Source organism: Plantibacter sp. M259, assembly GCF_006065115.1.
In the GTDB taxonomy this organism is placed as follows: Bacteria; Actinomycetota; Actinomycetes; order Actinomycetales; family Microbacteriaceae; genus Plantibacter; species Plantibacter auratus.
The window spans coordinates 1493070-1720471 of sequence record NZ_CP040750.1; the positions used below are offsets into that span (position 1 = coordinate 1493070).

General features: G+C 69.6%; 215 protein-coding genes, 3 rRNA genes and 6 pseudogenes (2 of these 224 cut by a window edge). 101 read left to right on the forward strand and 123 right to left on the reverse strand.

The window, feature by feature from the left end; translation table 11 throughout:
* Both FGL15_RS06820 and FGL15_RS06825 read left to right on the forward strand, forming a co-directional pair.
* Window positions 1–1336 carry the 3' portion of a GH1 family beta-glucosidase gene (locus FGL15_RS06820; RefSeq protein ID WP_138945472.1) on the forward strand. The gene continues 143 nt to the left of window position 1, outside the view, so only the last 1336 of its 1479 coding nucleotides appear in the window; the start codon falls outside the window, past its left edge; its stop codon occupies window positions 1334–1336.
* Between the two features lie 136 nt (window positions 1337–1472).
* Window positions 1473–2486: a LacI family DNA-binding transcriptional regulator gene (locus FGL15_RS06825; RefSeq protein ID WP_138945473.1), complete on the forward strand. Its 1014-nt coding sequence runs from the start codon at window positions 1473–1475 to the stop codon at window positions 2484–2486.
* 78 nt (window positions 2487–2564) lie between these two features.
* Here FGL15_RS06825 and FGL15_RS06830 read toward each other — a convergent pair whose 3' ends face one another.
* A complete protein-coding gene (locus FGL15_RS06830; protein ID WP_079706442.1) occupies window positions 2565–3431 on the reverse strand; it encodes a site-specific DNA-methyltransferase in 867 nt (288 codons plus the stop codon).
* 70 nt (window positions 3432–3501) lie between these two features.
* On the opposite strand from FGL15_RS06830, the gene FGL15_RS06835 reads away from it, so the two are divergent.
* Genes FGL15_RS06835 through FGL15_RS06845 form a run of 3 tightly spaced genes read left to right on the forward strand, consistent with a single transcriptional unit; the run spans window position 3502 to window position 5316 of the window.
* Window positions 3502–3795: a GNAT family N-acetyltransferase gene (locus FGL15_RS06835; protein ID WP_138945474.1), complete on the forward strand. Its 294-nt coding sequence runs from the start codon at window positions 3502–3504 to the stop codon at window positions 3793–3795.
* A gap of 60 nt (window positions 3796–3855) precedes the next feature.
* On the forward strand, window positions 3856–4776 hold the full coding sequence (ppk2, locus tag FGL15_RS06840; protein ID WP_138945475.1) for a polyphosphate kinase 2: 921 nt from the start codon (window positions 3856–3858) through the stop codon (window positions 4774–4776).
* A 39-nt stretch (window positions 4777–4815) separates the two neighbouring features.
* The gene (locus FGL15_RS06845) at window positions 4816–5316 is read left to right on the forward strand and encodes a hypothetical protein (RefSeq protein WP_138945476.1); all 501 of its coding nucleotides are present in this window, start codon (window positions 4816–4818) and stop codon (window positions 5314–5316) included.
* A gap of 72 nt (window positions 5317–5388) precedes the next feature.
* Here the strand turns inward: FGL15_RS06845 and FGL15_RS06850 are convergent, their stop codons facing one another.
* From FGL15_RS06850 to FGL15_RS06865, 4 genes are all read right to left on the reverse strand, one after another.
* A complete protein-coding gene (locus FGL15_RS06850; RefSeq protein ID WP_138945477.1) occupies window positions 5389–5934 on the reverse strand; it encodes a HEAT repeat domain-containing protein in 546 nt (181 codons plus the stop codon).
* A 91-nt stretch (window positions 5935–6025) separates the two neighbouring features.
* Window positions 6026–7075, reverse strand: a complete 1050-nt coding sequence (locus tag FGL15_RS06855) for a biotin/lipoate A/B protein ligase family protein (RefSeq protein WP_138945478.1) — start codon at window positions 7073–7075, stop codon at window positions 6026–6028.
* A 57-nt stretch (window positions 7076–7132) separates the two neighbouring features.
* Window positions 7133–8551 carry an FAD-binding oxidoreductase gene (locus tag FGL15_RS06860; protein ID WP_240773834.1) on the reverse strand — a complete coding sequence of 473 codons (1419 nt, stop codon included), beginning with the start codon at window positions 8549–8551 and terminating at the stop codon, window positions 7133–7135.
* 195 nt (window positions 8552–8746) lie between these two features.
* Window positions 8747–9631, reverse strand: coding sequence for an alpha/beta hydrolase (locus tag FGL15_RS06865; protein ID WP_168223342.1), 885 nt, complete (start codon window positions 9629–9631; stop codon window positions 8747–8749).
* A gap of 309 nt (window positions 9632–9940) precedes the next feature.
* Between FGL15_RS06865 and FGL15_RS06870 the strand changes: the two genes are divergently transcribed.
* The 3 genes from FGL15_RS06870 to FGL15_RS06880 all read left to right on the forward strand — a co-directional run bounded on the left by FGL15_RS06870 (window position 9941) and on the right by FGL15_RS06880 (window position 12987).
* Entirely contained in the window at window positions 9941–10999 is a 1059-nt protein-coding gene (locus tag FGL15_RS06870; protein ID WP_064295772.1) for a magnesium and cobalt transport protein CorA, read from the forward strand.
* Between the two features lie 114 nt (window positions 11000–11113).
* Window positions 11114–11566, forward strand: coding sequence for a MarR family winged helix-turn-helix transcriptional regulator (locus tag FGL15_RS06875; RefSeq protein ID WP_229939713.1), 453 nt, complete (start codon window positions 11114–11116; stop codon window positions 11564–11566).
* Between the two features lie 5 nt (window positions 11567–11571).
* On the forward strand, window positions 11572–12987 hold the full coding sequence (locus FGL15_RS06880; RefSeq protein ID WP_086475260.1) for an MFS transporter: 1416 nt from the start codon (window positions 11572–11574) through the stop codon (window positions 12985–12987).
* A 115-nt stretch (window positions 12988–13102) separates the two neighbouring features.
* On the opposite strand, the gene FGL15_RS06885 is transcribed toward FGL15_RS06880, so the two are convergent.
* Both FGL15_RS06885 and FGL15_RS06890 read right to left on the reverse strand, forming a co-directional pair.
* Window positions 13103–14032, reverse strand: coding sequence for an isoprenylcysteine carboxylmethyltransferase family protein (locus tag FGL15_RS06885; protein ID WP_138945481.1), 930 nt, complete (start codon window positions 14030–14032; stop codon window positions 13103–13105).
* 34 nt (window positions 14033–14066) lie between these two features.
* On the reverse strand, window positions 14067–14447 hold the full coding sequence (locus FGL15_RS06890; RefSeq protein ID WP_138945482.1) for a DUF3054 domain-containing protein: 381 nt from the start codon (window positions 14445–14447) through the stop codon (window positions 14067–14069).
* A 127-nt stretch (window positions 14448–14574) separates the two neighbouring features.
* Here FGL15_RS06890 and FGL15_RS06895 point away from each other — a divergent pair, with 127 nt between their 5' ends.
* Window positions 14575–14868 (forward strand): DUF4287 domain-containing protein, encoded by a 294-nt coding sequence (locus FGL15_RS06895; protein WP_138945483.1) that lies wholly within the window; start codon window positions 14575–14577, stop codon window positions 14866–14868.
* A gap of 193 nt (window positions 14869–15061) precedes the next feature.
* On the opposite strand, the gene FGL15_RS06900 is transcribed toward FGL15_RS06895, so the two are convergent.
* The 5 genes from FGL15_RS06900 to FGL15_RS06920 form a co-directional block, all read right to left on the reverse strand.
* Complete coding sequence (locus tag FGL15_RS06900) at window positions 15062–15874, reverse strand: CPBP family intramembrane glutamic endopeptidase (RefSeq protein WP_168223343.1); 813 nt, start codon at window positions 15872–15874, stop codon at window positions 15062–15064.
* 222 nt (window positions 15875–16096) lie between these two features.
* Window positions 16097–16942: a transglutaminase family protein gene (locus FGL15_RS06905; protein WP_079706431.1), complete on the reverse strand. Its 846-nt coding sequence runs from the start codon at window positions 16940–16942 to the stop codon at window positions 16097–16099.
* Window positions 16939–17868 carry an alpha-E domain-containing protein gene (locus FGL15_RS06910; RefSeq protein WP_064295753.1) on the reverse strand — a complete coding sequence of 310 codons (930 nt, stop codon included), beginning with the start codon at window positions 17866–17868 and terminating at the stop codon, window positions 16939–16941. Before FGL15_RS06910 ends, FGL15_RS06905 begins: the two co-directional genes overlap by 4 nt.
* Window positions 17862–19571 carry a circularly permuted type 2 ATP-grasp protein gene (locus tag FGL15_RS06915; protein ID WP_138945484.1) on the reverse strand — a complete coding sequence of 570 codons (1710 nt, stop codon included), beginning with the start codon at window positions 19569–19571 and terminating at the stop codon, window positions 17862–17864. Before FGL15_RS06915 ends, FGL15_RS06910 begins: the two co-directional genes overlap by 7 nt.
* Window positions 19572–19644: 73 nt before the next feature.
* Window positions 19645–20586, reverse strand: coding sequence for an aldo/keto reductase (locus FGL15_RS06920; RefSeq protein WP_138945485.1), 942 nt, complete (start codon window positions 20584–20586; stop codon window positions 19645–19647).
* Between the two features lie 157 nt (window positions 20587–20743).
* Here FGL15_RS06920 and FGL15_RS06925 point away from each other — a divergent pair, with 157 nt between their 5' ends.
* The 3 genes from FGL15_RS06925 (at window position 20744) to FGL15_RS06935 (ending at window position 22663) form a co-directional block, all read left to right on the forward strand.
* On the forward strand, window positions 20744–21184 hold the full coding sequence (locus tag FGL15_RS06925) for a GNAT family N-acetyltransferase (protein WP_138945486.1): 441 nt from the start codon (window positions 20744–20746) through the stop codon (window positions 21182–21184).
* A 91-nt stretch (window positions 21185–21275) separates the two neighbouring features.
* Window positions 21276–21707 (forward strand): hypothetical protein, encoded by a 432-nt coding sequence (locus FGL15_RS06930; RefSeq protein ID WP_086475254.1) that lies wholly within the window; start codon window positions 21276–21278, stop codon window positions 21705–21707.
* A 29-nt stretch (window positions 21708–21736) separates the two neighbouring features.
* Window positions 21737–22663 (forward strand): SMP-30/gluconolactonase/LRE family protein, encoded by a 927-nt coding sequence (locus FGL15_RS06935; RefSeq protein ID WP_370282118.1) that lies wholly within the window; start codon window positions 21737–21739, stop codon window positions 22661–22663.
* Window positions 22664–22675: 12 nt separating this feature from the next.
* On the opposite strand, the gene FGL15_RS06940 is transcribed toward FGL15_RS06935, so the two are convergent.
* From FGL15_RS06940 to FGL15_RS06950, 3 genes and pseudogenes are all read right to left on the reverse strand, one after another.
* Window positions 22676–23713, reverse strand: coding sequence for a LacI family DNA-binding transcriptional regulator (locus FGL15_RS06940; RefSeq protein WP_138945487.1), 1038 nt, complete (start codon window positions 23711–23713; stop codon window positions 22676–22678).
* A 54-nt stretch (window positions 23714–23767) separates the two neighbouring features.
* The gene (locus tag FGL15_RS06945) at window positions 23768–24262 is read right to left on the reverse strand and encodes a carboxymuconolactone decarboxylase family protein (protein WP_205858697.1); all 495 of its coding nucleotides are present in this window, start codon (window positions 24260–24262) and stop codon (window positions 23768–23770) included.
* Between the two features lie 11 nt (window positions 24263–24273).
* A pseudogene (locus tag FGL15_RS06950) lies at window positions 24274–25022 on the reverse strand (SDR family NAD(P)-dependent oxidoreductase).
* Window positions 25023–25323: 301 nt separating this feature from the next.
* Here FGL15_RS06950 and FGL15_RS06955 point away from each other — a divergent pair.
* From FGL15_RS06955 to FGL15_RS06975, 5 genes are all read left to right on the forward strand, one after another.
* The gene (locus tag FGL15_RS06955) at window positions 25324–26640 is read left to right on the forward strand and encodes an ABC transporter substrate-binding protein (RefSeq protein ID WP_079003547.1); all 1317 of its coding nucleotides are present in this window, start codon (window positions 25324–25326) and stop codon (window positions 26638–26640) included.
* 127 nt (window positions 26641–26767) lie between these two features.
* Complete coding sequence (locus tag FGL15_RS06960) at window positions 26768–27649, forward strand: carbohydrate ABC transporter permease (RefSeq protein WP_138945489.1); 882 nt, start codon at window positions 26768–26770, stop codon at window positions 27647–27649.
* Window positions 27650–27653: 4 nt separating this feature from the next.
* The gene (locus FGL15_RS06965) at window positions 27654–28598 is read left to right on the forward strand and encodes a carbohydrate ABC transporter permease (protein WP_240773835.1); all 945 of its coding nucleotides are present in this window, start codon (window positions 27654–27656) and stop codon (window positions 28596–28598) included.
* Between the two features lie 34 nt (window positions 28599–28632).
* On the forward strand, window positions 28633–29637 hold the full coding sequence (locus FGL15_RS06970) for an aldo/keto reductase (protein WP_138945490.1): 1005 nt from the start codon (window positions 28633–28635) through the stop codon (window positions 29635–29637).
* 134 nt (window positions 29638–29771) lie between these two features.
* Entirely contained in the window at window positions 29772–32930 is a 3159-nt protein-coding gene (locus tag FGL15_RS06975; protein WP_138945491.1) for a glycoside hydrolase family 2 TIM barrel-domain containing protein, read from the forward strand.
* Here the strand turns inward: FGL15_RS06975 and FGL15_RS06980 are convergent.
* Both FGL15_RS06980 and FGL15_RS06985 read right to left on the reverse strand, forming a co-directional pair.
* On the reverse strand, window positions 32908–34164 hold the full coding sequence (locus FGL15_RS06980; protein WP_138945492.1) for an NAD(P)/FAD-dependent oxidoreductase: 1257 nt from the start codon (window positions 34162–34164) through the stop codon (window positions 32908–32910). The two genes, FGL15_RS06975 and FGL15_RS06980, sit on opposite strands and share 23 nt — an antisense overlap.
* A gap of 14 nt (window positions 34165–34178) precedes the next feature.
* A complete protein-coding gene (locus FGL15_RS06985) occupies window positions 34179–34484 on the reverse strand; it encodes a DUF3072 domain-containing protein (protein ID WP_079706423.1) in 306 nt (101 codons plus the stop codon).
* 136 nt (window positions 34485–34620) lie between these two features.
* Between FGL15_RS06985 and FGL15_RS06990 the strand changes: the two genes are divergently transcribed.
* A complete protein-coding gene (locus FGL15_RS06990; protein ID WP_138945493.1) occupies window positions 34621–35337 on the forward strand; it encodes an NADPH-dependent F420 reductase in 717 nt (238 codons plus the stop codon).
* On the opposite strand, the gene FGL15_RS06995 is transcribed toward FGL15_RS06990, so the two are convergent.
* Entirely contained in the window at window positions 35334–36119 is a 786-nt protein-coding gene (locus FGL15_RS06995; protein ID WP_138945494.1) for an alpha/beta fold hydrolase, read from the reverse strand. The genes FGL15_RS06990 and FGL15_RS06995 overlap by 4 nt on opposite strands.
* A gap of 73 nt (window positions 36120–36192) precedes the next feature.
* Between FGL15_RS06995 and FGL15_RS07000 the strand changes: the two genes are divergently transcribed.
* Genes FGL15_RS07000 through FGL15_RS20785 form a run of 3 tightly spaced genes read left to right on the forward strand, consistent with a single transcriptional unit; the run spans window position 36193 to window position 38296 of the window.
* Window positions 36193–36897, forward strand: a complete 705-nt coding sequence (locus FGL15_RS07000) for a YafY family protein (protein ID WP_138945495.1) — start codon at window positions 36193–36195, stop codon at window positions 36895–36897.
* A gap of 38 nt (window positions 36898–36935) precedes the next feature.
* Window positions 36936–37952 (forward strand): DUF222 domain-containing protein, encoded by a 1017-nt coding sequence (locus tag FGL15_RS20780; protein WP_138945496.1) that lies wholly within the window; start codon window positions 36936–36938, stop codon window positions 37950–37952.
* Window positions 37949–38296 (forward strand): HNH endonuclease signature motif containing protein, encoded by a 348-nt coding sequence (locus FGL15_RS20785; RefSeq protein ID WP_240773836.1) that lies wholly within the window; start codon window positions 37949–37951, stop codon window positions 38294–38296. Before FGL15_RS20780 ends, FGL15_RS20785 begins: the two co-directional genes overlap by 4 nt.
* Before the next feature lie 25 nt (window positions 38297–38321).
* Here the strand turns inward: FGL15_RS20785 and FGL15_RS07015 are convergent, their stop codons facing one another.
* The 6 genes from FGL15_RS07015 to FGL15_RS07040 form a co-directional block, all read right to left on the reverse strand.
* Window positions 38322–38846: a hypothetical protein gene (locus FGL15_RS07015; protein ID WP_138945498.1), complete on the reverse strand. Its 525-nt coding sequence runs from the start codon at window positions 38844–38846 to the stop codon at window positions 38322–38324.
* Window positions 38847–38921: 75 nt separating this feature from the next.
* On the reverse strand, window positions 38922–39785 hold the full coding sequence (locus FGL15_RS07020; RefSeq protein ID WP_138945499.1) for an NAD(P)-dependent oxidoreductase: 864 nt from the start codon (window positions 39783–39785) through the stop codon (window positions 38922–38924).
* Window positions 39786–39795: 10 nt separating this feature from the next.
* The gene (locus FGL15_RS07025) at window positions 39796–40191 is read right to left on the reverse strand and encodes an AraC family ligand binding domain-containing protein (protein WP_138945500.1); all 396 of its coding nucleotides are present in this window, start codon (window positions 40189–40191) and stop codon (window positions 39796–39798) included.
* The gene (locus FGL15_RS07030) at window positions 40191–40631 is read right to left on the reverse strand and encodes a cupin domain-containing protein (RefSeq protein ID WP_138945501.1); all 441 of its coding nucleotides are present in this window, start codon (window positions 40629–40631) and stop codon (window positions 40191–40193) included. The genes FGL15_RS07025 and FGL15_RS07030 overlap by 1 nt, the downstream gene beginning before the upstream one ends.
* A 45-nt stretch (window positions 40632–40676) precedes the next feature.
* Window positions 40677–41501 carry a phosphoenolpyruvate hydrolase family protein gene (locus FGL15_RS07035; protein ID WP_138945502.1) on the reverse strand — a complete coding sequence of 275 codons (825 nt, stop codon included), beginning with the start codon at window positions 41499–41501 and terminating at the stop codon, window positions 40677–40679.
* Window positions 41502–41503: 2 nt separating this feature from the next.
* Window positions 41504–42799: a Tm-1-like ATP-binding domain-containing protein gene (locus FGL15_RS07040; protein WP_138945503.1), complete on the reverse strand. Its 1296-nt coding sequence runs from the start codon at window positions 42797–42799 to the stop codon at window positions 41504–41506.
* Between the two features lie 748 nt (window positions 42800–43547).
* On the opposite strand from FGL15_RS07040, the pseudogene FGL15_RS21460 reads away from it, so the two are divergent.
* The 3 genes and pseudogenes from FGL15_RS21460 to FGL15_RS07050 form a co-directional block, all read left to right on the forward strand.
* Window positions 43548–45358 (forward strand): annotated as a pseudogene (locus FGL15_RS21460) (family 78 glycoside hydrolase catalytic domain); the annotation flags it as partial.
* Window positions 45359–45700 (forward strand): alpha-L-rhamnosidase C-terminal domain-containing protein, encoded by a 342-nt coding sequence (locus tag FGL15_RS21465; protein WP_370282211.1) that lies wholly within the window; start codon window positions 45359–45361, stop codon window positions 45698–45700.
* Between the two features lie 57 nt (window positions 45701–45757).
* Complete coding sequence (locus FGL15_RS07050) at window positions 45758–46771, forward strand: LLM class flavin-dependent oxidoreductase (protein WP_138945504.1); 1014 nt, start codon at window positions 45758–45760, stop codon at window positions 46769–46771.
* A 110-nt stretch (window positions 46772–46881) separates the two neighbouring features.
* Here FGL15_RS07050 and FGL15_RS07055 read toward each other — a convergent pair whose 3' ends face one another.
* The gene (locus FGL15_RS07055; RefSeq protein ID WP_138945505.1) at window positions 46882–47247 is read right to left on the reverse strand and encodes a DUF952 domain-containing protein; all 366 of its coding nucleotides are present in this window, start codon (window positions 47245–47247) and stop codon (window positions 46882–46884) included.
* Window positions 47248–47291: 44 nt separating this feature from the next.
* Between FGL15_RS07055 and FGL15_RS07060 the strand changes: the two genes are divergently transcribed.
* Window positions 47292–47888 (forward strand): TetR/AcrR family transcriptional regulator C-terminal domain-containing protein, encoded by a 597-nt coding sequence (locus FGL15_RS07060; protein ID WP_138945506.1) that lies wholly within the window; start codon window positions 47292–47294, stop codon window positions 47886–47888.
* On the opposite strand, the gene FGL15_RS07065 is transcribed toward FGL15_RS07060, so the two are convergent.
* Window positions 47872–49242: a carboxylesterase family protein gene (locus FGL15_RS07065; protein WP_138945507.1), complete on the reverse strand. Its 1371-nt coding sequence runs from the start codon at window positions 49240–49242 to the stop codon at window positions 47872–47874. The genes FGL15_RS07060 and FGL15_RS07065 overlap by 17 nt on opposite strands.
* Window positions 49243–49376: 134 nt before the next feature.
* Entirely contained in the window at window positions 49377–50306 is a 930-nt protein-coding gene (locus FGL15_RS07070; RefSeq protein ID WP_138945508.1) for a C40 family peptidase, read from the reverse strand.
* 272 nt (window positions 50307–50578) lie between these two features.
* On the opposite strand from FGL15_RS07070, the gene FGL15_RS07075 reads away from it, so the two are divergent.
* Together FGL15_RS07075 and FGL15_RS07080 are read left to right on the forward strand one after the other, a co-directional pair.
* Window positions 50579–50896 carry a hypothetical protein gene (locus tag FGL15_RS07075; RefSeq protein WP_205858698.1) on the forward strand — a complete coding sequence of 106 codons (318 nt, stop codon included), beginning with the start codon at window positions 50579–50581 and terminating at the stop codon, window positions 50894–50896.
* The gene (locus FGL15_RS07080; RefSeq protein ID WP_138945509.1) at window positions 50893–51324 is read left to right on the forward strand and encodes a type II toxin-antitoxin system VapC family toxin; all 432 of its coding nucleotides are present in this window, start codon (window positions 50893–50895) and stop codon (window positions 51322–51324) included. Before FGL15_RS07075 ends, FGL15_RS07080 begins: the two co-directional genes overlap by 4 nt.
* A 19-nt stretch (window positions 51325–51343) precedes the next feature.
* Here the strand turns inward: FGL15_RS07080 and FGL15_RS07085 are convergent, their stop codons facing one another.
* The 3 genes from FGL15_RS07085 to FGL15_RS07095 form a co-directional block, all read right to left on the reverse strand.
* The gene (locus FGL15_RS07085; protein ID WP_205858699.1) at window positions 51344–52375 is read right to left on the reverse strand and encodes a LacI family DNA-binding transcriptional regulator; all 1032 of its coding nucleotides are present in this window, start codon (window positions 52373–52375) and stop codon (window positions 51344–51346) included.
* A gap of 187 nt (window positions 52376–52562) precedes the next feature.
* On the reverse strand, window positions 52563–53996 hold the full coding sequence (locus FGL15_RS07090) for a HAMP domain-containing sensor histidine kinase (RefSeq protein ID WP_138945510.1): 1434 nt from the start codon (window positions 53994–53996) through the stop codon (window positions 52563–52565).
* 4 nt (window positions 53997–54000) lie between these two features.
* Complete coding sequence (locus FGL15_RS07095) at window positions 54001–54705, reverse strand: response regulator transcription factor (RefSeq protein ID WP_240773838.1); 705 nt, start codon at window positions 54703–54705, stop codon at window positions 54001–54003.
* Between the two features lie 197 nt (window positions 54706–54902).
* Between FGL15_RS07095 and FGL15_RS07100 the strand changes: the two genes are divergently transcribed.
* The 4 genes from FGL15_RS07100 (at window position 54903) to rhaS (ending at window position 59730) form a co-directional block, all read left to right on the forward strand.
* The gene (locus tag FGL15_RS07100) at window positions 54903–56456 is read left to right on the forward strand and encodes a sugar ABC transporter ATP-binding protein (protein ID WP_138945511.1); all 1554 of its coding nucleotides are present in this window, start codon (window positions 54903–54905) and stop codon (window positions 56454–56456) included.
* Entirely contained in the window at window positions 56453–57505 is a 1053-nt protein-coding gene (locus tag FGL15_RS07105; protein WP_138945512.1) for an ABC transporter permease, read from the forward strand. Before FGL15_RS07100 ends, FGL15_RS07105 begins: the two co-directional genes overlap by 4 nt.
* Complete coding sequence (locus FGL15_RS07110; RefSeq protein ID WP_138945513.1) at window positions 57498–58598, forward strand: ABC transporter permease; 1101 nt, start codon at window positions 57498–57500, stop codon at window positions 58596–58598. Before FGL15_RS07105 ends, FGL15_RS07110 begins: the two co-directional genes overlap by 8 nt.
* Window positions 58599–58668: 70 nt before the next feature.
* The gene (gene rhaS / locus FGL15_RS07115; protein WP_138945514.1) at window positions 58669–59730 is read left to right on the forward strand and encodes a rhamnose ABC transporter substrate-binding protein; all 1062 of its coding nucleotides are present in this window, start codon (window positions 58669–58671) and stop codon (window positions 59728–59730) included.
* Between the two features lie 153 nt (window positions 59731–59883).
* On the opposite strand, the gene FGL15_RS07120 is transcribed toward rhaS, so the two are convergent.
* Window positions 59884–60312: a PLD nuclease N-terminal domain-containing protein gene (locus FGL15_RS07120; RefSeq protein WP_138945515.1), complete on the reverse strand. Its 429-nt coding sequence runs from the start codon at window positions 60310–60312 to the stop codon at window positions 59884–59886.
* A gap of 48 nt (window positions 60313–60360) precedes the next feature.
* On the opposite strand from FGL15_RS07120, the gene FGL15_RS07125 reads away from it, so the two are divergent.
* The 3 genes from FGL15_RS07125 (at window position 60361) to FGL15_RS07135 (ending at window position 64001) form a co-directional block, all read left to right on the forward strand.
* Window positions 60361–61290 carry an aldo/keto reductase family oxidoreductase gene (locus FGL15_RS07125; protein ID WP_138945516.1) on the forward strand — a complete coding sequence of 310 codons (930 nt, stop codon included), beginning with the start codon at window positions 60361–60363 and terminating at the stop codon, window positions 61288–61290.
* Between the two features lie 131 nt (window positions 61291–61421).
* Window positions 61422–62456 (forward strand): LacI family DNA-binding transcriptional regulator, encoded by a 1035-nt coding sequence (locus FGL15_RS07130; protein WP_138945517.1) that lies wholly within the window; start codon window positions 61422–61424, stop codon window positions 62454–62456.
* A gap of 102 nt (window positions 62457–62558) precedes the next feature.
* Window positions 62559–64001, forward strand: coding sequence for an L-fucose/L-arabinose isomerase family protein (locus tag FGL15_RS07135; RefSeq protein ID WP_138945518.1), 1443 nt, complete (start codon window positions 62559–62561; stop codon window positions 63999–64001).
* Between the two features lie 251 nt (window positions 64002–64252).
* Here the strand turns inward: FGL15_RS07135 and FGL15_RS07140 are convergent, their stop codons facing one another.
* Window positions 64253–64861, reverse strand: a complete 609-nt coding sequence (locus tag FGL15_RS07140; RefSeq protein ID WP_138945519.1) for a DNA alkylation repair protein — start codon at window positions 64859–64861, stop codon at window positions 64253–64255.
* A gap of 39 nt (window positions 64862–64900) precedes the next feature.
* Here FGL15_RS07140 and FGL15_RS07145 point away from each other — a divergent pair, with 39 nt between their 5' ends.
* Window positions 64901–65770, forward strand: coding sequence for an NAD-dependent epimerase/dehydratase family protein (locus FGL15_RS07145; RefSeq protein ID WP_138945520.1), 870 nt, complete (start codon window positions 64901–64903; stop codon window positions 65768–65770).
* Between the two features lie 18 nt (window positions 65771–65788).
* On the opposite strand, the gene FGL15_RS07150 is transcribed toward FGL15_RS07145, so the two are convergent.
* Complete coding sequence (locus FGL15_RS07150; protein ID WP_138945521.1) at window positions 65789–67081, reverse strand: MFS transporter; 1293 nt, start codon at window positions 67079–67081, stop codon at window positions 65789–65791.
* Window positions 67082–67298: 217 nt separating this feature from the next.
* On the opposite strand from FGL15_RS07150, the gene FGL15_RS07155 reads away from it, so the two are divergent.
* Both FGL15_RS07155 and rhaI read left to right on the forward strand, forming a co-directional pair.
* Complete coding sequence (locus FGL15_RS07155; RefSeq protein ID WP_205858700.1) at window positions 67299–67694, forward strand: L-rhamnose mutarotase; 396 nt, start codon at window positions 67299–67301, stop codon at window positions 67692–67694.
* Between the two features lie 206 nt (window positions 67695–67900).
* Window positions 67901–69040, forward strand: a complete 1140-nt coding sequence (rhaI, locus tag FGL15_RS07160; RefSeq protein WP_138945522.1) for an L-rhamnose isomerase — start codon at window positions 67901–67903, stop codon at window positions 69038–69040.
* 173 nt (window positions 69041–69213) lie between these two features.
* Here rhaI and FGL15_RS07165 read toward each other — a convergent pair whose 3' ends face one another.
* On the reverse strand, window positions 69214–70047 hold the full coding sequence (locus tag FGL15_RS07165) for an alpha/beta fold hydrolase (RefSeq protein WP_138945523.1): 834 nt from the start codon (window positions 70045–70047) through the stop codon (window positions 69214–69216).
* 130 nt (window positions 70048–70177) lie between these two features.
* On the opposite strand from FGL15_RS07165, the gene FGL15_RS07170 reads away from it, so the two are divergent.
* From FGL15_RS07170 to FGL15_RS07205, 8 genes are all read left to right on the forward strand, one after another.
* On the forward strand, window positions 70178–70786 hold the full coding sequence (locus FGL15_RS07170) for a TetR/AcrR family transcriptional regulator (RefSeq protein ID WP_138945524.1): 609 nt from the start codon (window positions 70178–70180) through the stop codon (window positions 70784–70786).
* Between the two features lie 198 nt (window positions 70787–70984).
* Complete coding sequence (locus FGL15_RS07175; RefSeq protein WP_138945525.1) at window positions 70985–71743, forward strand: DeoR/GlpR family DNA-binding transcription regulator; 759 nt, start codon at window positions 70985–70987, stop codon at window positions 71741–71743.
* A 238-nt stretch (window positions 71744–71981) separates the two neighbouring features.
* Window positions 71982–74021, forward strand: coding sequence for a bifunctional aldolase/short-chain dehydrogenase (locus FGL15_RS07180; protein ID WP_138945526.1), 2040 nt, complete (start codon window positions 71982–71984; stop codon window positions 74019–74021).
* Window positions 74018–75481, forward strand: coding sequence for a rhamnulokinase family protein (locus FGL15_RS07185; protein WP_138945527.1), 1464 nt, complete (start codon window positions 74018–74020; stop codon window positions 75479–75481). The genes FGL15_RS07180 and FGL15_RS07185 overlap by 4 nt, the downstream gene beginning before the upstream one ends.
* Window positions 75482–75630: 149 nt before the next feature.
* Window positions 75631–76422 carry a 2-hydroxyacid dehydrogenase gene (locus FGL15_RS07190; protein WP_240773840.1) on the forward strand — a complete coding sequence of 264 codons (792 nt, stop codon included), beginning with the start codon at window positions 75631–75633 and terminating at the stop codon, window positions 76420–76422.
* A 121-nt stretch (window positions 76423–76543) separates the two neighbouring features.
* A complete protein-coding gene (locus FGL15_RS07195; protein ID WP_138945528.1) occupies window positions 76544–77380 on the forward strand; it encodes a FadR/GntR family transcriptional regulator in 837 nt (278 codons plus the stop codon).
* Window positions 77373–78713, forward strand: coding sequence for an alpha-hydroxy acid oxidase (locus tag FGL15_RS07200; protein ID WP_138945529.1), 1341 nt, complete (start codon window positions 77373–77375; stop codon window positions 78711–78713). Before FGL15_RS07195 ends, FGL15_RS07200 begins: the two co-directional genes overlap by 8 nt.
* 117 nt (window positions 78714–78830) lie before the next feature.
* Window positions 78831–79523 (forward strand): NAD(P)-dependent oxidoreductase, encoded by a 693-nt coding sequence (locus FGL15_RS07205; protein ID WP_138945530.1) that lies wholly within the window; start codon window positions 78831–78833, stop codon window positions 79521–79523.
* 31 nt (window positions 79524–79554) lie between these two features.
* Here the strand turns inward: FGL15_RS07205 and FGL15_RS07210 are convergent, their stop codons facing one another.
* From FGL15_RS07210 to ddaH, 3 genes are all read right to left on the reverse strand, one after another.
* Entirely contained in the window at window positions 79555–80313 is a 759-nt protein-coding gene (locus FGL15_RS07210; protein ID WP_138945531.1) for a polyprenol monophosphomannose synthase, read from the reverse strand.
* 114 nt (window positions 80314–80427) lie between these two features.
* The gene (locus tag FGL15_RS07215; protein ID WP_079706387.1) at window positions 80428–80661 is read right to left on the reverse strand and encodes a hypothetical protein; all 234 of its coding nucleotides are present in this window, start codon (window positions 80659–80661) and stop codon (window positions 80428–80430) included.
* 150 nt (window positions 80662–80811) lie between these two features.
* Window positions 80812–81693 (reverse strand): dimethylargininase, encoded by an 882-nt coding sequence (ddaH, locus tag FGL15_RS07220; RefSeq protein WP_370282121.1) that lies wholly within the window; start codon window positions 81691–81693, stop codon window positions 80812–80814.
* A gap of 162 nt (window positions 81694–81855) precedes the next feature.
* On the opposite strand from ddaH, the gene FGL15_RS07225 reads away from it, so the two are divergent.
* Both FGL15_RS07225 and FGL15_RS07230 read left to right on the forward strand, forming a co-directional pair.
* A complete protein-coding gene (locus FGL15_RS07225) occupies window positions 81856–82293 on the forward strand; it encodes an Lrp/AsnC family transcriptional regulator (RefSeq protein ID WP_079706386.1) in 438 nt (145 codons plus the stop codon).
* A gap of 89 nt (window positions 82294–82382) precedes the next feature.
* On the forward strand, window positions 82383–82733 hold the full coding sequence (locus tag FGL15_RS07230; RefSeq protein WP_138945532.1) for a GntR family transcriptional regulator: 351 nt from the start codon (window positions 82383–82385) through the stop codon (window positions 82731–82733).
* 86 nt (window positions 82734–82819) lie between these two features.
* Here the strand turns inward: FGL15_RS07230 and FGL15_RS07235 are convergent, their stop codons facing one another.
* Window positions 82820–86587 carry a bifunctional proline dehydrogenase/L-glutamate gamma-semialdehyde dehydrogenase gene (locus FGL15_RS07235; protein ID WP_138945533.1) on the reverse strand — a complete coding sequence of 1256 codons (3768 nt, stop codon included), beginning with the start codon at window positions 86585–86587 and terminating at the stop codon, window positions 82820–82822.
* A 124-nt stretch (window positions 86588–86711) separates the two neighbouring features.
* On the opposite strand from FGL15_RS07235, the gene FGL15_RS07240 reads away from it, so the two are divergent.
* Complete coding sequence (locus FGL15_RS07240; protein ID WP_138945534.1) at window positions 86712–88499, forward strand: NAD(P)/FAD-dependent oxidoreductase; 1788 nt, start codon at window positions 86712–86714, stop codon at window positions 88497–88499.
* A 29-nt stretch (window positions 88500–88528) separates the two neighbouring features.
* Here the strand turns inward: FGL15_RS07240 and FGL15_RS21470 are convergent, their stop codons facing one another.
* From FGL15_RS21470 to FGL15_RS07280, 9 genes are all read right to left on the reverse strand, one after another.
* Entirely contained in the window at window positions 88529–88969 is a 441-nt protein-coding gene (locus FGL15_RS21470) for a DNA-3-methyladenine glycosylase (protein WP_370282123.1), read from the reverse strand.
* Entirely contained in the window at window positions 88966–89520 is a 555-nt protein-coding gene (locus FGL15_RS21475; protein WP_370282125.1) for a hypothetical protein, read from the reverse strand. Before FGL15_RS21475 ends, FGL15_RS21470 begins: the two co-directional genes overlap by 4 nt.
* Before the next feature lie 97 nt (window positions 89521–89617).
* Window positions 89618–91006, reverse strand: a complete 1389-nt coding sequence (locus tag FGL15_RS07250) for a hypothetical protein (RefSeq protein WP_168223344.1) — start codon at window positions 91004–91006, stop codon at window positions 89618–89620.
* A gap of 717 nt (window positions 91007–91723) precedes the next feature.
* Entirely contained in the window at window positions 91724–92275 is a 552-nt protein-coding gene (locus FGL15_RS07255) for a thioesterase family protein (RefSeq protein ID WP_240773842.1), read from the reverse strand.
* A gap of 139 nt (window positions 92276–92414) precedes the next feature.
* The gene (locus FGL15_RS07260) at window positions 92415–92846 is read right to left on the reverse strand and encodes a hypothetical protein (protein ID WP_138945537.1); all 432 of its coding nucleotides are present in this window, start codon (window positions 92844–92846) and stop codon (window positions 92415–92417) included.
* A 34-nt stretch (window positions 92847–92880) separates the two neighbouring features.
* Window positions 92881–94983, reverse strand: a complete 2103-nt coding sequence (locus FGL15_RS07265; protein WP_138945538.1) for a hypothetical protein — start codon at window positions 94981–94983, stop codon at window positions 92881–92883.
* Between the two features lie 100 nt (window positions 94984–95083).
* Complete coding sequence (locus tag FGL15_RS07270) at window positions 95084–96208, reverse strand: bifunctional 2-methylcitrate synthase/citrate synthase (protein ID WP_138945539.1); 1125 nt, start codon at window positions 96206–96208, stop codon at window positions 95084–95086.
* 124 nt (window positions 96209–96332) lie between these two features.
* On the reverse strand, window positions 96333–97232 hold the full coding sequence (gene prpB / locus FGL15_RS07275; protein WP_064294892.1) for a methylisocitrate lyase: 900 nt from the start codon (window positions 97230–97232) through the stop codon (window positions 96333–96335).
* 31 nt (window positions 97233–97263) lie between these two features.
* The gene (locus FGL15_RS07280) at window positions 97264–98787 is read right to left on the reverse strand and encodes an MmgE/PrpD family protein (RefSeq protein WP_138945540.1); all 1524 of its coding nucleotides are present in this window, start codon (window positions 98785–98787) and stop codon (window positions 97264–97266) included.
* 264 nt (window positions 98788–99051) lie between these two features.
* Between FGL15_RS07280 and FGL15_RS07285 the strand changes: the two genes are divergently transcribed.
* Window positions 99052–99513, forward strand: a complete 462-nt coding sequence (locus FGL15_RS07285; protein WP_138945541.1) for a hypothetical protein — start codon at window positions 99052–99054, stop codon at window positions 99511–99513.
* Window positions 99514–99582: 69 nt separating this feature from the next.
* Here the strand turns inward: FGL15_RS07285 and FGL15_RS07290 are convergent, their stop codons facing one another.
* From FGL15_RS07290 to FGL15_RS07310, 5 genes are all read right to left on the reverse strand, one after another.
* The gene (locus FGL15_RS07290) at window positions 99583–99915 is read right to left on the reverse strand and encodes a helix-turn-helix domain-containing protein (protein WP_138945542.1); all 333 of its coding nucleotides are present in this window, start codon (window positions 99913–99915) and stop codon (window positions 99583–99585) included.
* 118 nt (window positions 99916–100033) lie between these two features.
* Entirely contained in the window at window positions 100034–100858 is an 825-nt protein-coding gene (locus tag FGL15_RS07295; RefSeq protein WP_064294896.1) for an NAD(P)-dependent oxidoreductase, read from the reverse strand.
* Window positions 100855–101688, reverse strand: a complete 834-nt coding sequence (locus FGL15_RS07300; RefSeq protein ID WP_138945543.1) for an enoyl-CoA hydratase/isomerase family protein — start codon at window positions 101686–101688, stop codon at window positions 100855–100857. The genes FGL15_RS07295 and FGL15_RS07300 overlap by 4 nt, the downstream gene beginning before the upstream one ends.
* 49 nt (window positions 101689–101737) lie before the next feature.
* Window positions 101738–102517, reverse strand: coding sequence for a 3-hydroxyacyl-CoA dehydrogenase (locus FGL15_RS07305; RefSeq protein ID WP_138945544.1), 780 nt, complete (start codon window positions 102515–102517; stop codon window positions 101738–101740).
* A 33-nt stretch (window positions 102518–102550) separates the two neighbouring features.
* Window positions 102551–103732: a thiolase family protein gene (locus tag FGL15_RS07310; RefSeq protein WP_138945545.1), complete on the reverse strand. Its 1182-nt coding sequence runs from the start codon at window positions 103730–103732 to the stop codon at window positions 102551–102553.
* A 150-nt stretch (window positions 103733–103882) separates the two neighbouring features.
* On the opposite strand from FGL15_RS07310, the gene FGL15_RS07315 reads away from it, so the two are divergent.
* From FGL15_RS07315 to FGL15_RS07340, 6 genes are all read left to right on the forward strand, one after another.
* Complete coding sequence (locus FGL15_RS07315; RefSeq protein WP_138945546.1) at window positions 103883–104866, forward strand: rhodanese-related sulfurtransferase; 984 nt, start codon at window positions 103883–103885, stop codon at window positions 104864–104866.
* 12 nt (window positions 104867–104878) lie between these two features.
* Window positions 104879–105352: an SRPBCC family protein gene (locus FGL15_RS07320; protein WP_138945547.1), complete on the forward strand. Its 474-nt coding sequence runs from the start codon at window positions 104879–104881 to the stop codon at window positions 105350–105352.
* 205 nt (window positions 105353–105557) lie between these two features.
* The gene (locus FGL15_RS07325; RefSeq protein ID WP_138945548.1) at window positions 105558–106511 is read left to right on the forward strand and encodes an L-lactate dehydrogenase; all 954 of its coding nucleotides are present in this window, start codon (window positions 105558–105560) and stop codon (window positions 106509–106511) included.
* A 242-nt stretch (window positions 106512–106753) separates the two neighbouring features.
* Complete coding sequence (locus tag FGL15_RS07330) at window positions 106754–107659, forward strand: ATP-binding cassette domain-containing protein (RefSeq protein ID WP_138945549.1); 906 nt, start codon at window positions 106754–106756, stop codon at window positions 107657–107659.
* Window positions 107656–108480: an ABC transporter permease subunit gene (locus tag FGL15_RS07335; RefSeq protein WP_138945550.1), complete on the forward strand. Its 825-nt coding sequence runs from the start codon at window positions 107656–107658 to the stop codon at window positions 108478–108480. Before FGL15_RS07330 ends, FGL15_RS07335 begins: the two co-directional genes overlap by 4 nt.
* A gap of 102 nt (window positions 108481–108582) precedes the next feature.
* Window positions 108583–109599: an MDR family oxidoreductase gene (locus FGL15_RS07340; protein WP_138945551.1), complete on the forward strand. Its 1017-nt coding sequence runs from the start codon at window positions 108583–108585 to the stop codon at window positions 109597–109599.
* A gap of 157 nt (window positions 109600–109756) precedes the next feature.
* On the opposite strand, the gene FGL15_RS07345 is transcribed toward FGL15_RS07340, so the two are convergent.
* The 9 genes from FGL15_RS07345 to hemQ all read right to left on the reverse strand — a co-directional run bounded on the left by FGL15_RS07345 (window position 109757) and on the right by hemQ (window position 117436).
* Window positions 109757–110047, reverse strand: a complete 291-nt coding sequence (locus tag FGL15_RS07345) for a hypothetical protein (RefSeq protein WP_064294905.1) — start codon at window positions 110045–110047, stop codon at window positions 109757–109759.
* 111 nt (window positions 110048–110158) lie between these two features.
* The gene (locus FGL15_RS07350) at window positions 110159–110569 is read right to left on the reverse strand and encodes a DUF4190 domain-containing protein (RefSeq protein ID WP_138945552.1); all 411 of its coding nucleotides are present in this window, start codon (window positions 110567–110569) and stop codon (window positions 110159–110161) included.
* Between the two features lie 192 nt (window positions 110570–110761).
* Window positions 110762–111109 (reverse strand): hypothetical protein, encoded by a 348-nt coding sequence (locus FGL15_RS07355; protein WP_064294907.1) that lies wholly within the window; start codon window positions 111107–111109, stop codon window positions 110762–110764.
* Window positions 111110–111217: 108 nt separating this feature from the next.
* On the reverse strand, window positions 111218–112633 hold the full coding sequence (locus tag FGL15_RS07360; RefSeq protein ID WP_138945553.1) for a glutamate-1-semialdehyde 2,1-aminomutase: 1416 nt from the start codon (window positions 112631–112633) through the stop codon (window positions 111218–111220).
* A complete protein-coding gene (gene hemB / locus FGL15_RS07365) occupies window positions 112630–113637 on the reverse strand; it encodes a porphobilinogen synthase (protein WP_138945554.1) in 1008 nt (335 codons plus the stop codon). The genes FGL15_RS07360 and hemB overlap by 4 nt, the downstream gene beginning before the upstream one ends.
* 61 nt (window positions 113638–113698) lie before the next feature.
* Window positions 113699–114523 carry a uroporphyrinogen-III synthase gene (locus FGL15_RS07370; protein WP_138945555.1) on the reverse strand — a complete coding sequence of 275 codons (825 nt, stop codon included), beginning with the start codon at window positions 114521–114523 and terminating at the stop codon, window positions 113699–113701.
* Window positions 114520–115467, reverse strand: coding sequence for a hydroxymethylbilane synthase (gene hemC / locus FGL15_RS07375; protein WP_085514301.1), 948 nt, complete (start codon window positions 115465–115467; stop codon window positions 114520–114522). Before hemC ends, FGL15_RS07370 begins: the two co-directional genes overlap by 4 nt.
* Window positions 115464–116714 (reverse strand): ferrochelatase, encoded by a 1251-nt coding sequence (locus FGL15_RS07380; protein ID WP_138945556.1) that lies wholly within the window; start codon window positions 116712–116714, stop codon window positions 115464–115466. Before FGL15_RS07380 ends, hemC begins: the two co-directional genes overlap by 4 nt.
* Window positions 116714–117436, reverse strand: a complete 723-nt coding sequence (gene hemQ / locus FGL15_RS07385; RefSeq protein ID WP_064294913.1) for a hydrogen peroxide-dependent heme synthase — start codon at window positions 117434–117436, stop codon at window positions 116714–116716. The genes FGL15_RS07380 and hemQ overlap by 1 nt, the downstream gene beginning before the upstream one ends.
* Window positions 117437–117527: 91 nt before the next feature.
* On the opposite strand from hemQ, the gene FGL15_RS07390 reads away from it, so the two are divergent.
* Window positions 117528–117989, forward strand: coding sequence for a GNAT family N-acetyltransferase (locus FGL15_RS07390; RefSeq protein WP_138945557.1), 462 nt, complete (start codon window positions 117528–117530; stop codon window positions 117987–117989).
* Between the two features lie 16 nt (window positions 117990–118005).
* On the opposite strand, the gene FGL15_RS07395 is transcribed toward FGL15_RS07390, so the two are convergent.
* The 5 genes from FGL15_RS07395 to hemE all read right to left on the reverse strand — a co-directional run bounded on the left by FGL15_RS07395 (window position 118006) and on the right by hemE (window position 121874).
* On the reverse strand, window positions 118006–118257 hold the full coding sequence (locus tag FGL15_RS07395; RefSeq protein ID WP_138945558.1) for a DUF3618 domain-containing protein: 252 nt from the start codon (window positions 118255–118257) through the stop codon (window positions 118006–118008).
* Window positions 118247–118669 carry a phage holin family protein gene (locus tag FGL15_RS07400; protein ID WP_064294953.1) on the reverse strand — a complete coding sequence of 141 codons (423 nt, stop codon included), beginning with the start codon at window positions 118667–118669 and terminating at the stop codon, window positions 118247–118249. Before FGL15_RS07400 ends, FGL15_RS07395 begins: the two co-directional genes overlap by 11 nt.
* 17 nt (window positions 118670–118686) lie before the next feature.
* On the reverse strand, window positions 118687–119109 hold the full coding sequence (locus FGL15_RS07405) for a hypothetical protein (RefSeq protein ID WP_064294916.1): 423 nt from the start codon (window positions 119107–119109) through the stop codon (window positions 118687–118689).
* Window positions 119110–119241: 132 nt separating this feature from the next.
* Complete coding sequence (locus FGL15_RS07410; protein ID WP_138945559.1) at window positions 119242–120786, reverse strand: NAD(P)/FAD-dependent oxidoreductase; 1545 nt, start codon at window positions 120784–120786, stop codon at window positions 119242–119244.
* Complete coding sequence (hemE, locus tag FGL15_RS07415) at window positions 120783–121874, reverse strand: uroporphyrinogen decarboxylase (RefSeq protein ID WP_240773844.1); 1092 nt, start codon at window positions 121872–121874, stop codon at window positions 120783–120785. The genes FGL15_RS07410 and hemE overlap by 4 nt, the downstream gene beginning before the upstream one ends.
* Before the next feature lie 114 nt (window positions 121875–121988).
* On the opposite strand from hemE, the gene FGL15_RS07420 reads away from it, so the two are divergent.
* Window positions 121989–123449 carry a glutamyl-tRNA reductase gene (locus FGL15_RS07420; RefSeq protein WP_138945561.1) on the forward strand — a complete coding sequence of 487 codons (1461 nt, stop codon included), beginning with the start codon at window positions 121989–121991 and terminating at the stop codon, window positions 123447–123449.
* A gap of 36 nt (window positions 123450–123485) precedes the next feature.
* Here the strand turns inward: FGL15_RS07420 and FGL15_RS07425 are convergent, their stop codons facing one another.
* Window positions 123486–123629, reverse strand: a complete 144-nt coding sequence (locus FGL15_RS07425; RefSeq protein WP_168223345.1) for a hypothetical protein — start codon at window positions 123627–123629, stop codon at window positions 123486–123488.
* A 390-nt stretch (window positions 123630–124019) separates the two neighbouring features.
* Window positions 124020–124619, reverse strand: a complete 600-nt coding sequence (locus FGL15_RS07430; RefSeq protein ID WP_138945562.1) for a DUF4190 domain-containing protein — start codon at window positions 124617–124619, stop codon at window positions 124020–124022.
* A 153-nt stretch (window positions 124620–124772) separates the two neighbouring features.
* On the opposite strand from FGL15_RS07430, the gene FGL15_RS07435 reads away from it, so the two are divergent.
* Both FGL15_RS07435 and FGL15_RS07440 read left to right on the forward strand, forming a co-directional pair.
* Complete coding sequence (locus FGL15_RS07435; RefSeq protein ID WP_138945563.1) at window positions 124773–125573, forward strand: triacylglycerol lipase; 801 nt, start codon at window positions 124773–124775, stop codon at window positions 125571–125573.
* Window positions 125570–126001 (forward strand): NUDIX domain-containing protein, encoded by a 432-nt coding sequence (locus FGL15_RS07440; protein ID WP_240773846.1) that lies wholly within the window; start codon window positions 125570–125572, stop codon window positions 125999–126001. The genes FGL15_RS07435 and FGL15_RS07440 overlap by 4 nt, the downstream gene beginning before the upstream one ends.
* 272 nt (window positions 126002–126273) lie before the next feature.
* On the opposite strand, the gene FGL15_RS07445 is transcribed toward FGL15_RS07440, so the two are convergent.
* Window positions 126274–127179: a serine hydrolase gene (locus FGL15_RS07445; RefSeq protein WP_064294922.1), complete on the reverse strand. Its 906-nt coding sequence runs from the start codon at window positions 127177–127179 to the stop codon at window positions 126274–126276.
* Window positions 127180–127448: 269 nt separating this feature from the next.
* On the reverse strand, window positions 127449–128219 hold the full coding sequence (locus tag FGL15_RS07450; RefSeq protein ID WP_138945564.1) for an SDR family NAD(P)-dependent oxidoreductase: 771 nt from the start codon (window positions 128217–128219) through the stop codon (window positions 127449–127451).
* Window positions 128220–128335: 116 nt separating this feature from the next.
* On the opposite strand from FGL15_RS07450, the gene FGL15_RS07455 reads away from it, so the two are divergent.
* From FGL15_RS07455 to FGL15_RS07495, 9 genes and pseudogenes are all read left to right on the forward strand, one after another.
* Complete coding sequence (locus tag FGL15_RS07455) at window positions 128336–129064, forward strand: SDR family oxidoreductase (RefSeq protein ID WP_138945565.1); 729 nt, start codon at window positions 128336–128338, stop codon at window positions 129062–129064.
* Window positions 129061–129738 (forward strand): FadR/GntR family transcriptional regulator, encoded by a 678-nt coding sequence (locus FGL15_RS20265; RefSeq protein WP_168223346.1) that lies wholly within the window; start codon window positions 129061–129063, stop codon window positions 129736–129738. Before FGL15_RS07455 ends, FGL15_RS20265 begins: the two co-directional genes overlap by 4 nt.
* A 366-nt stretch (window positions 129739–130104) precedes the next feature.
* Window positions 130105–131264 (forward strand): annotated as a pseudogene (locus FGL15_RS07465) (sugar ABC transporter substrate-binding protein).
* A gap of 6 nt (window positions 131265–131270) precedes the next feature.
* Window positions 131271–132242, forward strand: a complete 972-nt coding sequence (locus FGL15_RS07470) for a carbohydrate ABC transporter permease (protein ID WP_370282131.1) — start codon at window positions 131271–131273, stop codon at window positions 132240–132242.
* Window positions 132243–132325: 83 nt separating this feature from the next.
* Entirely contained in the window at window positions 132326–133168 is an 843-nt protein-coding gene (locus FGL15_RS07475; protein WP_138947231.1) for a carbohydrate ABC transporter permease, read from the forward strand.
* The gene (locus FGL15_RS20520; protein WP_205858701.1) at window positions 133165–134811 is read left to right on the forward strand and encodes a glycoside hydrolase family 3 protein; all 1647 of its coding nucleotides are present in this window, start codon (window positions 133165–133167) and stop codon (window positions 134809–134811) included. Before FGL15_RS07475 ends, FGL15_RS20520 begins: the two co-directional genes overlap by 4 nt.
* Window positions 134808–135749, forward strand: a complete 942-nt coding sequence (locus FGL15_RS07485; RefSeq protein ID WP_138945567.1) for an N-acetylglucosamine kinase — start codon at window positions 134808–134810, stop codon at window positions 135747–135749. The genes FGL15_RS20520 and FGL15_RS07485 overlap by 4 nt, the downstream gene beginning before the upstream one ends.
* Window positions 135733–136773, forward strand: coding sequence for an N-acetylmuramic acid 6-phosphate etherase (gene murQ / locus FGL15_RS07490; protein WP_138945568.1), 1041 nt, complete (start codon window positions 135733–135735; stop codon window positions 136771–136773). The genes FGL15_RS07485 and murQ overlap by 17 nt, the downstream gene beginning before the upstream one ends.
* Window positions 136763–137632 carry a MurR/RpiR family transcriptional regulator gene (locus FGL15_RS07495; RefSeq protein ID WP_085514317.1) on the forward strand — a complete coding sequence of 290 codons (870 nt, stop codon included), beginning with the start codon at window positions 136763–136765 and terminating at the stop codon, window positions 137630–137632. Before murQ ends, FGL15_RS07495 begins: the two co-directional genes overlap by 11 nt.
* Window positions 137633–137696: 64 nt before the next feature.
* Here the strand turns inward: FGL15_RS07495 and FGL15_RS07500 are convergent, their stop codons facing one another.
* Window positions 137697–138416, reverse strand: a complete 720-nt coding sequence (locus FGL15_RS07500) for an SDR family NAD(P)-dependent oxidoreductase (protein WP_138945569.1) — start codon at window positions 138414–138416, stop codon at window positions 137697–137699.
* Complete coding sequence (locus FGL15_RS07505) at window positions 138416–139348, reverse strand: helix-turn-helix domain-containing protein (RefSeq protein ID WP_138945570.1); 933 nt, start codon at window positions 139346–139348, stop codon at window positions 138416–138418. Before FGL15_RS07505 ends, FGL15_RS07500 begins: the two co-directional genes overlap by 1 nt.
* A gap of 128 nt (window positions 139349–139476) precedes the next feature.
* Between FGL15_RS07505 and FGL15_RS07510 the strand changes: the two genes are divergently transcribed.
* From FGL15_RS07510 to FGL15_RS07525, 4 genes are read left to right on the forward strand one after another with little or no spacing between them, the layout of a single operon-like run.
* Window positions 139477–140502 carry a zinc-dependent alcohol dehydrogenase family protein gene (locus tag FGL15_RS07510; protein WP_138945571.1) on the forward strand — a complete coding sequence of 342 codons (1026 nt, stop codon included), beginning with the start codon at window positions 139477–139479 and terminating at the stop codon, window positions 140500–140502.
* On the forward strand, window positions 140499–141725 hold the full coding sequence (locus FGL15_RS07515; protein ID WP_240773848.1) for an MFS transporter: 1227 nt from the start codon (window positions 140499–140501) through the stop codon (window positions 141723–141725). Before FGL15_RS07510 ends, FGL15_RS07515 begins: the two co-directional genes overlap by 4 nt.
* A 54-nt stretch (window positions 141726–141779) precedes the next feature.
* Window positions 141780–142757 carry a hypothetical protein gene (locus FGL15_RS07520; protein WP_138945572.1) on the forward strand — a complete coding sequence of 326 codons (978 nt, stop codon included), beginning with the start codon at window positions 141780–141782 and terminating at the stop codon, window positions 142755–142757.
* 39 nt (window positions 142758–142796) lie between these two features.
* Complete coding sequence (locus tag FGL15_RS07525; RefSeq protein ID WP_138945573.1) at window positions 142797–143291, forward strand: NUDIX domain-containing protein; 495 nt, start codon at window positions 142797–142799, stop codon at window positions 143289–143291.
* A gap of 34 nt (window positions 143292–143325) precedes the next feature.
* Here FGL15_RS07525 and FGL15_RS07530 read toward each other — a convergent pair whose 3' ends face one another.
* Window positions 143326–144180, reverse strand: coding sequence for a hypothetical protein (locus FGL15_RS07530; RefSeq protein ID WP_138945574.1), 855 nt, complete (start codon window positions 144178–144180; stop codon window positions 143326–143328).
* A gap of 133 nt (window positions 144181–144313) precedes the next feature.
* Here FGL15_RS07530 and FGL15_RS07535 point away from each other — a divergent pair, with 133 nt between their 5' ends.
* Entirely contained in the window at window positions 144314–146314 is a 2001-nt protein-coding gene (locus FGL15_RS07535; RefSeq protein WP_138945575.1) for an AarF/ABC1/UbiB kinase family protein, read from the forward strand.
* A gap of 43 nt (window positions 146315–146357) precedes the next feature.
* A complete protein-coding gene (locus tag FGL15_RS07540) occupies window positions 146358–147605 on the forward strand; it encodes an APC family permease (protein ID WP_138945576.1) in 1248 nt (415 codons plus the stop codon).
* Between the two features lie 109 nt (window positions 147606–147714).
* Here the strand turns inward: FGL15_RS07540 and FGL15_RS07545 are convergent, their stop codons facing one another.
* The 3 genes from FGL15_RS07545 to FGL15_RS07555 form a co-directional block, all read right to left on the reverse strand.
* Window positions 147715–148365 (reverse strand): GntR family transcriptional regulator, encoded by a 651-nt coding sequence (locus FGL15_RS07545; protein WP_138945577.1) that lies wholly within the window; start codon window positions 148363–148365, stop codon window positions 147715–147717.
* 137 nt (window positions 148366–148502) lie between these two features.
* A complete protein-coding gene (locus tag FGL15_RS07550) occupies window positions 148503–149105 on the reverse strand; it encodes a hypothetical protein (RefSeq protein WP_138945578.1) in 603 nt (200 codons plus the stop codon).
* A 134-nt stretch (window positions 149106–149239) separates the two neighbouring features.
* Window positions 149240–149575, reverse strand: a complete 336-nt coding sequence (locus FGL15_RS07555) for a nuclear transport factor 2 family protein (protein ID WP_138945579.1) — start codon at window positions 149573–149575, stop codon at window positions 149240–149242.
* A 352-nt stretch (window positions 149576–149927) separates the two neighbouring features.
* Here FGL15_RS07555 and FGL15_RS21340 point away from each other — a divergent pair, with 352 nt between their 5' ends.
* Window positions 149928–151448, forward strand: coding sequence for an HNH endonuclease signature motif containing protein (locus tag FGL15_RS21340; RefSeq protein ID WP_138945580.1), 1521 nt, complete (start codon window positions 149928–149930; stop codon window positions 151446–151448).
* A gap of 563 nt (window positions 151449–152011) precedes the next feature.
* Here the strand turns inward: FGL15_RS21340 and FGL15_RS07565 are convergent.
* The gene (locus tag FGL15_RS07565) at window positions 152012–153079 is read right to left on the reverse strand and encodes a LacI family DNA-binding transcriptional regulator (RefSeq protein WP_138945581.1); all 1068 of its coding nucleotides are present in this window, start codon (window positions 153077–153079) and stop codon (window positions 152012–152014) included.
* Window positions 153080–153321: 242 nt separating this feature from the next.
* Between FGL15_RS07565 and FGL15_RS07570 the strand changes: the two genes are divergently transcribed.
* Window positions 153322–153741 (forward strand): hypothetical protein, encoded by a 420-nt coding sequence (locus FGL15_RS07570; RefSeq protein WP_064294781.1) that lies wholly within the window; start codon window positions 153322–153324, stop codon window positions 153739–153741.
* Between the two features lie 3 nt (window positions 153742–153744).
* On the opposite strand, the gene ykgO is transcribed toward FGL15_RS07570, so the two are convergent.
* Complete coding sequence (ykgO, locus tag FGL15_RS07575) at window positions 153745–153867, reverse strand: type B 50S ribosomal protein L36 (RefSeq protein WP_056010578.1); 123 nt, start codon at window positions 153865–153867, stop codon at window positions 153745–153747.
* Window positions 153868–153960: 93 nt separating this feature from the next.
* Here ykgO and FGL15_RS07580 point away from each other — a divergent pair, with 93 nt between their 5' ends.
* Complete coding sequence (locus FGL15_RS07580; RefSeq protein ID WP_138945582.1) at window positions 153961–155046, forward strand: GTP-binding protein; 1086 nt, start codon at window positions 153961–153963, stop codon at window positions 155044–155046.
* Window positions 155047–155112: 66 nt separating this feature from the next.
* On the opposite strand, the gene FGL15_RS07585 is transcribed toward FGL15_RS07580, so the two are convergent.
* Window positions 155113–155994, reverse strand: coding sequence for a LysR family transcriptional regulator (locus FGL15_RS07585; protein ID WP_138945583.1), 882 nt, complete (start codon window positions 155992–155994; stop codon window positions 155113–155115).
* Window positions 155995–156093: 99 nt separating this feature from the next.
* Between FGL15_RS07585 and FGL15_RS07590 the strand changes: the two genes are divergently transcribed.
* From FGL15_RS07590 to FGL15_RS07605, 4 genes and pseudogenes are all read left to right on the forward strand, one after another.
* Window positions 156094–157002, forward strand: a complete 909-nt coding sequence (locus tag FGL15_RS07590) for a DMT family transporter (RefSeq protein WP_240773850.1) — start codon at window positions 156094–156096, stop codon at window positions 157000–157002.
* Between the two features lie 253 nt (window positions 157003–157255).
* Window positions 157256–158020, forward strand: a pseudogene (locus FGL15_RS07595) (hemin ABC transporter substrate-binding protein); the annotation flags it as partial.
* A gap of 214 nt (window positions 158021–158234) precedes the next feature.
* Window positions 158235–159293 carry an iron ABC transporter permease gene (locus FGL15_RS07600; protein WP_138947234.1) on the forward strand — a complete coding sequence of 353 codons (1059 nt, stop codon included), beginning with the start codon at window positions 158235–158237 and terminating at the stop codon, window positions 159291–159293.
* Window positions 159290–160114 carry a heme ABC transporter ATP-binding protein gene (locus tag FGL15_RS07605; protein WP_138947235.1) on the forward strand — a complete coding sequence of 275 codons (825 nt, stop codon included), beginning with the start codon at window positions 159290–159292 and terminating at the stop codon, window positions 160112–160114. Before FGL15_RS07600 ends, FGL15_RS07605 begins: the two co-directional genes overlap by 4 nt.
* A gap of 172 nt (window positions 160115–160286) precedes the next feature.
* On the opposite strand, the gene FGL15_RS07610 is transcribed toward FGL15_RS07605, so the two are convergent.
* Window positions 160287–163820: a hypothetical protein gene (locus FGL15_RS07610; protein WP_138945584.1), complete on the reverse strand. Its 3534-nt coding sequence runs from the start codon at window positions 163818–163820 to the stop codon at window positions 160287–160289.
* Between the two features lie 140 nt (window positions 163821–163960).
* Here FGL15_RS07610 and FGL15_RS07615 point away from each other — a divergent pair, with 140 nt between their 5' ends.
* Together FGL15_RS07615 and FGL15_RS07620 are read left to right on the forward strand one after the other, a co-directional pair.
* Window positions 163961–164905: a hypothetical protein gene (locus tag FGL15_RS07615; protein ID WP_138945585.1), complete on the forward strand. Its 945-nt coding sequence runs from the start codon at window positions 163961–163963 to the stop codon at window positions 164903–164905.
* The gene (locus FGL15_RS07620) at window positions 164902–168417 is read left to right on the forward strand and encodes a fibronectin type III domain-containing protein (RefSeq protein WP_138945586.1); all 3516 of its coding nucleotides are present in this window, start codon (window positions 164902–164904) and stop codon (window positions 168415–168417) included. The genes FGL15_RS07615 and FGL15_RS07620 overlap by 4 nt, the downstream gene beginning before the upstream one ends.
* 6 nt (window positions 168418–168423) lie before the next feature.
* On the opposite strand, the gene FGL15_RS07625 is transcribed toward FGL15_RS07620, so the two are convergent.
* Complete coding sequence (locus tag FGL15_RS07625) at window positions 168424–169089, reverse strand: SIMPL domain-containing protein (RefSeq protein WP_138945587.1); 666 nt, start codon at window positions 169087–169089, stop codon at window positions 168424–168426.
* Between the two features lie 41 nt (window positions 169090–169130).
* Between FGL15_RS07625 and FGL15_RS07630 the strand changes: the two genes are divergently transcribed.
* Window positions 169131–169727 (forward strand): hypothetical protein, encoded by a 597-nt coding sequence (locus FGL15_RS07630; protein ID WP_138945588.1) that lies wholly within the window; start codon window positions 169131–169133, stop codon window positions 169725–169727.
* A 63-nt stretch (window positions 169728–169790) separates the two neighbouring features.
* Window positions 169791–170939, forward strand: coding sequence for an NAD(P)-binding domain-containing protein (locus FGL15_RS07635; protein ID WP_138945589.1), 1149 nt, complete (start codon window positions 169791–169793; stop codon window positions 170937–170939).
* Between the two features lie 5 nt (window positions 170940–170944).
* On the opposite strand, the gene FGL15_RS07640 is transcribed toward FGL15_RS07635, so the two are convergent.
* Window positions 170945–171880, reverse strand: coding sequence for a DMT family transporter (locus tag FGL15_RS07640; RefSeq protein ID WP_138945590.1), 936 nt, complete (start codon window positions 171878–171880; stop codon window positions 170945–170947).
* A gap of 90 nt (window positions 171881–171970) precedes the next feature.
* Between FGL15_RS07640 and FGL15_RS07645 the strand changes: the two genes are divergently transcribed.
* Window positions 171971–172534: an ABATE domain-containing protein gene (locus tag FGL15_RS07645; protein WP_138945591.1), complete on the forward strand. Its 564-nt coding sequence runs from the start codon at window positions 171971–171973 to the stop codon at window positions 172532–172534.
* 29 nt (window positions 172535–172563) lie between these two features.
* Here the strand turns inward: FGL15_RS07645 and FGL15_RS07650 are convergent, their stop codons facing one another.
* Window positions 172564–173112, reverse strand: a complete 549-nt coding sequence (locus FGL15_RS07650) for a DinB family protein (RefSeq protein ID WP_138945592.1) — start codon at window positions 173110–173112, stop codon at window positions 172564–172566.
* A gap of 103 nt (window positions 173113–173215) precedes the next feature.
* Window positions 173216–174514 (reverse strand): serine hydrolase, encoded by a 1299-nt coding sequence (locus tag FGL15_RS07655; protein WP_168223347.1) that lies wholly within the window; start codon window positions 174512–174514, stop codon window positions 173216–173218.
* A gap of 146 nt (window positions 174515–174660) precedes the next feature.
* Here FGL15_RS07655 and FGL15_RS07660 point away from each other — a divergent pair, with 146 nt between their 5' ends.
* The 5 genes from FGL15_RS07660 (at window position 174661) to FGL15_RS07680 (ending at window position 177703) form a co-directional block, all read left to right on the forward strand.
* Window positions 174661–174969 carry a DUF2470 domain-containing protein gene (locus FGL15_RS07660; RefSeq protein WP_370282134.1) on the forward strand — a complete coding sequence of 103 codons (309 nt, stop codon included), beginning with the start codon at window positions 174661–174663 and terminating at the stop codon, window positions 174967–174969.
* Window positions 174970–175095: 126 nt separating this feature from the next.
* Entirely contained in the window at window positions 175096–175506 is a 411-nt protein-coding gene (locus FGL15_RS07665) for a DUF4383 domain-containing protein (protein WP_138945595.1), read from the forward strand.
* 34 nt (window positions 175507–175540) lie between these two features.
* Entirely contained in the window at window positions 175541–176122 is a 582-nt protein-coding gene (locus FGL15_RS07670) for a hypothetical protein (RefSeq protein WP_138945596.1), read from the forward strand.
* A 94-nt stretch (window positions 176123–176216) separates the two neighbouring features.
* Entirely contained in the window at window positions 176217–176876 is a 660-nt protein-coding gene (locus FGL15_RS07675; protein WP_138945597.1) for a heme oxygenase (biliverdin-producing), read from the forward strand.
* A 122-nt stretch (window positions 176877–176998) separates the two neighbouring features.
* Window positions 176999–177703, forward strand: a complete 705-nt coding sequence (locus FGL15_RS07680; RefSeq protein WP_138945598.1) for an alpha/beta fold hydrolase — start codon at window positions 176999–177001, stop codon at window positions 177701–177703.
* A 59-nt stretch (window positions 177704–177762) separates the two neighbouring features.
* Here the strand turns inward: FGL15_RS07680 and FGL15_RS07685 are convergent, their stop codons facing one another.
* The 3 genes from FGL15_RS07685 to FGL15_RS07695 all read right to left on the reverse strand — a co-directional run bounded on the left by FGL15_RS07685 (window position 177763) and on the right by FGL15_RS07695 (window position 181952).
* Window positions 177763–178200 (reverse strand): hypothetical protein, encoded by a 438-nt coding sequence (locus tag FGL15_RS07685; RefSeq protein WP_138945599.1) that lies wholly within the window; start codon window positions 178198–178200, stop codon window positions 177763–177765.
* A 58-nt stretch (window positions 178201–178258) separates the two neighbouring features.
* Window positions 178259–180628: a DUF4143 domain-containing protein gene (locus FGL15_RS07690; protein ID WP_168223348.1), complete on the reverse strand. Its 2370-nt coding sequence runs from the start codon at window positions 180626–180628 to the stop codon at window positions 178259–178261.
* Between the two features lie 64 nt (window positions 180629–180692).
* Window positions 180693–181952, reverse strand: coding sequence for an ATP-dependent RecD-like DNA helicase (locus tag FGL15_RS07695; RefSeq protein ID WP_370282135.1), 1260 nt, complete (start codon window positions 181950–181952; stop codon window positions 180693–180695).
* A 66-nt stretch (window positions 181953–182018) separates the two neighbouring features.
* Here FGL15_RS07695 and FGL15_RS07700 point away from each other — a divergent pair, with 66 nt between their 5' ends.
* Window positions 182019–183086, forward strand: coding sequence for a hypothetical protein (locus tag FGL15_RS07700; protein ID WP_138945602.1), 1068 nt, complete (start codon window positions 182019–182021; stop codon window positions 183084–183086).
* 68 nt (window positions 183087–183154) lie between these two features.
* Here the strand turns inward: FGL15_RS07700 and FGL15_RS07705 are convergent.
* From FGL15_RS07705 to FGL15_RS07825, 25 genes and pseudogenes are all read right to left on the reverse strand, one after another.
* Window positions 183155–185148 (reverse strand): annotated as a pseudogene (locus FGL15_RS07705) (cytochrome c oxidase assembly protein).
* Between the two features lie 87 nt (window positions 185149–185235).
* Entirely contained in the window at window positions 185236–187497 is a 2262-nt protein-coding gene (locus FGL15_RS07710) for an SbcC/MukB-like Walker B domain-containing protein (protein WP_138945603.1), read from the reverse strand.
* Window positions 187422–188426 (reverse strand): AAA family ATPase, encoded by a 1005-nt coding sequence (locus FGL15_RS07715; RefSeq protein ID WP_138945604.1) that lies wholly within the window; start codon window positions 188424–188426, stop codon window positions 187422–187424. Before FGL15_RS07715 ends, FGL15_RS07710 begins: the two co-directional genes overlap by 76 nt.
* Window positions 188426–189595 carry an exonuclease SbcCD subunit D gene (locus FGL15_RS07720; protein ID WP_138945605.1) on the reverse strand — a complete coding sequence of 390 codons (1170 nt, stop codon included), beginning with the start codon at window positions 189593–189595 and terminating at the stop codon, window positions 188426–188428. Before FGL15_RS07720 ends, FGL15_RS07715 begins: the two co-directional genes overlap by 1 nt.
* A 160-nt stretch (window positions 189596–189755) precedes the next feature.
* Entirely contained in the window at window positions 189756–190037 is a 282-nt protein-coding gene (locus FGL15_RS07725) for an HU family DNA-binding protein (protein WP_064294762.1), read from the reverse strand.
* A gap of 203 nt (window positions 190038–190240) precedes the next feature.
* Window positions 190241–191635 (reverse strand): DHA2 family efflux MFS transporter permease subunit, encoded by a 1395-nt coding sequence (locus FGL15_RS07730; RefSeq protein ID WP_205858737.1) that lies wholly within the window; start codon window positions 191633–191635, stop codon window positions 190241–190243.
* A 138-nt stretch (window positions 191636–191773) separates the two neighbouring features.
* Window positions 191774–192079 (reverse strand): 30S ribosomal protein S14, encoded by a 306-nt coding sequence (rpsN, locus tag FGL15_RS07735; RefSeq protein WP_138945607.1) that lies wholly within the window; start codon window positions 192077–192079, stop codon window positions 191774–191776.
* A gap of 2 nt (window positions 192080–192081) precedes the next feature.
* Window positions 192082–192249, reverse strand: coding sequence for a 50S ribosomal protein L33 (gene rpmG / locus FGL15_RS07740; protein ID WP_056010525.1), 168 nt, complete (start codon window positions 192247–192249; stop codon window positions 192082–192084).
* Entirely contained in the window at window positions 192249–192485 is a 237-nt protein-coding gene (gene rpmB / locus FGL15_RS07745; protein ID WP_056010522.1) for a 50S ribosomal protein L28, read from the reverse strand. Before rpmB ends, rpmG begins: the two co-directional genes overlap by 1 nt.
* 263 nt (window positions 192486–192748) lie before the next feature.
* Window positions 192749–192865, reverse strand: a 5S ribosomal RNA gene (rrf, locus tag FGL15_RS07750).
* A gap of 136 nt (window positions 192866–193001) precedes the next feature.
* A 23S ribosomal RNA gene (locus tag FGL15_RS07755) occupies window positions 193002–196118 on the reverse strand.
* Between the two features lie 452 nt (window positions 196119–196570).
* Window positions 196571–198091 (reverse strand): 16S ribosomal RNA (locus FGL15_RS07760).
* Together the 16S, 23S and 5S rRNA genes form the textbook arrangement of a ribosomal RNA operon.
* Window positions 198092–198693: 602 nt before the next feature.
* Window positions 198694–200160, reverse strand: coding sequence for a hypothetical protein (locus FGL15_RS07765; protein ID WP_138945608.1), 1467 nt, complete (start codon window positions 200158–200160; stop codon window positions 198694–198696).
* A complete protein-coding gene (locus FGL15_RS07770) occupies window positions 200150–200962 on the reverse strand; it encodes a TIGR03943 family protein (protein WP_240773852.1) in 813 nt (270 codons plus the stop codon). Before FGL15_RS07770 ends, FGL15_RS07765 begins: the two co-directional genes overlap by 11 nt.
* On the reverse strand, window positions 200955–202043 hold the full coding sequence (locus FGL15_RS07775) for a permease (protein ID WP_369821859.1): 1089 nt from the start codon (window positions 202041–202043) through the stop codon (window positions 200955–200957). Before FGL15_RS07775 ends, FGL15_RS07770 begins: the two co-directional genes overlap by 8 nt.
* Window positions 202044–202050: 7 nt before the next feature.
* The gene (locus FGL15_RS07780) at window positions 202051–202452 is read right to left on the reverse strand and encodes a Fur family transcriptional regulator (RefSeq protein ID WP_079704165.1); all 402 of its coding nucleotides are present in this window, start codon (window positions 202450–202452) and stop codon (window positions 202051–202053) included.
* 92 nt (window positions 202453–202544) lie between these two features.
* On the reverse strand, window positions 202545–203444 hold the full coding sequence (locus FGL15_RS07785; protein ID WP_085511689.1) for a metal ABC transporter permease: 900 nt from the start codon (window positions 203442–203444) through the stop codon (window positions 202545–202547).
* Window positions 203441–204295 carry a metal ABC transporter ATP-binding protein gene (locus FGL15_RS07790; RefSeq protein WP_138945609.1) on the reverse strand — a complete coding sequence of 285 codons (855 nt, stop codon included), beginning with the start codon at window positions 204293–204295 and terminating at the stop codon, window positions 203441–203443. The genes FGL15_RS07785 and FGL15_RS07790 overlap by 4 nt, the downstream gene beginning before the upstream one ends.
* Window positions 204292–205266: a metal ABC transporter solute-binding protein, Zn/Mn family gene (locus FGL15_RS07795; protein WP_138945610.1), complete on the reverse strand. Its 975-nt coding sequence runs from the start codon at window positions 205264–205266 to the stop codon at window positions 204292–204294. Before FGL15_RS07795 ends, FGL15_RS07790 begins: the two co-directional genes overlap by 4 nt.
* Before the next feature lie 142 nt (window positions 205267–205408).
* On the reverse strand, window positions 205409–206599 hold the full coding sequence (locus FGL15_RS07800; RefSeq protein WP_168223349.1) for a type II toxin-antitoxin system HipA family toxin: 1191 nt from the start codon (window positions 206597–206599) through the stop codon (window positions 205409–205411).
* Between the two features lie 46 nt (window positions 206600–206645).
* Window positions 206646–206987, reverse strand: a complete 342-nt coding sequence (locus FGL15_RS07805; RefSeq protein WP_168223350.1) for a helix-turn-helix transcriptional regulator — start codon at window positions 206985–206987, stop codon at window positions 206646–206648.
* Between the two features lie 47 nt (window positions 206988–207034).
* Complete coding sequence (locus tag FGL15_RS07810; RefSeq protein WP_138945613.1) at window positions 207035–208408, reverse strand: dihydrolipoamide acetyltransferase family protein; 1374 nt, start codon at window positions 208406–208408, stop codon at window positions 207035–207037.
* A gap of 26 nt (window positions 208409–208434) precedes the next feature.
* A complete protein-coding gene (locus FGL15_RS07815) occupies window positions 208435–209415 on the reverse strand; it encodes an alpha-ketoacid dehydrogenase subunit beta (protein ID WP_370282136.1) in 981 nt (326 codons plus the stop codon).
* Window positions 209412–210550: pseudogene (locus tag FGL15_RS07820) on the reverse strand (thiamine pyrophosphate-dependent enzyme). Before FGL15_RS07820 ends, FGL15_RS07815 begins: the two are co-directional and overlap by 4 nt.
* A complete protein-coding gene (locus tag FGL15_RS07825) occupies window positions 210547–211698 on the reverse strand; it encodes a histidinol-phosphate transaminase (protein WP_240773854.1) in 1152 nt (383 codons plus the stop codon). Before FGL15_RS07825 ends, FGL15_RS07820 begins: the two are co-directional and overlap by 4 nt.
* A 100-nt stretch (window positions 211699–211798) precedes the next feature.
* Here FGL15_RS07825 and FGL15_RS07830 point away from each other — a divergent pair, with 100 nt between their 5' ends.
* The gene (locus tag FGL15_RS07830) at window positions 211799–212191 is read left to right on the forward strand and encodes a phage holin family protein (protein ID WP_085511684.1); all 393 of its coding nucleotides are present in this window, start codon (window positions 211799–211801) and stop codon (window positions 212189–212191) included.
* Window positions 212192–212211: 20 nt separating this feature from the next.
* On the opposite strand, the gene FGL15_RS07835 is transcribed toward FGL15_RS07830, so the two are convergent.
* Complete coding sequence (locus FGL15_RS07835) at window positions 212212–213654, reverse strand: hypothetical protein (protein WP_138945614.1); 1443 nt, start codon at window positions 213652–213654, stop codon at window positions 212212–212214.
* Window positions 213647–213955, reverse strand: a complete 309-nt coding sequence (locus FGL15_RS07840) for a hypothetical protein (RefSeq protein ID WP_138945615.1) — start codon at window positions 213953–213955, stop codon at window positions 213647–213649. Before FGL15_RS07840 ends, FGL15_RS07835 begins: the two co-directional genes overlap by 8 nt.
* Window positions 213956–214131: 176 nt before the next feature.
* Between FGL15_RS07840 and FGL15_RS07845 the strand changes: the two genes are divergently transcribed.
* Both FGL15_RS07845 and purB read left to right on the forward strand, forming a co-directional pair.
* On the forward strand, window positions 214132–214659 hold the full coding sequence (locus FGL15_RS07845; RefSeq protein WP_079704175.1) for a low molecular weight protein-tyrosine-phosphatase: 528 nt from the start codon (window positions 214132–214134) through the stop codon (window positions 214657–214659).
* Complete coding sequence (gene purB / locus FGL15_RS07850; RefSeq protein ID WP_064296029.1) at window positions 214656–216038, forward strand: adenylosuccinate lyase; 1383 nt, start codon at window positions 214656–214658, stop codon at window positions 216036–216038. The genes FGL15_RS07845 and purB overlap by 4 nt, the downstream gene beginning before the upstream one ends.
* Before the next feature lie 76 nt (window positions 216039–216114).
* Here the strand turns inward: purB and FGL15_RS07855 are convergent, their stop codons facing one another.
* From FGL15_RS07855 to FGL15_RS07865, 3 genes are all read right to left on the reverse strand, one after another.
* Window positions 216115–216381: a hypothetical protein gene (locus FGL15_RS07855; protein ID WP_064296028.1), complete on the reverse strand. Its 267-nt coding sequence runs from the start codon at window positions 216379–216381 to the stop codon at window positions 216115–216117.
* Window positions 216378–217037 carry a hypothetical protein gene (locus FGL15_RS07860; protein ID WP_192003894.1) on the reverse strand — a complete coding sequence of 220 codons (660 nt, stop codon included), beginning with the start codon at window positions 217035–217037 and terminating at the stop codon, window positions 216378–216380. Before FGL15_RS07860 ends, FGL15_RS07855 begins: the two co-directional genes overlap by 4 nt.
* Window positions 217038–217107: 70 nt before the next feature.
* A complete protein-coding gene (locus FGL15_RS07865) occupies window positions 217108–218163 on the reverse strand; it encodes a nitronate monooxygenase family protein (RefSeq protein WP_138945616.1) in 1056 nt (351 codons plus the stop codon).
* Between the two features lie 124 nt (window positions 218164–218287).
* Here FGL15_RS07865 and FGL15_RS07870 point away from each other — a divergent pair, with 124 nt between their 5' ends.
* From FGL15_RS07870 to FGL15_RS20270, 5 genes are all read left to right on the forward strand, one after another.
* Window positions 218288–219067, forward strand: a complete 780-nt coding sequence (locus FGL15_RS07870; protein ID WP_205858702.1) for a carbon-nitrogen hydrolase family protein — start codon at window positions 218288–218290, stop codon at window positions 219065–219067.
* Window positions 219068–219127: 60 nt separating this feature from the next.
* Window positions 219128–220594: an APC family permease gene (locus FGL15_RS07875; RefSeq protein WP_138945617.1), complete on the forward strand. Its 1467-nt coding sequence runs from the start codon at window positions 219128–219130 to the stop codon at window positions 220592–220594.
* Window positions 220595–220635: 41 nt separating this feature from the next.
* A complete protein-coding gene (locus FGL15_RS07880) occupies window positions 220636–221370 on the forward strand; it encodes a FadR/GntR family transcriptional regulator (RefSeq protein ID WP_138945618.1) in 735 nt (244 codons plus the stop codon).
* Between the two features lie 124 nt (window positions 221371–221494).
* Window positions 221495–223123, forward strand: a complete 1629-nt coding sequence (locus FGL15_RS07885) for a chromosome partitioning protein ParA (RefSeq protein WP_138945619.1) — start codon at window positions 221495–221497, stop codon at window positions 223121–223123.
* Window positions 223124–223130: 7 nt separating this feature from the next.
* Window positions 223131–223298: a hypothetical protein gene (locus tag FGL15_RS20270; RefSeq protein ID WP_168223254.1), complete on the forward strand. Its 168-nt coding sequence runs from the start codon at window positions 223131–223133 to the stop codon at window positions 223296–223298.
* Window positions 223299–223309: 11 nt separating this feature from the next.
* On the opposite strand, the gene FGL15_RS07890 is transcribed toward FGL15_RS20270, so the two are convergent.
* The 6 genes from FGL15_RS07890 to FGL15_RS07915 all read right to left on the reverse strand — a co-directional run bounded on the left by FGL15_RS07890 (window position 223310) and on the right by FGL15_RS07915 (window position 226742).
* A complete protein-coding gene (locus tag FGL15_RS07890; RefSeq protein WP_370282137.1) occupies window positions 223310–224572 on the reverse strand; it encodes an FAD-dependent monooxygenase in 1263 nt (420 codons plus the stop codon).
* Entirely contained in the window at window positions 224569–224895 is a 327-nt protein-coding gene (locus FGL15_RS07895) for a transcriptional regulator (protein ID WP_138945620.1), read from the reverse strand. Before FGL15_RS07895 ends, FGL15_RS07890 begins: the two co-directional genes overlap by 4 nt.
* On the reverse strand, window positions 224888–225331 hold the full coding sequence (locus tag FGL15_RS07900; protein WP_138945621.1) for a hypothetical protein: 444 nt from the start codon (window positions 225329–225331) through the stop codon (window positions 224888–224890). Before FGL15_RS07900 ends, FGL15_RS07895 begins: the two co-directional genes overlap by 8 nt.
* Before the next feature lie 134 nt (window positions 225332–225465).
* Window positions 225466–225882, reverse strand: a complete 417-nt coding sequence (locus FGL15_RS07905) for a MerR family transcriptional regulator (protein ID WP_138945622.1) — start codon at window positions 225880–225882, stop codon at window positions 225466–225468.
* Between the two features lie 9 nt (window positions 225883–225891).
* Entirely contained in the window at window positions 225892–226308 is a 417-nt protein-coding gene (locus tag FGL15_RS07910; protein WP_138945623.1) for a hypothetical protein, read from the reverse strand.
* Between the two features lie 119 nt (window positions 226309–226427).
* Complete coding sequence (locus FGL15_RS07915; RefSeq protein WP_138945624.1) at window positions 226428–226742, reverse strand: helix-turn-helix transcriptional regulator; 315 nt, start codon at window positions 226740–226742, stop codon at window positions 226428–226430.
* Window positions 226743–226827: 85 nt separating this feature from the next.
* Between FGL15_RS07915 and FGL15_RS07920 the strand changes: the two genes are divergently transcribed.
* Window positions 226828–227402 carry the 5' portion of an SDR family oxidoreductase gene (locus tag FGL15_RS07920; RefSeq protein WP_138945625.1) on the forward strand. Its footprint extends 475 nt past the window's final position, so the window shows 575 of its 1050 coding nt (coding positions 1–575); the start codon lies at window positions 226828–226830; its stop codon lies beyond the right edge, outside the window.

A 227402-nucleotide genomic window follows, 5' to 3' on the forward strand; every position in this document is an offset into this window, starting at 1 on the left:
GGAGGACTCCATCTGGGATGCCTTCGCCCGGGTGCCCGGCGCGATCGCCAACGGTGACGACCTCGAGGTCGCCGTCGACCACTACCACCGCACCGCCGGCGACGTCGCGATCATGTCCGAGCTGGGCCTCGACGCCTACCGCTTCTCCACGAGCTGGGCGCGCATCAAGCCGGGCGACCGCGACGTCAACCCCGCCGGCCTCGACTTCTACAGCCGTCTCGTCGACCAGCTCCTCGACGCCGGCATCCTCCCCTGGCTCACCCTGTACCACTGGGACCTCCCGCAGGCGCTCGAGGAGCAGGGCGGCTGGACGAACCGCGACACCGCGCTGCGATTCGTCGACTACGCCGAGGCGACCTACGAGGCGCTCGGCGACCGCGTCCGGCACTGGACGACGTTCAACGAACCATTCTGCTCCTCCTTGCTCGGCTATGCGGTCGGCGTGCACGCACCCGGCCGACGCGACGAGGCCGCAGCACTCGCCGCCATCCACCACCAGCACCTCGCGCACGGCCTGGCGACCACGCGCCTCCGCGAGCTCGGTGCCGAGCAGATCGGCATCACCCTCAACCTCACCAATGCGATCCCGGCGGACCCCACCGACCCGGCCGACATCGACGCCGCCCGCCGCGTCGACGGCATCATGAACCGCATCTTCCTCGAACCGATCGTCCTCGGCGAGTACCCGGCCGACGTCGCGCAGGACCTCGAGGGCCTCGGCCTCGACACACTCGTCCACGACGGCGACCTCGAGACCACCTCCGCCCCGATCGACTTCCTCGGCGTCAACCACTACCACGACGACCTCGTGTCGGGTCACCCCGACGACTCCGGCGCCGACGGCGGCCACTCCGGTGCGACCGAGCGCGAGGCCGGTTCGCCGTGGCTCGCCTCCCCCGACATCTCCTTCCCGAGCCGCGGACTCCCGCGCACCGCGATGGACTGGGAGGTGCACCCCGCCGGCCTCCGCACCCTGCTCGTCCGGCTCGGCCGCGAGTACCCGACGCTGCCGCCGCTGTACGTGACCGAGAACGGCGCGGCCTACGACGACGTCGTCGCGGAGGACGGCCGCATCCACGACGTCGACCGCGACGCCTTCATCCAGGACCACATCGACCAGGTGGAACTCGCGATCGCCGACGGCGCCGACGTGCGCGGCTACTTCGTCTGGTCACTGCTCGACAACTTCGAGTGGGCGTACGGCTACGACAAGCGGTTCGGCATCGTGCGGGTCGATTACGACACGCAGGAGCGCACGATCAAGGACAGCGGACTCGCGTACGCACGCCGCATCGCCGCCTCGCGTGTGGTGCCCGCCGTGGCGGAGCTTCCCTGACGCAGGAACACTCCGGCGTGTCGCGATCGAGGGCCGCGACACGCCGGTCACCTCCTGAGCGGCGGCACCGGCCACGGACGTCCAGACGCCCGGCGATACACTGCACTCGGCACGCTCACCCGCTCGGAAGGGGACGATGATGCAGTCCGGTCAAGGAGCCCCCACGCTCGAGATGGTGGCGGCACGCGCAGGGGTCTCCCGCGCGACCGTGTCGCGCGTCGTCAACGGCTCGCCGAAGGTCACGGCCGAGGTCGTCGCGGTCGTGAACGAGGCGATCGCCGCGCTCGACTACGTCCCGAACCGCGCCGCTCGGTCGCTGGCCTCCCGCCGGACCCAGGTCATCGCGCTCGTCGTCCCGGAGTCGACCGCCCGGGTGTTCTCGGACCCCTTCTTCGCGTCGGTCGTGCAGGGAGTGGCCCTCGAGCTGGCGGAGACCGACTACACACTCAACCTTCTCATCGCGAGTGAGGCGAACTCCGAGAAGACCCGCCGCTACCTGCTCGGCGGCAACGTCGACGGCGCGCTCGTCGTGTCACACCACAGCGGTGACCACTCGTACACCCGGCTCGGCCAGGAGCTCCCGATCGTGTTCGGCGGTCGCCCGATGGGTGCCGACGTCGTCGACAGCACCTACGTCGACGTCGACAACGTCGAGGGCGCGAGGACCGCGGCCCGCCACCTCATCGAGGCCGGCCGGACGCGGATCGCGACGATCGCGGGTCGCCAGGACATGCCCGGTGGTGTCGACCGACTCGCCGGGTGGCGCGCGGAGCTCGAACTCGCGGGCCTGCCGCACGATCTCGTCGAAGTGGGCGACTTCTCCCCCGCCGACGGCGCTGCGGCGATGCGTCGTCTCCTCGCCCGGGGCGTGCCCATCGACGGGCTCTTCGCCGCGAACGACCAGATGGCCGCCGGCGCCTACTCCGTCATCCGGGAGGCCGGGCTGACGATCCCGGGCGACATCGCGGTCGTGGGGTACGACGACGACCGCTACGGCGAGACGGCCGCACCGCCGCTCACGACGATCGCGCAGTCGCCCGTCGACCTCGGTGCTGAGATGGCGAGGGTGCTGGTCCGTCGCCTCGCGGGCGAGCCGGTCGAGCGCGTCACGATGATGCCGACCCGCCTCGTCCCGCGCGCCTCCGTCTGACCCTCCCCGCCAGCCCGCGAACTGTCACCAGACGACAGTCCCGGGCGCAGCGATTGTGCTGAACTGACAGTTCGCGGGCTAGGAGAGGCGGGCGCGGATGATCTCGAGCGCCTGCGGGTTCTCGTCGACGAGGACGTACCGACGACCGAGCGCCTTCGCGACCGCCCCCGTCGTGCCGCTGCCGGCGAAGAAGTCGAGCACCCAGTCGCCCTCACGGGAGGACGCCTGCACGATGCGACGCAGGATCCCTTCCGGCTTCTGCGTCGGGTAGCCGGTCTTCTCGCGACCGGTCGGCGACACGATCGTGTGCCACCAGACGTCGGTGGGAAGCTTGCCGCGCGCCGCCTTCTCCGCGGTGACGAGCCCGGGCGCCATGTAGGGCTCGCGGTCGACGGTCGCGTTGTCGAAGTGGTACCCCTTCGGGTCCTTCACGTAGACGAGGATCGTGTCGTGCTTCGTCGGCCAGCGGCTCTGCGCCTTCGCGCCGTAGTCGTAGGCCCAGATGATCTCGTTGAGGAAGCACTCCCGGCCGAAGAGCGCGTCGAGGAGCACCTTGGCGTAGTGCGCCTCGCGGTAGTCGAGGTGGAGGTAGAGGGTGCCGTCGGCGGCCAGGACGCGCCAGGCCTCGACGAGGCGCGGCTCGAGGAAGCCCCAGTAGTCGTCGAAGGCGTCGTCGAAGCGTCGGAGGTCGCCGCGGATGCGCTCGTACGCCTGCCCCTTGAAGCCGGCGAAACGGTTCACCCCCGTCTCAGCCGTCCGCACCGAGGTCGAGGAGTGACGACGCTGCACGCGGCCGGTGTTGAACGGCGGGTCGAGGTAGATGAGCGTGAACGACTCGTCGGGGAGCTGCGCCACGACGTCGAGGTTGTCGCCCTCGAGGACGAGGTCGGGGCCGTCCGGGGTCCATCGCAGCGGCACTTCATCGGCTGCTGCGGCGAGGGACATGTGCCTATTCTGGCAGTCCGCTGCCCGCACACCCGGGAAGGAACGATCGGGCCCGCGCGTTGTACCGCGTATGACCACGGAGTTCACCAACGAGACCGATGCCCAGCGCTACACCATGCACGTCGACGGCCAGCTGGTGAGCGTCGTCGACTACCGGATCTCGGGCGACTCGATCTCGTTCCCCCGCACCTTCACCACGCCGCCCTTCCGCGGCAAGGGGTATGCGGGCGAACTCGTCACCTACGCGGTCGACGACGTCGAGCAGCACAGCGAGCGTCGGATCGTCCCGATGTGCTGGTACGTGGGCGAGTGGTTCGACGCGCACCCCGAGCGTCAGGACCTCCTCACCCGCTCAGCCGGCTAGCCACCAGCGCGTCACCCACCGGCCACCTGACGGTTACGCACGGGGACTAGCGTCCCGACCATGCAGCAGCTCGTCTCGCACTACGCCCCGCCGCCCGCGCTCGACCAGGTCGACGGCTACCAGGTGGTCGACGTCGACGACGACGACCCCATCCTGCTCGACGCCGCCGGCAGCCACATCGACACGTGGCGCGAGGGCTACCCGTATGCGGAGCGCATGTCGCGTGAACAGTACGAAAGCGACAAGCGGCTGCTCCAGATCGAGCTGCTGAAGCTGCAGAACTGGATCAAGGCGAACGACCGTCGGTTGGTCGTCGTGTTCGAGGGACGCGACGCAGCCGGCAAGGGCGGCACGATCAAGCGCTTCACCGAGCACCTCAACCCGCGCGGCGCCCGCGTCGTCGCGCTCGAGAAGCCGACCACCCGCGAGTCCACGCAGTGGTACTTCCAGCGCTACGTCCAGCACCTGCCGGCCGCCGGCGAGATCGTGCTGTTCGACCGGTCCTGGTACAACCGCGCGGGCGTCGAACGCGTGATGGGGTTCTGCAACCCGGCGCAGTACGACGAGTTCATGCGCCAGGCCCCGCTGTTCGAGCAGATGCTCGTCGGTGACGGCGTGGACCTCGTGAAGTTCTGGTTCTCCGTCTCCGCCGACGAGCAGCGCACACGCTTCGCGATCCGCCAGGTCGACCCGGTGCGGCAGTGGAAGCTCTCCCCCATGGACCTCGCCTCACTCGACAAGTGGGGCGACTACACCCGCGCGAAGGAGGCGATGCTCGAGGCGACGGACACGGCCGACGCCCCGTGGACGATCGTCAAGAGCAACGACAAGAAGCGCGCCAGGGTCGAGGCGATGCGGCATGTGCTGCACCGCTTCGACTACGACAACAAGGACCACGAGGTCGTGGGCACGCCCGACACCAACATCGTCGGGCCCGCGGCCTCGGTCTACGAACGCGGCGAGCGCAACGTCGGCGACTGAACCGGACGCCGGGCCGCAGCGCCCGCTATCCTCTGGATCATGCAGCCGAACCCGTCACCGTTGCGACGCCTCACCTCGTCGAGCGCGATCTACGGCACCGTCGTCTACGCCGGCCTCGTCGGCGCGTCGAGCGTGTACGAGGAGGACGACGTCGAGCAGGTGCTCATCACGAGCGCACTGACCCTCATCGTGTTCTGGCTCGCGCACGTCTACTCGGCCGCCCTCGCGCACCACGGTGACGACCGACACGAGGCGCTGGTGACGCTCGGCGCGTCGATCAGGCACGGGTTCCAGGAGTCGTCCGGGATGCTCCTGTCCGCCGTCCTTCCGACGATCCCGCTCGTGTTCGGCGTCGCCGGTGTGCTCAGCCATGAGCACGCTGTGATCCTGGCGTTGCAGGTGTCGACGCTGATGCTCTTCGTGCTCGGGTGCGCGGCGTTCGTGGTGCGAGGGTCACGCTGGTGGTGGTGTCTCCTCGGCGGCGTCGCGACGGCCCTGTTCGGGATCGTGATCATCCTGCTCGAGGCCGGCACCCACTAGCCCAGCCAGCGACGGGTCCCGAATGGCTGGTGTCGAGCGCCCGGGACCGACCGTTCGGGCCCCCTCGCGAGCTCAGCGGCGGGCGGCGAGCGCTTTCGCGGACTGCTGCGCGGCGCGACGGACCTCGCGGTCGGGGTCGCGGAGGAGCGCCTCGAGGAGCGGCTTGGCGTTGTCACCACCGACGACGGCGAGCGTCCGGGCTCCGGCTGCGCGCACGCGGGCGTGATCGTCGCTCAGCAGTGGTGCGATCGCGGCGACGTCGCCGATGCGGCGCTCGGCGCAGACGCGCGCGGCCATCTCGCGGACGCGCCAGGCCTGGTTGCCGAGTGCTCCGACGACGGGCGCGGTGGCCGAGTCGTCCCACACGTGCAGCAGGGCGCGGGTGCCCCAGAGCTCGGGCCAGTACAGCGCGGGCGCTCCGCCGAGGATGCCCTCGGCGTGGTGTCCGCCGACGACGCGGAGGAAGTCCTCACCCTCGTAGCGACCGGCGAGGAGGGACACGCAGCGTTCGACGACCCGGGTCTCGCTCTCCGCGGCCACCGCGTCGGCGAGCCGTTGCTCGAGGGACGCCTGCGTGGCGGGGGTCGACGGGTCGGGTGTCTCGTTCTGCGCTGTCATCGTCCCCCCACCCTAGCCCGCGAGCTGTCACCAACGGTGGGTGATGCAGGCCCGCACCCGCCACTGGTGACAGTTCGCGGGCTGCGGCAGGCTACGGGACGCGGGTGAGCCAGGCGTCGGTGGCGAACTTGTCGGCGACGAGCTGCTCGGCGGCGGCGCGCTCGGCGGCGGTGACGTGGCCGGGGGTCGCGCCGGTGATCTCGACGAAGGTGTCCTTCATGCGATCGATGATCTCGGCCCGCGAGAGCCCGGTCTGGCTGCGGAGCGGGTCGACGCGCTTGGCGGCGGAGGTGGTGCCCTTGTCGCTGAGCTTCTCGCGTCCGATGCGGAGCACCTGGGTCATGAGCTCGCCGTCCATGTCGTAGCTCATCGTGACGTGGTGCAGGACCGCGCCGTTCCCGAGTCGCTTCTGCGCGGCACCGCCGATCTTGCCCGACGGGCTCGTGATGTCGTTGAGCGGCTGGTACGTCGCCTCGATACCGAGCGAACGCAGGGCGACGAGCACCCAGTCGTCGAGGTAGGCGTAGGAGTCGGCGAAGGTCATGCCGTTCACGAGTTCGGCCGGCACGTAGAGCGAGTAGGTGATGATGCCACCGCGCTGCATCATCATCGCGCCACCGCCGGAGACGCGGCGGACGACCTCGAAGCCGTTCGCCTTGGCGTTGTCGAGGTCGACCTCGTTCTTGAGCGACTGGAAGCTGCCGATGACGACCGCCGACTGGTCCCACTCCCAGATGCGGAGCGTCGGACCGCGGCGGCCTTCGCCGACCTCGTTCGTCAGCACCTCGTCGAGCGCGAGGTGGAGCTGCGGTGACACCGAGCCCTCATGGATGAGCTGCCAGTCGTAGTCGCCCCAGCCCGTCGCCTTCGCGAGGGAGCGGCGAATGGCCGTCGCGACCGCCTCGGGCGTGAAGCCGAGGAGCACGGCGTCCTCCGGCAGGGCGCCGCGGATGGCGGCGGCGAGACCTGCGGCGTCCGTGGTGGCGGGGAGCCCCGTGACGGCGCGGTCGATCAGCGCCAGTGCGTCGTCGGGTTCGAGGAAGAAGTCACCCGCGAGGCGGAAGTCCGCGATGCGGTCGTCGACCACCTCGAGATCGACGACGACGAGCTTGCCACCCGGGACCTTGTACTCACCATGCATGCCCCCAGCCTATTCCTGGACGGCGTCCGGATTCCCCGGAAGGGGCGTCGAACCAGGTCAGGAGTCGAAGCCGATGCCGAAGCGGTCCATGACCTTCAGGAGCAGGCCGTCGCGGCCTTCGTTCGCGTCGGAGCGGGCGACCGCGCGGCGGACGGTCTGGATCGCGGGGTTCGCGATGGGCTCCGGCGGGATGGGGATCGGCTTGGACCGGACCATCTTCAGGCGGGTCAGCTCCGTCGACTCGCCGCTCAGGAGATCGAGCATGACCCTCGCCCCGAAGCGCGTCGCTCCGACCCCGAGTCCGGTGAACCCGGCGCTGTAGGCGACGCGTCCGCCGAGTGCCGTGCCCTGGAACGCCGAGAGCCGCGAACACATGTCGATCATGCCGCCCCAGGCGTGGGTGAACCGGACGTCGAGTTGCGGGTAGGTCGTGAAGAAATGGTCGGCGAGCGTCTCGAACGTCTCGCGGCGCTGATCGTGCTCCGGCCGGATCCTGCCACCCCGGTGGTAGACCGCGTCGAAGCCGCCGTAGAGGATGCGGTCGTCGGCGGACCGGCGGGAGTAGTGGAACTCACGACTCGAATCGGCGATGCCGAAGCGGTCCGTCCACCCGATGCTCTCCAACTGCTCGGCGGAGAGCGGCTCGGTCATGAGCACGTAGTCGTACACAGGGATCGTCAGGAGCTCCGTGCGCTTGAGGAGCGAGGGGAAGCCGTTGGTGGCGAGCGCGACCTGTCGGGCCTGCACCCCGCCCTGCTTCGTGGTGACCGCGACGCCGTCGCCCGAGCGCCGCAGCCGGGTCGCCGGGGTGTGCTCGAAGACCCGCACACCGAGCTCGATGCACGCGCGCTTCAACCCCCAGGCGAGCTTCGCCGGGTGGACGAGCGCGGTGCTCTTCCACTCGCGCTGACCAGCCAGGTACACCGGCGAGTGCACGAGCGCCTGGACGGCCTCGCGATCGAGGAAGACGCCGTCCCCCGACACCTCGCGCAGCGCGTCCACCTGGTGCGGCTCGGTCGCGACCGTGAGCACACCGGTGTGCTCGAACTCGGCGTCGATCCCGAGGCGGTCGAGCGTGGCGACGAACTCGTCGAAGTTCTCGTCCGCCAGGCGATCGAGCTCCGGCAGTTCGTCGGCGAAGTGGCGCTCGCCGTTGTCGACGCCGTGGGTGAGGCTCTCCTCGAAGAAGCCGCCGTTCCGGCCACTCGCCGCCCAGCCGACCTCCTTGCCCTCGACGAGCACGACGTCACGCGAGGGGTCGGCCTCCTTGGCGATGAGCGCTGTCCACAGTCCGGAGTAGCCGCCACCAACGACCAGCAGATCCGCCGTGATCTGGCCGACGAGTCGGGGCTCCGGCGTCGGCCGGTCGGGGCTGTCGAGCCAGTACGGGACCGTGCTCGCGCCCGCCAGCGACCGCGCGATGCGCTCCGCCGAGTTCCGTCTGCGGTGGCTGTAGGTGGGTCCGTCCGAGGTCACCGGGTCTCCTCTGCGTCGAGTGTGGGTGCCGCGACTGTACCCCGCGGCCTCTGGGCTTGTCACCGGGTGGCCCGCCATGCCGGTCCCTGAGCTTGTCGAAGGGCGACGGACCCGCCTGTGGTCAGCCCTTCGACAAGCTCAGGGACCGGGGCGGGCGCTCAGGGACCGGGGCGGGCGCTCAGGGGCCCGGGCGGCTCAGGTGCGCTTGTCGAGCCACTCCACGACGTCGCGCTCGACGTCCTCGCGGTTCAGCTCGTTGAAGATCTCGTGTCGCGCCTCGGGGTAGATGACGAGCGTCACGTCCTTCAGCTTCGACCGCTTCACGTACGCGTCGCGGAGGAGGGTCAGGCCACGGACCCCACCGAGCGAGTCATCGGATCCACCCAGGATGAGTACCGGAACCGCGCGCGGCAGGCGCTTCGGCGGGCGACCGAGGAAGGCGAACGCCTGGATCGGGTTCCACACGGGGGTGACGCCGATGTCGAAGTTGCGCTCGTCGGCGGCGAACGCGGCCCAGGCGGCCGGGTCGCGGTTGAGCCACTCGAGACCGGTCTTCCCGGTCTTCCGCCAGCGCTTGTTGAGGTCACCGGCGTTGATGACGCCGGGCATCGCGAGTGAGGTGCCCGAGAGGATGAGGAGCTCGTACAGATCGTGTTCGGCGACGACCTTCTGCGCCATGAGCGAGCCCCAGCTGTGACCGAGCAACGCGAGCCGCGACTCGGGGAAGCGGGTCCGCAGGTACCGGCCGACGGCGGCGACGGAGTCGATCGCGCCCCGGGTCGTCCGCGGGCCGAGCTTGCCGAGGCCGAGGTGCTCGAGCCCCGTGCGACCGTGGCCGCGGTGGTCGTCGGCCGCGACCGTGTACCCCGCGTCGTTGAGCCGAGCGGCGAGGCGCCCGTACCGGAGGGCGTGCTCCCCCGCACCGTGGGCGATGTGCACGACGGCCCGCGGGTTCGGCACCTCCCACAGGTAGACGTAGACCGTGACGCCGTCGTCGTCGACGATCGTCTCGGTCGCATACGGTCGCGGCTCGACGGGGCGGTTCGCGTCGTCGACGGGTGGCGGAGTCTGCTCGCTCATCCCGCCAGCGTAGGCCCTCGGCCCGGCGGCGTCGCGAGTCCGTTTGCAGTTCCCGGAGGGCAGGCGTACGGTGAACGAGGCCCGAACGGCGGGCCGGCAGGTTTCGACGGAAGCGAGGTGAGCGGCCATGGCTGGTGACAGTATCCGCGCCATCGCGTCGACGAACCGCCTCGCCTCCCTCACCCGGTAGGCGCTGCCGCCGCCGGTGCCGAGGCGCCATCACTCACACCTCCCCGGGTGCGATCCACCGCGATCGCCTGCACCCGCGCGGCCGCCGCACGTTCCCGTCGATCGATGGACGGAGACCTCATGGCACTCATCGACAACGGCATCTACGTGACCGGACGGCGCTCGGCGAGCCCGCGATCGCTCGACGCGACGTACGAGCTCCTCAACGAACAGCGCGGCATGGCCTGGATCGGTTTGTACCGCCCGGAACCGTCGGAGATCCGCTCCGTCGCTCAGGAGTTCGACCTGCATCCGCTCGCCGTCGAGGACGCCCTGAAGGGACATCAGCGGGCGAAGCTCGAGCGCTACGGCGACACGCTGTTCGTCGTCCTGCGTCCCGCCCGCTACCTGGACGAGGAGGAGCGGGTCGAGTTCGGCGAGGTGCACCTGTTCGTCGGACCCGGGTTCGTCGTCACGGTCCGTCACGCCGAGAAGCCCGACCTCGGCCAGGTCAGGCGACGACTCGAAGCCCGGCCCGACATCCTCGCACTCGGTCCCGACGCCGTCCTGCACGCGGTGCTCGACCAGGTCGTCGACGGCTACGGTCCCGTCGTCGCGGGGCTCGAGAACGACATCGACGAGATCGAAGACGAGCTCTTCGGCGACGCCGCGGACGTCTCGCGTCGCATCTACGAGCTGCTGCGCCAGGTCATCGCGTTCCAGCGCGCGACCACGCCCCTGCGGGCCATGCTCCACGGCCTGCTGCAAGGCGCCGACAAGTACGGTCTCGACGAGGAGCTGCGCAACGGCTTCCGCGACGTGCTCGATCACACCCTCCGGATCGCGGAGCGCGTCGACTCCTTCCGTCACCTGCTCCGGAACGCGCTGACGGTGCACGCGACGCTCATGACGCAGCAGCAGAACGAGGAGATGCGACGCCTCTCGGAGGCGAGCCTCGCGCAGAACGAGGAGTCGCGTCGGATGAGCGAGACGGCGCTGGCGCAGAACGAGGAGATCAAGCGGATCTCCTCCTGGGCGGCGATCCTTTTCGCCCCGACACTCATCGGCACCGTCTACGGCATGAACTTCGACGACATGCCGGAGCTGCACTGGCAGTTCGGCTACCCGGTCGCGATCGGAGCGATGCTCGTCCTCTCCGGCACCCTCTACGCCATCTTCCGAGCCCGCCGCTGGCTCTGACCCCACCCCAGCCCGCGAACTGTCACCAACCGCTAGTCCTGCACCCCGTGCACTGTCGGTTGGTGACAGTTCGCGGGTTTACTTAGGGTAGCTAATTTGCTAGGCTAATGAATCGTGGCAAGCGGAGCAGCGACGAAGACCAGGGCACTGACGATCGCCGAGCAGGCGTCCGAACTCCGCATGGGCACCTTCCGGCTCGCGAGACGACTGCGCGGGGAGAAGTCGGTCGACGACCTCAGCGATCCGCAGTTCTCCGTCCTCGGAGGGCTCTACAAAGAGGGCTCCGCAACCCTGCGGGCACTGGCCGAACGCGACCGCGTGTCCGCGCCATCCATGAATCGCACCGTCAACTGCCTCGAAGAGGCCGGGTACGTCACCCGGGAAACCGACGCGGCCGACCGCCGGAAGGTCACCATCGCCCTCACCGAAGCGGGCCACACCACCGTCACCGAGACCGTCCGGAAACGCGACGCGTGGATCACCCAGCAGCTGCGCGCGCTCACCCCGGACGAACGCGACACCCTCGCCCGCGCAGCCGAGATCATGAGGAGACTCGCCACCCAGTGAGTGCAATGTTCCGTTCCCTGTCCAGCGTCAACTACCGCATCTGGTTCATCGGCGCGCTCGTGTCGAACGTCGGCGCCTGGATGCAGGCCACCACCCAGAACTGGGTCGTGCTGACCGACCTCACCGACAACGACGCCGTGGCCGTCGGCGCCACCATGGCCCTGCAGTTCGGGCCGCAGCTCGTCCTCGTGCCGATCACCGGTCTCATCGCCGACCGCTTCGACAAGCGGAAGATCCTCATCCTCACCCAGTCGAGCCTCATGCTCCTGGCGTTCGCCCTCGGCGCCCTGCTCATCTTCGGTCACGCCGAGCTGTGGCACATGTACCTCTTCGCGCTGGCCCTCGGCATCATCAACGCCGTCGACGGCCCGGCCCGCCAGACCTTCGTCTCCGAGCTCGTCGACGAGCACAACATGTCGAATGCCGTCGCGCTCAACTCGGCGTCCTTCAACGCGGCGCGCATGGTCGGCCCCGCCATCGCCGGTCTCCTCATCGTCGCGATCGGCTCCGGGTGGGTGTTCGTCGTGAACGCCTTCACCTTCCTCGGCGTCATCGGCGCCCTGCTGGCCCTGCGCACCGGCAAGCTCCGTCGCGCGCCGCGCCCACCGCGGGCTCGAGGACAGTTCGTCGAGGGCTTCCGCTACGTCCGCGGGCGGCCTGACCTCATGGTCGTCTTCGTGATCGTGTTCATCATGGGCGCGTTCGGCATGAACTTCCCGATCTTCGCCTCGACCATGGCCGTCGAGTTCGGCAAGGGCGCGGGCGAGTACGGCATCCTCTCCTCGGTGCTCGCGATCGGTTCCCTGACCGGCGCACTCCTCGCGGCGCGGCGGGCGCAGGCCCAGATGCGGATGATCGTCGGCGCGGCCGGGCTCTTCGGGGTCGCTGCGCTCACGGCCGCGTTCATGCCGAGCTACTGGTCGTTCGCCGCCGTGCTGATCCTCGTCGGCTTCTCGACGGTGACGCTCCTGACCACCGCGAACGGACTCGTGCAGACGAGCACCGAGGCGGCCGTCCGTGGCCGGGTGATGGCGCTGTACATGGCGATCCTCATGGGTGGCACCCCGATCGGCGCGCCCATCGTCGGGTGGGTGGCGAACACCTTCGGGCCGCGCTGGGCGCTCGGCCTGGGCGCACTCGCCGGGTTCGCCGCTTGCGCCACCGGCCTGGCCTACGGGGTGTTCCGTCATCACCTCCGCCTGCGCGTCGCGCCCGACTCCCGCTGGCGCCTGCAGTTCACCCACGACGGGGTCGTGTCCCCGGTCACGCCGGAGGACTTCTCGGAGCAGATCGCGCTCACCTCGCCGATCCCATTGCCGAAGCCGAAGTCGCGCGCGAAGGCGCCCGAGCCGCGTCCGGAGTCGCGTCCCGAGTCATCGCCGGTCGACGAGTCGACGACCCTCACCGGCTCCCGCCGCTAGACGGTCCTCCGCTCCGACCCGCTCGGCGTTCACAACTCCTGCATCCTGCGATCGCCGGGGCTCCCGGGCGGTCGGGGCGGCGGGCGACGCGGCCGGTCGTCACCGGCAGCAGGAGTTACGAACGAGCCGCCACCGGACGGAGGCTCGGGACCCAGCACCGCAGGTCCTCGCGGTAGCGGCGGTACGGCTCGCCGAAGCGCGCCTCGAGGTCGGCCTCTTCGACCGGCCGGACCAGGACGTTCCAGACGACGGCGCCGAAGACCGCGTAAACGACCACGATCCAGGACGACAGCAGGAGTCCGACGCCGACGCCCTGCACGATGCTGCCGACAGCCATCGGATTGCGGACGAAGCGATACGGCCCGGCGATGACGAGTCGGTTCGGCATCGCGGCGGGCAGCGGCGTCCCACCCCCGGTCGTCGCCATCGCGGCCGCCGACCAGAGTCCGACGACGCTCCCGAGCACCAGGACGACGATGCCGGCGGCGACGGCGATCTGCTCCGCGCCCGGCGGCAGGGCGATCGCGACCCGCCACCGCAACTCGAAGAACCGCAGGACGGCGGGGATCACCGCGAGGAAGACGCCCCAGAACGCGACGATCTCGACGGCGGTCCTCACGAGTTGCGACCCGGTCGACGCCGTCGCGTCCGCCGAGCGGAAGGCGAACGGCCCGACGGCGATCCACGCTCTCGGGATCCCGCCGGTGAGGACGAGTGCGAGTGCCGTGACCGAGCCGACTGCGGCGCCGACCATCAGCAGGGCGCCGATCCCCGCCTCTTGGGTCACGGCCGCGAAGATCCCCAGCGACACGGTGACCAGCAGCGTCCATGCGGTCGCGAGGATCGCCGCCCATCGGATGGCGCATGCGGCGAGCGCCGAGGCGACCACGAAGAGTGGGACGTCGAGCGCGGCCATGACGACGGGGTCGAGGCTGCCGAGCGTCGCCATCCGGACGGGCGGGACGAGGAACACCGACACCCACCACGCTGCACCGGCGAGGGCCTGCACGGCGAAGTACCAGCGCCCCCAGCGCTCGGCGCTCATGTGTTCGTCGGCGTCGCTGTCGGTGTCGGCGTCGTCATGGGCGTCGGCGGGCGATGAGCCACGCGACGAAGCGCCACCCCAGGAGGAGTGCGGCGAGGACGAGGACGGTCACGATGACGAAGCTGAGCTGGACGCCCTGGCCGGAGACCGCGCGCAGCACCATCCCGACGACGACGGTCGACACCCAGACGACGACGCCGGCCCAGCGGACGGAGCGGGTCTCGCGCTGACCCAGGACGAGTGCGAGGACGTGTCCGACGAGGAGTCCGACGGCGAACGGCCACAGCGTCACGAGGAGTCCGAGGATGCCTTCGCCGTGACTGGCGCGGCCGATGAGGACGAACACGATGACGGCGAGGAGGTCGATGCCGACGGTCGCGGCGAATCCGGCGGGGGTCCTGCTGGGGCGGTCCATCCCCTCACCCTATTGGCGTCGTCGCCGCCCACCCTGGAGGGTGGCCGCATGGCGCGCTGCGGGGTCTGTCGCTCGGTGCCGTCGCTGGCTACGATGGCGCTGACACCCGATCGACGAAGGAGCCGTCATGTCGTTCCAGGCCTATCTCGATGCCGCCGAGGCGAAGACCGGTAAGACCCCGCGCGCGCTCGTCGATGAGGCGCACGCCCGCGGCTTCGACGCGTCGACGAAGGCCGGCGAGATCCTCGAGTGGCTGAAGGCGGACTACGAGCTCGGCCGGGGTCACGGGATGGCGCTCGTGCACGTCATCAAGAACGGTCCGTCGATCAGCGAGAAGCACGTCGGCACCGACGGAGTGCACCGAGACGAGTCGACCGAGCTCTGGCTCGACGGAGCGGCGACGAAGCCCACCGCCGGCTGACTCCCTGGTTGCTGCCAGCGCGGTGCGCTCGCGTGAGCGCGGGTCTGTGGCGTGAGCGCGCCCCTCTGGAGACCCGCGGTCACCCGCCAGACCCGCGCTGAAGCCTGAACACCGCCGCTCGCGTCAGCGCACCGCGCTGGGCCCGGGACACCGGCCTTCGCGTCAGCGCACCGCGCTGGCGGACGGACATCGCTCAGTACCAGAAGATCGGGATCCAGTCGCGGTGGTGCGCGTGGACGATCGCGAGGAAGACGATCGCGTCGAAGAGCAGGTGCACCGCGAGGATGTACCCGAGCGACCGCGTCTTCGAGAACAGGTACCCCTGGAGGAGTGCGAAGGGGAAGGTCAACAGCGGACCCCACGAGCGGTAACCCAGTTCCCACAGGAACGAGACGAAGATGACGGCCTGCAGCAGGTTGGCCTGCCAGACCGGGAAGTGCCGACGCAGCAGGGCGAAGCAGGTGCAGATGAAGAACAGTTCGTCCCACGTGCCGACCGCGTTGACGCCGACGAAGAAGCGACCGAGTTCCCCGGCGTCGCTGATCACCGGCCAGTTCTCGTATGCGCCCGAGCGGATGAAGTAGAACGGGAGGATCGCCCAGCCGAGCAGCGGGACGGCGAAGAGATAGGCGATCTCGCCCTTCGTCTTCTTCTCCCGGCTGCGCCAGGGGAAGGTGATCGCCTTCCTCCGGTAGGCGAATCGGTCGATGAGGAACGGGACGCCGACCGCCAGCAGGAGGACGGTGCCGATGCGGAAGAAGCTCGGCCAGGAGACGTCCGCTTCCACGGACGTCGTCGAGACGATCCCGATGCCGATCGCGATGAGGAACAGGTCCTTCGCGAGTTCACGGTCGATGAGGATCGCGGTCGCGAGCGCGGCGACGAGGAGCGGGTAGCCGGCGAGCGGCTGCATGAGTCCGAAGAGGCAGAACGCGGACGCGGCGAGCAACACCGCGGGGATCAGCTTCATCGGGCGGCGGGCCGGGACGATCATCTCGGTCTGCATGCCGATGATCCTACGGGTGCCGGCGCGGGGCGCCGACGTGAGCGCGGGCTTGTAGGCGTCGGCGCAGTGCGCTGACGCGAGAGCACCCGAATGGGCGCGACCGCGTGGCCTGCGCGTGAGCGCGACCCTCCGGAGACCCGCGCTCACGCGCATGACCCGCGCTCACGTCAGCGCACCGCGCTGGCGCAGCCACCGAGGAGGGTCTCCCGCGGTGGAGTCGGGTCAGGCCTCTCGGGTGATCTCGACCTTCACGAAGAGCTTCGAACGGTAGGGGCCTGCGTAGACACCACGGAGCGGGGAGACGTCGCCGTAGTCACGACCCCGCCCGATGAGGACGTGACGCTCACCCACGTCGACCATGTTGGTGGGGTCGAACCCACGCCAGTCACCGCAGAACCACTCGACCCACGCGTGCGACTCCCCCGTCACCGTCTCGCCGATCGCCGCGTGCGGCTTCGGGTGCAGGTACCCCGACACGTAGCGGGCCGGGATCCCGACCGACCGCAGCGCCCCGAGGACGATGTGCGTGATGTCCTGACAGACGCCCTTGCGGTTCGCCCACGCCTCGGCGGCGGTCGAGTACACACTCGTGACGCCCTGCACGTAGTCCATCTGCTCGCCGATCTCGCGGCTGATCGCCATCGCGGCCTCGCAGGGGCTCTCGTAGCGGTCGGCGATGGTCCGGGCGAGCTCGACGAGGTCGTCCGGCGGCGTCGTGCGTCGGGTCTGTTCCAGGTGCTCCACCCGGGTCACGGCTGCCTGGGTCGCGATGTCGAGCTGCTCCCAGCCGGTCGGGTGCGGCTCGTGCTTGCGCGGCCGGACCTCGACGAGACTCGTCGCCGTGAGCGAGAGCTCCTCGTGCGGCGTCAGCACCTCGAACGCCGAGACCTTCATGCCCCAGTAGTCGGTGTACGTCGACTGCGACGCCCCCGGCTGGATGTCGATGTGCGAGTACAGGACGTACTGGTCCTCGGTGGTCACCGGCAGCATGCGCGCCTCGTTGTACGACGCGTTGACCTTGCCGCCGTAGGAGAAGCCCGTGCTGTGCTTGATGTGGAGCCGGGTCATGAGTTCTCTCCGATCCACGCGGGCACCGCATGAGTGGGGAAGTAGCGTTCGCGGATCGCCTCCGACACCTGGCTGGTGACGTTCTGCACGGCGTCCATCCGACCGGGGAGGTCGACGAGCGTGTCCTGGATGGGCCGGTACTCGAGGTCGCTGCGGATCTGCCCGAGCAGGCGCTGGGCGGAATCCACCGTTCCGACACGGCCTCGGCGCGGTTCGAGGTCACGCATGCACTCCTCGGCCCGGCTGATCGAGAACATGACCGACCGGGGGAACAGCTGGTCGAGCAGCAGGAACTCGGCCGCGTTCTTCGCGCTCGGCATGCCGCGGTACGTGCGCAGGTAGGCCTCGTAGGCGCCGCAGGAGCGGAGGATCGTCGTCCAAGACGGGCCGCTGGCCTCGGTGAGCGACCGCGTCGCCAGGAGTCGGGCGGTCATGTCGGCGCGTTCGAGGCTGCGACCGAGGGTGAAGAAGCGCCAGGCGTCGTCACGACTCGTGGCGGAGTCGACGATGCCGACGGCGAGGGCCGAACGCTCGCGCACCCACCCGAAGAACTCGTGCACCTTGTCGCTCGCGACGCGTCGCGGCATCCGGGCACGGGTCGTGTTGAGGCACTCCCAGAGCTCGGTCGACACGATCTCGCGGGCACGTCGGGCGTTCTCGCGGGCGGCGCCGAGCGAGTAGGCGATCGACGCCGGGTGCGTGCGGTCGACGGCGAGCTGCGCGAGGACGTCCTGGCGGGTGAGCTCCTGGTCGGCGGGCGCGTCGCTGCCCATGACGGACAGCAGCGACCGGCAGGCGGTGTCCTCGTCGATCCACGGGTCCTCGAGCAGCAACTGCAGGTGGACGTCGAGGATGCGCGCGGTACCGTCACTTCGTTCGATGTAGCGGCCGATCCAGAAGAGGCTCTCGGCGATGCGGCTCAGCATGATGCGTCCTCCTGCGTCGACCCGTCGGCAGCGGGCTTGGCGAGCGTCTGCTGCTGTTGCTCCTGCTGGTCCTGGTTGCCGGCCGGACGGTCCTGGGGCGAGTGCTCCGGGGTCGTGCCGTGGTCGTAGATGATCGGGATCGACGTCGTCTCGGTCGTGGCCTGCTCGGCGACGAGACCCTGGATGTCGTGCGAGGACGCCTCCGGCGCCGCGTTGGGATCGAACGGACGTCCGACGACCCAGGTGTCCTTCGAGCCGCCGCCCTGGCTGGAGTTCACGACCAGCTGACCCTCCGGCAGGGCGACGCGCGTCAGGCCGCCGGGCAGCACCCAGACGTCGTTGCCGTCGTTGACCGCGAACGGTCGCAGGTCGGCGTGGCGGGGACGCATGCCGTCCTCGACGAGCGTCGGGATGGTGGAGAGCATGACGACCGGCTGCGCGATCCAGCCGCGCGGGTCCTCCTGCAGCTTCGTCTTGAGGGTCGCGAGCTCCTCCTTCGACGCGTCCGGACCCACGACGAGCCCCTTGCCGCCGGAGCCGTCGACGGGCTTGATGACGAGCTCGTCGAGGCGGTCGAGCACCTCTTCGAGGGCGAGCGGGTCCTCGAGCCGCCAGGTGTCGACGTTCGGGAGGATCGCGTCCTCGGCGAGGTAGTACTTGATGAGGTCGGGCAGGTACGTGTAGACGAGCTTGTCGTCGGCGACACCGTTCCCGACCGCGTTCGCGATGGTCACGTTGCCGAGGCGCGCGGCGAGCATGAGCCCGGGCGAACCGAGCATGGAGTCGGCACGGAACGACAGCGGGTCGAGGAACTCGTCGTCGACACGGCGGTAGATGACGTCGACGCGGGTGGGCCCGGCGGTCGTGCGCATGAAGACCTTGCCGCCGGAGCAGAAGAGGTCGCGGCCCTCGACGAGCTCGACGCCCATGAGCCGCGCGAGCAGCGTGTGCTCGAAGTACGCGGAGTTGTACACGCCGGGGGTGAGGACGACGACGTTCGGGTCCTCGACGCCGGGCGGGGCCGACGCACGCAGCGCCTGCAGGAGCTTGTTGGGGTAGTCGCCGACCGGACGGACGCGCATCGAGACGAACAGCTCGGGGAGCGTCTGCGCCATCACGCGACGGTTGGAGATGACGTAGCTGACGCCGGATGGGACGCGCACGTTGTCCTCGAGCACGCGCATCTGCCCGTGCTCGTCGCGGATGAGGTCGATACCGGAGACCTGGATGCGGACGCCGTTCGCGGCCTGGATCCCGTAGGCCTGCCGGTGGAAGTGCGACGACGAGGAGATGAGCTTCGCGGGGATGACGCCGTCGCGCACGGCGAGCTGCGGGCCGTAGACGTCGGCGAGGAACGCCTCGAGCGCCTTGACGCGCTGCTTGATGCCGGCCTCGACCTGCGTCCACTCCTGCTGCTCGATCACCCGCGGGACCGCGTCGAGCGGGAACGGACGCTCCTCACCCGCGAAGTCGAAGGTCACGCCCTGCGCGAGGTAGGAGCTGGCGAGGGCGTCGGTGCGGCCTCGGAGCTCCTCCTGGGTCATCCGTGCGAGGGAGCTGTAGATCTCCTGATACGCCCGTCTGGCGGTCGCACCACCCGCGTGTTCCGCCGCCTCGCCGAACATCTCGTCGAAGGCGGGGACGCCGCCCGGAGTCTTGCGCGGGGCGAGCGTGCCGCCATAGCCGTTGAACAGGTCACCCATGGGCCGACTCTACCGGGACACATGTTGCCGGGGTGTTTCGGAGCGCGGGGAGGTGCCCTCGCCGGTACCGCCCCTACGCGACCGAGGCGGCGGTGAGGGCGGCCAGCTCGTCGGCGGAGAGCTCGAGTGTCGCGGAGGCGAGCAGGTCGGGCAGCTGCTCGACCGTGCGGGCACTCGCGATGGGCGCGGCGACGGTCGGCTGCGAGCGGAGCCACGCGAGCGACACCGTCGCGACGGAGACGCCGTGGGCCGCGGCGACCTCGTCGAGGACGGGCAGGAGCGCGGCGTGGTCGTCGAGGTAGGCCTGCGCACCCTCGGCGCGGACGCTGTCGACGCTCGACCCCTCGCGGTACTTGCCCGTCAGGAAGCCCTTGGCGAGCGAGAAGTACGGCAGCACCGCGAGCTGCTCGCTCTCGGCGATCGAGCGCAGCTCACCCTCGAACTCACGCTCGACGAGGTTGTAGTGCGGCTGGAGGGCGATCGGGCGGTGGAGCCCCTTGGCCTCGACGATCTCGAACCACTCGGCGATGCGCGCGGCGGAGTAGTTGGAAATACCCAGGTAGCGGACCTTGCCGGCGTCGACGAGCGACGACAGTGCCGTCACCGTCTCCTCGAGCGGCACCGACTCGTCGTCGAAGTGCGCGTAGTAGAGGTCGATGTGGTCGGTGCGGAGGCGCTCGAGCGAGGCGTCGGCGGCCTTCAGGATGTTGTCGGCCGAGAGGCCCTTGAAGTCGGGGTGCTGACTGACCTTCGTCGCGATGACGAGCTCGTCGCGGTTGCCCCGGAGTTCCTGCCACTCCCCGATGAGTCGCTCGGAGTCACCGCCGGTGTTGCCGGGCACCCACGCCGAGTAGCCGTCGGCGGTGTCGATGAAGTTGCCGCCGCCCGCGACGAAGGCGTCGAGGATGTCGAACGAGGTCTGCCGGTCGGCGGTCCAGCCGAACACGTTGCCGCCGAGGTTCAGCGGGAAGACGGACAGGTCGGACGTTCCGAGGGTGGTGCGGGCGTGAGTCATCTGATGGTCCTCCAGGGTTCGGTGCATCGCTGGTACTTCTCCTCACGCTAAGCCCGCGGACGGCTCGACTATTCCGTCGTGTCGCCCGATGACGAGCGTGCCACCGAGGCCGGACTGGCTCTCCGCGGCCCGTCGTCGGCCGTCCTACAGTGGGCCGATGGGCTACCGCATCGACGACTCGAAGGACCGCATCGACCGGGACGCCGTGTGGGCCCTGCTCCGCGAGGTCTACTGGGCCAAGTGGCGCAGCCGTGCCGACGTCGAGACGCAGATCGACGACGCCTGGCGCGTGATCGGCGTGTACGAGGAGGAGACCGGCGCGCAGGTCGGCTTCGCTCGCGCGGTGTCCGACGGACTCGGCTTCGGCTACCTCGCCGACGTCATCGTCCACGAAGCACACCGGGGCCACGGGCTCGGTAAGCGGATCGTGCAGGCCATGATCGACGACGGCCCCGGCGCGCACTTCCGATGGACACTCTTCACGAGCGACGCGCACGGCCTCTACGAGCAGTTCGGGTTCACCGATCCCGGCCCGACGGCGCTCGTCCGTCCAGCTGCGCAGCTGCCCGTCCACCCGAGCCAGGCGCCGACCGCCTGAGGTGCGGCGACGCGTCGCCCGACGGCGACTCGAGCGACGAATCGGTGCACCTCACCGCAGGCCTCCAGCCGCGACGGGCTAGCGTTGACGTATGTGGATCTCCGACGACGGCCGGTACAACATCGTCGACGTGCCCGCGGAGGCGTATCCGGGGCGCGCCTATCTGCTCGAACTCGTCGCCGGTCTCGAACCCGACGAACTCCACACGCTCGTGACCCGCATGCAGGAGTTCGACGACGCGATGATCGACCGACTCGAGGTCCTCGTCGACGACGACGCCCCCGAGGTCGCACCGGATCCGGAGCGTGAAGCGCCGTACGTCGACGAGATGATCCCGCGACGCGTCCTCGACTCGATCGACTGGGACGCGATCCTCACGCCACCGTTCCGGATCGAGGCGATCGACGTCGCCGGTGACCGCTGGCGCATGGACGCGTGGGCCTTCCTGGAGTCGATCGTCGAGCCGCCCGTCACCCGACCGAGCGCGCGCAACCTCGGCTCCTCCCCCATCGATCCGGCGTAGACCGGCACCTGCCGAATAGGCTGGGCGTCATGACCGACGACGACGTCACCATGACGAACGAACCCTCGCCGCTGCTCGCCGAAGGAGCCGGACTCGAGCACCTGTACACGGGCGCGATCTGGAGCGAGGGGCCCGCGTGGATCGCGGAGACCGGCCGGGTGCGCTGGAGCGACATCCCGAACGACCGCATCCTCGAGTTCGACACCGCGACCGGTGAGACGGCCGTGTTCCGCGATGGCGCCGAGTACACGAACGGCCGCACGATCGATCGCGAGGGCCGGGTCGTGCAGTGCAGTCACGGGCGCCGCGCGGTCGAGATCGAGGGGCCCGACGGCCCGGTCACGCTCGTCGACCGCTGGGCCGGCGGCCGCTTCAACTCCCCGAACGACGTCGTCGTGCATTCCGACGGCTCGATCTGGTTCACCGACCCGCCGTACGGCATCGACGCCAGCGGACGTGAGGGGCACCCGGGTGAGCAGGAGTACGACGGCTGCTACGTCTTCCGGTTCGAGCCGGACACCGGAGCGATCGAGCCGGTGATCACCGCCCTCGTCCATCCGAACGGGCTCGCGTTCTCCCCTGACGAGTCGATCCTGTACGTGTCGGACACCGGTGACGGCGCACTCCGCATCGCGGCGTACGACGTCGCCGAGGACGGCGTCTCGGTCGTCTTCGGCGACACCCCGGGTCGCACCTTCGCGAGCACCGCGGTACCCGCGTCCGACGGCTTCCGGATCGACGTCGACGGCAACGTGTGGTCGTCGGCGGGCGACGGCGTCGAGGTGTTCGACCCGTCCGGCGCGACCATCCTGCGCATCCCGGTCCCGGAGCGCACCGCGAACGTCTGCTTCGGCGACCCCGACGGCCGCACCCTCTACATCACGGCGTCGAGTTCCCTGTACCGAATCCGAACCGCCACCCACCAGAGCCCGCGAACTGTCACTCCAGCACAGTGACGGGGCGCTGGACTAGCGGTTGGTGACAGTTCGCGAGCTGGCGCGGGGGACGAGTTCGGGGGCGAAGACGATGTGGCGGGATGACGGGGGCGGGACGGGGGCACCGTCGGCGACGGCGAACTCCTGGAGGAGCAGCTCGACGGCCGCGACACCGAAACCCTCGTGCGGCGCCCGCACCGAGGTGAGCGGGATGATCGACGACTCCGCGAACTCGATGTCGTCGTAGCCGACGATCGCGATGTCCTCGGGCACCCGGACCCCGTGCTCGACCACGAGCGTCTGCATGATGCCGAGCGCCAGCAGGTCGTTGACCGCGAAGACGGCGTCGGGACGGGCGTCGACCGGTCGTGCGGCGATCGCGCGTCCGAGCTCGCGCCCCTCGGCGATCGTGCGCTCCGTGCCCGCGATGACCTCGAGCGTGGCTCCCGGAACCGCTGCGACGGCCGCACTCGCCCCCTCGAAGCGGTCGGCGACCTGGCGGATGCCGAGCGGACCACCGACGAACGCGAGCCGACGACGCCCGGTCTGCAGCAGGTGCTCCGCGGCGAGGAATCCACCACGGACGTCGTCGACCGACACCGACGGCTGGTCCGGTGACGACGCGAGCTGCCCGACGAGGACCGACGGGATGCCCCGCTGCCGGATGCTCGTCAACCGCTCCTCGACGGACTCGTGGGAGGCGACGAGCATGCCCTGCACACGCTGCGCCTCGAACATGCCGAGATAGGCGTCCTCGCGCTCACGACTCCGGTTCGAGTTGGCGATGAACACCGAGAGACCGTCTTCGGCCGCGCGCTGCTCCACCCCCTCGGCGATGGTCGCGAAGAACGGGTTACTGACGTCCGGCGCGATGTACGCGATGGTGCCACTCCGACCGAGACGGAGCTGCCAGGCAGCGTTGTTCCGCACGAACCCCAGCTGGTCGATCGCCCGCTGGATGCGTTCCTGCTTCTCCGGCGAGACGCGATCGGGGTGGTTGATGTAGTGCGACACCGTCCCCATGGAGACGTCGGCGAGCGTCGCGACCTCGCGGATTCCGACTCGTCCCATGCTCCACCCCTCCTGTCGTCCTGCGGCGCTGCGGGCGCTCGCCCGCGGCCCGGCTCAGTCTAGATCGCCCGGTCCCGGACGGTCCTGAGGGCTGCCGGGCTGCTGGTCGCGCGGCTCCGGGCCGGTCCAGTCCGGCCCGAGCGGCTCGGGGATCTCCACGCCGACCTCGATGAGGGCGTCGGTGACGACACGGATCGCGTTGAGGGCGCGAGGGAACCCCGCGTACTGCACGGTGTGGATGACCGTCTCGAGGATCTCCGTCGCGGTGCAGCCGACGTTGATCGCACCGCGGGTGTGGCCGCGCAGCTGTGGTTCCAGCCCACCGAGCGCGACGAGAGCCGCGAGGGTGATGAGCTCCCGCTGCGCCAGCGAGAGCCCCGGCCGGGAGTAGATGTCGCCGAAGTTGAACTCGATGCCGAAGCGCGCGAGGTCCTGCGCGAGCCCGGTCTGCATGGCGACGAGCCCCTCCGACTTCCCCTCGCCGTACACCTCGTCGAACTTCGCCTTGCCGCGCTCGAGTCTCGTCATGTCCTCTGGTCCTGTCGTCATCGTCCGTCGCCTCAGATCGAGTGTCCGCCGTCGAGCGGCAGGATGAGGCCGGTGAGGTTCACGGCGGCGGGTGAGGCGAGGAAGACGACCGTCTCCGCGAGGTGCTCCGGCTCGCCGAGCAGCCGGGTGGGGATCTGCGCGAGGAGCGCCTCGCGACGCTCCGGGGTGTCGTTGTCGCGGCCAGGGGTCGCCTGGGCCCCGGGGGCGAGCGCGTTGACGGTGACCCCTGCTCGGCGACCTCGATCGCGAGCGCCTTCGTGAGTCCGACGACGCCGGCCTTGGCCGCGGCGTAGGCCGTCGCCCCGCGCACGAGGCGTCCGCCACTGACGGCGGCGATGGACGCGATGCTGATGATGCGACCGGAGCGCTGTTCAAGCATCGAGGGCAGGACCGCGCGCGTGACGTTGAACACCGAGTTGAGGTTGCGGTCCATCTGGGTCATCCAGGTCTCGTACGTCATCTCGTGGAAGAAGCTGACCGCGCCGCCGCCCGCACCGTTCAGCAGGATGTCGACCCCGCCCCACTCGTCGACGATGCCGCCGACGGCAGCCTGGACGGCGTCGAAGTCGGTCAAGTCGGCCGTCGCCGCTGCGGCCCGCACCCCGTGCGCACGGACGAGTTCCGCCGTCTCCTCGAGCCCCGCGGCGTTGAGGTCGAGGCCGGCGACGTCGGCACCCTCCGCGGCGAGCTTCTGGGCGATCACCCGGCCGAGCGCTCCTGCTGCTCCGGTGATGACGGCTCGTTTGCCCTGCAACCTCATGTGCGGTTCCGTTCCTCGTCCGGCGGGTTCACTCGCCGTGCATCGTCGTTGACTGTGGTCGTCCCGACATGATCGAGATCACGGGACGACGATCACCCATTCTCGTCGCCGTCTTGAAACGTGTCAATATGCATTCTGTCCAGCCTCAGTCACGCTCGAAGCGCCTCGCCGAGCGGAACTGATCCGATGCTTGACATGCGACCCGGGCGCGGTTAGCCTCGGCCATTGAAACGCTTCAACTTTGCTCGCGACCATCACCGCTCGCGTCTTGACATCACTGCCACATCTTCAAGGAGGAAATGTGTCCACAGCGCACCGGGCCCCGAAACGTCGGTCGGCCACCGCCATCGCCGCTCTCGGCGTCACCGCTCTCGCCCTGACCGCCTGCGCAGGGAACGGCGGCGCATCGAGCGCCACGTCGTTCGACTACCTCGCGGCCGTCGAGAACTCGATCGTCCGCGACGAACTCACCGCTCTCGGCGACGGCGCGTGCGCCGCGAACGAGAAGGCACTGCCGCTCAAGGTCGAGACCCTGCCCCAGGCCGACGTGCTCCAGCGAGTCACGCTGCTCGCCAGCCAGAACGCCCTGCCCACCACCTTCACCGCACCGACCGCACCGCTGCGGCCCGGCGGCACCCTCGGCGACGACGACACCGTCCTCGACCTCGAGGACACCCTCACCGAGCTGGGCGTCATGGACGACATCCTCCCCTCGGCCGTCGCCACCGTGAAGAACATCTACGGCGACCGCTTCGTCTCGATGCCCTACCAGTACAACGTCGAGGGCTTCTTCTATAACAAGACGATGTTCACGGACCTCGGCATCGCGGTCCCGCAGACGTGGGACGAACTGCTCGACGCAGCCGACACCGTCCAGGCCTCCGGCAAGTCCGCCTTCACGGTCTCCGGTGCCCAGGGCTGGACGATCACCCGCTACATCAGCACCTACCTGTTCCGACTGCTCGGCCCGGACGCGATGAACGACATCGCCTCGGGCGACGCCAAGCTGACCGACCCCGAGTACGTCGAGGCGATCACCGCCGTCGCCGACCTCGGCAAGTACTTCGGTGCCGGCATCACGACGATGGACATGCAGACCGCGACGAGCGAGTTCTTCACCGGCAACGCGGCCATGATGTACAACGGCACCTGGATGCTCGCCGACGTCTACAACACCGAACTCAACCAGATCGGTGAGGACGCCGTGGGCTTCATGCCGTTCCCGACCGTCGAGGGCGGCAAGGGTTCGATCGACCAGTACCCGGCCAACACCGGTGCAGCGACCTCGTTCTCCACGAAGGGCTACGACGAGGAGAAGGTCGGCGGCTGGCTGAGCTGCATCGCGGAGAACTACGGCTCCAGCGTGCTGAAGAACCAGGGCGTCATCTCCGGGTTCAAGCTCAACGAAGAGGTGACCGACGTCCCCGCGCTCACCGCCGAGGTGCAGGGCATCATGGCCGACACCGATGAGACGGTCACCTGGTTCGAGACCTTCCTCCCCGAGAAGGCCGGCGTCGACGCCCAGACCAACGCCGCCCCGCTGCTCACCGGCGGGATCTCCCCCGAGGACTTCGCGGCGCTCGTCCAGGCCGGCGTGGACGCGGGTCTCAAGAAGTAACCGGCGATCCGGTCGCCCGGCAGTCGCCCGGCGACCGGATCCGTCCGTCCGCGGACATCCACCTCTGCAGCGGGACTCGCACCTCGCCGCCCAGCCTCACGGTCCCCGACCGACTCAGGAGCACAGCATGAAAGACGTCCTCGGCGACAGGAAGGCCATCGCCATCCTGCTGGGCCCGGCCCTGCTCATCTTCACCCTGGTGAAACTCGTCCCGGTGATGTGGTCGTTCGGCCTCACCTTCTTCCAGGGCGACCTGCGCGGCTTCGAGTTCGTCGGTCTCGACAACTTCGCCCAGCTGTTCGCCGACCCGACGGCACCGGAAGCGATCTTCTTCAGCATCAAGTACTCGCTCATCGCGACGGTCGCGCAGATCGCCCTCGGGTACGCACTCTCCCTCTTCTACGTCTTCGTCCTCAAGAAGGCGTCGACGCTGGTCCGCACGCTCGTGTTCTTCCCCGTCGTGCTGCCGACCGTCGCCGTCGGCCTGCTGTTCAAGCGCCTGTTCGAGGTCGCGCCGCAGACCGGGCCGGTCAACGCCATCCTGAACGGCTTCGGCATCGACTCGGTGGACTGGTTCAGCTCGCCCGACAGCGCGTTCGTCGTGATCATCATCATGGACCTGTGGCGGTCGATGGGCTTCTACGCCGTCCTGCTCTACGCGGGACTCCTCGACATCCCCGAGGAGGTGATCGAGTCGGCCCGCATCGACGGCGCCCGCGGCATGAAGCTCGTCCGGTACATCATCGTGCCGCTGTCGCTCCCCGTCCTGCTGTCCGCCGTGATCTTCAGTTTCAACGCGACGCTCAAGGTGTTCGACTCGGTGCTCGCCTTGACGGGCGGTGGGCCTGGGACGGCGACGACACCGCTGACGCTGTACATGTACAACACGACGTTCACGTACCAGAACTACGGCTACGGCTCGACGCTCGCGTTCGTGCTCACGATCATGTGCTTCCTCGTGACGCTCCTGATCTTCAAGACCTCCCGCAAAGACCTGACGAAGGACTGACGCCATGACGACCGCCATCACCCCGGCGCCCGGCGCCACCACACCGGCCTCGAACGGCAGCGGCGACGGATCCGGCACCGCCGTCCGCCGGCCGAAGATGCGTCGCGCTCCCCGCTCGCGCGCCTACTACCTGCGGAAACTGCCCTCGGTCATCCTCATCGGACTCCTGCTCGTGATCGAGATCTACCCGATCATCTGGCTGTTCCTGTCCTCGTTCAAGAACCAGCGCGAGTTCCTGCAGGAGTCCACTTTCTCCCTCCCGGAGTCGTGGAGCTTCGACAACTACGTCACGGCCTGGACGACCGGCAACATCTCGCAGAACCTGCTCAACAGCGTCATCGTGACCCTGCCGTCGCTCGTCTTCATCCTCATCTTCGGCGTCGCCGCCGCCTTCGCCCTCGAGGTGATGGTGTGGAAGCGCCGTAACCTGACACTGCTGCTGTTCATCTCCGGCATCATGATCCCCGGCCAGATGATCCTCGTGCCGCTCTTCGTCGCCTACTTCAACCTCGGCCTGACGAACACCTACTGGCCGATGATCATCACCTACACGGCACTCGGGATGCCCTTGACGGTCTTCATGATGACCGCCTACTTCCGGGCCGTGCCGCGCGAAGTGTTCGAGGCGTCGACGATCGACGGCGCCGGCATCATCCGTTCCTTCTGGTCCATCGGGCTGCCGATGGTGCGGAACGCGCTCTTCACGATCGGGCTCGTGCAGTTCCTGTCCATCTGGAACGACCTGCTCATCTCGCTGACCTTCACGACGAACGCCGACCTCCGTACCATCCAGGCCGGCCTGCTGAACTTCAGCGGGGAGTTCGGCCAGGTCGACTACGGGCCACTGTTCGCGGGCATCTGCATCAACGTCTTCTCGCTGCTCGTCGTGTTCGTGTTCCTCAACCAGCGGATCATGAAGGGGCTGGCATCCGGCGCGCTCAAGGGGTGACGCCCGAATGCCCGACGACTGCAGGATGGACGACATGATCAACGACGACTCGACCCACACCTCCTCCACCGACCGGACGACGACGCCAGTGGCGACACCGGACGACCTCCGCCCGCTCGGCTCGACCGGACTCCTCGCGAGCCCGGTCACGGTCGGCACCTCCGGCCTCGGCACCCCGGCGAGCGCCGACGGCTCACCGGCCGCAGGCTCCACGGCGTTCGCGTCGGCCGCCCTGCGTGGCCCCAACCTGCTCGTCGACACCTCGAACGCGTACTCGGACGGGCGCAGCGAGACGGCCATCGGCGATGCCATCCGGCAGGGCGGTCTGCCCGAGGGGCGCGGGGTCGTGACGAAGGCCGACCAGGATCCGTCGACGGCGGTGTTCGACCGCGACCGGGTGTTGCGGTCCTTCGAGGAGAGTCTTGAGCGGCTCGGCGTCGAGCGCATCCCGGTGTTCCACCTGCACGATCCGTACTCGGTGTCGTTCGAGGAGGCGTCGGCACCGGGCGGTGCGATCGAGGGCATGCTGGCGCTCAAGGAGCAGGGCCTGGTCGATGCGATCGGGATCGCTGCGGGTGCCATCAGCGTGATGTTGCCCTACGTTCGCACCGGCGTCTTCGACGTGCTCCTCACCCACAACCGGTTCACGCTCGTCGACCGCTCGGCGACCGGCTTGCTGGAGGAGGCGCGGTCGCGAGGGATGGGCGTCTTCAATGCGGCGCCGTTCGGGGGCGGGCTCCTCGCCGGGCGTCGTGGCCGCGACGGCAAGCCGGCCACGTACGCGTACCAGGCCGGGTCGCCCGAGCTGCTCGCCTGGGTCGACCGCGCCGACGAACTGGCCGCCCGCCACGGCATCCCGCTTGCAGCGGCGGCCCTCGCGTTCTCGACGCGATCGGAACTCGTCGACTCCACCGTCGTCGGGATGAACCGCCCGGAGCGGCTGGAACAGGTCGAGGCACTGCGCACGACCCTCATCCCCGACGACTTCTGGTCGGACCTCGACGCCCTCGGCACGCCGCCGAGCACGATCACCGACTGAGCCCCTGTTCACAATTCAGGAGAACCCCGGCGAGTCGTCCTCCGCGAGCGGCGGGTCGGGCACGACACACCACAGGGCTCCTGAATTGCGAACAGGACGATCGACCCACCAATCACGATGAAGGTTGCACGACGATGAACGACTCAGCAGGGCTCGCAGCGTCGTGGGTCGAAGACCCGATCCCGGGGACCGGGCGGCGGCGACCCCGTGCCGACGAACTGAGCGACGCACGTCGGCTGTCCCTCAACGGCGACTGGGCGTTCACCCTCTCGCTGACGGCCGACGGGACGGGCGACACCTTCGGCGATCCCTCGCTCGACGACGACTCCTGGGACCGCATCCGGGTGCCTGCCCACTGGGTCCTCGAGGGCCACGGGCAGCCGCTGTACACGAACACCGCGTTCCCGATCCCGATCGACCCGCCTCGCGTACCCGAGGAGAACCCGACGGGCGACTACCGCCGTACCTTCGTCCTGCCGGTCGGCTGGCGTCGCACGGACACGGTGCTGCGCTTCCAGGGTGTCGACTCCTGCGGGACCGTGTGGCTGAACGGCGTCCTCCTCGGCCACAGCAAGGGCAGCCGGCTCCCGGTGGAGTACGACGTCGGGGAGCACCTCGTCTCCGGTGAGAACGTCCTCGCCGTGCGGGTGCACCGGTGGTCGAGCGGCACCTACCTGGAGGACCAGGACATGTGGTGGTTGCCCGGGATCTTCCGCGACGTCGACCTCCTGGAACGCCCGGCCGGCGCGATCGACGACGTCCAGGTCCGCGCGAGCTACGACCACCGCGACGGCATCGGCGTCCTGCGCGTCGACACCGACGTCCCCGGCCTCGTCGACGTCCCCGAGCTCGGCATCCGCGACCTCCCCACCGGCACCGCGACCGCTCTGCCGGTCGAGCCCTGGAGCGCCGAGGTGCCGCGCCTCTACACGGCGCACCTCAGGCCGCGGCCGACCGACGAGACGCCCGTGGCCGGCGAGACCGTCGAGCTGCGCGTCGGGTTCCGCACCGTCTCCATCGAAGACGGCCGCTTCCTCGTGAACGGCGTCCCGGTGCTGTTCCGCGGGGTCAACCGGCACGAGCACGACCAGGACCGCGGCCGTTCGCTCGACACGGAGACCATGCGGCAGGACATCCTGCTCATGAAGCAGCACAACATCAACGCCGTGCGCACGAGCCACTACCCGCCCCACCCCGACTTCCTCCGCCTCTGCGACGAGCTGGGGCTGTGGGTGGTCGAGGAGTGCGACCTCGAGACCCACGGCTTCATCTACACCGACTGGGCCGGCAATCCGCCGACGGAGCCGGTCTGGCGCGACGCCATGCTCGACCGTGTCCAGCGGATGGTCGAGCGCGACAAGAACCACCCGTCGATCGTCGTCTGGTCGATGGCGAACGAGAGCTGGGTCGGCGAGAACTTCGACGTGCTGGAGCAGTGGATCCGCGAGCGCGACCCGTCCCGGCCGATCATGTACGAGCGCGATCCGTCGTATCGGAACTCGGACTTCTCGAGCCTCATGTACCCCGACCAGGAGCTGCTCGAGGCCATCGGGCGTCGCGAGGAACCGACCCCCGCAGGCGTCGTGGCGGGGTCGCCGGACGACGTGCGTCGGCGGAGGCTCCCGTTCCTGCTCTGCGAGTACGCGCACGCGATGGGCAACGGACCGGGGTCGCTCGTCGATTACCAGCGGATCCTCGAGTCCTCCGACCGGTTCTGCGGCGGCTTCGTCTGGGAGTGGATCGACCACGGCTTCCGCAGCACCGACGCCACCGGGAACGAGTTCGTCATGCACGGTGGCGATGTCGCCTTCCGACCGAACGGCGGACGCTACTGCCTCGACGGACTCGTCTTCGCCGATCGCACGCCCTCCCCCGGCCTCGCCGAGCTGCACGCCGCGATCAGTCCGGTCGAGCTCCTGGTCGACGTGCACAACTCCTGCTCATGCCCGCCGAACCCGAATTCCGACCCGGACTGGCGAGAGCCGGACACCGCTGCAGGTGCGACCTGCAGGAGTTGTGGACGCGAGACCGGGGGCACGCTGACGGTACGGAACAAGCACGACGTGCGCACGCTCGGCCACCTGGCACTGCGGTGGCAGCTCGAGGACGACGGTGTCGCGGTCGCGTCCGGTGAACTGGAGATGCCTGCGGTGGGCCCGCGGAGCCAGGCGACCGTCGAGCTGCCGGCCGAGGCGACCGCGCCGACCACCGGCACCGACCCGATCTCCGGTGCACCCGTTGAACACTGGCTCACCGTGCGGGCCGTCCTCGCCGCGGACGAGCCGTGGGCGGCAGCGGGACACGAGGTCGCGTTCGGCCAGGCCCGGATCGCCGCCGTCCGGTCACCGGATCCGACCGGCGTCACCGTTCCGGTCCCGATCGCAGCGCGCAGCCCGCTCGCTCACGCCGACCGCACGCCGGGCCACCGCCTCACCCTCGGCGCAGGCTCCTTCGACGCCCGCACCGGTCGGCTCATCGCGCTCGGCGACCTGGAGCTCGACGGCCCCGTCCTCGACATCATGCGCGCACCCACCGAGAACGACCGGGGTCAGGGCCCACGGAACACCGCCGCCGCCAGTTGGAAGCTCACGGGACTCGATCGCTTCCTCCACCGCACCGACGCCGTCGAGCAGATCGACGACGGGCAGGGCGGCGGCCTGCGGGTATCCGGCCGCAGCGCCCCGGCCGCGCATGGGCTCGGCCTGCGCTGGACGTTCGACTGGACCGACGTGGGTGGCGCTCTGGACCTGTCGGTCGCCGTCGTCCCCGAGGGCATCTGGGAGCACACCCCCATCGGCGATCACGTGCTGACGCTGCCGCGCCTGGGCCTCCGGCTCGGTCTGCCCGGCGGGTATCGCGATGCGAGCTGGTTCGGGCGCGGACCTGGCGAGTCGTACGTCGACAGCCTCGCCGCGGCACGCATCGGTCGCTTCACGAGCAGCATCGACGGGCTCCAGACCGACTACCCGGTGCCTGAGGAGAACGGCAACCACGTCGGGACGCGGTGGGTGGAACTCACCGGCGACGGCCTGCCGACCCTGCGCGCCGAGCGGCTGCAGGACACCGGCTTCGACTTCACCGCCCGACGATGGACGAGCGAAGCGCTCGAGGAGGCCCGCCACCCGCAGGACCTCCGAGACTCCGGCCGCGTGTGGCTCAACCTCGACCACGCGCAGCAGGGCCTCGGCAGTTCGTCGTGCGGGTCGGCTCTGCCCGAGCGCTACCGGGTGCCGGTGATGGAGACGACGTTCGGCGTGCGGTTGCGGACGCTCACGCCCGACCCTGCAGGATGAGGTTCCAGTACACCCAGGGCAGGACGTAGCGGTCGGCGACGAACGTGAACCGACGCTCCTTCGCGAGTCCGTTCCAGAACGGGATCGAGGGCTTCGGGCGGTAGCGGTCGTCGAACTCGGCGAACACCACCGTCCCGCGGGAGACCGTGAACGGGCACACCGAGTAGCCGTTGTAGACCGTGCTCGGCTCCTGGCCGGACCGCACGGCGACGAGGTTCTTCGCGAGGGTCTTCGTCTGTTGCCGGAGGGCACCGCCGGATTTCGAACTCATCACCGCGGCGGCGTCTCCGAGCGCCCAGACGTCTGGGAAGCGCGGATGCCGCAGGGTCAACGAGTCGACCTCGACGAACCCACCCGGGTTGCCGGGGTCGGCGAGCGCCGTGGCCGCGAGCCAGTCGGGTGCGGACTGCGGCGGCACGGCGTGGAGGACGTCGTAGGGGATCTCCTCCCGGAGTCCGCCCGTCACGCCGTCCTGCCCGCGATCCGGGCCGTCCTGCGGGTCGGTCTGCGCGATGGTCACCACGCTCCGCTCCGGATCCACCGCGACGAGCTCGCGCGAGAACCGCACCTCGATGCCGTACTCGACGACCTTGCGGTCGAGTTCGGCGTCGACCATCGGCATGCCGAACATCGTGGGTGTGGGCACGACGAGCACCACACGGATGTCGTCGAGGACGCCCGTCTGCCGCCAGTGGTCGCACGCGAGGTACATCGGCTTCTGTGCGGCACCCGAGCAGCTCGCGGGGCCGGCGGGCTGCGTGAACACGACGGTGCCGGAGCGGACCGACCGGAGCACCCGCGAGGCCTTCTGCGCGTACTCGAACGTGTAGTTGGAGATCCCCACCGGCGACGCCATCGCCTCCGTCAGACCGGGCACGGCGTCCCAGTCCTGCTGGATGCCCGGAGCGACGATGAGCTGGTCGTACTCGACGGCGGTGCCGGATTCCAGCGTCACCGTCTTCGCGACCGGATCGATGGACCGCACCCGGTCCTGGATCCAGGTCACGCCCTTCGGCGTCACGGCGTGCTGTGGCCTCGTGGCGACCGACGCGGACGCGGTCCCGCCGGCGACATGCGAGAACATCGGCTGGTACCGGTGGTGCTCCCGCGGTTCGATGACCGCGACGTCATCCACGCCGTATCGCCGGAGCCTCCCGGCGACGGAGAGACCGGCGTTGCCGCCACCGATGACGACCACCTCGTGATGGAGCTGTGCCGTACTGGGATCGGTCACGGTGGCGGCGGCGCTCAGGATCCGGACTGACCGCGACCGGTGGCGTTCTGCAGCCGGTCGATGTGTTCGGAGGCCTGCGCCTTCGTCAGGTCGGCGGGGAGCTCCTCGCCTGCCTCGCGTGCCAGGGTGTCGAGGTAGCTGCGCTGCGGGCCGGTCATCGGCTCGTCGCCGGTGACCCAGTCCTCGGGGTCCTTGCTCGCGCTCGTCGAGCTGTCGTCGCCACGGGCTCCGAGGGTCTCCTCGGTGGCACCGATCGTCTCGGGCGCGCCGGAGGTCGTTGCGTCGGGGGTCGTTGCATCGGTCTGTTCTGCGTCAGTCATGCGGCAACGGTACGTCGAGCGGGCGATCGGGCAGGAGGGGTTGCGCGGCCCGAGCGATCGGTGTCGGAATAGCGACGGACGACCCCCGGTTGACCCAGGCGACCGCGTGCGGCCGCACCGTCCACGAAGGAGACCCATGTCCGACACCGCTTCCGGAACCGACCGATCCCCCGACGAGCCGACTCCGTCGCAGGGCATCACCATCGGCATCCTCGGCGCCGGCAAGGTCGGCACGGTCCTGGCACGACTCGCGGTCGCCGCCGGATACCGGGTGCTCATCAGCGGTTCGCGCGACGCCGCCCGGATCGCCCTGACGATCGACGTCCTCGCGCCGGGTGCCGTCGCCACGACCGCCGCCGAGGCAGCGGCCCAGGCCGACCTCGTCATCCTCGCGCTGCCCCTCGGCAAGCACCGGTCGGTGCCCGTCGACGAGCTGCGCGGCAAGCTCGTCATCGACGCCATGAACTACTGGTGGGAGGTCGACGGGCATCGCGAGGACCTCAGTGCGCCGGAGACCTCGACGAGCGAGCTGGTCGCCGCCTTCCTGCCGGAGTCACGGGTCGTGAAGGCGTTCAACCACATGGGGTACCACGACCTCGACGGGGAACCGCGTCCGGCCGGCACGCCGGGCCGCAAGGGCATCGCGATCGCCGGCGACGCCCCCGCGGACCGGGCAGCCGTCTCGGCCGTGGTGGACGCCCTCGGGTTCGACCCCGTCGAGATCGGACCGCTGCGCGCGGGCGTCGTCCTCGAACCCGGACACGAGCTCTTCGGGGCGAACATCGGTGCCGACGAGATCCGCGAAGTCGCCGAGGTGCGGGCGTTCGCGACGGCCGAGGCTGACGTCCGCTAGCCGACCTGGCGGGTCCCGGCGTCGGACCGGTCTCGACCCTGCGGACGCGGGGTGAGCGCCGCTGAGCGGATCACCTCCGCGAGCTCGCCGGCACGGCTCCACATCGGCCAGTGACCCGTCGGAAGGTCGACGACCTCGACGGTCTCGAGCTCCGCGACCTCGGCGAACATGGGGTGTCCGCCTCGGGCCAGGTCCAGCACCCGCGCGCTCGGGATCGAGCAGCACACCAGGGTGGTCGGGACGGCGGCGCGGGCGTCGTTGGTCAGCTCGACGGACTGTCGGAGGACGGGCCCCGGCTCAGCGACCGCCCGCACTCGGAACCGGTCGAGGACCTCGGCGCTCAAGCCGTCGAGGCTCGCCTGCTTCGCGAGGACGTCGAACGCCGGGAGCGGAAGCTCGTCCACGTCGTCCGGGAGGTCCGGTGCGAAGACCGTTCCGGACGCCAGCGGCCCGGAGTCCACCCAGACCACCCGGCGGACGAGCTCCGGATGCCGGTCGAGGAGCAGGCTGACGGGAGCGTTCGCCCCGCTGTGCGCGACGATGACCGCTGGGTGGTCCGCAGAGACGTCCCGCCGGGCGAGGACCTCCGTGATCGCGGCGACTTGGTCGTCGAGCGTCCTGCTGGACCGGTCGGGATCGGCGTCGTCGAGGCCGGGCAGGGTGATCGCGACGGTGCGCGAACGGTCGGTGTCGAGATGCTCGAGGACGTCGTCCCAGGCCCAGGCGCCCAGCCAGTGGCCGGCGATGAGGATGATGGTCGGGGTGTCGTTCTGTGTGTTCATGACTCCAGCCTGAAGCGCGCTCCAGGCAGGTGTGTGTCACTATTTCTGTCATGATTCTCGAACTCGTGAGCCGATGAAGCGGGCGGAGCGACTCCACGCCCTGTCCGAGGCACTGCGTCGGGGTGGATCGCGAGGAACCTCCGCCGAGTGGTTGGCGAGGGACTTCGGCGTCTCAGTGCGGACGGTCAAGCGGGATCTGCAGGCGCTCGAGCGCAGCGGCGCGCCCATCTGGTCACGCCCCGGACCAGGTGGCGGATACGGCTTGGCCGTCGGGGCGACACTGCCATCGGTCAGCCTGTCCCCGGTGCAGGCGGTGGCGCTCATGTCGGGGGTGTCCGCGGCACCCGACGCCCCGTACGCGGATCTGGCTGCCGCCGGAGTGCGGAAGATCCTGGACGTCCTCGACCCCAGGACCCGGGCACGAGCCGACGCACTGGCCGGCCGGATCTGGGTCGATGCGCCCCCGACCGCTTCGCGCGTCGTCCGATCGGCGCTCGAGGAGGCGATGGCCGAGCAACGGGTCGTCCGCATCCGATACACCTCGCGGACGGGGAGCACGACCACGCGCGACGTCGAGCCTGTGCTGTTCGCATCGACGAACGGTCAGTGGTACCTCGTCGGATGGTGCCGGATGCGCGATGCGATGCGGTGGTTCACCGTGGCGCGTATCGAGCGAGCCAGCGTGACGTCGACGGGTTGCAGCGGCCACACGGTGGAGGAGGTCGGCGAGCCTCCCGCGAACGCGGCCCCGGTCCACGGTCGCGGAGAACCGCACTGACCATCTCGAATGTCAGTGGTCCATGATGGACTGGAGGCATGACCACCTCCGCGAGCCGCGAGCACCCGAGCGACGTCTTCGCAGTGCGCCTCGCCTCCTTCTCGGACCGCTTCGCGGAGCTCGCCCGGCGACGAGCCGCACTCGACGCCGAGGAAGCCCGACTCCTCGCGGAGGCGGCGGCGTACGCTGACGCGACCACCTCCGCAGTGATGTCGTCACGCATGTCCGAGTCGGAGGGACGCGACCTCGCACGGCGTTCGATCTGCGCATCGCTCGCCATGGCGACTCGCATGTCCGAGCCGACGCTGCAGCACCGCATCGGTGAGGCGGAGGCCCTCGTCCACCAGGCGCCGTCGGTGCTCGAAGCACTGGAACGCGGCACGATCAGCGCCGGACATGCCAGGGCCGTGACCGACCAGCTGCGCGACGTCCCGGCCGGCGTGCGCGAGAGGTTCCTCCAGCAGGTGCTCCCGGTCGCCGAGCGGACCACGCCGGCGCTCCTCAAGCGACGCGCCCGGGTGCTGCGCGAACGGTTGCACCCCGAGTCGATCACCGTACGAGCGCGCCGCTCCCGAGCCGACCGCCGAGTGACGATCGAGCCCGCCGCAGACGGCATGGCCTGGCTGAACCTCATGACGACCGCACCCATCGCGTACGCGATCATGTCGCGGCTCGACGGTGTTGCCGTGCCGGCTCGCGCCGCGGGCGACGACCGCACGCTCGCGCAGCTTCGCGCCGACGCGTTGGCCTCGCTCGCCGTGGCAGGCACCGTCAGCACCGACGGCAAGCCGATCCCCGCCGACCCGGAGTCCGGCGGGGAGGTGGTCTGGCTCGGGGTGCGGGTGCCCCGAGCGACTGGGCCGCCAGGTCGGCTCAGCAGTCCGCGCTCATCGAGCGCCCCGTCGACGTCGAGGCGCACATCCGCCCTTCCGTCCAGCTCGGCGTACCCGTCCTCTCGCTACTCGGCGTCACCGATGAACCGAGCACCCTCGACGGCTACGGGCCGATCGACCCCGAAACCGCCGCCCGGCTCGCGGTCGCAGCCCCGTCCATGACGAGAGTGCTCACCCAACCGGAGACCGGCGCCGTCCTCTCCGTCGGCCGCGAGCAGTACCGGGTGCCGGCCGATCTCCAGCGCGCGGTGCGCCTGCGCGACGTCACGTGTCGGGCACCGGGATGCGGCCGGCAGGCGCGCAACTGCGACCTCGACCACACCACGGCGTGGGAGCACGGCGGCACCACGAGTATCGACAATCTCGCCGCCCTCTGCCGTCATCACCATCGACTCAAACACCTGCCCGGGTGGGAGGTCGAGCCTCGCCCTGGCGGCACACTCCATTGGACGACACCTGACGGACGTCAACACGAAACGAGACCGGCCTTCGCCGAGACCGGATGATCGAACGAACGCCGCCACACGTTCCTCAGGACCGGTTCGTCCTGAGATAGACGACGATGGTGCCGTCCGACGAGTCGCCGCGAGCAGCCAGCCCGTTCCCGAATGGGACAGGGGCGACCGAGGTCACGGTCGACGGCACTACGGAGGACGAGGGGAACTCGATTCTGGCCGTGTACTCGATGGACAAGATCCCGGACTTCCGGAGCTCGCTCACCCGAACGTCATCGCCCAGGTCGACGCCGAACCGCGTCTCCACCGTGGAACGCAGTTCCGCCTGGCAATCGGACTCGACGGAGGCGTAGCCGCACGTCCAGACCTGCCCGTCGAAGGTCGGGTAGGTGCCTTGAAAGGATCCGATACCGAAACCGATCACTGCGATGAGCCCACTGACTCCGGCGCCGAGCATCGCGAGCGTGATGACGAATCGGCGAGCAGCCTGCCCGAACGGAGCTTTCTGATACGTCCGCTCCCGGAAGAACCCGTCCTCAATCGGCACGACGACACCCGGCCCGGTCTCCTCCGGCAGCGGTTCGCTCGATGACCCGGTCATACTTCCCCCAACGCGACGGTCCACCCCCGGACCGCCGCTCGCTCACCCTACCCGCACCGAATTCGAGGCGGCCGGTCAGCCCCGCATCGATTGCTCGCGCTCGAACTCGTCCCGCCAGGAGTACTCGGGCTCGAAGCCGAGCCGTGTGCGGGCCTTGTCGATGGACATGAGCGTCTCGAACTCGCCGAGCCCCGCCCGCAGCGGGACACCGGGGAAGTGCGTCGCCGCGAGCTCCGCCGACGGCACGGTCGTCCCGTTGTCGGAGGCGCACACGTCATAGACCTCGAAGCCGGGCTCCGCTCGGGTCAGCGCCAGCGCGACCGCCTGCGCACCGTCACGTGCGTCGACATAGCTGAACAGGAGGTCGCGTCGGTACCCGGGCTCCGACGCGCGTGCGAACGTCCCGTACTCCCCCGGCGCCACGACGTTCGTGAACCGCAACGCGGTGATCGACGTCCCGTCGGCCCACCGCACCAGCTGTGCGGACATCGCCTCCTCGGCGACCTTCCCGAGCGCGTAGGTGTTGTTCGCGCGACTGACCGTCTCGTCGATCGGCAGGAACTCGGGGTCCTCCTCGAACGGGAATCCCATGGCCGTGATGCTCGACGCCGTCACGATCGTCCGGATCCCCGCCCGCAGCGCCGCGTGCAGCACGTTGAACGACACGGTCAGGTTGTTGTGGAACGTCGCCGCATCCGGCACGAGCCCGTTCACCGGGATCGCGGCCAGGTGCACCACGGCGTCGAGACCTGCGAACCTCGCCGTCACCCCGAGCAGGCTGTCGATCGTCTGCCCGTAGTCGGCCAGGTCCACACGGGTGAACCCCGGCCCGGCCGCGCCCGCGACGTCGAGCCCGTGCACGTCGTGGCCGTCCCGCCGCAGTCGTTCGACGGTGGCGGAACCGAGCTTGCCCGAACTCCCGGTGACGGCGATGCGCATACCGACAATCCTAGGCTCGGGCCGGGAAGTCAGCAGGCAGCGGGAGTGCGGTCACCACGTGGCCGGCGGCGTCCTCGTCGTTCGCATGCAGATGACCGACGCGCCCACCGGCCGGGAGTCCCGTCTCCGTGAAGAAGCCGCGGATCGTCTCGTACACCTCGACGATGTCGTGGGTGTCGCCGGCCTGCGTCAGCACGATGTCGCCCGACTGCACGTATCGCTCACCACCGTCAACGAGCACCTTCCCCTTACCCTCCGTGATGAACCAGATCTCGTGGTCGTCATGATGGTGCCGGTCGAACCGTCCGCCGTCGACCGACACCGCGAAGCGCCCGATCGTGCCGATCTCGCTCCAGTCCGGCTTCGAACCCGGATGCACCCAGGAGCCCGGTTCGATCACCGGCATCAGCGGTCCTGCTTCCAGCTCGGGGCCGTTCCGGCGTCGAGGATGCGCGCGTCGGGCAGGCCGTCGAGCCCCGTCTCCGCGCCACCCGGCGTGTACACGACCGACAGCCGCAGCGGGCGCCACGTCGTGTTGTAGGTGGAGTGCACGGTGTCCTTCGGGATGTACACGGCGTCGCCCTCGCGGATCGGGAACGCCGGACCGTCGCCGACCGTCTGCACGCCCTCACCGGAGATCACCGTGATGACCTCCTCCTCGCCCGGGTGCTGATGGGGTGCGTGGCCCTGCCCGGGGTAGACGATGACCTCGCCGACCGTGAGCCCGGCGCCCTCGTCGAGATGCGGGGTGACGAGCCACTTGATGGTGCCCCAGTCGAAGACCCGGGTGGGGACCTCGTCGGGGCGACGGCCGGCGGTGGCGGGGGTGATGGCGTGTTCGGTCATGTGAGGCTCCTCGTCGAGTGGTCGTGCGGTGGGCGGTGCGGGCGGTCAGCGGGTCTGGATGGCCTTGAAGTCCTCGATCTGGCGCTTGATGGCGCGCTCGGTCGGGAGACGCTCGACGGATGATGCGCCGAAGAACCCGGAGACACCAGTCGTGTTGGCGAGGATGTAGGCGGCATCCTCGGGTTCGGCGATCGGACCGCCGTGGCACAGCACGATGACGTCCGGGTTGATCGCGACGGCCGCGTCCCGCATCTCCTGCACCCGGTGCGCCGACTCCTCCAGCGAGAGCGCCGTGGTCGCGCCGATCGTGCCGGCGGTCGTGAGGCCCATGTGCGGGACGAGGACGTCGGCACCCGCCTCGGTCATCGCGACCGTCGACTGGACGTCGAAGACGTACGGCGTCGTGAGGAGGTCGCGCTCGGCGGCGAGGCGGATCATGTCGACCTCGAGGTCGTAGCCCATGCCCGTCTCCTCGAGGTTCTGGCGGAAGACGCCGTCGAAGAGCCCGACGGTCGGGAAGTTCTGCACGCCGGTGAACCCCATCGTCTTGAGTTCGTCGAGGAAGCGCTCCATGATCCGGAACGGGTCCGTCCCGTTCACGCCGGCGAGCACCGGGGTGTCGCGGACGATCGGCAGCACCTCCCGGCTCATCTCCACGACGACCTGGTTGGCGTCCCCGTAGGCGAGCAGCCCCGACAGTGAGCCGCGACCGGCCATCCGGTACCGGCCGGAGTTGTAGATGATGATGAGGTCGACGCCGCCCGCCTCCGCGGACTTCGCCGAGATGCCGGTGCCCGCCCCGGCGCCGATGACGGCCTCACCGCGCGCGACGGTGGCGCGGAGACGTTCGAGTGCGATGGTCCTGTCCATGGTCAGTCCTCTTCCGTTGTGCTGTGCTGGCCGGCGCTGTTCCGCTCGATCAGGGCGTGCAGGGTGTCGGCTGCGATCCTCGCGAACACCGGATCATTGAGGTGTTCCGGACGGTCGACGACGGTGACCGCGCTGCCCGCCACGCCCGCGAGCACCGCATCGACGAGCGCCGTGTCCGCCGCCGGGTCGCGGAAGGGCAAGCCCTCGGCGTCGAGCGCCGAGACACCGCCGCGCGGGATCAGCAGGACGGTGGGGGCCTCGGCTCCTGCGAGCTTCGCCCCGATCCGCTCGCCCAGTGCGCGGTTCTCGTCGACCGTGGTGCGCATGAGCGTCACCGTCGCGTTGTGGACGAAGAAATCGCGATCGGCGAACCGCTCCGGCACGGTGTCGCGAGGGCCGAAGTTCACCATGTCGAGGGCGCCGAGGCTGACGAGCTGCGGGACACCTGCCGCGCCGGCCGCGGTGAGTCGGTCGGGGCCCGCCGTCAGCATGCCACCGACGAGGTCGTCGGCGAGTTCGGTGGTGGTGAGGTCGAGGACCCCCGCGAGCATGCCACTCCGGGCGAGCGATTCCAGTGCCTGCCCACCCGAGCCGGTGGCGTGGAAGACGAGGACTTCGTAGCCGAGTTCGTCGAGGCGCTCGCGAGCCACGTCGACCGCCGGCGTCGTGACCCCGAACATCGACGCCCCGATGAGGGGGCGGTCCGTCCGCTCAGCGGACGAAGCCGGACCTCGCGCCTGCGCAGCCGCCGCCATGCCGGCGATGGCCGCCACCGCGTTCCCGAGGACGGCACGGGAGATCTGGTTGATCCCGGCGATGTCGACCACGCTGTACATGAGCGTCACGTCGTTCGCGCCGACGTACGGCGCGACGTCCCCGGACGCCATCGTCGACACGAGGAGCTTCGGGGCCCCGATCGGCAGTTCGCGGAAGACCCGGGCGGCGATGGCCGACCCACCGCTGCCACCGAGGGCGAGGACGGCGTCGACCCGCCCGGAGGCGTGCAGCCGACCGATCACGGTCGCAGCACCCTCGGCCATCGCGCTCACGGCGGCGCCACGGTCCTCCGCGGCGAGCAGCGTCTCGAGATCGGTCCCGGCAGTGGCCGCCACCTCGTGGTTCGGGTGGTCCACGGTAGGGATGTACCCGTGGGGCTCGCGCGTTCCGGCGTCGACGACCACGACGTCCGCGCCCAGTTCGCCGAGACGCTCGGCGACCCACCGGTACTCGGCACCCTTGGTATCGAGGGTGCCGACGAGGGCGACGGTCGGTCTGGCTGGTGCTTCGGGTGCTGTCATCGTCGCTCTCCATCGTCGTCGTCGTGAGCGCGGGCCGGCCGCGTATCGGCGCGCCCCACCTGACGGATCCGCTTCGACCGCGCCAGCGCCTCCATCCTGGTCCAGGTTTTGAAACGTGTCAAGAAGCGTCGCATCATCCTCGCTTTATCGCATGCCTACGCTGTAGCATCGGGTTTTGAAACGTGTCAGAGTTGATCGCCGAGCGAGCTGCGACGCGCCCTGCCTGACGAAAGGACCAGCAGCCACGATGGTGACCACGAGCGCCCCCAGATTCGAGCACCTCCGCGAGGCCCGAGGGATCGGCGACGCCACCCCGAGGCTGAGCTGGACGAACCTCGCGCCCGCCGGCTGGGAGCAGCACGCCGCCGAGATCGAGATCACCCGCGACGGGCGGGTCACGACCACGGGCCGGGTCGCCACCGGTGAATCCGTCCTCGTCGCCTGGCCCGCCGCTCCGCTCCGCTCTCGTGAGGTGGCATCGGTGCGCGTGCGGGTGTGGGGCACCGACAGCGGCCCTGGCCGGGCAGTCGAGGCGGCCGACTGGAGCCCGGTGGCGACGGTCGAGGCCGGCCTGCTCGCACCGGGCGACTGGGTCGCGGTGCCGGTCGCAGCCGACTGGGATGAGGAGCCGGAGAGCGACACACGTCGGCCACCGCTGCTACGGCGGGACTTCACCGTCGGTGCCGACCTCGTCTCGGCGCGGTTGTACCTCACGGCGCACGGTGTCTACGAGGCGGAGATCAACGGTCGTCGCGTCGGCGACGAGGCGCTCGCGCCGGGTTGGACCAGCTACGCGAGCCGACTGCGCACGGCGACGCACGATGTCACCGAGCTCCTGCACCCCGGCGACAACGCGATCGGCTCCTGGATGGGCGACGGGTGGTACCGGGGTCGACTGGGGTGGCGCGGTGGCTTCCGCAACCTGTTCGGCTCGGACCTCTCGCTCATCGCCCAGCTCGAACTCCGCTATGAGGACGGTCGCGTCGAGACCATCGCGACCGACGAGCATTGGCGCGCCTCGTTCGGCCCCATCATCAGCTCCGGCAACTACGACGGTGAGCACTACGACGCCCGCGAGGAGCTCCCCGGATGGTCGGAGCCCGGCTTCGACGACAGCGGGTGGGCCGGCGTACGGATCGGCACACGCGACCCCGCCACCTTGGTCGCACCGCAGGGACCCCCGGTGCGCGCGACGCAGGAGGTCGCGCCGATCGCGGTCCTCACGAGCCCGAGCGGCAGGCGCATCCTCGACCTCGGCCAGAACCTCGTCGGTCGACTGCGCATCCGGGTCACCGGTCCGGCGGGCGAGACGGTCGTGATCCGGACCGCGGAGGTCATGCAGGGGGCGAGATCTACACCCGTCCGCTCCGCGAGGCGAAGGCGACCGACAGCTACACCCTCGCCGGCCGCCCGGCTCCGGCGGACGGCGGTGCCGCGGAGGAGTGGGAGCCGCGGTTCACGATCCACGGCTTCCGGTACGCGGAGATCACCGGATGGCCGGGCGATCTCGACGAGGCGGTCGCGAACGGCGACGTCGTCGCGCGGGTCTACCACTCCGACCTCGAGCGGACGGGCTGGTTCGAGAGCTCCGACGAGCGGGTGGACCGCCTGCACGAGAACGTGCTCTGGAGTATGCGCGGGAACTTCGTCGACCTCCCCACCGACTGCCCGCAGCGAGACGAGCGCGTCGGTTGGACCGGCGACCTGCAGGTCTTCGCGCGGACCGCTTCGTTCTTGTACGACGTGTCGGGCATGCTCGGCTCCTGGTTGCAGGACGTCGCGGTCGAGCAGCACGAGGACGGCACCGTGCCCTGGTACGTCCCCTTCATCCCCGACGACGGCCAGTGGACGCCGAACCGACCCGGCGCCGTGTGGGGCGACGTCGCCGTCCTCACCCCATGGGTGCTCTACGAGCGCTTCGGCGACATCGGCGTCCTCGCGGCCCAGTACGACAGCGCGAAGCGGTGGGTCGACCTCGTGCATCGGCTCTCCGGCCCTGACCACCTGTGGAACGAGGGGTTCCAGCTGGGCGACTGGCTCGACCCGGCCGCTCCACCGGATCGGCCGGCGGAGTCGCTCACCGACCGCCACCTCGTCGCCACCGGCTACTCGGCCTGGTCCACGGCGCACCTCGCGAAGACCGCCGCCGTGCTCGGCCGGGTGGACGACGCTGAGCACTACGCCGAGCTCGCTGAGGCGACCCGCCGGGCGTTCCTCGTGGAGTACGTCGGCGAAGACGGGCTGATGACGAGTGATGCACAGACCGCGTACTCGCTCGCGATCGCGTTCGAGCTCCTGCCGGACCCGGCGGCCGTGGACCGCGCCGGCGAGCGGTTGAGCGCCCTCGTCGCCGCCGCCGGCAACCGCATCGCGACGGGCTTCGTCGGGACGCCGATCGTGAGCGATGCGCTCACGACGTCGGGCCATCTCGACCGCGCCTACGACCTGCTGCTCGAGGAGGAGTGCCCGTCCTGGCTGTACGCGGTGGGACAGGGCGCGACCACGATCTGGGAGCGCTGGGACAGCATGCTGCCCGACGGGACCGTGAACCCGGGGCAGATGACCTCGTTCAACCACTACGCGCTCGGAGCGGTGGCGGACTGGCTGCACCGGGTCGTCGCCGGCATCGCTCCGGCCGCGCCCGGCTACCGCTCGATCCTGTTCCGACCCCGACCGGGCGGTGGGCTCACCCACGCCTCGGCCGTGCACCTGACGCCCTACGGTCGCGCGTCGATCGCCTGGCGGATCGTCGACGGCACGCTGCACGTCGAGGTCGAGGTGCCCACGGGGACGACGGCGATGATCGACCTCCCCGGCCACCCGCCGTTCCCCGTCCGCTCCGGTCTCCACACCGTTGCTCGCGAACTGTCACTTCCGGCTAGTGTGCAGGCCTCGCACTAGCCGCAAGCGACAGTTCGCGGGCGGAATAGGGGGGAGCTGGGGCCGGTTGAATCAACAGTGAAGAAGATCGGGTTCCTGTCCTTCGGACACTGGCAAGACGTTCCGGGCTCCAGCGTGCGCACCGGGCGTGACGCACTGCTGCAGAGCATCGACCTCGCGGTCGCGGCGGAGGAGGTCGGTGTCGACGGCGCGTACGTGCGCGTGCACCACTTCGCCCGGCAGCTCGCGTCACCGTTCCCGCTCCTGGCGGCGATGGCGGCGAAGACCTCGACGATCGAACTCGGCACCGGTGTCATCGACATGCGCTATGAGAACCCGCTCTACATGGCCGAGGAGGCGGCGGCCACCGACCTCATCAGCGACGGCCGACTGCAGCTCGGCGTGAGCCGGGGATCACCCGAGACAGCCCTCCGCGGGTCAGAATCGTTCGGTTACGTGCCAGGCGACGATGAGACCGACGCGGACATCGCCCGCTCGCACACCGAGGTGTTCCGGGCGGCCATCGCCGGAGCGGGCGTGGCGCGTGCCAACCCGCAGATGGCGGGGACCAACGGACTGCTCGCGATCCAGCCGCAGTCGCCGGAGCTCGGCGAGCGCATCTGGTGGGGCGCCGGCTCGCGGTCCACGGCGGTGTGGACGGCGGAGCAGGGCATGAACCTCATGTCGTCGACGCTCCTCACCGAGGACACCGGGGTGCCGTTCGACGAACTGCAGGCGGAGCAGATCCAGATGTTCCGTGACGCCTGGTCCGAGGCCGGTCACGAGTGGCAGCCGCGGGTCTCCGTGAGCCGCAGCATCCTGCCGCTCATCGACGACGAGACGCGCCGCTACTTCGGACTGCGCGCTCAGGCCGACTCGAAGGACCAGGTCGGACACCTCGACGGCGGACTCGCGCGCTTCGGCCGCAGCTTCATCGGCGAGCCCGACGTCATCGCCGCCGAACTCGCAGCCGATGCCGCCGTACAGGCCGCCGACACCGTCCTCGTCACCGTCCCGAACCAGCTTGGCGTCGCTTTCAACGCGCGCATCTTGGAGTCGATCGTCAAGGACATCAAGCCGGCGCTGGGGTAACCCCGGGGATCACAACTCCTGCTGATCGCCCGCCCGCAGGTCGACATGCGCACCAGGCGCTGCCCTCACGGTCGACGGCGAACCGTTCGCAGGAGTTGTGGTCGCCGGACTCAGCCCAGCAGCCCGGCGAGCGCCGCGGGCACCTGCCACGCGCCGGCCGCATCGCGTTCGAGCAAGAGCTCGGCCGTGATCGCCGGGCCGGCGGTCGGGAGCGGAGCGATGACGCGCGGTGTCGGATCCCAGGTGACCTGGATGCCCGCCGCCTGCAACTCCTCCACGTCGAGCACGATGAGCACGAGCGGCAGCTGGAGCGACCCGTAGACGCGCTCGAGCACCTCGGGCAGTCGGTCAGCGGTCGTCGCGTGGACGAAGCCGGCGTCGACGAACGGCACGGCTCGCGTCGACACCTCGTACTCGCCGAACGGCCGACTGGCCTCCCAATCGTCGACGATCGCGACATGCAGGATCTTCGTCATCTCCACCCTCTCCATTTAATGAGACGTTACCGTATCATTAGAGCATGGATTCGAGACGTGGTCGCCCGACGGCAGCCGAACGCGAACGCCGGCGCGACGCGATCCTCGACGCCGCCATCCGCCGGTTCACCGAGCACGGGTACGGCGGGACGACGATCGAGGCGATCGCCGCCGACGCGGGCGTGACGAAGCGGACGATCTACACCTGGTTCGGCGATCTCGCCGGCGTGCTGACCGCGGCGGTCGAACGTCAGCACGGGTATCTCCTCGCAGCCGACGAGCCAGGCTCCGAAGCCGAACCCCTCGAGGACGCGGCGACACGACTCGTGATCGCACTGCACTCGGACGTCTCGATCGCGCTGCACCGACTAGTGATCGCGGAATCCCCTCGGTTCCCCGAGGTCGCCGCCGGCTTCTACGCCGCCGGCCCGGCCCGCTCCATCGCGTTCCTCTCCGGCCACGTCGGCGAGCGGGCCGAGCAGCTCTACACCCTGCTCCTCGGCGAACCGCATCGACGCAGGCTGCTCGGCTTGTCCGCTGCGCCGACACCGGCCGAAGCACGGGCGCACGCCCGCGCGTGCTTGACACTCGTCGTCGACGAAGAGTCCACGCACCCGGCCACGCTCAGCGGTCGAGCGTGACCACGTCACTCAGGCCTGCGGTCGCGTCGGCGGCCAGGACCCCGTCACGCGCGAAGTCGGCCCACATCTGTCGCAGGAAGCGGCCACGGCGGTCGACCTCGGCCCAAGTCGCCGAGCCGATGAGCGCCGTCCGGCTCCACGACCGTTCGGTCCCGAGGAGGAGCGGCAGATCGGTGACATGGGACGCTCCGTAGGGACTGCCGGGCGGCGCCCAACTGAGCTCGTACCGCGTGGCCCGACCACCGGACGCACGATGCCGCTCGACGAACTTCCGGGCGTCGCGCGTGTAGGTCACGTGCGTGGTCGCGCCGACGAGCGCCCGCCGGATCGGGTCACCGACGACCGCCATCGAGGTCATGCGCGCGAAGGCCGGGATGAGCGGGACGTACAGCCGGGTCTCCTCCGTCGTCGAGCCGATCAGGACGTCGATGCGCGAGGCGGCTTCCCGCCAAGCGGCGTCGCGGTCGGCCTCCGCCGGGAGCGGCGCGTGACCGTACTGGGTGCCGAACGCCATGCCACCACGCAGTCCGAACCGTCGCGCCGCCCGCTCCACCTGCGCTTCGAGCGCGAGCAGCTCGGCCACCGGGGTGTCCCGCGTCGGGCTGCCGGCCGCCCGCATCATCGCGCTCGCCATCTTCGCCCGACCACTGCTGATGCCGAGCGGCGCGCTCTGGACGATGGCGCGCTGGAAGAGCCCCGCGGTGCCCTCGCTGATCATGAGGTGCGCGATCGCATCGCCGCCCGCCGACTGCCCGAAGAGCGTGACCGACCCCGGGTCGCCACCGAACGCGCTGATGTGCTCGTGGATCCACCGGAGCGCGAGGACGAGGTCCAGCAGACCGAGGTTCGCCGGCAGCGTCGCACCGTCACCGAGGAAGCCGAGGATCCCGAGCCGGTACGTGACCGACACCACGATGACCCGCTGCTCGACGACCAGGTTGACCGGATCGTAGACGTCGAGGTCACCCGCGCCCGTGACGTAGGCGCCGCCATGGATCCAGACCATCACCGGCAGCGACTCGTCGGGACGCATGTCGGCGGGGACCGTGATCGAGAGCGCCTGGCAGTCCTCGGAGCCGACCATCCCTTCACCAGCGCCCTCGAGGACGGCCTCGAGCACCCGGGAGGTCCGCTGCGGTGAGGCCGGCGCCCGCTCGAAGGCCCGGAACGGCATTGGATCGCCGTCGGCGCCGACGGGAAGACCGGCCGGCTCCGGCACCTCGAAGCGCCCCGCGCGGGCGTACGGGATGCCGCGGGCCCGAACCACCGCGCCGTCGACCCGACCCAGGATCGTGCCGAGGGAGGTCTCGAAGGCACGTGCGTCGGAGGTCGGGCTCGCGTGCAACTCGGTCATCTGTCCACGCTATCCCCGACATGCCCGTGCACAACTCCTGCCCGACGGGCTCACACCGAAGACACGGCCGCGCGAACCGGGCCGAGCTGCCGGCCGAGGGCCGGCCGAGCAGGAGTTGTGGACGGGGAAACTGTCTACGGGATGCGGATGTAGACCGGGTCGCCCCAGATCGACAGACGGTGCTGGACGTAGCGACCCCAGTCGGGAGAGTCGTACATGCCGCCCGCGCCGTCGTAGATCGCGATGTGACCTTCCGGCCAGTAGAGCAGGTCGCCGGCGACGGCCTCCGACGCCGAGATCTGCACGCCCGACGCGGCCTGCGCACCGGCGCCGCGAGGCAGGGACACGCCGAACGCCGCAAAGACGTACTGCACGTAGCCGTCGCAGGCGAAGCTGTCGGACGGGTCGTTGCCGTTGCCGTAGGGGACGACGCCGACGAACTGCGCCGCGTAGGCGAGGATCGCCTCGCCGGATCGGGCGACGGCGGGAGCCGCATACGTGCGTCCGGCCGAAGCCGACGCGGACGACGAGGAGGCGGCGGATGCACTCGCGGCCGCCTCGGCTGCGGCAGCTGCAGCGGCGGCCGAGGCGGCGTCGACCTCCTCCTGGCTGGTCGCGCCGTAGCCGTCGCGCACGAAGGGCACATCGGCTGCGGTCGACGGCACGGAGTACGACACCGACTGCATCGTCGCCGCAGACGGGATCGCTCCACCGGTCGCCGCATCGACGTCGACGCCGGCAGCGGCCGCCGGCAGTGACACCGACACGAAGAGCCCGGTTGCGAGCGTCATGACGCCGAACGTGGCGAACGGCTTGGCGCGCTTCGCGAACGAGCTCTTGCCGCGTGGGGCCGAGGGCCGCTTGGTGGGCACGAGGTCGACGTGGCGTCGCTCCTCCTCGGCGGAGGCGGTCCAGCTGGCGTCCTCGAGTCGAGCCGCGCGACGGGCGGCTCGTGGGCTGAGTGCCACGTGGCGGCCACCGGTCCGGGCAGGGGGCGTGGGGGCCACGGCCGGAGTGTTCGGGTCGCGGCGCTCGAGGGCGCGCGCAGGGGTGGTGCTGGTCATGTGCGGGGTACCGTCCTGGGTCTCGGTCGCGTCGGGGGCGCGCTCGGTTCATGCTCGGTGGGTGCAGCATCGCCTCGGCAGAGCCGCCCCTCGATGACCGCGGTCGACCGGTTGCCCGATCCGAGGGAGGCGAAACGGCCACCCTACGTGGACGTCCCTGAGAGGATCCTCCGCTTGGCGTGGCCTGTGGAGGGCCGATGAAGTCACGTCGCCGGCTTGCTAGCATCGTGCTAGCACTCCATTCCCGACGAGAGGTGACGACATTGCCCACGGTGACCGTCCGGAATCTCGATGAGGACACGAAACGCGGTCTGCAACAGCTCGGCGCCTTGCACGGACGATCCATGGAGGCGGAGATCCGGGCGATCCTCGCGGCGGCCGTCAGGACGACGACGGCTGAGGACCTCCGCGCCGCCTCGGCCTCTGACAGCGACCGACCGGGGTTGGCGGAGCGCATCCATCAGCGCTTCGTCGACCTCCACCTCGACGGTGAACTCGTCATCGAACTACCCGACCGAACCACGACCACCCGACCGAATCCGTTCGACGATGCCGCGAGCGCCGACGCGGACGACCCGGCCCCGAGGTGATCATCCTCGACACGAACGTCGTCTCCGAACTGTTCAGGCCACGGCCCGACCCGACGGTGGCCCGGTGGATCGACCAGCAGGACGAGGCCGACCTCCACCTCACCGCGATGACCGCTGCCGAACTCCTCGAAGGAGCCCTGCGCCTCCCTGCAGGCGCTCGCCGATCGGCGCTCGTCGGGGCCGTGGCGACCGTGCTCGATGCCGACTTCGCAGGACGCGTCCTCCCCTTCTCCGCGGAAGCCGCGCTCGATTACGCGGAGCTCATGACGACGCGACGCCGCTCCGGCAACCCCATCGGACCTCAGGATGCGATCATCGCGGCCATCGCGAGATCCTCCGGCGCCGCTCTCGCGACGCGGAACACGCGCGACTTCGCCGGCGTCGGCCTCCACCTCATCGACCCGTGGGTCCCCGACCACCCGGCGTGATCCAGGGCGGCACCCAGACTCAGGACGGGTCGACGCCGACCGTCGACTGCCGGACGACGAGTTCCGGCTGGAAGACGATCTGCTCGGGCACGCGTCGAGCGCCCGCGTCCGCCTCACGGAGCAGGAGCTCGACGGCGGTGTGGCCGATGAGCGCGCTCGGCTGACGGATCGACGACAGCGGGACGACCGCCGCCGACGCGAAGTCGATGTCGTCGTACCCGATCAGGGCGATGTCGTCCGGCACGCGCACCGAACCGAGCATGCTGAACGCCTGCAGGACCCCCATCGCGAGGAGGTCGTTGGCCGCGAACACCGCGTCGGGCCACTCGTCACGAGGACGGTTCCGAATAGTCTCACCCGCGGAACGGCCCTGCAGCACCGTCAACGCGGTGGTCTCCACGACCTCGAGGGTGACCTCGGTACCACCGGCCATGGCTGCATCGACCGCCTGACGCGCACCGGCGAGCCGGTCGACGACCTGCCGCAGCGAGGACGGACCACCTACGACCACGATGCGACGCCGACCGAGTTCGATGAGGTGCTCGACCGCGAGCCGCCCGCCCGCGACGTCGTCGACGGCGACCGACGAGAAGCTCGTGTCCTCGGTCTGCCGGTCGACGAGCACCGTCGGCGTCCCGCGGTCGCGCAGTCGACTGAGCCGGGTGAGGTCGTCGCCGAGCGGGGTGATGAGCACGCCGGCGACCCGCTGCTCCTCGAAGAGGTCGAGGTAGGCGCGCTCGCGGTCGATGCTCTCGTCGCTGTTGCCGAGCAGGACCGACCACCCCTCCGCATCGGCTCGATCCTCGGCGCCGCGGGCGACGTCGGTGAAGAACGGGTTGCCGACGTCGAGCACCACCAGGCCGACACTGCGGCTGCGACCGGCCCGGAGCTGGCGGGCCGCGTCGTTCCGCACGAAGCCGAGCTCGTCGATCGCCGCGTGGACGCGGTCGACCGTGACGGGCGAGACCTTCTCGGGGCGGTTCAGCACGTTGGAGACGGTCCCGACCGAGACGCCGGCTCTCGCCGCGACGTCCTTCACGCTCGCGCTCACGGCTCCCCTTCGCCTGTCGGACCCGCCAGGCGACGCCGGACGGGCTGGCTCATTGTTGCATGCAGTGACTCATGGCGCCCGCGCAGTCGGCTGTCCCCGGTCGTCTCCGTCCCCAACTCAGGAGTTCCCGGGCGCGGCACCCCCGCCCGCCCCGACACACCGGGCGACTCCTGAGAACGGGCGACGATCAGGCGGGATCGACCGACAGGGCCGACGCGGCGGGCAGGGTGACGACGACCTCGAGACCGTGGCCGGGTCGGTTGTGCAGCACGATCGCGCCGCCCGCGTTGCGCGCGATGGCGGCGACGATCGCGAGCCCGAGACCGGAACCGTGCCCGGAGGACCGCGTCTTGTCCGATCGGCTGAACCGCTCGAGCGCCCGCGGTTCGAAGTCCGGGTCGAGCCCTCCGGCGTTGTCCGACACTCGCAGCGTGAGCTGCCCGCCGTCGTCGTCGAGCATGACCGACACCCGCCGCGGAGCACCCCCGCGATCGGCGAAGGCCTGCAGCGCGTTCCCCGTGAGGTTGTCGACGACCCGGCCGACGTCGTCGGCGCGCACGGCGTACACCGCCGCACCGTCCCCCGGCCCGCTCCCGGCGACCGCACTCACGTACTCGACCTCGATCCCGGCCAGCGCGTCGTCCGAGGCGACCCGGAACCGCGCACGCTCGACCGCCTCGAGCACGTCGGCGTCCAGCGTGGCCGCGGTCGTCCGCTCCTCCGGCGTCGCCGCTTCGATGCGGGACAGCTCGAGGAGCGAGGTGACGAGCGCCGACAACCGCGTCGCACTGCGCTCAGCGCCCTCGATGTCGGCGAGCAGCTGTTCACGCGACGAGTCCTCGAGGCGCGCGAGTTCGAGCTGGGTGCGGAGGATCGCCAGCGGTGTCCGGAGCTCGTGACTCGCGTCGGACACGAGCTGCCGTTCGCGGTCCGCCGAGGCCCGCAGCCGCTCGATCAGGTCGTTGAGGGTGATCGCGAGCTGCGCGATCTCGTCGTCCGCACGGCCGACCGGCAGCACCTCGTCCGTCGACCGTTCACTGAGGCTCTGCGCACTCACCCGGAGCCGGGTGACGGGCCGGAGCGACACCGTCGTCAGGATCCATCCGCCGGCCGCGACACCGAGGACCAGGAGCGCGAAGGATCCGACGAGTAGGAGGCGCATCTGGACGAGGACGGTCGTCTCCTCGGCCTCGTCGCGTCCGGCGATGACGTACCAGGTGTCGCCACCGACGGTCACGGGCTGTGACAACAGGATGTAGGTGGCGGGACCGGCGTCGACCGTGGTGACCTCCCGCGTCGCGGCGAGCGCCGGGAGTTGCGCGGCGAGCGTCGTCGGCAGGCTGAAGACCGGGATGGAGCCGTCGGGGGCGATGACCGCGATGCGGGTGCCGAGGCCGGGTCCCTGGAGCGGGTCGTCGGGTCTCGCCTGCAGTGCGAACACGTATTGTGCGCCGTCGCTGCGGAGCGCCTGGACGGTGCCGTCGCGGACGATGCGCTCCAGCTGAGCGTTGATCGCGAGTCCGGCGAAGAGCGACACGACGACGGCGATGAGCAGACTGCCCCCGGCGATCCGCGTGCGGATGCCGTGGTGCCGCGTCGACCGACGACGGTCCGACGACATGCCCTCAGCTCCCTGCGACGACGAGCGAGAAGCCCACGCCGCGGCTCGTCACGATGCGGACGCCCGCCTCCGCCAGGTCGAGTTTGCGACGGAGACGGCTGATGTACTGGTCGACGACGTTCGGGTCGATGTTGTCGAAGGTCTCCCAGACCTCCCGCAGCATGGCCGCCCGGGAGACGACGGCGCCCGACTCGGTCGCGAGCACCCGGAGGACGTCGAACTCGGTCCCGCTCAGCGGCACGTCGTGGTCACCGACGCGCGCACGGTGCCGGTGCAGGTCGAGCGTCAGCCCACCGACGTCCAAGCGGGGCTGCACGGTGAGCGTGTCCCGCCGCCGGACCGCGCGGATCCGGGCGGCGAGCTCGGCGAAGGCGAACGGCTTGATCATGTAGTCGTCGGCTCCGGCGTCGAGCCCGCGGACCCGGTCGTCCACGGCGTCGCGCGCCGTGAGCAGGATCACCGCGAGCGTCGGGTCGAGGCCTTTGAGCTCGCGGCAGACGGCGAATCCGGAGAGCCCTGGGAGCATGACGTCGACCACCGCGACCTGGAAGCCCGCGTCGCCACCGGACGCCGGCGCGATCGCCTGCCGTGCGAGGTCCAGCGCGGTCGGGCCGTCGAACGCGGTCGTCACGTCGTGGCCGTCCGACCCGAGACCGCGGGAGAGGAGGCCAGCCATCTCGCGTTCGTCATCGACGACGAGGATCCGCACGGTCGTCCTCCTTCGCCATCGAGCATCCACAGCCTAGGCGAGCCAAGCGGGGCGCCGTTTCTGAAGGTCCTGTCAGGAACGACCGCTTCACCTTGCCGCCCGCGATCCGGCGGCCATACAGTGCAAGTGCTCCCGACCCTGAATCGATTCACATCCCGCCGGGAGCGAGCCCCTCACCGTGGAGGAACGGACCCTCAATGACGATCGACCATCCAGCGCAGCCGACGCGCACCGAACCTGCCGGGCGCAGCGCCCAGCCGGCGCTCTCCCTCATCGGAGCCGCCAAGACCTTCGGCCCCGTCGTCGCCCTGGCCGACGGCACCATCCAGATCGAGGCCGGCGAGATCCACGCGCTCGTCGGCGAGAACGGCGCCGGGAAGTCCACGCTCGTGAAGATCCTCGCCGGGCTCTACACCCCCGATGCCGGCGACTTCACCCTCGCCGGGAAGCCCGTCGCCTTCCGCGGGGTCGCCGACAGCAAGGCCGCGGGCATCTCCGTGATCTACCAGGAGCCGACCCTGTTCCCCGACCTCACCGTCGCCGAGAACATCTTCATCGGCCGCCAGCCGAAGAACGGCCTCGGACTCATCAGCACGGGCGCCATGCGGAAGGCCGCCCGCGCCCTGTTCGACCGCCTCGGCGTCCAGATCGACCCCGACCGCGTCGCCGAGGGCCTCTCGATCGCCGACCAGCAGATCATCGAGATCGCGAAGGCCATCTCGCTCGACGCCAAGGTCCTCATCATGGACGAACCGACCGCCGCGCTCTCCGGCGTCGAGGTCGACCGCCTCTTCCAGGTCGCCCGCTCCCTGCGCGACGCGGGCGCCGGCATCATGTTCATCTCCCACCGCTTCGAGGAGGTCTTCGCGCTGTGCGACCGCATCACGGTCATGCGCGACGGCCGCTACATCGCCACGCACGCCACGAGCGAGACGACGGTCGACGCGATCGTCCGGCAGATGGTCGGTCGCGACATCGCCGCCCTCTTCCCCAAGCAGGACGCGGAGATCGGCGACGCGGTCCTCACCGTCGACGGGCTGTCGCGCGCCGGCGTCTTCTCCGACATCTCGTTCACGGTGCGCTCGGGTGAGATCGTCGCCCTCGCGGGACTCGTCGGCGCCGGGCGCACCGAGGTCGCCCGCGCCGTCTTCGGCATCGACCCCTACGACACCGGACGCGTCACGCTCGACGGCAAGCCGGTGAAGGCCGGCGACCCGCAGGCCGCGATCGACGCCGGCATGGGCTTCGTCCCGGAGGACCGCCGCCAACAGGGTCTCGTGATGGACCTGTCGGTCGCACGCAACGCGACCCTCACCCTCCGCCACCGGCTCGCGCGGGTCGGGATCATCTCCGGCCGCCGCGAACGCGAGGCGGCCGAGGAGTGGTCGGCCCGCCTCCAGGTGAAGACCGGCTCCCAGGAGTACGCGGTCTCCACCCTTTCCGGTGGCAACCAGCAGAAGGTCGTCCTCGCGAAGTGGCTCGCCACCGAGCCGACCTTCCTCATCGTCGACGAGCCCACCCGCGGCATCGACGTCGGCACGAAGAGCGAGGTCCACCGCCTCATCTCCGAACTCGCCGGCCGCGGCATCGCGATCCTCATGATCTCCTCCGAACTGCCCGAGGTCCTCGGCATGGCCGACCGCGTCCTCGTCATGCACGAGGGACGGATCACCGCCGAGCTCACCCGCGAAGAAGCGACCCCGGAGACCGTGATGCACGCGGCCACCGGTTCCCTGGAAGGCGCACGATGACCGACACCACCACGAAGCCGGGAGGCGGCGGCCCCGTCACCGTCGCGACCGAGCGCACGACGAACCCGATCGCGTCGATCGTGCGACTCCGGGAGCTCCCGGTCACCGTCGCCCTCGTCGTCCTCGTGCTCGTGACCTACCTCGCGAACCCGCTGTTCCTGTCCGCACAGGGGGTGAAGGACCTCCTCCTCAACGCGACGATCATGATCATCCTCACCGTCGGTCAGGCGCTCGTCATCATCACCCGCAACGTCGACCTGTCCGTCGGCTCGATCCTGGGGCTCGTGGCCTTCGCGACCGGCACGATGTTCGCGACGATGCCGCAGCTGCCGATCATCGCGGTGTTCGCCATCGCCATGCTGCTCGGCGCGGTGCTCGGTGCGATCAACGGTGCGCTCGTCACGATCGCGAAGGTCCCCGCCCTCGTGATCACCCTGGGCACGCTCTACATCTACCGAGGCCTGAACAACGCGTGGGCCGGTGGCACGCAGTACTTCGCGGACGACCGACCCGACGCGTTCGGGAACCTGTCCGTCGACACCGTCCTCGGCTTCCCGGTCATCACCCTCATCGCGATCCTCGTCGTGGTCGTCGTCGCCGTCTACATGGCCGGCGCCCGCTCCGGCCGCGACCTCTACGCGATCGGGTCGGACCCCGACGCCGCGAAGCTGTTCGGCATCCCGGTCGGCCGCCGCGTCTTCCTCGCCTTCCTGGCGAACGGCCTGCTCGCCGGACTCGCCGGCGTGCTCTACGCCTCGCGCTTCAACTCGGTCGGCGCGACCACCGGGTCGGGCATGGAGCTCGACGTCGTCGCAGCGGCCGTGGTCGGCGGTGTCGCGATCTTCGGCGGCAGCGGCTCCGTCGCCGGTGCAGCGATCGGCGCGATCCTCCTCACCACCATCACGAGCGCCCTCACCGCCCTGCGCGTCGACAAGTTCTGGCAGCAGGCGATCGTGGGCATCCTCATCCTGGCCGCGATCATCATCGACCGCGTCGCCAGCCTCCGTACGGCCAAGAAACTGCGAATGAGCGAGGCACGCGATGTCTGATCTGAAGACCCCGGCAGCCCCGAAGGCTCCGTTCACCAAGGGCTCCGGCCCACTCGGCACCGACACCACCGGCGTGCTCGTGGCCGAACCGAAGGGCCGCACCGGTGCCTCGCGCATCCTGCTCGGCCGCGACGCGATCATGATCTACGCGCTGCTCGTCGTCGTCATCAGCGGATGCCTGCTCATCCCGCGGTTCGCCTCCCCCGTCACCGTGGGCTTCCTCCTCCTCGACGTCATCCCGATCCTCCTCATCGCGATGCCGATGACGCTCGTCATCATCACCGGCGAGATCGACCTGTCCGTCGCGAGCACCGCGGGCCTCACGAGCGCCGTCATCGGTGTGCTGTGGGCCGGCGGCGGGATGGACATCGGCGTCGTCCTCCTCATCGGGCTGCTCGTCGGAGTCGTCGCCGGCGCGTTCAACGGCTTCCTCATCGCGGTGGTCGGACTCCCGTCGCTCGCGGTGACGATCGGCACGCTCGCGCTGTTCCGCGGCCTCGCGCTCGTCGTCATCGGCGACAACGCGGTCGCGAACTTCCCGCCCGAGCTCACCGCGTTCTTCACGTCGAAGATCGGCTCGACCGGTATCCCCGTGGTCATGGTCGGGGTCCTCGTCGTCGTGCTCGCCTTCGGGATCGTCCTGCACCTGACCCCCTTCGGCCGCGGGCTGTACGCGCTCGGGTACAGCACGGAGGCCGCGAGCTTCGTCGGCATCAAGGTCGCCCGCTCGAAGTTCTGGCTCTACGTCGCGACCGGCGGCGTCTCCGCCCTCGCGGGGGTGTTCTGGACGCTCCGCTACTCGAGCGCCCGCAGCGACAACGCCTCGGGTCTCGAACTCGCCGTCATCGCGGCCGTGCTCCTCGGCGGCGTGTCGATCTTCGGCGGCAAGGGATCCATCCCGGGTGTCGTCGCGGGTGTGCTGCTCATCGGCACCATCAACTACGCGCTCCGGCTCGGCCGCGTCTCCGACGTCGTCCTCATCATCGTGACCGGGACCCTGCTGATCGCCTCGGTGGTCGGCCCCAGTATCTTCGAATCCGTCAAGCAGTGGAACCACCACCGACGGATCCGACGCAGCCTGCCCCAGCACTGATCTCCCGATCGGCGCAGCCCTCGGGGCACCCCACGCCACAGCACCAGGCGTATCCAGAAAGGAACAGACAATGCAGTCGATTCGAAACCGCGCAGCAGGCCGTTCGGCCCGTCGCGCAGCGGCCCTCATCGCCGCAGCAGCCTCCCTCGCACTCATCGCGACGGGGTGCGCCACCGGCGACTCCGCGGGCTCAGGTGGTGGCGGCGGTGCCGCGGAGAGCATCACCTTCATCCCCAAGCAGCTCAACAACCCGTACACGGACGTCGTGCTCGGCGGCGGCAAGGACGGCGCGAAGGCGGCCGGCTTCAGCGCCACCGAGGTCGTCGGCCCGCTCGAGGCGAGCGCGTCCAGCCAGGTGTCGTTCATCAACGCGGAGACCCAGGCCGGCACGAACGTCATCGTCATCGCGGCGAACGACCCCGACGCCGTCTGCCCCGCCCTCAAGGAGGCCCGTGACGGCGGCGCGAAGATCGTCGCGTTCGACTCCGACACCAGCAAGGACTGCCGCGACGTCTTCATCTCCCAGGTCGTCGCGAAGGACGTCGCCCTGATCCAGACGAAGCTCATCTCGGAGCAGATCGGTGGCTCGGGCGAGATCGCGATCCTCTCGGCCACGGCCAATGCGACGAACCAGAACGAGTGGATCAAGTACATGGAGGAGGAGCTCGCCTCCAATCCGGACTACAAGGACATCAAGCTCGTCGCCAAGGTCTACGGCGACGACGACGACACGAAGTCGTTCCAGGAGGCCCAGGGTCTGCTCCAGGCGCACCCGAACCTCAAGGGCATCATTTCGCCCACGACGGTCGGCATCGCCGCGACCGCCCGCTACCTCTCCACCTCGGAGTACAAGGGCAAGGTCGCACTGACCGGGCTCGGCCTCCCGAACGAGATGCGTCCGTTCGTCAAGGACGGCACCGTCACGGCGTTCGCGCTGTGGGACCCGGCTCAGCTCGGCTACGTCGCCGCGTTCGCCGGCAAGGCACTCGCCGAGGGCACGATCACCGGCAAGGAGGGCGACACCTTCGAGGCCGGCGACCTCGGTGAGCGCGAGGTCGCCGCCGACGGCACCGTCATCGTCGGCCCGCCGACCACCTTCGACGCGTCGAACATCGACAAGTACGACTTCTAGGAGTCACCCGCAGCACCGCACGAACAAACCACCACTTCACCACTGCCCTAACTCAGGAGCGGCTGGGTGCGTCGCCCCACCAGGGCCCGCGCCACCGCCGACACGCCGACGGCGTCCTGAGTTAGGGCAGTGGGTCGTGACGGGAGTTCATCGTCAGGAGCGTTTGTCGTCGGCGTCGGGATCGGCGCGCTTCATCTCCAGCTCGAGCTTGCGGATGCGCTCGGCGTCCTCGGCGGCCTGGATCTCGCGCTCGAGGGCGGCAAGCTGCTCCTCCGTGCTGCTGACGGCGCGGTCCGGCTGCGACGGCGAGGGCGTCGCGGTCGACGAGGGACCGCGACCCGAGCCCCACGAGCCGGACGTCCGCGACTGCTTCCGGCCCCGGCGTTCGGGGAGCTTGATCCGGCTCGTCGACCAGTCCTTGCCGAGCAGGAACCACAGGGCGACGCCGATGAGCGGGATGAAGACGATGAGCAGCACCCACACGATCTTGGGCAGGTTGCGCACGACGGGCTCGGGCTGACCCACCACGTCGATGAGCGCGATGATCGTGAGGACGATGAGCAGCAACGACAACACGAACATGTCGTCAATCCTAGGCAGACCACCGGTGGGTTCGGCCAGGATGGTCGGATGAAGACCATCCCCCTGCCCCAGACCGACCTGACCGCGTCCAGCATCGTCCTCGGCCTCATGCGGATCGAGGCCCTCGACGACGAGGCCATCCGCACCCTCTTCCACACCGCACGAGACGCCGGCGTCACCATGTTCGACCACGCCGACATCTACGGCTCGGAGCGTCACGGGTGCGAGCGTCGCTTCGGCGACGCCGTCACCCTCACCGCCGCCGAGCGCGAGCAGGTGCTCATCCAGTCGAAGGTCGGCATCCGCACAGGCTTCTTCGACTTCTCGGAGGAGCACATCCTCCGCTCCGTCGACGAGTCGCTCGCCGCCCTCAAGACGGACTACCTCGACCTCCTGCTCCTGCACCGTCCCGACAGCCTCGTCGAGCCGGAAGAGGTCGCGTCGGCGTTCGACACCCTGCAGGCCGCGGGCAAGGTCCGGAACTTCGGCGTCTCGAACCACACGCCGGCGCAGGTCGAGCTGCTGAAGGGCTCCGTCGAGCAGCCGCTCATCGTCAACCAGGTGCAGCTGAGCATCACCCACGCCCCGATCATCGCGTCGGGTGTCGCCGCGAACATGGCCGGCCTCGACCAGTCGATCGACCGCGACAACGGCATGCTCGACTACAGCCGCCTGACCGGCATGACCCTGCAGGCGTGGTCGCCGTTCCAGGCCGGCTTCTTCACGGGCGTCTTCATCGGCGATCGCGAGCACTACGCGGAGCTGAACGACGTGCTCGACGAGCTCGCTGCCGCACACGGCGTGACGCCGTCCGGCATCGCGACCGCGTGGATCACCCGGCACCCCGCGAACATCCAGGTCGTGCTCGGCACCACCAAGCCGTCGCGCGTCCAGGAAGCTGCCGCAGGTTCCGACGTGACGCTGTCACGCGAGGAGTGGTACCGCCTCTTCACCGCCGCGGGCCACACCCTCCCGTAGCGGTCGCCTCCGCCATACCCGCTGTCCCCAACTCAGGACACGAGCCGCGTGTCGCGCCTGCTGACCGGCCGACACGCCGCGGCCGTCCTGAGTTGGGGACGGGTACGCTCGGAGAGGAATCGGAGGGCAGCATGGCGAAGCACGACATCGGGTTCGCCGCCGTCGCCAGACTCGCCGGCGTCTCGAACGCGACCGTCTCCAACACGCTCAACCGCCCCGAGATCGTCGCCCCCGCCACGCGCGAGCGCGTGCTCGCCGCGATCGAGGAACTCGACTTCGTCCCCAACCGTGCCGCCGCCACCCTGCGACAGGGCACGAACCGGCTCATCGGTCTCGTCATCCCCGACATCGCGAACCCGTTCTACTCGGCGATCGCCCGCGGGGTCACCGAGGCCGCGGCCGAACACGGCTACACGGTCGCGCTCTGCGTGAGCCACGACGACCCGGACCTCGAACTCCGGCACTTCGAGATGCTCGCCGAGCACCGGGCTGCCGGCGCACTCGTCGCTCCGTTGACGGCCGATGCCTCCCGACTTGCCCAGCTGCGGCGGGTCGGCAGCCGCCTCGTGCTCATGGACCGCACCGCCCCCGAGGACACCGGCTGCTCCGTCGCGATCGATGACGTGCACGGCGGGGAGCTCGCGGTCGCCCACCTGCTCGCCAGTCCCGCCCAGCCGTCCGACGGGTCGATCGTGCTCGTGAACGGCGACCTGGCGATCCCGCAGTGCGCCGATCGACGCGAGGGCGCCCGGAACGCGTTCATCGCGGCCGGTCTCGACCCCGACGACCTCCACGAGGTCACCGTGGACGAGATGACCGTCGACGCGGGCCGTGTCGCAGGTCGCCGGATCGCGGCCCGGACACCGCATCCGACCGGCGTGTTCTGCACGAACGACCAGCTCGCGCTCGGCGTCATCAGGGGGCTGAACGACGGAGGTCTCGCGGTGCCGGACGAGGTGTCCGTGGTCGGCTACGGCGATCTCGCGCTCGCCGCCGACGGGCGGGTGCCGCTCACCACGGTCGAGCAGCCGAAGGACGAACTCGGGCGCATGGCCGTCGACATCCTCCTGGCCGAGCTGGGCGCCGACCGCGCGGCACACGAGCACGTCACCCGGACACTCGAGCCGTATCTCGTCGTCCGCGAGTCCGCTCCCCTGCCTGCCTGAGCAGCGGCGAGGCTGGACGCGGCGGTGACGCCCGGGTACAGTCATCACCAGAATTTAATCGATTAAATACTCCCGCGCCCCGCGCCCACCCAAGGATCGACGATGACCCACACCGCAGCAGCCCCCCACCCGCTCCTCACCCCGAAGGCCCGTCGGAAGCCACGCATCGGCCTCGTCGCCGGCGGCCTCGGCACCTACTGGCCGCAGTTCCCGGAGCTGCTCCCCCAGCTCCAGGCGTCGGCCCGGTACGTCTCGGAACGCTTCCAGCAGATGGACGCCGAGGTCGTCGACGTCGGCTTCATCTCGGACGCGCAGGAGGGCGACGCCGCGGCGGAACAGCTCCGACAGGGCGACTGCGACCTCATCGTCCTGTTCCTCACCACCTACCTCACCTCCTCGATGGTCCTGCCGATCGCCCAGCGCGCGAACACCCCGGTCCTCGTCATCGACCTGCAGCCAACCGAGCGGATGGACCACGCGAGCTTCGACACCGGCGCCTGGCTCGCCTACTGCGGGCAGTGCCCGGTGCCTGAGGTCGGCAACGTCTTCCGTCGCGCGGGCATCCCGTTCCGCTCGGTGTCGGGGTGGCTGCGTCAGGAGTCGGCGTGGGGCCGCATCTCGCAGTGGATCCGGGCGGCGCACGTCCGCGCAGCCCTCCGTCACGCCCGTCACGGCCTCATGGGCCACGTCTACCCCGGCATGCTCGACGTCTCCACCGACCTCACCCTGCTGCCGACCACCTTCGGTTCGCACGTCGAGGTCCTGGAGTTCGACGACCTCCGCGTCCTCGTCGACGAGGTGACCGACGCCGAGGTCGCAGACCGCATGGCCCTCGCCAGGGAGATATTCACCCTCGACGACACGGTGGTCGAGGACGACTTCGCGTGGGGAGCGAAGGTGTCGGTCGGGCTCGATCGACTCGTCGACGAGTTCGCGCTCGACAGCCTCGCCTATTACCACCGGGGTCGCGACGGCGAACAGCACGAGCGACTCGGCGCCGGCATGATCCTCGGCGCGTCCCTCCTGACCGCTCGTGGTATCCCCACGACCGGCGAGTACGAGCTGCGGACCACGGTCGCCCAACTCGCGACCCAGGTCGTCGGCGCCGGTGGGTCGTTCTGCGAGATCCAGGGTCTGGACTTCAAGGACGAGGTCGTCGAGATGGGGCACGACGGACCGGCGCACCTCGCCGTCAGCTCCCGCGACCCGCTGCTGCGCGGCCTCGGGGTCTATCACGGCAAGCGCGGCTGGGGGGTGAGCGTCGAGTTCGACGTGCGGCACGGGCCGGTCACGCTGCTGGGGTTGGGGCAGGACCGCGACGGCTCGCTCGCCTTCGTCGCGTCGGAGGGCGAGGTCGTCCCCGGCCCGCTGCTCGCGATCGGGAACACGACGAGCCGCGTCGACTTCGGGCGCGACCCGGGTGTCTGGGTGGACGAGTGGAGCGCGACCGGTATCGGGCATCACTGGTCGCTGTCGCTCGGACACCGGTCGGCTGACTACCGGGCTGCGGCGAGCCTGCTGGGGATCGACTTCCGCCAGGTGTGAGCGCCCGTCGGTCCCTGGGCCGCCCCGACCCCTGAGCCGAACCCGGTCCCCGCGCCGACCCCGGTCGCTGCACTGAACCCGGTCCCTGAGCCTGTCGAAGGGCAGCCCCGCCGAGGGCGCCCTCAGAACAGGAAGCCCTTCGGGGGCACTTCGACAAGCTCACTGACCGGACGAACCTGGCGCCCGGGACACCTCGGTCACTGAGCTGAACCCGGTCCCTGAGCCGAACCCGGACCTCGCGACAGGACGGATCAGAGCACGGCGCGAAGACGCTCCACCGCGGGCTCCACCACGGCGATCGGCGTCGGTCGCTGCAACCCTTCGAGCGCGACCGTGAGTCGGCGAGCGGCCCGGTCGACGTCCCCACCGCCCGCACCCAGCTCGCGGATCGGGGCGAGCAGTGCCGCCCGTCGTAACCAGGGCTCGTCCTGCATCCAGCGGTCGAGGACGGTCTCGGCTTTGGTCCGGGCCGTCCCGTCGAGGCGTTCCAGGAGCGGTCCGATGACGTCGGTGGCCAGCGGGTCGGCGAGCTCGGGCACTCGACCGGCGCGGACGAAACCTTCGATCCTCGTCAGATCGGTGTGCTTGAGCACCGGGACGCTCGACTGCAGGAGGACGATCGCGGCGAGCCGACGCTCGAAGACCGGCACGGCCCACAGCTCCGAGGCGAGGGCTGCCAGCTCGTCGTGCTCCAGTCCGGGGAACTTCCGGAGGGCGTCGCGCACCGTCCCGCGCACGGCCCCGACCGAGGAACCGTAGGACTGAAGCCCGTCGCCGAGCCGCTCGGCGACGTCCGCTGCCCGATAGCCGTCGCCCTCGTATTGGAGCGCCGCGTCGATGAACTCCCCCGCAGCACTCATCCCACCATTCTCACCCCTGGCGGCGGGTACGGTGGAGCGATGACCGTCGTGATCGTGGGACTCGGACAGCTCGGCTCGGACGTCGCCGGGAGGCTCCTCGCCCGCGGTGAGGACGTCGTCGGCGTGAAGCGTGCGGCGCCCGAGTCGAACCCGATCCCTGAGCCGAACCTGGTCCCCGAGCTTGTCGAGGGGCGCTTCACCCTCCAGCTCCGCGACCTCACGACAGCGGCCCCCGATCTCCCAGCGGACACGACGGCGATCGTGGTGGCCCTTGCGCCGCGGGCACGCTCGGTCGAAGCCTACGACGCCCTCTACCGCGACGGTGTCGGGCATCTCCTCGCTGCCGTCGCCGCCCTCCCCGGCACCCCACCCCGCATCCTGTTCGTCTCGTCGACCGCGGTGTGGGGCGAGGACGGTGGGGAGACGATCGACGACACCACGCCGGCCATCCCGACCACCGGCACCGCACGCGCCCTGCTCGCAGCCGAGGAGGCTGTCCTCGGCGCCGTGCCCGAGGCGAGCGCCATCCGCTTCGGCGGCCTCTACGGTCCGACGGCCACGATGTTCGTCGACCAGGTCCGCGACGGCCGCGTCACCCGGCCCTCCGGCTGGACCAATCGCATCCACCGTGACGACGCCGCTGCCGTGATCGTGCACCTGCTCGACCTGCCGGCGGCATCGCTCCCGCCGGTCGTGGCGGGCATCGACGAGGAGCCGGTCCTGCTGTCGACGGTCGCCGACTTCCTCGCCGATCGACTCGGCGTCGCTCCCCCGGCGCTCGACGACGCCGGTCGCACGCCGGAAGAACCGCACCGCGGCAAGCGCATCACGGCAGCCATCCTCCGCGACACCGGGTTCACCTATCGCTATCCCACCTACCGTGAGGGCTATTCGGCGCAGCTCCCCTGATCGGACGACCGGAGCGGGTCACGGCTGCTTCGTCACCTCGGCCATCGCCCGTCGACCGGACGGCACGAGCACGGCGACGGCGAGCACCACGAAGGTGAGCACGCCGGCGACGACGAGGAGCAGTTCGACGGAGACGACGTCGGCGAGCGGCCCGAACACGATCATCCCGAGCGGCATCGACACCGCCATGACGATGCCGACGAAGCCGAACACGCGACCCTGCCGCTCCGGTTGGACGCGCTCCTGCAGCAGGGTCATCGACGTCGTCGAGAAGAACGGCACCGCGATCCCGAGCAGGAACATGAAGCCGAAGAAGACCCAGAGGTTGGTCGAGAGCCCGAGCCCGATGGACAGCGCCCCGAACACCACCGAGGACCCGACGATCAGGAGCACGCGGTTCTTGGTGCCGCCCCAGATCGCGATGATCGCGCCGCCGCCGACCATGCCGACGCTGAAGGCGAGTTCGTTCACGGTGAGCATCCAGACCTCGTCGCCGAAGGAGCGGGCGATCATGAGCGGCGTGAGGTAGGACGGCGCGACGATCAACAGGAACACGATCGCGAAAAGGATGAGCAACCAGCGCACGAAGCCGTGGTGCCAGACGTAGCGCACGCCCTCGGTGAGGTCGGCGAAGTAGCCGGGGCGCTCGCCCGACCGCACGAGCGTCCGCACCGGTACGAGCAGCAGCAGCCCGATCCCGATCGCGGCCGTGACGACGTCGACGAAGAAGATCGCGACGAGCGACGCACTCGCGTACAGCGCGCCGGCCGCAGCCGGGGCGACGAGCATCATGGCCGACTGGATGGATCCGTTGATGCCGTTGACCCGCATGAGCTTGTCGGTCGGCGTGATCTGCGGGATGAGCGCGGAGACGGCCGGCATCTGGATGCCCGCGCCGACCGAGCGGATCGCGAGCGTGAGGAAGATGAGCCAGAGGTCGGCGGCACCGTTGATGAGGAAGATCGCGAGCGCGAGGGTCGTGATGGCGATCGAGCCGTCGGCCGCGATGATGAGCAGTTTGCGGTTCATCCGGTCGGCCCACACCCCGCCGAAGATCGACACGATCGCCTGCGGCAGGAACCCCGCGACGGCGGCGAACGCGAGCACGACACCGGACTTCGTCTCGAGCGTGAGGTGCCACATGATCGCGTACTGCACGAGCATTGAACCGAACAGTGAAACCGTCTGACCGGACAGGAACACCGCGACGTCGCGACGCCAGCGCGGGCTCTCCGAGGCGACGGTCGTCTCCTCCGAACCGTCGGAACCGTCGATCGTGGGTGCATCGGGTGGCGCGTCATCGGCAGCCATGGGATCCACGCTAGGGACTTCGCTCCGGGGTGTCCAGGGGTGATCGGCGCGGACGCCGGGCGCGCCCTGAAAGCCGAACGGTCGATGCACCCTGTCCAGATCTTCAGACGTCCGGGCAGCCGGTCCGTTGACCCGCGGCCGATCGCCCGGATACGCTGCTCACGATCGTCTGAATCGATTCAGAGGATCCGTGAACCGAACAGAAAGGTACGCCTCGATGACGAGTGCCCGACCCCTGCACCGCGTGTGCTTCCAGCTCCAGGTCAAACCTGAGCGCCTCGCGGAGTACCGCGAACGCCATGCCGCCGTCTGGCCCGACATGCTGCGGGCCCTCGCCGACACCGGTTGGCACAACTACTCGCTCTTCGTCCGCGACGACGGCCTCCTCATCGGGTACTTCGAGACGGAATCGCTCGAGGCAGCCCAGGCCGGCATGGCCGAGACCGAGGTCAACGCGCGCTGGCAGGCGGAGATGGGTGAGTTCTTCGTCGACCTCGACCTGCCACCCGACCAGGGCTTCCTCCAGCTCACCGAGGTGTTCCACCTCGAGGACCAGCTCGCCGCCCTCCCCACCACCACCACCACCGAGCCCGAACCCGAACCCCTTCCCTAACTCAGGATGCGGTCGGCGCGTCGCCCCCAGCGCGGGGAGCGCGGCACCCGACACGCCGCACCCGTCCTGAGTTGGGGCAGAACGTGCTGCACGAGTAGCGACGTTGAAACGATTCACGTATGCTGCAACCAGCGCCGTGAACGCGCACCAGACCACCGGAACACGCACAGAGAAGTGACCATGACCAGTTTCGACACCATCACCCCCTGCTCGAGAAGCAGGCCATCGAGCTCCCCTCGTGGGCGTTCGGCAACTCCGGCACCCGCTTCAAGGTGTTCACGACGCCCGGCACCCCGCGGACGCCGGAGGAGAAGATCGCCGACGCCGCCAAGGTGCACGAGTTCACCGCCCTCGCGCCGAAGGTCGCACTCCACATCCCGTGGGACCTCGTGGACGACTTCAGCGCGCTCCGTCGCTACGCCGAGGACCATGGCGTCGCGCTCGGCACCATCAACTCGAACACCTTCCAGGATGAGGACTACAAGTTCGGCAGCCTGACCCACAGCAACCCGGCGATCCGTCAGAAGGCGATCGACCACCACTTCGCCTGCATCGACGTCATGCACGCGACCGGCTCGCAGGACCTCAAGATCTGGCTCGCCGACGGCAGCAACTACCCGGGCCAGCAGGACATCCGCGGCCGGCAGGACCGACTGGCCGACTCGCTCCAGCAGATCTACGCCCGCCTCGGCGAGGAGCAGCGACTCGTGCTCGAGTACAAGTTCTTCGAGCCGGCGTTCTACCACACCGACGTCCCCGACTGGGGAACGTCCTACGCCCAGGTCGCGCAGCTCGGCGACCAGGCCCTCGTCTGCCTCGACACCGGCCACCACGCGCCGGGCACGAACATCGAGTTCATCGTCGCCCAGCTCCTGCGCCTCGGAAAGCTCGGCTCGTTCGACTTCAACTCGCGCTTCTACGCCGACGACGACCTCATCGTGGGCGCGGCAGACCCGTTCCAGCTGTTCCGGATCCTCTACGAGGTCGTCCGCGGCGGCGGCCTCGACGATGACTCGCCGGTCGCGTTCATGCTCGACCAGTGCCACAACGTGGAGGACAAGATCCCCGGTCAGATCCGCTCGGTGCTGAACGTGCAGGAGATGACCGCGCGCGCACTGCTCGTCGACCGCGACGCACTGACCGCGGCACAGGAGGCCGGCGACGTCCTCGGCGCCAACGGCATCCTCATGGACGCGTTCTACACCGACGTCCGCGGGCCACTCGCCGCCTGGCGCGAGAGCCGTGGCCTGCCCGCCGACCCGTTCGGCGCCTACCTGGCCTCGGGCTACCAGCAGCAGATCGCCGAGGAACGCGTCGGCGGGACCCAGGCGAGCTGGGGCGCGTAAGCGGGAAGGCCGAGCCCCTTCGACAGGCTCAGGGACCAGATACCGGTCATTGAGCCAGCCCCGGCCACTGAGCCAGCCCCGGTCACTGAGCTTGTCGAACTGCACACGCGCACACCCGCCCTTCGACAGGCTCAGGGACCGAATATTGGTCACTGAGCCCGTCGAAGTGCCGACTACTTCGCGAGGAAGGCGAGCAGCTGCTCGTTGACCTCGCGGTAGTGGGTCCAGAGCATGCCGTGCGGCGCGCCCTCGATCTCGACGTACTCGGCGGAGGGCAGCGCCTTCGCGAACACGCGACCGGTGGAGTCGATCGGCAGGACGCGGTCGCCGGTGCCGTGCACGATGAGCGACGGGACGTCGATCTTCGCGACGTCGGCCCGGAAGTCGGTCAGCCAGGTGGGCTGCGCCGCGACCGAGGCGTACGGCGATGCGTTGTAGGCGAGCTGCGTGTTCGCACGAAGCGCCTCCTCGCTCAGGCGCGAGCCGAGGTTCTCGTCCGTGTTGAAGAAGTTCTCGAAGAAGCTGGTGAAGAACGCGTAGCGGTCGTCGGTGACGGCCTCGAGGAGCCCGTCGAACACGTCCTGCGGGACACCCGTCGGGTTGTCGTCGGTCTGCAAGAGGTACGGCTCGAGCGATCCAAGGAAGACGGCCTTCGCGACGCGCTCCGAACCATAGGTGCCGAGGTAGCGGCCGACCTCGCCGGTGCCCATCGAGAAGCCGACGAGGACCGCGTCGTTGAGGTCGAGCCTGTCGACGACGGCCTTGAGGTCGGCGGCGAAGGTGTCGTAGTCGTAGCCCTCGGTGGGCTTGGAGGACTTGCCGAAGCCGCGGCGGTCGTAGGTGATGACGCGGTAGCCGGCGTCGAGGAGCGCCGCGGTCTGCTTCTCCCACGAGGAGCCGTCGAGGGGGTAGCCGTGGATGAGGACGACGGGCTGGCCGCTGCCGTGATCCTCGACGTAGAGCTCCACGGAGGTGCTGTTCTCGGTTCCGACGGTGATGAACGACATGGTTCGATTCCTTTCGTCTTCGGCGTCCGGACTCGTCGCCCGGTTCCACGCCCCGAATTGAGAACGATCGTTCTCTTCGGTGTCCATCAGCATAGGGAACGATCGTTCTCAATGCAAGTACACTGATGGAATGACCAGCGAACAGACGATAACGATCGCGTCGCCGAGCCCGGCGGCCGCACCCGCGACACCGGCCTCCGTGCGCGACATCATCGTCGACGCCGCCGACCGCCTGTACTACGCGAAGGGCATCCAGTCCGTCGGCATGGACGAACTGCGCTCGGCGGCCGGCGTGTCGTTGAAGCGCCTGTACTCGGAGTTCCCGAGCAAGGAGGACATCGTCCTCGCGGTCATGGAGCGCCGGCACGAGCTCTGGACCACCGGCGTCAGCGCGCTCGTGGACGACGCCGAGACACCCCGCGACCGACTCCTCGCGATCTACGACTACCTGGCCGGCTGGTTCAGTGACGACTCGTTCCGCGGCTGCGGCTTCATCAACGCCTTCGGGGAGCTCGGGGGCGTCTCCCCGGCCGTCGCCACCATCACCCGCGAACACAAGGCGTCCTTCCAGGACTACGTCGCCGACCTCGTCGCCGACGCCGGCGCCCCGGCATCGCTCGCCCCCCAGCTCGCAATCCTGGCCGAAGGCGCCCAGACCACCGCCGCCATCACCGGCTCCCCCGAGGCCGCGCTGCACGCGCGTCGCGCAGCCGAGACGCTCATCGACGCCGCCTCCTGAATCACCCGTGCGCTCGTGATGCACGACGGTCCGTAACTCAGGACGCTCGCGGCGCGCCGCGCACGCCACGCCGCGGCTTGTCGGCGACGCGCCGGGGTGCTCCTGAGTTGGGGACCGGACCGATGCCCTCCCCCACTGTGACATCCTGTTGAGACGGACACGAACGGACACGTCCGACACCGATGGACAGGGGGCGGCATGGCCACGACCGGCACGCTCGGCGCCGAGGAACGACGAACCCGACTGACGGCGATCCTCGAACGCGACGGCAGCATCCGCCTCGACGACGCGGCTGCGGAGCTCGACGTGTCCTCGATGACCGTGCGACGCGACCTCGCCGACCTCGAGCAGCTCGGCCTGGTACGGCGCGTCCGGGGCGGGGCGATCCCAACCCTGCGACCGAGGACCTTCACCGAGCGGTCCGCGACGGGCGTCCGCGAGAAGGGCGCCATCGTCGAGAAGCTCCGGGCGCTCATCCCGACGGACGGCGCGATCGCGATCGACGCCTCCAGCACGGCCGGTGGCATCAGTCGACTGCTCGGCGAGTCGACCCTCACGGTGGCGACCAACTCCTACCCGAACTTCCTCCTCGCCGGCGCGAACCGCGAGGTCACCGCGATCCTCGTCGGCGGCCAAGCCGAGTCGCGCACCGACAGCTTCATCGGCCCCATCGCCTGCCAGGCGGCGTCGTCGGTGCTCTACCGGCGCTTCTTCCTGTCGGCCGCCGCCATCGACCCGACCGTCGGCAGCTCGGAGGTCACCCTCGAAGAAGCGCAGGTCAAGCAGGCGTTCGCCCGTTCCTCCGACGAGACGATCCTCGTCGCCGCGTCCTCGAAGCTGGGGCAGCGCGCGATGGCGGTCGGCTTCGCCCTGGCGGACATCGACCTCCTCGTCACGGAACTCGACCCCTCCGACCCCGCGCTCGACGCCTACCGCGACGCCGTCGAACTCCTGTAGCCCCTCGACAGACTCGGGAGGAGCGGGTCCGCGGTACGGAGTCGCGTGCCCTTTTCCCCCTAACTCAGGAGGCCGGCGGCGTGCCGCACGCAACACGCCGCCGCCGGGCGCAGACACGCCGGAGCGCTCCTGAGTTAGGGACACCGCACTCGATGGAAGCTTGTGGGTTCTGTCGCTTCGTGTAACACTTAACACGATTGAACACCGGGCACGGACGTGCCCCGACGAAGGAGTGCGAATGTCCGTGAACCCAACCGCTGCAGAGCTCATCGCCCGCAGCAACCGCCTCGGGAGCGACCCGAAGAACACCAACTACGCCGGCGGCAACACCTCGGCCAAGGGCACCGAGATCGACCCCGTCACGGGCGAGCCGGTCGAGCTGCTCTGGGTCAAGGGATCCGGCGGCGACCTCGGCACGCTCAAACCCGAGGGCCTCGCGGTCCTCCGCCTCGACCGCATGCGCGCCCTGCAGGACGTCTACCCCGGCCTCGACCGCGAGGACGAGATGGTCGCCGCCTTCGACTACACCCTGCACGGCAAGGGTGGCGCGGCCCCGTCGATCGACACCGCCATGCACGGCCTCGTCGACGCGGCCCACGTCGACCACCTGCACCCCGACTCCGGCATCGCCATCGCGACCGCCGCCGACGGCCCCGAACTCACCGCGAAGATCTTCGGCGACAAGGTCGTGTGGGTCCCGTGGCGTCGCCCCGGCTTCCAGCTCGGCCTCGACATCGCCGCCATCAAGGCCGACAACCCGCAGGCCATCGGCACCATCCTCGGCGGGCACGGCATCACCGCCTGGGGTGACACCTCCGAGGAGGCTGAGGCGAACTCCCTGTGGATCATCGACACCGCGGCCGCCTACATCGAGGCGAACTCCCGCCCCGAGCCCTTCGGTCCGGCGCTCGACGGCTACGCAGCCCTCCCCGAGGCCGAGCGTCGTGCCAAGGCGGCGGCCCTCGCGCCCACCATCCGCGGGCTCGCCTCCGCCGACCGCCCCGTCGTCGGCCACTTCACCGACAGCCCCGAGGTCCTCGACTTCCTGGCCTCGGCGGAGCACCCGCGTCTCACCGCGCTCGGCACGAGCTGCCCCGACCACTTCCTCCGCACCAAGGTGAAGCCACTCGCGGTCGACCTGCCGGCAACGGCGAGCGTCGAGCAGGTCATCGAGCGCCTCGGCACCCTGCACGAGGCCTACCGCGAGGACTACCAGGCCTACTACGACCGCCACGCCACGGCTGACAGCCCGGCGATCCGCGGCGCCGACCCCCTCATCGTCCTCGTCCCCGGCGTCGGCATGTTCAGCTTCGGCAAGGACAAGCAGACCGCCCGCGTCGCCGGCGAGTTCTACGTCAACGCCATCAACGTCATGCGCGGGGCCGAGGGACTCTCCACGTACGCGCCGATCGACGAGGCCGAGAAGTTCGCGATCGAGTACTGGGCGCTCGAGGAGGCGAAGCTGCAGCGTCAGCCTGCGCCGAAGCCACTCGCGACCCGCATCGCGCTCGTCACCGGTGCCGCATCCGGCATCGGCAAGGCCATCGCCACGCGTCTCGTCGCGGAAGGCGCGGTCGTCGCGATCGCCGACCTCTCACTGGAGAAGGCGCAGGCCGCAGCTGCCGAGCTCGGCACCACGGACGTCGCGATCGGCATCGCCGCCGACGTCTCGAACGAGGCCGCCGTCCAGGCCGCGATCGACGAGACGGTCCTCGCCTTCGGCGGGCTCGACCTCGTCGTCAACAACGCCGGTCTCTCGCTGTCGAAGTCGCTCCTCGAGACAACCGAGGCCGACTGGGACCTCCAGCACAACGTCATGGCGAAGGGCTCGTTCCTCGTCTCGAAGGCCGCCGCACGCGTGCTCATCGACCAGAAGCTGGGCGGCGATATCGTCTACATCTCGTCGAAGAACTCCGTGTTCGCCGGCCCGAACAACATCGCCTACTCCGCGACGAAGGCCGACCAGGCCCACCAGGTCCGCCTCCTCGCCGCGGAGCTCGGCGAGTACGGTGTGAAGGTGAACGGCATCAACCCCGACGGCGTCGTCCGCGGCTCCGGCATCTTCGCATCGGGCTGGGGTGCGAACCGCGCGAAGACGTACGGCATCGACGAGCAGGACCTCGGCAAGTTCTACGCGCAGCGCACCATCCTCAAGCGCGAGGTCGTCCCCGAGAACGTCGCGAACGCGGTCTTCGCGATCTGCACGAGCGACTTCAGCCACACGACCGGACTGCACATCCCCGTCGACGCGGGTGTGGCCGCGGCCTTCCTGCGATGAGCGGGGCAGGCCGGAGCGGCACCGTCGCGGCGGTCGACCTCGGGGCCACGAGCGGGCGGGTCATGCTCGGCCACGTCGGCCCCGGCGAGCTGCGCCTCGTACCCGTCGCGCGGTTCCCGAACACGCCCGTCCGCACGCCGGACGGCCTGCACTGGAACATCCTCGAGCTGTACCGCTCGATCATCGCGGGGCTGTCGGGCGCAGCGAAGCAGGAGCCGCACCTGGCGAGCATCGGCATCGACTCGTGGGCGGTCGACTACGGCCTCCTCCGGCAGGGGCGCCTCCTCGGCGCACCGTTCCACTACCGCGACGAACGGACGGCGGCAGGTGTCGAGGCGGTCCACGGAACGGTCCCCTTCGCCGACCTCTACCGCGTGAACGGCCTGCAGTTCCTGCCGTTCAACACCGTCTACCAGCTCGCGACCGAGCGTGACGCCGGCATGCTCGACGTCGCCGACACCGCGCTCCTGGTGCCCGACCTCATCGCGCACTGGCTGACCGGCGCTCGTGTCGCCGAGGCCACCAACGCGTCGACCACCGGCCTCGTGCGCGCCGGCGAACCGACCAGGTGGGACGCCGGACTGCTCACCCGGCTCGGCATCCCGGCGTCCGTCCTCCCGCCCATCGTCCAGCCGGGCGATCGCATCGGGACGCTCCTCGACGCGGTCGCCGCCGAGGTCGGTCTGCCCTCATCCACGCCCGTCACCGCCATCGGCTCACACGACACGGCCTCAGCGGTCGTCGCCGTCCCGATGACGACCCCGGACGCCGCCTACATCTCGTGCGGCACCTGGGGGCTCGTCGGGGTCGAGCTCGAACGCCCGGTCCTCACCGAGGCGAGTCGAGCGGCGAACTTCACGAACGAGGGCGGCGTCGACGGACGCACCCGCTTCCTGCACAACGTGATGGGACTCTGGCTCCTGAGCGAGTCGGTGCGCACCTGGGAGCGCGGTGGCGAGACGATCGACCTGCCCGGGCTCATCGCCCAGGCCGCCGCGGTCGACGCTCCGGTCTCGGTGTTCGATGCGAACGATCCCCGGTTCCTCGCCCCCGGCGACCTGCCCGCGCGCATCGCCGAGTTCCTCGTCGAGCACGGGCGCGCGGTGCCGCAGTCCCGTGCCGAGTTCGTCCGGTGCATCATCGAGAGCCTGGCGCAGGCGTTCGCGGATGCGGTCCACACGGCCTCCGAGCTGTCCGGGGTCCAGGTGCGTGCGATCCACGTCGTCGGCGGCGGATCCCAGAACACGCTCCTGTGCCAGCTGACGGCCGATCGTGCGGAGATCCCTGTCATCGCCGGCCCGGTCGAGGCGACGGCGCTGGGGAACGTCCTCGTCCAGGCCAGGGCGGTGGGGATCATCGACGGCGACCTCGAGACCCTGCGCGCCCTCGTCGCCCGTTCCTTCGAGCCGACCCGCTACGAGCCGCGCAAGCCTGCCGGCTCCACGAGCGTCACCAGGTAGCGTCGCAGCATGACCGCTTCTCCACTCATCGTCAGCCTGCCCGCCGAACTGCGCGAGGAGGTGCTGTCGCAGGGCCCCTCCCCGAGGGCGTCGAGTTCGTCGAATGGGACCTCCGCACCGACCCGCCGGTCGAGCACATCGACCTCGTCGTGCCCGTGTACCTCGGCTCGAACAAGCCGCTCGCGAACGTCGCCGCGGTGACGCCGAAGCTCGTCCAGGTGCAGTCGATCGGCTACGACGGCCTCGCGGACCTCCTCCCGGCCGGCATCACCCTCGCCAACGCGGCGACCGTGCACGAGGCCTCGACGGCGGAGCTCACGGTCGGGCTCATCCTCGCCTCGCAGCGGGGCATCCCGGACTTCGTGCGCGCCGAGCGGACGGGCGAGTGGCTGCAGAGCCAGCGCCCGAGCCTGGCCGACCGCCGCGTACTCCTCATCGGGTACGGCGGGGTCGGCGCGGCCATCGAGGAGCGGCTACTCCCGTTCGAGGTGGAGGTCACCCGGGTGGCGTCGAGCGCGCGGGAGGACGAGCGGGGGCCGATCCACGGCATCGACGAACTGCCCGAGCTCCTGCCGCACGCGGAGATCGTCATCGTCGTCGTCCCGCTCACCGACGACACCCGCGGCTTGATCGGAGACGCCTTCCTGGCGGCACTGCCCGACGACGCCCTCGTCGTGAACGTCGCCCGCGGCCCCGTCGCCGACACCGACGCACTCGTGGAGCACGCGACAAGTGGTCGCATCCGACTCGCGCTCGACGTGACCGACCCCGAACCGCTGCCCGCCGACCACCCGCTCTGGTCCCTGCCGAACGTGCTCGTCTCCCCGCACATCGGGGGCGCGACGAGCGCCATGCTGCCGCGGATGGCGCGTCTCCTGCGTCGACAGATCGAACATCTGTTGGCCGATGAGGAGCCGGAGAACATCGTCCTCCGTACCTGAGACGGGCGTCGTCGTCCGTCGACTTCCCTTCGCAGAAAAATCTGCGGCGAGGGCTCGCGTTGAATCGGTTCAAGAGGTAGGGTTTGTGGTCTGACCACACCGCAGTGTCGAAGGAGGATCGATGAACGCACCAGCGACAGCCGCGCCAGCAGCGGCCCCGGCGACACCGCCCGCGGCCGCAGCGGCGGAGCCCCGGGCCTGGGAGGTCGTGCTCGCCCGCATCGAGTCGGACCTCCTCAGCGGTGTCCTCACCCCCGGCGACCGCCTGCCCGGCGAACGACAGCTCGCGATCGACCTCGGCGTCGGTCGGTCCAGTGTCCGCGAGGCGATCCGCGTCCTCGAGGTCCTGGGGCTCATCCGCACCCACACGGGATCCGGCCCCACCGCCGGCGCGATCATCGTCGCCACGCCGTCCGGTGGCATGGCCACCCTCATGCGGCTCCAGGTCGCGGCGCAGGGCTTCGCCGTCCAGGACGTGGTCGACACCAGGCTCGTGATCGAGACCGCGGTCGTCCACAGTCTCGCGTCGCGTGCCGAAGCGGCCGTCCCCGATCTCACGCACCCCGAGTCACTGCTCGACGCGATGGACCAGCCCACCCTCACCGAGGCCGAGTTCCTCGCCCTCGACGCGCAGTTCCACCTGTCGCTCGCCGAGGCGGAGGGCAACCAGGTCCTCGTCGCCACGATGTCGGGCCTCCGCGACTCCATCGAGCGCTACGTCCTGGCCGGTGTCCCACAACTGGCGTCGTGGTCAGCCACCGCCGACCGCCTGCGCGCCGAGCACCGGGGCATCGTGGAGGCGATCCGCCACGCCGACGCCGAGCTGGCCCGTCAGTCCGTCCGCTCCCACATCACCAACTACTACCAGGCTCGCGAACTGTCAGAAGACGACAGTCCGCACCCCTCGACACCCACCTCAAGCGACAGTTCGCGGAAAGAAGAGACAGACCATGGTTGAACGCCGCATCCCCAAGCCCCACGACCTCCTGCCGCTCATGCAGTTCAAGAAGCCGGAGTTCAACGCTCGCCGGCGACGCCTGGCGGCCGCCACCACCATCAGCGACCTGCGCACCATCGCCAAGAAGGTCACGCCGACGGCGCCCTTCGACTACACCGACGGCGCCGCCGAGGGCGAGATCTCGCTGGCCCGGGCACGGCAGGCGTTCCAGGACATCGAGTTCCACCCGGCCGTCCTGAAGAACGTCGCGAACGTCGACACCGGCTGGGACGTCCTCGGCGAGCGTGTCGCGTTCCCCTTCGGCATCGCTCCCACCGGCTTCACCCGCATGATGCAGACCGAGGGCGAGCGCGCTGGAGCCTCCGCCGCAGCGGCCGCGGGCATCCCCTTCACCCTGTCGACCATGGGCACGACCTCGATCGAGGACGTCAAGGCGGCAGCGCCCGGTGGCCGCAACTGGTTCCAGCTCTACATGTGGAGCGAGCGCGAGCGGTCGATGGCGCTCGTCGACCGCGCGGCAGCGGCCGGCTACGACACCCTCGTCGTGACGGTCGACACCCCCGTCGGCGGCGCCCGCCTGCGCGACGTCCGCAACGGCATGACGATCCCGCCGTCGCTCACCCCGAAGACCATCGTCGACGCGCTCCCCCGCCCGGCATGGTGGATCAACTTCCTCACCACGGAGCCGTTGGCCTTCGCGAGCCTCGACCGCTGGTCGGGAACCGTCGCGGCGCTCATCGACACCATGTTCGACCCGACCGTCGGTCCTGACGAGGTCAAGTACATCCGCGAGCAGTGGAAGGGCAAGCTCATCGTCAAGGGCGTGCAGTCGGTCGCCGATGCGAAGCTCGCCGTCGACCTCGGTGCGGACGCCGTCCAGCTCTCCAACCACGGCGGCCGCCAGCTCGACCGCGCGCCGATCCCGTTCCACCTCCTGCCGAGCGTCGTGCGCGAGGTCGGCAAGGACGCCGAGGTGCACCTCGACACCGGCATCATGAACGGCGCCGACATCGTGGCGTCCGTCGCGCTCGGCGCACGCTTCACCTTCATCGGCCGCGCGTACCTCTACGGGCTGATGGCCGGCGGGCGCGAGGGCGTCGACCGCGCGATCCAGATCCTCTCGGGCGAGATCGTGCGCACGATGAAGCTCCTGGGTGTCGCGTCGCTCGAGGAGCTGCAGCCGCACCACGTGACCCAGCTGTCGCGGTTCACGACGCTGCAGCCGATGCCGGAGCAGTCGTCGCTGAGTGCCGGTCGCCCGGCGGCTGCGAAGCCCGCGGCACCGGCGGCTCGAAAGGCTCCGGCCCGGAAGCCGGCGGCCGCGAAGGCCTGACCGCCCGACCGAACGCGGTCACCGCCGCACTCCACGGGTTGTCCCCGATGTCCTCCGTCGCTCCGTCGGGAACGATGGAACTGTCCCGACGGTCGCACCACTTGCGCCGTCGGGCCGGTGTTCGACGATCTGGAGGCGACGGTGGCACAGCTCCTCGTGATCGGTGGGAGCGGCCGCACCGGGCGACTCATCATCGGCGAGGCTCTCCGCCGCGGCCACTCGGTCACCGCGCTCGTCCGCGACCCCGCCGCCGTCGTCCCCGGCGACCGCCTGACGGTCGTCCAAGGGTCTCCCCTGCGGAGTGAGGACGTCGAGGAGGCCATGCGTGGCGCGCAGGCCGTGATCATCGCCCTCAGCAACATCGGCTCGTCCGACTGGCCGTGGGCGCGCCAGGTCAGCCCTCCCGACCTCATCTCGAACGCCGTGCGGGTCGTGACGGACGCGATGCGCTCGCGCGGCCTGCGTCGAATCGTCCTCCTCTCCGCGCTCGGTGCCGGCGAGTCGGTCCGGAGCGTCCCCGCCGGCCTGCGGTGGGCGACGCACTTCCTCCGACTCGGCACCGTCTACGCCGATCACGAGCAGGCGGACGCGTTCCTCCGGCGCTCGGAGCTCGACTGGACCATCGTGCACCCGACCGTGCTCTCCGCCAGCGAGGCCCGACGCCCGGTCGTGTCGTCACCGCCGGGAAGCTGGCCGAGCTCGCTCCGCATCCCTCGCTGCGACGTCGCCGCGTTCCTCGTCGACGCGGTCGACGACGAGGACCTCATCGGCTCGGCTCCGGTCATCTCCTCGGGTCCGCGCCGCAGCTGACGGTGCGCCCGCCGACGGGCGCCACCGCGACTCAGGAGCCGGCGGCCGCCCGTGACGCTGCCGGACGACGCCCAATGATGCGGTCCGTCAGTTCGCAGACGCCCCACCAGGTGACGCGGAGCATGGCTTCCACGACGATGCCGCTCGTCATCTTGGAAGCCCCGAGCGTCCGCTCGGTGAAGGTGATCGGCACCTCGACGATCCGCAGACCGGCGCGGTTCGCGTGCCAGAGCATGTCGACCTGGAAGCCGTAGCCGTGGCTGTGGACCTCGTCGAGCTGCAGCCGACGCAGTGCGTCAGCGCTGAACACGCGGTAGCCGCCGGTCACGTCGCGGGCGGGGAGCCGAAGTGCGAACCGGGCGTAGGCACTGCCGACCCGCGAGATGGCCTCGCGATGCTTGGGCCAGTTGACGACGGTGCCGCCCGGGACCCAGCGCGACCCGAGGACGACGTCCGCCTCCGCGGTGGCCGCGAGGAGTGCCGGCAACTGCTCGGGGGCATGGGATCCGTCGGCGTCCATCTCGACCACGTTGCCGAATCCGCGCCCGAGCGCCCAGGCGAAGCCGGCCTTGTAGGCGGCGCCGAGCCCCTCCTTGCCGGTGCGGTGCAGCACGTGCACCGCGTCGTCCTCGGCGGCGAGCCGGTCGGCGATCGCTCCGGTGCCGTCGGGTGAGTTGTCGTCGACCACCAGCACCTCGACGGATGGAGCAGCGACACGGACGCGCGCGACGATCCTCTCCAGGTTCTCGCGTTCGTTGTAGGTGGGAATGATGACCACCGTGGAATCCATGTGCCGTCCTCGTGTCTGCTCAGCCAGCGTAGCGCGCTGAACAGGACCGTATCGGCGGCCTCCGACCGGACGGCCGGACGCTCAGGAAACGGTCGGCGAACGTCCGGCTGGGGGTCAGTTGTTGCTGGCGAAATGCGCCGGGATGAAGATGGCGAGCGCGATCATGAGGATGCCGCCCATGAACCAGACGGCCTGCAGGACGTCCGTGCGGAACGCCTCGCCGAATGCCCACATGCCGCCGGCGAACAGGGCGAAGGCGATCACGACCCAGAACCCCGTCGCATCGCTCAGGGTGCCGGAGCGCCCTGCGTTGGCGCGTTCGTGGTCACGTCGTTCTCCGGCGTCCATGGGTGCCCTTCCTCAGGTTCAAGCGGTCAGTGCAGGTATACGCCGCGCCACTGGGACCCGCAACCCCTCGACACCGACCCAGGTCCCTGAGCCCGCACCGCTCCGATCCGGTCCCTGAGCGGACACCCGGTCCCTGAGCTTGTCGAAGGGCTACCCGCGCAGCTCGAGCGTGCAGCACTTCACGCCGCCGCCGCCGAGGAGCAGCTCGGACAGGTCGACGCCGATCGGCGTGTAGCCGCGCTCGCGCAGTTGACGCTCGAACCCGACGGCCCGGGCGGCGATGACGACCTCGCGACCGTTCGAGATCGAGTTGAGGCCCAGGACGGCCGCGTCCTCGGTGCTCACGTGGATCGCGTCGGGGTAGCGCTGCTCGAGGATGCGGTTGCTCGCCTCGTCGAACGCGGTCGGCAGGTAGGCGATGTTCGCGGGTGAGCCGTCGGCGGGAGCCACCGGGTCGAGCACGGCGATCGCGGTGTCGAGGTGGTAGAAACTCGGGTTCACGAGGTTGAGGGTCACGACCTCGCGGTCGAAGATCCGACGCACCTCGTCGTGGCTGCGGGGATCGGTGCGGAACCCGGTCCCGGCGAGGATGGTGTCGCCGACGAGCATGATGTCGCCCTCGCCCTCGTTCACGAACTCGGGGCGCTCGACGCGGAAGCCGTTCGCCTCGAACCAGTCCATGTAGGCCGGCCCCTCGGGGATGCGCTCCTCGTAGGTGAACTTCGCCCCGTAGGCGATGCCGTCGAGCGTGAAGCCGCCGTTCGCCGCGAAGACCATGTCCGGCAAGCCGTCGAGCGGGTCGATGAGGTCGATCCGGTGGCCGAGATCGAGGTAGGCCTGGTGCAGCTGTTCCCACTGCGACACCGCGAGCGAGGTGTCGGTCGGATCGTCCGGGTTCATCCAGGGGTTGATCCGGTAGCTGACGGTGAAGCGGTCCGGCCGGCACATGAGGTACCGGCGACGGTTCGCGACGCGGGTGCCGGTCGCGGCGTCCTGCGTGGTGGGGGTGGGGTGGTTGAGCGTCGACGACACGTCGGCCTCCAAACGAGCGAGGGTCGGCGGACGAGGTCCAGGGGCCCGGGGGCACGCCACGTTCATCATGGCATGCGATTCGCAGCGTTTTCACGGAGTTTGGCGCAGGAATGCTGCGAAGTGGCAGCTTTTCGCGCAATGATTGCGCTTACACTGAGTCTCATGGACAACCTCGACCGCGGCATCATCGACCTGCTCCGACAGAACTCACGCGCCGGCTACGGCGACATCGGCACGGTCGTGGGCTTGTCGGCCTCAGCGGTGAAGCGACGCGTCGACCGCCTCGTCGCCGACGGGGTCATCCAGTCGTTCACGATCCAGGTCGACCCCACGGTCGACGGCATGCAGACAGAAGCCTACGTCGAACTCTTCTGCCGCGGCACCGTGTCCCCCAACGAGCTGCTGCGGATCCTGTCGGGCGTGCCGGAGGTCGTCGACGCCGGCACCGTCACCGGGAGTGCCGACGCCATCGTGCACATGCGGGCCCGCAACATCCCAGCCCTCGAGGACGCCCTGGAGAAGGTGCGGATCGCTCCCAACGTCGACCACACCCGCAGCGCGATCGTCCTCACCCGCCTCATCCACCGCCACATCGACTGACCCCTCCCCCTGCCCGCGAACTGTCACCAACGCACAGTGCGGGTCGTCCGAAGTCGCCATTCGTGACCGTTCGCGGGCAGGATGGGCGGATGGAGTGGACGATTCAGGCGGGGACCAGTGTGTTCGAGCAGCTGCGGACGCAGGTGATCGAGGCCGTCCGCGACGGCCGGCTGACGACCGCGGCGAAGCTCCCGACGGTCCGCGGGCTGGCCGACGAGCTGGGGATCGCACCGAACACCGTCGCGAAGGCGTACCGGCTCCTCGAGGCCGACGGGGTCATCGAGACCCGGGGGCGCGCGGGGACGTTCGTGTCAGCGCACGGCGACGCGATCGACCGGCAGGCGCAGCTGGCGGCGGCGGCGTACGCGGACCGCATCCGGGACCTCGGCGTCTCGCCGGAAGACGCCGTCGCGCTCGTGGAGGCCGCGCTCCGCGCCTGACGTCGCCTCGCCCTTCGACAAGCTCAGGGACCGGGGAAAGAGCTCAGGGACCGAGGAAGGGACACAGCGACCGGGCCGGGCCAGGCTCAGATGACGCTCTGGGACCACGGATCGGGGTTGCCGAACCGGTGCGCCGTGATCGAGATCGCCTGTTCGCGGAGGAACGGCAGCAGCTCCACCCGTCCGGCCTGGGTGACCGGCCCACCCCAGATCGCGATTTCGGGGTCGCCGCCGAGCGCCTCTGCGAGTCGCTTCGCGAGCGGCTCAGGCTCGGAGGCCTCCGTTCCAGGTTCCGCTTCCGCGACCGTCTCGGGACGCGGACCGACGATTCGTACCCGGGTCGCGACCGGCGGCTCCTGACCCAGCTCGCCCGTGTCGATCGACCCGCGGGCCGCCATCCGGGTCAGCCACTGCTCGTCGGTCTCCAGCGAGACGGGGATGCTCAGCTCGGACAGCCAGTCGCGGACCTCGCGCGGCAACCGCCCGCCGAGACTGACGGTGAACCGCGACCGCGACCGCACCGCGGCGATGAGCACCCGCAGCGCATCGCCCAGGTCGGCCCCCGATGCGACCCGCACCGCGACCGGAACCGGCCGGTAGCGCAGGAGGTTCCGTTCCACGCCGAGCTGCGAGACGTCCTTCACCTCGCCGAACTCGTTCCCCCACGCGATCGCGTCGCTGAGCGCCGACCGCCGCAGCACGTCGAAGGCTTCGTAGGTGAGCGACGGCTGGGCCGCCTCGATGAGCTTCACGATGCGGGTGTCGAGCCCGCGGAGGTGCAGGCTGCGGCTCGCCGATCCCGGATCCGGCCACCAGTCACCGAGACCGAACAGGTAGTTGGGGCCGCCGGCCTTCGTGCCGGTCCCGACCGACGAGCGCTTCCACCCGCCGAAGGGCTGGCGCTGCACGATCGCACCGGTGATGCCCCGGTTGACGTACAGGTTGCCCGCCTCGACGGTGTCGAGCCATTCCCCGAGATCGACCGGGTCGAGGGTGTGCAGGCCCGCAGTCAGCCCGTAGGGGGTCGCGTTCTGCAGGGCGATCGCCTCGGTGAGGTTCGCGGCCTGCATGACACCGAGGACCGGTCCGAAATACTCGGTCACGTGGAAGGGCGAGCCGGGCTGGACACCGGTGCGGACCCCCGGCGACCAGAGGCGCTCGCTCGGCTGGCCGAAGTTCACCGAGGAGTCGTCGAGCAGCTTCGGCTCGACGAGCCACTTCTCGCCGAGGCGCAGCTCGGTCAGCCCGGCGAGGAGCTTCTCCCCCGCAGGTTCGACGATCGGCCCCATCTGCGTCCGCGCGTCGGACGGCCAGCCGACCCGGAGCGAGCGGACGGCGTCCTCGAGCTGCCGGAGGAAGCGGTCGGAACGGGCGACCGAACCGACGAGGATCACGAGCGACGCGGCGGAGCACTTCTGCCCCGCGTGCCCGAAGGCGCTCTTCACGATGTCGGCGACGGCGAGGTCGAGGTCGGCACTGGGCGTGACGATGATCGCGTTCTTCCCGCTCGTCTCCGCCAGCAGCGGCAGGTCGGCACGCCACCCACGGAACAGCTGCGCCGTTTCGAAGGAGCCGGTCAGGATCACCCGGTCGACGGCCGGGTGGGAGACGAGCCGACGTCCGAGGTCGCCCTCCGCCACGTCGGCGAGCACGAGGAGGTCGCGCGGCACCCCGGCGTCCCAAAGCGCCTCGACGACCACGGCTGCGCACCGCTTCGCCTGTGGAGCGGGCTTGATGATCACGCCGCTGCCCGCGGCGAGGGCAGCGAGGACACCTCCGGCCGGGATGGCGACGGGGAAGTTCCAGGGCGGCGTCACGACCGTGAGCGCTGAAGGGACGAAGCTCGCGCCGTGCACGCTCTCGAGCAGGGGAGCGTTGGCCGCGTAGTAGTGCGCGAAGTCGACGGCCTCGCTCACCTCGGGATCGGCCTCGGCGATCGTCTTGCCGGTCTCGCTCGCCATGACCTCGATGAGGTCCGCCCGACGGGAGGCGAGGACCCGAGCTGCAGCGTGCAGGACGGCGGCCCGTTCGACGGCGGGGCGGGCTCCCCATCGTTCACCGGCGGCGCGGACCATCGTGATCGTGCGTTCGAGGACGCGCGGGTCGTCGATGGCCGCGGCCGCGACTGCGGCGCCACCGAGGGTCGACTGCGGGACGCGCGCCAGGATCGACGCTCCCCACGCCCGGTTCGCCGCGAGTGAGGGGTCGGTGTCGGCGGTGTTCTCGAAGCCGGGCGCTCCGTCGACGACGCCGCCACGCTCCGAGCGGGAGAAGACCGCCGTCTCGACGTACGCGGAGGAGGGGTCGGCGTGGAAGCGGTCCTCACCGCCGCTCGACCCGCGTTCCAGCCCGAGAACCTGCTGTGTGAGTCCGGCGTCGGGCGCCTGCGCGGGATCGCGGAAACGCTCGTCGGCCTCGGAGTCACCGCCGACCCGCTGTGCCTCGGGGGCTTCCGCGGCACGGTCCTGCGTCCGGTTCGGGGGCGGCACCTGCCCGGCCGTCTCTCCGAGGGCGTCGACCGAGGCGAGGAACCGACGTCGCTCGCGCGCGAACAGCGTCGGCTTCTCGGCGAGCTCGAACACCGCCGACATGAAGTTCTCCTCGCTGGCGTTCTCCTCCAGACGGCGGACGAGGTAGGAGATCGCGACGTCGAACTCCTTCGGGTTCACGACGGGCGTGTACAGCAGCACCGTCCCGACGTCGCGCTTGATGGCCTCGACCTGGCCGGTCGCCATCCCCAGCAGCATCTCGAAGTCCACACGCTCACGCACACCGCGGTCGCCCGCGAGCAGCCACGCGTAGGCGATGTCGAAGAGGTTGTGCCCGGCGACCCCGACCCGTACGACGTCCGTGTGCGCCGGCGTGAACGCCCAGTCGAGCACGCGCTTGTAATTGGTGTCGGTCTCGCGCTTCGATCCGGTCGTCGCGAGCGGCCAGCCGTGGATCGCCGCGTCCACCCGCTCCATCGCGAGGTTCGCGCCCTTCACGAGCCGCACCTTGATGGGCGCGCCACCGGCGGCCACGCGCTGCTTCGACCAGGCGGTGAGCTGCATCATCGCCTCGAGGGCGTCGGGCAGGTAGGCCTGGATGACGATGCCGGCCTGGTACTGCAGCAACTGCGGCTGGTCGAGGAGTCGGGTGAAGACCGCGATGGTGAGGTCGAGGTCGCGGTACTCCTCCATGTCGAGGTTGATGAAGGTGCCGGTCGCGAGCCCTTCCTCGTAGAGCGGCACGAGGCGTCGGACGATGCGGTCGACGACCTGCTCGAACGACCACATGGAGAGCTGGCTGGCGATCGACGAGACCTTGATGGACACGTAGTCGACGTCGGGGCGCTGCAGGAGCTCGCGGGTGCCCGCGAGCCGTTTGGCCGCCTCGCGCTCGCCGAGGACGGCCTCCCCGAGGAGGTTCAGGTTGAGTCGGGAACCGTCGGCGCGCAGCTTCGCGATCGCGTTGCCGAGCTCACGAGGACGACTGTCGACGATCAGGTGTCCGACCATGCCCCGGAGCACACGGCGCGCGGCGGGGACGACGACCCAGGGCAGGACCGGACCGACCAGACCTCCGGTGCGGACGGCGGCCTGCTCGTACCAGGGCAGGAAGCGTGGCGTTCGACCGGCGAGGGCGGCGAGGGCGTTCCCTGCGACGAGCGGGTCCTCCGGCCGCATGACGCCGTCGACGAACCCGACGGTGAATTCGAGACCGTTGGGATCGCGCAACACGCCGGCGAGCCGCTCGGCAGCGGGATCGGTCGGAGCTTCCGCCCCTTCGTCGACCCATTTCGACGCGAGGGCGATCGCACGATCCGCGAGTCCGACCGGCTCGGTGGGACCCTCGTTCGCAACGTTCGCCATGCTGCTCAGCCTATGCTCCGATCCGGTGATCCCAGCTGAGGCTCGCGAGTACACGCCTGGCGGCTGAGCACCCCACCCCCGGTCGCTGAGCCTGTCGAAGTGCGGCTGCGAATAGGGTGTGGTCATGCATTCCGTCGAGCAGTACGACGCCGTCATCGTCGGCGGCGGGCACAACGGCCTCACCGCAGCCGCCTACCTCGCCCGCGCGGGCAAGCGCGTCCTGCTCCTCGAACGCCTCGACCATACGGGTGGGGCGGCCGTCTCGGAACGTCCGTTCCCCGGCGTGGACGCACGTCTGTCCCGGTACTCGTACCTCGTCAGCCTGCTGCCCCAGCGGATCATCGACGAGCTCGGGCTCGACGTCCGGCTCGTCCGGCGCCGCTTCTCGTCCTACACGCCCGACCCCGCGAACCCCGGTACGGGTCTCCTGATCGACAACCGCGACGACGACGCCACCGTCGCGTCGTTCGCGTCGATCGGGCATCCGGAGGACGCCGCGGGTGTCGCCGAACTGCACCGTCGGATCGGGCACCTGGCCTCGGTGCTCTGGCCGACGGTGCTCGAGCCGCTCCGCAGCCGTTCCGACGCGCGTGACGCGGCGATCGCCGCCGCCGCGGACCTCGGGGTGCCGGCTGGGGAGGTCGCGTCGATCTGGTCGGCGGTGTTCGACGAGCCGATCGGCCGTGCCATCGAGGACGCCGCGCGTTCCGACCTCGTCCGCGGTGTCGTCTTCACGGATGCGCTCATCGGCACCTTCGCCCGCGCCGACGACCCGTCGCTGCAACAGAACATCTGCTTCCTCTACCACCTGATCGGCGGCGGGACGGGCGACTGGGACGTCCCGGTCGGCGGCATGGGCGCGGTCACGGACGCGCTGCGCCGAGCCGCCGAGGAGGCCGGTGCCGAGATCCGGACGCTCGCCGAGGTGACCTCCATCCAACCGGAGCACGGGCTCGTCGCCTACGTGGACCTCGCCGCGGAGGCGGAGCTCGAGGCGACCGAACCGATGTCGACGCTGGACCGGTTCCGGCCTCGCCCCGGGGTCGTCGTCCGCGGCGAGTGGATCCTGTCGGGTGCGGCTCCGGCTGTGCTGGAGCGCCTCCTCGACCCGGCGGCGGAGCAACGGACCGCCGCAGCCGCGTACGCCGCGTGGTCGGCAGCGCGGGGGACACCGGTGCAGTGGAGTGGCGCCGACGCGATCCTCGGTACGGCGCCAATGCCGGAGGACGGTGTCCCGCATCCCGAGGGCGCCCAGGTGAAGGTGAACCTGTTGCTGCGGAGGCTCCCCGAGCTCCTCGACCCGGCCGTCGATCCGTCGGCGGCGTTCGGCGGCACCTTCCACATCAACGAGGGCTGGGCCCAGCTGGAGCACGCCTACCTCGAGGCGGAGGCCGGCCGGATCCCCGACCCGCTACCCTGCGAGATCTACTGCCACACGCTGAGCGACCCCAGCATCCTCTCACCGGAGCTGCAGGCCTCGGGAGCGCAGACGCTCACCGTGTTCGGGCTGCATGTGCCGCATCGGCTCGCGGTCGCCGCGGATGCTGTCCCAGGCGGCCACGACGCTTTCCGTGACGCACTGCAGGCCGCGGTGCTGCGATCGTTGGACTCGGTGATCGCAGAGCCGATCGAGGACCTACTGCTGCTCGACGCCGACGGTCGGCCCTGCGTCGAGACGCGGACGACGCTCGACCTCGAGCGCTCCCTGGCGATGCCGGGAGGGAACATCTTCCACGGCCCGCTGTCGTGGCCGTTCCTGGAGGACGACGCCCCCCGGACGACAGCGGCCGAGCGGTGGGGCGTCGCGACGGCGCACCCGCACGTCCTGCTCTGCGGCGCCGGGGCGCGACGCGGTGGCGCGGTCAGCGGACTCGGCGGGCACAACGCCGCGATGGCCGTCCTGGAAGCCTGACCCGCACGCCGCAGAACGTGCTGCCGCGCTCAGTGGCCGCGGTGATCCTGGATGGTGATCTTCGGTCCGCGACGTGGTTTGTGGATGCCGCTCCGACCGATGAGCCGCAGCACCCGCTGCCGGTGACCAGCCCAGGGCGCGAGCAGTTCGAGCATGCCGGCGTCGTCGACGGGGGACCCCGTGAGCGCCTGACCCACCGAGGCCGCGAGGTGGTAGTCGCCGACACTCACGGCGTCGGGATCGCCGTGTGCTCGGAGCGTCACCTCGGCAGCCGTCCACACGCCGATGCCCGGCAGGCTCTGGAGTCGCCGCGACGCGTCGTCGGGGTGCTCGTCGATCGTCCGTTCGATCGCGGAGGCGAGGCGTGAGGATCGCACGACCGTCTCGGAGCGCTGCGGCCCGACGCCCGCCGTGTGCCATTCCCAGCTCGGGATCATCCGCCAGGTCTCTGCGGACGGCGCGACGATCATGCCCTCAGGGCCGGCCCGGGCGCGGGATCGCCGTGTCGGCGAACGAGCAGTCGCCACGCACGCCATGCTTCGAGTGCGGTGACCTTCTGTTCGAGGATCGACGGCACGAGCATCTCGAACACGAGTCGGTTGCGACTCAACCGCAGACCGGGGTTCCGGCGGGAGACCTCGGTGAGCAGCGGACTCCGGCTCACGTCGAGGTCCGACCAGTCGTCGTCGCGGCCGAGCAGCTCCGGCACGCCGTCGATCATCCACTCGGCGCCCGGCCCCCAGGCCGTCGCCTCGACCTCGCCGTCGCGGACCGTCGACACGTGCAGCGTCCCGCCACCGAGCGGGGTGCGGGCCGTCAGCCAGACCCCACCAGGCACTCGCCGGTAGCACGGGCCGTCGCCACCGCGGGCGATGAGGCGCAGGGTGCTGTGGACGTCGAGCGGACCGTTCGGGCGGTAGACCGTCCGCAGCGGTTCCGCCGTGCCGAGCGCCGGTGCGATCGGAGGCCGCACAGCTTCGACCGGCGACGTCGGTGGGGCGAACGATGCGGGGGCGGACATGGTGGTCACCTTACGTGGTGACCACCGACATCCGAAGACCTCCGCGGGGCCAACGAGCCCGCGGCGCTCCTCGACCCCCGTGCGGTCGGCTCCCCGCCTACCGGACGAGGCGGAAGTCATAGCCCGCCTGATCGACGAAGATCCCGTTCACCCGCTGCTCGACACGGCCTCCCTGGTATCGACCCGGGAGGTAGTCACGGCTCCACTCGATGGTCCACGCCCCTTCACCGTTCGCCGTCGCCACACCGAGGCGGGTGCCCCATGCACCGACGATCTCGATCTCGGCGTACGGCGTCGCCGTGCCGGTGAAGACCGGCCTGGTTCCGGTGAGGGTGCCACCGATCTTCGGCGACGTCACCGTCAGTCCGGATGCGACCGTGAAGTCGTACTCGGAACGGCGCGTCTCCACGCCGCGGACGATCTGCCGGACCGAGCCACCCGCGTACCGGGCGGGAAGCAGCGACTTGTTCCACGTGATCGACCAGGCCCCGCTCTCCGCGACGACGTCGGTCGTCCCGACGAGATCACCCCAAGCGCTCCAGATCTCGAGCTTTGCGCCGGGTTGGGCGGTGCCGCTGAACACGGGGACGGACGAGGAGACCACCCCGCCGACGGCCGGCTTGTCCACGACGAGCGGAGCGACCGGGGCACCGGCGCGCACGGTGAAGTCGTACGGAGCGCGCGACTGCTCGACACCGTCGACCTCCTGACGCACCGAACCGCCTCGATAGCGGCCAGGGGCGAGCGACTTGTTCAGCGTCGCCGTCCAGGTGTGGTCGGCACCCACCGTCGCCGTTCCGATCTCGCTCCCCCAGGCGCCGATCACCCTGATGACCGCGCCGGGTTCGCCACGTCCGGTGAACACCGGCACCGGCGTCTCGACGATCTCACCGATGGCCGGCGATCGGAGCGTGACGTCCTCGACCGGACCGGGCTCCGGGGCCGGGTCACGGTAGGTGAACCGCAGTGGCGCGGTGGTGGGCCGCCCATCGAACACCTGCGTGGCGGTCGCCGAGTAGGCGCGTGGCTCGAGCGTCCGGAGCGACGGTTGCGTCCAGAAACCGGTGTCGTCCACCTGGACGTCCGCGAGGACCGCGCCGGTGAGGTCGTCGACGACGGTGACCTGTGCGCGCGGTTCTCCGAGCCCGGAGAACGAGGGACGGGGATCGTCGATCATGGCGTCGAGCGCGGGCGTCCGCACCGTGACCGGAGCGACGACGCGGTACGTGACCGACCAGTCCGCCGTCGAGTTGTCGGTCACCTGGCGAACCGTGCCGGACTGCACCCCCGGGGCGAGATCGCGGACCGGTACGGCGGACCAGCTGCCATCCGATCCGACCGTCGTCGAAGCCAGGAGCCGTCCACCGGCGTCGAGCACCTCGACGTCCGCGTCGGCGGAGCCGTGTCCGCTGAACGTCGGCCGCGGGTCACGGACGACCGAGCCGGGCGCCGGGGTGTCGAGGGTGACCGGTTCCGCCACGGGCACGGGGTCGACACCCTCGGGCAGCAGGCGATCCGCGTCGGCGACCTCGCCGTAACCGCCGACGGCGAGGCGGCCGTCGAACTGGCGCAGGAACCCGCCCGTTCCCCCTCCGACACGAGACCGAACCCGACGACGCGTCCGTTCGCGACCTCATCCCAGGCCCACTGCTGCGCCGTCGACCCGTCGCATACGGCCGAGTAGACGTACTGATAGGCCTGCGCGGGATCGGGTTGCAGACATCTGGTCGTGCCGCCCACCGCGGTCGTGATCGGACCGGGAACCCCCACCGTCGGGAAGGTCCAGGGCGAGGCCGCCGCCAGGGCGTCGCGGAGTGTGGCGTGCGTCGTCGCCCGGACCGGGTTCAAGAGATCGGTGGCGGCGCCGACCGCGAAGAAGGCGTCGCCACCGGAGGGGAACCCTTGACCGACGAACCGCCCCTCGACCGCAGCCGGGCTGGATCGCGCGTCGGGTGGCGTCGAGGTGGCGGACGCGGCCGGGCCGCTGAGCAGGCTCGCCGCGATGCCGACCAGGCTCAGGACGGAGACGGAGATGGAGGGCTTCATCGGTGTGGGGCGACCTTTCGCAAGGGCACGCCCGGCCGGACTCGGACGAGCCGACCGGTCGTACCAGTGGGCGTTCGGGATGAACGCGGTCAGCCTACAAGTATTCCAGTTGCTTAATCCAGTATGTCGACCGGCTCATTCTCGGTGCCCGTTCGCGTCACCAGTCGCTGGGAGCAGGCGCCTTGGTCGGCGGGAGGGCGACGTCCTGCACCCACTGTCTCTGCCAGGCCGGAATGTCGTCCGGGGCAGGTCCCGTGAGCTCCAGGAGTTCCGCCACCGGGACGACACCACCCGTGCGCTTCAGGAAGCGGCCACGGACCAGCGCCTGGGTGTAGATCTCACCGCCCACGACGACCCGGTGTTCGATGAACACCCCTTTGTCGTCGTACCCGGTGACGCGCGTCTCGACGGTGAAGCGCTGCCAGGGCTGCAGCGACTTCCGGAAGGTGATGCTCTCGCTCGACACCACCGGGTACCACCCCAGGCGCTTGAAGCGATCCCACAGACCGTTCCGGATCAGCAGGTCGAATCGGCCGAGGTCGAAGATCGACAGGTAGACGCCGTTGTTCATGTGCCCGAGCACGTCGAGGTCGGAGGGCAGTACCCGAAGGCGGATCCGACCGACGTCCCACACGTCGAGGCGTTCACCGCGACGAGCACGGCGGCGGGACTGCAGGAACACGGCGATGGTGCGGAAGATGAGGTGCACGGATGCGACCGTATCCCTCGGGTGCGGCCTGGTCCAGTGCGTTGTGGCCACCCCACAATCGACGGCCGGCGGACGGCCTGGTGCAGCGCGTCGGCGACAGACCGGGCCGGCCGGATGGCCGACCCGGTCGAGGGCGGGACTACTCGGCGGACACGACGTTCCCCTCCCCGCCGTCGTCGACGACCGGCACCGACGGCGTGGCGACCTTGTTGCCATTGGCCCCCTCGACGAAGGTCACGTGCTCGACGGCCGGGGCGGTCACCAGTGTGATGGAACTCTCGAACGAGAGGTTCACGACCGAACCGGTCACGGTCACCATGCTGTTCGACGCCTCGATGACGACGTTCTCGCAGTCGCCGTCGATGGTCACGTTCGAGCTGTCGTCGACGACCGTCACCGTGCCGTCGACGCACTCGGCCGCGACGTCGGGGATCGCGTAGTCGGAGCCGCTGGTGGGCTCTGCCGCCGCTTTCGGTGACGACGCCGCCGGGGAGATGGGTTCCGGTGCGGTGCACCCGGCGAGGACGAGTGCGAGCCCGAAGACCGCGAGGAGGTTGAGCTGCTTGGTCATGCGGGGTTCCTTCAGTGGTCCTGGTCGGGGAGCATCAGCGGGTGAGGGTGAAGTCGTAGACGAACGACCCGACCGGCTTCCCGCCGACCGTCTCCGTCACCGTGCCGCCGGAGTAGCGGCCCGGCTGGTAGTCACGCGGCCAGGTGATCGTCCATGCTCCGGTGCGCTTGTCCGCTACGGCGGAGCCGAGATCCGTGCCCCAGACACCTCTGATCTGCACCGTCGCTCCGGGGTTCGCGCGTCCGGAGAACACGGGCCGGGTCCCGGTGATGGTGTCGCCGAGCTGCGGAGACCCGATCGTCAAGCGCGACTGCACGAGGGTGAAGTCGTAGACGAAGGTGTGCGTGGGGAAGCCGTCGACGATCTGCTGCACGGTGCCACCGACGTAGCGGTTCGGCAGCAGCCCCTTGTTCCACGTGATCGACCAGGCACCACTCGCGTCGACCTCGTCGATCGACCCGAGGAGGTCGCCCCAGGCGCCGCGGATCTCGAGCGCGGCACCCGGCTGAGCCGTGCCGGTGAACACCGGGACCTGGTCGGTGATCACCTCGCCGACCTTCGGTGAGGTGACGACCAACGGGGCCACGTCCGACGGCCCGACCGTGAAGTCGTAGACGAACGTCTGCGGCGGCGCGCCCGCGACGATCTGCTTGACCGTTCCGCCGACGTAGCGGCCGGGACGCAGGTTCTTGTTCCAGGTGATGGACCACGAGCCACTGGCGTCGACCGGGTCGGCGGCGCCCATGAGATCACCCCAGGCGCCACGGACCTCGATCCGTGAACCCGGCTGGCCGGTTCCGGAGAACACCGGCGTCGTCTCGCGGATGGTCTCGCCGAGCCTCGGGGACTCGACCACCAATGGGAGGACCGGCGTGACCCCGGACGGCTCGAAGGCGACCTTCCACTGCCGACTCAGGCCGGTGCCCGGCTGGCGGACGAGTCCGTTCCGCTCACCGAGAGCGGCATCACCCTTCGCCGTGAGGGACAGGGTGATGTCACGCTCGGCGGCGGTGACCGTTCCACGGAAGCCCGGGAGCGACGCGTCCCAGACGAAACCCGCCGTGGACGTGCCGCGCGCGAACCCCTCCGGCACCACGATCTCGGTCGCGCCGAGCGCCGTCTCGGTGAAGGCGACCGGCACCTCGATCGTCGCGCCCTGCTGGACGGACACGTCCGGGATGGTGACGGCCGGAGCACCGACCGTGAAGTCGAACCGGACCTGCACGTCGGGTCCGACGCGGCTCTGCGTGGCGGTGCCCGTGTAGCGTCCGGGCGCGAGGTTCGTGGAGGCCACCGACCAGGAGGTCGAATCCGCCGGCACCAGCGTGCTGGCGAGCAGCACCTGTGCATCCGTGCGGATGGAGACGAGGGCGCCGGGCTGGCCGATGCCGCTGAACACGGGCGTCGGGGTGTCGACCGTGGCTCCGATGGCCGGCGCCTGGAGCGCGAACGGTTCGATCGGCGCGAGGTGCGACTGCGCGACCACATCGGTGATGCCGTCCAGCGACAGCTCGAGGTACGTGTCGGTGTCGGTCCCGCCGAGCGAGTACGAACTCGACACCGGGTACAACGCGTACCCCGAGACCCACTTGTTCGACACGTACCGCCAGTGGAAGTCCTGCGACGAGGCGCCCGTGCACGTCCGGGCCGACACGAGTGCGCGATGCCCGACCGAGTCCGGCGCCAGGCACAACGCAGAGGCGTCGCCGGTCCCGGTGATCGGGCCGGCGGTCCCGACGGCGGGCAAGGAGTACGTGCCGGCGAGCGCCGCCGCGCCGCCGGCCGTGGGCGAGTACAGCCGCTGGATGTGTCCGCCGGACACCGGAGCCGACACGCCGACGTATGCGGTCGGGCCGCTGGAACGGTTCTGCAGCACGAGCTTGCCGACCACCCGCGCGGCCCCGGTGGACGGGGTCACCGCATCGGGTACCACGGGCGGCGCACCCGGATCCTCGTCGTGGTCGCCACCACCGGCGTCGGCGTCGTGCTCCTGGGGATCGGCGACGGACGCGACCGGAGGATCGGCCGAAGCCGGCGCCGGAGCGCCGACCGAGGACAGGAGGATTGTCATGGCGGCCAGGGCTGCGACCGCATATCGGACGAGGAGTGCGCGTGGAGCGCGAGGCAGATCAGTCACGAGTGTCGAGACTACGGATCTGGTATATCTCCGTGGGTGCGGTCGCCAAATCTGTGGAGAACTCGCCCCTCGGCCGGATCCCCGGCTGAACGACGGTTCCTCAGTCGGTCGGCACGTGCCGCTCGTCGGGCCCGACGTACTCGGAGAGCGGACGGATGAGCGCGTTCGACGCCAGCTGCTCGGCGATGTGCGCCGTCCACCCGACGATCCGAGCGGCGACGAACAGCGGCGTGAACGTGGCCGTGTCGAACCCGATCAGGTTGTACGCGGGGCCCGAGGGGTAGTCGAGGTTCGGCTTGATGTTCTTCCGCGCGACCATGTCCGCTTCGAGCGTCGTGTACAACTCGAGGATCTCGGGCTTGCCGTAGTGCTCGGCGAGCCGCTCGAGCGCCTTGAGCATCGTCGGTACGCGCGAGTCGCCGTTCTTGTAGACGCGGTGTCCGAAGCCCATGATCTTGCGCTTCTCGGCGAGCGCCGTGTCGAGCCAGGCACTGGCCTGATCAGCCGTCCCGATCTCGTCGAAGACGTGCATGACGGCCTCGTTCGCCCCACCGTGCAGGGCGCCCTTGAGCGCGCCGATCGCGCCGGTGACCGCCGAGTACAGGTCACTGAGGGTCGAGGTGATGACCCGGGCGGTGAACGTCGACGCGTTGAAGGAGTGCTCCGCATAGAGGATCATCGAGACGTCGAACGCGTCGACCACGACCGGATCGGCTTCTTCACCGAAGGTCATGAAGAGGAAGTTGGCGCTGTAGCCGAGGTCGTCGCGCGGCGGGACGAGGTCGAGGCCGTGGCGTCGGCGCTGGTCGTAGGCGACGATGGCGGGTAGCTTCGCGTAGAGGCTCGCGGCCTTCACCGCGTTGGCCTCGGGGGTGTTCGTCTCGGCGGTCGGGTCGTTCGCGCCGATCACGCTGACGGCCGTCCGGAGGGCGTCCATCGGGTGGCTCTCGGTCGGGAGGAGGTCGATGGCCGCCTTGACGTTGTCGTCGAGCGCGCGCTGGCCCCGCTCCAACGCAGTGAATTCCGCGAGTTCGGCGTCCGTGGGCAGTTCACCGTTCCAGAGCAGGTACGCGACCTGCTCGAAGCTGCAGTGCTCGGCGAGCTCCTGGACCGGATAGCCGCGGTAGAGCAGGGAGTTCGTCTCCGGGTTCACCTTCGAGACGCTCGTCACGTCGACGACGACGCCGGCGAGACCCTTCTTGATGTCGCTGGTCGCTTCGGTCATGCGTTGCTCCTTTGCGTACTGCCTGCGCGCGTCCTGCGCGCGTCGGTCGAGCTTGGCACCCGGCTGGCCCCTCGACAAGCTCGGGGAGCGGAGACCCAGGTGGTGTTCACCGGTGAGGGGACGTCTACCGGTCGATGGTGAAGTTGAAGACCGAGGTGTCGAAGCGGTTGTAGCCCTCGTAGTCGATCAGTTCGTAGAGGTCGGCACGGTGCTGCATCTCACCGAGCTTGCTCGTGAGCGAGCCCTCGTCGTTCAGCGTGTCGAGCGCGCGACCCGCGGCGCCCATCGCGATGCGCAGGAGCGACACCGGCCAGATGACGAGGTTCACGCCCACATCGGCGAGCTGCTGACTCGTGAACAGCTCGCTCTTGCCGAACTCCGTCATGTTGGCGAGGATCGGCACGTCGACCGCGTCGCGGACGGCGGCGAACTCCTCGAGCGACCGCATCGCCTCGGGGAAGATCGCGTCGGCTCCGGCGTCGACGAGCTGCTTGGCCCGGTCGATCGCGGCGTCGAGCCCGTCGACGGCGGCGATGTCGGTGCGCGCCATGATGAGCAGGTTCGCATCGCGCCGGGCGTCGACGGCGGCACGGATCCGGCCGAGCGCGGTGGAGGTGTCGACGACCTGCTTGCCGTCGAGGTGGCCGCAGCGCTTCGGGTTGACCTGGTCCTCGATGTGGAGCCCGGCGAGCCCGGCGTCCTCGATCTCCTGGACGGTGCGCGCGACGTTCATCGGCTCCCCGAACCCGGTGTCGGCGTCGACGATCGCGGGCAGCTCGGTCATCCGGGCGATCTGCTTGGCGCGACCGGCGACCTCGGTGAGGGTCGTCAGCCCGATGTCGGGCAGCCCGAGGTCGGCGGAGAGCACCGCGCCGGAGATGTAGACGCCGTCGAAGCCCTTCTGCTCGATGAGCCTCGCCGAGAGCGGGTTGAACGCGCCCGGGAAGCGCAGCAGCTCACCGGTGGCGAGTCGCTCGCGGAACAGCCGGCGCTTCTCGGCCGGCGTGGTCTCGCTGTACAGCATCAGCGCAGTCCCTTCTGGAGGTCGGCCGGCATCAGAACAGGCCGGTCGGGTGGGGTGCCGAGGCGAGGACCCCGGAGGCGGCCTGGATGCTCAGCTGCTTGACCTCGTCGGCGTCGAGTTCCGGGAGCCGTTCGGCGAGCGCGAGGAACCGCTCGATCTCCTCCGGGTCGAGGACGTCGGCGGCGAGTGTGCGGAACTTGTGGACGTGGTCGGCGCGCGCGAACGGCCGGGCGCCGAGCGGGTGGGCGTCGGCGACGGCGATCTCGTCGACGATGGTCGAGCCGTCCGTGAGCGTGATCTCGATGCGACCGCCGAACGCCTGTTCGGCCGGGTCCAGCGAGTGGTAGCGGCGCGTCCACTCCGGGTCCTCCGCCGTCGAGATCCGGTGCCACAGCTCGACGGTGTCGGCGCGGGTGGCGCGTTCGGGACGGTAGGAGTCGACGTGGTGCCACGCGCCGTCCTGCAGCGCCACCGCGACGATGTAGGGGATGGAGTGGTCGAGCGTCTCGCGCGACGCCGTCGGGTCGTATTTCTGCGGGTCGTTCGCGCCGGAGCCGATGACGTAGTGCGTGTGGTGCGAGGTGTGGAGGACGATGCGGTCCACGGCTCCGGGGGCGAGGACTTCCGGGTGCTCGTGGTGCAGCTTGCGGGCGAGGTCGATCCACGCCTGCGCCTGGTACTCCGCCGAATGCTCCTTCGTGAAGGAGTCGAGGATCGCGAGCTTCGGCTCCCCTGCGCCGGGCAACGGGACGTCGTAGGAGGCGTCGGGTCCGTCGAGCAGCCAGGCGACCACGCCGTCCTCGCCCTCGTAGATCGGTGACGGGCTGGTCTCGCCGCGCATCGCCCGGTCGACGGCCTCGACCGCCATCTTGCCGGCGAACGCGGGAGCGTGCGCCTTCCAGGTGGAGATCTCGCCCTTGCGCGACTGGCGGGTGGCCGTCGTGGTGTGGAGCGCCTGGCCGATGGCCTGGTAGACGGTGGCCTGGTCGAGGCCGAGCATCGTGCCGATGCCGGCGGCGGCGCTCGGCCCGAGGTGTGCGACGTGGTCGATCTTGTGTCGGTGCAGGCTGATCGCCTTCGCGAGGTCGATCTGGATCTCGTAGCCGGTCGCGATCCCGCGGACGAGGTCGGCGCCCGTGCAGCCGACGTGCTGCGCCACTGCGACGAGGGGCGGGATGTTGTCGCCCGGGTGCGAGTACTCGGCGGCGAGGAAGGTGTCGTGGAAGTCGAGCTCACGCACGGCCACGCCGTTGGCCCAGGCGGCCCATTCCGGGGAGACGCGGCGGGCGAGGTCGGGCCCGAACACGGTGGCACCGTCGCCGCCGGTGCTGACGGGGTGGCTGAGCGCCTGGGCGCGCGCCGAGGAGACCGGGCGACGCGTCAGCGAGGCCGCTGCGACGGCGGCGTTGTCGATGACCCGGTTGATGATCATGCCGACGACCTCGGGCGTCACCTCCACGGGGTCGGTGGCGACGCGGGCGAGCTGCCAGGCGAGCTGGCCCTCGCGGGCGAGGTTCTCGTCACTGCGGTGGACGCGCAGGTGGTGCTGGATCACGGGTGTTCCTTTCGGGTGCTGCCCCCGCGGGTGTGCTGCCGGGCGTCACGTCCCTCCAGCCTACGCCCGCGGGTCCGTCGCGCCGCAGTAGGAGAACCGCCCGGGAACAGGACTTTTCGCGTGGAACGGTCCTGCTGTCGCGCCGTTCTCCTGGCGCCGTGGAATACCAGTCTCGTTCTCCGCGTCCACCCAGCACGCGTACACCGCGCATACGGCTGCCACGGCCAGAGTGACACCAGTACCGAGGATCAGAGGGAGACGACCGTGCCGAACCACACCCCTGGGGCACCACAGAAGCCGCACCTGTTCGGCGACGTGGTCCGAGCCGAGGCGCTCCACTACACCGAACTGTTCGCGGAGAAGCCGTTCGTGCCGGCCTTGCTGCTGTACTGCTCGAACGGCGCGTACCGCATCCTGTCGCCGGGCGAGGACCACCCCGGCAGTTACGTCGCCGAGGGGCCGCTGTCCGCGGAGCGGGTGCGCGTGAACTTCATCTCGTGGCCGTCCGAGGACTGGAACCGGAACGTCGCCTTCCACGTGCTCGACTTCGACCGGACGACCGGAGGGTTCACCCAGCGGCTGCGGCTCCCGGGCGACCCTGAGCCGAAGCACCAGGCCGGCCGCCACACCGAGGTCACGGACCTCGGTGACTGGGACGCGGACACGACGTGGGAGACGGCCGAGCCGCTCCTCCACGAGACCCTCGAGGCACTCGCCCGCGGCTGACGGAGCGAGCCGCGGGCCATCAGCGGATGGTACGAAGCACCGTGTCCGGACGACCGCCGACGGTCGGGGTCAGGCGGCGAGCAGCTGCGGATCGGCAGCGGGGCGCATCGGGATGATCGTCGCGTCGGCGAGCGCGTCCGCGGCCAGCGGCAGCTCGACGACCTCCGGAGCCGCCGCGGTCTCGAAGCGATCGGCGATGTCGAACATGAGCGCGTCGAGGCGGGTTCGGAGCGCGTCGGCGATGGTCACGACCACCTCGGAGGAGGCGTCCTTGCGTCCGCGCTCGATCTCCGACAGGTAGGGCGTCGAGACGGCAGCGGCGGTCGCGACGTCCTGCAGGGTGCGCCCCTGTTCGAGTCGACGCGTGCGCAGGGCCGCGCCGAGGGCTTCGCGGTACAACATGGCGACTCCTTCCGGCTGCGGGCGCGGGCTCCGTGACCGCGTGCTCTCACTGTAGGCGCGGCTCGGCCAGGCTCGGGGAGCACGCGTTCTGCCGTCAGCGGACAGGGCGAGCCATCCGCTACAGGAAGATGTCGGGGTAGAGCTCCGACTCGTCGACGCCCGGTGAGTACTTCGCGAGGTCGGTGACCCCGGCCTCCGCGAGGACGTCCTCCACGATGAGCGACCGACCCGTGAGCTCACGCGCCGACGCCGTCAGGACCTCGTAGGCCGCGTCGGCGTAGATCTCCGGGGTGCGACTCTTCGCCAGGAGGGCCTCGCCGCCGAGGATGTTGCCGACCGCCGCCGTCTTGATCGTCGTCTTCGGCCAGAGCGTGTTCGCGGCGATGCCGTCGCGTCCGAACTCGGCAGCGAGACCGAGCGTCACCATCGACATGCCGTACTTCGCGAGTGTGTAGCCGGTGTGCGCGCCGAGCCACTTCGGATCGAGGTTGAGCGGCGGCGACAGCGAGAGGATGTGCGGGTTCTCCGCGTCCTTGAGCATCGGGATGGCCGCCCGCGACAGCATGAACGTGCCGCGCACGTTCACGTCCTGCATGAGGTCGTACCGTTTCGCGTCGAGATCGAGGGTGCGCGCGAGGCTGATGACGCTCGCGTTGTTGACGACGATGTCGATGCCGCCGAACTCGCCGGCGGTCTCGAACACGGCCCGCGTGATGTCGTCGTCGTTCCGGACGTCGCCGAGGATCGGGAGCGCCTGCCCACCGGCCTCGCGGATCGCGTCCGCCGCGGTGTGGATCGTCCCCTCGAGGCGGGGATCGGGGGTGTCGGTCTTGGCGAGGATCGCGACGTTCGCGCCGTCGCGGGCGGCACGCAGGGCGATCGCGAGGCCGATACCGCGGCTGCCGCCCGACATGAGAATGGTCTTGCCGGCGAGGGTGGTCATGCGGTGGGCTCCTTCGAAGTGGTGGTTGCGGCGGAGGCGGCGCGCTTCGCCGACGCGGCGGCGAACGCTGCGACGCGCGCGACCGACTCGGGCGTCTCGATCGCCGCGCCGATCGTGCGGGCTTCGTCGTCGAGGGCGTCCTGGTAGCCGCGGCCGACACTCTCGCGCAGCAGCCGCCGCGCCTGACCGAACGCCGCCGTGGCTCCGGCCAACCAGAACGCGGCCACCTCGCGGGCGCGGGCGTCGAGCTGCTCGGCGGGGACCACCTCGGTCACGAGCCCCCAGTCGAGTGCCTCCTCGGCGCTCAGCATACGCGGGCCGAGGGTGAGCTCGAGCGCCCGACGCATGCCGACCGCCTCGGGCAGCAGGGTGCTCACGCCGCAGTCGGGCGTGAGGCCGATGTCGGCGTACTTGCTCACGAACTTCGCCCGGTCGGACGCGATGATCACGTCGGCGACGAGCATGAACCCCAGGCCGCCGCCCGCGACAGCCCCCTGGACGGCGGCGACGATCGGCTTCGCGACCGACTGCAGGGCCCGGTGGCCCTCGTGGATGATGTCGGCGAGCTCGGTGACGAAGGTGCCCGTCGATCCCGCGCTGCCGTCACCCATCCGCGACATCGCGAGGACGTCGCCACCCGCGCAGAACGCGGGTCCGTTGGCGTCGAACAGGACCGCCCGGACGTCGTCGCGCTCCGCGATCTCGAGGGCGAGGTCGCGCCACCGTCTGGCCGCACGGTCGTCGATCGCGTTGAGGCTCGCGGGCCGGTTGAGCGTGAGGTGCGCGAGGCCGTCGCTCACCTCGAAGAGGATGGTGTCGTCGCTGGTCACGGAGTGGCTCCCTGGTCGGTGGATGGGTTCGTCGGCATCGGAGAGCCGGTCATCTCGGCGCCATCCGGATCGCGCCGTCGAGACGGATCGTCTCACCGTTGAGGTAGCCGTTCTCGATGATGTGCAGCGCGAGTGCGGCGTACTCGTCGGGACGGCCGAGGCGCGCCGGGTACGGCACCTGGTGCCCGAGCGACTCCTGCGCCGCCTCGGGCAGTCCGGTCAGCATGGGCGTCTCCATGATGCCGGGTGCGATCGTCACGACCCGGATCCCGAAGCGCGCCAACTCGCGGGCGATCGGCAGCGTCATCGAGTGCACCGCACCCTTGGATGCGGCGTAGGCGGGCTGGCCGATCTGTCCGTCGAAGGCGGCGACGGACGCGGTGTTGATGATGACGCCGCGGTCCCCGGCGCCATCGACGGGATCACCGTCCGGATCGTTGTGCCGCATCGCGTCGGCGGTCAGCCGGATGACGTTGAAGGTGCCGAGGACGTTGACACGGAGGACGCGCTCGAAGGCGCCGAGGTCCGCCGGACCGTCGCGGCCGAGCACCTTCGCCGGTGGCGCGATGCCGGCGCAGTTCACGACGACCCGCAGCGAGCCTCGCGACACCGCCGCTTCGACCGCCGCCTGCACCTGATCGCCGTCGGTGACGTCGGCCGGCACGAAGGTGGCGAACCCGCCGAGCTCCTCGGCCCGCTCCGCCCCGGGTGAACCGGGGAGGTCGACGAGCACGACGCGCGCGCCGGCCCCGGCCAGCCGCGTCGCGGTCGCGAACCCGAGTCCCGAGGCGCCGCCGGTGACGATCGCCGAACTCCCGGTCACATCCATGTCGTGGTTCCCTTCACGTGGTGGGCGCGCCCATCAGAGGCGCTCGATGATCGTCGCGTTGGCCATGCCGCCGCCCTCGCACATCGTCTGCAGACCGTAGCGGCCGCCGGTCGCCTCGAGCTGGCCGAGGAGGGTGGCGAGGAGTTTCGTCCCGGAGGCGCCGAGCGGGTGCCCGAGGGCGATCGCCCCACCGCGCGGGTTGAGTCGGTCGTCGTCCACCCCGAACTCGCGTTGCCAGGCGAGCGGGACGGACGCGAACGCCTCGTTGACCTCGAACGCGTCGATGTCGTCGATGCCGAGCCCGCTGCGCTCGAGGATGCGGCGGGTGGCGGGGAGGATGCCGGTGAGCATCTCGATCGGGTCGCTCCCGACCGCGGCGAAGGAGACGAAGCGCGCACGCGGCGTGAGCCCCAGCTCGAGCGCCCGGACCTCGCTCATGATGAGCACAGCCGAGGCGCCGTCGGTGAGTGGTGAGGCGTTTCCCGGGGTGATCCGCCAGGCGATCTCGGGGAAGCGCGCCGCGAGCCGTTCGTCGCGGAAGACGGCGGGGAGCCCGGCGAGCGCCTCGGGGGTCGTCCCGGCTCGGACCGTCTCGTCGGTCGTGACGACGGAGCCGTCGGGGAGGGTGACGGCGACGACCTCGCCGTCGAACCCGCCGGACGCCCAGGTCGCGGCGGCGCGCTCATGGGAGCGGGCGGCGAAGGCGTCGAGCTCCTCGCGGCCGAGGTTCCAGCGGGCGGCGATGAGTTCGGCGGAGACACCCTGGCCGACGAGGCCCTCGGGGAAGCGGGCCCGGAGGGCGGAGCCGAAGGGGTCTGCACCCTGCACGTTGGAGCCCATCGGTGCTCGACTCATCGACTCGACACCGCACGCGATGACGACGTCGTTGCCGGCCGACATGACACTCTGCGCGGCGAAGGTGGTGGCCTGCTGGCTGGAGCCGCACTGTCGGTCGATGGTGGTGCCGGGGGTCTCCTGCGGGAGGCCTGCGGCGAGCGCCGCGTTCCGCGCGATGTTCTGCCCCTGCTCGCCGGACTGGGTGACGCAGCCGGCGTACACGTCCTCGACGACCGCGGGATCGATGCCGGTCCGCTCCACGAGCGCACGGATCGTGCCGGCGAGGAGGTCCGTCGGGTGCACGGCGTTCAGCGCGCCGCCCGGCTTGCCCCGGCCGGACGGAGTCCGGATCGCGTCGACGATCACTGCAGTACGCATAGCCATCTCCTTCGAGGTCTGCGTCCACCCTAGGCCTGGTGCGTTCGGGGGCGTCGGCGGTTGTGGCCCTTCGACAAGCGAGGGACCGGAACGTCCGTGTCCGCTGGACCGGCCCGACGATTCGCGGTCGGCGCCACGTACGATTGAGCGGTGGCCGACCCGAAGATCCTCCTGTACTACGCGTTCGCTCCCCTGGCGGACCCGGAGGCGATCCGGCTGTGGCAGCGCGACCTCTGCGAGTCACTCGGTCTCCGTGGTCGCATCCTCATCTCGAAGGACGGCATCAACGGTACCGTCGGCGGCGAGCTCGACGCCTGCAAGCTCTACGTCCGGAAGACGAAGGAGCACCCCGCGTTCCGCGACCTCGACGTGAAGTGGAGCGACGGCTCGGGCTTCGACGAGGACGACCCTGTGCGCACGGCCAGGCACCGGCCCGCGCCGTGGCGTCGGAGCAGCGACTTCCCGAAGCTCAGCGTGAAGGTGCGCGAGGAGATCGTGTCCTTCGGCGCCCCCGGTGAGCTCGTGGTGGACGAACACGGCGTCACCGGCGGCGGGGTGCACCTGCAGCCGACGGAACTGCACGAGCTCGTCGCGGAGCGCGGTGACGACGTCGTGTTCTTCGACGGTCGGAACGCGTTCGAGGCCGAGATCGGACGGTTCGCCGGCGCGGTCGTCCCCGACGTCGCGACCACCAGAGACTTCGTCGCCGAACTCGACAGCGGGAAGTACGACCACCTGAAGGACAAGCCGGTCGTCACCTACTGCACGGGCGGCATCCGCTGTGAGGTGCTCTCGGGACTCATGCGGTCACGAGGGTTCGGGGAGGTGTACCAGCTCGACGGCGGCATCGTCCGGTACGGCGAGGAGTTCGGCGACAACGGCCTGTGGGAGGGATCCCTGTACGTGTTCGACAAGCGGGGCTCGCTCGAGTTCAGCGATCACGCGGCCGTCATCGGGCACTGCGTCGTCTGCGACACGTCGACGAAGCACCTGCAGAACTGCGCCGACCCCTCCTGCAAGACGCAGCTGGTCGTGTGCGAGGCGCACGCGGACGGGCCCGACGGCGGCCCGCGATGCGCCGTGCACACCGGGGCCGACGTCTCCACCGATGCTCGCACGGGCCAGCCCGCCTGATCCGCCACCGTCATGACCGCCCACTTCCGCCTCCGCACCGAGCTCGCCGGGACGATGCAGCAGGCCTTCGACCTCTCGCGGTCGATCGACGCCCACCTCGGCTCGATGGCGGACACCGGTGAACGGGCGGTCGGCGGCGTGACCTCCGGGCTGATCGGTCTCGGTGAGACCGTCACCTGGCGGGCGAGGCACTTCGGTGTGCCGTGGACGATGACGAGCCGGATCACCGCATTCGAGGAACCCCACCGGTTCACCGACGAACAGGTGTCCGGTCCGTTCCGGACGTTCCGCCACGTCCACCTCTTCGAACCGCTCGAGCGCCCGATGGGGACGGCGCGGACCATCATGCTCGACGACGTCACGTTCGCAGCGCCCTTCGGTCCGCTCGGCGTCGTGGCCGAACACCTCGCGCTCACCCGGCACCTGCGACGGCTCATCGAGTCGCGGAACCGATGGTTGGCTGCGGCACTTCGACAAGCTCAGTGACCGACGGGTGCGGCCCAGCGACCGATAGGTGCGGCTCAGTGACCGATAGGGTGCGGCGGTCCGGTCGCTGAGCTTGTCGAAGTGTCGAAGGGCGGCGATTCGGTCCCTGAGCCTGTCGAAGGGCGGATACCTCGACATCGAGACAACCCGACACCCGTCGTGCCGCGCCCTGACCGCGCACATCCGCCCCTGCCAAGATGGAGCCATGGGTGCTCGCACGAAGTCGAAACTGGCCATCATCGGGGCGGGGAGCGTCGGTTCGTCCCTCGCTTACGCCTCGCTCATCCGCGGCAGCGCCCGGCGGGTGGCGCTCTACGACATCGACGGCAAGCGGGCCTCGGCCGAGGTCCTCGACCTCGCCCACGGGACGCAGTTCACCGGGTCGAGCAGCATCACGGGCGGTGACGACATCTCGGTCGTCGCCGATGCGGACGTCGTCGTGATCACGGCCGGCGCGAAGCAGGAACCCGGCCAGACGCGACTCGACCTCGCGGGCACGAACATCCGCATCCTCGAGCAGCTCCTCCCGAAACTCGTCGAGCACGCACCGGACGCCGTCTACATGCTCGTCACGAACCCCTGCGACGTCCTCACCGTCGCCGCCCAGCAGATCACGGGGTTGCCGCGCGAACGTGTCTTCTCGTCCGGCACCGTCCTCGACACCTCCCGGCTGCGCTGGCTGCTCGCGGAACGTGCCGGTGTCGCGACCTCCGCGGTGCACGCACTCATCGTCGGCGAGCACGGCGACAGCGAACTGCCGCTGTGGTCGCAGGCGACCATCGGCCCCGTCCCGATCCTCGACTGGGAGCTGCCCGACGGATCGCGATTCACGGAGCAGCAGCTCGACGAGATCGCGACCGACGTCCGGACGGCCGCCTATCGCGTCATCGAGGGCAAGGGCGCGACGAACTACGCGATCGGGCTCTCCGGGGCACGCATCGTCGAGGCCATCCTCGGTGACGAGCACGCGATCCTGCCGGTGAGCACCGTGCTCGACGGGTACCACGGCGTCAGCGGGGTCGCCCTGTCGGTGCCGAGCATCGTCGACCGCTCGGGCGTCCGCTCGGTGGTCGAGGTCGCGATGTCGCCGCGCGAGGAACAGCAGTTCGCCGACTCGGCCGCGGCCGTCCGCGCGACGCTCGACTCGCTCGGGCTGTAGCGCAGGCCCTCCCGGCCCCATCCCCTCTCCTGCTTCCCCAACTCAGGAGCGCCCCGGCGTGTCGGGGTCACCGCCCGGCGTGTCACCACGACACGCCAGGCGCATTCCTGAGTTGGGGTGGTTCGGGAGCGATGTCCGGAGTTGCGGGATCTCCCCCGAGCGGCCGATGCGCGACAGGCGTCGGCCCCGATAGCGTTGCAGGACGAGGCGCGGATCCGGCCGCGCCCCTGGGGAGGCACCGGATGACCGCTGGCGTGACGATCGAGTTCGACGGACTCTCGAAATCCTTCGGGGCGGTGCAGGCGGTCGACGACCTGACGTTCCACGTGGAACCGGGCAAGGTCACCGGCTTCCTCGGCCCGAACGGTGCCGGGAAGACGACGACCCTGCGCATGCTGCTCGGCCTCGTGCAACCGACGTCGGGGAGGGCGACCTTCGGCGGTGTCCCCTATGCCAAGCTGCCGGTCCCTGCCGCGACCGTCGGGGCTGCTCTCGAGGCGGCCAGCTTCGTCCCCGGGCGCACCGCCCGCAACCACCTGCGCGTGCACGCCTCCGCAGCGCGTCTGCCGGCGAGCCGGGTGGACGTCGTACTCGCGCAGGTCGGACTGCTCGAGGTCGCGGACCGACGCGTCGCCGGGTACTCGCTCGGCATGCGCCAACGGCTCGGCCTCGCGACCGCGCTGCTCGGCGACCCCGGTGTGCTCGTCCTCGACGAACCGATCAACGGGCTCGACCCCGAGGGGATCAAGTGGATCCGCGGCTTCCTCACGGCACTCGCGGCCGAGGGTCGGACCGTCCTCATCAGCTCGCACCTGCTCAGCGAGGTGCAGCAGTCCGTCGACGAGGTCGTGATCATCGCGAAGGGGCGGCTCGCACACGTGGGCACGCTTGCGAGCCTCGACGCCGCCGACACCCTCCGCGTCGTCGTGAACTCGCCGGAGCATGAGCGGCTCGCCACGGCGCTGACCGCCGCCGGGTACACCTTCGACCAGGCCCGCTCGGGGCTCGTCGTGCACGATGTGGAGGCGATCGAGATCGGCCGCGTCGCGCTCGCCGCGGGCATTCCGCTCAGTGCGTTGTCGCGGCATCGATCCGGGCTCGAGGATTCGTTCCTCGCGCTCGTCAGCGGTGGGGAGGACCACGCATGACCTCACTCCTGGCAGCAATCCACTCCGAGTTCCTCAAGGTGTTCACCACCCGCGTGTGGTGGGGCCTCGCGCTCATCCTGTTCGTGTACGTCGGGTTCGCCGCGGCCGGGGCGGCGCTCCTCTTCGCCAACATCCCGGGTGCGGCCGAGTCCAGCGGGGCCGGGGCGCAGGCGACGAGCGAGATGCTCACCCAACCCGGTCTCATCTACGGCTTCGCGACAAGCATCGGGTACGTCTTCCCCGTCCTGCTCGGTGCGCTCGCCACGACCGGCGAGTTCCGGCATCAGAGCCTGACGCCGACGTTCCTCGCGAACCCGAACCGCGGCCACGTGCTCGTCGGCAAGGTCCTGGCACTGACCGGGGTCGGCGCGCTGTACGGCGTGATCGCGCTGACGGCGTCCGTCGGTCTCGGCGGCGGCGCCCTGGCGATCAGCGGCGTCGATCCGATGCTGACCGATTCCGACACCTGGGCACTCATCGGCCGTGCGGTGCTCGCGATGGCCCTGTGGGGTGCGATCGGCGTCGGTCTCGGCGCGGTGCTCCCGAGCCAGGTGGGCGCGATCATCGTCGTGCTGGCCTTCACCCAGTTCGTCGAGCCGCTGCTGCGCCTCGCCTCCTCGTTCTCGGAGGTCACCGCGTCCATCGGCCGGTTCCTGCCGGGTGCCGCGACGGACGCCCTCGTCGGGCCGAGCTTCTACTCGATGATGTCGGCTCAGCAGGACGCGCTGACCTGGTGGCAGGGCGGACTCGTCCTCCTCGGTATCGGGGTCGTCGTCGCGCTCATCGGCTACGCCACGACCTGGCGCCGCGACGTCACCTAGGCACGGTGCGCGCGATGGCTCAAGCCAGGCAGTCCCTCGGCGGGGAGGCGTAGGCTCGATGGACAGCCACCGACCGGTCACCGCACCGGAGACAGGAGCACCATGGGCCGCGCATACCTCGTCGAGCAGGTCGAGCACGAGGGTGGCAAGCCCACCCGGACGGTCGACCTCCGCGACCTCCCCGACGCCTCGCTGCCCGACGCCGCCGTCACCGTCGACGTCGAGTACTCGAGCATCAACTACAAGGACGCCCTCGTCCTCACCGGGAAGCCGGGCGTCGTGCGGTCGTTCCCGATGGTCGCAGGTATCGACCTCGTCGGCGTCGTCGCCGCATCGAGCGATCCTGCGTGGACGGCGGGCGACCGCGTGGCCCTGTTCGGCGACGGCCTGAGCGAGACCCGGTACGGCGGGCTCTCCGAGCGCGCGAAGGTGCGGTCCGACGCGCTCGTCCGCGTCCCCGACCACGTCTCGAGCGCACAGGCCGCCGCAATCGGCACGGCCGGGTACACCGCGGGCCTCGCTGTGCTCGCGCTCGAGCACGGCAGCGCGACGTCAGGTGCCGTCCGCGTCGGCGGGCTCCCCGTGCTCGTCACGGGCGCGGGTGGTGGCGTCGGGAGCATCGCGATCGCACTGCTGGCCGCCGCCGGCTTCGAGGTCACCGCCTCGACCGGGCGGGTCGACGAGTTGGGTGACGCCCTGCGGCGGCTCGGCGCGGCGTCGATCGTCGACCGTGCGGAGTTCGCCGAGGCCGGCCGCCCACTCGGCAGCCAGCACTGGGCGGGAGCCGTCGACTCCGTCGGCGGTCAGACGCTCGCGACGGTCCTGTCGCAGGTCGAGTACGGCGGGACGGTCGCCGCCTGTGGGCTCGCCGGCGGGTCCGATCTCCCGACGTCGGTCATGCCGTTCATCCTCCGCGGGGTCACGCTCGCGGGCGTGAACTCCGTCGAGGCACCGCTCCCCCTGCGGCAGGCCGCCTGGGAGCGCGTGACCACCGCGCTCGACCTCGACGTCCTCGACACCCTGACCGAGACGGTCTCCCTCGCCGAGGCGACGGATGCGGCGAAACGGGTGCTCGCAGGCTCGGTCCACGGCCGGATCGTCGTCGACGTCCGCGCCTGATCCTGCGTTCACAACTCAGGACGGCCCTGGCATGTCGCGCCCCAGGTCGCGTCGCTGACGGCCGACACACCGGCACGCTCCTGAGTTGTGAACGCAGGAACGCGACAGCGGCCGGTGCCCGAAGGCGACCGGCCGCTGCCGACGGAACTGCTGAGACTCAGTAGCCGGCGGTCGACATGACCGAGCCGAGCGCGACGGCGTAGAAGATGCCGCCGATGATGCCGAGCACGACGAGGATGATGCCGATGATGACACCGATCTTGGCGAGCTGGTTCGGGTAGCCGGCGTCCTTCGACTGCTTCTGCGCGACGAGGCTGATGATCAGGCCGACGAGCGGCACGACGATCGCGAGGATGAGGCCGACGAGGCCGAGCGTCTTGCCCGGGTAGTCGGCGGGCAGGGCGCCGCCAGGCTGCTGCGGGGCGTTGTACTGGGGTGCGTTGGTCATGATGGTTCCTCTCGAGGATGGTAGATGCGCCACGGGCGCGAGCCAACAGTAGTGGGTTAGATACCCCACAGGCGATGGGGACAACTCCCCAATCGCCCGAAGGTCACCGGGTTACGGGCAGGTGATGGTGGTCGTGCCGTCGGTGTGGACACCGCTCCCGAGGGAGGCGCACGCCTCGTTGAACGCCGCAGCACCGATCGCTATACCCGCGATGGTCGCGATGATCGCGATGACGATGAAGACGATCGACAGGATGAGGCCGACCTTCGCCAACGTGTTCTTGACACCCGCGTTCTTCGACTGCACCAGGGCGACGATGCTGAGGATGAGGCCGATCGGCGGGGCGAGGAACGCGAGGATCAGGCCGACGATGCCGAGCGTCTTGCCGGCGGTCGCGTCGCCGGAGGGAGCTGCGCCGCCGGAGTACGCGGGAGCCGCGCCGTACTGGTCCTTCGGGGGCTGCGGCGCCTGGGGAGCCTGCGGCGGCTGGCCGGGGTATTCACCGGGAGGAGGAGTCGACATGGCTGTGGTCCTTTCGAACAGGCGGGTCTACGGAGGTTCGAGCGGCCCCAGGATACCGGTCAGGCGTCGTTTTGTGCCCTGTTCGAGGGAAATGATTGCGAACGGCCCCGATCAGCGCGAGGGTGCGCGGGCACCGCGCCCTCGCCCGCGATCCGGGTCCGGCCGAGACCGCTGTGCGTCCGGCAGCTCGTCCTAGTGCAGGTCGAGGGCGGCGATGAGCTCGGCACTGCGACGGGTCGTGATGATGAGCCGCGAGTACTCCGCGTCTTCGAGATCGATGACGACCGACGGTTTGGTGCCCTTGATGACCAGGAAGTCCATGCCACCGTGGAACTTCCACTGGCCGATGGCGAGCGTCAACGGGATCGCGGTGCCGGGCGCACGGATGCCCCGGACCCAGATCCACGGGTCGTCGGTGATGGTGGCGGAACGGATGCTCGACCGTGGCACGACGACGTTGCTCCGACGCAGCGAGAGCGCCTTGTCGTACGCGGACAGCTCGATCTCCAGTCGGTCGGGGTGCAGACGCAAGGAGGCCATGCCTCTAGTCTGCCAACCCCCACCGACGTTCGCGTTGCCGGAAGTTCACAAAGCGGTAACGCATGCCCTGTGCAGCGTCCGACGTCGGCGACGGACCGAACGTCCGACTCAGCGGATGGCCGCCGCAGCCGCGCGTGCCGCCGCGGGCAGGGCGTCGACGATGCGCCCGATGGCCTCGTCGTCGTGCGCCGCGGAGACGAACCAGGCCTCGTACACGCTCGGTGGGAGCGACACCCCCGCGTCGAGCATGCGGTGGAAGAAGGCCGGGTAGCGGAAGGCGTCCTGCTGCAGGACCGCGGCGTAGTCGGTCGGTGCGGTCTCGCTGAAGGCGAAGGAGAACAGGTTCCCGGCGCGTTGCACGGTGTGCGCGACCCCGGCCTCCGTGAGCGCGTTCGAGGTCGCCTCGGACACGATCGCGGACGCCGCGTCGACCCGACGGTAGACGTCCTGGTCGGCGAGGCGCAGCGTCTCGATGCCGGCGGCGAGCGCTACCGGGTTCCCCGAGAGCGTCCCGGCCTGGTAGACCGGGCCGGTCGGTGCGAGCAGGTCCATGAGCTCGGCCCGCCCACCCAGCGCGGCGAGGGGCATGCCACCGCCGATGACCTTGCCGAAGGTGAAGAGGTCGGGCTGGTACACGCCGACGGGGATGCTGATGGCACCGGTCGAGTTGGCGACGGCGTGGTTGCCGGCCTCCCAGGCCTCTGCGCCCGGGACGGGCTCCGTGCCCGGCGCGACGGCGGCGAGTCCGCGGTTGTCGAGCCCCCACCAACCGGCGGAGGAGACGCGGAACCCGGTGAGCACCTCGTCGATGATGACCAGCGCGCCGTACTCGTGCGCGAGCTTCACGACGCTCGCGTTGAACCCGGGAGCCGGCGGGACGACGCCCATGTTGGCGGAGGCCGCCTCCATGATGATCGCGGCGATGTCCTGGCCACGCTCGGCGAAGACCTCGCGGAGTGCCGCCCCGTCGTTGTAGGGGACGACGATCGTCTGGGCGGCCGTCTCGGCGGTGACCCCGGCGGACCCAGGCAGGGCGAGGGTCGCGACGCCGGATCCCGCTTCGGCGAGCAGGCCGTCGGAGTGGCCGTGGTAGTGCCCGGCGAACTTCACGATGAGGCTGCGACCGGTGGCACCGCGCGCGAGGCGGATCGCCGTCATGGTCGCCTCGGTGCCGGTGGAGACCATGCGCAGCTTCTCGATCGGCGCGACACCGGACGCCTGGACGCGCTCCTTGACGAGTTCCGCGAGCTCGGTCTCGGCCGGGGTGGACGCGCCGAAGGAGAGGCCGCGGGCCGCAGCGGCCTGCACGGCCTCGACGACCTGCGGGTGCGCGTGCCCGAGGAGCGCGGGGCCCCACGCGCTCACGAGGTCGACGTACTGCACGCCCTCGGAGTCGGTGATGTAGGGGCCGGTCGCGGACACCATGAACCGCGGCGTGCCGCCGACGGAGCGGAAGGCACGGACGGGCGAGTTCACCCCGCCGGGGATCGACCGCTGGGCTCTGGCGAATGCTGCGTCGTTCATCGGGTTCCTCCTGCACGCAGACCGCGCGCCTCATCCAACCAACCGGCGAGTTCGACGGCCCAGTAGCTCAGGACGACCTCGGCTCCGGCGCGCTTGATGGACAGCACCGACTCCTCGATCGCGCGTCGGCGGTCGATCCAGCCCTGCCGGGCGGCGGCCTCGATCATCGCGTACTCGCCGGACACCTGGTACGCCCAGACCGGGATCGACACCGTGTCGGCCACGTCGGCCAGGACGTCGAGGAAGCTCCCTGCGGGCTTCACCATGACGATGTCGGCGCCCTCGGCCTCGTCGATGAGGGCCTCGCGCAGGCCCTCACGGCGGTTGGCGGGGTCGAGCTGGTAGGTGCGGCGGTCGCCCTGCAGCTGCGAGTCGACGGCCTCGCGGAAGGGGCCGTAGAGCGCGGACGCGAACTTCGCCGAGTAGGCGAGGATGATCGTGTCGTCGAACCCGGCGGCGTCGAGCGTCTCGCGCACGGCGGCGACCTGGCCGTCCATCATGCCCGAGAGGCCGAGGAGGGCCGAGCCCGACTCGGCCTGGGCCAGCGCCATGTCGCGGTAGCGGTCGAGCGTGCGGTCGTTGTCGACGCGCCCGCGGTCGTCGAGGACACCGCAGTGTCCGTGATCGGTGAACTCGTCGAGGCAGAGGTCGGTCTGCACGACCAGGGCGTCGCCCACCTCGGCGACGAGCGCGCGGGTCGCGACGTTGAGGATGCCGTCGGGGTCGGTCGCGCCGGAACCCACGGCGTCGCGCTCGGTCGGGACGCCGAAGAGCATGACCCCACCGATGCCGGCCGCTGCCGCCTCAGCCGCGGCGCGCTTGGCGCTGTCGACGGTGTGCTGCCGGACACCCGGCATCGAGGAGATCTCGACCGGCTCGGAGACGCCCTCCCGCACGAACATGGGGAGCACCAGCTCCGCCGGGTCGAGTCGGGTCTCGCTGACGAGGCGACGGATGGCCGGCTGCTGCCGGAGACGACGGGGACGGGTCTCGGGAATGCTCACCCGTCCAGCCTACGCGCCGCTGCCGACGCGCCCTCCCGGTTCGCGCAGGGCGTGAAACCGGTCAGCGGCTTCCGTCGCCGGCGTCCTCGTCGCGGTTCCGGCTGAGTGCCACGGACACGATCGCCTCGATCAGCGAGTCGACCGTCTGCTGCTCCGCCACGACGTCGACCCGGAGCCCGTAGCCTCGGGCGTCGCGAGCCGTGCGGGGTCCGATCGCCGCGATGACCGTGCTCTCGGGGATCTCGGGGAACTGCGAGCGGACCTGCTCCGCCACGCTGCCCGAGGTGACGAGGATGGCGCGCACCCGGCCGCTGGCGACGTCGGCGACGATCTTCTCGGCCACCGGGACACCGACCGTGCGGTAGGCCACGACGGACTGGACGTCGTGTCCGGCGGCGATCAGGCCCTCCGTGAGGAGCGGCTTGGCGATGGCCGAGCGGAGCGTGAGGATGCGCTTCGGGTGCGGTTCGAGCGCCGTGAGCTCCTGCACCATGCCCTTGGCGGAGTTGTCCTTCGCCGGCACGAGGTCGACGCTGTAGCCGACGGCGGTGAGCGCGGCAGCGGTCGTCTCGCCGACGGCGGCGACCCTCGTCGTCTCGGGGATCCGGATCCGCTGCGAGGACAGCACGTCGACCGTGGTCGCGCTCGTCACGGTCAGCCAGTCGAACTCCCCCGCCTCGAGCGCCGCGAGAGCGGCCCCGAGGGTCTCCGGGTCGTCGGTGCTGGCGAAGTTGATCATCGGGGCGACGACGGGCGACCCGCCCTTGCCACGGACCGTCCCGGCGACCGAGTCGCCCCACGGACCGCCGCGCGGCACGAGGACGCGCCACCCGCCGAGCGGCTTGGTGGCGGTGGGAACGGTGTTCGACTTCGTCCAGTCCTTCACGCAGCGCCTCCCAGCGGGGCGAGGTCGGCTGCGCCGGCCTCGATGAGCTCGTCTGCGAGCGAGACACCGAGTGCGTCGGCCGCCTGGAGCAGCTCGCGTCCGTGTCCGTCGCCGGAGAAGCCCTCCGCGCGGCTCTCCAGATGGATCATCTCGGTGCCGTCGAGCGAGTAGACGGCGGCCTGCAGCACGAGGTCCTCGTCGTCGAGCCACGCTGCGGCGCCGACGGGCGCCGAGCAACCGGCCTCGAGTCGACGGAGCACGGCCCGCTCCGCCGTGGCCTGCCAGCGGCTCGGCGCGTGGTCGAGCAGAGCGATGGAACCGGCGATGGACGACTCGTCGTCGTCGAGGCACTCGATCGCGAGCGCCCCCTGCCCCGGCGCGGTCGGCCAAGTGTCGAGGTCGAAGAGCCCGGTGACGGCGTCGAGGCGACCGAGGCGGGTGAGGCCGGCGGCGGCCAACACGACGGCGTCGAGGTCGTCGTCGATGCGGCGCAGGCGGGTGTCGATGTTGCCGCGGATGTCGACGACCTCGAGGTCGGGCCGGATGCGCTTCAGCTGGGCGATCCGGCGCGGTGAGCCGGTGCCGATCCTGGCGCCCTGCGGCAGGTCGTCGAGCGAGCGGTCGTCCGAGGCGCAGAGGGCGTCGCGCGGATCCTCACGCATGGGCATGGCGGCGATCGTGAAGCCTTCGGCCGGAGCCGTCGGCAGGTCTTTCAGGGAGTGCACGACGAGATCGCAGGCGCCGTCGAGCAGGGCGTCGCGGAGCGCGTTGACGAACACACCCGTCCCACCGATGGTCGAGAGCGACTCGCGACTCGTGTCGCCCTGTGTCGTGACGGTGACGATCTCGACGTCCTCACCGGTGGCCGCCGTCAGGGCATCGGCCACATGACCGGTCTGCGCCAGCGCCAGGGCGCTGCCGCGGGTTCCGATGCGAAGGGTCATGGGGCGATCCCCGAGAACGCCGGTTTGAAGCCCAGCCGGGCGTTCTCGCAGCACCCGGGGCGGCAGACGTCGTACCAGGGGCCGAGGTCGGTCATGTGCGGTCGTTCCTCGACGGGCGTGCCGTCGCGGCGCTCGAGGACGAGGTCGACGAGTCCCTTGACGTAGGCTGCGGCGGTGCCCGGCGTCGGGACGCGGACAGCGGCCAGACCGTGCTCGCCGGCCGTCTCGATGGCCTCGTTGTCGAGGTCCCACATGACCTCCATGTGGTCGCTCACGAAGCCGAGCGGCACGATGACGATGGCCTTGCGGCCGGCGGCGGGCAGCTCGGCGATCGCGTCGTTGATGTCGGGCTCGAGCCACGGCATGCTCGGCGGGCCGGAACGCGACTGGTAGACGAGCTGCCACGGCACCGAGACGCCGCTGCCGACCGCGCCGCCGAGGACACCGGCCTCACGGAGCTGGTCGATGGCGTTCGCCATGACGACCTCGGCCACCGCGAGGTGCTGGGCCTCGTACGCGCCGTGGTCGCCGAAGCCGCGGAAGTCGGGGCCGGAGCGCGCGGCGTCGCCGGTGGGGATCGAGTGCGTCGCGAAGAGCACCTCGATCTCCGTCTCGGCGGAGAGCTCGGGCTGTTCGCGCAGGTACTCGGCGATCGCGTCACGGACACCGTCGATGAACGGGGTCACGAAGCCGGGGTGGTCGAAGAACTGACGCACCTTGTCGATCTGGATCTCGCCCTGGAGGTTCGTCTCGTCGACGGCGATCGCGAAGTCCTCACGGTACTGCCGACAGCTCGAGTACGAGGAGTAGGCGCTCGTGGCGATCGCGATGAGCTTGGTGAAGCCGCGCTCGTGCGCCTCGGTCAGCGCGTCGCGCAGGTACGGGTCCCAGTTGCGGTTGCCCCAGAGGACCGGGAGGTCGATGCCGCGGGAGGCGAGTTCAAGCTCCAGGGCCGCCTTGAGCGCACGGTTCTGGTCGTTGATGGGGCTGACGCCGCCGAAGTGGCGGTAGTGGTGCGCGACCTCTTCGAGACGCTCCTCGGGGATCCCACGTCCGCGCGTGACGTTGCGGAGGAACGGGATGACGTCGTCCTGGCCCTCAGGTCCGCCGAAGCCGGCGAGGAGGATGGCGTCGTAGTCCGTCGGTTCGGAGACGTGCTCAGGACCGGCTGCTGCGGCGTCGGTCGCGCCGCGGACGACGCGCTCGGGGGTGTCGGCTCCGGTGCTCCCCAGGTTCATGGCTGCCATCAGCGCACCACCTCCAATGCCTCGGCGGGCGTGATACGACGGCCCGTGAAGAACGGCACCTCTTCGCGCACATGACGGCGCGCTTCGGTGTTGCGCAGGTCGCGCATGAGGTCGACGAGTTCGACGACGTCGTCGGCCTCGAGGGGCAGGAGCCACTCGTAGTCGCCGAGGGCGAAGGAGGCGACGGTGTTGGCGAGCACACCCGTGAACGCTGCACCCTGACGGCCGTGCTCGGCGAGCATCTTGCGACGCTCCTCCTCCGGCAGGAGGTACCACTCGTAGCTGCGCACGAAGGGGTACAGGCACAGCCAGCCCTTCGGCTCGATGCCGCGGAGGAACCCGGGGACGTGCTGCCGGTTGAACTCGGCGTCGCGGTGGACGCCCATGGCGTTCCAGGTGGGCGCCAGCGAACCGAGGATGGCGGTGCGGCGCAGCTCGCGGAGGCCGGCCTGCAGGCCCTCGGCGGTGTCGCCGTGGAGCCACAGCATGAGGTCGGCGTCGGCGCGGAGGCCGGAGACGTCGTAGATGCCGCGCAGGGTCACGCCCTGGGCTTCGACGAGCGCGATGGATGCTTCGAGTTCGGAGACATGCTCTTCGCCGAGCGGCAGCGCACTCGCCGGCTCGCGGCGCAGGACAGCCCAGAGGGTGAATCCTGAGGGGCCAGTCGGGGTGGCTGAGTCGGTCGGGTGGTGCGATGCCTCGGCAGAGGCCGGGTGAGTCATAGTCCTATCCTCACCCAGTTCGGTCGATTGGGCAAAAGGGGCAGGTCACGATTGACACCGAGCCCAGCCTCACCGCCGATACAGTCGGGTGATGACCAGCGAGCAACCTCCCGTCGAGTACCACGTCGCCAGAGCGGCCGAGATGGATCCGGTGACGCTCTACCGCGTGCTGAAGATCCGCGTCGACGTCTTCGTCGTCGAGCAGACAGCGCTCTTCGCCGATCTCGACGGACGCGACATCGAGGACGGAACCCTCATCGCCTGGGCGCAGGAGGGCGACGAGGTGCTCGCGACGATCCGGATCCTGACCGACGCCGAGCACTCGGAGATCGGACGCGTGGCCACCGCGTTCACCGCCCGCGGGCGAGGTCTCGCCGCGGAACTGATCCGCCGCGCCGTGGCCGACCACGGGCATCGGGAACTCCGCATGGGCGCCCAGAAACGCCTCGCCGACTGGTACGGCCGGTTCGGGTTCGAGATCAGCGGCCCCGACTACGTGGAGGACGACATCGTGCACGTCCCGATGACGCGCGTGGCCACCCCGAGGGACTGACCGGCGGCGGGACGCGTCAGCGCGCGATGGCGCGGACGATGCCCCACACGGCCAGCCCGGCCGCACCGGCGAGGCCCGCGACACCGGCGTAGAAGACCGCCGGGCGTTCGACCTTGACGGTCGCGATCTGCACGACGGCACGACGCTTGGCGCGGTGCACCTGCTTCGGGACGTTGAGCTTGTCCTCGATCGCGTTCAGCGTGGCGACGAGCTCGGCGCGAGCCTGCTCGGGCGAGGGCGTCGCCCCCGGGAACTGGTCAACGGTCATACTCGCCGAGTCCCTTCACTGCCTTGATGTCTTCCTTCACGTTGTCCATCGGGCTCGGGTCCTCGTTGATCTTCTTGAAGTACCGCAGCGCGATCAGCACGAGGACCGCAGCGACGAGGACGAAGAGCACGAAGACGCAGAGCGCCGCCAGCCACGAGGGCATGACGAGCGCGAGCGCGAGGATCAGCACGGCGACGAGCACGCCGACCGCGAAGAAGAGGAACACCGCGGCACCGGCGACGAAGGCCGCGCCGATACCCGCGTACTTGCCCTTGTGGGCGAGCTGCGTCTTGAGGTTGGCGATCTCGGCCTTGACCAGGTTCGAGACGACCCCCGGCAGCTGGCCGACGAGGGTCAGGAGGGACTCGTCGCGCTTGTCGTAACGCGGCTCCGACCGGTTGCGGTCACTCATGAACGGCATCGTCGGTGCTACTCGCCGCTCTTGGGCTTCGGAGCCGTCGTCTTGGGCGCGGCAGGCTTGCGCACTGCGGGCTTCGAGGCCGACGACGTCGAGGTGCCGGAGGCGGTGCGTGCGTCCTTGACCGTCTCGGACACGTCCTGGACGGTGTCTTCGGTCTTCGAGATGGCCTTATCGAGCTTCTGGCCGGGCGTCGAGCCCTGCTGGCTGACGACCTTCGCGACGGCGCTGACGCCGCTCCACAGGGCCGCGGGGACCTCGCTGATGCGTGCCTTGGCGAAGTCCTCGACCTTGCCGCGCTGCGCGCGCACCGGCTTCGCGTTCCACAGCTTGACCCACTGCGTCTTGATCTGCTCGTAGCGTTCGCGTCCGGCGCGGGTACCGAGCACGTAGCCCGTGAGCCCACCGACGACGAACATGACCTTGCCCTTCATGGCGCCTCCGTCTGTTCGAGTGGTGCTGTGATGCTGCATCCAACGGGACCAGCGTAGTCGGGTGTCACTCCGACGCCACCATCCGGTCGGGGGTTGACAGGAAAAGATGCCGGGTCGGGCATATGGGCGCCTCTACCGCTGCAGCGCCTGGTGGCGGAGTCGTGCCGCCGCCTCGTGGGCGTCGGGGACCACCGAGGCGAGCCCCGTGCCCGACAACCAGGCACCCGTGACCGCGAGGTCGGGCACCTCGGCCACCGCTTCCCGGATGGCCGTCGAGCGTTCACGCTGGCCGCGCGCGGCGGTCGGCTGCGTCCCCGTCCAGGAGATGCGGTGGAATCCGCGGACGCTGCCCGGGTCGAGCTGGACGCCGAGCATCGCGGACGCGTCGTGCAACGCCGTCGCGAGCAGCTCCTCGTCGGTCAACGCGCTCGTCGCGTCGGCTTCGCCCTGACGACCGAAGGACAGGCGGACGACGTGTCGGTGCTCGCCCTGCTCCTTCGCGCGGTCGGCGAGCCAGGCCCACTTCGCCGTCGCATGGGTGAGTGCCTTGGCGTGGAGCGTCGAGCCGGGTGCGACGAGCAGCCCGGAACCACGCGGTGCGGCGTCGAGTGCCGGTTCGTCGAGCACGATCGTCACGAGCTCGATCGGCGCGGGCAGGACCGGGTCGCCCGCGTCGTCGCCGGCGGCGGGGAGGTCGCGGAGCGCCGGCCCGACGTCGGCCAGCAGGTTGCGGGCCGGCTGCTCGGGCGTCGCGATGAGGACGAGATCGGCCTCGAGCACCCGGCCGTCGGTCAGGGCGACGTACCAGGGGGCCTTCGACGCGCCGGTGGCCGCGGGACGCTCGCTCATCCGCGGGAGTCCGGCGTCGCCGAGGCCGACACCCGGTCCGTCCACGTCGATGTCGAACGGGTTCCGGGAGATCGCCGTGACGGCGACGCCGGTGATGAGCGTCGACCCCCACCGCTCGAGCTCCGCGGTCAAGCCGTCGACGAGGACGGTCATGCCACCGTCGAGGCCACCGACCGCCGCACCGGCGGGCGCGTTCTCCCGGAGGGCGGCGACGGCGAGGGACAGCGCCCCGGTGCGGGTCAGCGCGGCGTTCAGTCCGGGAGCCGCGCGGTCGACGTCGAGGTCGTCCGGAGCCGCCGAGTAGACGCCCGAGGTGACCGGAGCGACGAGGAGGTCGTGGACGGCCGCGCCCATGCGCTTCCGGACGAGCGCACCGAGGTTGTGTTCGGTGCCGATCGTGAGCGGCGGGCGGATGCGGTCGAGATAGGCGCGCAGGGCACCCTTCCAGCCGATGACCCGACGGACGTCGTCGGCGAGGGGGTTCGTCGGGATGCCCAGGAGTCCCGCCTTGGGGAGCGGGACACTCCGCTGCGGCTGTCCGGGCTTGGCGACGTGCAACCAGGCCCCGGCCCGGTTGGGACGCACGACGCGGTCGGTCAGGCCCAGCTGCTCGATGAGCTCGGCGACCGAGCCACCGCGCGTCGCGAAGCTCTCGGCACCGACGTCGACGCGGAGACCTGCGACCTCGGCGGCCGCGAGCGCGCCACCGAACGACTCCTGCGCGTCGACGACCGTCACCGAGATGCCGACGTTGGCGCAGTCGACCGCGCCGACGAGTCCGGCCACACCACCGCCGATGACGACGAGACGCTTCGGCTCGAGACTCATGCGGGCTGCCAATCGTGGGCGAGGGCGACGATGCGGGTCAGGACGTCCGGGTCGGTCTCGGGCGGGACCCCGTGGCCGAGGTTGAGGACGTGCGACGGCGCCGCCGTCCCGCGCTGGAGGATGTCGAGGACATGCGCCTCGAGGACCGGCCATGGGGCGGCGAGCAGTGCCGGGTCGATGTTGCCCTGCACGGGGACGCCGCCACCGAGGCGTCGGATGCCCTCGTCGAGCGCCAGCCGGTAGTCGATCCCGACGACGTCGGCGCCGACCCGGTGCATCGCACCGAGCAGTTCACCGGTCCCGACGCCGAAGTGCACCTTCGGGACGGGGAGGTCGGCGACGTGCGCGAGCGCGGCCCGGGAGGCCGGGGCGACGTGACGCTCGTAGTCTTCGAGGGAGAGTGCCCCCGCCCAGGAGTCGAAGAGCTGCGCGGCCGACGCACCGGCGAGCACCTGGGCGCGGAGGAAGCGACCGGTGACGTCCGCGCACCAGGCCATGAGCTTCGCCCACGACTCCGGGTCGGCGTGCATGAGGGTGCGGGCGGCGAGGTGGTCCTTCGATGGTCCGCCCTCGACGAGATAGGCGGCGAGCGTGAACGGCGCACCCGCGAAGCCGATGAGCGGCGTGCGGCCGTCGCCGATCCCCGCGAGCCCGGCGACGGTGAGCGCGACGCCCTCGCGGATCGGCGCAAGGGTGTCGTCGAGGACGGCCGGGTCGAGCGCGACGAGCGCGTCGACCTCGGCGGCCGTCCGAACCGCCGATCCCATGACGGGACCTCGGCCCGGCACGATCTCGACCGCGACCCCGGCCTGCTTCAGCGGCACCACGATGTCGCTGAAGAAGATGGCCGCGTCCGTCCTGTGCCGTCGGATGGGCTGGAGGGTGATCTCGCTCGCCATCGCCGGGTCGAGGCAGGCGACGAGCATGGCCGTCCCGATCCGCAACTCGCGGTACTCGGGCAACGACCGGCCGGCCTGACGCATGAACCAGACGGGCGTCCGCTCGGGACGGGTGCCGCGGTACGCGGTGATGAGCGGCGACGACTGGGTCACGCCGGTGACGAGCGGGTGTTCGGGTGGGAGACTCACCCCTCCATCCTCCCATCTCCGCCCTGAGAGGGAGGGGCGCGCGCGCGACCGGGTGAGGGTCACCTGGGTGGCTTCCCGGAGAGGCCGACGTGCCCGCTCGGGTAGACTCATCGGGTGCTCATGTGTGTGACGGCGAGCCATAAGAACGCCACCTTCGACCTCCTCGAACGACTCTCAGTCGGTGCCGAGGGCGTTGCGGCGCGCCTGGTCGAGCACCACGAGTGCGTCTCGGGTGCGGTCGTCGTGGCCACCTGCAACCGGTTCGAGGCCTACATCGACCTCGACGAGCCCGTCACCGCCGCCGCGTCCGTCGCCTTCGAGGCCGCCGCGGAGGCCGTCAGCGAGACCACGGGCATCCCCGCCGAGCAGCTGCGCGAGGTGTTCGACCTCAGCGTCGGCACCGCGGCAGCCGAGCACCTCTTCGCCGTGTCGGCCGGACTCGAGTCCGTCGTCGTCGGCGAGGGCGAGATCGCCGGGCAGGTGCGGCGCTCCCTCGAGGCCGCTCGCGCCGGTGGCACCACGAGTTCCGAGCTCGAGCGCCTGTTCCAGCGCGCGTCACAGACCTCCCGCGGCATCAAGAACCGCACGCCGCTCGGGCGCGCCGGTCGCTCCATCGTGCGTCTCGCCCTCGACCTCGCGGAGAGCCGAATCGACGACTGGGCCACGCAGCGCGTGCTGCTCGTCGGCACCGGTGCGTACGCCGGCGCGAGCCTCGCCGCCCTCCGCGACCGCGGCGTCTCCGACGTCCTCGTTTACTCGCCGTCCGGCCGCGCCGAGAAGTTCGCGCGCTCGCACGAGATCGGCTGGATCGGACACGACGACCTCGCCCGCACCACCGGCGAGGTCGACATCATCGTCACCTGCACCACCGCCGAGGGCCACGTGGTCGACGCCGAGCTGCTCCGCGCGGGTCGCACGGCCGTCGCCGCCGACCACCGTGCGCGAGCCGCGGCTGCCACGGACACACCGATGCTCTCGCTGGTCACCGCGGCCGACGCACCGGCTGCACCCGAGCCCACCGGGGTCTCCGCGCTCGTCCACGACGTCATCACCGAGGCCGCCGCCGAGTGCCCGGTGGCGCACGCCTCGGCCCAGCTCGTCATCGACCTCGGCCTGCCGCGCAACGTCGACCCCGACGTCTCCACCGTTTCCGGTGTCGTCCTGCTCGACCTCGAGACCATCCGCATCCACGCGCCGCTCGAGGAGCTGCAGGCCACCGAGGTCGCGCGCTCCATCGTCAGTCGCGCCGCGCAGAAGTTCGCCGCGGTCGGCGAGGAGCGAAGCCTCGAGCCCGCCGTCGTCGCCCTCCGCAGCCACGTGCACGCGCTCGTCGAGGCCGAGGTCGCCCGCGCGACCGCTCGCGGTGACGACGACGGCTCGACCGCCCGCGCACTGCGTCACCTCGCCGGAGTGCTGCTGCACGAACCGACGGTGCGCGCACGGAACCTCGCCCGCAACGGCGAGCAGGCCGCGTACACGACGGCACTGCAGACGCTCTTCGGTATCGAGGTCCCGCAGGCATCGGTGGTCGTCGCACCGGTCGCCGACACCGACTCGGCCGCTTCCGCCTCCTAGGCTTCCGGTGGCACCGGGGCTCTCGCGTCGGGCGACTCAGGCCACCGAGCCGACCTCGGTCACCGAGCCCACCTCGGTCACCGAGCCCACCTCGGTCACCGAGCCCACCTCGGTCACCGAGCCCACCTCGGTCACCGAGCCCACCTCGGTCACCGAGCCTGTCGAGGTGCGCGCGAACACCCGACCCGACCATGGACGTTCCTCGTGTGCCCTTCGACACTTCGACAGGCTCAGTGCGGCGCAGCTCAGGGACCGGAGCGGGTTACCGCTCAGTGACCGGTTGGGCACCGCCCTTCGACAAGCTCAGGGACCGGAGCGGGTTACCGCTCAGTGACCGGTTGGGCACCGCCCTTCGACAAGCTCAGGGACCGGAGAGGGTTTCGCTCAGGGACCGGAGAGGGTTTCGCTCAGGGACCGGAGAGGGTTTCGCTCAGGGACCGGAGAGGGTTTCGCTCAGGGACCGGAGAGGGTTTCGCTCAGGGTCCGGAACGGGCAGTGCGCTGGAACGAGGAACAGGCACCGGCGCGATGCCGATGCCCGTCATGATCCGCCTGCGGAGCAGGCCGTGGATCAGTAGTCGTAGTTGTAGTCGTACGAGCTCGCGCCGGCGATCGCGCCTGCGATGATCAGGAAGTAGAAGATGATGAAGACGATGCCGGCGAGCACCGAGACGCCGCTCACGATCGTGCCGGCGAGGGCCAGGCCGCGGCCCTGCTCACCGGTGCGCTTGATCTGACCGAGCGCGATGATGCCGAGCACGAGGCCGACGACGCCGAACCCGACGAACGGGGCGATGAGCGAGATGATCGCCATGACGTTCGTCTTCGGGCCGGTCGGCTGCGCGTAGCCGTACGGCGCCTGGGGCTGTCCGTACGGAGCGGCGGGCTGGCCGTAGGGGTTCTGCTGCTGCCCGTAGGGTGCCTGCGGCTGGCCGTAGGGGTTCTGCTGCTCGCCGTAGGGAGCCTGCGGCTGTCCGTACTTCGGCTGCTCGCCGTACTGCGGAGCCTGCTGGCCCGGCTGCTCACCGTAGGGCGAGGGCTGGCCGTACTGCGGAGCCTGTTCCCCGTACTGCGGAGCCGGCGGAACCTGCGATTCGCCGTAGGCCGGCTGCTGGGGGTTCTGGCTCTGACCGTATGGGTCGTTCGGCTGGCCGGAGTTCGGATCAGTCATCAAGGTGCACCTCGCGCATAGGGGTTCGACGAACGGACTCATGCTTGCAGCGTGCCGTCGCCTTGTCAACACAGGGTAACCCGCGATCCCTGATGTTCACTGGGCTCGCGCGGTGCGCACCGGAGGCGGTGGCAAGATGGACGAGGGGTGCGGATGGACGAGGAGTCGGTGGCGGAAGCCGAGGACGTCGCGCTCGCCGACGCCCCGCCGGTCGCCGAACGGCCGGGAGCGATGACCATCGCCGGGATCGTCGCCGTCGACTGGGTCCACTCGGTCGTCTGGCACACGCGGGCCTTCTTCAGCGGCCGCATCCCGAAGGAGTACGCCCGTGGCGACGCGAGTCGACCGGTCGTCGTGCTCATCCCGGGCGTCTACGAGACGTGGGCGTTCCTGAAGCCGGTCGCAGACCGCCTGAACGCCGACGGCTACCGGATCCGCATCGCACGCGGCCTCGGGTACAACCGCAAGCCCATCCGCGACACGGCGGCCCGCTTCGCCCGCGCGCTCGGACGACTGCAGAAGCCCGCCGCCGGGTGCGTCATCGTCGCGCACAGTAAAGGAGGACTCGTCGGGAAGGAGCTGCTCCTCACGGAACGCGAGCGGCTGGGCCTGCTCGGGGTCGTCGCGATCTGCTCGCCGTTCTCCGGGTCGGTGCTCGCGAAGTACGTGGTCGACCCGAGCCTCCGCGCGTTCCTCCCGACGGACGAGACCATCGTCGCGCTCGGCGCCCCGCACGACGTCAACGCCGATGTCGTCTCGATCTACAGCACCTTCGACCCGCACGTGCCGTCGAGCAGCGTGCTGCCCGGAGCGACGAACGTGCTCCTCCCGGTGCCGGGTCACTTCGTGATCCTCAGCACGGACGAGCTCAAGGACGCCGTGGAACTCGCCGTCGACGGGTTCGCCGATCGGGTGCGGCCCGCACTCGACACCGAGCACCCGGCCGACCGGTGAGCCGCGCACCAGAGGGCTCGGGCAGCCCGCTCCCCGACATCCTGGTGTCCGCGGTCGCGATCGTCCGCGCACGGCGGGTCCTCATGGTGACGGCTCGCGGTCGCGACGTCCTGTACATGCCCGGCGGGAAGATCGACGCGGGCGAGACGCCCGCAGAGGCCGCCGTCCGGGAGGCACGCGAGGAGGTCGCGGTCGAAATCGATCCGGCGCGGGTGACGCCGTTGTTCACGGTGGTCACGCAGGCGCACGGCGAACCCGACGGCCGGCTCGTGCGGATGCACGTCTTCGCGGCCGAGACGGACGAGACACCGACGCCCTCCGCCGAGGTGAGCGCGGTCCACTGGGTGGGCACGGAGTCACTCGACCGTTGCCCACCCGCGGGACGCGTCGTGCTCGAGCGCCTGGCGGCGGCGGGGCTCATCGACTGAGCGGCGGCCCTTCGACAGGCGGATCCTGCCCTTCGACAAGCGGATCCTGAGCCTGTCGAAGGGCAGGGACCGATGAACAACTGGGATCGGACAGCACACGAGTCAGCCATCCCGGTCACTGAGCTTGTCGAAGTGCCCACGGAGACGCCCTTCGACAAGCTCAGGGACCGGTCGGATCCTGCCCTTCGACAAGCTCAGGGACCGGCGGAGGGGGTGAGCCCTTCGACACGCTCAGGGACCGGTCAACCTGGGACCGGACGAGTGAGACCGGCTCAGTGGACGTACTCGAGGAGGTCCTGGCCGAGGATCCGGACGGCGTCGACCACACCGAGGCGCGTGCCGAGCTCCGTGTCGTCGTAGCTCGTGCACACGGCGTAGCTCACGGCGCCGTTCGGTCCGCGGAGGATACCCGCCTCGGCTCGCACACCGACCCCGGAACCGGTCTTGTTGAAGAGCTGGATGCCGTGGTCGGGCTCACGGTGGGCCAAGGGGTCGAGCCCGAAGCCCGAGGCGACGAGCGAGAGGTCGGTGTTGAGCGACAACCAGGCCAGGACCCGGCGGCTGGTGGTCGCGTCGACGATCTCGCCCGTCGCGAGCGCCTGGAACAGCCAGGCGAGTTCGCGGGCGGACCCGACGGAGAGCTGCGGTGCGTTGTCGGGGCCGCGGTGGTCGCGGACGATGTCGAGGAGGGCCGTGCGCTTCAGGCCGATCTCCTCGGCACGGTGGCGGACGGCGTCGAGACCGATGTGCCGGAGCAGAACGTTCGTGGCGAGGTTGTCGCTCGTCGCGCCGACGAGGGCGGCGAGGTCGGCGACCGGGAGCGACGGCGCCTGCAGGTGCTGCCAGATCCCGGAGTCGGCGACGGCGTCGAGTGGCTCGCGGTCGAGGATGGTGAGGCCGCTGAAGTCGGCGTCGCCGAGGCGGGCCGCGACCTCGATGAGGAGCAGGACCTTGCCGATCGAGGCGGTGGGCACGACGACGTGGTCGTCGGCAGACATGAGCATCTCGCCGGTGGTGATGTCGTTGATCCGGAGGCTGACCTGCGCGCCCGACGCGGCCAGCTCGCCGAGGGCGCTGAACCCGCGGGTGAAGGGTTCGATCTGGGCGGAGGCACGGTGGCGCCCTCGACGCGCATCGCGCGAACGGCGACGTTCCGACTCGTGCACTCGTGAAGCCACGGCTGACCGAACTCCTCTGCTCCAGATGGTGATCCCGACGATCCTGCGGGTGTGGACCTGCCCCGGTCAGCCCACTCGACGGGCGTCCGACGACCCGCGCTGCGGGCCTCCGGATGTGCCGTCCACGGTATCGTAAGCGCCCTTCGCGCTGGCTGCGAATCTGGGCCTGGGAACGTCGTTCCCGGGCGCGTCGGTCCGACATCCGTCGCTTCCATCGCCCGCGAATCCGGTCGGTCCACCGCCCGGATCCCGTCAGATTCAGAGCCCGATCAGGCGCGAGCGCGGGCTGGGAACTGGGTCGCGAACTTGCCCCCACTGACGTCGATCAGCGCACCGGTGACGTAGCCTGCCTGGTCGCTCGCGAGGAACCGGACGACGTTCGCGACGTCCTCCGGTTCCTCCCAGCGGCGCACCGAGAGCGTGTCGAGGAGTTCGTCCTGCTGCGCCGCGGGCAGTTCGGCGAAACCGTTCATCGCCGTCGGCACCATGCCAGGGGCGTAGGCGTTCACCGTGATGCCCCACGGACCCAGCTCGCTCGCGAGCACCCTGGTCAACTGGACCACCGCGGACTTCGACGCCGCGTAGGCAGCGCTGCCGACGCTCGGGATGACCGCCGCGAAACTCGCGGCGTTGATGATGCGGCCGGAGCGCTGTCCCTTCAGATACGGGATGACCGCCTTCGACACCCGGAAGACGCCGCCGACGTTGACGTCGAAGCACCTCGTCCACGCGGCGTCGCTCGTCTCCTCGAGCAGTGACTGCACGTTGATCCCGGCGTTGTTCACGAGGACGTCGATCCCTCCGAGCCCGGTGGCAGCCGCCGCGACCGCGCTCGACACCGAGTCTTCGGATCGCACGTCACACGTGATGGCGACGAGGTCACCGTGGTGGGACGCCACGAGCGCGTCGAGGGAGGAGACGTCGAGGTCGAGCACCGCGACGCGGGACCCCTCGGCGAGGAAGGACTCCACGAGGGCGAGCCCGATCCCGCGAGCGCCTCCGGTCACGATCACGCGTCGACCTGTCAGGTCCAGCAGCATCGGTGTCTCCCGTCGTCCGAGCGCATCCGTCGACGCGTCGACCCGGTGTCGACGGCCGCGTGCGCGCCAGGCGAGTAAAACATACTTATGATCGGCCGGCTCGATACACTGGCGTCATGACGGATCGAGTGCTCTGGGTGACGGGTGGCGGCAGCGGCATGGGACAGGCCGTGGCGGCGTCGGCCGCCGAGGCGGGATGGCGCGTCGCCGTGACGGGTCGACGGCGCGAGGCGCTGCTCGAGACCGTCGAAGCCGTCACCTCCGCCGGCGGTACCGCCGTCGCCGCGGAGGCCGACGCGACGGACCCCGCTTCGCTCGCCCGAGCCCACGACCGTATCGTCGCCGAGCTCGGCCCGGTCGACGACCTCGTCACCGCGGCGGGCCTGAACGCGCCTCGGCGCCGGTGGGACGACCAGTCGATGACGGAGTTCGCCGCGATCGTCGATACCAACCTCACCTCGGTCGCCCGGACGATCGACCTCGCGCTGCCCACCATCCGCGACACCCAGGGACGGATCGTCGTCATCTCCTCCTTCGCCGGCTGGCGCTTCTCGACGAAGGGTGGCGTGGCCTACAGCGCGAGCAAGACCGCGCTCGCCTCGCTCTGCGCGACCCTCAACGAGGAGGAGGGACTCCACGGCGTCGGTGCCACCCACCTCTGCCCGGGCGACGTCGACACCCCGTTCCTCTCCATGCGGCCGCAGGTGCCGGACGCGTCGGCGCGCGAGACGATGCTGACGCCCGAGGACATCGGCCGCGCCGTGCGGTTCATCCTCGACGGCCCGCCGCACGTGCGGATCGACGAGCTCGTGATCTCCCCCACCCGTCCATCAGCACGGGCGTGAGCCGCTCACCGGGGGCGTCGGCCTTCGAACGGACGCTCGACCGGATCGGCACCGAGATCGTCGACGGCGGACTGCCCGCGGGCACGGTGTGCACGGTGGACGAACTGGTCGACCGCGCCGGGCACTCACGGTCGGTGGTCCGGGAGGCGACCCGTGTGCTCTCCGGCATGGGACTCCTCGCCAGCAAGGCGCACGTCGGCCACACCGTGCAACCGTCGTCAAGCTGGGACTGGCTGCAGCCTCGGTTGCTCCGCTGGGCGCTGGCGAGCGGACGACGGGAGTCCACCCTCCTCGCGATCCGCGAACTCCGCACCGCGACCGAGCCGGAGTCGGCGCGACTCGCGGCCGAGCGACGCAGCGACGACGACGCCCGCGAGCTCCGTGTGACGAGCGAGGCGCTCCGCGCGGCTGCGGTTCGCCAGGATCCGATCGCGTTCCTCGAGGCCGACCTCCTGCTGCATCGCCTCATCCGGCGCGCGGCGGCGAACCCGATCCTCGACCGGGTCGGCGACGCCGTCGACGAGGCCCTCCGGGATCGTGTGGACCAGCTGCCCGGTGACGGCATCGACCACCACGACGCGGCGTTGCACACGGACCTCGCGTCGGCGATCGAGGCGCAGGACGGCGAGCGGGCCGCCGCGACGATGCGCGTGATCATCCTCCGCACGGCCTGACGACGGCGGCGCCCGACCGCCATCCACACACACGGTTCTCGCAGCTTCGTGAAACACGTCCGTCACGCAGGTAACGACCGTGTTGCAGTGCTGGAAAATATTTGCAAGCTTCCTGTACTTATTGAATACTGTTTCCACACCCACTGAAAACAGCAGGGATCGACCGTGGTTTCCCGGTCACTCCGGATCCCGGGCCAACGACGGCTCGGACTCCCGATCCCAGAATCGAGGAGCAGCACCATGCGCAAGCGCACCCTTCCGCTGGCCGTCCTCGCCACCGCGGCACTCGGCCTCACCGCCTGTGCCGGTGGCGGTTCCGGCTCAGGCGACGTCTCGGCAGACGGCCAGACGCTCACCGTCTGGATCATGCAGGGCACCAACCCCGACTCCGAGGCCTTCTTCAAGGAGGTCGGCTCGGCCTTCAAGAAGGAGACCGGCGCCACCCTCAAGGTCGAGTACGTGCAGTGGGCCGACGCCCACGACCGCTTCGTGACGTCGATCGCCGGGAACACCACCCCCGACGTCGCCGAGACGGGCACCACCTGGACGGCCGAGTTCGCCGACGCCGGCGCCCTCGCCCCATCGGCGACTACGTCGACAAGGCCGGCCTGAAGGACGACCTCGTCCAGGGCCTCGCCGACTCCGGCACCTACGACGGCGAGCTCTACGGCATGCCGTGGTACGCCGGCGTCCGCTCGATCGTCTACCGCACCGACGTCTTCGAGGAACTCGGCCTCAAGGCTCCGACCACCTGGCAGGAGATCATCGACGCCGGCACCGCGATCAAGGCCGCCAAGCCCGACATGATCCCGTTCCCCGTCCCCGGTGACGCCGAATTCACGGCGTACCCCTGGGTCTGGGGCGCCGGCGGCGAGGTCTCCGAGCTCGACGGCGACACCTGGAAGTCGGGTCTCGCGAGCGACGACTCACGCAAGGGCATCCAGTTCTGGACCGACCTGGCCACCAAGTACGACCTCTCCTCCTCAGGAGCCACCACCTGGAAGGAGACCGACGTCCTCGACAACTTCGTGCAGGACAAGGTCGCCATGGCGATCATGGGCTCTTGGACCCCGGCGACGATCGTCCAGAAGAACCCGGAGCTCGAGGGCAAGTTCGCCGCCATCCCGATCCCGGGTGAGGACGGCGGCATGTCGCCCTCCGTGCTCGGCGGTTCGCACCTCAGCATGTTCAACACCTCGAAGAACAAGGACCTCGCGTTCCAGTTCATCGAGATGATGACCACCGGCAAGTTCGCCTCCGAGTGGGCCGAGCAGACCGGCTACTTCCCCGGCCAGACCTCGCTCCTCAGTGACTCGACCGAGAGCGACGACCCGCTGGTGAAGCCCTTCGCCGAGCAGTTCGTCGACGGCGGCGCTTCCCTCCCCGTGACCCCGAAGTTCGGTGCGGTGCAGGCGAAGAAGACCACCAACGCGATGATCCAGGCCATCCTCTCCGGAAGCAAGTCGGTCGACCAGGCGACGACCGATGCCGCCAAGGAGATGGACGACATCATGAACGGCAAGTAGCCGATCGTGTCGACCCTCACCCCGCCCACGGTCACCCGCGAAGCCCCCGCTTCGCGGGTGGCCGGGGGCCCCTCCCCCAAGCGGCTGCGCCTCCTGATGCGCACCCGCCCCTGGCTGCTGCTCGCGCCGGCGCTCCTCATCCTCGCCGTGCTCCTCCTCTGGCCGCTCATCCGCGTCGTCCTGTTCTCCCTGCAGGACTACGGCCTGCGCGAGATCGTCAGCGGCGACACCAACTTCAACGGCGGCGCGAACTACGCCGAGGTCTTCGCCGACCCGACCCTCTGGACCGTCGTCCTCCCGAACACCGTCTTCTTCGCCGCGGCCGCCGTCATCGGTACGGTCGTCCTCGGCACCCTCGTCGCCCTGCTCATGGCGAACCTCGGCTCCTTCTGGCGCACCATCGTCGGCAGCGCCATCATGGTCGCCTGGGCGATGCCCGCCGTCACCGGCACCTACGTGTGGGTCTGGATCTTCGACGCCGACCGCGGCATCGTCAACCAGACGCTCATGGGGCTCGGGCTCATGGACGAGCCCTTCAACTGGTTCACGAACCAGTTCACGTTCTACGGCATCGCACTGCTGAACGTGATCCACCACGGCTTCCCGTTCGTGGCCATCACCGTCCTCGCCGGCCTGCTCGGCGTGTCCAAGGAGATGCTGGAAGCCGCCGAGATGGACGGGGCGGGCGCGTTCCGTCGCTTCTTCCAGATCACCTTCCCGTCGCTGCGCCAGGTGTTCTCGGTCGTGATCATCCTGTCGACCATCTGGGACTTCAAGGTGTTCGCGCAGATCTACCTCATGCCTGGTGGTTCCGGCTCGAACCGCGAGGTGTTGAACCTCGGCGTATGGTCGTACGTGGAGTCCTTCGGGCAGAACCGCTACGGCTTCGGCTCCGCGATCGCGGTGCTGTTGACGCTCGTCCTGCTCGGCATCACGATCGTCTACATCCGCGCCCTCATGAAGGAGGACGAACTGTGACCACCCACGCTCCCGCCCCCACCGCCGCCCGTCGACCGACTGAGGGACCGGGCACCGACCGGTCGGCCAAGCCGCAGGTCCCGATGCACCGGAAGGCGAGCGGTCGGAAGATCCGCTCGAACACCGCCAAGGCGATCCTCGTCACCCTCCTGCTCGTGTTCACGCTGTTCCCGGCGTACTGGATGCTGTCGAGCGCGTTCGACGCACAGGCGTCGAGCGGCGGCCAGTCCTTCTTCCCGAAGGAGCTGTCGTTCACGAACTTCGAGTCGGTGCTGACCGACGGCGGGTTCGCGGTCTTCCTCCGCAACTCCGCGATCGTCGCCGGTGCGACGGTGCTCATCTCCGCCGCCGTCGCGCTCCTGGCGTCGGTCGCGGTCGCCCGCTTCCGGTTCAAGTTCCGCACCGCGGTGCTGCTCATGATCCTCGTCGTGCAGATGGTGCCGCTCGAGGCGCTCGTGATCCCGCTGTTCGTGCAGATCCGCGATCTGCAGCTGCTCAACACGCTGCTCGGGCTCATCATCGTGTACGTCGCGCTCGCGCTGCCGTTCGGCATCTGGATGCTGCGCGGCTTCGTCGCGGCGGTGCCGGTGGAGCTCGAAGAGGCGGCGTTCCTCGACGGCGCGAGCTGGTGGCGCATGTTCCGCTCGATCATGCTCCCGCTCGTGGCCCCCGGTCTCGTCGCGACGAGCGTGTTCAGCTTCATCACGGCCTGGAACGAGTTCATCTTCGCGATGACGCTGCTCGGCGGCTCGACGGAGAACTACACGGTCGCCATCGGCCTCAAGCAGTTCTTCGGCCTGAACTCCAACGACTGGGGTTCGGTCATGGCGGCGTCGACCATCATCACGATCCCGGTCATGATCTTCTTCATCCTCGTGCAGCGCCGCCTCTCCGGCGGTCTGGTGTCCGGAGCGGTGAAGGGATGATCGACCCCGACGTCGCGCGGCTCGTCCGGGGCGTCCTCTGGCCGGGCTTCCTCGGCCGGACCGCCCCGGACTGGCTGCTGCGCGAGCTGGACGGCGGCCTCGCGGGCGTCGTGTACTTCGGGCAGAACCTCTCCTCGGACCCGGCGGAGGTCGCGGCGCTGTCGGCCGAACTCCGCGACCACCGGCCCGAGGTCCTCATCGGCGTCGACGAGGAGGGCGGCAACGTCTCCCGCCTCGAGGCGCAGACGGGCTCCACGCTGCCCGGGCACGCGCAGCTCGGCGCCCTCGACGACGTCGAGACGACGCGCGCGGTGGGGGCGGCACTCGCGGAGCGGCTCCACGCCGCCGGGGCGAACGTCGCCCTCGCGCCCGTCGCCGATGTGAACACCAACCCTGCGAACCCGGTCATCGGGGTGCGCTCGTTCGGCCCCACCGCCGACCTCGTCTCCCGCCACGTCGCCGCGATGGTCGACGGATTGCAGACCGGCGGGGTCGCCGCCTGCGTCAAGCACTACCCCGGCCACGGCGACACGGCGAGCGACTCGCACCTGGATCTGCCCCGCATCGACCTGGACCTGGCGGAGCTCGAAGCCGAACACCTGCCACCGTTCGACGCGGCGATCGCCGCCGGCGTCGCGAGTGTCATGACCGCCCACATCGTCGTCCCGGCGTTCGGCGACGCCCCGGCCACACTCAACCCCATCCCACTCCGCCGGCTGCGCGAGAGCGGCTTCGACGGCGTCATCATCTCCGACGCGCTCGACATGGCCGCCATCCGGTCCACCACCGGCTCAGGACGCGGGGCGGTCCTCGCCCTCGAGGCCGGCGTCGACCTGCTCTGCATCGGCAACCCGTCCAACCTCGGGCCGAAGCAGGGTGCGACGACCGACGAGGACGACTACCTCGAGGTGTTCGAGGCGGTCTGCGCCGCCATCGCCGACGGCGAGCTCGATCAAGCGATCGTCGAGCGCGCGGCCGCCCGGGTGGCGTGGCTCGCACGGTCCGTCAGCCCTTCGACAGGCTCAGGGACCGGGGAATCAGTCCCCGAGCCCTCCCTGGTCCCTGAGCCCTCCGCGGTCCGTGAGCGGTCCACGGTCCCTGAGCTTGTCGAAGGGCGCTTCTCCGACGCCATCCGCCGGGTCGTCCGCGTCCGGGGCCAGGTCGCGATCGACGCGTCGGCGATCACCCTCGTCGACTTCCGCGACCGACCGACGTTCGCCGTCGCCTCGGCCCACGATCCGTTCGTCGAGTCGCTCGCCGAACGGTTCGGCGTCACCCGGCTCGCCGGCGGCCCGAGCCTGCGGACACCGGGTCCAGACGCCGAGACACCCGCCTCCGACGAGCTGGCCCTCCTGCTCGAGACGATCCCCGCCGACGACGGGGTCGTCCTCCTCGCGGACCGCCTCGGCGACGACACACCGCAGCGACTCGCGGTGGACCGCGTCGCGCTGGTCCGCCCGGACGCCGTCGTCGTGAGCGTCGGACTGCCACTCGCCGAGGACGCCGTCCTCCCCCTGCCGGTGATCGACACGCTCGCGGCCTCCCGGGCCTCCGCCGACCGGGTCACCGAACTCCTCGCCGCGGCCTCCATCGCGGCGCCGACGCACCATCTGCACGACCAGCACCACCGGAACGGATCATGAACCACCTCGCAGCACCCGTCCTCGCCATCGATCTCGGGAAGACCTCCTGCCGCGCCCGCATCACGAGCGGATCCGGCGACGACCTGACCGTCCTCGCGGAGGCCCGCGGCCACGGGGCACCGGGCCTCGCCGACCACGAGGGTGCGGAGCTGTCGGCCCGCGCAGTCCTCGAGACGGTCGCGCACCTCCCGGCGGACCTCCTCGCCGCGGTGCAGCACGTCGGGATCGGCGCCGCCGGGGTGGAGGCGGCACCGCACGAGGTCGCCGCGTTCACCGCCGAACTGCGTCTGGCGCTGGGAGCGACGATCGCCGTCGTCAACGACGCCCTGGCAGCCCACGCCGGCGCGTTCGCCGGTGGTCCCGGCACGGTGCTCATCGCCGGCACTGGCTCCGTCGTCTTCGACGTCGACGCCACCGGCGCCGTGAAGCAGATCGACGGTTGGGGTCCCTGGCTCGGAGACGAGGGCAGCGGTCGATGGATCGGGCAGCAGGGCCTCGAGGCGTGCATGCGTGCCTTCGACGGCCGCGGCCCCGCCACTGCCATGCTCACCGACGCCGAGGCGCTCATCGGGTCGATCCCCGCGCTCCCCCGCTGGGTCTCGAGCACCGGAGCCCCGGCCCGCCAGCTCGGCACCTTCGCGCCCACGGTCATCACTCGCGCCGAGGAGGGTGACGCCGTCGCCGCGGACATCGTCGACGCCGCCTGCGCCCATCTCGCCGTGAGCGCCGCCGCCGCCGGCACGGGTGCCGTGTGCGTCGTCGGCGGGATCGCCTCCCACCCCTACGTCGCCGCGCATCTCGCGACGGCCATGCACGAGGTCGGCGTCGACCTCGTCGCACCCCGCGGTGACGCGCTCGACGGAGCCAGACTCGTCGCACTCGACACCGCGATCTCCTACGACGGAAGGGTCGTGCGCGACGATGTCCACGCAGCCTGAGAGCACCTCACCACCGGTCCCTGAGCCTGTCGCTGTCGGCGCCCGCCCTTCGACAGGCTCAGGGGCCGGTGAACGCGACACCATCCGCGCGGAGCTCGCCACCCTCTCGACGGAGCAGGTGAACGAGCGACACCCCGACCTCGACGCCCTCTCCACGCGGGAACTCGTCGCCGCGATGAACGAGGACATCCGTTCCGTCCCCGACGCCATCGCGGCCGTCGAACCCGAGATCGCCGAGGCCGTCGAAGCGATCGTCGAGCGCCTCCGCCGGGGCGGACGACTCGTCTACCTGGGCGCCGGGACCGCCGGACGGATGGGCATCCTCGACGCGAGTGAGGCCCCACCCACGTTCGGGACCGACCCCGGCCTCATCGTCGGACTCATCGCGGGTGGTCCGGGCGCCATCCAGCAGGCGGTGGAGAACGCCGAGGACCGCGACGATCTCGGTCGGGCGGATCTGGAATCGCTGTCGATCACCGCGGACGACGCCGTCGTCGGTGTCTCCGCATCCGGTCGCACGCCCTACGTCCTGGGCGCCCTCCAGTACGCGCGCTCGATCGGTGCGATCACCATCGGCCTGTCGTGCAACGCCGGCTCTCCGCTCGCCCGGGACGCGGACATCGGCATCGAGGCGGTCGTCGGTCCGGAGCTCCTCACCGGATCGACCCGACTGAAGGCGGGGACGGCGCAGAAGCTCGTGCTCAACATGCTGTCGACGATCACGATGGTGCGGCTCGGGAAGACGTACCGGAACCTCATGGTCGACCTCCTCACCACGAACGAGAAGCTCCGGGCGCGGGCGGAACGCACGGTCATGCTGGCGACCGACGTCGACGCCGCCACGGCCGCGAAGACGCTCGCATCCGTGGACGGCTGGGTGAAGGCCGCTATCCTCGTCCTCGTGACCGGCATCGCCGCAGATGAAGCAGTCGCCCGCCTCCGTGGTGGCGACGGCTCCCTCAGCGCGGCCATCGCAGCGCACGCCGTCGAAGACCCGACGGGGGCCGCACCGGATGTCCACTGACGCGCTGCTCGTGCTCCGCCAGGCGATCCCTCGCCTGAGCGCCGCCGAGACGCGCGTCGCCGAGACCATCATCGGCACCCCCTCGCTCGTGGTCGAATTGACCATCACCGAACTCGCGAAGGCCTGCGGCACCTCGCAGGCGACCGTCGCGCGGTTCTGCCAGACCATCGGGTACACCGGCTACCGGGAGTTCCGGGTGGCCGTCGCGACCTCCACGAGTCGCGAGCAGGCGGAGCGGGACCGGTTCGAGGTCGACGACGCCGACATCGACCCGGACGACTCGGTGGAGACGGTCGTCGCGAAGGTCGCGTACCAGGAGGTGCAGGCGATCGAGCTCACCGCCCGCTCGCTCGACCGCGACGCCCTGGACGCGGTCGTCGACGCCCTCCTCGTCGCCCCACGGATCGACATCATCGGCTTCGGGTCCTCGAACCTCACGGCGCAGGACCTCCACCAGAAGCTCTACCGGATCGGCATGCCGGCGAACACCTTCGTCGACGCCCACCTCGCGCTGCCGTCGGCCGCCCTCCTCGGGCCCGGTGGGGTCGCCATCGGCATCTCGCACTCCGGGCTCACGGTCGAGACCGAGCAGGCGATGCAGCTCGCGCGGGCCGCCGGCGCGACGACCGTGTGCATCACGAACTTCCCCGACTCCCCCATCGCCAGCCGGTGCGACCTCGTCCTCGCGACGCAGGCGAGGGAGAGCCGGTACCGCTCGGGTGCGATGTCCTCGCGCATCGCCCAGCTCGCGCTCGTCGACCTGCTCTTCATCCGTGTCGCTCAGCGTCGCTACGACGCCGCGGCGGAGTCGCTCCGCGTCACCTACGAGTCGATCCAGGACCACCGCATCGACACCTGAGCGCGCTCCGCGAGAGCGCAGAAGATGCACGCAAATCCGCCCCGTGAGCGCGTCTACTGCGCTCTCAGGAGAGCGGCACGCCCGTGTGCCCGGCGAGGGCGAGTAGCAGCTCGTCCTGGAACGCCTCGTCGCGGACCGCGCGGTGCGGTTCCTCGCGTCGCTGGTGATGCCAGTATCCGGAGGTGTCGGCGCCACGCCCTTCGGCGAGCGCCACCTGGGTCCGGTGCCCGAGTTCCAGGTCGTCGGGCGCGTTCGGCCCGCCCATCCGTGTCGGCACCCACCCGGGGTCGACCGCGTTGCTGAACACCCCGGGACGCACCCGCGCGATCGCCGCCGCGAGGACGGTCACGAGGAGCTTGCTGTCGGAGTAGCTCGCCGTCCTCGTGGAACCCGACCAGTCGAGACCGTCGAGCGTGGCGGTGCCGCCGCGGTGCATGCTGCTGCTGAGGAACACGAGTCGCCGCGCGGGGACCAGGGCGCTCAGCAGGTAGGGCGCGACCACGTTGACCGGCAGGACGGCCGCTCCGTCGAGGACGCCGGCGTTGTGGATGATCGCGTCCACGGGACCGGCTGCGGCGACCTGCTCCGCGAGCTCACGAACGCCGTCGAGGGTGGCGAGGTCACCGGTGACGAGGTGCGCGGAAGGTTCGTCGAGCAACCGGACCCCGTCGGCGCGGGCGAGGCTCCGGGCATGGACGAGCACCTCGTGCCCGTGGTCGACCAGCTCGGTCGCGGCGCCGAGCCCCAGGCCGACGGCGGCACCGGTCACCAGGATGCGCGGCATCAGCGACCCCCTGCCCGTCCGGCCTCGCTGGTGTCGGGCTCGTTCGTGACCGCCGCAGCGTCACGCTGCTCCGCCTCCCGCTGGGACGCCGCCCAGTTCGCGAGCAACTGCAGACGCTCGGCGGACGGCGAGCCGGGCTCGGCCGTGTAGACGAGCACCACGTGGCCTGGGTCGGCCGTGATCGCGAGTTCCTCGTAGGCGAAGGTCATCTCGCCGACGATCGGATGGTTGAACCGCTTCGTACCCGTGCCGTGCGTGCGCACGTTGTGCGCTCCCCAGAGCGTGCGGAAGGCGTCGCTCCGGGTCGACAGCTCACCGACGAGGTCGTGCAGTCCCTTGTCGTGCGGGTCCCGGCCTGCCTCCGCGCGCATGACCGAAACGCACATCTCGGCGAAGACGTCCCAGTCGGGGTAGAAGTCCCGGGAGGCCGGGTCAAGGAACTGGAACCGTGCGAGGTTCGGGGTGCGCCCGCCGTCGCCGATGACGGGCGAGTAGAACGCGCGCCCGAGCTCGTTGGTCGCGAGCAGGTCCTGGTGGGTGTTGCGGACGAAGGCGATGCCGTCGGTGATCGCGTCGAGCATCCAGTGCAGGCTCGGCCGGGTCGCGGGGTTCTTGGCCGCCCGGCGACGCGGCCGACCGGAGAGTGGGACACCGTCGGCCGCGCGGGCGAGGTCGAACAGGTGGGTGCGTTCCGCCTCGTCGAGCTGCAGCGCATGGGCGATGGCGTCGAGGACGGTCGACGACGCTCCGGCGATGGCCCCGCGCTCCAGCTTCGCGTAGTACTCGACACTGACCCCGGCGAGCGCCGCCACCTCTGAACGCCGCAGCCCGGCAACCCGTCGGTTGGGACCCGCGGTCAAGCCGGCGAGTTCGGGGGTCAGCCGTGCCCGACGCGTCATGAGGAACTCGCGTACGTCTGCTCGATCGTCCATGCCTCCGACGATACGTCCTCGAGGCGAGCCGACAGGTGCCCTCTCGGTACACCTCTCAGGCGGGACTCCCTCCCGGGTCGCCCGAGGCGTTGACTGGTCGCCTGCACCACCAGACAGAAGGAGCACACATGCGCGCAGTCGTCATGCACTCGCCCGGCGACGTCCGGGTCGAGGACCGACCGGACCCCACCATCGTCGACCCGACCGACGCCGTCATCCGGCTCACGGCGACCTGCATCTGCGGGTCCGACCTGTGGCCGTACCGCGGGGTCGAGCCCGTCGACCACACGAACATGGGGCACGAGTACGTCGGTGTCGTCGAGCAGGTCGGCGAGGACGTGCGGACGATCGACGTCGGCGACTTCGTCGTGGGCTCCTTCGTGACCTCCGACAACACCTGCGAGATCTGTCAGGCGGGGTACCAGTCGAAGTGCGTGCACGCCGAGTTCGTGTCGGTCGCCGCGGGCACGCAGGCGCAACTCGCCCGCATCCCCCACGCCGACGGCACGCTCGTGGCGACGCCCGGGCAGCCGGACGCGGAGCTCATCCCCTCGCTGCTCGCCGCGTCCGACGTGCTCGGCACGGGCTGGTTCGCCGCGGTCGCCGCCGAGGTGGGGCCGGGGAAGACGGTCGTGGTCGTCGGTGACGGGGCCGTCGGGCTCATGGGCGTCCTCGCGGCCCGGGAGCTCGGGGCGGAACGCATCATCGCGATGTCGCGTCACGCCGACCGGCAGTCGCTCGCGCGTGAGTTCGGCGCGACCGACATCGTCGAGGAGCGCGGTGCGGCGGGGGTCGCACGGATCAAGGAACTGACCGGCGGTCTCGGCGCGCACAGCGTCATCGAGGCGGTCGGCACGGAGGAGTCCATGCTGCAGGCGATCCGCTCCACTCGCGGTGGCGGCCACGTCGGCTTCGTCGGCGTCGCCCACGAGGGTGTCTCGCTGCCGCTCGACGAGCTCTTCTTCGCCGAGGTGCACCTGCACGGTGGGCCGGCGCCGGTGCGACGGTTCCTCCCCGAGCTCATCCGGATGATCTGGGAGCGGAGGATCGACCCGGGGAAGGTCTTCGACCTCACGCTGCCGCTCGAGGACGCGGCCGAGGGGTACCGCGCCATGGACGAGCGTCGTGCAATCAAGGTGCTGCTGACGCTGTGAGCCCCGCAGCACCGACCACCTCGACGCCGGGTGCGTCGGCCGGTTCGTCGACCCCTCCCGCCGCCGGGACGCCGACCCGGATGCCCTGGTTCGCGCTCGCGGCCCTCGCCGCGATGGGGTTCGTCCTCGTGGCCGCCGAGACGATGCCGGCCGGACTCCTCCCGGTCATCGCCCGGGATCTCGACACGAGCGAGGGCCTGATCGGTCAGTTCATCAGTGTGTGGGCGCTCGGGACCGTGCTCGTGACGATCCCGGCGCTCGCCCTCACCCGTGGCATGCGTCGCAAGCCACTCCTCCTCGGCGCGATCGTCGGGCTCATCCTCGCGAACACCGTGACCGCCGTCGCCGGGGACGTCGTCGTCGCGCTGGTGTCGCGGTTCGTCGCTGGTGCGTTCTGCGGGGTGATCTGGGGCATGCTCGCCGCCTACGGTCGTCGCATCAGCCCGCCCGACCGGGGAGGCCTCGCACTGTCGATCGTGTCCGTCGGAGCACCCGCCGGACTGGCGCTCGGGACACCGCTCGGCGCCTGGCTGGGCACCGCGTTCGACTGGCGCTGGGCGTTCGGAGGGCTCACGGCGCTCGCGCTCGTCGTGCTCGTGTCCATCGCGGTGGTGGTGCCCGACGCGCCCGGGCAGCCTCGCTCGGCACGGCTCCCGCTTCGACGGGTGCTCGTCCTGCCCGGTGTCGCGGTCGTCCTGGCGGTGATCGTCGTCTGGATGCTGGCTCACAACACCGTCTACACCTACATCTCGCCGTTCCTTCGGGCCTCGGGCACGGCACTCGGGGCCGATCTCGTGCTGCTCGTCTACGGCGTCTCGTCCATCGCGGGCATCGCTCTCACGGCGGCGCTCATCGACCGGGCTCCGCGTGCGCTGCTCCACGGGAGCGTCGCGACGTTCGTCGCGGCGGGCGCGCTGCTCCTGCTCGGCCACGCGTCGATCGTCGCCGTCCTCATTGCGACTGTCCTGTGGGGCCTGGCGTTCGGCGGCTCATCCGCCCAGCTGCAGTCGGCGCTCACCCGATCGGGACGCGAGCACTCGGACGTCGCGAACTCCTTCCTGCCCGTCGCGTTCAATCTCGCGATCTTCGCCGGCGGCATCCTCGGGGCGCTCCTCCTCGACACCTTCGACGGCTTGAACCTCCCGGTGGTCATGATCGCCCTCGGGCTCGCTGCGCTCCTGCTCACGATCGTGGGTCGCCGCTCGGCCTTCGCCGCGGGGTGACGCGGAGGCCGAGCCGGCGGCGGCGGTCGCGTGAGACCATCGGGCATGGCTTCCATGGATGATTCACCACGGATCGGGGACCTCGAGGTCGAGGGCGACGCACTCACCGGCGACGGCACGACACTCTCGGAGCTGGCGGACGAACTGGCCTGCGGCGTCGACGACGCCACCGCTGAGGCCCCGTCGGATGGTTGGCGGGTGCTCCGCCGGCTGGAGAGCGGTGCGGTGTATCTCGGTTCGCCGGTCGACGCGGACCACCGGACCTGGCGCGTGGCACAGGTGCATCCGGGAGAGCAGCCTCCGGTGGTGCGCGTGCACCCGGACACGCTGGTCGTGCGCCCGAGCCGAGCAGAACGCCGACAGGGCTTGGTGCTCCGTTGGCCGCCGTTCGTGGAGGAGCAGCACGATCCGAGCGCGCTGGCGATCGACATCGTCAACGCGGGCACCACCAGATGGACGCCCGAGAACGAAGGATTCCGTGCCGTCGGTGCGCTCACCGCGCCAGGCGGAACCGAGTTCTCCTTCGGCTGGGTCAGTTCCGCAGCGGATCGTGCCGTCCCGCTCGACCCAGGGGAGTACGCCCGAGTCCCGGTGCAACTCCAGCTGCAGTCCGGCCCCACCTCACTGGAGCCCGGCCCCTATGACCTCCACGTCGTGGTCGTCGAACTCGGGCTCCGCCTCGCCGAGCCGCTCCGGGTCGAGCTGACCGCTGAGCTGGTAGCGCATCAGGTCGCCAAGCAGAACCGCCACCGGGCCGACCCCGCGAGCGAGCGCCGAGCCTTCGATCGACAGATCGAAGCAGAGCAGCTGCGAGTCGGCGCCCGCCGGTCCTGGCCGGAGATCGCCGAGGTGGTCGAGAGCGCGGTGTCGGACGACGAGGCGTTGGAGCGCATCGCGGCCGTCTTGGACTGTGAGCCGGAGCAAGCGACGTCCGTGTACGACTCCTCACTGCGCGCGATGGTCAGGGCGGACGCCGACCGCCGTGACGAGCGACTGCAGGAACTCATCCGACAACGCGACGCCCTCGGGTGATGCTTCGCCCGAGGACCTGAGCCCCTTAGACTCCCGCGCATGGGCTATGTCGGAAGCGATCTCTGGGAGCTACGGCAGCTCGTGGGGCATCGGCTCCTCGCGCTCCCGGGTGCGCAGGTGCTCGTGCTGGACGGCGAGGGGAACGCACTCTTCCAGCGGCGGATCGACACCGGCCTGTGGGAGATCCCGGCCGGTAGCTGCGAGCCCGGAAGCAGCTTCGCGCAGACCGCAGTCATCGAACTCGCCGAAGAGACCGGTCTGTCAGTGGACGAGCGCGACCTCGAGCCATTCGCCTGTCTCTCAGCCGCCGCGTTCCACGTCCTCGACTACCCGAACGGCGACCGGGTCCATGCGTTCGCGATGTGCTTCGTCGCACGCTTGTGGACTGGTTCGCTCCGCGCCGAGGTGGACGAGGTCGTCGAGTTCCGCTGGGCTCCGCTCATCGCCCCGCCCACCCCGACGCATGGGCCGACCGTGGAGGTCCTGCGCCTGTTCGACGCCTACACCGCGTCGGGAGCATTCCAGGCGGGATGACGCCGCGCTCCACGAGAGCGCAGTAGATGTCGCCTCAGACGGCGGATGAGCGCCGGTTGTGCGATCTCGGCGAGCGGGCCAGTCGAGGGAGGAAGACCGCGAGCCCGAGGAGGGCGACGCCGAGCCACGGGGCCACGGCACGGATGGCGGGGACCACCGGGCCGTCCTCGTACCAAGCGAGCGGGAAGCTGAGATTGGTGTTGCCCGCGGCATGCAGCGCGGCGAAGTCGAAGAGGACGACCCATTCCTGTGGATGCTTCACTCCATCGGTGTAGTCGGGTGCGATCGCAAGGACCGAGGGTTCGTCCGTGGTGACCGTCTCACCGGCAGCGGTGACCTCGCCCCGGTTGATCTGCCTATCGGTGTACTCAGGCAGCCCGGCGCTCAGCGGAACGTACATGCGCCATTCATCGGTCAGTGAGGCTTCACGCTCGTTCAGGTCCTCCGCACCATCCCGCCCGCTCACCGTCGCGATGAACCGTGCAGGAAGGTCGTCGGACAGGATGAGCTCGGACGGCTCGACGACCGGCACGCGGTCCGGGACACGGGAGCGAGTGTCGACGTCGATGAGCGTGAAGGTCCGATCACCACGCGAGTACGACCCGAAGCGACCGACCGGGCCCTGGAATCGTTCGAGCTCGACCTCGGTTCCGTCCGCGGTGGTCACGGTGATGCGGTCGGGCGCGCTGAACGCCGGCCCGTCAGCCGGCACGACCGGGAGGGTGAGCCCTGCCGCACTGGTGAACGCGAGCACCGCCAGCACGCCGCAGAGGAACCGGATGACGACGAGTTGATGGCGACGAAAGGTCTCCCGGCGGCCCCCGTCCGCCGCCGCGGCCTGTTTCTGAACCCGCTGGTCGCCCATAGATATCCCGTCCCCGTCCGACACCCTAGCGAACCCCGGGCGGTGAGGGACCGTTCCGCCGGATCCCGAGGAGGGTCAGCGCTCGCGCTCGCTCAGCCGGGCCGGATACGCTGGCGGGCGGGGCGAGACGACCGCTCGACCCACGAGGGGATGCCGGATGCTGACTGACGCACTCACCATCGTCCTGGCGGTCGTGTCGGCGCTGCTCCTCGGATTCGCCGCGCGGCGGGTGCTCGACGCCCCGGTCGGATGGCCGCGCAGCATCCTGGTCGGGCTCGTCGTGTTCGTCACCGGCCCACCGTTCGTGAACTGGCTGCTGCAACAGACCGGCCTGGTCCAACCGGGTGAGGCCGGAGATGCTCGGGCGGCCTTCGCAGCGGTCGCCGTCGCCCTCCTCGCGATCGGTTGGATCTTCGCGCTCGGGCTCGGTGTCCTCGTGGCCATCGAGGTCATCATCCCGACCCGGCCGTTGATGAACCCGATCGACGTCGTCCGCTCCGCGATCAAACGACGACGACGGACGAGGCGATACCTGCAGATCCTCACCATCGCGTCACGGCACGGCGCGGGCTGGCTCGTGCACGGCCGATCCCGCGTCCAGCTCGAACTCACCACGAGTGAGCAGCGCGCCAACGCGATCATCGCGACGATCAACGACTCGGGCGTCACCTTCGTGAAGCTCGGACAGGTGCTCTCAACGAGACGCGACCTGGTGCCCGAGCCGTACCTCAGCGCCCTCGCGTCGCTGCAGTCCGAAGCGACGACGCTGCCCTGGCACGAGGTCGAGGTCGTCATCGAGACCGAGCTCGGTGCGCCGATCGACACCGTGTTCGCGTCGATCGACTCCGAACCGCTCGCCGCGGCGTCCGTCGCCCAGGTGCACACCGCCGAGCTCCTCGACGGCACACCCGTGGTCGTGAAGGTCCAGCGACCGGCCGCCCGGGTGCAGGTCGAGGCCGACGCCGACATCGTCGTCCGCCTCGCCGAGCGCGCTGAGACGCACACCAAGTTCGGGCAGGACCTCCGCCTCGCCTCCGTCGCGCGGGCCTTCACCTCGACGCTGCTCGAAGAACTCGACTACCGGATCGAAGCCCGCAACGTGGAGATGATCCGCAGCACCTTGAAGCGCCGCGAGGAGCGCGACGAGGGCGTCCGGATCACGGTGCCACGCGTCTACCCGGCGGCCTCCGGTGCCCGTCTACTCACCATGGACCTCGTCGACGGGTTGCCGCTCAGTCGAGCGCGTGACCGGATCGCGACGATCCCCAAGGAGGAACGCGAGACCCTCGCGACCGGCCTCATGGAGGTCGTGCTCGAACAGATCCTCGTGCACGGGGTCTTCCACGCCGACCTCCACCCGGGCAACGTCATCCTCCGCGAGGACGGATCGCTCGGGCTGATCGACTTCGGGGCCGTCGGCGTCATCGAGCGCAGCCAGCGGCAGCGACTCACCGCGGTGATGCTCGCGACCGTCAGCGAGGACGACATCGCCGCGACCGACGCGCTCCTCCTCATCGTCGACCTGCCTGAGGACGCCGACCTCGACGCCCTGCGCCACGACGTCGGCATCGTCATCACCACCGAGCGTCACCGTCCGGGTGGCGACGGCTCGATCTTCAGCCGACTCCTCGACGTCATCCGGCAGCACCACATCGCGCTCCCCGGCGACCTCGCCGCCGCGTTCCGCAGCTTCGCGACCCTCGAAGGGTGCTTGAAGGCGCTCGACCCCGAGTTCGACATGTTCGAACAGGCCCTCCCGATGGTCCCGCGTCTCCTCCGCCGCTCGCAGTCCGTCCGGCAGACCGCGGTCACCCTGCAGGCGCAGGCCGCCGTCACCGCCGCGTTGGCCCGCAACCTCCCGCGTCGACTCGACTCGCTGCTGTCCGGACTCGAGGACGGGACCGTCGGCGTGACGCTGAAGGGCTTCGCTGATGAACCGGCGAAGGGGCTCGTGGAGGGCGTGACCGCTGAGATCGTCGGAACCCTGATCTCGATCGCCGCCCTGGTGATCGCCGTGGTCCTCGTCGTCACCGGTGCCGGCCCGGTCCTCCCCGGCGGCCTGCGGGTGTTCGATCTCATCGCGGCGTTCATCGGGTTCCTCGGCTTCCTGGGCCTGTTGCGAGTCCTCCGGCAGACCGTCGTCCGTCGGGGTCGGTGAGCGGAGCACCCCGCTGTTCACCTGACGGCACTACCGTGATCGGGTGAGCGACCCCCGACTGCAGCGACGCCTGGGCACGAGCGCCGCGGTGTTCATCGGCCTGGGCTCGATGATGGGCGCCGGGGTCTTCGCGGTGTTCCAGCCGGCTGCGCAGGTCGCCGGTGCTGGGCTCCTCATCGGGCTCGTCGTCGCAGCGGTCGTCGCCTGCTGCAACGCGATGTCCTCCGCGCAGCTCGCCGCGCAACTCCCCTCGGCCGGCGGCACCTACCTCTACGGCCGCGAACTCATCGGGCCGTGGTGGGGCTTCGCCGCCGGATGGAGCTTCGTGGTGGGCAAGACGGCGAGCGCCGCAGCCATGGCGGTCGCCTTCGCCGCGTATGCGGCACCGGCCGAGTGGAGTCGTCCGGTCGCCGCGCTCGCGGTCGCCCTGGTGGTCGTGACCAACTGTCTCGGGGTCACCCGCACCGCGACCGCGACCCGGGTGATCGTGGTGGCCGTCCTCCTGGTGCTCGCCGTGGTCGTCGGTTCAGGTGTCGTCGGGCCGGAAGCCGGTTCGACGGGGCTCGCGCCGCTCGGGTTCGACGCCAGTCCGCTCGCCGTGCTGCAGTCCGCGGGGCTGCTGTTCTTCGCCTTCGCCGGGTACGGGCGGATCGCGACCCTGGGCGAGGAGGTCCGCGACCCGGCCAAGACGATCCCCCGCGCGATCGGGATCGCCTTCGTCGTCGCCGTGGTCGTCTACACGGCCGTCGCCGTCGTGTCGCTCCTCACGCTCGGCCCGGACGGGCTCGCGAACAGCGCGCGACCCCTGGCCGCGGTGGTGGAGACGAACGGGTGGCCGTGGGCTGCGACCCTGGTGCGGCTCGGCGCGGCGGCGGCCTGTCTGGGAGCGTTGCTCGCGGTGTTCGCGGGCATCGGCCGGACCGCCTTCGCGATGGCGAGGACCGGCGACCTCCCGCGCACACTCGATGCGGTGCACCCGCGCTTCGCGACCCCGTACCGCGCGGAGTTGCTCGTCGGCGCGGTCGTCATCGTGCTCGTCCTGCTCGTCGACCTCCGGAGCGCGATCGGGTTCTCCTCGTTCGGCGTGCTGCTCTACTACGTGGTCGCAAACGTCGCGGCGTTCCGCCAGACGCGCGAGCACCGACGGTACCCGCGCGCGGTGAGTGTGTTCGGCGCCGTCGGTTGCGTGGTCCTCATGTTCACGCTGCCGCCGACGTCGGTCATCGTGGGCACGGTGGTCGTGCTCCTCGGCTTTGCCGGGCGGGCGGTGGCACTTCGACAGGCTCAGTGACCGGGCCCGGTCCCCGGTCCCTGAGCCTGTCGAAGGGCCGACACGAAGCCCGGAACCCGGCCCCTGCCCCTCGACACGCTCAGGATCCGCCTGTCGAAGGGCCGACCGGTTACAGCTGCGCGGAGAGGCGGAAGATGTTCTCGACGGCCAGTTCGGCGGCGATCGCGTCGCCGGCCTCGACCGCCTCGCGAAGCGCCGGGTAGCCCTGCTCCTTGGCGGCCCAGTCGGTGTTCTCCTCGGTGCGCGTGGCGGAGGAACGGTAGGTGAGGCCGTCGATGATGTCCTTCGTCGCCGCGACGAGGGTGGCGTTCGGGCACGCGGCGATGAACGCGTCGAAGAGCTCCCAGCTGAGTCGCCCGTGCTCGGCCATGTCGCGCTGCTCGACGACCACGATCACCTGGTTGATCGCGCGGACGAGCGCCTTCTTCTGTGTCGCGCCGAGACCGGGGACGGTGACGCGGACGATACCGCCGAGCATCGCGCCCAGCGTCTGCATGACCTCGGTGCGCTGTGCCGGGTCGGGCAGGGCGACGCGGGTGTACCGCTGTGCGGCCATCTCGATGAGGCCGACGCGGGCGAGGTCGTTGAGGGCCTCGCGGATCGGCGTGCGGGAGATCCCGAGCCAGGACTGCAGTTCGCCGTCGTTGAGGTGCTCGCCGGGCTCGAGGGTGCCGTCGAAGATGGCCGTGCGGATGCGCTCGACGGCGACCTCGCGGAGTGAACGACGCTCGACGGGTGGGTTGGCTGAGGGCACGGGCATGCGAGATCTCCTTCGTCGGCGAATGCTATGCCGTCAGCGTACCGAATATCAGCGGATCCACCCGGGGTTGACGCGAGATTCGACGACACCTGACGGGCGCGTCCTCGTTCGGACGCCGTGTCGACCTCCCTCCGCGGCTAGTCCTGGGGGATGAGCGGGATGATGTCACGGCTCGGCGGCACGACCTCGCCACTCTTGCTGCCGCCGATGACCTTGCCCTCCGGGCGGTCGTAGACGAGGTCGAACTCGGTCTCGTCGGTGCGCACCCACGCGCCGATCCAGCCGGTCGCCGTCTCACCGGCCGGTGTCGCCTGGAGGAGCGAGTAGCCGGCGGACGCCATCGGGGCCTTCAGCTCTTCGGGCGTTCCGAGGCCGAGCGTCACGTAGTCGAGGTTGACGGCGCGGGTGGTGACGGAGACCCGGTGGGGGAAGACGCTGCCGCCGTACTCGTCGCCGGCTTCGAGTCGGACCTGGACGAGCATCGGACGCAGGCCGCCGGTGGTGCCTGCAGGCGCCGGGAAGTCGTCGACGATCGCGAGGGCGGTCACCTTCGTACCGTCGACGTCGTCGGTGAGCGTGTGCTCCTGGAGGCGCGTGCTCGGCGGCTGCGACACCGACGGCGTCGGCGAGGCGGACGATCGATCCGCGTCCGACGAGGAGCCGGTGGAGCAACCGGTGAGGGCGATGGCAGCGATCGTGAGAGCCGCGGCCAGGGTCGTTCGACGAGAACTGATGCGCATGACTCAATCCTGTCAGACGCGCCTCGGTGCGTTCCGTCGCCGGAGGACGCTTCCGAACGACACGGTCGGGCTCCGTAGGCGTGCCGGGGCGGCCTTCTCGGAGAACCGGCGAGGGGCGCTCCCGCTGCAGCCGCTCAGACGGCGCCACCGAAGTAGACCTCGACCTCCAGGACGGTGCCGTCGACGACACGAGTCGCCTCCAGGTTGCGGTACGTCTTCCCTTGCACGACGTACTCGTAGCGGTGGAGGACGATGCCGTCGGTCTCGACGATCTGGAGCGTCACGCCGAGGGTGTCGAAATGGTCGGCGCTCGGGAAGCAGCGTTCGAGCCACGTCGTTCGGTCGAGGTGGTCGTCCTGCGGGCTCGTGAAGACGAAGTCCGCGTGCATGAGCGCCTCGGCAGCAGCCCGATCCTGCTCGCGGAACGCCCGCATGAACGCCAGGACCGTGTCGATCGCCGATGAACGCATGCGGTGATCCTACGCGCGGGCCTCGCACTGCGGTCGGGGAAGGTGTCCGCGTAGGGCCATCGACACCTTCAGGGACCGGCTGCCGGCGTTTCGCTCCCCGGGTCGGTCGCGGGCCCGCTTGAACCTCCCGCAACGCTCTTCGACAACCGCGGCGACTCGTTCCCTGGGCCTGTCGAAGGGCCTACGAGCGACCTTCCCGCCACGCCGCGACAAGCTCGGCGACCGTGTCACGGCCGTTCCCTGAGCTTGTCGAAGGGCACCCCGAGCAAGCATCAACTGTCGGATAAATGCGCTGATCAGCGGCTGATTCGGTGCGCGTTCGAATGTCAGTGGTCCGTGTTTGGATGGATCCATGACCAGCACCGCGCCGAACCCGCTCGCCGCCGCCGCGGCCGGGTTCGATGCGGTGTGGCAGGGCGCGCTCGATGCGATCCGTCCAGGCTCGGGTGTCGCGGAGCAGCTCGAGAACCTGAACGACGAGGCGGTCCTCCGGGTCCTGGACGAGCTCGGTGCCGTGCAGCACGCGGTCGAGGTCCTCGCCGCCCGCGTCGTCGGTGCGATCGCGTTGCGCCCCTCCCCTACCCGCCGCGACGACACCCTGGTGCGGGCCGCCGGTTACGCGAACCCGGGCGTCATGGTGTCCGAGCGGTGGCGGGTGGCACGCGCCCGAGGCGCGGCGATCGCCGAGGTCGGAGCTGCCATCACGCAACCGCGCGGTTTGCTCGGCGAGTTGGAGGAGTGCCCGTTCCCGGCGGTCGCTGCGGCGCTCGAACCGGCACCCGGTTCCGACGATGCCACCACCGCCCAGGCCGACGGACCCAGCGGATCATCCTCATCGGCCACCACGGATGGTGACGCGTCCGCTGCTCACGGCAGCCCACCGGCACCCCTGAGCGTCGATGGTGCCGCGGTCATCGTCCGGGCGCTCCGCAACGCCGGCCGCATCTGCAGCAGAGGCGAACTGGACGCGGCGTCGGTGATCGCCATCGAGCACGCCGGATACGCGCCCCTGCAGGACGTCACCCGCATCGCGAAACTCGTCCGCACCCGCCTCGACCAAGACGGCCGCGAACCCCGCGACGAACTCCTTCGCCGCGCAGAACGCTGCACCATCCACGAACTCCCCACCGGCATGACCCTCCTCCGCGCCGAGCTCGCCCCAGAAAGCGCCGCCTTCATCCGCGCCGGCCTCGACGCCCTCATCGGCGCCACCCACCGCAAACCCCACTTCATCAACCCCGACACGGCCGACCCCGCCGACCAACCCGACGGGTCAGGTCACCCCATGCCCGACGGGCCGTCACTCATCCCCATCGACCGGCGACGCGCCATCGCCCTCACCGAGACCTTCCGACACCTGGCCGGCTGCAGTGGCGCCGCCACCGAACTCACCCCCGTCACCGTCATCATCCGCACCGACCACGACACCCTCGAAACCGGCATCGGTGCTGCCACCATCGACGGCATCGACGAACCCATCGGAGCTGGCGCCCTCCGCCGCCTCGCCGCCGACGCCAACCTCATCCCCGCGGTGCTCCGCGGACCATCACAGGTCCTCGACCTCGGCACCAGCACCCGCCTGTTCTCCCGCGGACAGAAACTCGCCCTCGCCGAACGCGACGGCGGCTGCGCCTGGACCGGCTGCACCCACCCACCCTCCTTCACCGAAGCCCACCACATCCGATGGTGGTCCCAAGGCGGCCCCACCAACCTCGACAACGGCATACTCCTCTGCCCCTTCCACCACCACCGCATCCACGACGACCACTGGACCATCCGCGTCCAAAACGGCATCCCCTGGTTCATCCCACCCAGCCACATCGACCGCCACCAAACCCCCATCCGAGGCGGACGCATCCACCTCGCCGCCTGAACCCGGGGCACCCCTCTGCCTCCGCACCCACCTGCCCTTCGACAAGCTCAGGGAACGACACGGGAACCACCCTTCGACAGGCTCAGGGACCAAAACGGGGACCCAGCACACCCGGACACGCTCAGCGACCGACGCCGTCCTCGACAACCCGACCACCCCGGCCCTGAGCCTGTCGAAGGGCACACGAACAACCGTCATACCTGCCCTTCGACAAGCTCAGGGACCGAAACGCGAACCACCATGCCTCAACAAGCTCGGGGACTGGCGCCGTATCGACAACCCGGCCACCCCGGCCCCTGAGCCTGTCGAAGGGCCCACGAGCGACCTCCTGCCCTTCGACAAGCTCAGGGACCGACACGGAAACCACCCTGCCTCGAACACGCTCAGCGACCGGACCACCCGACCCCCGAGCCACTCGAAGGGCCCACGAACATCCGTCGCACCTGCCCTTCGACAAGCTCAGGGACCGGGGACACCTGCTCGGGGGCTGGGAACTCCGGCTCAGGGATCGGGGGTGCTGCCTCGGACCGGGGCGTCAGCTCGAGGAACGGGGAGAGCTCAGCTCAGGCGCTCGGCGCCGCGGTCGACTCCCGCACGATGAGCTGCGGCACCGAACGCACCACGCCGACGGAGTCCGCATCGCTCAGCACCTCGAGCAGCGTCGACATGATCGTCCGCCCGAGCGCCGGGAAGTCCTGCCGCATCGTCGTCAGCGGCGGCGCGAAGTGCTCAGCTTCCGGGATGTCATCGAACCCGACGACGCTCACATCACCCGGCACCCGCAGGCCCCGCTCCGATAGCGCGTGGATCACCCCGAGCGCCATCTGGTCGTTCGCCGCGAACACGGCCGTGAACAGCCCACCGACCCGTTCACCGGACCGTCCGTCGTCATCGTCTCCGACCCCGAGGTCTGCCACGAGCTCCCGCCCGAGCCGGAACCCGCTCGCCGGCGTCCAGTCGCCCACCAGCGGCTCGCGGGCGACGAGCCCGTGCTCGGACAGCGCATCACGCCACCCACGCACCCGCTCCAACGCGTCCACCGAATCCACCGGCCCCGCGAGATGGACGATGCGGCGATGCCCCAACCCGACGAGGTGATCCACGAGGATCCGCGCCCCCTGGTACTGATCGATGGAGACACGGTGGAACCCGTCCCGGTGAGTCGACTCGACCGCAATGAGGGGCACCCCCAGCTCGATCCCGCGCACCGCGTCGAGCGCCCCACGATGCGCGGCGATGAGCACGATCGCCTCGGCGTTCTGCCGCAGCAACAGGTCGACGGCCTGCCGCAGCGACGCCGGATCCGACTCCAGCATGCTCGCCATACTCACGGCATACCGGGCGTCCCGTGCGGCCTCATTGAAGCCGAGCGCCGTACTCGACGGCCCGTAGTCCGGCCCACCGGTCGTGATGAGGCCGATCGTCCGTGAACGGCGGGTGACGAGTGACCGTGCAGCCTGCGAGGGCGTGTACCGCAGCTGCGCGATCGCCTGCTCGACCCGCTGCCGCGTCGCGGGGCGCACGTTCGGCAGATCGTTGAGCACCCGCGACACGGTCTGGTGTGAGACTCCGGCCAGACGCGCCACATCGAAGATCGTCGCGACCCGCGCCTTCTCGTCGTCGTTACCCACCAGCCCCACCGGCTCCCACCTGGCGACGTCCGCACGTCTCGCTCAGAGCAGCGTATCCGTCGATTCACGACGTGGTCGCGCTCTCCGTCGCACCTCCAGCGGTTCGTCAGGTCCGCCGCATGGGCACCGCTCCCCATCGCGGGTGGACAGCCGACCTCGGTACCGTGATGGACGAGCCGCCGGTCGCGCGGGTGCCGCGTGATCAGCTGCGCGTCGCGACCGACACCCGAAGAGGAGCACACATGATCATCTGGACCCGTTGGGGCATCGTCGTCTTCCTGATCTTCGGGCTCTCCGTCGGCGCTGGCTTCCTCATCAAGGCGATCGTCTCACCCGACGGCGGATCGGCGCAGTCCGGGGTGTTCGTCGGCATCGGATTCCTGCTCGGCGCCGTCGCGTGCTGGGCCTTCGGGAAGTTCGCGCTGGCGAAGCTAGATGCACCGCGGCCGGTCGTCGTGTGGCAGCAGCTCGCGCAGCCGTACGTCAACGAGCACGGCATCACCGTGAAGCAGGAGGCCGTGCCCGTGCGCCACCCGCAGACCGGCGAGCAGCTCTACAGCCGCCCGAGCTCCACGCTCTTCTTCATCCCGGTCCGCTTCTGGGCGTACGTCATCGCCGCGCTGGGTGTCGTCACGATCGTCGTGAACGTCGTGCGCGGCTGACACTCAGCCCTGGCGACCCTTCCACCGCGGGTTCAGCTTGTTGATGACGAACACCCGGCCGCGGCGGCGGACGATCTGCGACCCCGGCTTGTCCTTGAGCGACTTGAGTGATGCGCGGACCTTCATGGCGACCTCCTGGTGATCACGATGCGTGCTACCTTGTTGAGAACCATTCTCAACAGAACGCACTGTAGCACCCATCGACCAGGAGAACCCGCCGTGACCAGGCCTCGCATCCCGCTGACCGTGACGCTCGTCCTCGGCACCTGTCCGCCGGAGCGTCGCACCGTCGCCCGACAGGTCGCCGGACGATCCGCGGCACTCGTCACGATCGAGCGGCAGGACGACGCCGAGAGCGCTCACCCTGACATCGACGACGCGATCGACGCCGTCGCGCGACACCCGCTCGCTCCCCGGCACATCGTCCTCGATTGCGGGAGCACGGTCCGCCCGGTCGACGCAGCCTCCGCCGTCCTCGGGCACCGCGACACGGCCGTCCTGGACGCTGTCGTGACCGTCGTCGACGCAGCCCATCTCCTGCACGACCTCCAGGACGACGAGTACGTCACCCACGACGAGGACGGCGACACGGCGTACACCGCACGGTCGATGATCACCGTGGAGCAGCTCGAGTACGCGGACACCATCGCCGTCGCAGGCCGACGCGGCGTGACGCACGAGCGACTCGCGGTGCTCCTCGCCCTCCTCAGCCACCTGAACCCGACGGCGCTGACGCGGATGGTCGAACCGGTCGCGGCCCGACCGCGCGCCACACCCGGCGCTCCGGCGACCGCGAGCACCCGTGAGCCGCTCGCGCGCTACCGGGACTCCCCGTTCGAACTGGACCGCTTCAGCACCTCCCCCGGGTGGATCGCGATGCTGAACGGCGAGCACCGGCCGTGGGTGGATCACGACCGAGTGACCACCCTGCGGTTCGACAGCCCCCGACCGATGCACCCGGAACGACTCCTCGCGTGCTTCGACGGACCGATCGAGGCGGGGCGGTTCGGCCAGGTCATCCGTACGGCGGGGTTCCTCGTCCTCGCGACGCGCGCCTCCCGCGTCGGCGTCCTCCAACACGTCGGTTCGATGATCGATCTGGAACCCACGTCGTTCGAGACGAACGACCCCGGCGCACCGCTCGGTCAGGAGCTCGTCGTCACCGGGATCGACCTCGACGAGGTCGCCATCACCGCCGCCCTGCACGCCTGCACCCTGACGGACGAGGAACTCCTCGCGGGGCCTGCGGCGTGGGCGCGCTACCCGGACGCCTTCACGCCATGGAGCACCACCCACGAGCACTGAGCAGCCGGCCCGTCAATTGCCCGGAACGGTTCGGATCCCGGTCGATTTCGTGCAGCTTTGGGCGACTCAGTGGATCTGAGCGCTCACCCACTCCTCGCGCACGAACCGCACGAACTGCTCGACGGCGGGAGACACCGCCCGGGCCCGGCTGGTGGCGACACCGATCACCCGGACCGCCTCGTCGTCGAGCGGGACGAGCACGACGCCCTCCATGCTCGTGGAATCGGGAAGGACGGCGATCCCGACCCCGGCACGCACGAGACCACGGAGCGTCGACAGCTCGGACACCTCCATCGTCACCCGGGGGACGACGCCGTGCCGCGCGAAGTACGCGTCCGCGATCTGCCGGAGCCCCGAGTCCGTCGTCATCGCGAGGAACTCCGTCTGCTCGAGGTCGGACGCCGCCAACGACGTCCGATTGGCGAACGCATGCCCGACCGGCACACCCAGCGCGAGCCGCTCGGAGGTGAGCGGACGCCACTCGATGTCCGGATCACGCGGTTCCGGGCTGAGGAAGGCGACGTCGGCCGAGCCGGAGCGGAGCGCGTCCAGCACGCTGTCGGCCTTCCCGCCGTCGAGGACGAACCGGATGTCCGGCAGCAGCTGGCGGTACTCGCTCACGATGCGCGGGATGAGCCAGCCGCCGAGGGACGAGACGTAGGCGATGGACACGAGGCCGGCCGAGGGGTCGCGGAGCTCGTCGATCCGCGACTGCGCGTTGTCGAGCTCGGTCTGCGCCCGGAGTGCGTGCACGAGGAGGATCTCGCCATACCGGTTGAGTTCGAGCCGGCTGCGGTGACGGTCGAACAACTCGACCCCGGCGTCCGCCTCGAGCCGACCGATCGCCCGCGTGAGCGTCGACTGGGAGATACCGAGCGCCTCAGCGGCGTACGGGACGTGACCGTCTTCGGCGAGCGCCCGAAGGTACGCGAGTTCGTCGATCCTCATGCCCTCATGATGCCGCACCGGCGAGCCCGGCTGGGGCGGCACCTCGACAAGCTCGGTGACCGGATGAGGCTCGGTGACCGGGCGCGCTAGCGTGGTGCAGTGATCCGCAGACCGCGACCGAGCCAGGCGGCGACCGGCGCCCTCCTCGTCCTGGCCGGACTCGTCTGTCAGGAGCTCGGCGCGTCGATCGCGGTCACGCTGTTCCCGCAGGTCGGTCCGATCGGCATGGTGACGCTGCGGCTCGTGTTCGCCGCGCTCATCCTGCTGGCCGTCGCCCGCCCGGCCCTTCGCGGACACCCGAGGAGCGCCTGGGGATCGGCGGTCGGTTTCGGGGTCGTCCTCGCCGCGATGAACGTCTGCTTCTACCTCGCATTGGACCGCATCCCGCTCGGCCCGGCGGTGACCCTCGAGATCCTCGGCCCGCTGGCACTCAGCGTCATCGCGGGTCGTCGATGGACGAGTGCACTCTGGGCGGGCGTCGCCCTCGTCGGCGTCCTCCTCCTCGGAGGGGTGCTCCTCCACAGCGGACCGACGGCGGCACTCGACCCGCTCGGTGTCGTCCTCGCGCTCGCCGCCGGCGCCCTCTGGATCGGCTACATCCTGCTGTCGGCGCGGACGGGGACGGAGTTCCCCGGTCTGAACGGTCTGGCGATCGCCGCCGCCATCGGCGCCCTGGTGACCATCCCGCTCGCGGCCACGACCGCCGGCACCGCCCTGTTCGATCCCGTCATCCTCCTGCTCGGGCTGGGTGTCGCCGCACTCTCGTCGGCCGTGCCGTACGCGCTGGAGTTCGTCGCCCTCCGCCGACTCAGCGCCGCGACCTTCTCGATCCTGCTCGCCTCGGCCCCGGCCATCGCCGCGATCGCCGGGCTCCTCGTGCTCGGTCAGGAGCTCACGACACCGCAGTGGCTCGGCATCGCCTGTGTGGTCGGTGCAGGAATCGGCGCCGTGCTCTCAGCCCGGCGCGGTCGTGCGCCCGAGGCGCAGCCGAGCATCGCGCCGAGCTGATCCCGCCGGATCCACCCGCCCGACGAGAGTTACATAGGTTAGGCTTGCCTTAATCATGAGCACTCGTCCTCGTCTCCGTCGCGCCCTCGTCGCCGCACTCGCAGCCCTCGCGATCGGCCTCGCCGGCTGCACGGCGACGGGAGCGGCACCGGCGGACGCCGATCCCGCCCGGTGCGAAGCGTCGACCACACCACTCGGGTCACTCACGCCCGTCGCCGACCCGAAGGACTGGACCGGTCCATCCACCGCCTGCATGGCCGACCCCGGCATCACCGCGGTCACCGACGCCCCAGAGCAATCGCTCCCGGTCACGATCGTCGACAACCAGGACACCGAGGTCACGATCAGCGACACCAGCCGAATCCTGGCCCTCGACCTGTCCGGATCGCTCGCAGCCACCGTGTTCGGTCTCGGGCTCGGTGACTCCGTCGTCGGCCGCGACACCTCCACCGGGTTCCCGGAGGCCGCCGACCTCCCCCTCGTCACGCAGAACGGCCATGAACTCAACGGCGAGGCCATCCTCGCGCTCGAGCCCACCGTCATCCTCACCGACAGTTCGATCGGCCCCTGGGACGTCGTCCTCCAGATGCGCGACTCCGGCATCCCCGTCGTCGTCCTGACGCCACAGCGGAACCTCGACAACATCGACGACCTCGTCACGCAGGTCGCCGCGGCGCTCGGTGTCCCGGCGGCCGGTGAAGCGCTGAACGCTCGGATCGCCTCCGAGATCGCGGCGACGATGACGGACATCGAAGCACTCGCTCCGGCCGACCCCGCCGACCGTCCACGGGTCATGTTCCTCTACGTGCGCGGGAACGCAGGGATCTACTACATCTTCGGTGAGGGATCCGGGGCCGACGCGCTCATCCAGGCACTGGGCGCCGTCGACGTCGCTGACGAGATCGACTGGCAGGGCATGCGCCCCATGACCGCCGAAGCACTCATCGATGCGGCGCCCGACGTCCTCATCATGATGACCAAGGGCCTCGAGTCGGTGGACGGTGTCGACGGACTCCTGGAGCGCATCCCCGCCGTCGCGGAGACCCCGGCGGGGCAGCACCGACGGGTCATCGACATGAGCGACACCGAGGTCATGAGCTTCGGCCCACGCACGGCCGCCGTCCTCGACGCGCTCGCCCGCGCCCTCTACGCGCCCACCACCGGCGCCCGGCGGACGAGGAGCCGTGACCCGCTCGGCCCTCGGCGGCAACCGCACCGGGGCACCACTCGACATCGATCCGGAGGTCCCCGGCGCACGGTCGCTCCGGTCGGGCGCGCTGGCGGTCACCCTGCTCGTCGCGCTCATCGCGCTCGCGCTGATCTCGGCGGGCAGTGGGCAACTCCACGTGCCACCCCTCGAGGTCCTCGGCTCGATCATGCACCGGCTCGGTCTCGACATCGGACCGATGCCCAGCCACGCGAACGGGGAGAGCGCCCTGTGGAACATCCGCTTTCCACGCGTCGCCATGGCGCTCGTGATCGGGGCGGCGCTCGCAGCGGCCGGCCTCCTCATGCAGGCGATCTTCGGCAACCCACTCGCCGAGCCCGGCGTGGTCGGCGTCTCCGGTGGGGCGGCGCTCGGCGCGTCGGCGACGATCGTCTTCGGCTGGGCCTTCCTCGGGGAATGGACGGTCGCCGTCACTGCGTTCGTCGGCGGACTCGCGGCAACGCTCATCGTCTACGCGATGAGCCGCGCGAACGGGCGCACCGAGGTCATCACGCTCGTCCTGACCGGCATCGCTGTCAATGCGGTGACCGGTGCCGGGCTCGCGTTCCTCACCTTCCTCGGCGACACCGCCGCGCGCGAACAGATCGTCTTCTGGCAGCTCGGCAGCCTCAACGGCTCGCGCTGGCAGCAGTTCGGCATCGTCCTCCCCCTGGTGCTCGTGGGGCTCGTCGTCGCGTTCGTCGTCGCGAAACAGCTCGACCTGCTCTCGCTCGGCGAGAAGAGCGCCAGGCACCTCGGGGTCAACGTGGAGGGACTGCGGATCCTCGTGATCCTCGTCGTCGCCCTGCTCGTGGGCGCGAGCGTGGCGTTCGCCGGCATCATCGCCTTCGTCGGGCTCGTGATCCCGCATCTCATGCGCATGATCATCGGCCCGGCCCACCTGCCACTGCTCGTCGTCAGCACCCTCGGTGGGGCCGTACTCCTCCTCGGGGCCGACCTCGTGGCACGCACCGCCGTCCCGCTCGCCGACCTTCCGATCGGCATGCTCACCTCCCTCGTCGGCGGACCGTTCTTCTTCTGGCTGCTGCGACGGACCCGCCGGTCCTCGGGAGGCTGGGGATGAGCGTGCCGGTCGTCGGCCGGCGCTTCGCGGTCCCCGAGCCCCTCCGACCCGGCGAGCTCGCGATCGAAGCCTCGAGCGTGGGCGTCGTGATCAACGGGAAGCGCATCCTCCACGACGTGACCTTCGACGCCCGCGCGGGCGAGGTCCACGCGCTCATCGGGCCGAACGGCGCTGGCAAGTCGACCCTGCTCGCGACGATCACGGGTGACCAGACGCTGGCCGAGGGGCGCATCGCCGTCGCGGGCCGGCCGCTGCAGGCCTGGTCGGCCCGCGAGCTCTCGAGGCGGCGCGCGGTGCTGTTGCAGCACAACGACGTGTTCTTCCCGTTCACCGTGCAGCAGGTCGTCGAGATGGGCCGAGCGCCGTGGCAGCGGACCGAGCTCGAACGCGACGACGACGAGGCCGTCGCGGCCGCGATCGCGGAGACGGACATCGCCCGCCTGTCCGGCCGTCAGGTGCCGTCGCTCTCGGGCGGCGAGCGCGCACGGGCGGCACTGGCCCGGGTACTCGCGCAACGGACCGGCATCCTCCTGCTCGACGAGCCGACGGCGGCACTCGACCTCCGACACCAGGAAGACGTCCTCCGGCTCGCGCGCGAAGCGGCGGCCGCGGGTGACGCGGTGATCGTCGTGCTGCACGACCTCAACCTCGCCGCAGCCTACGCCGACCGGATCTCGCTGTTGCAGCAGGGACGGCTCGTCACGACCGGGAGCCCCGCCGAGGTCCTCACGGCGGAGCGGATCACCGAGGTCTACCGATACCCGGTCGAGGTTGTCACGCATCCGACGAGCGGCGCGCTGGTCATCCTCCCCATCCGCTGAAGCTCCTTGCGGCCGGGCTCCAGTCACGCGGGTCGGCACCCCGACAGGCTCGGCGACCGGATCGCGCAGGACAGCGAGTAGCGCGAATGCGACAACGAGCAGACAGCGGGGAGGGCCGCCCCGCGAACGGGACGGCCCTCTCGTGTCAGTCGGCCGTGCGGCCGCCGGGCGGTCAGACCGCGGCCACCTGCGTCTTCCGGCGACGCGCCAGGAGCGCGAGGACGAGGCCGGCTGCGAGGAGCAGCCCACCGGCGAGGAACGGCACGGCGGCGTCGGCGCCGGTCGAGGCGAGGACCGCGGTGGTCGTCGTCGTGGTGCCGTCGGGGTTCGTCACGACCGTGACGGTGACGGTGAACGCCGCCGTCCCGATGAGGACTCCGTCGGCATCGAGGACTGCAAGCGTGTGATCGCCCGCCTCGAGGTCGGACGGGACCGTGAAGCTGACGGTCCCGTCGGCCGCGACGAGCGCCCAGCCGAGCCACTGCGGCTCAGAGAACGCGTACGCGCCGAGGTACTGTCCGGCGTGCTGCGTGCCGACCGAGACCGTGATGACGTCGCCGTCGATGCCGGTGATGTCGATCCCGGGGGCCTCGGCGAGCGATGCGGCGTCCGGTGCGGTCGGAACCGTGCCGGGGACCGTGAGCGTGACCGACGCCACTGCGCTCGTGACCGTGCTTCCACCCGATGCGCCGGGCGCCGAGGGGACGTCGTTCGAGACGATTGCGCGAACCTGCTCGCCGTTCCGGACGTCGACCGAAGCGATGGTCAGTTCGGCGCTCGTGGCGCCGTCGAGGTCGACCCAGCCGGTGGAACCGAGCGCGAGATGCTGCCACTGCACGGCCACGTCGTCGCCCGCCGTGACCACGGCGAACACCGTGTCCTCGCCGTGTGCGACGGACACCGACGCGGGCTGCGCCGTGATCGATGCGGGGACCCCGAGCGTCAGGGTCGCCACATCCGAGGTGACCGGATCGCCGACGCCGTTCCCGACGACCGCGCGGAACCGCTTGCCGCTGTCACCGTCGGCGTAGACGACCTCGAGGGTCGTGCTCGTCGCGCCGGTGACGGCGGACCAGCCGTCCGCTCCGACGCCACGCTCGAACCACTGCACCGACGGCGCCGGGGCACCGGTCACGCCGACCGAGAAGAACACCGAGGGCGACGCGGCACCGACAGGCGCCGTGACGGAGACGGGCTGCGACACGATCGCCGCCGCAACCGGGATGGTCGTGTCGACGGCGAGCCCGACCGGTGCACTGGTGACCGAGAAGACCGAACCGTCGATCTCGGTCGGGATGGCCCCGGTGACGACGGCACGGTACTGGGCGCCGGCGTCCTGGGCGGTGGTGACGACCTCGAGGCTGGTACCGGTCGCACCGGCGACGTCGGTCCACCCGGTCGCGCCGGCGGCGAGACGCTGCCACTGCACCGCGGCGGCATCACCGGCGATCCCGACGGTGAACGTCGCGGTCTCACCGACCTTCACCGATGCGGCGGACGGCTGGGCGGTGATCGACGCGGGTGCACCGACCGTCAGGGTCGCGGCCTCCGAGGTCGCGGAACCCGCTGCGTTGGACACGACGGCGCGCACCTCGGTGGCGTCGTCCGCCGCCGTGTACGGCAGGGTCAGCGTGGCTGCCGTAGCCCCCTCGATCGCGACCCAGTCCCCACCGGCTGCGCGGCGTTCCCAGACGACCGTCGGCTCCGGCGAACCGGTCACGGTGACGGCGAATGAGGCGACGGGCGAACCGGTCGCGGGTGCGATCGGCGCGACGACGTCGGAGGGCTGCGCGGTGATCGCCGGAGCGACCTGCACGACCGGCTGGAGCTCGACCGAGAACGACAGCGGCGGCTTCATCAGGTTCAGACCGGTGCAGGAGGTCGTGTAGTAGTGCGCACGCACCGAGGACGGGACGAAGTCGATGTACGCGCTCGGCCAGGAACCGCTCACGCCGGGCGTCTCGCAACTCACGTTCTTGACGACACCGTCGACCACGTAGTCGCGGCCGGCGTAGTCGGGGACCGCGACGAGGACGCCGTCGACGACGGAGACGCTCGAGTAGGTCGCGAGGTCGATGCGGGTCGGCCCCACCGCCGGGACGGCGTTGCCGCCCATGTCCTTGCCGGCGGGGATGAAGACCTCGAAGCTCAGGGTGCCGGTGCCGTCGGGAGCCGTCGTGAGGATCGGGTCGCGGAAGGTCTCGTTCGGCGCGCCGAACTGCCCCTGGTACGCGTTGAGCACCCAGTCGCCGGTCTCCCACGCGATCTGGCCGACGCCGGTCGTGGGGTCGATACGGCCGGTCCCACCGGTGAACTGCGCCAGCGTGAAGGTCTTGCCTGCGTCGGCGTCGAGGCCGGAGACGGCCTTCCCGTCGCGCTGCAGGAGCTCGACGTGTTCGCCGGTCGCGTTCTGCGACCAGGCGCCGAAGACACCGGTCTGCGCGTACCGGCTGTACGCCCACTTGAGCGAGGCGTTGGACACGTCGATCTGGGCGGCTGGGTCCAGCACCGTGACGACGGCGTTCTCGGACACGACCGGCTGTCCGGCAGCGTTGTCGACGGTCACGCGCACGAGCGCTCCGGTCTGGCTCGCTTGGAAGGCCAGCGTCAGCGTCGGTGCATCGGTCGGCTGGGCCGTCCAGGTCGCACCGCCGTCTTCGCTGAGCTCCCAGCGGTAGCTGAGCGGGCCGTCACCCGCGGCCTCGACCGTGAAGGTGGCCTTGCCTGCGTCCTCGACGGTGACGCCTGCGGGCTGCTTGGTGATCGACGCGGGGACGACCTCCGGCGCCACGGGGGCGACGGTGTAGGAGACGCCCAGCGGGGTGGTCGGCTTCGCGGCGTCCGCTGCGCCGCCGGACGAGTACCAGTACGACGCCATGCCGGTGAGGACCTGGAAGTCGACGAAGGACTGCGGGAAGGATCCGGCGTTCGCCCCGGTCGTGGACTGCGGGACGCCTGACTCCGGCACCGAGACGACCGTGCCGAGGTAGTCGGGCGTGACCGTGAAGCCGGTGTCGGTGACGTCGACGCCCGAGAGGGTCGCGATGACGACGCCGGCCTGCGGCTCGAGGACCACGAAGAGGTTCGGGTCGTCCATGCTCGTGCCGTAGCCGCTCAGCGTCGCGGTGACGACACCGGTGCCGTCGGCGTCGACCGTGAGCTTCGGGTCGGACGCGGAGAACTGCGTGAGCCCCTGGTAGTACGCGGCCGTGAAGGTGCCGTCCCACTGGATCTCGGCGGTGCCGGCTTCGACGTCCACCGTTCCGGTGCCGCCGGAGATCGCGACGCGGTTGTCGCTGTAGTTGGCGCTGGACGGCGGCGTGATCGGTCCGCCGGTCGCGGTGGTGCGGAGGCCGGCCCACGTGGACGGGGCCCAGGTGCCGTCGGCCTGCTTCTTCTGGATGGCGACGTTGCCGTCGGTCTGCTTCCATTCGCTCTCGACCACGGTGTCGGCGCCGCTGGTCTTCGCGATCTCACCGGCGGACAGCAGGTTGATCGCGCCGGGCTGGAACGCTGAGTTGTTGGACTCGTTGTTGATGCCCCAGGTGAAGACGGCGTCATCGATCGTGGACTCGGCGGCCATCGCGGCCGGTGCGGCGACGATCGAGCCGAGGGCCACGACCGAGGTGGTGACGAGGGCGGTGACGGCGGACCTGAACGGTCTCCGCCGCCAGGCGGGTGGTGGGGCTGTGGGCCGTGCAGACAAGGCGATCTCCGGTGTGTTCGACGGTGGATGTCGGGTGGAAGGGGGCGCCGGGTCTCCGAAACCGAGCCCCAGGCAGGGTTAGCTTAGCCTTAACTAAGTAAGGTTATGCAAGCCTTATTAACTGCGGCTAGGCTGCTGCCATGCCGCATCGCCCGACTCCGTCCACCGCGCCCTCGATCCGCTCCACGACAGCGAACCGAGGCCGACGACGACTCGCGGCGATCCTCACGGGGGTGGCACTCCTCGCCGGCTTCTCGGCCGGTGGATCACTCCCGGAGCCCGCCTACGCCGCCTCCTCGGTGACCGCACACGTGGTCGACCGCCCCGACCTCGCGAACGTCGCCGACCCCGACTACCTCACCGACGTGCAGCTCTCCGGTTCGGGCTTCCAGTCGATCAAGAACGGGCATGGCGGGATCTACGTCGCCTTCGGCTGGGTCGCCGACGCCGAGTCGTGGCGCCCGAGCAACGGCGGCGTGACCGGCGCCGATTACGCCTACGTCCCCGACGACGAGACCAACCCCACGGGCTACATCCTCTTCGTGACGTTCCCCGGGAGCGACACCGCGGCCGCCGCCAACGGGGGCGAACTCGCCGCCGACGGGACCTGGTCCGGTGTCATCAGCATCCCCGGCGCCCGCTTCGAGTCGCTCGACCGCGACGGCAACGCCCAGACCATCGACTGCCTCAGCGTGCAGTGCGGCATCATCACCATGGGGGCCCACGGCGTGAAGAACGCCAACAACGAGACGTTCACGCCGATCACCTTCACCGATCTGTACGGCGACGATGCCGCTGCTCCGGCGCCCGCGCCGGTAGCCCCGGAGAGCGCCCCCGAGCCGACGGTGATCTCCAGCACCATCGTCGCCGAACCGGACGAGACCTCCGCCGCCTCTGCCACCGACGACCTCGTCCCGCTCCTGACCGGTGCCGTCATCGGCGTCGGCGCCCTGGCCGTCGGCGCTGTCGCGTTCCTCGTCTGGGCGGTGCTGAGCGGACGTCGTCGAGCAGCGCTCGCGGCGGCAGGAGCGGCGGGCGCGACCAGCACGGCAAACGCGACCGGCACGTCCGGCGACAGCGCGTGACCATGCGCCCCGGCCCCGCATCACGCACCTGGTCCGCCCTGATCGCCGGCGGCCTGAGCATCGGGCTCGTCTTCGCAGCCGTCGGACTCGACGCAGGGACCGCGACGGCCGACCAGGCCTCGTCCGCCGTCGTGGACTCGCCGGCGGCGACCACGGCGTTCCCGTCGGGAGCAGATCCGATCGCCGCCGAAGCCGTCGTCACGCCGGTGGATGCCGCCACCGTCTCCGTCGCGTGGCCGGCCTCGGTCGACCCGGCGACGAGCACGCAGGACGGCACCGCGGCGACGCTCCTCGTCCTGGTCCTGCCCCCGGTCGATCCGGAGGCTCCGGCTGTGCCGGTCGACCCGATCGCGGTCCTGCAGCCGTCCGCCGAGCGGGACCCCGAGGCCGACGCAGCCGCACTCGCGGCCGGCCTGCCCATCCTCCAGACGGCAGAGCCCGTCGATGTCGGCACCGCAGCCGACGGCTCGGCCGCCGCCCGGGTATCCGGCCTCCAGTCCGCCACGGACTACCGCTTCGCCCTGCGCACGGTCCCGACTGATCCCGCCCTCCTCGCCGCGAGCGCGTCGCCACTGGCCGAGTCCGTCGCGACCCAGGCGGCGACGCCCGCTCCCGCCGCCGAGGAGCCGCCCACCGACGACGAGGCACCCCCGGCAGGACCACAGCCGAGCGCGACACCCGAGGAGGCCGTTCCGACGCCGAGCGAGCCGTCCGAGACCCCGACCGCCGATGCGACGCCGACCCCCGAAGCGGACTCCGCCGGACGCGCCGCCGCCGTTCCGGGCACACCTGAGGCTCCCAAGGGATCACCGGCCGGAGCCGGCACGATCGAGGTCTCCTGGCCGGCGGTCGCCTCGGGCGCACCAGTCGTCACCTACACCGTCACGGTCCTGCGTGACGGCTCCGTCGTTCGCACGATCCAGGGCATCGACCCGCTCGTCGCGGGGACGACCACGCTCGTCACCGGGCTGCTCGCCGACACGGCGTACGCCTTCACCATCGTCGCCGTCGGCGCCGACGGACCGAGTGCGTCCTCGTCCGCGTCCGCTCCGGTGACCACGGCGAAGGGCGCACCGTCCGCTCCCCCGCGGGCCACCGTCGTCGGACTGCTCGACGACCCGCTCGGCCTCGTGGCGAGCTGGACCCCTCCCATGTCCGACGGCGGCTACGCCATCACCGGCTACACCGTGGAACTCTTCACCGGCAGCACCGTCAACCTCACCAACCTCGTGAGCCGGACGGCGGTCCCGGCGGACCGCACGCGACTGGAACTGCCTCGCATCGGCATCGTGGGCTCGTCGCTCAGCGTCCGCGTCATCGCGTCGAACGGCGCGGGCGACACCGCCTCATCGCTCAGCGCGCCGGTCCGTATCGACGCGACAGCTCCCCTGACCACACGCGTCGCCACACCGACCGTGACCGAGGGGCCGACATCCGGTTCATTGCGGGTGACGTGGACGGCTCCAGCCGGGACGACGGCCTCGACGGGATACCTGCTCCGCGTCGCGGCCACCGACGGCGTGTCCGCCGCCATGACCGCCGCCGTGATCGACCTCGGCGGCGACTTCGCCGCAGCTGGACCGCTCGAGGCGGTCGTGGAGAACCCGGCGCCAGGACGCCGCGTGTCCGTCCAGATCACGGCGTTCGAGACCGCTTCCCTCGCCGGTCTGATCCCGACGACCTACCGGACGACCTCCCTGCGCAGCGTGGCCGTCGAGACGAGCGGCTCGTCCACGCCGCAGCAAGCCACCCCGCCACGTTCCGTCACGAGCGGCGACGTCGACAGCATCTCGGTCGACGGCTCGACGATCGGTGTGACGGCCGGGAACGGTGCTGCGATCACCGCGTTCGACCTCCTGGTCTTCCAGGCGGGTTCCGTTGAACCCGTGACGACGACCCGCGTCGACGCCGTCCCCTCGATCGACGACCCGACCCTGCTCACCCACGAGCCGACGACGGTCGCCGGATTGCAGGCGGACACCGCCTACACCGTCCGCGCCCGCGCCGTGAACGCCGCCGGACCCGGTCCGATGTCCGCGGCGAGCGCCCTCGTCGTCACCCTCGCCGTCCGACCACCCGGCTCGGTCCCGCCCAGCTGGAACTCGCTCGCAGCGTTGCGCGCCGCCGTCGAGCGAGGCTCGGTCACCGGCCTCGACGCCACCCAGGCAGCCCTCCCCGCGACCGTCGAGCCGACGAGCGCCCTCGAGCCGTCCTTCGCCTGGCCGGGTTCCACCGGCGCCACGGGCGGAGAGGTCTGGCTGTTCGGTTCGGCGACCGACGATCGGGCCCCCGTCCATCTCGGCGCCTTCTCCGTCACGGCCGGTACTGCAAGCGCGTCCGTCACGGTCGGCCAGCTCGCGGACGGGGCGTACGCGCTCGCCTTCGTCCCGACCGAGGGCCGCGCGGTGGCGGTCTGGCTCGAGGTCGTCTCCGACCGGGGCGGGCCGACCAGGGTCGACGACGCGATCCTCCGATGGGGCTTCAGCAACGAGGCCAACAACGGTGCCTTCTTCGGCGGCTGCAACTTCCTCACCGCCGGGCATGTACCCGACGTCGGTTCCGGCGCGATCATCGACGAGAGCCGGTACCGGGCACAGGACGGCCCCGTCCGCATCGAGAAGCCGAACGCCGGTGGGGCGTACGAGCTCGCGAGCTTCGCCACCCGATGCCTCGACCGCTCGGGCAGCACGGTCGACTCCAACGTGACGAGCGCCTTCACGGATTCGCAGCTCGTCATCGTCGGTGGCTCCGGCACCGTCGATCCGTCGACGAACAGCGGAACCATCAGCTGGACCGGGGACTTCTCGGTCGCGTTCTACGGCGGTCTCACCTACTGGAACGGCTCGAACCCGACCCTCACCGTCGTCGACGGTGTCGGAACCCTCACCGCCACCGCGAGCGGCTTCGGCACCGACATGGCCGATCAGACGAAGTGGACGCCGATCCCGCCGCGCGAGATCGAACTCGCGACGCTCACCGGGGTGACGATGCGCAGTGACGGGTTCACCGTGTCGCCCGACTACCTCGGCGTGGACATCGCGCAGGGTGACCAGGTGGCGAAGACCGCGGCCAACACCGCCTACTGGGGGTCCTTCCCGCAGAGCTTCATCGACTTCCAACAGCTCACCGGGCAGTTCTCCTACTGGTTCACGAGCGGCGGGCGCCAGGATCCGGGCAAGGTCGCACTCCCACTGACCGTCGGGTTCGACGCGTCCACCTTCGTGGCCGTCCCACCCGCTGGAGCCCCGACGGCCGCCGCGCCCGACCTCGTCCCTGAGGCCAAGCGTTCGCCGTTCGCGCTGCGGGCACCCGGTGCGCCGGCCCCGGCCGCGGCGGTCGGTGCCGCGCAACAGGTGACCGAGATCGTGACGGTCGTCCAGCGAGGCAGCGCTCCGGCGCCCGCGTCGCAGGTGGTCCCGTTGTTCATCGCCCTCCTCGCGCTGCTGGGCGGGGTCACGGTCGTCGCGGCCGCAGGTGGCGGACTGATCGCCTCCGGCGTGGTGAGACCCTGACGGACGTCAGGAGGCGGCGAAGCGGGCGTGCACCCGGGAGGACACGGTGATGTCCTCCGGCTTCAGGTCGAGCGCGGTGTCACCGGCAGGAGCCGCGGCCCCGCGCATCATCGGTGCTGCGGCCTGGCTCGACGGCGAGCGAGTGTCGTCGCCCAGCATGCCGGGTTCCGCCAGGGCGACCGGCCGCACGGCGCCGAGCCCGAGACTCGTGGCGTAGGCGGTCGCGCGGTCCACCGCGTCGCGGACTGCGTTGTGCTGGGCCTCGGCCGTGATGCGGTGCTTCGTCACCTCGGTGAGCGCCCAGGTGACACCCGTCACCGTGACGCCGTCCTGGGTCGCGATCTCCTCGGCCCAGCGGGCCAGCGCCTGCAGGTCGGCGAACTTCACCTCGAGCGCGACCGTCGCGTGGTGCACGAGCGGCAACTGCTTCCCGTCCTTGTTCCACGGCCGCTCACTCCACACCCGCAAGCGATCGGCCGACCACCAGGTCACGGCCGACTGCGCGCGGAGCTGCTCCGCCGCCTGACTGAGCGCACGGTGCAGCGCGGTGGTGTGGGAGACGACGGGCTCACGTTCCGGCCCCTGGAACCCCGCCGAGATGAGGACGGTCCCACGCTCAGCCGGGTGGTGGTAGTCGAAGCGGCCCTCGACGGTGATGATCGTTTCGCTCATACCCGGCACTCTATCCCGCGACGGCGGCTACGCTCTGGACCATGACGGACGGCGGAACCTGGGCGGATCGACGACGTGCGCGACGACGGAGCCACGGGGACCACACCGGCCGGGGCTTCGAGCACGGCGACCGGCGGGGGCTGCCGCCCGGCGACGTCGAGACGGTCGCGAAGTACCTCAAGGAGCGCGTCTACGCGACCTTCACCGGCCTCGCGATCGTCCTCGTGCTGGCCGCGAACGTGGAGCACCACGACGCGCCGGATGCGCTCTTCTCGCTCGTCATCGGCGTGGTCGGCATCACCCTCGCCGGCCTCGTCGCCGAGATGATCGCGCACCTCGCCGCCCACGGGGCGTTCCCCGACGAGCGGGGGTGGCACTCCATGCTCCGGATCGCGTGGGGCTCGCTGCTCACCGTCGCGACCCCCACCATCCTGCTCGTGCTCGCCGTGTTCGACGTCATGGAGCTCGAGACCTCCCTCCGTGTGTCCGCGATCGTCTACCTCGTCACCCTCGGGCTCAGCGGGTGGGTCGCCGTCCGGCGCGCGCGGCTGTCCGTCTGGCAACAGCTCATCGCGCTCGCGGCCCTCGTGCTCCTGGGTGTCCTCGTCATCGGCGTGCAGGTCCTGGCCCACGGCTGAATCGCGGACGCGAGCTCGGCCCCCGTCGGAAATGCCGGAGCGGTCGACGACGTTGCAGAGCACGTGAGCACTCCGGAGACCGTCGACGTCGTCGTGATCGGCGCGGGTCAAGCCGGACTGTCGGCCGCGTACCACCTGCATCGCCGCGGATTCGTCCCGCTCGGTACCACCGAGGGCGCGACCGCAACACGCACCTTCGTCGTCCTCGACGCGAACGACGCCCCGGGCGGCGCCTGGCAGCACCGATGGCGGTCGCTCACCATGTCGACCGTCAACGGGATCTACGACCTGCCCGGCATGCCGAAGCCCGAGCTCGATCCTGCTTCGCCGAGTGTCGACGTCATCCCACCGTACTTCGCGGCGTTCGAGGAGCGTTTCGCCCTCGCGGTCCGCCGCCCGGTGCAGGTCCGCGCCGTCCGCCGCGAGGACGACGACCCGCACGGTCGACTCCTCGTCGAGACCGCGGCGAGCGCCGACTCCTCGGGCGCCGGCTCCCCCGCCGCCGTGTTCCGGGCACGGACGGTCGTGAACGCGACGGGCACCTGGACGAAACCGTTCTGGCCCGCCTACCCGGGACGGGAGCGCTTCGCCGGACGCCAGCTGCACGTGGCCGACTATGTCTCCGCTGACGAGTTCCGCGGCCAACGCGTCGTCGTCGTCGGTGCCGGCATCTCGGCCATCCAGCTGCTCGAGGAGATCTCGCGGGTGGCGGAGACGGTGTGGATGACGCGACGCGAACCGGAGTGGGTGGAGGACGACTTCGACACCGCCGCCCGGGTGGAGGCGATCAAGGGCGTCGAGGAACGCGTGCGTCAGGGCCTCCCGCCGGGCAGCGTGATCTCCGTGACGGGGATGCACTGGACGCCGTGGGCGCGGGCGGCCGAGGCGCGCGGTGTCCTGGTGCGTCAGCCGATGTTCCGCCGCATCGAGGAGCACGGGGTCGTCCTCGCCGACGGTTCGTTCCTCCCGGTCGACGCCATCCTCTGGGCCACCGGGTTCCGGGCCGCACTCGACCACCTCGCACCGCTGGGCATCCGGCTGCCCGGTGGCGGCATCCGCATCGACGGCACCAGGGCGGCCGACGAGCCGCGGGTGCACCTGATCGGATACGGCCCCTCAGCGTCGACGGTCGGCGCGAACCGGGCCGGGAGGGCGGCGGTCCTGGCGATCCTCGCCGACCTCGACGCCGCCGTCCCGGTTCCTCAGCACTGACCCCGTCACTGCACCGGCACGGGGATCGGCACGGCGGGAGCTCGCTCGGAGCGCACGAAGCCGATCCCGAGGAGGATGCACACCCCGCCGAGGAGCTGCGCAAGTGACAGCTGCTCCCCCAGGAGGATCCAGGCGAACCCGGTCGCCGCGACCACCTCGAGGAGGCCCGCGAAGGAGGCGAGTCGGGAGCCGAGCATCTGACTCGCGGTGATGCTCGCCGCATAGGCGACCGCCGTCGACACCACCCCGACGAACAGGAGCGGCACCCACCAGGCGACGTCGGTGCCGAGCACCGTGACGTCGGCGTCGGAGGTCGTGAACGGCACGCCGACGAGCCCCGCGAGCCAGAGACTGAGCGCCCCGATGAGCAGACCGATGGCGGCGAACGCCACCGGGGGCAGCCCCTTCGCCGGCCGAGCCGAGATGACGTAGTACGCGGCGCAGCCCACCATCGCGAGGATGGCGAACAGCAGGCCGACCGGGTCGAGCGTCGAGCCACCGCTCGGAGCGACGACGAGTACGAGCCCGACGAGCGACACGACGGAGCCGACGAGGACGACCGTCGCGGGACGACGTCGGGTCATCACCCAGGCGACGGCGACGAGCAGCAGCGGTGCCATGTACTCGACGAGGATCGCGGTCCCGACGGCGATGGTCTGCAGCGCCGCGAAGTAGACGAGCTGCGTCGCCGCCACCCCGATGAGGCCCATGCCGAGGAGTCGCCAGCGTCCACGCCAGACCGCGTCCCAGCGACCACGGAGCGCGATGAGGGCGAACGGGGCGAGTACCAGGCCGCCGATCAGAGCGCGGACGGTGACCGCGGCAGCGGGGCTCCACCCCGACGCGAGCACCGGTTTGATGAACGCGCCGGAGGTGCCGAACGCGACCGCGGCGAGCACCGCGACGAGCAGACCGACCGTGGTCGAGGACGTGTGCTTCATGGGGGTCTCCAGCTGCCGCGAGTGGGGCCGGCGGAAGAGGTGGACGCCCGGCTGAGATGAAGCTACTCTCGGAGAGAGTAAGGAGTCAACTTGCATTTTGCCCCTGACACCGAGGATGCGCTGCTCTTCGCCGCGCAGCTCGTCAACACCCGCGCATCGGCGTCCCGGAGCGGACTCGACGAGCTTGCGACACCGCCACAGCTCGTCGAGCTCCTGCGGGTCAGTCGGTACTCGGGTCGGGTCGACGGCGACGAGCCGGAGCGGGCCGCGGTGGCCAGGCTCCGCGAGCGGATCCACGCGCTCTGGGCCTCCGACGCGGACGCCCCGGGCACCCGCGACCGCGCCGTCGCCGAGATCAACACGATGCTCCGAGAGTCCGCCGCACTCCCCCAGCTGCGCCGCCATGACGGCTTCGACTGGCACCTCCACGCGACCGAGTTCGACGCCCCGCTCGTCGATCGCGTCCAGACCGAGATCGCCATGGCACTCGTCGACGTCGTCCGGTCCGACGCCTGGGACCGCCTGCGGCTCTGCGCCGCCGACGACTGCGACGGCCTGCTCGTCGACCTGTCCCGCAACGGTTCGAAACGGTACTGCTCCGTCCGCTGCAGCAACCGCGTCAACACGATCGCGTTCCGCGCGAGAGCGCAGTAGCGGGCGTCACCAGACCCGGATGACGACCATTACTGCGATCTCGTCACATCCCAGAGGTGGTGCACCGGGTCGTGGATGAAGTAGCGGCCGAGGGTCTCGGTCGTGAAGCGCGCGCCGTCGCTCCGTCGACCCGTCCGCGTGAGCGCCTCGTCCGGCACCCGCTCGAACGCTGCAGCGAGCACCGTCGCGGCCTCCACCAGCTCCACCGAGACCCGGTTCGGGTCCTGCTCGCCGTAGCGCTCCTCGAGAGCCGTCGCATCCTGGTCCCAGTTCTCGAACGCGGGATCATCCTCGTCGAGGACGAGTCGCAACCGGACGTCGAAGATGCGGAACACGTCGCGCACGTGGGCCGCGTACTCGAGTGGCGACCAGGTCTGCGGGTCGGGCCGATCCCGGACGTCGGTGCGCTCCAACACCGCCGGCCATGCGGCGGCGTTCGTCCGAATCAAGTCGGGGAGGTCCCTGAACCCGAACCGCGAGGTGTCCATCCCGCACCCGGGACAGGCGCGCTCGAGGACCCAGGTCCAGTTCTTCGTGTCCGGGACGATGGTGTCGTCGTCGGGGGTGTTCGTCGTCATGGGTTCACTCTAGGAAGCGGCATGGCCCAGCGCCCTCGCGAAAGCGTCATCGTGCCGCGATCCGCAGCCACCGTCCGCTGGCGGCGCCGTGCCGATGCCTCCGTTACCCGGCGGGGGCGACCGGCGGGGCGCAGACCATCGCCGAGGCGGCGAGCTGCTCCGCCATCTGCTGCTCGGACCACGGGAGGGCGATCTCGGGGGCCTTCTGCCCACTCGCCGGTGCCGCCTTCGCACCGATCGAGGCGAGCTGCATCGCGAGCGTCTGCGCGAAGCCCGCACCGAGCGTCGAGTTGTTGAGCATGACGACGACCGTCAGGCCGGAGGTCGGGTCGGAGAAGGCCGCCGAGAGCGACCCGGGGATCGACCCGGCCTGCCCCCGGAGGGGACCGATCTGCATCCCGCCCACGCCGAAGCTCTTCCAGGTCGGCTCAGCCTCACCCAGCGAGACGGGGTCCTTCCACTGCTTCTTGTACGTGCTGTCGTTCAGCAGCGAGCCGGACGCGAAGGACTGGGTGAACTTCCGCAGATCGTCGACCGAGGAGACGACGCCACCGGCGGTCCACACCATCGAGGTCGACAGCTCGGTCTCGTCCGTCGGTGCGTCGCACTGGTAGGTGCCGTCCGCGATCCGCGGCGTCAGGTACCCCTTGGGGTGCGACCCCGGCAGCTCGACGGTGGAGGCGTCAGGGAAGCTGGACTTCGACATGCCGAGCGGCGAGAACACGTAGTGGTCGTACAGGGACTGCCACGACTGACCGGTCAGCTCCTCGAGCGCCATGCCGAGCAGGATGTACCCGGTGTCGCTCGAGCCGAAGATCGCCCCCGGAGCCGTCCGCGTACCGCTCGCGAGGCCGTTCGCGAGGATCTCGGCCATCGACCATTTGCGGGTCGGGTTGGTGACGAACTGGGCGTTCAGCGCGGGCGTGTAGGTGCCGAGTCCCGACGTGCCATTGCACAGCTGCTGGTAGGTGATGCCCTCGATGCCCTGGACCTGCGGGAGGGTCTTGTGGACCTGGTCGGTCAGCTTGATCTTGCCCTCGTCGACGAGCTCGAGGAGCACGGTGCAGGTCATCGGGCGCGTGGTGTCGGCGATGCGGTAGACCATGGACGGATCCATCTTGGTCTTGCCACCCGGCTCGGTCGTGCCGACGCCGGCCGTGAAGCTCCCGGCCCACGGCGCCCAGACACCGACGATGGCGCCGGAGGACCCGGACTGGGTGACGGCGGCCTCGACCGCCGCCGTGATGGCGTCGGTCGTGTCGCCCGCGAGCGTGCCGCTGACCTGGTCGGGGAAGTCGGTGTCGGACACCGAGGGGCCCGAGCAGCCGACGAGTACCGTCGCGAGGGTCGCCGCGGTAAGGAGTGCGGCGAGACGCCGGCGCCTCGGAGCTGTTGCAGTCAAGTCATCCCCCTGATGAGCGGTCTGCGGAGCTGCAGACTGTTCCCGATTGTAACCGGGCTCGGCTGAGAGCTGCGGTCGCACGCCGCGTGCCGGTCACTCGGGCGGCGGGTCTGGTGCGGGGCCCGTCGATGGTGTTCCCTGGGGAGGTGACCTCGAACACCTTCCCGCAGACCACCGTCGACGCCGTCCTGGCACACATGAACGGCCACCACCCCGACGACAACCTGCTCATCGTGCGCGCCTTCCTGGAACCGGCGGCCGAGGCCGCCACCATGATCGCGCTGGACGGGACGGGTGGTGAATGGACCTGGACGGTCGACGGCACCGCCGCGGGTGGCCGGGTGCCCTGGCCCGCCGGCACGATCACCGAGCGCGGCGAGATCCGACGCGAGGTCGTCGCCCTCTACGACGCCGCGTGCGCCCGTCTGGGCCTGGAGCCACGCCCGCACGACTGAGCGACGGCCGCCCCTCGGCCGTCGACCGCGGATGACGGCCGAGGGCGACCAAACCGTCGACGCCCGCACCTCCGAACTCCTCAACGCCCCGAGACGACTCGCGGCACGAAGGTTCAGGAGGCCCTCATGCGTCATTCACCCAACCGTCTGCTCGCGACCGTCTTCGGCGCGGTCTACGTGGTCGTCGGACTCCTCGGCGGGATCGTCGCGGGCGGCCTGCCGTTCCTCACCACCGAGGGCGGCCTCCTGCTCGGGATCTTCGAGGTCAACCCGCTGCACAACATCGCGCACGTCCTCATCGGCGCGGCCCTGCTCATCGCCGGGCTCTCGAACGTCGTCGCCGCCAAGACCGTCAACACGGTGATCGGTGGGTTCTACCTCCTGCTCGGTGTCGTCGGGTTCTTCATCGTGGGCTCGGCACTCAACATCCTCGCGCTCAACACGGCCGACCACTTCCTCCACCTCGCGAGCGCCGTGGTGCTCCTCGGTGCCGGACTCGCCGCGGACAAGCGCACGCACCGGGTGGCCACGGCCTGACATGTCGGTCTCCGTCGAACGTGAGGACGCCCGGATGGGCGGCGACAGAGCGGTCCGCTCCGGGACGACGTCGATCTCGAACAGCCTGCTCGCGATGTGCGCACTCGGTGCCGGTCTCGTCCTGATCGCGACCGGCGCCGGGTCCTCCCCGGTCGGCGCGATCCCGCTCGTCACCCTGGGCGTCGCCGCACTGCTCTGGTCCGTCGTGGTCCTCGTCCGCGACCGGGTGCCGGGCCTCCGCGCGTCCTTCGCCTGTGCGGTGGGCACGGTGGTCGTCTGGGTGGCGCTGTACGGACTCGCCTCCCTCGGTGTCACGACCGTGCCGCCGTTCCTGCCGACCCTCTCGTCCACGGTGCTGCTTCTCATCGTCGCCGGGGTGCTCGCACGGCGCCTCCGGCGGGTCGCCCTCGCGTCGACGGTGCCGGACGAACTCCAGCTCGACGCCCTGCTGACGCGGGCGAGCCGTCGACCCCGTCGCGAGCCGAGCACCGGACGGTACGTACTCACCCTGCTCGCCGGGGCGGCAGTCGTGGCGGCGATCACGACACCGGCACTGGCCCAGACCAACGCCGGTGCGTTCGCGGTCCCGCACGGTTCCCTGCACAGCAGCCACTGATTCCCTCCACAGCGACAGATCCACCCTCCCGTTCACGAGCTCGGCCCGTTACACTTAGGCAACCCTTACCGAACCAGCCGACGCGGAGTCCGACATGAGCACTGTGATCCCCTTCTCCCAGGCCCTGCGCGAGCGCACGTCCTCCGGCCACTCCTCCAGCGAGGGGGCGGACTTCATGAGCGACCTCATGACCGGGAAGGGTTCGAAGGAGGACTACATCGCCCTCGTCGCGCAGCACTTCTTCATCTACGAGGCTCTGGAGGCCGCCGCCGACCGCATGCGCGCCGATGCCGTCGCCGCTCCGTTCATCAGCGACAAGCTGACGCGGCTCCCCGCCATCGTGCAGGACCTCGAGTTCCTCATCGGTCCCGACTGGCGCGGACAGATCACGCCGCTGCCCACCACCGCCCGGTACGTGGCACGGATCAACGAGGTCGGCGCCGTCTGGCCCGGCGGCTTCGTGGCGCACCACTACACCCGGTACCTCGGCGACCTCTCGGGCGGGCAGATCATCCGCACGCTCATGCAGCGTCAGTTCGGCTTCGACACCAACGGCGTCGGCTTCTACCTCTTCGGCGACATCGCGAAGCCGCGCGAGTTCAAGGACACCTACCGCGAGCAGCTCGACGCCGTCCCGTGGGACGACGAGGAGCAGGCCCGCGTGATCGACGAGGTCATGGTGGCGTACCGCTTCAACACCGACCTCTTCCGCGACCTCGCGACCGCGAAGGCCGCAGCGACCGCCGTCGCCTGATCTCCCGTCCAATCGCCCATTCTCGGGCGAATGGGTGTTCGTCCGCCCAAGAGTGGGCGAACGAACAACGGGCGACGAAGCACACCTCCCGCGTGTCGCTCGCGCGGCGTAGCATCTCGGGCATGGACGTCATCCTCGTACCCGGCTTCTGGCTCGACGCATCCTCGTGGAGTGCGGTCACACCCCCGCTCGAGGCAGCCGGCCACCGGGTCCGACCGCTCACCCTCCCCGGCCTCGAGAGCGTCACTGCCGACCGCGCCGGCATCGGCCTGCGCGACCACGTCGACGCCGTGGTCGCCGAGATCGACGCCGGCGCCGAGCCCGTCGTGCTCGTCGGGCATTCCGGCGGCGGCGCCATCATCTCCGCCGCGATCGACGCCCGCCCTGACCGCGTCGTCCGCGCCGTGTACGTCGACTCGGGCCCACTCGCCGACGGCGCGTGCATCAACGAGGAACTCCCCTCGTCGGGCTCCGACATCCCACTGCCCGACTGGACGGTGTTCGACGCGGAGGACCTCGTCGACCTGGACGACGGGCTCCGCGAGCAATTCCGGGCCAGGGCCGTCCCGCAACCGAAGGGCGTCGCCGTCGACCGACAGCAGCTCTCCGACGACGACCGCCGCCTGTCCGTCCCGGCGACGGTGGTCGCGTGCGAGTTCTCCTCGGAGATGCTGCGCGGCCTGATGGAACAGGGCCACCCGTACGTCGCGGAACTGGGACGGCTGCGCGACGTCGAGTTCGTCGACCTGCCGACGGGCCACTGGCCGCAGTTCACGAAGCCGGCCGAGCTCGGTGCGATCCTGCTCCGGGCCGTCGACCGCACCTGAGGTCTGCCCCCCCCCCCCCCCCCCGACCAGGCTGGTCAGCGCGAGGCGTCGACGGGCGCTCAGGTCATGAGGTACGCGAGCGGGAAGATCCCGAGTATCGCGATGAAGACCACTGCCAGCACGGCGTACACCGCGATCTGCGCGCCGCGCCCCTTGATGACCGCCTGCCCCCTCGGCGCGAGCGAACCCGAGACCCACTGCTGCGCCGGCGCGATGTAGTCGAGCGTCGGCGCCTCACCGGGGTGCAGCAGGTAGTCGGCACGGCCGAACTCCCACAGCCACGCCATCGAGCACGAGACCTGCACGGGCCGGTCGGCCGGAACCGTGAACTGCGATGGACCCCAGGTCGGGCGGTGCTCGAAGCCGTCGATGCGCACGACGAGTGGGATGAACCCCCAGTATCCGGCGAACGGCGGCTTGCTGGCGTTCAGCTCGAGCGTGCGCCAGGCGGTGATCGGACCGGGCTGCGGCCAGCCCTGCTGCATGGGATGCGTCATAACCGACAATCGTAGGGTCAACGCGTCTCTCAGACGAGGACTCGACGCCTTCCTGTTGCTACAGCTGGTCGCGCCATGCGCGCGCTGACTCTTGAATGCCCTCAAGAAGTCGGAGCGCAGCGCCGACAACCCGACTCATCGGCTGGAGATGACGTGAGAAATTCGCCATCGCCTCCAGTTGTGCCTGCATGTTCTCAGCACCTGGCAAATCAAGTGATCTGACGATCCCGTCGAGGGAGTCGAACAGTGATTTTCGCGCGGAGTCGTCCATAAGTCCTCGCGACGCGAAGAGGATTCGTGTGATGTCAGCGTCGAGCGCCTGCCAGTCCTGCCCAACCGACGCGGTCGCGGATTCTAGAGAGTCCACCGGTAGTTTCAAGTCCTCGCCGAGGGCTTGCATGACGCGCGCGGCACCGTAGGTCGGGCTGAGGTTTAGCGGCTGTCGGCCCTGGAACACAGAACCGATTTCGCCGAATGCGTCCTTGAACTCCTCAATTGAGGCACCGAACGAAGACTGGTGCTCCGAGAATTGCGTCATTACCTCGAGAACATCACGTTCATCGTCGGGCTGCGCCTCATGCACGGACAAGGACGCGTCGGTCGTCATCGCGCGCGCGGTGATCGTCTGATGCAACCGCTCTGCAAGATTCTCGACCAGTGCCTCGTATTCAGGATTATCACGCTGGAGGCGCCGCAATGCTGTTCCGTCCACGTAGTTACTCTTCATGAGCTGTCTCCGGACCGGATCGTCGGCGGCTACGACGTCACTGCTAGAGATGTCGATCCATATGAGTGGGAGGAGAAGCTGCGGATCTTGCGCTTTTTGCACCGCGGCCCCGAACATTGCTACCTCGCTGCGACAGGCATCGCTCACCAGATAGCGCGGGGTGACAATACTCAGCATGAATGTCGTCGATTCAGCCTCGCTGCGGAGACGTGACTCCCAGTTCTCACCCCACGCGATACTGTCGCTGTCTATGAACAGGTCGATTTCGCGGCCGAACAGATAGGCGTAGGTCTCGACAAGGTCGCGAGCGAGCGATGTGATCCGGCCACCCGCCCGATCGTCATCTGCGCGTACGTAGCTCAGAAAAATGCTTGCCTCAGATGTTTGGGGGTGTCCCACGGTGATCTCCTGTTCGCGAGGAGACATCGCGTCTCGCTCAAGAATGAATGCCTTGCTGTCGCTCAGTGCGTCCATTGGGAGCGCCCAGATATCTTCGTCGAGCTGCATCGCCTCAGTCCCCGTGTAGAAGACGTAGCCGCGATGCAGGCCGAGCGTGTCCCGGAGACGTTGGAGTCCGTTGAGGTCACGGGGGTGGATCGTGCGCGCCGCCTTAACTTCGATGCCGACGTGCCGCCCTGTTTCGTCTACCAGCACGAGGTCAACCTCAGGACTCGAAGCGCTTTTCACATCACGCCAGTAGAAGGCGTCAGGCCGCGTCGTAGACCACTGGATGGACGCGATGATCTCGTTCACCACATAGCTCTCGAGCACCGCACCGTAGTGCTCGCGCTCCACTCCCAGGTCTACGCCAGACCTCTCGAGGGATGCGACCGACAACGACGTGTCGACCGGGTGGACCTTCGCCCGGCCGTGGCTCTGCCGCGCGGCCCCGGTCGCGAGGTTCGGCAGCCAGTGGACGAGAAACAACCGGCCGAAGATGGCGAGATAGCGGTCTACGGTGCGCCTGTCGAGACCGAGTGCTTGACCGAGTCGACTTGCGTTGAAGATGCCTCCGGGGCATCGCAGCAGGGCATCGAGCGCAGATGCAGCAATCGCCGCATCAAGTCGTTGTCCGGGCAGAACTGCATCACCGAGCACGGACGAGGTGTCTGCCCGGATTCGGTCCCGGAGCGTCCCACGATTCAACACACCGCGAGGGATTCGATATGCCGGAAAGCCGCCGACACGAAGCCTGTCGAGTCGCTCGATGTCGTCCGTGGGCGACCAGCTTCTCGCCATGGGGGTTTGGTCGAACAGCGCGTCCACGACAGACCCGCGCTGTCCTGAGAACTCCCAGTCGGTAATGGGGTGCATTGTGAAGCGCCTTGAGCGACGAGTTAGCGGATCCGCTCCACCGAGTTCGCTTCTCCCAATGGAGGCAGAACCGGAGAGAACGAAGTGCGTCCCACCGGTAAGACCATCGACGAACTCCTTCATCGCAAGCGTCAGCCCGGGAAGAAGCTGTGCTTCATCGATCATTGCAGGCAACCGCAGCGATCCCAGCCATGCCGCGACGTCACTTCGAGCAAACGTCAGCGTCGATGTGTCCGCAAGTGTGTAGTAGTGGAACCCTCTGTCAGCGAGTTGGCGCTTCAGCGCGGTCGTCTTGCCTACCGCGCGGGCGCCCTCGAGGACGATGACCGGAACACCGGTGGAGCGTATTAGCTCATCTCCGATGAGTCGATGGAGAAACGAAGCCATGCGACAAAGTGTACATGCGACGCACATAATTTAGTACATCCCACGCAACTGATCTTGTGGAATGTCATTGCCCCGACATGAACCGCCTCACGTCGGTGTCGACGATGATGTCGCTCGGGCGCAGCGGCCGGGAGAGGTAGAGGCCGTCGAGCGTCGAGATCCGGCTGAGCGCCACGTAGCTCTGCCCCGGGCTGAACGCGCGGCTACCCAGGTCGACGATCGCCCGGTCATAGGTCTTACCCTGCGACTTGTGGATGGTGACCGCCCACGCGAGCCGCAGCGGGAACTGCGTGAACTCGGCCACGATGTCGCGCTTCAGCTGCTTCGTCACCGAGGAGTAGGAGTACTTGTACTTCTCCCACGTCGCCGGCTCGACCTCGAACTGCTCGCCGTCGACCTCGACCCAGACGGTGGAGTCGATCTTCACCACGGTCCCGAGCGTGCCGTTCACCCAGCGACGCTCGCTGTCGTTGCGGAGGAACATGACCTGCGCACCGACCTTGAGGTCGAGCGCCTCGTCGGCGGGGAACGCCCGCCCACCGAAGTCGCCCGAGACCTCCGCGTTGGCCGTGAGCGGCTTGCCGTCGAGCTTGGCGAGCGCCGCCTTGTTGATGCGGTCGACGGTGTCGTTGCGGCTCGCGAGGGTGATGACGCCGTCCTCGGGAGGGGTCCTGGCGCCCATGCCGTTCAGTCGGCCGGCCATCTCGGCGGTGACCTGACCGTGTCGGACGCCGTTAAGGAGGTACTTGAACTCGGCCTCGTGCTGACGGTGGATCTCGGTGAGCTCGACGAGCTGCAGCGGCGTCTCGGACCACACCTTGGCGTCGAAGAACCAGAACGAGCGGTAGGTGTCGGCGATGTACGCCCGTTCCTCGAGGCTGCCCGGCACGGGAGCGAGCTGGTACGGGTCGCCGAAGAGGACGATCTGCACGCCGCCGAACGGCTCGCGCGGCCGCTGCCGCGCCTGCCGGAGGCTCCGGTCCATGGCGTCCATGAGGTCGGCGCTCACCATGGAGACCTCATCGACGACGAGGGTGTCGATGGAGTTGAGCAGCTTACGGGTCTGATCGTTCTGGTCGATCGTGTGGTCGGCGATGAGCCCGATCGGCAGGCGGAACAGCGAGTGGATCGTCTGGCCGCCGACGTTCAGCGCGGCGACACCGGTCGGGGCGCAGATGGCCAGCTGCTTGGAGGTGTTCCAGGCGAGGTGGTTGAGGAGCGTCGACTTCCCGGTGCCCGCCCGACCCGTGACGAACAGGTGCTCGCGGGTGCTCTCGATGCGGTCGAAGACGGCTTGCTGCTCGGCGGAGAGGGCTACGCTCATGATGCTTCGGTTCCCTCCCGTTTTCGCCCTCCAATCCTATGCGAGGTGCCCGCCTAGGATGTCAGGATGAGCCATGTCGCGACACGTGGGGAGCTGCGACGCCCGGGAACGGTGCGCGGTGCGCTCGTCCGCGCCGTCGTGCTGTGGCTCTGCATCGCGGCACTACTCGTCGCGGCCATCGTCTCCGCCTGGTCGGCCGTCGCCCGCGACGTCTACGGCGCCGGTTCCTTCGCGCGCGGGTACCTCGACGCCCTTGCAGACGACGACGCCGCGACCGCGCTCGCGTTGCCCGGAGTCGCCCTGAGCTCCGCCGAACTCGCCGATGCCGGCTTGCCCGCCGACAGCTCGGACGCCCTGCTCCGGAGCGAGGCGCTCGGCACGATCGAGGACGTGCGCCTCGTCTCCGACGTGACGACCGCCTCGGGCGCCCACGAGGTGACCTTCTCGTACCGACTCGCGGGTCAGCCGCACAGCACGGCGTTCTCGATCACGAGCGGCGAGCGCACCTTCGGGCTGTTCCCGTCGTGGCGCTTCGAGACGAGCCCGTTGAGCGTCGTCCAGCTGACCGTCGCACACACGACCGGGTTCCGGGCGAACGGCTTCGAGCTCGACACCCGCCGCGTCGCGGAGGGGACCGAGGGGGCCTTCACCTCCACCATCCCGCTCCTCACCTTCACGCCGGGCAGCGTCGACTTCGACGTCGACACCACCTACCTGGCGGCATCGGTGGAGACGGCGACGACGACCGAGGTCGCGAGCGTCGTCGACGCCGTGGTGACCGCGAGCGCCACCCAGGACTTCGTCTCCGAGGTCCAGACGCAGATCGACGGCTACCTCGACAACTGCGCCACGCAACAGGTCCTCCAGCCCACCGGATGCCCGTTCGGCATGGTGATCCGCGATCGCGTGGACGACCTACCGGTGTGGTCCATCGCCGCCTACCCCGTGGTGGCGGTCCAGCCCGGGGACACCGGTTGGCAGATGCCGGCGACGGCCGGAGCCGCGCACCTCGTCGTCGACGTGAAGTCGCTGTTCGACGGCACGGTCTCGACCCTCGACGAGGACGTCCCGTTCACGCTCTCGGCGTTCGTGACGATCCGCGACGACGGCTCCCTCTACATCGACCTCCGCTGAAGCCCGCGAACTGTCACTCCGACACAGTCCGACACCCCTCACACTGTTCCGGAGTGACAGTTCGCGGGCTAGGAACGGGTGTCGTTGGCCGCCATGCGCGCGAGACGCTCGTTGTACTCGTTGAGCTCCGCGTCGTTCGTGCGGTCCGCGTTGCGATCGAGTCGCTTCTGGTCCTTCGCGTCGCTCTTGCTCCACGAGATCGCGACGGCGACGGCCAGCGCGAGCGTCGGGATCTCGCCGACGCTCCAGGCGATCCCGCCGCCCGTCTGCTGGTCGAGCAACGGCGCCTGCCCCACGTGCGTCCCATCGCCCCGAACCAGTCGGCGAGGAACAGCCCGGTCGAGGAGATGATCGCCAGCCCGAAGAACGCGTGGAACGCCATCGTCGCGAAGAGCAGCAGGAGCCGCATCGGGTACGGGAGGCGGTACGGGACCGGATCGATGCCGATGAGTGACTGCACGAAGAGGTACCCGGTGATGAGGAAGTGCACCACCATCCACTCGTGGCCGATGTGGTCCTCCATCGACCAGCGGAACAGCGGGGTGTAGTAGAACACCCAGAGTGATCCGGCGAAGAGCACCGCGGTGACGAGCGGGTTCGAGATGATCCCCGCGAACTTCGAGTGCACGGCCAGGAGCACCCACTCCCGACCCCCTCGGGAGTCGTCGGAGCGCTTCCGCACCGCGCGCGCGAGCAGCGTGACGGGCGCTCCGGGGACGAGGAGCACGGGGACGAGCATGGTGAGCCCCATATGCCCGAGCATGTGCACGCTGAAGAGGTACGGCTGGTAGACGTTGATGCCGCCGCAGGTGAGGTAGAAGAGCACGAGCAGCCCGAGCACCCAGCTGACGGTGCGCAGGATCGGCCAGGAGTCGCCGCGGCGGTGCAGGCGGACGACGCCCGCGATGTAGAAGAAGATGCCGAACGCACAGGCCAGCAGCCACAGGAGGTCGATGTTCCACTCGGTGAAGTACCGCGCGAAGGTCAGTTCCGGCGGCAGTTCCTCCCCGGTGAGCAGCACCGCGGGCGTCGGCGCGGCCGGCACGGTCTGGTCGACCGGCGGGGCGGTCTTCGCGAGGGCTGCGGCGGCGCCGGAGGCGATGCCCATGAACCCGAGCTCGAGGGCGACCAGCCACCAGAAGGTACCGGTGCGGCCCGCGGGGGTGTCCGCACGTGCAGCGGCGGACCGCTCGATACGGCCGATGAGCACCCGACGCTGCAGCGCACCGAACAGGCCGAGCGCCAGCAGGGCGAAGACCTTGACGAGGACGAGGATGCCGTACGGGGTGCCTAGGCGGTCGAGCGAGCCGATGCGCAGCTCGGCGCTCACGTATCCGGAGACCGCCACGACGACGAAGGACACGAGTGCGACGGTCGAGTACCGCATGAGCACGGGGGCGAGCCGGCCGTCCTCGAGGGTCTTGCGGATGAAGACGAGCGTGAGCAGACCGCCGAGCCAGATGGCGGCGAACACGAGGTGCAGGCCGAGCGCCGTGACGGCGGCGTTGTGCCCGCTCGCCTCGGCGGAGTGACCCTGCTGGGCCATCGGGAGCAGCGACACGAGGGACAGCCCGAAGACGAACACGAGCACCGTGTGGTTGCGGACGGCGAAGCAGAGCACCGTGACGGCCGCGGCGATGAGGGTCGTCTGCAGCCAGGCCTGACCCGACTCGATCCCGGTGAAGAAGAGGCTGAGCTTCGCGCCGAACGCGTCGTCGAAGGTGAGCGGCACCTGCGTGACGTTCAGGAAGGTGAAGAAGCCCGTCACGCCGGATGCGACGGTGAAGACCGCAGCCCCGGCTGCGGCGACGTCGAGTGCTGCGCCGTACTCGCGTCGGTCCGGGCTGAGCGCCCAGCAGGCCATGAGCAACGCGCCGATGGTGACAGCGGCGCTCAGGTTGACGAGCAGTTGTGCGATCGGGAGCCCCCACCGCACGACGGCACCGGGATCGCCCAGGAGCTGCGCGTCCGCTCCACCGCCGAAGGCCAGACCCGCGAGGAGGGTCGCCACAGCCACGAGGAGCAGGAGGGCAGGACCCGCGAGGCGGACGACACGATTCACGCTGCAAGCCTACGCGGCGCTGCTGGGAACCCCGACCGCAGCGGGATCAGCCGACGCTCGGTCCCTGAGCCTGTCGACGGGCGCCGCTCACGCCCGCACGAGCAGGGTCGAGGAGCCGTCTTCCAGCCGCCGAACCTCGATGCGTTCGCCGATGCGCTGCTTCATCTCCTCGACGTGGCTGACGACGCCGACGACGCGGCCGCCGGCCGAGAGCCGACCGAGCTCGGCCATCACGGTGTCGAGCGTCTCGGGGTCGAGGCTGCCGAACCCTTCGTCGACGAAGAGCGTGCCGAGCTCGACACCGCCGGCCTCGCCCGTCACGACGTCCGCCAGCCCGAGGGCGAGGCAGAGCGAGGCGTAGAACGTCTCGCCACCGGACAACGACTTCGGATCGCGACGCCGGTCGGTCCGGTGATCGTGGACCGTGAGCGACAACCCGACGCGCTGGCTGCGGGAGGGTCCTTCCTTGACATCGCTGCGGACGAGTTCGTAGCGCCCGCCGGACATCGACTCCAGGCGCGCGTTCGCCGCCGCCACGACATCCTCGAAGCGGCGCAGGAGGACGTAGGTGCCGAGGGTGACCTTCGTGCTGTTCTCGCTGCCCGTGGCAGACACCACGTCGGCGAGGCGGACGACGGCCGCGGCCGCGCGGACCGCGTCGGCGTTCTCGTCGGCCGCCTCGGCGAGTGCCGTGCAGGCGGCCGCCGCGTTGGTCGCTCGTCGTGCGGAGACGGCGGCCGCCGCGGTCGCGGTGCCTGCCGCCGCTTCGGCGTCGGCCAGTCGTCGGGCCGTCGCTTCCACGTCGGGGGCGGCAGTACCGGCGACGCCGGCGATAGCCGGGCTCGCGAGTGCTTCCGCGTTCGCGGTCGTGTGACGCAAGTGATCGGCCACCCGTGCCTCGGCGCTCGCCCGCTCGACCCCGTTCATGGCTGCGGCCTCCGCTGCCGCGCGGTCGGCGAACCCGGCCCGCTCGAGTGCCGCCTCCAGCTCGACCGCGCGCTCAGCGTCACGCTGTCTCCGGTCGGCGACGGTCGCCCGTGCCGCCGCGAGCAGCGACAGCGAGGAGAGCTCGGCCTCGAGCATCGCGTCGAGCTCGGCCAGTGAAGCCGCTCGACCGTCGAGGACGCCGGCCACCTCGGCGCGGGCCTGCTCGTGGACGCGCTGCGCGGCGGCGAGCCGCTCGGTCAGTGTCGCCCGGGTGGCGGTGCGTTCCGACACCGCGACCACGCCGGCCAGGTGCTCCTCCGCGAGGCGTCCGGCCTCCGCGACCTCGGCGTCCGCCTCCTCGGCGATGACCACGGCCTCTGCGTGCTGCCGCTCGGCCTCCGCAGCGGCCGCCTCGACGGTCGCCCGCGCCGCGATCGGGTCGAACCCGGTCGTCGCCGTCGAAGCGTCGGGCGAGCCGGTCGCGGCCACGTCGCCCGGGTCGTCGGCCAGCGCGAGGAACTGCTCGACGAGGCGGCGGCGCTCCGCCCGGGCGATGTCCCGGACGTTCTGCGCCGACTGCATCGTCGCCTCGGCGTCGGCCCGCGCGACGGATGCCGCCTCGACCGCGTCCGCGTCGGGGTGGTCTCCGTCGAGCACCGCGGGCGCCGGATGACTCAGCGAGCCGCAGACGCTGCACGGCTCGCCCTCCCGCAGGCCGGTGGCGAGTTCACCCGCCATGCCCTCGATCCTCCGGAGGCGCAGCGACGTCTCGGCGTCGATCGCCGCCTTCGCGGCCGTGGCGGCCTCGGTGACCTCGTCGATGAGCCCCGCGAGGCGTTCGTCGGCCGCGTCCACCCGATCCAGCACCGCGCGGCGTTCAGCCGCGCGCTCGACGGACCGGGCGGCCCTGGCCGACTCGGTGGCCGCACGCGAGGCGCGCTCCGGTGCCGAGCTGAGCGCCGCCCGGCGGGCGTCACGTCGCGTCTGTTCCGCTGCGAGCTCGGCGAGCCGTTCGTCGATCGCCGCGAGCTCCTCGGCGAGTGCTGCGAGCGCGAGCTCCCGGTCATCATCGGCGGCTTCGAGGACGAGCACAGTCGCCATCGACGCCCGCTCGACGGTGAGGGATTCGCGGCGCGCGGCGACGGACGCGTCGTCGAGTGCGACGATCGCCTCGTCGGCCTGCTCCTCCACAGCCGCGAGCGACGCGATGGCTTCCTCGAGCGCTGCCGATGCCGTGGCCGCTCCGGCGAGTGCGGACGCGACGGTGTCCGCCCGAGCCGCTGCCGCGATCCGTTCGGAGAGCCGCGCGACCGGTTCGTCGTCCACCGAGAGCAGCTCGCGCTCGGTCAGCAGCTCCGCGCGACGTTCGATGGACGCGAGCAGCGTCTGGGCCGCAGCGTGTTCGGCGCGAGCGCGCTCCAAGGCGACCCGAGCAGCGCCAGCGGTCGAGGCGTCGGCGGCGGCGTGGCGCTCGAGGACGGCGACGATACGCGTGGCATCACCGACGAGGGCTTCGGAATCGGGTTCGAGCGGGACAGCGAGGGTCGCGACGTCGGGGTCGGGGCGGGCTCCGCAGTCGCGGTATCGCCTGACTCGGCATCGACTGTCGAGGCGGCGTCCATCCCGGCCGGGGTGTCCGCTCCCCTGCCCGCGACGAGTTCCCGCGCGTCGTCGAGTTCGGCCGCCCCCGCGAACCGGGCGATCGCTCGGCCCAGCGCCTCTCGTGCCCCTTCGATGTCGCGTTGGGCCTGCCGTCGCTGCTCGACGAGATGCTTGGCGACTCGCTCGTAGTGCTCCGTCCCGAACAGGGACCGGAGCAGTTCGCTGCGCTCCTCGCCGCCGGCGGCGAGGAACTTCGCGAACTCGCCCTGCGGGAGGACGATCGTCTGGACGAACTGCTCCCGGGTGAGACCGACGATCCGGCTGATCTCAGGACCGATCTCCTGCGCGCGGGTCGACAGGGTCTCCCCGGCCAGTGCGTCGGGATCGGTCAGGCGGACGAGGGTAGCGCTCGCCTGCTGCGGGGTGAAGCCGGCACCGCGCTGCTTCGGCCGCTGGTAGGCCGGCGTGCGCCGCACCCGGTACACGCCGGATCCGGTCTCGAACACGAGTTCCACGAACGGTTCGGTCCCGGGCTGCGCGTGATGCGAGTGGAGGCGGTCCTTGCTGGCCCCGGTACCGGCGAGTTCGCCGTACAGCCCGAACACGATGGCGTCGATGATCGTGGACTTGCCGGCGCCGGTCGGGCCCTCCAGGAGGAACAGACCAGCCCGCCCGAGTTCGACGAAGTCGATGGTGTGCTCACCGGCGTACGGCCCGATGGCCTGCAGCGTGAGTCGGTGCAGGCGCATCAGGCGCTCACCTCCGCGGCGAGTGCGGCCTCGTTCGCCGCCGCGATGAGCTCTCGCTCGCGAGTCGTCGCCGGCGCACCCGTCGCGTACTCGATGAACTCGGCGGTGACCTCGACCGGGTCGGAGACCGCCGTGACGGCTGCGGCGCGCGCCTCCTCCGAGCGGTTAGCCGGCGCGTGCGACCAGACGAGCAGGTGCGGGAAGCGTCGGGTCAGGGTGGCGTACAGCTCCGGTGGCCGGACGTCGTCGGTGACTGTGGCGCGCACCCAGGCGTCCACGGCGTCGTCTCCCGCGGGGCCCTGCAGCTCCGCGAGGGTTCCGGTGACGTCGACGAGCCGACGCGGCACCGGCGCCGGCAGCAGCTCCAGGTGCACGGAGCCGTCGGCGGCGAGGTCGACCAGCACGCTCGACTTCACCTGGTTGCGTTCGGAGAAGGAGTAGGCGAGCGGCGACCCGGAGTACCGCATGCGGTCGACGCCCGTCGCGGCCCCGACGCGCTGCGCACCGTGGAGGTGGCCGAGCGCGACGTAGTCGAAGTCGTCGAACAGCTGGGCGGGCACCGCATCGACCCCGCCGATCCGGATGTCGCGTTCGCTGTCACTCGCGAGACCACCGATGACGAAGGCATGCGCAGCCACGACCGATCGGACCGCTCCGTGCTCGCGACGCTGCGCGAGATCGGCTCGGACGCTCGCGAGGGCTGCACCCATGACGGCGGCGTGCGACCGCGTGAGCGGCTGGTCGTCCGGAGCGAGCACCCCTCGCGCGGTGTCGGGGTCGAGGTAGGGCAGCGGGTAGAAGGCGACGGGCCCGTGTTCGTCGTCCACCAGGACCGGTTCGCCGACCCGCGCGAGGTCGGCTCGGATGTCGATCCCGTCGCGCAGCATGGCGGCGCCGAAGCCGAGCCGGATGGCCGAATCGTGGTTGCCCGGAGCGAGGATGACCCGGGTGCGGCCCGCCAGCCGCCCGAGCGACTCCGACAGGAGCGTCACCGCCTCGACCGGCGGGATGGCTCGGTCGTAGATGTCGCCGGCGACGAGGAGGACGTCGACCTCGTGGTCCACGACCGCCTGCTCGAGGTGCGCCAGGAAGTCGCGTTGGAAGGGGAGCAGGTCGACCCCGTGCAGCGAACGGCCGAGGTGCCAGTCCGAGGTGTGGAGGATCCGCATGACAGCAATGCTAGGCCGAGCCGCCGACACCTCGCCGCGCCCCGGACGGCACCCGGACGAACGACAGCAGGGCGTCGCTCTCGCGACGCCCTGCTGTGTGGCCTGGAACGCCGGAGTGTCTCCGCGGTCCGAGTCCGTTCGGGCTCGCGCCCGCGACGACTTACTTGACGGAAGCCTTGAGCTTCGAGCCGGCGGTCACCTTGACGCGCTTGCCGGCCGGGATCTGGATCTCGGCGCCGGTCTGCGGGTTGCGGCCCGTGCGAGCGGCGGTGTCGGTCTGCTCGAAGGCGATCCAACCCGGGATCGAGACCTTGCCGCCCGTGGCGACGGTCTCAGCGACGGTGGTGAACAGCGCGTCGACAACGCTGCCGACGGTCGCCTGGCTCTGGCCGGTCGATGCGGCGATGGCGGCGACGAGTTCGGTCTTGTTCAAATTTGCCATTGTGAGGGTCCTCCTCGGACGTTGCTGCAACGTACAGCTGATGTGTTGGTAGCGAAGGTGTCGCTGATACGGCACCAACTGGTCGGTGTGACCGCCTCGAATGTAGCAGCAATCCGCGAGATTTCGCGGATTTCTGCGCTCTACGCGGACAAACGGGCCTGCGTGTCGGTCGTTTCCCAGCTGGGAGGCGTCGGTGTGGCCGCTCAGCGGACGCCGATGACGCTGTGCCCGGCAGCTCGCGACAGCAACCACGCCTCGATCGTCGGGAAGAGCGTCAGGACGGCGATCGCGAGGAACGCGAACTGATACGGCAGCAATTGGCCGCCAGCGAACCCGTCCTCGAGGGAGAATCCGGTCGTCAGCAGGATCGCCCCGACGGCGACACCGAAGCCGCTCGCGACCTGTTGCAGGGTCGAGTTGAGCGTGTTCGCCCGGGACATCGCAGCGGGTTCGACGTCGGCGAACGTGATGGTGTTGTACGCCGTGAAGCCGATCGACCGGGCGATCCCGCTGAGGAAGAGCAGCACCGCCGTCAGCACGATTGACGTGTCAGCGGTGAGGAACGCCATCCCGGCCATGCACAGGACGCCGATCAGGTTCGACGACACGAGCACCAGACGGAATCCGAACCGCCGCAGCATCCAGGTCGTCGCCGGTTTGATCGCGAGGTTGCCGGCGAAGAGGAAGAGCACCATCGAACCCGCCTGCACCGGTGTCCAGCCGAACGCGTCCTGGAACAGCAGCGGCAGGAGGAAGGGGACGGCGCTGATCGTGAGTCGGTAGACGCTTCCGCCGGCGTTGGCCAGACGGAAGGTCTCGATCCGCAGCGAGCGGAGGTCGACGAACGGGTGCGGCGCACGGAACAGGTGTCGGATCGCGAGGGCGAGCAGGACGACACCTGCCACGAGCGACCCGATGAACCACCGGGCGTCGAACCCGGCGCCGGACACCAGGGACGCCGCCACGAGGAGCGACGCGAGCCCGACGCAGGCGAGGGACAGCCCGAGCCAGTCGAGCGGAGGCACCTCGTCGGCGGCGAAGTCGGGGACGATGCGGAGCGCCACGACGAAGGCGACGACACCGATCGGCACGTTGATGAGGAAGATCCAGTGCCAGGAGGCGTATTGGGTGATGACCCCACCGAGGAACGGCGCGATGATCGGGGCGGCGAGGGCGGGCCACGTCAGAAGGGCGATGGCCTGGATCAACCGCTCCTTGGGCGTCACCCGGAGCACGGCCAGCCGGCCGACCGGCACCATCAATGCGCCGCCGACGCCCTGGAGCACCCGGAAGCCGACGAGCATCGGCAGGCTCGAGCTCAGCGCGCACAGCACGGAGGCGATCGTGAATACCGCGATCGCCAGCGCGAAGATGCGCTTCGCACCGAACCGGTCCGTCAGCCAACCGCTGACGGGGATGAGGACGGCGACCGTGAGCAGGAACGCGGTGACGGCGAGCCCGACGGCGGTCGACGAGGTCCCGAGGTCCCGGGCGATACTCGGTGCGGCTGTGGTGAGGATCGTCCCGTCGAGGTTCTCCATGAAGAAGCAGCCGGCGACCAGGAGGGCGATGGCTCGTTGCGTGCGGACGTCCAGCAGCGCCTCCTCGGTGGATGTGGGAACCGTTCGATCCTTGCAGTTGTCGCCGACAACGCGAAAGGGCCGCCCGCGATGCGGACGGCCCTTTCGGTGTTGCGATGCTGTGTCAGCGGAATGTGAGCTCCGACTGAGCGGGTGTTACCAGCTCGACTTACGGACGCCGGGCAGTTCGCCCTTGTGCGCCATGTCGCGGAAGCGAACGCGGCTGATGCCGAACTTCGAGAGGTTGCCTCGCGGGCGACCGTCGATCGCGTCGCGGTTGCGGAGGCGAACCGGCGAAGCGTTGCGAGGAAGCTTCTGGAGGCCGAGGCGAGCTGCTTCACGCGACTCGTCGGTCCCGGCGGGGTCGACGAGAGCCTTCTTCAGCTCGGCGCGCTTCGCGGCGTAGCGGTCGACGATAACCTTGCGCTGCTCGTTACGGGCGATCTTGCTCTTCTTAGCCATGTTTAGCGCTCCTCTCGGAATTCAACGTGCTTGCGCACTACGGGGTCGTACTTCTTGAGCACGAGACGGTCTGGGTTGTTGCGACGGTTCTTCTTGGTCACGTACGTGTAACCGGTACCAGCCGTCGAACGGAGCTTGATGATTGGACGGACGTCCTGCTGCTTAGCCATTAGATCTTCACCCCACGAGCGAGAATGTCCTTGACGACGGATTCGATGCCACGGGCGTCGATCACCTTGATGCCCTTGGCGGACACCTTGAGGGTGACGTTACGACGCAGCGAGGGCACGTAGTAGGTCTTCTTCTGCACGTTCGGGTCGAAGCGGCGCTTCGTGCGACGGTGCGAGTGCGAGATGTTGTGACCGAAGCCGGGAACGGCTCCTGTCACCTGGCACACTGCTGCCATAGTAGTTTCTCCTTCATTACCGCAGGGCGACTGCCCTGCCCAAGATCTCTTGTCGGCGTGCGCGATCCCGGTCTGCGCGAGCGGTGGGGGATCGTGAACACGATGTGGACATGGAGCGTCCACACCAAGGGTCAAGCGTACGCTGTGACCAGGCGTTTTGCAAATTCGTGTTTCTACCACTTCACGCGCTGTGCGCGTTCACGCACTGCGTGTTAACGCAAAATGGCCACCCAAGAACCTTGGGTGGCCATCTCAACGAAGAAGTCCGGCGGTGTCCTACTCTCCCACAGGGTCCCCCCTGCAGTACCATCGGCGCAAAGAGTCTTAGCTTCCGGGTTCGGAATGTGACCGGGCGTTTCCCTCTCGCTATGGCCGCCGAAACACTATTGATGTATCAAAGTGAACAAGCAAACCAACACGCTGTGCGAACACAGTGGTGTTGTTTGCGGGTTCTCGACCGTACATCGAGAACCACTCAGTGGACGCGTAGCATCTTCGTATTCAAACAAAGAAAGTGTTATCAAATTATCGGCTTATTAGTACCGGTCAGCTCCGAGAGTCTTTCGTCCTCTCTTCCACATCCGGCCTATCAACCCAGTAGTCTGGCTGGGAGCCTCTCGCCCGAAGGCATGGAAATCTCATCTTAAGGCCGGCTTCCCGCTTAGATGCTTTCAGCGGTTATCCATCCCGAACGTAGCTAATCAGCGGTGCTCCTGGCGGAACAACTGACACACCAGAGGTTCGTCCAACCCGGTCCTCTCGTACTAGGGTCAGATCCTTTCAAATTTCCTGCGCGCGCAGCGGATAGGGACCGAACTGTCTCACGACGTTCTAAACCCAGCTCGCGTACCGCTTTAATGGGCGAACAGCCCAACCCTTGGGACCTACTCCAGCCCCAGGATGCGACGAGCCGACATCGAGGTGCCAAACCATGCCGTCGATATGGACTCTTGGGCAAGATCAGCCTGTTATCCCCGAGGTACCTTTTATCCGTTGAGCGACAGCGCTTCCACAAGCCACTGCCGGATCACTAGTCCCGACTTTCGTCCCTGCTCGACTTGTCAGTCTCACAGTCAAGCTCCCTTGTGCACTTACACTCGACACCTGATTGCCAACCAGGTTGAGGGAACCTTTGGGCGCCTCCGTTACTTTTTGGGAGGCAACCGCCCCAGTTAAACTACCCACCAGGCACTGTCCCTGAACCGGATTACGGTTCGAAGTTAGATATCCAGAGTGACCAGAGTGGTATTTCAACAATGACTCCACCTGAACTAGCGTCCAAGCTTCAAAGTCTCCCACCTATCCTACACAAGCCACACCGAACACCAATACCAAGCTGTAGTAAAGGTCACGGGGTCTTTCCGTCCTGCTGCGCGTAACGAGCATCTTTACTCGTAATGCAATTTCGCCGAGTTCGCGGTTGAGACAGCTGGGAAGTCGTTACGCCATTCGTGCAGGTCGGAACTTACCCGACAAGGAATTTCGCTACCTTAGGATGGTTATAGTTACCACCGCCGTTTACTGGGGCTTAAATTCTCAGCTTCGCCTTGCGGCTAACCGTTCCTCTTAACCTTCCAGCACCGGGCAGGCGTCAGTCCGTATACATCGTCTTGCGACTTGGCACGGACCTGTGTTTTTAGTAAACAGTCGCTTCCCACTGGTCTCTGCGGCCTTCAAACGCTTTCGGAGCAAGTCCTAATACGCCTCAGGCCCCCCTTCTCCCGAAGTTACGGGGGCATTTTGCCGAGTTCCTTAACCACGATTCTCTCGATCTCCTTAGTATTCTCTACCTGACCACCTGAGTCGGTTTGGGGTACGGGCCACTAGAACCTCGCGTCGATGCTTTTCTTGGCAGCATAGGATCACCTACTATCCCTTACGGGTCCGTATCGTGTCTCAGCCTTCACGAGAGACGGATTTGCCTATCTCTCAGCCTACGCACTTACACCGGGACAACCATCGCCCGGCATAGGCTACCTTCCTGCGTCACACCTGTTAATACGCTAAACGCACCAGCATGGGGTCGAGCGTTAGACCGGACCCATCATCCCCGAAGGGAATCAGTCGTCCGGGTTAGGACTCTTAGCACCACTGGATTATCTTGGGCGGTTCTTCGCGGGTACGGGAATATCAACCCGTTGTCCATCGACTACGCCTGTCGGCCTCGCCTTAGGTCCCGACTTACCCAGGGAAGATTAGCTTGACCCTGGAACCCTTGGTCTTTCGGAGGACATGTTTCTCACATGTCTTTCGCTACTCATGCCTGCATTCTCACTCGTGTAGCGTCCACGGCTGGTTTACACCGCCGCTTCACTCGCCACACGACGCTCTCCTACCCATCAATACGGCTGGACCACGAAGGCCTACCAAAAATATCAATGCCACAACTTCGGTGGCGTGCTTGAGCCCCGTTACATTGTCGGCGCGGAATCACTTGACCAGTGAGCTATTACGCACTCTTTCAAGGGTGGCTGCTTCTAAGCCAACCTCCTGGTTGTCTGTGCAACTCCACATCCTTTCCCACTTAGCACGCGCTTTGGGACCTTAGTTGGTGGTCTGGGTTGTTTCCCTCTCGACGATGAAGCTTATCCCCCACCGTCTCACTGCTGCGCTCTCACTTACCGGCATTCGGAGTTTGGCTGACGTCAGTAAGCTTTTGGGCCCCATCGGCCATCCAGTAGCTCTACCTCCGGCAAGAAACACGCAACGCTGCACCTAAATGCATTTCGGAGAGAACCAGCTATCACGAAGTTTGATTGGCCTTTCACCCCTATCCACAGCTCATCCCCTCAGTTTTCAACCTAAGTGGGTTCGGTCCTCCACGACGTCTTACCGTCGCTTCAACCTGGCCATGGATAGATCACTTCGCTTCGGGTCTAGGACATGCGACTGAATCGCCCTATTCAGACTCGCTTTCGCTACGGCTACCCCACACGGGTTAACCTCGCCACATATCGCTAACTCGCAGGCTCATTCTTCAAAAGGCACGCTGTCACACCAACAAGGGTGCTCCAACGGTTTGTAAGCAAACGGTTTCAGGTACTATTTCACTCCCCTCCCGGGGTACTTTTCACCTTTCCCTCACGGTACTTGTCCGCTATCGGTCATCTGGGAGTATTTAGGCTTATCAGGTGGTCCTGACAGATTCACACGGGATTTCTCGGGCCCCGTGCTACTTGGGATACTCCTCGCACGATTGCAGCATTTCGACTACCGGGCTGGCACCGTCTCTGGCTGGGCTTTCAATCCCATTCGTCTATACCACGTTCTAATGCTCCCCGAATATCAGTTCGGAGTGAGAAGTCCCACAACCCCGGACATGCAACGCCTGATAGCTATCACACATGCCCGGTTTAGCCTCTTCCGATTTCGCTCGCCACTACTGACGGAATCACTGTTGTTTTCTCTTCCTGGGGGTACTGAGATGTTTCACTTCCCCCCGTTCCCTCTACCCGCCCTATATATTCAGGCGGGAGTCACCAGATCACCACAAGGGCCTGGCGGGGTTTCCCCATTCGGAAATCCTCGGATCACAGCTCGTTTATCAGCTCCCCGAGGCTTATCGCAGATTACTACGTCCTTCTTCGGCTCCAGATGCCAAGGCATCCACCGTTTGCTCTTAGAAATTTGAAATCACATGAGTTTGAATCGATCGGCATCAGTTACCTGATGCAGATTGACCAATGATCAACATCACTTCCGAAGAAGCATGTTTTGATCTTTGTGATCCACAACCCCAAAGGGTCATGAATCTAAGATGCTCGCGTCCACTGTGTAGTTCTCAAAGTACGGGCGGTACCTCTCTCCTTGACCATTGATGTCAAGCAAAAGAGGCCCTGAGGTTCGTCCTTCCTCCACCGAAGCGGAGAAGATCCGGTCCCTCAGGACCCAACAGCGTGCATATGCAAACCCTCGAGCCGGCCACCGTTCCAATCCCCCGAAGAAGACGTACTTGCTGGCAGACTCTCACGTCTGCATCAATGTCAATGTTCCACCCATGAGCGCCACCCGAGAACATTCGTCTCAGTGTGACTTGGCAACGTAAACCTCGCTGTATACAGACGAGCGTTGCACATGCTCCTTAGAAAGGAGGTGATCCAGCCGCACCTTCCGGTACGGCTACCTTGTTACGACTTAGTCCTAATTACCGATCCCACCTTAGACAGCTCCATCCTTGCGGTTAGGCCACTGGCTTCGGGTGTTACCGACTTTCATGACTTGACGGGCGGTGTGTACAAGGCCCGGGAACGTATTCACCGCAGCGTTGCTGATCTGCGATTACTAGCGACTCCGACTTCATGAGGTCGAGTTGCAGACCTCAATCCGAACTGGGACCAGCTTTTTGGGATTCGCTCCACCTTACGGTATTGCAGCCCTTTGTACTGGCCATTGTAGCATGCGTGAAGCCCAAGACATAAGGGGCATGATGATTTGACGTCGTCCCCACCTTCCTCCGAGTTGACCCCGGCAGTATCCCATGAGTTCCCACCATTACGTGCTGGCAACATAGAACGAGGGTTGCGCTCGTTGCGGGACTTAACCCAACATCTCACGACACGAGCTGACGACAACCATGCACCACCTGTTTACGAGTGTCCAAAGAGTTGACCATTTCTGGCCCGTTCTCGTATATGTCAAGCCTTGGTAAGGTTCTTCGCGTTGCATCGAATTAATCCGCATGCTCCGCCGCTTGTGCGGGCCCCCGTCAATTCCTTTGAGTTTTAGCCTTGCGGCCGTACTCCCCAGGCGGGGCGCTTAATGCGTTAGCTACGACACGGAAACCGTGGAATGGTCCCCACATCTAGCGCCCAACGTTTACGGGGTGGACTACCAGGGTATCTAAGCCTGTTTGCTCCCCACCCTTTCGCTCCTCAGCGTCAGTAGCGGCCCAGAGATCTGCCTTCGCCATCGGTGTTCCTCCTGATATCTGCGCATTCCACCGCTACACCAGGAATTCCAATCTCCCCTACCGCACTCTAGTCTGCCCGTACCCACTGCAGACCCGAGGTTGAGCCTCGGGATTTCACAGCAGACGCGACAAACCGCCTACGAGCTCTTTACGCCCAATAATTCCGGACAACGCTTGCACCCTACGTATTACCGCGGCTGCTGGCACGTAGTTAGCCGGTGCTTTTTCTGCAGGTACCGTCACTTTCGCTTCTTCCCTGCTAAAAGAGGTTTACAACCCGAAGGCCGTCGTCCCTCACGCGGCGTTGCTGCATCAGGCTTTCGCCCATTGTGCAATATTCCCCACTGCTGCCTCCCGTAGGAGTCTGGGCCGTGTCTCAGTCCCAGTGTGGCCGGTCACCCTCTCAGGCCGGCTACCCGTCGTCGCCTTGGTGAGCCATTACCTCACCAACAAGCTGATAGGCCGCGAGTCCATCCTTGACCAAAATTCTTTCCAGCAACTCACCATGCGGTGGAAGCTCGTATCCGGTATTAGACGTCGTTTCCAACGCTTATCCCAGAGTCAAGGGCAGGTTACTCACGTGTTACTCACCCGTTCGCCACTAATCCACCCAGCAAGCTGGGCTTCATCGTTCGACTTGCATGTGTTAAGCACGCCGCCAGCGTTCGTCCTGAGCCAGGATCAAACTCTCCGTAAATGTTGAATTGCACGACCACCGAAGCAGCCGGCACATTTCGCGCACCATGCCACCGGAATAGGTGAACACGATGCAAGTTTGAAACTGACAGAACAAATCATTACTGACTTGCTTTGTTTTGTTTAAATGTTTTCCAAAGGAATCTCTTACAACATCAACCAACCGAAAAGGAAGGCATCAATTGCACGAGGTTTTTGGCATTTGACATTGTGCACGCTGTTGAGTTCTCAAGGATCGGATGCTCCTGCCTTTGGCCATCACGACCGCCCTGCAGGGCAACTTCTCTATCTTACATCTTCCCGGCTTGTTGTCAACTCGGCGTTTCAGCCGCTCTGCGAACAGAGTCATGCTGAGCACGAGTGACACCAGGAGGAAGTCATCCAACCGAGACTTGAAGCGGTAACATCGAAATGTTCTCGCTTTTGGCTGGGGATTGTCCCCGCTTGAGGCCGAGAAGCTCTTCCGCTTCCCGCACCTTTGGGGTGACGAGTGATTACTCTACGTGTGTCTCGGGATCGTGGCAAATTCCGCTTGCATCCCGGGCGTGTCGCCCGGAATTACGCGGTTTTCGCCGAGGCGGCCGCGAACGGGTCGGCGCAGGGTCACTGCGCGACACCCGTGCCGGCGCACCAGGACAGGTCGAAACCGGCCTGCGTCCCGACCACCTTGCCGGTGCGGGCGTCGACGACCTCGATCTCGGGACCGTTGGGCATCGGCGCGTTGGCGTACCCGTCGAACCCGGCCTTCGCGAAGTCGGGGACGACGACGACCGCGACGTACTCCGCGTTCGGGCTCGCGCACAGTGACCAGATGACGGCACCCGCGTCAGGTCGATAGAGCTCGGCGGTCGCGCCGTCCTTGATCGCCAGTACCCGCTGCTCCGTGGTTCCGGCGGCGCGGTCGTAGTCGGCGTAGATCCTGGCCGACAGGGACTCGGACAGTGCGACGAGTTGTCCGGGGATCTCGGTGGGTGCCAGCGAGGGCAGGACGAACGGTTCGCTCTTCCCCGTCGCGAGGTCGAGCACGACCACACCGTCGACCTGCTCGATGACGACCTTGGTGGTGCCCGGGATGTAGCTCGAGATGAGGGAGGCCCGCCCGAGCAGCACCGGGTCGGTCGTCGCAGCAGGATCGAGCAGCTCGAGCGAGTTGTCCACCGTGCGGACGAGCATCGAGGAGGTCCGGGGCACGAACGACCACTCCGCCGCCTGGACCGCGGCCCCGTCGATCCCGCCGACCCGGGCGGCCTCCGTGGGTTTCCCCTCGCGCAGCTCGAACGAGTACAGCGTGAGGTTGTCGCCCCCATCGCGGCCGAACGACTGTTCCGTGAACAGGAACCCCACCCGACTCTGCGCCGGAGCGGTCTGCAAGGAGGTGATCATCCCGCCCATCGGGAGTGCCACCTCCTGGGTACTCCCGTCGGTCGTGTCCACCACCACGATGCGGCCGAGCCCGCTCGTCTCCTGCTCCACGACGATCAGGGAGTCGCCGATCGTCGCGAACTCCTGGATCTTCGCCGCTTCGTACGCGGTCTCGGGTTCACCACCGCCGATCGAGAGGCGCACGATCCGGTCGTCCGCCTTCGTCGCCGCCGAGCCGCCGTCCTTGACCGGACTCCTCACGAGCGAGAACCCCTCGACGGGCGGCGTCGAGAACGACGTCGTGAGCGTGGCCGCCGGTCCGCCACCCGGTGCGGTGACCCCGTCGACCGTGATCCGGTAGTCCGTCGCGTAGGCGAGCGGCTCGGGGAACACCAGCGTGATTCCGCCGGCCCCGGTACTGACGTCGAAGTCGGCTGCCGGCTCGATCCGCACTCGGTCCGACCCGAGATCCGCGATCGGTTGGTTCACCGCCAGGACGACCCGCTGGCCCCAGGACTCCACGAGTCCGGTCGGGTCGACCACCGTGCGGACGAGCTTCGGCCCCTGGGTCAAGCCCACGACGGCCGCGCCGCCACCGATGACGACGAGCGCGATCAGCACGATCGCGACCAGCCGGCCGAAACCGCTCCGGTCGCCGGCGGCTTGCGTCGACCGGCCTCGTGCAGCATCCCGGCGATCAGTAGTCATACGGGTCCGCCGGCTCCTCGACCTTGTCGACCTTCGCCGTCCCGACCACCAACGGCAGATGCGAGGCGTCGCTCGCGGTGAGCGCGCCCGAGACCTCGACCCAGTCACCGGGCTTGAGCTGTCGATCCCAGCCGTCGAGCTGCACGGGCACACCGACCGGCTGGGCGTCCACGGCGCAGCAGTTCACGACGAACCGCGAGACGTAGAAGACGTCGGCCGCGTCCGGATCGGCGATCACGAAGCCGACCCCGGTGAAGGCGCGCCCCTCGAGGTCGGCGGGACGCGTCGTCTGACGCAACAGCGTCGCCCAGTCCTTGATGCCGAAGGTGCTGAAGTCCGGGTTCGAGGTCAGCACCGTCTGGGCGTCCTGCCCCTGGACCTCCCCCGCGAGCGTGCCGGAGTTCACCGCGCGCTGGTCGGCAGTCGCGACCGAGAGCGTCGACGGCGGGAGCACCACCATCGCGCCGACCACCGCGAGACTGCCCACGACGGAGGCGAGCTGCAGCGCCGTTCGCCCGCGACGCCTCGGCACCTCCTCGACGTCCACATGGACGAGGACGCTGACGATGCCGAGCGCGACCGCGATGAGCGCCATGATGACGGTGAACACGAAGTAGCGCGGGTGGATGTAGAGCCCGAGGCGATCGGTCAGCGCGAGCCAGAGGATGCACACGGCGGCGGTGACGAGCAGCAGCACGCCCCACCATCGCTGCCGGAGGCGTTCGAGCAGTGGGACGCGACGATCGCCGACCGTCGACGTGTCGGTGTGCGCGTGTCCGTGCGTGGCGTTCTGATCAGGCAAGGGCGTTCACTCCGAATCCGAGGGCCGCCGAGAACAGCACGGCGACCGCGGTGATGATCACGAGGGTCCTGGTCGTGTAGGTGGTGCGCATGAGTGCGAGCATCTTGACGTCGACGACGGGGCCGAGGACGAGGAAGGCGACGATCGAGCCGGGCATGAACGTCGATCCGAAGGACAGCACGAAGAAGGCGTCGACGTTCGAGCAGATCGAGACGATCACGGCGAGCGTCATCATCGCGAGCACCGACCAGACGGGGTTCGCGCCGAGGGTGACGAGCACCTCGCGTGGCACGAGCACCTGCACCGCGCCGGCCACGGCCGACCCGATGAGCAGCGCCGGCATGATCGCGCGCGCTTCGGCGACGAACTGCTGGAGGCTGCGCTCCACCTTCGTGTGCTCGTGCCCGTGCTGCTCGGTCACCTCGCAGCTGGCTTGGAAGGTCGGTGTGAGCAGCGAGCTGGGATCGGGGTGCTTGCTGAAGAGCCACCCGATGAGGTTCGCGAGCAGGAACCCGCCGACGAGCCTGGCGACGAGGATCCCGCCGTCCCAGCCGAAGGCCTGATGCGTCGTGACGATGACGATCGGGTTGAGGATCGGCGCCGCGAGCAGGAAGGTGATCGATTCCGGCACCGTGAACCCGCGCACGATGAGGCCGCGGGCGAGCGGGACGTTGCCGCACTCGCAGACCGGCAGGAACATGCCGAGCAGCGAGATGCAGGCTCGGCGGAGGATCGGCTGCGTCGGCAACCACCGCTCGAGCCAGCCGTCGGGAAGCCAGATCTGCACGAGGATCGACAGCACGATGCCGAGCACCACGAACGGCAGCGACTCCACCACGACGCTGAGCGTCAGGGTCACGAAGTCGCGCACCGCGGTGGGCGGGGTGAGCGCCTCACCGAGCGGCATGAGCGCCCGGAGCACGAAGAGTCCGACCACCACGAGCAGTGCGACACCGATCAGGAGCGGCGTCCGCAGGTTCCGTGGATCACGCCCCTCGGTGCGACCCCAGTGCTCCGCGCCGTCGTCGTCGGGCGCGGTCCAGTCGTCGTCGACCCCGAGGGTTCCGGTCGTCCTGCTCACTCCGGCCTCACGCGCGCTGGGCCGCCGCCGAGCAGTTCTCGCAGAGCCCGAACACGTCGACGACGTGCTTCGCCTCGGTGAACCCGTGCTGCGACGCGACCGAGCGCGCCCAGGCTTCGACCTCGTCGGCCTCGATCTCGATGGTGAGACCACAATTGCGACAGATGAGGTGGTGATGGTGGGTGCCCGGCGTGCAGGCACGGTAGAGGTTCTCGCCCTCCGGCGACTGCAGGGAGTCCGCCTCGCCCTCGACCGCGAGGTCGGAGAGGGCGCGGTACACGGTCGCGAGCCCGATCGGTGAACCGGTGTCGCGGAGCTCTGCGTGCAGACCCTGGGCACTGATGAATCCGTCGTTGCCGCCGAGGGCCTCGCGGACAGCTTCTCGCTGCCAGGTGTTGCGCTTCGCCACGGGTGCTCCTGCCTGTCGCTTCAAGGGTACCCGGGAACCGCTCGGAGGACGCTCCGAAGCAGCTCCACGCGGACGCGGTGCACGGTCCAGGATCATCGTGCGACCTGGGCGTGCCGCGTCTCGCCGACGGGTGCCCGACGACCACGTCGCCCGGACGCGGTGCGCGGCCCGACGATGCGGCAGACGAGGTAGATGAGGAAGGAGATCGTCGTGATGTAGGGGCTGATCGGGAGCGATCCTCCGATGGCGAGCAGGATGCCGCCGACCGCCGAGACGAAGCCGAACAGCATGCTCAGCACCGGGACGAGCACGGGCGACGACGACACCCGGAGCGCCGCGGCCGCGGGCGTCACCAGCAGCGCGAGGACGAGCAACGCACCGATGATCTGCACCGACACCGCGACGGTGAGCCCGAGCAGCACCATGAAGGCGAGCGAGACGAACCGGCTCGGCACCCCACGCGCTGCGGCGACGTCCGGGTCGAGGCTGTCGAAGCTGAGCGGTCGCCAGAGGAGGAGGAGGGCGACCAGCACGACGATGCTGATGACGATGAGGAGGCCGAGCTGCGGGTCGTCGACCGAGACGATCTGCCCCGTGAGGAGCCCGAACTTGTTCGCACTCCGGCCCGGATAGAGCGCGAGGAACAGGATGCCGAGGCCGAGGCCGAACGGCATGAGCACCCCGATGATCGAGTTGCGGTCGCGCGCTTTCGAGCCGAGCAGGCCGATGAGGATCGCGGCGACGAGGGACCCCGCGAGGGACCCGACGACGACGTTGGCCCCGAACAGCAGCGCACCGGCAGCGCCGGCGAAGGACAGCTCGCTGATCCCGTGCACCGCGAACGCCATGTCCCGCTGCATGACGAACACGCCGATGAGGCCGCCGACGATGCCCAGGACCGCGCCGGCGATGATCGAGTTCTGCACGAGTTCGAGGAGTGCGCCGTAGTCCTGGAAGTTGAACAGGCGTCCCCAGAGATCGTCGGTGTTCATGCGCCGACCCCCACCGCACCGGTGTGCGGATCATCGTGGTGATGGTGATGGGTCTCGCTGTCGGGGATGCCGACCACGACGACCCGACCGTGGCTGCGGAGCACGTCGACGGGCGTGCCGTAGAGCTCGGACAGCACCTCGCTGCGGAGCACCTCGTCGGGGGTGCCCTCCCGGAACCGCCCGCCCGCGAGGTACAGGATGCGGTCGACCATGGGGAGCACCGGGTTCACGTCGTGGGTGACGAAGACCACCGCCGTGTCGTGCTCGCGTCGGCGACGGTCGATGAGTTCACTGACCCCGCGCTGATGCTGGAGGTCGAGGCTGAGCAGTGGTTCGTCGCAGAGCAGGAGGATCGGGTCGTCCGCGAGCGCCTGGGCGACACGGAGCCGCTGCTGCTCACCGCCGGACAGGGTGCCCACGGCGCCGTCGGCGTAGGCGGTCGCGCCGACGGAGGCGATCAGCTCGTCGACCCGACGCTTCGTCGCCGCGGTGCGGATGGGGAGTCCGAAGCGGTGACCGTCGACGCCGAGGGCGACGAGATCGCGACCGCGCATCGGCGTGCCGGCGGGGATGAGCTTCTGCTGCGGGATGTAGCCGATGCGGCGGTCGCCGCGGTGCACCGGGCCTCCGGCGACCCTGATGGTCCCTCGGTCGAGCTGCTGCTGCCCGAGGATGGTGCGCAGCAGACTCGTCTTGCCGGAGCCGTTCGGGCCGAGCACGGCGAGGAACTCCCCCGGGCGCACCGAGAGGTCGAGGCCGTCCCAGAGCGTGCGACCGCCGAACCCGAGCTCGGCCCCGGCGAGTGCGAGGACGTCGACGGGGCCTGAGCCGTTCGTCGGACCGCTGGTCATCGATTCAGGGCGTCCGCCACGGCGTCGACGTTCTCGGTCATCCACGAGAGGTAGTCCTTGCCGTCCGGGAGGGTCTCGGTGAATGACAGCACCGGCACGCCTGCGTTCTCCGCGGCGGTCTTGACCTGCTCGGTCTCGCCGCCACTCGTCTGCTCATTGTAGGCAAGCAGCGCGACCGATCCGCCGCCGAAGAGGTCGAGCGTCTCCTTGAGGACGGTCGGCGACACGTCGGTGCCCTCCTCGATCGCCTCGCTGAACGCCTCTGGGGTGCGGTTCACGAGTCCGGCGCCCTCGAGCAGGTAGAGCGGGACGGGCTCGGTGATGGCGACGCCCTCGCCGTCGTGCGCGGTCTTGATCGCGGCCTGGGCCGTCTCGATCGTGCCGAGGGAGTCGGTGAAGGCCTTCGCGTTCGCGGTGTACGTGGCCGCGTTCGCGCTGTCGAGTTCGCCGAGCTCCTTGGCCAGCTCGTCGGCGAGCTTCGCCATCGTCGGGAAGCTGTACCAGACGTGCTCGTTGAAGCCCTCGATGTGGTCGTGGCCGTCGTCCTCGGCGTGTGCTTCGTCCGTGTGCTGCTCGTCGGCGTGGTCGTCGTCCGGGGCGAGGCCCGACAGGTCGACGACGTTGACGACCTCGACGGACTCGTTCTTGGCTGCGTCGAGGAGCGTGTCGACGAACGGGTCGTAGCCGCCGCCGTTCTCGATGACGAGGTCGGCGTTCTTGATGGAGAGCTGGTCCTGCGTGCTCGCCTCGTAGGAGTGCGGGTCCTGGGCGGCCGAGGAGATGAGCGAGATCACCTCGACGTCCTTGCCGCCGATCTTCGAGGCGATGTCGCCGTACACGTTCGTGGAGGCGACGATGTTGATCTTGCCGTCGTCGGCCGCGCTCGACGCGCTGCTGCCGGAGCAGCCCGCGAGGACGAGGGCGGCTGCCGGGAGGATGGCCAAGGCCGGGAGCAGGGTGCGAGCGCGCATTGATGAACCTTCTCGATCGGGGTGAGAACACCAACGCTACGCCTATTGATACTGATTCTCAAAATCGCCCCTCGGAGGGCTCAAGAGGCCACCGGGGCGGACAGGCGAGAGCGTCCCGCTTCTCCCCGATGTGAGGCCGCGTTCATAGGCCCACGGAGCGCCTTGCACGACGCACAGCATCGACAGAACCGAGGATCTCAGGGGTCGCGGTGCGTCGTATCAGGAGCTCTGTCTCACTCTCGTTCATCTGCGCAATGCTGGCGGCCTCCTCACGAGAAGCGCGGACGACATCGATCATGTGGTGGGCGATGGCCAGCGCCTCTGCCTGCCGCACTCGATAGAAGCTATGCCGCTCCACCAGGGCTTGGAGGCTGAATGCCCGACTGCCTTCGCCGATGTCGGTGAGACCGGTCGGCGAAGCGTTCAGGTCGGGTGAGAGGTCGAAGGCCGGTGTGAATTCCGCATGCTCGCCATCCCAGAACGCGGCGATGTTCCGCAGGTGGTCGTCATCGATGCGCATGACCATCCGGAACGCCAGTCGACGGAACAGTTCCGGCCCGATCTCCGCTGGCTCCGAGGACAAGTCGACCATCTTCTGGACGAGCTGCGGGTAGGACGCGCCCGATGCCCCCGCGAATGCGATGATCGTGTTTCCAGATAGCACCATTCGTCGCCCCTCGCCGTCACGGTCGAAGCGTTCGATGAGGAGCGTGAGTCCGCGACCGCCGATGTCCACGAGCCGCGCGTCCGGCACATCGATGCCTGCTTTCGACGCGATGAAGATGGCGGCCCGCTCGGCTTTGATGAGCGGGCTCACCCGGTCATAACCGGTGGTGAACTTGGCCAGCCAGGAACGATCTTCCATCCGGACGAACGCTTTCGGCTGGGATCCTCCGGCAGCGGTGAGCGTGTTCCGCACCGCTGCGTCGAATTCGGGGCCTACGGGTACATCGTCGTCAATGGCGGCCGCTGCCTCCGCCACTCGTCGCAGTGAGCTCTCACCGTCACGCGGAACATACTCCGTCGCGCTGGCCTGGAAGTCGATGGCCCCGACGCGTTCGGACCCCGATTCGAGCATGTACCGCACGTCAGGGAGCGTGTCTTCGTGGTCGACACCGAGCTGACGGTTGATGACCTGTCGCCCCCAGTTGTCTGGCATCGCGTCGCGAATCGTGAACGGCATGCCGATGCCGGGTATCGGCGGGTATGCAACTCCTCGTTCGGCGGGCAGGTCCGGGCCGAGACTCACTCCGCCGGACTCGAGATAACTGCGGGCGTACTGGAATGCCAGGCCGCTGGCGGTCTGGGACCGAAACAAGACCCCTGCGACCACCGGTTCACGGTGTCCTTCCGGGAACATCCATACGTATGTGCGACCGTCAGAAGTCATCGTCGGTTCCCTGCTCGCGTCGGTTGCGAACATTGGATGGGATAAGCGTCAGGACTTGCTCGCCTTGCCCTCGGGTTCGGGCCAGCGTCTTCGGATCGGTGATGTCGAAGAGTGCGACGCCGGCTGCGACCGCGGCATTGAGGACATGCCCGAACGACACGGAAGGGTCACCGCGCTCGATGAGCGTCATCGTGCGCGGGGACACGTCGATGAGTACGGCAAGCTGCGCAGCAGTCATCTTCCGAGCATGTCGACTCAGCCGAATCTGCTGTCCAAGGATGCGAGCGGCGTCCGCCGCCTGCACCGACATGACGATCTTGTTTCGGCTCATGCTCATTACTTTCGCATTGAGCCGATCTCAGTGTCAATCTAATGACACTAATCGAGCAGCAGCGCCGGCTCCTCGATGATCGACGCGACGTCCGCCAGGAAGCGGCTCGCGACGTCGCCGTCCACCACGCGGTGGTCGAAGGAGGCGCCGAGCGTCGTCACGAAGCGGCTGCGCACCTCGCCGTCGACGACCCACGGCTTCTGCTTGATCGTGCCGAGCGCGACGATGCCGACCTCGCCCGGGTTGAGGATCGGGGTACCGGTGTCCATGCCGAAGACTCCGATGTTCGTCACCGTGATCGTGCCGTTCTGCTGGTCGGCCGGCGGCGTCTTGCCGTCGCGGGCCGTGAGGGTGAGGGTCTCGAGGGCGCGCGCCAGCTCGAGCAGGCTCATCGCCTGCGCCTCCTTGACGTTCGGGACGATCAGTCCGCGCGGTGTCGCGGCGGCGACGCCGAGGTTCACGTAGTGGCGGACGATGATCTCCTGGTCCGTCCACTCGCTGTTGACCGTGGGGTTGCGGCGGACCGCCCAGATCATCGCCTTCGCCATGATGAGCAGCGGCGAGACCTTGACGCCGGCGAAGTCCGTCGAGTTCTTCAGTCGCTTGACGAACTCCATGGTGCGCGTCGCGTCGACGTCGACGAACAGGGAGACGTGCGGCGCGGTGAAGGCACTGCGGGTCATGGCCGTGGCGATGGCCTTGCGGACACCCTTGACCGGGATGCGCTCCTCGCGCTCGTCGGCCCACTCCGGCGTCTCGATGTTGCGGAACACGCTCGCCTGGCTGGCCTCGCGGATGACGTCGTCGCGGGTGATCTCCCCCGCGAGCCCGGTGCCCTCGATGGCCGTGAGGTCGACCTCGAGGTCCTTCGCGAGCTTCCGGATCGGCGGCTTGGCGATGACCGGCAGCGCGGATGCGGCCGGGATGCTCGACGGTGGCTGGCGGCGCACTGGCGGCTGCGGGGTGACGGCCGGGCTCGCCGGCTCGACGACCGGCGTCGCGCCACGGCCACGGCGACGGCTCGAGGTGCTGCCGGCGCTGCCGTACCCGACGAGCACGGCGCCAGGGCGCGGCTCTTCGGCGGGAGAGACACTCGCCGCGGTGTCGGCGGCCAGCGTGGCCTCCTCCGACTCGACGACCGCCGGTGCGGGCGCGGTCGGCTCGGCCGCCGCTGCCCCACCACCGGTGCTCACGCTGATGATGGGCGTCCCGACGTCGACGGTCTGGCCCTCCTCGACGAGCAGGGCGCCGACGGTGCCGGCGAACGGCGACGGGAGTTCGACGAGCGACTTCGCGGTCTCGATCTCGACCAGCACCTGGTTGACCGAGACGGCGTCGCCCGGCGCGACCTTCCATGCGACGATCTCGGCCTCGGTCAGGCCTTCGCCGACGTCCGGCAGTTCGAACTGGAGATCACTCATCGTGGTTCCTCGTCTTCCTTCGGTGTTCAGTACGCCAGCGAGCGATCGACGGCCTCGAGGATGCGGTCGGCATCCGGGAGGTAGACGCCTTCGAGCTTCGCCGGCGGGAACGGGGTGTCGAACCCGGACACCCGAAGAACGGGTGCCTCGAGCGAGTAGAAGGCGCGCTCGGTGACGGTCGCCGCGATCTCCGAGCCGACGCTCGTGAAGCCGGGCGCCTCCTGCACGTAGACGAGGCGGCCGGTCCGGCGGACGGATTCGACGAGCGGGTCGTAGTCGATGGGCGACAGCGAGCGCATGTCGACGACCTCGACGCTCGTGCCCTCCGTGGCAGCCAGTTCAGCCGCCTGCAGCATGACACTCACGATCGCGCCGTGCCCGGCGAGGGTGACCTCCGTGCCGGTGCGGACGATGCGGCTACCGTGCAGTGGCGCGGCCGAGCCGTCGAGGTCGACCTCGCCCTTCGGCCAATAGCGGCTCTTCGGCTCGAGGAAGACGACCGGGTCGTTCGAGGCGATGGCCTCCTGGATCATCCAGTAGGCGTCGTTCGGGGTCGACGGGCTGACCACGCGCAGGCCGGCGGTGTGGGCGAAGTACGCCTCGGGGCTCTCCTGGTGGTGCTCGACCGCGCCGATGTGTCCGCCGTAGGGGATCCGGATGACGACGGGCATCTGCAGCTTGCCCTCGTGCCGGTTGGTGAGCTTCGCGAGCTGCGTCGTGATCTGGTTGAAGGCCGGGAACACGAAGCCGTCGAACTGGATCTCGCACACCGGACGGTAGCCGCGCATGGCGAGGCCGATCGCGGTGCCGACGATGCCGGACTCCGCCAGCGGGGTGTCGAGCACGCGGTCGCCGCCGAACTCGGCGTGCAAGCCCTCGGTGACGCGGAAGACGCCGCCGAGCGGGCCGATGTCCTCGCCCATCAGCAGGACCTTGTCGTCCTCGGTCATCGCCTTGCGCAGGCCGGCGTTCAACGCCTTCGCCATCGGCATGGTGGTCATCGTCATGCGTTGCCTCCTTCGAGCGAGGCCTCGTAGCGTTCGAGCCAGGCCTGCTGCTCGACCATGAGCGGGTGCGGTTCGGAGTAGACGCCCTCGAACATGAGCTCGGGACCGGGCGCCTCGAGTGCGAGCGTGCGCACGCGGGTGTCCTCGGCGAGCGCAGCGGCCTCCTCGTCGACCTCGGCGAAGAACGCGTCCGAAGCGCCGAGCCCCTGGAGGTACGTCTTGAACCGGACGATCGGGTCGCGGGCGATCCAGGACTGGAGTTCGTCGTCGGTGCGGTACTTCGTCGGGTCGTCGCTCGTGGTGTGGGCGCCGACCCGGTAGGTCATCGCCTCGATGAGGCTCGGGCCGTGGCCAGCGCGGGCGTCGTCGAGGTGCTTCGCCGCCGTCGCGTAGCTCGCGAGGACGTCGTTGCCGTCAATGCGGACGCTGTCGAGGCCGAACCCGGCGGCGCGCTGGTAGAGCGGCTCGCGGGCCTGGCGGGAGACGGGGACGGAGATGGCCCACTGGTTGTTCTGCAGGAAGAACACCTGCGGCGTCTGGTAGCTGGCGGCGTAGATGTACGCCTCGTTCGCGTCACCCTCGGAGCTCGAGCCGTCGCCGAAGTAGACGAGCACGGCCGTGTCGCGGTCGGGGTCGCCGGTGCCGACGGCCTTGTCGAAGTTCAGGCCCATCGCGTAGCCGGTCGCGTGCAGGGTCTGGGCGGCGAGCACGAGGGTGTACAGGTGCATGTTGCCGTTGGACGGATCTGCCGGGTCCCAGCCGCCGTGCGTGTTGCCGCGCATGAGGCGGACGATGTCGATGGGGTCGACACCGCGGATCATCGCGACGACGTGTTCGCGGTAGGAGGGAAGATGTGGTCCTGGGCTCGCGCCGCACGGGCCGAACCGACCTGCGCCGCCTCCTGGCCGTGACTCGGCGGCCACAGCGCCATCTGACCTTGGCGCTGCAGGTTCGTCGCCTCGATGTCGAAGGCACGGACGTTCGCCATGTCGCGGTAGAACTGCTGCAGGTCGGTCTCGGTCAGGCGATCGAGGAACGGCTGATAGCGCTCCGCGTGTTCGTTCGGCGCGAAGGTGCCGGCCGCGTCGATGAACTGGACGCTGGGCACGGTGGGGTCGTCTCCGGAACGGCTCATCGTGAGCGCACTCCCTCTCGTGTCGGGTGGTCGGCCGGCAGTCCGGCGAGGATCTCTGCAGCGGCGGCGAGCAGCGGTTCGATCGACTCGGCTTCACCGATCGAGATGCGGACGCCGTCGCCGGGGAAAGCGCGGCCGACGATGCCGTGCGCGAGGAAGGTCTCGTTCGCCGCGGCCGTGTGCTCGCCGAGGCCGAACCAGACGAAGTTGCCCTGTGCCGCGGGGATGAACCAGCCCTGCTCGCGGAGTGCGGCGGCGAGGTCGTCGCGTCGTGCGGTGATGACCGCGACGCGGGCTCGGATGTCTTCGGCGTTCGCGAGTCCGGCGATGGCCGCCTGCTGCGCCGGCGCGGTGCTGGAGAGCGGGATGGCCGCGTTACGGGCGCCGTTGAGAACGAGCTCGTGGCCGATGGCCCAGCCGACGCGGAGGCCGGCGAGTCCGTAGGCCTTCGAGAAGGTGCGGAGCACGACGAGGTTCGGGTGCTCGTCGAGGAGCGGGATGCCGTTGACGGCGTCATCGTCGGTGACGAACTCGCGGTAGGCCTCGTCGAGGAGGACGAGCACGTCGGACGGCACGGAGCGGAGGAAGGCGAGGAAGGCGGCGCGCTCGACGACCGGGCCCGTGGGGTTGTTCGGCGTGCAGACGATGACGACGCGGGTTCGGTCGGTGACGGCTGCGGCCATCGCCTCGAGGTCGTGGGAGCCGTCGGGCCGGTTCGGGACGCGCACCGACGTCGCTCCGGCGACGGTCACGAGACCCGGGTAGGCCTCGAAGGAGCGCCAGGCGAAGACGACTTCGTCTCCCGGACCGGCGGTCGCGGTGATGAACTGGCTGAGGAGTGCGACCGAGCCCGCCCCGATGTGGATGCGTTCCGGCGTGACGCCGTTGGTTTCGGCGAGCGCCGTGCGCAACGCGAGTGCGGCGCCGTCGGGGTAGCGGTGGGAGTGCGCAGCCGTGTCGGTGATGGCCGAGAGGACGGCGTCGAGCGGCGGGAACGGGACCTCGTTGCTGGAGAGCTTGAAGGCGTCGGGTGCGGCCGGCTTGCCCTGGCGGTAGGGCGGCAGATCTGCGATCTCCGGACGGAGACGGACCGGGCTCCGGCCCGGCTGAGCGGCCGGCTGGGCGGTGGTTGGCAGGTTGTCACTCACTCGACGAGTCTAGGCCGCGAAGGATACCTGCGTCGGAATGCAGTGCGCCGGTCCGAATCGGCCCTTTGCCCGCTGCGGCAAGGGTGGGAGGATTGCCCTCATGGGACGTTTTCTGCTGAACCTGATCGTCAACGGCTTCGCCATCTGGGTCACGACCCTCATCGTCGCCGGTGTGAACGTGACGCCGTACGCGCCCGGCGGCACACTGGAGACGATCCTGACCTTCGCGCTCGTAGCGCTCATCTTCGCGGTCGTGAACACCATCATCGGCTCGGTCATCAAGGTGCTCGCGTTCCCCCTCTACATCCTCACGCTCGGTCTGATCGGGCTCCTCATCAACGGGCTCCTGCTCCTCATCACCGCCGGAATCAGCGGCTGGTTCGGGTTCGGCCTGACCGTCGACGGCTTCTGGTGGGGCGTCCTCGGGGCGATCGTCATCTCGATCGTGAACTGGCTGCTCGGCATCGTCATCCGCCCCAAGGCGAAGGACTGACCCTCGGCTCCACCGCCCGTTCACGGGAGGATCTTGTCGGCCCGGTACTGCCAAACCTCCCCGGTGCCCGTGAGCCCGGCGAGGGGGTCGATCGCTGGCGTCAGCCGCTCCTCCGAGGACTGGTCGATGAGGCGCGCCGTCTCCCGGTAGCGGTCGAGATTGTGAGCCGGAAGGGGATCGTCACCGGCCGGCGGTGGCCCTCCGTCGTACAACGAACGCTGGACGACGGTACCCCCGTTGAGTGAGTCGCGTCGTTCACCGGAGAGTGCGGGGATGACGTCCTCGGTGTGTTCGACATGGGTGCGCGGGAGGTCGTCCGCGAAGTCGACGGATTCGACCGGCGATCCGAAGGTGACGACCGAGGAGTCGTAGGTACCGCTGGCGGCGATGCGGGACGCGATGATGCCGCCCTGGGAGTACCCGACGTGGAGCACGGAGGCGCCGTCCGGGACACCCGCGAGTCGCATGGCTTGGAGGGTCGCTTCGGCGCTCTCCGCCTCCAGACCTGCGACGGCGTTGACATTGCTGCGGTTGTCGAAGGGCTCGGTCGACGTCTCAGGGAACCCGGTCTCGATGGTTCCACCCGACCAGACGATCCACTGGTCGGCGCCGGAAGCGTCCTCGTACCGCTCGATCCTGATCTGCGGCGAGCCTGCTCCTCCGTGCGGCATCCGCTCGACGAGGTCCTCGTACCGGGTCGGAGGTTTCAGGGGCGCCGGAGCGCCCTGGGCCTTCACCTCGACCGTGCGGACCGGCGCCGCGGGAGTGAGGAGGCCGGCACGATCGACTCCGCGCAGTGCGACTGCGGCTGCGAACGCCACCCCGGTGATGCCCTGCTCGCTCAGGCGGTTCGCGTCGAGCATCGCCGGCAGACCGAACGCGCCGATCAGGAACTCGTCGGAGCCCGATACGACTCCGCGCACGAGGGCGACGAACGCGGGTGACGACATCAGCTCACGCGCAGTCTTCACCGAGGCCTCATCGAAGCCGTCCTGCAGGTCCGAGGACAGCAACCCCAACATTCCGCGGAACACCGTCCTGATGAGCGTGACCTCTCCAACGGCGGCGAGGACACCGAGGGGGATCAATGGGGAGGCTCCCAGGACCCACCCCGCGGCGCCCCCGGTGAACGTGAACAACGATTGGACCATCCGCTCGAGCTCTCCGTACTGCTCCGCGCCGACGATCAGATGCCCGCCCAACCGGCTCGCGTCGTCGCTCGCACGCCGCAAGCTGGTGGCGGCCTTCGCAGCCGCCCCGCTTCCCGCCCCGGGATCGGCTTGGGGAACGATCGTCGGGCCGACGGGCACCAGGGACACGTCGTCGGTCGACACCGATTCCACGCGGTCGGCCCAGCTCGCGCAGGCCTCGCCGAGTTCGAGGAGCAGCGCGCCGAGGAGCAGATGATCCTCCGTGGCGACGGCTACGACACCACCGCCTCGGATGGTGAGGTCGTCACTCATGCTCCGCTCCCACGGCGATCAACGATGCCGCCCCACGAGCGCTCCTGAGTCCCTCATCGAGTGCAGAGGCCGCTCCACGAAGCACTGCGGTCAGTTCGTCCGCGGACCAGCCGAACTGCACGGCTGCGGGACCGACCCACTCGAGACCGCTGCGCGCCTGCGCGAACCTCACGATCTCCGGCTCCAGCTCGAGCAGAACCTCCTCGAGACATCGAGCGCGCCCCTCGAGGATCGAGGCAGCCTCCTCTGCCGTCGGCTGCGACGCGAAGCCCATCGCCAACGGGTCGTACTCCAACGCCATGTCCCCTCGCCCTCCGCCCGCCCACCGCCGGCATCACGCTCGACTCTGCCCAACCGGTGGAGCGGTCACGACGGCACACCGTGCTGATGTGGAGGAAGCTGACCGGAGTGGAGCTGTGGAGCGGAGTCAGCTGAGAACGGTTCGACGGCTCGGGCGCGGTCGGCCAGAATAGACGCATGAACACCCTCGGGGAGGCCGACCCCGGCACGACCCCGTTCCGCGTGTGCTTCGTCTGCGCGGGCAACATCTGTCGATCCCCGATGGCCGAGAGCGTCTTCACCGACCTCGTCGCGGCCGCCGGGCTGGAGCGGGTCGTGGAGGTCTCCTCCGCCGGCACCGGCGACTGGCACGTCGGCGAGCACGCCGACCACCGCACGGTCACCGCACTGCGAGCGCACGGCCACGACGCCACCGCCCACCGGGCCAAGCAGTTCGACCCGGACCGCTTCGACAGCTACGACCTCGTCGTCGCCCTCGACCGCAGTCACGAACGCATCCTGCGGGCCTGGGCGGGCAACGACGCCGACCGTTCCAAAGTGCACCTGCTCCTGAGCTTCGACAGCACCTCCGGGACCCGCGACGTGCCCGACCCCTATTACTCGGACGCCCAGATGTTCGAGACCGTCCTCGGCATGATCGACCATGCCTGCAGATCCCTCTTCCACCAGCTCGAACCAGCACTGACCCAGGGAGCCACCCCATGACCGAATTCCCCGCACAGCCGCTCAGCCCGCTCGACGGTCGCTACCGCCCCGCCGTGACGGCGCTCGGAGAGTACCTCTCGGAGGCCGGCCTGAACCGCGCCCGCGTGCAGGTCGAGGTCGAGTGGCTCGTCTACCTCACCGAGCACTCGATGTTCGGCTCCTCCCCACTCACCCCGGCGGAGATCGAGCAGCTCCGCGCGCTCTACCTCGACTTCGGCCAGGCCGACATCGACTGGCTGGCCGAGAAGGAGGCCGTCACGCGTCACGATGTGAAGGCCGTCGAATACCTCGTGCGCCACCGCCTGTCCGAGCTCGGGCTCGACCGCATCGCCGAACTCACCCACATCGCCTGCACGAGCGAGGACATCAACAACCTCTCCTACGCGCTCACCGTGTCCCAGGCCGTCCGCGCCATCTGGCTGCCGAAGCTGAGACTCGTCCTCGACTCTTTGCGCACCAAGGCCGTCGACTTCCGGGCCGTCCCGATGCTCGCCCGCACCCACGGCCAGCCGGCGACGCCCACCACGATGGGCCGCGAGCTCGCCGTCACCGTCTACCGACTCGAGCGCATCGCCCTGCAGATCGAGGCGAACGAGTACCTCGGCAAGTTCTCCGGCGCGACCGGCACCTTCGCCGCCCATGTCGTCGCCGATCCCGACGCGGACTGGCCCGCCATCTCGCGCGAGTTCGTCGAGGGGCTCGGCCTCGACTGGAACCCGCTGACGACGCAGATCGAGTCGCACGACTGGCAGGCCGAGCTCTACGGCAAGATCTCCCACGCCAACCGCGTGTTGCACAACCTCGCGACGGACATGTGGACGTACATCTCCATCGGCTACTTCCGACAGATCCCGGTCGCGGGCGCCACCGGCTCGTCGACCATGCCCCACAAGGTCAACCCGATCCGCTTCGAGAACGCCGAAGCCAACCTGGAGCTGTCGAGCGCGATCCTCGACTCCCTCGCCGCCACCCTCGTCACCTCGCGACTCCAGCGCGACCTCACCGACTCGAGCGCCCAGCGCAACATCGGTGTCGGGTTCGGCCACTCGCTGCTCGCCCTCGACAACATCCTCGGCGGCCTCGGCCAGATCGACCTCGCGGAGGACGTGCTCGCCGCGGACCTCGACCACAACTGGGAGGTGCTCGCGGAGGCGATCCAGACGGTCATCCGCGCCGAGGTGACCGCCGGTCGCTCGAGCATCGAGGACCCCTACGCGCTCCTCAAGGAGCTCACGCGCGGCAAGCGTCTCGGCCAGGCGGAGCTCGTCGAGTTCGTCTCCAAGCTCGACATCGGCGACGCCGCGAAGCAGCGCCTGCTCGAGCTCACCCCGGCGACCTACCTCGGGCTCTCCGACGACCTGGTGGACTACCTGCCGTAGCCGGTCAGTGCTCGTTCGCCCAGGAATGGGCGAACGAGCACTGGGTCGCCCAAGAATGGGCGAATGAAGCCGGAGGTCAGTGGCCGGAGGGGCGCGGCGGACGCTTGTCGTCGCCGTCCTGCTCGTCGAGGTCGAGCTTCTCCTGGAAGTCGGGCTTCACGGCGAGCGCCAGCATCGCGAGGACGACGAGCGAGGCGATGAACGCGATGCCAAGGCCGATGAGCGCGAGGACGATCTCACGAGTCGACATGAGGACGACGACGCCGGTGAAGACCCCCATGACGCCCGAGAGCACGAGGAGCTCGATCGGCCGCAGGACGTCATCGCGGTTGGGCTTGCTCATGATGCGGCTCCAGCCGTGCCGGTGGTGTCGTCGGTGGCTGCGCCGGTGACCGGGCGCTTGCCCGCCCACCGCAGCGACAGTCCGCCGATGACGAGGTAGACGCCGATGATCGCGGCGTATGCCCCGACGAGGCCGACGACGACGATGTCCGCACGGAGGACACCCTCGACACCTCCCGGGGCGGCGAATCGCTGCTCGAGTCCGGGCGGGACGAGGAGCGTCGCGATGGCGAGCAGCACCGTGAAGGCACCGACCGCGGTCCAGTCCTTCGCCGCGGCGAGGCGTCCGCGCCAGCGGATCCCGCTGTACAGCTCGAGGAATCCGGTGAGGGCCGCCCACAGGGTGACGACATAGAGGAAGATGCTCAGCCCGCCGCCACTCACGAGCAGCGAGAAGACGCCGGTCACGACGCCGATGACGCCCTGGCCGAGGAAGAAGGCGCGCGTCACGGTGTCGGAGAAGTTCGGGAAGGCGAAGGCGCCGACGATCGCGCCGGACAGCAGCGTGAAGACCCCGAAGACCACGAGGCCGAACTGCGAGGAGTGGCCCTGCGTGAAGGTGACGACCCCCGCCGTGGCGAGCGCGATCACCGCACGCAGGATCGGGACCATCCAGTACCGATCGTGCTTGGCGCCGTCGAACGGAATGCTGGGCACGGTGAACGTCTCATCTCTTGCAGGAAGTCCCCTCCAGCTTACGCGGTCCTGCGGGCGACGCGGACCGGGGTCAGGGTGCCCTGGGTGGGACCGACAGGCCCGCGGCGAGTTCCGCGAAGACGGACTCGGCATCGGCCCGATCCCGGGTCAGCAGTGACGCCTGCCCAGCCCAGAAGCCCTGGAGGTCCGCGACGTGCCGCTCGGAGGCGACGGTGCGGAACCGCCCGGTCAGCCAGTTCTGGACCGGGAACGGGGCGACGACCCCCGACGCCTCGATCTCGCGCAGCACCCGGTTCGGGACACCCCGGCCGAGCCTGCCGCTCATCGCGCGCGTGAGGACGGTGCCGTCGGCGGGCGTCGAGACGATGGCCGCCCGATGCTCGGCCGTCGCCGCGGAGACGTTCGTGCGGAGGAAGGCGGTCCCGACCTGCACGCCGGCGGCGCCGAGCGCCCGTGCGGCGGCGACACCACGTCGGTCGGCGATACCGCCGGCGGCGATCACCGGGACGTCCAGGGCGTCGACGAGCTGCGGAATCAGGGCGACCAGACCGACGAGGGAGTCCTCGGCCGCTCGCAGGAACGAGACGCGGTGGCCGCCGGCCTCCATGCCCGTGCCGACGACGACGTCGACGCCGCCCTCCTGCAGGGCGAGCCCCTCGGCCACCGTGGTCGCCGTCCCGACCACGACGATGCCCCGCTCGTGCGCCGCGTCGACCACCGGTCGCGGTGGAACCCCGAAGACGAAGCTGACCACAGCGGGCTGCGCTTCCAGGACGGCCTCGATCTGCTCGTCGAACGACGGCACGTAGCGGGCCGGTCGAACGGGCAGCTCGAGGGACAGCTCGTCGAACACGGGTTGGAGCACCTCGACCGCGGCTGCGAAGGACGCCTCGGAGTCGTCGGGCGACAGCTCGTCGCCACGCGGCAGCCACAGGTTCAGGGCGAAGGACGCCGTGGTCCGCTCGCGGAGCGCCGTGACCGTCCGCTCGATGCGGTCGGCGTCGTAACCGTACAGACCGAAGGAACCGAGGCCGCCCAGCTCACTCACCGTCGCGGTGAGCTCGACGGAGGACAGACCTCCGAAGGGGCCGAGCACGATCGGGACGTCGACAGGAAGGGCACGCACGCCACCAGTATGTCCCGCCCCTCTTGCGGGCGAAACCGGATCGAAACATGATGGACATCAAACAGCTCACTTTGAGCTGTTTACTGAGTGCATCGACGCACGACCACAGAGGAGCTCCACCGCAATGACCCTGACCATCGCCGGACTGCAGCACCACGGCGTCCCCGGAGACGTCGAGGCGAACCTCGCGCTCGTCGCCGACGCCGCCAGACAGGCATCGGATCGCGGCGCGGATCTGCTCGTCACCCCCGAGATGTTCGTCACCGGCTACAACCTCGGCGACCGCCTCGCCCCGCTCGCCACCCCGGAGCTGGTCGACCGGGTCGCCGCCATCGCCGGCGAGACCGGGATCGCGATCCTCGCCGGCCTCCCCGAACCACTCCCCGGCGGAGCCGTCGCGAACGCCCTCGTCCTCGTCGGTCCTGACGGGACCGAGCTGCTCCGGTACCGCAAGACGCACCTGTTCGGCGAGCTCGACCGCGAGCTGTTCGTGGCCGGCGACACCCTCGCACCGACCGTCGACCTGGGCGGTGTCCGCGTCGCCGTCCTCATCTGTTACGACGTCGAGTTCCCCGAGACCGTCCGCGCGGCGGCCCTCGACGGCGCCGACGTCGTGATCGTCCCCACCGCGCAGATGGAGCCCTACGCGCACATCGCCGAGCGGCTCATCCCGGTGCGCGCGTGGGAGAACCAGGTCCACCTCGTCTACGTCAACCGCGTCGGTTCCGAAGGAGACCTCACCTACGTCGGTCGCAGCAGCATCGTCGGCCCGGACGGCGTGGTCCTCGACGCGCTCGACGCGGACGCCGTCGGTCTCATGATCGCCACGATCGATCCCGAGGCCACGAGGCGCGCCAGGCAGGAGAACCCCTACCTCGCCGACCGACGCGCCGAGCTGTATTGAAGGACTCCGTCCTTCCTCCCCTCCCCTCCGAGTCCCCCGACTCCCCTGGAAAGTGACCTCATGACCGTGAACCCCATCGCCGAGCCGCGTCAGCGCCTCGACGGCCAGCTCGGTACCGGCTCCATCGTCTTCATGGTGATCGCCGCCGCCGCACCACTCACCGTGATCGGCGGCAACGTCCCCATCGCGATCGGCACCGGGAACGGCGCCGGAGCCCCGATCGGCTTCGCCCTCGCCGCCGTCATCCTCCTCGTCTTCTCCGTCGGCTTCGTCACCATGACGCCGTTCGTCCGCGAGGCCGGCGCGTTCTTCTCCTACGTGACGGCCGGACTCGGCTCGCGTCTCGGCCTCGGTTCCGCGTTCACCGCACTCGTGGCCTACACGGCGATCCAAGTGGGCGTGTACGGCTACATGGGGTGGGCGCTCGACGACCTCGTCACGTACTTCGGCGGCCCGAGCCTGCCCTGGTGGCTGTACTCCTTCGCGACGATGACGATCGTCGCGGTGCTCGGCTACCGGCACATCGATCTGAGCGCGAAGGTGCTGGGTATCGCGTTGACGCTCGAGATCCTCGTGGTCGTCGTGCTCGACGTCGTCATCTTCGCGACGGGCGGCGCGGATGGCATCGCGGTCGAGACCTTCGACCCCGCCAACATCTTCACCGGTGGGATCGGCGTCGCCGTGCTCTTCGCCCTCACCGGCTTCATCGGCTTCGAGGCGACCGCGGTCTTCCGGGACGAGGCGCGCAACCCGGAACGCACCATCCCGCGGGCCACCTACCTGGCCGTCGTCATCATCGGCGTGTTCTACGCCATCTCCTGCTGGGCGCTCGTGACGGGCGTCGGCGCAGGGAACGCCGTCGCGGTCGCCCAGCAGACGCTCGCCGGCGAGGGCAACCTCCTGCTCGACACGACGACGACCTACCTCGGCCCGATCATGCGCGACGTCGTCCAGGTGCTGCTCATCACGAGCCTGTTCGCGTGCGTGCTGTCCTTCCACAACGTCATCGCGCGCTACCAGTTCACGCTGGCGCAGAAGTCGGTGCTGCCCGCCCGCCTCGGCCGGCGTCACCCCGCACACCACTCCCCGTCGACCTCCTCGATCGTGCAGACGGTGACGGCGGCCATCGTCCTCGCCGCGCTCGCCCTCGCCGGCCTCGACCCCCTCGTCGGAGTCTTCGGATCCATGGCCGGGGTGGCGACCGTCGGGATGGTGCTGCTGATGCTGACGACCTCGATCGCCGTCCTCGTGTTCTTCGCGCGTCGACCCGAGCTGGTCGCCGGCCGCACGTGGGGTGCGCGGGTGTTCCCGATCCTCGCGGTGGTCGGACTCGCGTTCGCGCTGTGGCTCGTGCTGTCGAACTTCACGCTCGTCACGGGCGGAAGCGTCACCGTGAGTGTCGTGCTCGCCCTCATCCCCGTGGTCGCCATGCTGATCGGTATCGTGTTGGGGAAGCGGTTCCCCCTGGACACCGAGCCGGACGGCGCGGTGAGCGAGGCGGCCGCCGACCAACCGACCGCCGGCTGAACCAGGGTCGCGGAGTCGATCAGCGACGGGACGAGGGTGCCATGGATTTGGGTTCGCCCTCACTCGGAGCGATCCGCCGCACGACCGCCGTCGACACCGTCCGCGCGCGCATCTCGCTTGCGCTGGAGCTCGGGATGCTGGTGCCCGGCCAGCGGCTCCCGGCACCCGAGGAAGCGGCTCGAGCGTTCGGGGTCAGTGAGATGTCGGTGCGGCGCGCGTATCGGGCGTTGAGCGACGAGGGCGTCGTCGTCCGGCGGCAGGGCAACACGGGTGGCACGTTCATCGCGGACGCACCCGCGGTGGGCACCGTGCCCGAGATCGCCGCCTACCGCGAGGACGCCGTCCACGTGCACGCGCTCATCGACCAGCGAGCGACGCTCGAAGCCGGGCTGGCGGCGCGCGCGGCGGCCGAACCGGAGGCGTCCTCCCTGCGTCGACTCGACGACCTCGTGGCGACCATGCGGACCGAGCCGGACTGGAGCCGGTTCCGCGAGGCCGATGCGGCGTTCCATGCCGAGCTAGCGGTGTCGGCAGGCGTGCCGGGCGCGGCCGATCTCCACGACCGTGTGTCCCGCGAGCTGTACTCCTACTTCATCCCCTACCGGATCGAGTACCTGCGAGCCTCGAACGAGGAGCATGCCCAGCTCGTCGCCGCGCTCCGTGACGGCGATGCGGCAGCCGCGAGTCGCCTCGCCTTCGACCACGTCGCGGAGCTCCACCGCTCGATGTACGTCGGCCTCGCGGGCCCCGCCGACGGCGCGCAATCCGCTCCCTGAAGCGCCTGGGGACGACCGAAAACGCGCCCTCGGCGAGGCGTCACGGCTGGGGCCGGAAATCCGACATGCGCCGTACTAAGGCATAGTGGGGACGGGTTCACCCCCGCCGCGAAGGAGTGAGAGCATGATCGACAAGGCCTCGATACAGGACTTCCCGCCGATGACGGCATCGCTGCTGGCGGACAATTCCGGCGTGTTCCGCGTCGGCACCGCCGAGCAGTACCTGACCGCCACCGACGCGGGAACGGCCCGCCGCCAGCTCGTCGAACTGATGCAGGCGGAGGCCCGGAAGTCGGGTCGACCGATCCGCGTGACGGTCGACGACCCCACGAGCGTCACCGTGCTCCTCATCGGTGTCGACGGCGAACTGCAGGAGGAACCGCAGTCCGCAGCGCCCGCGCGCACCGCGCAACGGGCCACACCGCCACCCGCTCCCGTATCCGCGCAACGGGTGCCGCTCATCCAGGCGCCACCGCCCGCGCCCTCCCAGCCGGCACCCGCACGCCCGGCCGCTGCTCAGCCGCAGACACCGCTCCGAGCCGCCCCCGCCCAGCCGTCGACACCTGCGCAGCCCACGCCGCCGGTCTCCGCCAACCCGCAGGCGATCGCGGCACCACAGCCCGTCCCGCCGCAGCGCCCGACCGTGCAGCAGCCCGCGTTCGGCACACCGCCGTTCCAGCCGGTCTCGAACCAGCCGAACGCGCAGCAGCCGGTGCCGGCGCAGCGGGCGGTCCCGGCCCAGCAGTCGGTGCAGGCACCGCCGGCCGCGCCCGCGCAGCAGCAGCAACCCCCGGTCCCACAGCAGCAGCAGGCTCCGGGCCAGCCGACCGCCCCCGCTCGAAGAGACCTGCGCGATGCGCCCTCGTTCCTCGCGCCGCCCACGATCGGCCCGGCGCAGCACGGGCTCGCCGGCCTGCTCAACAAGCTCGGCTTCTCGGTGCCGCCGTCCGCGAGCGAGCGCGCCGAGCGTGACGACGTCCACGCCGTGTCACGCCACTTCCCGAGGCGTCGCACCATCTCCGTCGCGAACCAGAAGGGCGGCGCCAACAAGACGCCGACCGTCGTCAACCTGTCGTCCGTCTTCGCCCGGTACGGCGGCGGCGGCGTCGCGGCGTGGGACAACAACGAGACGATGGGCACGCTCGGTTGGCGGACCGAGCAGGGCGGGCACGACTCGACCGTCCTCGACCTCCTCGCCGCGGCGAGCGATCTCCTCTCCCCCGGCGCCGAGCGAGCCGACCTGTCGCGGTTCGTCCACCACCAGCCGGGCGACAAGTACGAGGTGCTGCGATCCGCGGCCGACGGCGAGCACGTGGTGACCGCCGACGAGGTCGACCTCGTCCATCGCGTCCTCGCGAAGTACTACCGCCTGATCGTCATGGACTCGGGCAACTCGGCCGGCGCCCCCAACTGGCGCCGCATGGTGGAGCTGACCGACCAGCTCGTCATCCCGACCACGACGGTCGAGGACAAGAAGGAGGGCGCGCGACTCACCCTCACCGCGGTGAGCCGGGTGAGCGAGCGCGGTGCGGAACTCGCGCGCAACGCCGTGGTCATCGTCTCCGAGGCCGAGGCCAAGGACACGTCGATCGCCAACGCGTACGCCGAGGACTTCCGTCCCTACGTGCGCGACGTGGTCGTCGTGCCCTTCGATCCCGCGTTGAAGAACGGCGTCATCCGTCACGACGCCCTGCGGTCGAGCACGCAGCGGGCGTGGCTCGCAGCGGCTGCCGCGGTGTCGCGCGGACTCTGACCGGGCCATGACGCAGGGAGGATCGGAGACCGGGATCACGCGGGCGGCCGCCCTCGGCGACTACCTCAGGGCTCGTCGAGGACTGGTCCGACCGGAGGACGCGGGGTTCGTCCCGGAGGACGGGCGGCGGGTCGCCGGGCTTCGACGCACCGAGGTGGCCGCGTTCCCCTCCTGATGAGTGTGCGGTCAGAGCTGCAGGGAACGAGCGATGCGACGTCCATAGTCGCTGATCGCTCGCGCGATCGGGAGCCGCTCGGCCTCGTATTGCGCGAGTGCCGCATCGACACCGAACCCCAGGTCCAGGCCCGCGGCGAGCGCGAGTGCATCGCCGGCCGCTTTGGCGGCTCCCCTGGCGGTGTGCGGGCGGACCACGGCTGCAGCGTCTCCGAGGAGCGCGATGTGACCGCTCGTCATGCGCGGCGGCACGTAGTCGTAGATCGCCTGCATGAACGGCCGTGGCTCGGCTGCCACCGCTGCGGCGAACGGCGGTGGGAGGAGCCGCTCCGCTTGGGCGAGGAGTCGTTCGCGGAGCTCGCTCGGCAGGTCGCCGGGCGCGGTCGAGGAGCTCCCGGCCGGCCGGTGCGTCAGCCGCATGAGGTCGGCGAGTTCGAGCTCGGACATGCTGCGGTACCAGACCCAGCTGTAGCGGCGCGCACCGGGCTCGGTCTCCCCCTCCGCGCCGGGGACGAGATACCCGAGCATGTGCACCTCGGGACCGGTGTAGAAGGCGAATCGCCCGAGCAAGGTGTGTGCGGCGGCGGCTGGGAGCTCGGCTTCGGGGATGAGGCCGCGCCAGGTGATGTACCCGGCGTACCGGTTACGGTCGTCTTCGGGGGCGACGGCATGCCTGGTGACGGAACGGAGTCCGTCGGCGCCGACGACGAGGTCGAACTCGTGCAGCTCCCCCGTAGCCGTCTCGACGATGGCACCCTCGTCGCGGTCGTGCACGGTGGCGACTGCCTGTCCGAGCCGGTACCCCTCGGGCGGGACGAGGCTGCGGAAGACCGAGTAGGTGTGGTCCCAGGAGACTTGGATCTGCGGTGCGGGGTCGCTCGTCAGGACCCGGCCGTCTCGAGCGAGCGTGATGCGATCGGTGGCGACCACGCCGACGCTGGCCTCGGCGTCACGGCCCACCGCGTGCAGCAAGTCGTAGAGCTCCTGCTGGGCGACGAGCCCCGCGCCGCGGCGTTCGAGCCCGGTCCTGGACCGCTCGAAGACCGTCACGCGATGTCCGCGACGCGTGAGGAGGGAAGCCGCGAACAGGCCACCGAGGGAGCCGCCCACGATCCCGATCGACAGACGCTCTCCAGCAGGTATCGCTCGCACCGCGCCCCCTTCCGATGGTCTGCTCCCACCGTAGGTCGGGCGGGTCACGCCTCGTTGCAACGTCCGTCGGAAGTCCGGCGTCGGGCCTTGAGCGCCGCTCGCCGCTGGGAGGCCCCGCGTCACCGACGCGCCCGCTGCACGATGGCATCGAGGGCGTCGAGATAGGACTCGAAGGCGACCCGGCCCTCCGCGGTGAGGGCGATGCGGCGGCCGCGGCGGTCCGTGTCGCTCTTCCCGACCTCGACCACCCCGGCGTCGGCGAGCGCCGAGAGGTGCTTCGAGAGTGCCGACTTGCTGACGCCGGTGATGCGCAGGAGCGAGGCGAAGTCGGTGTACTCGGCGGGCGCCAGTGCGGACAGCAGGGCGAGGCGGGCAGGCTCGTGGAAGAGCGGGTTCAGCGCCTGGCGGCCGACCGCGGCGTCCTCGGCTCCGTCGTCCTCAGGCATCGCGCGACCCCGACCGTCCACCGAGCGGCGTGGAGCCGTTCGCGAGGCGCACCAGTGCGGGCAGACAGGCGGCGAACACGACGACGTCTGCGACGACCGCGGACACCGTGTTCGGTACGGCGACACCTTCGGAGCGGGCGATCCACTGGGTCACCACGTAGACCACGGCGACCGCCACGCCGCTCGCGGTGAGCAGCAGCACGCCGGTCCGGTCCGACCAGTCGAGGCGGAGCTTCACCGGGCGCGCGAGGGACAGGGCGACGAACCCGATGGCGACGAGTCCGAGCAGCCAGACCATGTCGAGGTCGACGACGACCCCGAGCGCGATGATGAGTACCGCGGTGAGGATGGCGGTGGTGAGCGCTCCCTGGCGGGCGGAGCGGCGCGAGGCGTCTCGTGCCTGGTTCAAGCGGTCCTGTGCATCTTCATGATCCATGATCGACCTCCAGTCGTTGCGTCTGAAGAAACTATCACAGTGTTTCCCCAAAGGAAACAACCGACGTCGAGCTCACTGCTCTCGAGGTCGCGGTGGCGCAGGATCAGGACGGCGGGAGCTCCGCGGCGACCCCATCAGGACGACTCGGCCTCCACCACACCGGCGAGGGCACTGACGATCGGGCAGGGCACCGACGGATCGACGCATTGGGCATCGAGCAGATCCGAGATCGCGGCTCGCGTCCGTTGCAGGTCGGCGACCTTCTCGTCGATCTCCTGCAGCTTCTGCGCGGCCGCGGCGGCGACGTCCCCGGCGGAGGCACCACCAGCCCGCACCGCCTGGGACAACCGGTCGAAGTCGTGGAGCTCCGCCAGCGTGAACCCGAGCTCCTGGCCGCGACGGAGGAACCGGAGACGGATGACATCGGCCTCCCGATAGTCCCGATAGCCGCCGGTGGTCCGTCCGGGCTCGGCGAGCACACCGGACCGTTCGTAGAACCGGACCGTGGACACCTTCACCTTGGCCAGCCGGGCCAGCTCAGCGATACGCACAAGCCGACCCTAGGCCAAGGCCGCCCGACGAGCCGACAGCATGACGCCGCCCTGGACGGCAGCCCAGACCAGCTCGAACACGAGCATCCCGAGGACCAGCGGTGACGCGCCATGCAGCAACGCGGCCCCCATGCCGAGCGAGAAGAGCAGCCTCCCGGCGGTGTCGGCCACACCGGCCGCCCACGTCGGGCGCATCAACCGGAAGACCGACCAGACCACCACGAGTGAACCCATGAGGTTCGCGAACATCACCGCGAACACGTCCCCGGGGTCGGGGACCGCCCCATGGAGCGCGAGTGCGGAGTGAATGACGCCCAATCCGGCGAACAGCGTCGGCGCAGTGAAGGGCAAGGCGAACCCGGCGGTGACGACGAGGTCGTAGAGGGCGGACAGGCGGACGGTGCGACGCACGATCGAGGAAGTCATATCCTCACTGTCGACCCTGCACCCCGGTGCAAGGTCAAGGCCTACCCCGCACACTCCAGCGAGAGCTCGGTGATGGGCCATGAGCTCCGGAGACAGCTGGCGGCACGCCGTCTCGGCGATCAGAGGTCGAGGGACAGCCGCCGACCGAGCGCTTCGATCGCAGCCTCGTCGCGCTGATAGTGCGACCACTGGCCGATCCGGGTGCACGTCACGAGGCCGGCGCGCTGGAGCGTGGCCATGAACTGCGAGGCGGTCGACTGCGACACCTCGGCCCTCGCCTGGATGTGCTTGAGACACACGCCGACCTCGGCCGCCGGCTGATCCTGCGGCGGGAACGACTCAGGATCCTTCAACCACCCCAGGATCGCGAGGCGAGTCGGATGGCCGAGCGCTTTGAAGATCGCCACCAGGTCCAACTCGTCAGCGTTTGTCATACGTCAACCATATCGTAATATCGCGATTCCACGATGTTGTGCGACACTGTGGATCGGTAAATCACGATCTACCGATGGAGATGTCATGACACAGCACACAGCACTGGTGGTCGGAGCCCGTGGAGTGATCGGCGGGAACCTGATCACCCACCTCGAGGGGCTCGGCTGGGACGCGATCGGGTTGTCCCGCCGCGGCGGTACCGACCGGGGATCCGTCAGACACCTCGCGGTGGACCTCCTCGACCGCGACGCGACCATCCACCAGTTGCGGGGCCTGTCGGAGGTGACGCACCTGTTCTACGCCGCGTACCACGACCGCCCCAGCTGGGCTGAGCTCGTCGCACCGAACCTCGCGATGCTCACCAACGTCGTCGACGCCGTCGAACCCGTCGCGCCGGGCCTCGAACACATCAGTCTGATGCAGGGCTACAAGGTCTACGGCGCGCACCTGGGGCCCTTCGCGACACCCGCGAAGGAGTCCGACCCGCCGCACATGCCGCCGGAGTTCAACGTCGACCAGCAGCAATTCCTCGAGCGCCGCCAGGTCGGGGCGACCTGGTCATGGTCGGCGTTGCGGCCATCGGTCGTCGCCGGGATCGGCCTGGGCAACCCGATGAACCTGGCGATGGTCATCGCCGTCTACGCGTCCATGAGCAAAGA

Coding starts and splice junctions, on each gene's coding strand:
- FGL15_RS06825 (WP_138945473.1), top strand. CDS start 1,473: ATGATGCAGTCCGGTCAAGGAGCCCCCACGCTCGAGATGGTGGCGGCA.
- FGL15_RS06830 (WP_079706442.1), bottom strand. CDS start 3,431: ATGTCCCTCGCCGCAGCAGCCGATGAAGTGCCGCTGCGATGGACCCCG.
- FGL15_RS06835 (WP_138945474.1), top strand. CDS start 3,502: ATGACCACGGAGTTCACCAACGAGACCGATGCCCAGCGCTACACCATG.
- ppk2 (WP_138945475.1), top strand. CDS start 3,856: ATGCAGCAGCTCGTCTCGCACTACGCCCCGCCGCCCGCGCTCGACCAG.
- FGL15_RS06845 (WP_138945476.1), top strand. CDS start 4,816: ATGCAGCCGAACCCGTCACCGTTGCGACGCCTCACCTCGTCGAGCGCG.
- FGL15_RS06850 (WP_138945477.1), bottom strand. CDS start 5,934: ATGACAGCGCAGAACGAGACACCCGACCCGTCGACCCCCGCCACGCAG.
- FGL15_RS06855 (WP_138945478.1), bottom strand. CDS start 7,075: ATGCATGGTGAGTACAAGGTCCCGGGTGGCAAGCTCGTCGTCGTCGAT.
- FGL15_RS06865 (WP_168223342.1), bottom strand. CDS start 9,631: ATGAGCGAGCAGACTCCGCCACCCGTCGACGACGCGAACCGCCCCGTC.
- FGL15_RS06870 (WP_064295772.1), top strand. CDS start 9,941: ATGGCACTCATCGACAACGGCATCTACGTGACCGGACGGCGCTCGGCG.
- FGL15_RS06880 (WP_086475260.1), top strand. CDS start 11,572: ATGTTCCGTTCCCTGTCCAGCGTCAACTACCGCATCTGGTTCATCGGC.
- FGL15_RS06885 (WP_138945481.1), bottom strand. CDS start 14,032: ATGAGCGCCGAGCGCTGGGGGCGCTGGTACTTCGCCGTGCAGGCCCTC.
- FGL15_RS06890 (WP_138945482.1), bottom strand. CDS start 14,447: ATGGACCGCCCCAGCAGGACCCCCGCCGGATTCGCCGCGACCGTCGGC.
- FGL15_RS06895 (WP_138945483.1), top strand. CDS start 14,575: ATGTCGTTCCAGGCCTATCTCGATGCCGCCGAGGCGAAGACCGGTAAG.
- FGL15_RS06900 (WP_168223343.1), bottom strand. CDS start 15,874: ATGCAGACCGAGATGATCGTCCCGGCCCGCCGCCCGATGAAGCTGATC.
- FGL15_RS06905 (WP_079706431.1), bottom strand. CDS start 16,942: ATGACCCGGCTCCACATCAAGCACAGCACGGGCTTCTCCTACGGCGGC.
- FGL15_RS06910 (WP_064295753.1), bottom strand. CDS start 17,868: ATGCTGAGCCGCATCGCCGAGAGCCTCTTCTGGATCGGCCGCTACATC.
- FGL15_RS06915 (WP_138945484.1), bottom strand. CDS start 19,571: ATGGGTGACCTGTTCAACGGCTATGGCGGCACGCTCGCCCCGCGCAAG.
- FGL15_RS06920 (WP_138945485.1), bottom strand. CDS start 20,586: ATGACTCACGCCCGCACCACCCTCGGAACGTCCGACCTGTCCGTCTTC.
- FGL15_RS06925 (WP_138945486.1), top strand. CDS start 20,744: ATGGGCTACCGCATCGACGACTCGAAGGACCGCATCGACCGGGACGCC.
- FGL15_RS06930 (WP_086475254.1), top strand. CDS start 21,276: ATGTGGATCTCCGACGACGGCCGGTACAACATCGTCGACGTGCCCGCG.
- FGL15_RS06935 (WP_370282118.1), top strand. CDS start 21,737: ATGACCGACGACGACGTCACCATGACGAACGAACCCTCGCCGCTGCTC.
- FGL15_RS06940 (WP_138945487.1), bottom strand. CDS start 23,713: ATGGGACGAGTCGGAATCCGCGAGGTCGCGACGCTCGCCGACGTCTCC.
- FGL15_RS06945 (WP_205858697.1), bottom strand. CDS start 24,262: ATGACGACAGGACCAGAGGACATGACGAGACTCGAGCGCGGCAAGGCG.
- FGL15_RS06960 (WP_138945489.1), top strand. CDS start 26,768: ATGAAAGACGTCCTCGGCGACAGGAAGGCCATCGCCATCCTGCTGGGC.
- FGL15_RS06965 (WP_240773835.1), top strand. CDS start 27,654: ATGACGACCGCCATCACCCCGGCGCCCGGCGCCACCACACCGGCCTCG.
- FGL15_RS06970 (WP_138945490.1), top strand. CDS start 28,633: ATGATCAACGACGACTCGACCCACACCTCCTCCACCGACCGGACGACG.
- FGL15_RS06975 (WP_138945491.1), top strand. CDS start 29,772: ATGAACGACTCAGCAGGGCTCGCAGCGTCGTGGGTCGAAGACCCGATC.
- FGL15_RS06985 (WP_079706423.1), bottom strand. CDS start 34,484: ATGACTGACGCAGAACAGACCGATGCAACGACCCCCGACGCAACGACC.
- FGL15_RS06990 (WP_138945493.1), top strand. CDS start 34,621: ATGTCCGACACCGCTTCCGGAACCGACCGATCCCCCGACGAGCCGACT.
- FGL15_RS06995 (WP_138945494.1), bottom strand. CDS start 36,119: ATGAACACACAGAACGACACCCCGACCATCATCCTCATCGCCGGCCAC.
- FGL15_RS07000 (WP_138945495.1), top strand. CDS start 36,193: ATGAAGCGGGCGGAGCGACTCCACGCCCTGTCCGAGGCACTGCGTCGG.
- FGL15_RS20780 (WP_138945496.1), top strand. CDS start 36,936: ATGACCACCTCCGCGAGCCGCGAGCACCCGAGCGACGTCTTCGCAGTG.
- FGL15_RS20785 (WP_240773836.1), top strand. CDS start 37,949: ATGACGAGAGTGCTCACCCAACCGGAGACCGGCGCCGTCCTCTCCGTC.
- FGL15_RS07015 (WP_138945498.1), bottom strand. CDS start 38,846: ATGACCGGGTCATCGAGCGAACCGCTGCCGGAGGAGACCGGGCCGGGT.
- FGL15_RS07020 (WP_138945499.1), bottom strand. CDS start 39,785: ATGCGCATCGCCGTCACCGGGAGTTCGGGCAAGCTCGGTTCCGCCACC.
- FGL15_RS07025 (WP_138945500.1), bottom strand. CDS start 40,191: ATGCCGGTGATCGAACCGGGCTCCTGGGTGCATCCGGGTTCGAAGCCG.
- FGL15_RS07030 (WP_138945501.1), bottom strand. CDS start 40,631: ATGACCGAACACGCCATCACCCCCGCCACCGCCGGCCGTCGCCCCGAC.
- FGL15_RS07035 (WP_138945502.1), bottom strand. CDS start 41,501: ATGGACAGGACCATCGCACTCGAACGTCTCCGCGCCACCGTCGCGCGC.
- FGL15_RS07040 (WP_138945503.1), bottom strand. CDS start 42,799: ATGACAGCACCCGAAGCACCAGCCAGACCGACCGTCGCCCTCGTCGGC.
- FGL15_RS21465 (WP_370282211.1), top strand. CDS start 45,359: ATGACCTCGTTCAACCACTACGCGCTCGGAGCGGTGGCGGACTGGCTG.
- FGL15_RS07055 (WP_138945505.1), bottom strand. CDS start 47,247: ATGACGAAGATCCTGCATGTCGCGATCGTCGACGATTGGGAGGCCAGT.
- FGL15_RS07060 (WP_138945506.1), top strand. CDS start 47,292: ATGGATTCGAGACGTGGTCGCCCGACGGCAGCCGAACGCGAACGCCGG.
- FGL15_RS07065 (WP_138945507.1), bottom strand. CDS start 49,242: ATGACCGAGTTGCACGCGAGCCCGACCTCCGACGCACGTGCCTTCGAG.
- FGL15_RS07070 (WP_138945508.1), bottom strand. CDS start 50,306: ATGACCAGCACCACCCCTGCGCGCGCCCTCGAGCGCCGCGACCCGAAC.
- FGL15_RS07090 (WP_138945510.1), bottom strand. CDS start 53,996: ATGTCGTCGGACCGTCGTCGGTCGACGCGGCACCACGGCATCCGCACG.
- FGL15_RS07100 (WP_138945511.1), top strand. CDS start 54,903: ATGACGATCGACCATCCAGCGCAGCCGACGCGCACCGAACCTGCCGGG.
- FGL15_RS07105 (WP_138945512.1), top strand. CDS start 56,453: ATGACCGACACCACCACGAAGCCGGGAGGCGGCGGCCCCGTCACCGTC.
- FGL15_RS07110 (WP_138945513.1), top strand. CDS start 57,498: ATGTCTGATCTGAAGACCCCGGCAGCCCCGAAGGCTCCGTTCACCAAG.
- rhaS (WP_138945514.1), top strand. CDS start 58,669: ATGCAGTCGATTCGAAACCGCGCAGCAGGCCGTTCGGCCCGTCGCGCA.
- FGL15_RS07120 (WP_138945515.1), bottom strand. CDS start 60,312: ATGTTCGTGTTGTCGTTGCTGCTCATCGTCCTCACGATCATCGCGCTC.
- FGL15_RS07125 (WP_138945516.1), top strand. CDS start 60,361: ATGAAGACCATCCCCCTGCCCCAGACCGACCTGACCGCGTCCAGCATC.
- FGL15_RS07130 (WP_138945517.1), top strand. CDS start 61,422: ATGGCGAAGCACGACATCGGGTTCGCCGCCGTCGCCAGACTCGCCGGC.
- FGL15_RS07135 (WP_138945518.1), top strand. CDS start 62,559: ATGACCCACACCGCAGCAGCCCCCCACCCGCTCCTCACCCCGAAGGCC.
- FGL15_RS07140 (WP_138945519.1), bottom strand. CDS start 64,861: ATGAGTGCTGCGGGGGAGTTCATCGACGCGGCGCTCCAATACGAGGGC.
- FGL15_RS07145 (WP_138945520.1), top strand. CDS start 64,901: ATGACCGTCGTGATCGTGGGACTCGGACAGCTCGGCTCGGACGTCGCC.
- FGL15_RS07150 (WP_138945521.1), bottom strand. CDS start 67,081: ATGGCTGCCGATGACGCGCCACCCGATGCACCCACGATCGACGGTTCC.
- FGL15_RS07155 (WP_205858700.1), top strand. CDS start 67,299: ATGACGAGTGCCCGACCCCTGCACCGCGTGTGCTTCCAGCTCCAGGTC.
- FGL15_RS07165 (WP_138945523.1), bottom strand. CDS start 70,047: ATGTCGTTCATCACCGTCGGAACCGAGAACAGCACCTCCGTGGAGCTC.
- FGL15_RS07170 (WP_138945524.1), top strand. CDS start 70,178: ATGACCAGCGAACAGACGATAACGATCGCGTCGCCGAGCCCGGCGGCC.
- FGL15_RS07175 (WP_138945525.1), top strand. CDS start 70,985: ATGGCCACGACCGGCACGCTCGGCGCCGAGGAACGACGAACCCGACTG.
- FGL15_RS07180 (WP_138945526.1), top strand. CDS start 71,982: ATGTCCGTGAACCCAACCGCTGCAGAGCTCATCGCCCGCAGCAACCGC.
- FGL15_RS07185 (WP_138945527.1), top strand. CDS start 74,018: ATGAGCGGGGCAGGCCGGAGCGGCACCGTCGCGGCGGTCGACCTCGGG.
- FGL15_RS07195 (WP_138945528.1), top strand. CDS start 76,544: ATGAACGCACCAGCGACAGCCGCGCCAGCAGCGGCCCCGGCGACACCG.
- FGL15_RS07200 (WP_138945529.1), top strand. CDS start 77,373: ATGGTTGAACGCCGCATCCCCAAGCCCCACGACCTCCTGCCGCTCATG.
- FGL15_RS07210 (WP_138945531.1), bottom strand. CDS start 80,313: ATGGATTCCACGGTGGTCATCATTCCCACCTACAACGAACGCGAGAAC.
- FGL15_RS07215 (WP_079706387.1), bottom strand. CDS start 80,661: ATGGACGCCGGAGAACGACGTGACCACGAACGCGCCAACGCAGGGCGC.
- FGL15_RS07225 (WP_079706386.1), top strand. CDS start 81,856: ATGGACAACCTCGACCGCGGCATCATCGACCTGCTCCGACAGAACTCA.
- FGL15_RS07230 (WP_138945532.1), top strand. CDS start 82,383: ATGGAGTGGACGATTCAGGCGGGGACCAGTGTGTTCGAGCAGCTGCGG.
- FGL15_RS07235 (WP_138945533.1), bottom strand. CDS start 86,587: ATGGCGAACGTTGCGAACGAGGGTCCCACCGAGCCGGTCGGACTCGCG.
- FGL15_RS07240 (WP_138945534.1), top strand. CDS start 86,712: ATGCATTCCGTCGAGCAGTACGACGCCGTCATCGTCGGCGGCGGGCAC.
- FGL15_RS21470 (WP_370282123.1), bottom strand. CDS start 88,969: ATGATCGTCGCGCCGTCCGCAGAGACCTGGCGGATGATCCCGAGCTGG.
- FGL15_RS21475 (WP_370282125.1), bottom strand. CDS start 89,520: ATGTCCGCCCCCGCATCGTTCGCCCCACCGACGTCGCCGGTCGAAGCT.
- FGL15_RS07260 (WP_138945537.1), bottom strand. CDS start 92,846: ATGACCAAGCAGCTCAACCTCCTCGCGGTCTTCGGGCTCGCACTCGTC.
- FGL15_RS07270 (WP_138945539.1), bottom strand. CDS start 96,208: ATGACCGAAGCGACCAGCGACATCAAGAAGGGTCTCGCCGGCGTCGTC.
- prpB (WP_064294892.1), bottom strand. CDS start 97,232: ATGCTGTACAGCGAGACCACGCCGGCCGAGAAGCGCCGGCTGTTCCGC.
- FGL15_RS07290 (WP_138945542.1), bottom strand. CDS start 99,915: ATGTTGTACCGCGAAGCCCTCGGCGCGGCCCTGCGCACGCGTCGACTC.
- FGL15_RS07295 (WP_064294896.1), bottom strand. CDS start 100,858: ATGACCACCCTCGCCGGCAAGACCATTCTCATGTCGGGCGGCAGCCGC.
- FGL15_RS07305 (WP_138945544.1), bottom strand. CDS start 102,517: ATGGATGTGACCGGGAGTTCGGCGATCGTCACCGGCGGCGCCTCGGGA.
- FGL15_RS07310 (WP_138945545.1), bottom strand. CDS start 103,732: ATGCGTACTGCAGTGATCGTCGACGCGATCCGGACTCCGTCCGGCCGG.
- FGL15_RS07320 (WP_138945547.1), top strand. CDS start 104,879: ATGACCGCCCACTTCCGCCTCCGCACCGAGCTCGCCGGGACGATGCAG.
- FGL15_RS07325 (WP_138945548.1), top strand. CDS start 105,558: ATGGGTGCTCGCACGAAGTCGAAACTGGCCATCATCGGGGCGGGGAGC.
- FGL15_RS07330 (WP_138945549.1), top strand. CDS start 106,754: ATGACCGCTGGCGTGACGATCGAGTTCGACGGACTCTCGAAATCCTTC.
- FGL15_RS07335 (WP_138945550.1), top strand. CDS start 107,656: ATGACCTCACTCCTGGCAGCAATCCACTCCGAGTTCCTCAAGGTGTTC.
- FGL15_RS07340 (WP_138945551.1), top strand. CDS start 108,583: ATGGGCCGCGCATACCTCGTCGAGCAGGTCGAGCACGAGGGTGGCAAG.
- FGL15_RS07345 (WP_064294905.1), bottom strand. CDS start 110,047: ATGACCAACGCACCCCAGTACAACGCCCCGCAGCAGCCTGGCGGCGCC.
- FGL15_RS07350 (WP_138945552.1), bottom strand. CDS start 110,569: ATGTCGACTCCTCCTCCCGGTGAATACCCCGGCCAGCCGCCGCAGGCT.
- FGL15_RS07355 (WP_064294907.1), bottom strand. CDS start 111,109: ATGGCCTCCTTGCGTCTGCACCCCGACCGACTGGAGATCGAGCTGTCC.
- FGL15_RS07360 (WP_138945553.1), bottom strand. CDS start 112,633: ATGAACGACGCAGCATTCGCCAGAGCCCAGCGGTCGATCCCCGGCGGG.
- hemC (WP_085514301.1), bottom strand. CDS start 115,467: ATGACCCTTCGCATCGGAACCCGCGGCAGCGCCCTGGCGCTGGCGCAG.
- FGL15_RS07380 (WP_138945556.1), bottom strand. CDS start 116,714: ATGGCAGCCATGAACCTGGGGAGCACCGGAGCCGACACCCCCGAGCGC.
- hemQ (WP_064294913.1), bottom strand. CDS start 117,436: ATGACTCACCCGGCCTCTGCCGAGGCATCGCACCACCCGACCGACTCA.
- FGL15_RS07390 (WP_138945557.1), top strand. CDS start 117,528: ATGACCAGCGAGCAACCTCCCGTCGAGTACCACGTCGCCAGAGCGGCC.
- FGL15_RS07395 (WP_138945558.1), bottom strand. CDS start 118,257: ATGACCGTTGACCAGTTCCCGGGGGCGACGCCCTCGCCCGAGCAGGCT.
- FGL15_RS07400 (WP_064294953.1), bottom strand. CDS start 118,669: ATGAGTGACCGCAACCGGTCGGAGCCGCGTTACGACAAGCGCGACGAG.
- FGL15_RS07405 (WP_064294916.1), bottom strand. CDS start 119,109: ATGAAGGGCAAGGTCATGTTCGTCGTCGGTGGGCTCACGGGCTACGTG.
- FGL15_RS07410 (WP_138945559.1), bottom strand. CDS start 120,786: ATGAGTCTCGAGCCGAAGCGTCTCGTCGTCATCGGCGGTGGTGTGGCC.
- FGL15_RS07430 (WP_138945562.1), bottom strand. CDS start 124,619: ATGACTGATCCGAACTCCGGCCAGCCGAACGACCCATACGGTCAGAGC.
- FGL15_RS07435 (WP_138945563.1), top strand. CDS start 124,773: ATGGACGAGGAGTCGGTGGCGGAAGCCGAGGACGTCGCGCTCGCCGAC.
- FGL15_RS07450 (WP_138945564.1), bottom strand. CDS start 128,219: ATGCTGCTGGACCTGACAGGTCGACGCGTGATCGTGACCGGAGGCGCT.
- FGL15_RS07455 (WP_138945565.1), top strand. CDS start 128,336: ATGACGGATCGAGTGCTCTGGGTGACGGGTGGCGGCAGCGGCATGGGA.
- FGL15_RS07475 (WP_138947231.1), top strand. CDS start 132,326: ATGCACCGGAAGGCGAGCGGTCGGAAGATCCGCTCGAACACCGCCAAG.
- FGL15_RS20520 (WP_205858701.1), top strand. CDS start 133,165: ATGATCGACCCCGACGTCGCGCGGCTCGTCCGGGGCGTCCTCTGGCCG.
- FGL15_RS07485 (WP_138945567.1), top strand. CDS start 134,808: ATGAACCACCTCGCAGCACCCGTCCTCGCCATCGATCTCGGGAAGACC.
- murQ (WP_138945568.1), top strand. CDS start 135,733: ATGTCCACGCAGCCTGAGAGCACCTCACCACCGGTCCCTGAGCCTGTC.
- FGL15_RS07495 (WP_085514317.1), top strand. CDS start 136,763: ATGTCCACTGACGCGCTGCTCGTGCTCCGCCAGGCGATCCCTCGCCTG.
- FGL15_RS07500 (WP_138945569.1), bottom strand. CDS start 138,416: ATGCCGCGCATCCTGGTGACCGGTGCCGCCGTCGGCCTGGGGCTCGGC.
- FGL15_RS07505 (WP_138945570.1), bottom strand. CDS start 139,348: ATGGACGATCGAGCAGACGTACGCGAGTTCCTCATGACGCGTCGGGCA.
- FGL15_RS07510 (WP_138945571.1), top strand. CDS start 139,477: ATGCGCGCAGTCGTCATGCACTCGCCCGGCGACGTCCGGGTCGAGGAC.
- FGL15_RS07520 (WP_138945572.1), top strand. CDS start 141,780: ATGGATGATTCACCACGGATCGGGGACCTCGAGGTCGAGGGCGACGCA.
- FGL15_RS07525 (WP_138945573.1), top strand. CDS start 142,797: ATGGGCTATGTCGGAAGCGATCTCTGGGAGCTACGGCAGCTCGTGGGG.
- FGL15_RS07535 (WP_138945575.1), top strand. CDS start 144,314: ATGCTGACTGACGCACTCACCATCGTCCTGGCGGTCGTGTCGGCGCTG.
- FGL15_RS07545 (WP_138945577.1), bottom strand. CDS start 148,365: ATGCCCGTGCCCTCAGCCAACCCACCCGTCGAGCGTCGTTCACTCCGC.
- FGL15_RS07550 (WP_138945578.1), bottom strand. CDS start 149,105: ATGCGCATCAGTTCTCGTCGAACGACCCTGGCCGCGGCTCTCACGATC.
- FGL15_RS07555 (WP_138945579.1), bottom strand. CDS start 149,575: ATGCGTTCATCGGCGATCGACACGGTCCTGGCGTTCATGCGGGCGTTC.
- FGL15_RS21340 (WP_138945580.1), top strand. CDS start 149,928: ATGACCAGCACCGCGCCGAACCCGCTCGCCGCCGCCGCGGCCGGGTTC.
- FGL15_RS07570 (WP_064294781.1), top strand. CDS start 153,322: ATGATCATCTGGACCCGTTGGGGCATCGTCGTCTTCCTGATCTTCGGG.
- ykgO (WP_056010578.1), bottom strand. CDS start 153,867: ATGAAGGTCCGCGCATCACTCAAGTCGCTCAAGGACAAGCCGGGGTCG.
- FGL15_RS07585 (WP_138945583.1), bottom strand. CDS start 155,994: ATGAGGATCGACGAACTCGCGTACCTTCGGGCGCTCGCCGAAGACGGT.
- FGL15_RS07605 (WP_138947235.1), top strand. CDS start 159,290: ATGAGCGTGCCGGTCGTCGGCCGGCGCTTCGCGGTCCCCGAGCCCCTC.
- FGL15_RS07615 (WP_138945585.1), top strand. CDS start 163,961: ATGCCGCATCGCCCGACTCCGTCCACCGCGCCCTCGATCCGCTCCACG.
- FGL15_RS07625 (WP_138945587.1), bottom strand. CDS start 169,089: ATGAGCGAAACGATCATCACCGTCGAGGGCCGCTTCGACTACCACCAC.
- FGL15_RS07630 (WP_138945588.1), top strand. CDS start 169,131: ATGACGGACGGCGGAACCTGGGCGGATCGACGACGTGCGCGACGACGG.
- FGL15_RS07640 (WP_138945590.1), bottom strand. CDS start 171,880: ATGAAGCACACGTCCTCGACCACGGTCGGTCTGCTCGTCGCGGTGCTC.
- FGL15_RS07650 (WP_138945592.1), bottom strand. CDS start 173,112: ATGACGACGAACACCCCCGACGACGACACCATCGTCCCGGACACGAAG.
- FGL15_RS07665 (WP_138945595.1), top strand. CDS start 175,096: ATGCGTCATTCACCCAACCGTCTGCTCGCGACCGTCTTCGGCGCGGTC.
- FGL15_RS07670 (WP_138945596.1), top strand. CDS start 175,541: ATGGGCGGCGACAGAGCGGTCCGCTCCGGGACGACGTCGATCTCGAAC.
- FGL15_RS07675 (WP_138945597.1), top strand. CDS start 176,217: ATGAGCACTGTGATCCCCTTCTCCCAGGCCCTGCGCGAGCGCACGTCC.
- FGL15_RS07680 (WP_138945598.1), top strand. CDS start 176,999: ATGGACGTCATCCTCGTACCCGGCTTCTGGCTCGACGCATCCTCGTGG.
- FGL15_RS07685 (WP_138945599.1), bottom strand. CDS start 178,200: ATGACGCATCCCATGCAGCAGGGCTGGCCGCAGCCCGGTCCGATCACC.
- FGL15_RS07690 (WP_168223348.1), bottom strand. CDS start 180,628: ATGGCTTCGTTTCTCCATCGACTCATCGGAGATGAGCTAATACGCTCC.
- FGL15_RS07695 (WP_370282135.1), bottom strand. CDS start 181,952: ATGAGCGTAGCCCTCTCCGCCGAGCAGCAAGCCGTCTTCGACCGCATC.
- FGL15_RS07700 (WP_138945602.1), top strand. CDS start 182,019: ATGAGCCATGTCGCGACACGTGGGGAGCTGCGACGCCCGGGAACGGTG.
- FGL15_RS07715 (WP_138945604.1), bottom strand. CDS start 188,426: ATGCGCCTGCACCGACTCACGCTGCAGGCCATCGGGCCGTACGCCGGT.
- FGL15_RS07720 (WP_138945605.1), bottom strand. CDS start 189,595: ATGCGGATCCTCCACACCTCGGACTGGCACCTCGGCCGTTCGCTGCAC.
- FGL15_RS07725 (WP_064294762.1), bottom strand. CDS start 190,037: ATGGCAAATTTGAACAAGACCGAACTCGTCGCCGCCATCGCCGCATCG.
- rpsN (WP_138945607.1), bottom strand. CDS start 192,079: ATGGCTAAGAAGAGCAAGATCGCCCGTAACGAGCAGCGCAAGGTTATC.
- rpmG (WP_056010525.1), bottom strand. CDS start 192,249: ATGGCTAAGCAGCAGGACGTCCGTCCAATCATCAAGCTCCGTTCGACG.
- rpmB (WP_056010522.1), bottom strand. CDS start 192,485: ATGGCAGCAGTGTGCCAGGTGACAGGAGCCGTTCCCGGCTTCGGTCAC.
- FGL15_RS07765 (WP_138945608.1), bottom strand. CDS start 200,160: ATGACTACTGATCGCCGGGATGCTGCACGAGGCCGGTCGACGCAAGCC.
- FGL15_RS07785 (WP_085511689.1), bottom strand. CDS start 203,444: ATGAACACCGACGATCTCTGGGGACGCCTGTTCAACTTCCAGGACTAC.
- FGL15_RS07790 (WP_138945609.1), bottom strand. CDS start 204,295: ATGACCAGCGGTCCGACGAACGGCTCAGGCCCCGTCGACGTCCTCGCA.
- FGL15_RS07795 (WP_138945610.1), bottom strand. CDS start 205,266: ATGCGCGCTCGCACCCTGCTCCCGGCCTTGGCCATCCTCCCGGCAGCC.
- FGL15_RS07805 (WP_168223350.1), bottom strand. CDS start 206,987: ATGAGCCGAAACAAGATCGTCATGTCGGTGCAGGCGGCGGACGCCGCT.
- FGL15_RS07810 (WP_138945613.1), bottom strand. CDS start 208,408: ATGAGTGATCTCCAGTTCGAACTGCCGGACGTCGGCGAAGGCCTGACC.
- FGL15_RS07815 (WP_370282136.1), bottom strand. CDS start 209,415: ATGACGATGACCACCATGCCGATGGCGAAGGCGTTGAACGCCGGCCTG.
- FGL15_RS07830 (WP_085511684.1), top strand. CDS start 211,799: ATGGGACGTTTTCTGCTGAACCTGATCGTCAACGGCTTCGCCATCTGG.
- FGL15_RS07835 (WP_138945614.1), bottom strand. CDS start 213,654: ATGAGTGACGACCTCACCATCCGAGGCGGTGGTGTCGTAGCCGTCGCC.
- FGL15_RS07840 (WP_138945615.1), bottom strand. CDS start 213,955: ATGGCGTTGGAGTACGACCCGTTGGCGATGGGCTTCGCGTCGCAGCCG.
- FGL15_RS07845 (WP_079704175.1), top strand. CDS start 214,132: ATGAACACCCTCGGGGAGGCCGACCCCGGCACGACCCCGTTCCGCGTG.
- purB (WP_064296029.1), top strand. CDS start 214,656: ATGACCGAATTCCCCGCACAGCCGCTCAGCCCGCTCGACGGTCGCTAC.
- FGL15_RS07855 (WP_064296028.1), bottom strand. CDS start 216,381: ATGAGCAAGCCCAACCGCGATGACGTCCTGCGGCCGATCGAGCTCCTC.
- FGL15_RS07870 (WP_205858702.1), top strand. CDS start 218,288: ATGACCCTGACCATCGCCGGACTGCAGCACCACGGCGTCCCCGGAGAC.
- FGL15_RS07875 (WP_138945617.1), top strand. CDS start 219,128: ATGACCGTGAACCCCATCGCCGAGCCGCGTCAGCGCCTCGACGGCCAG.
- FGL15_RS07880 (WP_138945618.1), top strand. CDS start 220,636: ATGGATTTGGGTTCGCCCTCACTCGGAGCGATCCGCCGCACGACCGCC.
- FGL15_RS07885 (WP_138945619.1), top strand. CDS start 221,495: ATGATCGACAAGGCCTCGATACAGGACTTCCCGCCGATGACGGCATCG.
- FGL15_RS20270 (WP_168223254.1), top strand. CDS start 223,131: ATGACGCAGGGAGGATCGGAGACCGGGATCACGCGGGCGGCCGCCCTC.
- FGL15_RS07895 (WP_138945620.1), bottom strand. CDS start 224,895: ATGCCTGAGGACGACGGAGCCGAGGACGCCGCGGTCGGCCGCCAGGCG.
- FGL15_RS07900 (WP_138945621.1), bottom strand. CDS start 225,331: ATGGATCATGAAGATGCACAGGACCGCTTGAACCAGGCACGAGACGCC.
- FGL15_RS07910 (WP_138945623.1), bottom strand. CDS start 226,308: ATGACTTCCTCGATCGTGCGTCGCACCGTCCGCCTGTCCGCCCTCTAC.
- FGL15_RS07915 (WP_138945624.1), bottom strand. CDS start 226,742: ATGACAAACGCTGACGAGTTGGACCTGGTGGCGATCTTCAAAGCGCTC.